Origin of the sequence: Marinobacter sp. 1-4A (assembly GCF_016597725.1) — a bacterium.
Classification (GTDB): Bacteria; Pseudomonadota; Gammaproteobacteria; order Pseudomonadales; family Oleiphilaceae; genus Marinobacter.
In genome coordinates this window covers 57,672-288,357 of the sequence record NZ_VCGY01000001.1, presented here as the reverse complement: position 1 = coordinate 288,357, position 230,686 = coordinate 57,672, and the positions used below count along the sequence as shown (strand labels likewise).

Sequence of the window (230,686 nt, the reverse complement as noted above, 5' to 3'; positions counted from 1 at the left end):
GGCAAACGCCTTGGTGGCAAACGTCAGGCGGTACAGACTGCGTTACCCGGGCAAGAGCCCGAACAGAGCTTTGGTCGTTTGGATGTATTAAATATCTAGACCCATAAACCCCGAGACCTGTGCGAAGGCCACTTTTAGTGGCCCATTAACGCCATCAGAGGCAGAGTCCAAAGCCCGAACAGAATCAGCAGAGCACCAGTAAACTTCCGGAATTTCTGATTGCTTTTTAGCCCGTTGATCCAGCTGGCGGCATAGCCAGCTGCAAGCATGGAGGGCAGGGTGCCCAGCCCGAAAAATACCATAGTGAGTGCAGCCGAGCCTACGGTAGGCTGCAGTGCAGCCCAACCCAAAGTGCTATAAACCAATCCGCAGGGTAGCCATCCCCACAGCGCGCCGAGAGCAAGAGCTTGACCGGCGTGATGGATAGGAAGAATCCGGCGGGAGAGGGGTGACAAGCGCTCCCAAAGGGGCGCGCCAATTCGCTCTACATAACGGATACCTTGCCACCATTGCCCCATGGATAAGCCCATGGCGATAAGCAGCAAACCCGCGATCGACCGCAAAACCATGCCAAGCTGCGCCCATTGGTTCGCGGCTGTGGTACTTAAAAGTGCAATAAGTGCTGCGATCAGTGCATAGCTTGCAATTCGCCCGACGTTATAAGCAAGCAACAGAAATGATTGCCGCGTACGAAAGCCCTTGCCAACGGGCAGCGCCATGGAGAGAGAGGCGCTGATTCCACCGCACATGGCAAGACAATGTGTGCTGCCAAGCAGCCCGATGAGAAATGCACTAGGGTAGCTTAGGTACAGTTCCGGCGTCATGATCGGTCAGGGTTGTCTTCTGGACTTTCCGCTTTGTTTGGTTTGTTCTGGCGTGCATCGTCCGGGATCATGTCTTCGTCGTCGTCGTACAGAATCCGGTGTGCGGGGCCTTCCAGATCGTCGTACTGGCCATTTTTAACAGCCCAGGAAAACAGCAAGATACCCATCACCACCAAAATTAGCATGACCGGTACCAAAAACATTACGATTTCCACGGCATAAACCTCATAGTTAGAACTCGATGTTTACGGTATCAGGGCGAAACCTGTGCGCCAACTTGTGGTGCTTTGATTCGAGCTTTTGCACGGGGTTGGGTTCCCAATCGCAACGCGTTCAGAACAACAATCAGCGAGCTGAGTGACATACCTATTGCGGCGAGCCAGGGCGCTACTAAACCGGCAGCGGCAAGGGGTAGGGCACAGACGTTATAGATGAGTGCCCAAGTCATATTTTGGCGGATGATTTTGCGTGTGCGACGGCTGGTATCCAGCGCCTCTACCAATTGCATCAGCTGACCGTTGAGTAGCACGGCATCCGCTTTCAGCTGTGTGAGATCTGCTGCGGTTCCCATGGCAACCGAGATACCCGCACCCGCCATAGAGGGAAGGTCGTTGAGGCCGTCTCCAACCATCATAACCTGATGACCTTCGGATTTCAGTCCTTGGAGGACCTCAAGCTTTTGTTCCGGCGAGGCTTGGCCTATGGCCTCGTCAATACCCAGTATGTCCGCAATCTCACGCACATGGCCGGAGCGGTCGCCACTCAGCAGCAGGGTGCGAATGCCCAAGCTTTGAAGGGCTTTCACGGCCTGTGCGGCATCCTCTCTGGGCTGGTCATCAAGTCGGAAGCAGGCAAGCCACTCTTTTTCTGATGCTAGCCAGATCTCCATACCCGAGCGCTGCTCAGCCTCTGGCTCCGAAGCGCTTAAATGCTGGGCAACAAAGTCTCTATGGCCGATGAACAACGCCTGACCATCGTAATGGCCGGAAAGCCCGCCCCCAAGATGATTCTTAACCCGGTCAATGGCGGCCGCGGGGCGGTTATGGAAGACTCGAGCAATCGGGTGTTCAGAGTGCTGCTCCAAGCCCGATGCCAGACGCAAGCACGTGTCTTTGTCTCTGCTGCCTACAATATGGGTGTCGACCAGGCTTAGTTCGCCTCGGGTCAGGGTGCCGGTTTTATCGAAGACCACCGTGTCGATGGAGTTCATGGATTCCAGTGCATGGCCCCGGGTGGGAAGAAAGCCCAAACGACGCAGCTTTACGGTGGCAGAGGTAATCGCTGTAGGCGTTGCGAGCGACAGGGCGCAGGGGCAGGTGACTACAAGCACAGACAATGTGATGTCAAAGGCGTTGTCGGCACCGGCAAGCCACCAGCCAATCCATACCACCGGGGCAAGAATAAGTACGCGACCGACAAACTTACCGGCAATGCGGTCGGCCATAAGGGCTACCCGTGGTTTTTCTGACTGCACACGGTCCAGTATCCGCAAAATGCCGGAGAGCCGGGTTTGGGCTCCGGATTTTTCTACCTTAATGTCTAAGGGGTTTTCGCCGTTAATGCTGCCGGCATGTACGAGGTCTCCGGGCACTCGGGTTTCGGGTAAATATTCGCCCGTCAAGGCTGATTCGTTGAGGGTGGATTGCCCCCGAAGGATGGTGCCGTCAACGGGTAGGGTTTCGCCGGGCCTGATGCGAACCACGTCCCCGGGTTGTACCTGATGCGCGGGGATGATCTCGCTGTGTTCGCCTTGCACCCGGGTGGCAACTGTTGGTTGGAAGCCTGCCAGCGCGTTACCGGTAAGCCCTGCACGATACCTCGCCTGTACCTCGATATAGCGCCCGAGCAATAGGAAAAAAGTAAACATGCACACGGATTCAAAATAGACCTCTTCACCGCCCATAACCGTTACCCAGGCGCTCGCGAGGTAAGCCAGACCTATGGCGATAGCGACGGGTACATCCATGGTCAGGTGACGGGTTTTGATATCTCTGTGCGCATTGCGGAAAAACGGTCCAGCGCTGTAGAACACGACCGGCGTGGCAACCAGTAGCCCGAACCAACGAAAAAACGACACAAACTCCGGCGACAAACCGCTGATCAGCTCAAAATAAAGCGGGAAGGCCAGCATCATGCTTTGGAACATGCCAATGCCAGCAACCGCCAGACGAATCAGCATGGAGCGGTGCTCTGCTTTCAGTTGGTCTTCAACGGCATCTGACTGATAGGGGCGGGCCGTGTAACCGAGCTCATGAATGGCAACCAGTAAATCGCTCAGAACGGCTTTATCTTGGGCCCAAACAAGCCGCGCTCGCTGGGTTGTATGGTTTACGGAGAAAGAGAGCACTCCCGGTTGCTTTTTCATGTGGTTCTCAAGCAACCAAATGCAAGCGGCACAGGTGATGCCACCGATCAAAAGCTGGGCTTCTTGGCCAGCTTTAACCGGAGAAACAAAGGCTTGCTGTACCAGAGGGTGATCCAGCTCTCTGAGCCGGTCCAATTCAGAGCTCGTCAGTTGGCGGGGTGTAACGGCGGGCTCGGTACGGAGTTGGTAAAAGCCAGTCAAGCCTTCACTGTGAATGGTTTCGCACACCGCCTTACAGCCCTGACAACAGAAGAGTCGTGTTTGGCCATCCAGCTTAAGCGTAATGCGCGGCTCACCGTCTGCCGGTTCGCCGCAATGAAAGCAATCCACAGGGGTCACCCTTGGGCGGATCCTTTCGGGCCCATATGAAGGCTGCCGTCGGTTGGTAGCCAAGCTTCGCCTTTGAGGCGCCATTGGTTGTCTGGCCCGCGAAGTTCGTAATACCAGCGCCCCTTAATGTCATCAAGCAGGCTGCCTGTGTAATGGCCGTTACCGTCGCTGCGGAACTGGATGGTACGGTCGTTTTGGGCAAGTGTTGGATGAAAGAGATTAAGTATCAGGTAGGGGAATTCCGCTGGCCCTTGCTGCGTTTTTACGTTCAGTAGAATACTGCGTTCCTCAAATGCCATGTCGGCGTTGAGCCCCATATCGCTGGCTGCCTGGTCACGGGCGATCTCTAGGTTAATACCACGGCCTTCTTTCGAATAGTCGTCGGTCACCATCGTATCTTTCATATTCGACGCAACAACCAGCATGAACATGCTAAAAGTGATTGCGGATAGCGGTGCAATGGTCAGAAACCAGAACCAGGGTTGCCGATACCAAGGTGCTACAGGTACTTCTTGATTCATAATGCTCAGTCTCGTCTGTTTACAGGTTGCCAGCGGTGACCCAAAGGATCACTGCGTTGGACCGACAAATCGGCTTTCGGTTTCCAGCTTCAGTGAAGCATCCGTTTCAGACTGTGCATGGAATATTATTTCGTTGTTTGACTGCGGAATAGACTCGGGTGGCACATCTACAACGGTTGGAAGTGAACGGTTTTCGCCGCTATCCACTGACACCTGAGTCTCGGTCAGAATACGAATGCCATCCATACCTTGCACAGATAGGCTGAAGGTCTGAGGTACTTCCGACATGTTAACGATTTTCAGAGTGTAGGAGTTCTCAATGCGCCCTTCACCGTTGAAGCTAAACAGCGCACCGCGATCCCGCAAGACGTCCATTTGAGCGGGCACGCGAGTTGCGATGACGAATACAATCGCACCAATCATGGCGGTGAGAACGGCGCCATAACCAAAGGTGCGAGGCCGCAGAAGTTTTGATGGTTTGCCTTCAAGTTCGTTTTCAGTGGTGTAACGAATCAGGCCGCGAGGGTAGTCCATTTTGTCCATGATTTCATCACAGGCGTCGATGCACAGGGCACAACCAATGCACTCGTACTGAAGGCCGTCGCGGATATCAATACCAGTGGGGCATACGTGAACACACTGTCCGCAATCAATGCAGTCGCCTAAACCAGCCTCTTCAGGCTTTACGCCCTTTTTACGACCTCCACGAGGCTCTCCACGATTAGGGTCGTAGGAAACAATACGTGTGTTGGGGTCGAACATAACGGACTGGAAGCGGGCATATGGGCACATATACAAGCACACCTGCTCTCGCATCCAGCCCGCATTGAGATAGGTGGCGACTGTGAAAAACGCTACCCAGAAATAGGCCCAACCATTGGCTTGTAGGGTGAGAATGTCGGCGATTAATTCACGGATCGGGTAGAAATACCCAACAAACGTTAGCCCGGTTAAGAGTGCGATAATAAGCCAGATCGTGTGCTTAGCGGACTTCTTGAATATTTTTTCCTTAGAGTTGGGTGCCTTGTCCAACTTCATGCGCTTATTACGGCTGCCTTCAATGCGCTCTTCTACCCACATGAAGATGAAAGTCCACACCGTTTGAGGGCAGGTGTAACCACACCATACACGGCCAAAGAGCGTGGTTATAAAGAACAAGCCAAAGGCACTGATAATCAACATGCCTGAAAGTAAAAAGAAGTCTTTGGGGTAGAAGGTTACGCCGTAAAGATGGAACTCACGAGCAGGCAAATCAAAATGAATCAGTGGGGCGCCGTCAAGAGTCAGCCACACGAATAAGAAATACATGCTCATAAGGAGCATCAGGCTGACTGTGCGGATGCGTTGGAACAGCCCCGTAACTTCTTTAACGTAGATTTTTTTGCGACTGGCGTAGAGCTCGACTGTTTTAGTGCCCTTGTTGTCGCCCGAGGGTTCTGAGGAGGGGTCGATCTGTTTGACCGGGATTTCATTACTCATGAGTACCTCCAGATGGAGTCGTAAAGCGGGCGCGGTGCCTTTTTAGGGGCTGGTGCTGATCTTTTCAACCCTGTGCCCGCGAGGGCAGACACAGGGTTGAACAGACCATGCCGGGCCAAAGGCCCGGCAGGAAAGTCAGTTGGACAAGCTGTAAACGTACGCAGCCAGAATTTGGATCTGATCGCTGGAGAGGCGGCCGCTTTGAGCCGGCATCTCGTTCTGGCGACCATGCAGAACTGTTTCTTTGATCCACTCATAGTTGGAACCGTACAGCCACACGTTATCCGTGAGGTTGGGTGCTCCCATCGCTTCTATGCCCTTGCCTTCAGGACCATGACAAGCCACACAGCCTTGTGCGAATACAGCTTTACCCGCTTCGGCTGCTGCAGCATCTTTTTCGCGACCACTGAAGCTCAGCACGTAATTCACTACTTGATCAACCTGCTCGTTGGTCATGTTGGGCATTACGCCCTTCGCCGGCATGTTGCCCATGCGACCATTGTGCAGTGTTTGCAGAATGGCCTCGGGTGTACCACCCCATAGCCAGTCGTCATCAGTCAGGTTCGGGAAACCGACCTGACCGCGAGCGGCAGAGCCATGACAAACAGCGCAGTTGTTAGCAAACAAGCGTTGACCAATTTTGAGCGCGTCTTCATCTTGCGCAAGCTCTACAACAGGCGTCTGCCCATACTGAGCGTAGATTTCACCGTACTTTTCATCAGCGGCAGCAACTTCGGCCTCCCATTGATTTGCAGAGGTCCAATTTAGCAGCCCGTTGAAGTTACCCAGTCCCGGGTAGAGGGCGAGATAGCCAAGCGCAAATACACACGTACTTACGTACAAGTAGAACCACCACTTGGGAAGCGGGTTGTCATACTCTTCGATGCCATCGAAAGAGTGACCCACGGTACGCTCGGTTTCTACATCGGTTGTCTGGCTCTTGCGGGTAGCGTGTAGAAGCCACCAGCAACCAAAGACGGTACCGAGCACGATCACACTGACCCAGATGCTCCAGAAGGTACTCATTGTTTTTTCTCCGTTTTTTCCTGTTCAAGAGTACGCTTTTCCACTTCTTCATCATCGAAGGGGAGGTGGGCTGCTTCTTCATTTGCTTTTTTACGGTGCGCACTGAAAGCCCACCAGATGATGCCGATAAAGACCGCCATCACTAAAAGCGTATGCATGCCGCGTAACTCGTTAATATCCATCAAATCACCGTTTGTCTGAAAGAACGGTACCCAACTGTTGCAAGTATGCGACTAGGGCTTCGATCTCAAACTTACCTTCTAACTCACCTGCCGCACTGGAGATCTGCTCGTCAGTGTAAGGCACACCTAGCGTCTGCAACGCAGATAGCTTGGCAGCGGTGCCTTTGTGGTTCACCACATCTTCGAACAGCCAGGGGAAAGCAGGCATGTTGGATTCAGGAACTACGCTACGCGGGTTATACAGGTGCTGGCGCTGCCAGGCATCAGAGTAACGGCCGCCAACACGGGCCAGATCCGGCCCCGTGCGCTTGGAGCCCCACAGGAACGGGCGCTCGTATACGAACTCGCCCGCAACGGAGTAGTGTCCATAACGCTCGGTTTCAGCGCGGAATGGGCGGATTTGCTGGGTATGACAAACGTGACAGCCTTCACGGATGTAGATGTCACGGCCTTCCAGCTCCAGCGCCGACAGTGGCTCAAGGCCTTCGATCGGCTCATTCACGCTCTTCAGGAAGAACAGCGGCAGTACCTCTGCTAGAAAACCACCACTGATGACCAGAATGATAAAGACAATCATCAGGCCAATATTTTTTTCTACAATTTCGTGTTTCATCTGGTCTCTCTCCGTTACGCCGCCTGAATTGCTGCGTTGTCTTGAGCAGCTGCTTCTTTCTGGCGCACGGTCATGTAGACGTTATAGGCCATGAACAACATACCGCTCAGGAAGATGACGCCGCCAAGGAAGCGTACAAAGTAACCCGGGTAGGATGCTTCGAGGCTTTCTACAAAGCTGTAGGTGAGGGTGCCGTCGTCGTTAACAGCGCGCCACATCAAACCTTGCATAATGCCGTTTACCCACATTGCAACGATATATAGGACAGTGCCCACAGTCGCTAGCCAGAAATGCACGTTGATCATGCTAGTGCTGTACATTTCTTTGAGGCCCCAAAGCTTGGGAATCAGGTGGTAGATAGCACCGATACTGATCATCGCAACCCAGCCCAGAGCACCGGAGTGAACGTGACCAACAGTCCAGTCAGTGTTGTGGGAAAGCGCGTTAACGGTCTTGATAGACATCATCGGGCCTTCAAACGTGGACATGCCGTAGAACGACAAGGAAACCACCAGGAAGCGCAGGATAGGGTCGGTACGCAGTTTGTGCCAAGCGCCAGACAGAGTCATCATACCGTTGATCATGCCGCCCCAAGATGGTGCAAGCAGAATCAGGGACATAATCATACTGGCTGTTTGAGCCCAGTCTGGAAGGGCAGAGTAGTGCAAGTGGTGACCACCCGCCCAAACGTAGGTTGCGATCAGTGCCCAGAAGTGAACGATGGACAGGCGGTAGGAGTAAACCGGGCGCCCGGCCTGCTTGGGAACGAAGTAGTACATCATGCCCAGGAAGCCAGCCGTCAGGAAGAAGCCTACTGCGTTGTGGCCATACCACCACTGCATCATCGCATCGGTTACACCGGCATAAGCAGAGTATGACTTGAACGCACTTACCGGCAGCGCCAAGTTATTACCGATATGAAGAACTGCGATGGTAATAATGAAAGCACCGTAGAACCAGTTGGCTACGTAAATGTGCGGGGTGCTGCGCTTCATGATTGTGCCGAAGAACACCAGAGCGTAGGTAACCCAGACCACCGCAATGGCGATATCAATTGGCCACTCCAATTCTGCGTATTCTTTGGTGCTGGTAAGGCCCAATGGAAGCGTAATTGCTGCAGCAACGATGATTGCGGTCCAGCCCCAGAATGTGAAGGCTGCGAGTTTGTCCGAAATCAGGCGTGCCTGACAGGTGCGCTGTACAACGTAGTACGATGTTGCAAACAGTGCACTACCACCAAAGCCGAAGATAACAGCGTTGGTATGCAGCGGTCGCAGGCGACCGAAGTGAGTAAATGGTAGGTCGAGGTTGAGGGATGGCCAAACCAGTTGTGCTGCAATCAACACGCCCAGCGCCATGCCTACAATACCCCATACCACTGTCATGATGGCGAACTGTCTCACCACCTTATAGTTATATGTCAGGTTCGGATTTTGTGTGCTCATAGCCTTACCAATGGGTTCAGAGTGGGGAATTAAGCGAGCGCAAGTATGGAGAAACCATTGCCTGTTTGCAATGACGCGGGTCAACTCCTGACATCCGTCAAATGCACCCGGATCAGTGACATGGCGCCTTTCGCAAGCGACATACCAACCGAAGCCCTATAATAGCTCCAGAGTTGTTCTAGGTGAACTTGCCAAAATTGACTAAGAACAAAAAACGCAGCGTTGAGGCGAAAGAAAGTAGTTTAGGTGTCGGCTATTACGGTCTGATTGCGCCCTTTGGCTTTGGCTTTGTACAAAGCGCTGTCTGCGCGTTCAAAAAACTCCTGTTGATTCTCATTAGGTAACATCTTTGCGATGCCGGCGCTCATGGTAAGACGAGATTTTGCGCCGTCCGGGGCTTCAGCTGAAGTTGCGCGCAAGTCTTCTAACACGGCTTCGCATACTTTTTGTGCGCCCTCAAGGTCTGTGCTCGGTAACAGTAATGCAAATTCCTCACCGCCAAAACGAATCGAAATGTCTCGCGGGCGTGTGGCATGTCTGGTTAAAATTTCCGCAATCATTTGCAGCCATTTGTCACCAAACCCGTGCCCCCATGTGTCGTTAACAGTTTTAAAATGATCCGCATCCAGAAGGGCGATTGTTAAAGGTTGCCCTGTTCTACGCGCTTCAGCACATAGTTCCGGCAGAATGTTGTCCATGTGGCGGCGGTTGTAAAGGCCTGTAAGAGGGTCGTTTAGGCTCAAGGTCGCGAGTTTGCGGTTGGCGTTCTCCAGTTCTCGCATGGTTGAGCGCAATTGAGCGGTACGTTCGTGCACCTTGTATTCCAGATCATTTCTGGCTTTCTGTTCCACCTCCAGCAATTTGTCATTCAGCAGTCGCCAGCGCTGAACCATAGCGTAGTTCAGCAGGATAACTTGGCCACCGATTGCGACCTGCATTAACGACTCCTGCGCAAGAAAATCGGCCAAATACCCGAAGGCTGCGGCCGCATAAACCAGCGCCCCGGCCGCCATGACCGCCCAGGCAAGAACATACCACTTCGCTGGCTGGTAACCCTGCTGCCAACGGCTTATGGCAATGATTGAAAGAATGAATATGATCACCAGCCCAAGGGCAGTGTTGATAAGGATGGCTTGGCTGTATGGAATGACCAGTGTCAGCCCGGTAAAACCCGCACAAATCCAAAGAATGGCTTTCAGGGTTTTATCTGCTCGAGTGTGTGCTGCTACTTCAAGGAACGAGCGCCCGAAAAAGGTCATGGCTAAAGCGCAGAGCGCTAGAGTCAAGGGAATGGATGTGTTCGCGAATTTAGGGTTTTCAGGCCAAAAATACTGATTGGCAAAGCCACCCATTGTGAACAGGAAGAGCCCCATAGCCACCATATAAAGGGCATTGTAAAAATAGTAGGTTGTTCCGGAACTGAAAAATAGGACCAGATTGAAAATGGCGAGGACCAGAATGGCGCCGTAAAACAGTCCGTGGGTTACTGCCAGATGATTGCTTTCAGCAATAACTTCTTCTGGAGTTTCCAGTTTTAGTGGAATATTCAGAGCGCCACTGCTGTGAACCCGAATTGTTATAGACCGGGTTTCGCCACTATTAAGGGTAATTGGTAAAAGGAAGTAACGGTAATCTACAAGTCTTGAACCGAAGCGATGTTGGTCACCCGTTACCAGTGCGTCTCCGGGCTGATTGCCTCGCCAGAAAGTGACTTCGTCCAGCAATGGGTAGTGAAGATTGAGGTACCAGAGCCGCCGCTCGCTGCCGGTGTTTCGGATATTTAGCCGTATCCAGTAAACCGAACGAGTTTGGCTAAACACCAATTCGTGCCCCTGAGAGGGTGTCCATTTAATGTGCTCCGGCAACTCCTCCGGATTTGACGCAGTGTGCGCCGGTTCGCCCGGCGAAGATTGGTGGTAGCAGACATAGTACATCAGTGAGTTGCGCGCCTGCGCGTCGTTGGCATCGACTGCTGGGCACTCGGAGCCTGACACGGCGACGCTGGCAAGGGCGAGCGCCGGAGTGGCAGTGCAAAGCATGATGAAAGCGAGGCGCGCAAAGAGTGACATCGACATTTTCCGAGAGCATTAGACTTTGAAAGTGTAGCGAATAGGCGCAAGTTGTATTGTTAAACTGTTTAAAACTATGCGAACTATCACAGGCACTCGCTTCGAAGGTCAAACGCCGCTTTGTGCAAGTACGGTTATGGCTTCATCTTTATCCATCATGGGAATCAGCTCTGCCATCAGATCGCGTCTATCGTTAGACTGGTACCAGCGATTCCAGTCCGCTTCTGAACGCCAGTTGGCCAAAGTAATCCTGTGATTAGGGTCGTTGCTGTCGACCAGTGTTTCTCCGGAAATGAACCCCGGTGCAGCAACAGCGCGCTGCAAAACCTTGCGGGAACGTTCCTCATAAGCTGTTTCAAGTGACTCGGCAATATGGCGTTCAATCAGAACCCGGATCATGCAAACCTCCAGATGTTTTAAGGGTATAAACAGTAATTTAGCACGTATTTCTAAAAAATCAGGTCATGCAGAATAGGAGTTTTTTGTGAGCACTACCGATTATGACGCCGAGCTTGATGCCTGTGGGCTGTATTGTCCGGAACCGGTAATGATGCTGCATAGCCGCATCAGTGATGTGGCGCCCGGGAAAATACTGCGGGTGATTGCGACAGACCCCTCAACCACGCGGGATATTCCCAGATTTTGCCAATTTTTGGGGCATGAGTTGGTCAGCCAAGTCGAGCAGGGTGATCAGTTCATTTATCTTATACGTCGCGGAGAGTAAACACGTTTTACGGTTCTGTCTCGTGTTTATGCCGTCAGATGGACGGCATAAGGCCGTTTACATGGTCCATAAACTGGTTGCGATTCATTTCGCCCAAAACTCGCTGTTGTGTCATCTCCTCTCCACTGCTGTTGTAGAACAGAATGGCGGGGGGGCCGAACAAGCCTAGTTCATCGAGCATTGCCTGCTGCGCTGGCGTGTTATCCGTCATATCAATTTGTATCAGAGTGAAGGGGCTGAGTAAGGCGGTCACGTCGGCTTTGCTGAACACGTTGCGCTCCATGACTTTGCAGGAAATGCACCAATCTGCGTAGAAATCCAGCATTACCGGGCGGCCCTCTTGACGGGCTTTCAAGAGCATGTCCTTGATGTCGGAAGGTGCATCCACCCGGTTGAACCCTCCGTGGCTATCGTCATATCCGGCTTTATTCACTTGAGGGCCAGATGAGCTGGCCTTGGCGACGAAAGGATCCAGTGGCGCGAGTGGATCATTGGCACCGGCAACGGCTCCGGCCAGCAATGCTAGCCCATAGGCAAAAAAGATCAGCCCCAGGCCTTTGCGAGTTCGCTCCCAGCCCGCTTTTGCTGCGTCGAAAGCGCCCAGTTGTACGCCGGTTATGGCAATCAGAATACCCCAAAGTGTAAGCCCAACCCAGCCTGGAACCAGACGTTCAACCAGCCATATAGCAACGGCAATCAGCATTACGCCGTAGAAGTGCTTGACCGTGGTCATCCAGTGCCCTGAGGTTGGCAGAAGCCTGCGCCCACCTACAGCGACCAGAATAAGAGGGACACCCATGCCCAGACCAAGGGCAAAGAGTGCTATACCTCCGATGAACGCATCCTGTGTTGTGGATATGTAGAGCAGGCTGCCAGCAAGCGGGGCAGATACGCAGGGAGATACAACCAGAGCGGAAAGGGCGCCTATGCCAAAAACGCTGACAACACGGCCTCCGGTTAGTCGCTGGCTTGCGTCATTTAGGGGCTCTCGGATAAACCGCGGAAGCTGTATTTCGAACAAATCGAACATAGACAGCGCAAACACCACAAACATCAGCGCAAATAGGCTCAGAACCCAAGGAGACTGAAGCTGTGCTTGCAGGTTGAAGCTAGCTCCCAGAAGCCCGGTAAGAACGCCAGCCGCCGCATAGGTGAGCGCCATGCCCAAAACATAGCTGCTAGCAAGCAGCAGTGCGTGCCCGGTGGTTTTGGTGTTCTGGTTGGACACCAATGACGAAATAATCGGAACCATTGGCAGCACGCAAGGGGTGAAAGTCAGGCCCAATCCCAACAGTAGGAATAAGCCGGCAATCATCAAGGTTGACTGCTCAGCCAGAAACCCCGCAAGCCCGGTGGCAGAGTTGGTGTCTATCTTGGGAGAGGTGCCCGTCAATCCTGAACCGGCGCTTTCCGGTGACTGTGTGCCGGGCCCTGAGTTCTGGCTTTGGTAAAATAATACCTCGCGGGTCTGCGGCGGGTAGCAAAGGCCCGCTTCGGCACAGCCTTGATAGGTGACTTCAAAACGGGCTTCCCGTGTATTGTCCGGAAGTGTTACTGGAATACGGGCTTCTATAGGGTCGAAAAAGACGGTCGTTTTACCGAAGTATTCGTCTTCGGTCTCAATGCCCGGGCTGGAATAGATGGGTGCGCCAGCAGTAGTGCCCTCATCTAACGCCTTAATACTGATGCGGTCCCGATATAAATAGTGTTTGGGTGTGATGTCCCAGAATAATACGATCGCATTGTCATCCGTGGTGTGGCTGAACGGAAGCGCTTCGTCCACAGGGAGAAACTGGCTGCTCTGGCCACCGAAAAGAGAGTTGCTGCTGCCAAAAGCCCAGGATGGGGTTGCAGTGATTATCAGCAGAACAAGAATAAGCAGGCTTGCTAGGGAGATGTTGTGGCGAGCGTTGCTGGATGCGATGGATAGGGCTGTCATTGAGTACACAGTTTCCCGGTAAATGTCTTGGTAGAGAAGGGCCTCGATCATACAAAGTATGCCAGTGCCCCGATAAATACTTGCGAGTGAGTGGACACAGTGGCCCCTAGAAAGTTCCCTCTGGCATTGGGCGCGTTAAAGTCGCACAATAGCTTCCCAATGAATAACAGTCCCAACGATCTTATCATGTTGTTTAATGGCCTGTTCCGGGAAGCATTTCGGACAATATTGGTCAAAGGCGGCAAAGAACCTGAATACCTGCCAGCAGGCGGTATCAATGACGTTGCACAGGTTGTGTTTGCCCATGGCTATTATGCCAGCGCGCTTCATGAAATTAGCCATTGGTGCATTGCAGGTGAGCACCGGCGCACACTCCACGATTACGGGTACTGGTACTGTCCTGATGGCCGAACATCTGCGCAACAGAAGGCTTTCGAGCAGGTTGAAGTAAAGCCGCAAGCGATTGAATGGCTGTTTTCCGTGGCTGCAGGCTCACGCTTTCATATTAGCGTAGACAACCTTTCCGGAGGCGGCGCATCTGATGAGCACGGCTTTCGGTGCAGTGTGCTGGCGCAGGCAGAGGACTATCTGGCCAACGGCCTTCCAGAGCGGGCGCAGGCCTTTTTTGATACGCTTAAATCGTTTTACGGGACTGGCGCAAGCTTCAATAAAGCTTGGCGCGAAGACGTCAGGCGAGTGGTTCCGTTATATTTTGCAAAAGAACATTATGAGGCAAACTGAGACTCCATGACATCTGACCCAAAGCACACCGGCGATCTAAGATTCACCGACCTGAATCTGGACAAGCGCCTATTGGACGCCATTGCTGCCATTGGTTTTGAATACTGCACACCCATACAGGCTGAAACCCTGCCCTGGACGCTGGCTTGTGAAGACTTGATTGGCCAGGCCCAGACAGGTACCGGCAAAACAGCCGCTTTCCTTATTACCGCTATTCAGAGCTTGTTGGAGACTCCGATACCGGAGGGAGACCGTTTTGCGTCGGAACCTCGTGTGTTGGCGTTGGCGCCAACTCGTGAATTGGCCATGCAGATTGCCAAGGATGCGGAAGAGCTATGCAAGCACACCGGCCATAACGTCGTTACCGTTGTGGGCGGAATGCACTACGACAAACAGCGGGAACAGCTGCACAACGGAATCGTTGATATTCTTGTGGCAACCCCGGGCCGCCTGATTGATTTTCTCGGCTCTCAGGATGTGTTTCTCGATCAGCTCGACATCCTCATCCTGGATGAGGCGGATCGGATGCTGGACATGGGTTTTATACCAGACGTTAAGCGCATTATCCGCAAGTGCACACCCAAAGATGAACGCCAGACGCTGCTCTTCAGTGCCACTTTCAATCAAGATGTTCTGAACCTTGCGTCGATGTGGACCAATAATGCCGAGTTTGTAGAAATCGAGCCGGAACAGAAAACCGCTGAACGGGTTGAGCAAACGGTTTACATGGTTGGTGATGATGAAAAGCTGCCAGTGCTGGTGAACTATCTTAAGCGTCCGGAGGTTGAAAAGGCCTTGGTGTTTGCCAATCGCCGTGATCAGTGTCGGGATCTTGAAGAGGATTTGCGCAATCAAGGCGTCAAAGTTGCACTAATGTCTGGAGAGATTGCTCAGGCTAAACGCCTGAAAACCCTTGATCAGTTCAAAGCGGGCAGCATTCAGGTACTGGTGGCTACGGATGTTGCCGGGCGCGGAATCCATGTGAATGGCGTTACCCACGTATTCAATTACAACCTGCCAGACAGCGCAGAAGATTACGTGCATCGCATCGGGCGTACCGGTCGCGCTGGTAAGACTGGCGTATCAGTCAGTTTTGCGGGTGAGGATGACTCCTTCGGTCTTCCGGCCATCGAAAAATATATCGGCCAGAAACTGAAAACAACCGTTCCGGAAGAAGAGTTGATGGCTGAAATGGAAAATCCCCCGATCACCCGTAAACGTGGCCGTCGTCCGTCTCAGGGAGCGGGTGGCCGGAGTCCGGGCGGGCGTGGTGGCCCACGTCCACGCAGGAACTGACAGGGCGGAGCCTTTGCATGTTGATTGTTGCAGATGAGAATATTCCACTTTTGGACGCCTTTTTCGGTGACATAGGCGAAATCCGTCGCGTCTCCGGGCGTACCATGAGTTCCGAAGATGTTAAGGATGCTGACGTGCTGCTGGTTCGGTCCGTCACCCGGGTGGACAGCGATCTGCTTGAAGGCAGCCGCGTGCGCTTCGTCGGCACTGCAACCATAGGAACCGACCATGTAGATCTTGGTTGGCTCGAGGAAAAGGGTATTCGATTTTCTGCCGCGCCGGGATGTAATGCCAATAGTGTTGTGGATTATGTGCTTGCAGTTTTGTCCTTATATGCAGAGCGCTGCGCACTGGACGACTGGTCACAACTCAGCGTCGGCATTGTCGGCGTAGGGAATGTTGGAGGGGAGCTTGCAGAAAAGCTGTCCCGTCTCGGCTTTACCGTCAAACTTTGCGATCCGCCACGCGCAGATCGTGAGCCTGAGAGCGAACATAGGTTTGTTGCTTTGGATGAGGCGTTGGCTTGTGACGTTGTTTCTCTGCACACCCCACTGACCCGTGACTCGGCTTATCCAACCTATCACATGGTGGGTGAACGGCAACTATCCGGGATGAACTCGGAACAGCTTCTTATTAATTCCGGGCGTGGCGAGGTCATTGACAGCGCTGCACTTGGGAAGTGTCTGGCGGGGGCTAACGCACCCTTGGTCGCTCTCGATGTTTGGGAGCAGGAGCCAAGGATAAATCCGGATCTGGTGAGTAAAGTTTGGTTGGCCACGCCTCACATTGCCGGTTATAGCTTAGAAGGCAAGGTTCAGGGAACAGAAATGATATATCAGGCTGCATGCCAGTTTCTTGGCCTACCAACGCGGAAAAAGGCTGGGCAGTTTCTTCCCGAACCGGCGCTGAGTAAAGTGTCTTTTACAAGCGCTGCCGACGAACATGCGGCAGTCCGAATTGCATTGCGGGCCTGCTATGACCCCCGTCAGGATGATGCGCGCTTGCGCAATGCGATGAAGAAATCCTCAGCTGATGACCGTGGCACGGCTTTCGACCGTCTGCGTCGCGACTATCCTGTGCGGCGGGAGTGTTCAAGCTTAAAAGTGCAGCTCAAAGGTACGAGCAGATCCTTACAGGACAGCTTTCGCGCTATCGGTTTTAAGCTGAAAATATAATTGTTTGCTGTGAATAAACGAGGGCTTAAGCCCCCGTTTTGCTTTTCTATGGCAGTGATTTACCGGGTTTACTTGCTGGCGAAGAGTGTCGCCCGAACAGCATGACTGATGCGCATGGAGTGGCGACTTTTAAGCGCAGTTCGCACCAGATGAATGTGGCTGGAGAGATCTTCCCTTAAAGACGGAGGCAAAGGCTCTACAGCAAGGTCATCCGGGTGACTCAGCTCTTGAACGAGCGCGTCGGGCGCAGGCGAGCTGAGGCGTATGAAGGCTTCTTGAGTAAGAACTGCTTGATCAAGGGCTTCCTGCCGGATGGTGTCAACGTACCGGAGAAACCCTTCTTCTGCCAGCCATAACAATGCGCCAAAGCAGGCCATGTGGCGCTTGCTGTGTAAGCCAAACTCATCCGGCTCGTCCGGGCCAGCGATATCCTCTACGAACAAATTTACCCGCCTCGGAAAAGCCCCGTACAGTTGAACCAGAGCTATGGCGGCATCTTTGTAAAACTCTTCAACGTGGATGTCGGCCATGAGCGAATCCGTCCTGCCTGTGCGTTTTACTGTCGGTGCACTTCACTGTCGGTAGTTAGCCAAAAAATTGCCCAGTCTACCCATTGCGTCTTCAAGCGTGTCTTTGCGGGGCAGGAAGACAACCCGAAGGTGTTGTTTGTCATCAATGTTGAAGGCGGAACCTTGAACCAGAAGTATTTTTTCCTGCAATAGTAAATCTAGAACCAGTTTTTCGTCATTTGCGACCGGGAACTTTTTCGGATCCAGTCTGGGGAACAGGTACAGAGCGCCCTGAGGCTTTACGCAGCTAACCCCGGGAATATCATTGAGCATTCGCCAGGCGGTTTCTCGCTGCTCATAAAGCCTGCCTTCAGGGGCCACCAAATCGTTAATCGACTGATAGCCGCCCAGCGCTGTTTGTATCGCCAGTTGCGCTGGAACGTTGGCACACAGGCGCATGTTCGAAAGCATGTCTATGCCTTCAATCAGGTCTTTAGCCCGGTGCTTTGCGCCGCTAATAATCATCCAGCCAGAGCGATAGCCAGCAGCGCGGTAATTTTTTGACAGCCCGTTGTAGGTAAAAAATAGCACGTCGTCGGCCAGCGATGCTGTGGAGACGTGCTGGGTGCCGTCGTACAAAATTTTGTCGTAAATCTCGTCAGAGAGAATAATCAGATTATGTTTACGAGCCAGTTCAATAACCTGCTCAAGAAGCTCTTGACTATAAACGGCGCCTGTAGGGTTGTTGGGGTTGATCAGTACAATGGCGCGGGTGCGGCGGGTAATCTTTTTACGGATGTCATCGATATCCGGAAACCAGTTTTGCTCCTCGTCGCAGCGATAGTGCACGGGCTTACCGCTAGAGAGCGTTACAGCAGCTGTCCAGAGAGGGTAATCTGGAGCTGGTATAAGTACTTCGTCGCCGGTATTGAGCATGGCCTGCATGGACATCACTATGAGCTCGCTAACGCCGTTGCCCAGAAAGATATCGTCGATATCGACCTTGTCGATGCCCCTCTGCTGGCAATAATGCATCACTGCCTTGCGGGCCGAAAACAAGCCCTTAGACTCCACATAGCCCTGCGCCTGATGCATGTTATAGATAACGTCCTGCTGAATCTCCTCAGGAACGTCCAGTTCAAACGCAGCAGGGTTGCCGATGTTGAGTTTAAGTACCCGGTGGCCTTCTTCTTCCAGCCGACGCGCTTCACGCATCACTACGCCACGTATTTCGTAACACACGTTATCCAGCTTGGCGGATTTGTAGTAGTTTTGCATAAGACCCGGGCTTCCTCAGTCAGTAAACGTAAAACAGGCACCTGCAATTCAGGCAAGCGCCTATTCTAGCGGAGGCTGGGCCAACGGCAACAGGGTAATTGTGATGAATTATGGCAAGTTTCCTGAGTATTGGGCTGCGCTGTGTCCAAAATTAGGACAGTTGACAGGCGCTACCGCTATTACGGATGATTGCGGCTGGTAGTGACATTGGACTGTCATATCTCGATTTCAACACAAGGAAAGTGTCGTGACTGCAGTAGCAACCCAACCTTACCTAGTTGTCGAATTTAGTGACGCTTAGCCTCTGTCCCTCTGCTTTAGTCTCCCAATACTATAAAGTAGGATTTATATATGGCATCTGCAATAGAGAAGGCTACTCTGCGAGCAAAAATGGAAAAATACGAAGGTAAAGTTAGCCATATGTATCTTGACTCAAAAGGTTTTGTCACAGTTGGAGTTGGGCATTTGCTCAAAGATCTCGCAAGCGCGCAAAAATTGAATTTCAAAAATGGTAATGCTAGGGCATCTAAAGGTGAGATTAGAGCTGACTACGAGGCAGTAAAAAAACAACCAAAGAATCGATTAGCCTCTTTCTATAAAAAGCATACAAGTCTCCAAATTTCCGCCTTCGATATAGACCTACTAACGGATAATCATATAGATAGTTTCGAAATTGAGTTGAAGAGACTTTTTTCTGATTTTTCAAAATACCCAAGTGAAGTAAGACTTGCATTGTTTGATATAATTTTCAATGTCGGAATGACTGATTTAAGAAATAATTGGCCAAAATTCACAAAAGCTGTGAAGGCGAAAGATTGGGCAGTAGCTGCAAAAGAATCAAATCGAAAATATCCTATATCAGCAGAAAGAAATAATTACGTAAGAGGGTTATTCGAGAGCGCTGCAAAGAACGCAAAATTATCATTAATACCATAAATCCCGGTGGACCTATGAACCTATCATTGCTAATTTGCGCTCGAATCTCAGCTGTTTTTTTGATATGCGTGGTGTTTTTTGGTTGTGCTGTTAGTGAATCAAGTGGAGTTAAGGGGGATACTCCAGTTAGTTGGAGTCCGGCGTTTACCATGCCAGAACTTGTCGATCTTTCGTATGATTCTATAACTGATATTCGAAATTTTCCGGATCTAATTAGCGCTCCTTGGTATGCCGGTATCGGTGTCGAGAACAAAAAAGGAGAGAAGGTATTTTTGTCATCCTGTGAGGATTTATTTCACGAGTATGGGCCGAAAACTCACACGATAAAAGCCAATGAAATGGCCGCCTATCTTGAATTGAAAGTTATGTGTGAAACGACGCGGCTACTGATTAACTCAGATTCCGCAAAGTATAGCTTTATTCCAGATGTTTTTCTTGATGAATTTTTGCCGAAAGTTTGGCCAAAGGAAATCGCTATGACGATATCTACTTTGGAATTAAAAAGAATAAGTGATAACTCTAATTTTAAGGTGTGGGGTGATGTTATGACCATTGATAGATTTGAAAAGGATTCAGAGGAAAAGGCCACTTATTTTCATGATGGAGGATTTCAAGAAGTTGATGTCTTAGGAAATGGAGATTTTAATGGTGACGATACCAACGATATTTTTGTGGTTGTGCGTGATCATGTGACCGGTGGGGATTATTTTAATGTGCGACTATTTGTTTTATCGGTCAATCGAAAAGGCGATTGGGAGCTTCTTGAGAGTTTTTAAGCTTTTAGATTTTAAGTGCGCTTCTTTGGCGAAGCGCTTTGCTATTTTTTGAGTAGTGATTGTCCTTTATCGAATTTATCCAGAAAGCGATGGCGCTCCGCTCTGGCTGTTCTGGTTTCTGCTTCAAGGCTGTGTGCCAATACTTCCTGTACATAGCTAATGTGCTCACCGGCGATGCGTCGAGCCTCGTCCGGTTGATTTTTCATGATCGCCATAAACAGCTCAAAGTGCTGTTTCACCAACCGTTCGCGCGTTTCATCCCGTAGTTGATACATGCCGCCAATATTGGTGGCCACATTACGTTTAAGCGTATCGAGTAGTCCACGCATGGTGTGGAGTAGAACCATGTTGTGACTGGCTTCCGCTATGGCCATGTGAAACCGGGCGTCTGCAGCGCTTTCTTTGGCGCGTGCATCACTGGAGTGGGGGCTTGCGCTATAGCAGGCTTGAAGGTCGTCAAAGGCTGCCTGCAGATGTTGGCGATCAAGATCAGTCGCCCGTAGGGCGGCGTAGTATGCGCAATCCGCTTCCAGTGTATGGCGAAACTCAAGCAAGTCTTTGTGTACTTCCGGGCTGTTCTCCATCAGGGCCAGTAATGGATCACTGAAGCTGGAACCGAGTTTGGCGCTGACGAAATTACCGCCGCCTTGGCGGCTAACCAGAAGTCCTTTTGCCACTAGCTTTTGAACGCCTTCCCTTAACGAAGGGCGTGATACGCCAAACTGATCAGCCAGCACCCGCTCCGGGGGCAGGCGTTCGCCGGGTTTTAGAGATCCCTCCAGAATCATGGTCTCCAACCGTTCGACGATGGTGTCTGACAGTCTGCGCTGTTGAATTAGTGACATTATCACCTACCTTGATTTTGGTAAGACCAAAAATCCTTTAGATCCAATTTTGGGCTGTAGCTTTGATGCGCCAGTATCACACTATAGACCAATGATAAGTCAGTTTTGTTTGACATAGTGCTTGATTGTTTTTTAACCTATAAATGTTGCGTTGTAAATTGGTATTACCAATTTTTATTTTTCTCACTGTGCTGTTCGCATCAACGAAAGAGAGCGCCTGATGATCATCTCTGCTTCCACTGATTACCGTGCCGCGGCCAAACGCAGGCTGCCGCCCTTTCTGTTTCATTACATCGACGGCGGGTCCTATAGCGAACACACGCTTAAACGCAACGTTGATGATTTGTCGGGGATTGCTCTGCGCCAGCGAGTCCTGAATGACATGACTGAGCTAAACCTGACCACCAAGCTGTTCGACGAGACGCTGTCTATGCCAGTGGCCTTGTCTCCGGTGGGCTTGACCGGCATGTATGCTCGGCGAGGAGAGGTTCAGGCTGCCCGTGCTGCAGCTAATTTGGGTGTGCCGTTCACCATGTCGACCGTGTCTGTGTGTCCGATTGAAGAGGTAGCCCCGGCCATCAGTCGGCCCATGTGGTTTCAGTTGTATGTTTTGAAAGATCGGGGCTTCATGCGCAATGCCTTGGAGCGGGCTAAAGCTGCCGGTGTAACAACCTTGGTGTTCACCGTGGATATGCCGGTGCCCGGCGCCCGTTATCGGGATGCTCACTCCGGCATGAGTGGGCCTTATGCAGCGCCCCGGCGCATATTGCAAGCAATGACCCATCCACACTGGGCGCTGAACGTGGGCTTGCTTGGTAAGCCTCACGATCTAGGCAACATTTCTGCCTATCGGGGCAACCCGACGGGCCTTGCGGACTACATTGGCTGGCTGGGAGATAACTTTGATCCCTCCATCTGCTGGAAAGATCTTGAGTGGATTCGCGAGTTCTGGGATGGGCCTATGGTTATCAAAGGCATATTGGATCCTGACGACGCCCGCGATGCACGCAGCTTTGGTGCAGATGGCATTATTGTATCGAATCATGGAGGTCGCCAGCTTGACGGCGCACTTTCTACTTGCCGAGCATTGCCCGCGATAGCAGATGCAGTAAAAGGCGACATGAAGATATTGGTCGACTCTGGTATTCGCACAGGGTTGGATGTACTGCGAATGCTCGCCTTGGGCGCTGACTGCACCATGCTAGGACGCGCCTATATTTATGCGCTGGCTGCCGATGGCGAAGCTGGCGTTACCAATCTGCTGAAGTTGATTGAAAACGAAATGCGCGTTGCCATGGTGCTAACCGGAGCGCGAACCATCGCTGATGCAAGCTCTGAGTTGCTGGTTCAGCCATAGATGAGTGATCAGAGGGTTGTTATGAGTTTGCCAGCCGATTTTGTGAGTGCCGTAAATCAAATAATTCCTGCAACGCGCCGTTTTGATGACCCATTATCGACACTGGCGTTCGGAACCGATGCTAGTTTCTACCGTTTGATACCGAAACTTGTCGTGCGGGTGAGCGCAGAGCACGAGGTTGTCACGCTATTGCAGTTGGCTGGCGACCATGGAGTGCCCGTGACTTTTCGCGCTGCGGGCACCAGCCTTTCGGGCCAAGCCATTAGTGATTCGCTGCTGATTGTATTGGGTGATGGCTGGAGCCGGCGGGATGTTTTGGATAAGGGTTCGCGCATTCGCCTTCAGCCCGGCGTTATTGGTGCTCAAGCAAACGCTGCGCTAGCACCCTTGGGGCGTAAAATTGGCCCGGATCCCGCGTCGATCAATGCCTGTAAGATTGGCGGTATTGTCGCTAACAATGCCAGTGGAATGTGCTGTGGCACCGCCCAAAATAGCTACCAAACCCTCCATGCTATGCGGCTGGTGCTTGCAGATGGCAAAGTGCTAGACAGTGAAGACCCCGATAGCGTGGCAGATTTTCGCAGTAGTCATCGTGAACTACTTGCTCAGCTGGAACGCTTGGCACGCGACACCCGTGCCAACAGCGCACTGGCTGAGCGTATCCGCCATAAATACCGGATGAAAAACACCACCGGTCTGTCACTGAACGCCCTGATAGACTTTGACGATCCGCTGGATATTCTGCTCCACCTGATGGTGGGCTCCGAGGGTACTTTGGGCTTCATTAGCTCAGTCACATACAACACAGTGCCGGAGTACCCGCACAAAGCTACCGCCTTGGTGGTGTTCGAAAGTGTAGAAGAATGTTGCCGGGCTGTGCCGCTACTGAAGCAACAACCGGTAGATGCGGTAGAACTTCTGGACCGGCGAAGCATGCGCGCCGTGGAAAATCAGGATGGTCTACCGGAGTGGGTAAAAGCGCTTTCGCAGGATGCTTGCGCCTTGCTGATTGAAACCCGCGCCGCCAGTCGGTTGATACTGCACGAACAGATCGAGCGGGTGCGCTCGGTATTGGTGCCCTTCTCGGTGGAAAAGCAGGTTGAGTTCACTGAAAACGCAACGCTATCGAACAAGCTCTGGGCCATTCGCAAAGGTACGTTTCCCGCTGTTGGCGCGGTGCGCCCCAATGGCACCACAGTTATCATCGAAGATGTTACGTTTCCCATTCCCCAGTTGGCCGAAGGTGTTAAGCGGCTGACCAAATTATTTGAAAAACACGATTACCATGAAGCGATCCTGTTCGGGCATGCTCTGGAAGGTAACCTGCATTTTGTATTTACCCAGAGCTTTGAAGATCCTGCCCAAGTGGCCCGTTACGAAGCATTTATGGGTGAAGTTGCCCACCTGGTGGCGGTGGAGTTCGGTGGCTCGTTAAAAGCGGAACATGGAACCGGGCGCAATATGGCGCCGTTTGTGGAGCTGGAGTGGGGCAGTGACGCCTATCAACTGATGTGGAAGATAAAGCGCTTGCTGGACCCACAGGGCATTCTTAATCCGGATGTGGTGCTGTCGAAGGATCCCGACATTCATTTGAAGAACCTCAAACCGCTACCTGTGGCCAATCAGATTATCGACAAATGCATAGAGTGCGGCTTCTGTGAACCAGTATGTCCGTCCCATGGTTTAAGCTTGAGCCCGCGTCAGCGCATAGTGATTTGGCGGGACATTCAGGCTAAAAAGCGAATGGGCGTAGATACGCATGAGCTCGAAAAAGCCTACCAGTATCAGGGCATAGACACCTGTGCCGCCACGGGTCTGTGTGCCCAGCGCTGCCCGGTTGGCATTAATACCGGTGATTTGGTGCGTGAGCTGCGCGCCGATCAGGCGCAGGCTCACCGACGCGCCGACTGGCTGGCAGAACACTTCGCCGGTGCGTTAAAAGGGGTTCGGCTAGTTCTCGCTGCGGCGGATAGCGCAAACCGCCTCTTGGGCGCACCGCGTTTACAGCGCTGGACTGAATCCAGCAAAAAACTCAGCGGTGGTCGGATACCGTCTTGGAGTCCAGCTATGCCGCAACCAGTGCGCTGGGTCGAGAATATAAAGCCGCCTGCAGACACCGTGCGCCCGCGCGTGGTGTACTTACCGTCCTGTGCCTCCCACACTATGGGGCCGTCACGTTCCGACAGCGAGCAGGTTCCATTGTTGGCGAAAACCCGTCAGCTGTTGGAAAAAGCTGGCTACGAGGTGGTGTTTCCAGACGCTATGGATTCGCTGTGCTGCGGCCAGCCTTTCGCCTCTAAAGGTTACCCACAACAAGCGGACCGTAAACGGGCTGAAATGCTGGCAGCGGTGAAACGTGCCAGCCGCGAGGGCATGGACCCAATCTACTGTGATACCAGCCCCTGCACACTGCGGTTGCTGCAAGAGCAGAGTCACGGCCTGAATATATACGATCCGGTGCGCTTTATTCGGAGCCACCTGTTCGACCGGCTTGAATTTACACCGCAGACTGAATCGGTCGTGGTACATGTTACCTGCAGCACTCAACACTTGGGCGAAGGGCAGGCACTCATAGAGATTGCCCGTAAGTGCAGCACGAACGTAGTGGTGCCGGAGGATATACACTGCTGCGGCTTTGCCGGAGATAAGGGCTTTACCCTACCGGAACTGAACGATCATGCTCTGCGTTTTCTGCAACCGGCGGTGCAGCACTGTACTGAGGGAGTGTCGACGAGCCGAACCTGTGAGATTGGTTTGAGCAGCCACAGTGGCGTGGATTATCACAGCTTGGTGTATTTGGTTGACCGAGTAACCCGCCCAAGTTCTCAGTGATGGTGAATCTGCCCTAATCCAAAAAACGATTGCGTGGCTCATTACAACCCGATAGTCTCCAACTAAATTGTGCACAATATAATGATGCAAGATTTAAGGCTCGCCTGTTCGTTACAGGTGGTGATGGTTCTATTGAGGAGAAGCTTGTGGCCGCAGATTCAATTTATGACTTTACCGTTCAAGATATTAAGGGCAATGAAAAAACGATGGCTGAGTATCAGGGGCAGGTTCTCTTGATTGTGAATACAGCCAGCAAGTGCGGTTTAACGCCGCAGTTCGAAGGCTTGCAGTCGTTGCACAAAGAACTGGGTGCCAAGGGGTTAGAAGTGCTTGGGTTTCCCTGCAACCAGTTCCTGAATCAGGATCCTGCCGATGATAAAGCCATCAGTGAGTTCTGTAGTTTGAACTATGGCGTGGACTTTCCGATGTTCTCGAAAGTTGATGTCAATGGGCCCAATGCTCACCCTCTGTTCCAGTTTTTGAAAGCCGAAGCGAAAGGGCTCCTCGGCTCTGAGAAAGTAAAATGGAACTTTACGAAATTTCTTGTAAGCCGGGATGGCAAAGTTGTGCGTCGCTATCCACCCACCACTAAGCCCGCAGATATCAAAGCAGATATCGAAAAGCTTTTGTAAGGCGCCGTTTTGGACGATCTACTGGCACTGGATAACCAGATCTGTTTCAGCTTATACGCAGTTAACCGGGCTGTTACCTCGCGTTATCGCCCGCTGCTTGCCGAATTGGATCTGACATATCCACAATACCTTGTGATGCTTGTGCTATGGGAGCGTGCCCGGGCGGGCCAGCCTACCCGGGTTTCGGACCTTGGAGGGAGGTTGAGGCTTGATTCAGGCACGCTTACCCCGCTATTAAAACGCTTGGCTCAGCGGGGCCTGATTAGCAGAGACCGCAGTCTAGTCGATGAACGTGTGGTGACCATATCGCTGACCCAAAAGGGTGCCGATCTCCGGGAACTGGCCATACAGGTACCGCAAAAGCTCCTGTGTGGCTTGGATGTGGCGCCAGAGCGCTTGCTTGCTCTGAGAAATGAACTGAATGCGGTGCTAAAGTCTATGGAGACTCAGGGGGAGGGGGAGGTGCCCAACGAGTAATGGCTTCGGATAACTGGGTTCGGTTGTAAGGCTTGGTAATATAATCGTTCATGCCGCAAGCAAAGCAGTCATCCCGGTCTCCTTGCATCACGTTGGCCGTAACGGCAATGATTGGCAAATTTCGCCACTCGGGATTTTTGCGGATTCTGCGAGTTGTTTCGTAACCGTCCATGACCGGCATTTGGCAATCCATGAGAACCAGATCGAAATGCCCTTGTTCAAGGGCTTCGATCGCCACAATGCCGTTTTCCGCAATCTCCACTTGGTGCCCCATCTTTTTCAGCAGTGTGCAGGCGACCATCTGATTCACTTCGTTGTCTTCAACCAGAAGTATTCGGAGAGAGTCCTGCGCTGGCTCTGTGCCTTCGGATATCTTGGACCCGACGGGCAGCCTGTGGGGATTGTTTGCGCCCTGATGGCTGTGAACCGGTAATGGCAGAGTGACGGTGAAACGGGTTCCCTGATGCTCTTTCGAATCGACCTTGATTTCACCCTGCATGCGCTCAACCAGTTGACGACAAAGCGTTAGGCCCAGCCCGGTGCCGCCATACAGGCGTGTGGTTTGCGTGTCAGCCTGTGAGAAGGGCGAAAAGATCTTGCGCAAGCCTTCCTTGCTCATACCTATACCGGTATCGCTCACTTTGATTGTTACAACACCCGCGGAATAGTCTGCCGTGATGCGCACACTGCCGGAGTCGGTAAACTTGACGGCATTGCTTAGTAGGTTATTTAAAATCTGACGAATGCGTGTTGGATCACCCAAAAACTGTTCCGGGAATTCGGGTTCAGTCTCGGCGATCAGCTCAATGCCCTTCTTGCGCGCTTGATGGGTGTGCAGAGTTGAGCATTCCTCAATCAAGCCTTGCAAATCGAAGGGAATGTTTTCGAGATTGAGCTTTCCGGCCTCAACCTTGGAAATATCCAGAATGTCGTTGAGTATGCCGAGCAGGCTTTCACCGGCTGACAAAGCGATTTCAAGGCGCTGGCGTTTGGATTCGTCCTGCTCAGCATCCACCGCAAGCCCAAGCATTCCCAGAACGCCATTTAGCGGGGTGCGTATTTCATGGCTCATGCTGGCCAGAAAGTTCGCTCTGGCTCTGGCTCTGCGCATGGCATCTTCTTTCGCTTTTACCAGCGCTCGGTTGCCGCGCTGCAATGCCTGATTCTTTTCGGATATTTCACGGGTTCGGCTCTCGACTTCGTGCTCCAGCTCGCTTGAATAGTTTTTCATGGCGCTTTCCGCCATGCGGAGCTGGGCTAACGTGAAGTCTATGGTTTCCAGATGCTGGTTAATAATCCCTACCATAGTGCCTATTTCATCGTGTTGATGGCTTGAGGGAACAGGTAACCGGATTTTTTCCGGTGACCGGGTATTAACCTCACTTAGGGCACTAATAACGCTGAGCATGGGTCGCGTTAGTATCAGGTAGAAAATTCCAAGCAGTGATGCCGAGAGAATCAGGCTTTTCAGAAGCCCGCTAATCAGCGTGTAACTGGCGCGTTCCAAAAATTGTAGGCCGTAGTGGTAGGTGTCTACGGTAACCACAAGTTGGCCCAGAGGTAGGTTGTTGAGCTGGGAAACCTGCAGCTCACGGCTGAATACTCGGCTTTCGTCAAACAGTTCGTCGCTTATCCAACGATAGGGCGATACAGGGCTACTTTTGCTGGCGGCTGCCATGGTGCTGCCGTCGCTATCAACAATTCTCGCATCAACGGTTGCAGGATGCCTTAGGAGGCCGTCCAGCAGTTCTTCAGCCAAACGTACGTCGATATTGTAGGCAATCTGAGACGCAGGACTGTGGCTGATCTCGATCAGCGCTTGAATGTCCTCATTCATAGATTTGTGGGCGGCAAAGTAGTCCAGAGTGATTTGCACGATATTAAGGATGAGACCCAGCACCATAGCGATAAGGACTGTATCGCGAGTGAGTCGGTAGGATAGGCGGTGTTTGAAGCCTTGGGTCACGGGTGTCACTGTACCTGTACACGGGTGTGCTTACGCTGCCCGGTTTAACCTTTCAGTCGTAGTCGGCTTTTTTCTTCCACTCTTCATCATGAAGAAAGTTGTCCCACTGTTTGTCGAGTTGCGATTCGGAATCCGCAGGTTTGGTATCGTTACCTTCCAAGCTCATGGCCTCCAATTCCTTTATGCGGATGCGGAAGCTTTTTACGGCTTTCATGGCAAGTGGGTTATCTCTGGATTTCCCCATTTCTGTGCTGGCCAGATGATAGGCGTGTATGGCTTTGCGTGTCTGGTTCTGCCGGATATGCTCCCGCGCTTGGAAAACGTGTAGATCCGCGTGGGTTTTGTGCACCAGAAACAAAACATACTTCAGGTTCTTTTTTGCAGTTGCGCCATCTACGCGGCCACTTTTATGCATGGCCTCGATCATCTTGAACAGGTTTTGCAGCAATTCTTTAACGTAGTTCGACTTCTCCGCCGAATCGATCTTTACCGGGCGTACCTCGTCGCGATTTTCCCGAACCAGTGTTTTTCTTTGTACGGCGGCCTCACGCCATTGTTCAACGGGCAGGCCGGACTTGAGGCCCGCCAGATCGTTGCAGATGTCTTCCATGCGCTTTAGCAATAACAGCTTCAGGTCGGGTGTCAGGTATTGCCCGGGGATCTCGGACAGCAGACGGTTGCACCGCTTATAGCTGTCCTCAAGCGCCGTGATTTTGCGAGCACGCTCAATACGGGCCTTTTCACGCATCTGGCTGACCACAATAACGATAATTGAGGCCGCGACAATGGCTGCCAAAGCAATAACAATCGTGATGGTATTCATTAGTTGTGTAATGACTCCGGCTTTTGGGCAAGTCATGCCTGCTAAAGAATTCTGACCCGAATTACCGATATTCTCGGCAAGTATCAGAAAGATTAGCAGAAATTCTGGATTGAATCCGGAATCAAATGTGAAAGTTCGTTTTTCTTATTTATTTTATGAATTCTATATTTTCTGTATATTAAATTTGTGACTGCCCCGCGGTTTTTGCGCCGAATTAATGGTTTTCGTTGTGCTCTGGAGTTTTTATGAATCTTTCACGTATTGATCTCAATCTGCTTGTTTATCTTGATGTTTTACTGCGGGAGCGCAACGTAACCAAAGCTGCCAACCATCTCGGCATCACCCAGCCGGCCATGAGCAATAGCTTGCGACGTTTGCGGGACTTATTCGGTGACCCTTTGTTGGTGCGAACAAGCGAAGGCATGACGGCCACCGAACGCGCTCAGGAATTGCAGCCGTTGGTGAGAGGGATTCTTTCAGATATTGAGCAGGCAGTGCAGGAGAAAACGCCGTTTGCCGCACTGGAAAGCCAGCGGGTGTTTCGAATCATGGCCAGTGATTATGCTGAATCTTGCCTAATGCCACGGGTGTTGCGGCGCATCCGGCAGGAGGCGCCTCACGTAACGCTGGACGTTTTGACTCCCAGTGATGTGAGCTTTTTGGATGTGGAGCAGGGGCGTCTGGATATGGCGATCAACCGTTTCGATAAAATCCCTCAGTCCTTTCATCAAAAAACTCTGTGGATTGAGTATTTTGCCTGCCTGATGAACGCCCGCAATCCCATACTCAGGGAGCCGTTCACCTTGGATACCTATTTGGATGCGAGCCATATATGGGTCAGTAAAACCGGCTTTGGTGTCGGTGTTGGTGTAAACCCGAAAGACGTGCAGCGGCTTGGTTGGGTTGATGAAGCTTTGTCCCGCATGGGTAGCAAACGCCAGATTTCAGTATTCACCCGGCATTACCAGTCGGCTATGCTTTTAGCTGAACAGCACGATCTAATCGCCACATTGCCGTCCAGAGCCGCCTGGCTGCAAAAAGACAATGCAAATCTTGTGGTGAAGATCCCACCCTTCGAGATCCCACCTTTTGAACTCAAAATGGCATGGAGCCCGCTGCTACAGCACAACGCGGATCATCAGTGGCTGCGACGGTTAATTTCAGATGTGGCGGAAGAGGTGGATGAAGAATTCGCGCCTTTTGGCGCTCGCTTTGAGTCTATTGATGCAACCGATAGGACTTCAGGCACCCATTAAATCGGTAGCTCGCGTAGCTCAAGGGAGTGGCGCCCTGTGTCCCACATACGCTGGAAATTGTCGGATAGCAGCTTAACCCTTCCGCTGTCAGCGAAGCCCGCAAACCCTGATGGCTGGGTAAAATCGTGCCGATAGATAACGCCTTCGCGATCTGCGAGGATAAATGGCTGGTCTTCGTGGGGATAGTCGTTGTTAACCAGTTTCAGCTCAATGCGACTGGGTAGCCTGCGCATTAATTCGACCAACTGATGGCGGCGCTTTACAAGCGGTTGGTCATCGTGGATTAACAGCCGAATGTCGCTAAGCCTGTGCTGGCGCGCAAGGCCAGAAACCAGCTCTCGGAATCTATGGCGATCGTAAAGGTCGTGATCCAGTATACGGTCATACAGCCACAGCCGTTGACTTGCTTGCCCCACCATAGAATCCAATAGGTCTATAAGATGACTTTCGCTATCGAAGAGCCAGGATTCTGTATCTGCACCAAGCAAAAGTGGCGTTGGCCGCCCGGATTGGGGCTGCGTTTGTGCAGCAAGAAGAGCTGGAGCAAAACAGCGCATGTCCAGATGAGGTATGCCCGCATCGTCGTAAGGCTCGGAACAAACATGGAAGCCAGCGCGTTGGTAGAACGCAATGGCGTGTTGTTGTGCCGAGAGCTTCAGCTCTTGATACTGCCCGGCCGATTCCATGATCAGGTGCCGGAGCAAGGCCTCACCAATACCTCGACCACGACATTCCGGCAGTATGGCCATTCTCCCTATGTGGCCGGTTTCGTTCAGCGTCGAGAACATCCGGGCGACGCCAGCTGGCGTATTGTCGGGCAGCACCGCAAGAAAATGATCGGCAATTTCGTCGGTATCGTCCCACTCAAGCTCAGGCGGCACCTTTTGCTCTTCAACAAAAACCTTCTGGCGGATGCTCCGGATGTGCGCCGGAGCGAGCTGCCAGCTGTATTTGCGAATTCGGATGGTCATGGCATCACTCGAAATACACAGAACCCTGATTATAAAGATTTGTTAGCAGGCCGAGCAGGGCCGGGTCTCCGGCAAACTGCGCCAGCGCACTCATATCGATGCGTGAGCCCGCACATAGTAACGGTGCCAGTGGTCGAGCATCGCCCTTGAGCAGAAATTGCTCGCCGTCTGCGAACAAGGCGGTTTCGTCGCCTACTTCATGGTACGCAAAACGAGAGCCTTCGTTCCATCGCAGTTGTTCTCCGGCTCGAAGCGCTTCGGCGAAGTCTTCATCTGAAGCTGGCTCCTCGGCAGGCACCACTACATCCATGTTTTTCGGTGCGGTGGCGTATTGGCCAAACCACAAAGCCAGTTGGCGCTTGTTCTCAAGCTTTTCTGAAAGAACGGCTCGTAACCGGTCAATCACGGCGGGTGCGATGGTGCCCGGGTTGTCTTGAATCTGGAGATCCGGATCATTCATGTGCTCGTCGGCGCCCGGTTGGTTGCACAGGAAGTCTGTGAACCCGGTAAGCAGATCGTCAATAGTCGGCGCACGGAAACCTACCGAGAGGGTAATGCAATCGTCCTCGGCTACCCCGTGATGACCAATTCCCGGGGGCAGATACAGCATATCGCCTGGCTCTAGGGTCACGGTTTCTTCACCTTCCCAACTGCTGAGTATGCGCAGGGGTGTGCCCTCTACACGGGGAGAGGTTTGATCGCAGCGGCCGCCGAAGGTCCAGCGCCGGTGTCCCTGTGCTTGCAGCAGGAATACATCGTATTGATCGTAGTGAGGCCCCACGCTACCCCCTTTGGGTGCATAGCTGGCCATAATGTCGTCAAGGCGCCAGTTGGGCACAAAACGAAAATGCTCAAGCAGATCGGCGACTTCCGGGACCCAGTGATCCAGTCCCTGAACCAGCAGTGTCCAATCTTGCGCCGGTAGCTTGCTGAAGTGATCTTCCGGGAAGGGGCCGTTGTGCAGCTGCCAAGGCTTGCCGTTATCGTTTTCAATAACGATGCGCGATTCCACTCCTTCTTCGCAGGCAAGGCCTGCTAGTTCGTTGGCATCCACGGGGCATTGGAAACCGGGAAATGCCTGACGGATGACCAGTGGCTTTTTCTGCCAGTAGTCCCTTAAAAATTCCGAAGGTGAACGTCCGCCAAGCATGTCCATGGGATGCTTCCTCAAGTTAGATGTTTCGGGCCTGATCAACGGCGTTGCCGATATAGTTACCCGGTGTGAGTGCCATCAGCTCTGCTTTTGCGCTTTCTGGCATCTCAAGGCTTTCTACAAAGCTTCTGATTACATCTGGTGTCATGGCTTTGCCACGAGTCAGAGCTTTCAGCTTTTCATAGGGTTTTTCAATGTTGTACCGGCGCATGACGGTCTGGATGGGCTCTGCAAGCACTTCCCAGGCTTTGTCCAAATCTTCGTTCAGGCGCTCTGGGTTGATTTCCAGTTTACCTAACCCTTTCAGCGTGGCTTCATAGGCAATCAAACTGTGGGCAAAACCAACGCCTAGATTGCGCAGCACCGTGGAGTCGGTTAGGTCGCGCTGCCAGCGAGAGATAGGTAGCTTCGCCGACAGGTGGCCAAGCAATGCATTTGCAATGCCCAAATTACCTTCAGAGTTTTCAAAGTCGATGGGGTTGACCTTGTGGGGCATGGTTGAGGAACCCACTTCGCCTTCAATGGTTTTTTGCTTGAAGTAGCCCAGTGAAATATAGCCCCAGATGTCTCGGTCTAGATCAATCAAAATAGTATTGAAGCGGGCTACAGCATCGTAGAGCTCGGCAATGTAATCGTGAGGTTCAATCTGGGTAGTGTAGGGGTTGAAATCCAGACCGAGGCTTTCAATAAACGCCTTGGCGTTAGCAGCCCAGTCAACTGCAGGGTAAGCAGAGATGTGCGCATTGTAGTTGCCCACCGCACCGTTGATCTTGCCCAAAATTTCAATGTTGCGGATTTGCTTGATCTGTCTGTGCAGTCGATACACCACGTTGGCTAATTCTTTACCAACGGTGGTGGGGGACGCCGTTTGGCCGTGGGTGCGCGAGAGCATGGGTTGTTCGGCATGTTCTTTCGCGAGCTCGCCCAGCTTGTCGGCAACGCGGGCCATTGCGGGTAGCAAGCCATTGTCCAAACCTTCGCGCAGCATCAAGGCGTGGGACAGGTTGTTAATATCCTCTGAAGTGCAAGCAAAGTGGACAAACTCGGTAACCGCATGCAGCTCCGGAACTTCGGCAATTCTTTCCTTAATAAAATATTCAACCGCTTTTACATCGTGGTTTGTGGTGCGCTCAATCTCCTTGATACGTTCAGCATCTTGAAGGCTGAAGTCGGTAACCATTTTATCAAGAAAGGCGCTAGCCTCTGAGCTGAACGCTGGAACCTCGGCGATTTCCGGATGCGCCGCCAGCTTTTGCAGCCACCGGATTTCCACCGTCACGCGGTTTCTGATCAGGCCATACTCACTGAAAATATCACGGAAAACGCTGACTTTACTGCCATAGCGTCCATCGACCGGTGAAATGGCGGTCAGGGCGTTGAGTTCCATCGAAAACCTCACAAATAATCGGTTCAGAAAAAGGGTTTAGAAAAAGGGTTTAGAAAATAAGAATGTCCATAATACACCAGCACGGCTGGCGAATCAGTGGCAACACCTTAGCTATCGAATGAGCGGTTTGCTTTCTCTGCAAGCTCTCGCGCATGCGCAATCACCTTGCGGCGCGACAAAACCAACTGCCAGCGACGCCCACCGGATTGCCTCCAGAGCACGGCTGACCGAATGCCTGCCAGTAGAAGCGCTCGAACTTTGGCAGCATTCTCGTCGCGCTGGAGTAGTGAAGGGTTGCCACTTACCTGAATACGCAGGCTGAATGTACTGATGGTGTCGGTGTAGATGGAGGCCAGATTGCTGATTAAATTTGGATGCACATAGCCAAAGTGGCTGGCTGTGTGGCGAGCCTGCTCTATGCGGCTACCGATGACTTCCAGCATGTCGCTGTGCCGGTTGAGCTTGGATTCAAGATGAATGAGGTTGAGAACGTAGCGCAGCACCTCAATGTCCTGCTGCTTTTTTTGATCGCTCATGACCGTTGCAAGTGTAACAAGGCCCTCGCGTACGTCTGCAAGCTCACCGCCATAGACGTCTAGAGTGCTGGCAGGGTCGGTAGCAAACAGTGAGCGCAGGCAGGTTTCCAAACTGGTTTGATTGCAGGTGCCGTTGTTAGCAATCTGCTGAACCAGATTGGCCGCTTGAAATACGCCTGCCAGTGCAAGGGTTTGGTCATGAAGCGACCGGCTCATTGCGGTAATTCCTGCGTTAACTGAGTCTGCGAAATGCGGTCGGGAAGGGCTTCGCCATCGCGCCAGGTTTCTGTTATCACTCCGCCACCAAGGCAGATGTCCCCATCGTAGAAAACCACAGATTGCCCCGGTGTTACGGCTCTTTGGGCGTCGTCAAATACCACTTTTACGCCGCCCTCAATAACAGTCACTTCGCAGTCTTGATCTGGCTGGCGATAGCGGGTTTTCGCTTTGCAACGGAAGGACTTGGAGGGAGGCTCCCCGGCAACCCAGTCGATTGGGTCTGAGACTAAACCACGGGAGAACAAAAGCGGGTGCTGCTTACCCTGTACGGCAGTCAGTACGTTTCGCTTCAGGTCTTTGCCCGCGACGTACCAAGGATCGTCGCCAAAGTCACTGAGCCCTCCGATGCCGAGACCCTGACGCTGGCCTATCGTGTGGTACATAAGCCCCTGATGCCGACCGATCTTTTTGCCTTCCGGGGTTTCAATATCACCCGGTTGAGCGGGCAAATACTGCTTCAGAAAATCGCTGAATTTACGCTCGCCGATAAAGCAGATGCCGGTGGAGTCTTTCTTGTTATGGGTGATGAAGCCTTGCTGCTCGGCAATCCGGCGAACTTCGGGCTTTTCCAGTTCGCCCACAGGGAAGAGTGTACGGGCAATGCGCTCACCGGACACTGCATGGAGGAAGTAACTCTGATCCTTGTTGTCGTCCAGACCTTTCAGCAGCAATGCGTTGCCTGAACCATCCGCGAGCGGTCGCTGGCGGGTGTAATGCCCGGTGGCAATGTAGTCGGCCCCCAGTGTAATGGCGTAATCGAGAAAGGCCCGGAATTTGACCTCTTTGTTGCAAAGAATGTCCGGGTTGGGCGTACGGCCAGCCTGATACTCGGAAAGGAAATGTTCGAAAACACGATCCCAATATTCAGCGGCAAAGCTCGCGGTATGAAGCTTTATTCCAATGTCATCAGCCACCGCTTGAGCGTCTGCTAGGTCGGTCATGGCGGTGCAGTACTCTGTGCCGTCATCCTCGTCCCAGTTCTTCATAAACAGGCCTTCGACCTGATAGCCCTGATCTTTGAGCAACCAGGCCGCCACCGATGAATCAACACCGCCGGACATGCCGACGATAACGCGTGTTTTCTCTGGGGAGCGAACTTCGGATGATGGATTCGTCATGACAACTCTTGGCACCGGTGCAAAGCGCGGGAGTTTAACATTTTGTGCCGGTTACGTCTGCGAGTCTGCGATCACATCCAGTGGATAGCAGCGGCCATTTCGGTAATCTTCTATGCATTTGATAACCAGAGGGCTGCGAAGCTTGTCGCCAAGCTGTCGGATGTCTTCCAGTGGCAACCAGTGGGCTGCAATGATCCCTGTGTCGAGCTCGTCAGTAACCTGTTGTCGTGCTTTGCCGATAAAGCAGAACCGATAATAGGTTACCCCGTTTGCAGGTGCTTTGTAGGTGTAGAGTCCAAGAAAATGCTTGGGTTCGACCTCCCAGCCGGTTTCCTCCAAAGCTTCCCGGCGCACGGCATCGAGAATCGCCTCGTCTTCTTCCACGTGACCGGCTGGCTGATTGAATACAACTTTTCCACTGCTGCGTTCTTCCACCATCAGGAAGCGGCCGTTGGAGTCTTCTACAACCACGGCTACCGTGGCGTGTGGCGTCCAGGTCATGAGCTTCGTCGTCTCCTTGGCGTTTTGCCTGATTTAGTCGGAATCGGGCGCTTCGCGGATTTTGGCGTTGTAGGCAAGTTAACGGGTATTTTGCGGTACTTGCCCGGCTCAACCCCATCCAGCGACCAGTCGCCAATACGATAGCGGATCAGTCGCAACGTTGGAAACCCAACCGCAGCGGTCATTCGTCGTACCTGCCGGTTGCGACCTTCGGTAATGGTTAACTCTAGCCAACTGGTGGGTACCGTATTGCGTTGGCGCACGGGCGGCACTCTGGGCCAGAGCTCTGGCTCATCCATTTCGCGGGCTTTAGCGGCCCGCGTTCGTCCGTCTTTAAGTGTAACGCCTGCGGCGAGTTGGTCTATTGCGCTTGCAGAAATCTCGCCTTCTACCTGAACCCAGTAGGTTTTAGGCATCTTTTGTTCGGGAGATGCGATTCGATGTTGCAGGCCCCCGTCGCTGGTCAATAGCAGTAAACCTTCGGAATCGTAATCGAGCCGCCCGGCAGGGTAGATGTTCGGGATGCGAATCCAGTCGGCTAGAGTAGCGCGCCGCTTTTGCCCGTCTTTAGTGGGTTCATCCGTAAACTGGCAGAGTACCTGAAAGGGCTTGTTGAACAGAATAAGATCGGCCATCGAGGCAGTTCCAGCGCGGAGAAATTGAAAGCACAGGGAAGATTACGTAGAAAAGGCAGGCTTGAAAAGCTCGGGATAGATCCCGTGCTCAACGCTCAGCATATAGATAGCCCCCCCAGCGTTACTTCAGCAAGAGGGCTACTATATAACAAAATGGTCGAGTCAGTCGGTTAGCCGTTCGCAGCGCGGGGTGAGTAGTCTGCATGATCCGACGCCCCGTTAGAGGTGGCTGCTTGCTCGTCCGGTACGATGTTGACGGCGTGCACACCCTTGTCGCTCGGCTTTTTCTCAAAACTGACGGTTTGGCCGGCCTTTAATGTTTTATACCCGTCTATCTGGACGGATGAAAAATGGGCAAACAGGTCGTCACTGCAGCCATCTTCAATAATGAAGCCGTACCCTTTGGCATTGTTGAACCATTTTACTTTGCCTCTTGGCATGATGAACTCCCCTGTTCTTTCACTGTCACTTGTTGTTGTTGGCTCCAAAAACCGGCAGCAAAGTCTGTATTTCTACCGGTTTTTGTTACACAAACTGCACGTGTGTTTACATTATTTAACACTCTTGGGTAACTGTCGACCAAACCCGGGGTCGAGTCAATAGCTTCTATTGCGGTAATGTGTGGTTGAACGCAGTCCGGAAGCGGTATCATGTTCGTATTGATAAATACCTCACGCTCGGGCTTGAATCTGACTTGAAAACCCGGGTCCAGACAACCACATTGATTAAAGGCACCGATAACCGGTAAAGAATGATGCGGACTATCGAAAATTCTCTACTAGTATTAAATCAGGGGGAGGAAGAACTGCCAGGGCGTCACGATGAGCTCAGCGTTGCTCCCGAAAAGCCTGCACTGAAGCGTCCGGCTAAATACAAGGTGATGCTTCTTAACGACGACTACACACCCATGGACTTTGTTGTGGATGTGCTAATGACCTTCTTCGGTATGAATGAAGAAAAGGCGACGCAGGTGATGCTGCTCGTCCATACGCAGGGAAAGGCAGTATGCGGGGTGTATACCCGGGACATCGCGGAAACAAAGGCGGCACAGGTGAACCAGTATTCCTCGGAATGCGAACATCCGCTCCTTTGCGAGATTGAATGTGCAGACTGATAGACGTTGGGGTGGCCCATGCTGAGCAAAGATCTTGAAATTACGCTGAATACGGCCTTTAAAAGTGCCCGCGACAAGCGCCATGAGTTCATGACCGTAGAGCATTTATTGTTAGCTCTGCTTGAGAATGAGTCTGCTGTGGGTGTTCTCAAAGCCTGCGGTGCAGACCTCAAGCAGCTCCACGATGAGCTGGTCGAATTTGTGGATTCCACAACACCCTTGATTCCGGGTAGCGATGATGAGCGCGAGACTCAGCCCACTCTTGGGTTTCAGAGAGTGCTACAGCGCGCTGTGTTCCATGTGCAATCCTCCGGTAAGAAAGAGGTAACCGGCGCTAACGTTCTGGTTGCCATTTTCAGTGAACAGGAAAGTCAGGCCGTGTACGTGCTCAAAAAACAGAGCGTCGCGCGGATTGACGTGGTCAACTTTGTGTCTCATGGGATCTCCCGTGTTCAAGGCGCTGAAGATCCAGATAGCAGTGAGCAAGCCTCACATGAGGAGGCTGGCGAAGAAGGTGGGCAGTCCAAGCCGCTGGAAACCTACGCAACCAATCTAAACGAACAGGCCCGCCAAGGGCGCATTGATCCGTTAATTGGGCGTGAGCACGAGGTTGAGCGGGTGGTGCAGATTCTTGTGCGTCGCCGCAAAAACAACCCGTTGCTTGTGGGTGAGGCCGGTGTAGGCAAAACCGCCATTGCAGAAGGGCTGGCCAAACGCATTGTTGATGGCCAAGTGCCAGAGATTATCGCCGACGGCGTAGTGTATTCATTGGATCTCGGCGCTTTGCTGGCAGGGACCAAATACCGTGGCGACTTCGAGAAGCGCTTGAAGGCCTTATTGGCGGAGTTGAAGAAACAAAAGCACGCGATTCTGTTTATCGATGAGATCCACACCATCATCGGTGCAGGGTCCGCATCTGGTGGCGTGATGGACGCGTCCAATCTGCTCAAGCCAATGCTGGGTTCCGGTGAGATCCGTTGCATCGGTTCCACCACCTATCAGGAATTCCGCGGCATCTTCGAGAAGGACAGTGCGCTGGCCCGTCGCTTCCAGAAGATTGATGTGAACGAGCCTAGTGTTGAGGATACCTACCAGATTCTCAAAGGGCTGAAGCCAAACTTTGAAAAGCACCACGATCTGAAATATACGGATCAGGCTTTGCGAGTGGCTGCGGAATTGGCAGATCGTTACATTACAGATCGCCACCTCCCGGATAAAGCCATTGATGTGATTGATGAGGCCGGAGCCAGGCAGCGGCTGATGTCTGAGGACAAGCGTCTGAAAACGGTTGATGTCCCGGAAATCGAGGAAGTGGTTGCGAAAATTGCCCGTATTCCGCCTAAAAACGTTTCCAGTAGCGATAAAGACTTGCTGCGGAATTTGGAGCGGGATCTCAAGATGGTGGTATTCGGGCAAGACCCGGCCATTGAATCCCTCACAATGGCAATCAAGCTGGCGCGGGCGGGTTTGAAGTCACCCGAAAAGCCGGATGGCTCCTTCCTGTTTGCCGGGCCTACGGGTGTTGGTAAAACAGAGGTTACCAAGCAGCTTGCCAAGGCACTCGGTGTTGAGTTGGTTCGATTCGATATGTCCGAGTACATGGAGCGTCATACGGTCTCCCGTCTAATTGGCGCGCCCCCGGGTTATGTGGGCTACGATCAGGGTGGTCTGTTAACAGAAGCCGTTAACAAGCATCCACACTGTGTGCTGTTGCTGGATGAAATCGAGAAGGCGCATCCGGAAGTCTTCAACTTGCTGTTGCAGGTTATGGATCACGGCACTTTGACTGACAACAATGGGCGCAAGGCCGACTTCCGGCATGTGATTCTCGTGATGACCACCAACGCCGGAGCTGAAAGCATGGCTCGCCGTTCGATGGGCTTTAGCGAGCAGGATCACAGCAGTGATGGTATGGAAATTATCAGCAAAACCTTCACGCCGGAGTTCCGTAACCGTTTGGATAGCATTATCCAGTTTGGTGACCTGCAGAAGGTAACCATCACTCATGTAGTGGACAAATTCCTCACAGAGTTGCAAGCGCAGCTCGACGAGAAGCATGTTGTGCTGCATGTGGATGATGAGGTTAAGTCTTGGCTTGCAGACAAGGGGTATGATGTGACGATGGGCGCCCGTCCTATGTCGCGTCTGATTCAGGACAAGATTAAACGTCCTCTAGCTGAGCAGATTCTGTTTGGCAGCTTGTCTGAGAAGGGTGGTGATGTGTTCATTAGCCTTAAAGATGACGATTTGGTGTTCGACTACGAGGATGAACCTGCAGAAGCTGTTTAAAAACGGCTGGTAGGAACCATCCATAAAAAAACCGCTGCAGTAAAATGCAGCGGTTTTTTTGTTCTTGCGATGTCGCCGTTGCTTTAGCGGGCGCGGTACACAATGCGGCCTTTGCTCAGGTCGTAAGGTGTTAGCTCAACCTTGACCTTGTCCCCGGTCAGGATGCGGATATAGTTTTTGCGCATCTTGCCGGAAATGTGAGCGGTAACAACGTGACCATTACTCAACTCAACCCGGAACATAGTGTTTGGAAGGGTGTCAAGAATAACACCTTCCATTTCAACGACATCTGACTTCGCCATTCAGTAGAAACCTCTGTTGGGAAAACTTTCCGTAATTTTAAATTGCGCAATTCTGCCTGATTTATGAGCGTTTGGCAAAGTGAGTTCGCTAACGACTTCAAAAAAGAGGCATATTGGCTCTAGATTCGACCATTTATAACGCCATACTGCGTTATTCGGCGTTGATTACCCGCCACTGGCCATCATGGAAGGCTTCCATGGGCTTGAAGCGGGTTTTGTAATTCATTTTCTGGCACTGCTTTATCCAATACCCAAGGTAAAGGTGAGGCTGTTCACGCTTTTTGGCTTCTTCAATTTGCCAGAGAACCGCAAAGGTGCCCAAACTGCGGCTCTCATGGGCCGGGTTGAACACGGTGTATATGGCGGAGAGCCCGTCATCAAGCATGTCTATGGCCGCCAGAGCGAGTAGCTCGCCGTCTTTGCGCATCTCCAAAAACCAAGAGTCTGTGGCGCCTTCTACCAAAAATGAAATGAACTGCTCCCGGGAGGGAGGGTACATGTCGCCATCTTTGTGTCTGAGTTCGACGTAACGGGCGTATAGCTGGTAATAGCTCTCGTTGAATTCTGCGGGCACCAGAGTGCATTGAAGGTCGTTGTTCTTTTTCATAACCCGGCGTTGGCTGCGGTCCGGGCGAAAGTTGTTTACATTCAGTCGTACTGGAATGCAGGCGTTGCACGTTTCACAGTGTGGCCGGTAGTAATGCGACCCGCTACGCCGAAATCCTAGTGCGGTAAGTTGGCTATAGAGCTTTTTGTCGATGTGAGCACGCGGATCTACGAACATGGTTGTCGCTTCGCGATCGGGCAGGTAGCTGCAGTCGTGAGCTGGTGTTGCAAAGAATACCAGGGTTTTGAGACTACTCATTCAGGCCTCCGGCCCGGGCCATTGCCAGCGGAATGTCCAGTCGGGCTGATCCGGTTTTCTATCTGCGTATTTAGTGATTATAGATAAAAATTCGCTTCTGGGTAGGGTGTGTGCGCCCATGGTAAGTAGGTGGTCGCTTTCCACTTGGCAGTCCATGATGCGATAGCCCCAATCCTGAAGCTGGTGGGCCAGATGGACCATGAGGACTTTGGAGGCGTTGGTTTCAAGGGAAAACATGGATTCGCCGAAGAAACATTGACCGATGGCGAGCCCATACATGCCGCCTGCCAGTTCGCCATTTTGGTTCCATACTTCTATGGAGTGGGCGATGCCTTGGCGGTGCAGTGCGGAGTAGCTGGCGATCATGTCGTCGGTGATCCAGGTGCCTTCGCTTCGGGTGGAGGCGCATAGGCGGATGATGCGGCCGAAGGCTTGGTCTGTGGTTACTCGGAAGCGGCGTTTGTTGAGTGTTCGGCGCAGGCTTCGGGATATGTGTATGTTTTCGGGGAAGAGTACGCAGCGAGGGTCTGGGGACCACCAGAGGATGGGTTGGTCGTCGCTGTACCAGGGGAAGATGCCGCTGCGGTAGGCGAGGATTAGGCGCTCTGTCGAGAGGTCGCCGCCGAGAGCGAGTAGGCCATCGGGGTCGTCTAGGGCTTCTTCGGCTGGGGGGAACCACAGGTGGTCGGGGTCTAGCCAGGGTAGTGAGGTCATTCTGCTTCAGTTTTTACCGAGCTGGTTTTGACTTGGGAGTACCGGCAGGCAGGAAGCCCCTTCTGAAACACGCTGTGGATACGTCCTTGTACGCTTGGCTTCGCCATCCATGGCTTCGCACAGTTTCAGAAGGGGCTTCCTGCCTGCCTCATCTAGTGAAGGTGAAGACCAACAGTTTCAGAGAGCTGGCCTCGCCCCACCTTCTCATCATGGGAGTTGCCTAGCCTCATTAGGTCTAGACCTGCTGATCCAAAAACTTCTCAGCATCCAGTGCCGCCATGCAACCAAAGCCTGCAGAGGTCACCGCCTGGCGGTAAACGTGGTCGGCTACGTCGCCGGCAGCGAATACGCCGGGGATGCTGGCTTGTGTGGCCATACCTTCGAGGCCGGATTGGATTTTTATGTAGCCGTTCTCCATGTTCAGCTGGCCTTCGAACAAACCGGTGTTGGGTTTGTGGCCGATGGCGATGAAGACGCCAGACAGGTCAAAGTCTTGTGTGCTGCCGTCTTTCATGCTTTTTATGCGCATGCCGGTTACACCGGTGCCGTCGCCTAGGACTTCGTCCAAGGTGTGATCCCAAACGATGTTGATGTTGCCGTTTTCGGCTTTTTCAAAGAGCTTGTCCTGTAGGATTTTCTCTGCTCGTAGGCTGTCACGGCGGTGTACCAGAGTGACTTCTGCGGCGATGTTGGAGAGGTACAGGGCTTCTTCAACGGCGGTGTTGCCGCCGCCGATGACGGCGACTTTCTGCTTCTTGTAGAAGAATCCGTCGCAGGTGGCGCAGGCGGAGACGCCTTGGCCTTTGAATTTTTCTTCAGATTCCAAGCCCAGATACATGGCAGATGCGCCAGTGGCGATGATTAGGGCGTCGCAGGTGTATTCGCCGCTGTCGCCTTTGAGGCGGAAGGGGCGGTTTTTTAGGTCGGCTTCGTTGATGGTGTCGTACACGATGTTGGTTTCGAAGCGCTCGGCGTGTTTGAGCATGCGTTGCATGAGCTCAGGGCCTTGTACGCCGTCGTTGTCGCCGGGCCAGTTGTCTACGTCGGTGGTGGTGGTGAGCTGGCCGCCGACTTCGATGCCGGTGATCAAGGTCGGGTTTAGGTTGGCTCTGGCGGCGTAGACGGCGGCGGTGTATCCGGCGGGGCCGGAGCCGAGGATGATCAGCCGGGAGTGTTTGGTTTCGCTCATGGGTGTCTCTCGTTAATTCGGTGCGTGTCGGGCTCTTTAAGAGCCAATATTGCGAGGAAGATCAAAAGGCTACCATGAAAGCAGGCGGCTGCCATTTGTTTTGGTCAATTCCCCTGATAAAGCAATGCTATCTATCCGTTATTCCAGTACGGATACGCTGGCGAGCAGTTGGCGCACCCGCTCAGCGCTCTTTCCGGACTCACCTTGTTCAAGCCGGTGTTCGGCAACGGCTGGAAACACTGCTTGAATGTCATCGGGCAAGGCGTGATGCCGGCCCTCCATTAGAGCCCAGGCTTTGGTGGCTCTGAGCAGTCCGAGCCCCGCTCTAGGTGATAAACCGTAAAGCAGTCCGGGCATACGACGGCTTTGTTCTAGCAAGCGTTGGATGTAATCCAGCAACGCCGGGCTTGCGGTCACGCGGGTGACTTCTTGCTGGAGCTTCGCCAAGTCAGCTTCTGAAAGCAGGGTGCCAAGTCGGTCTGTCATTACCCGCCGGTCTTCTCCTTCCAATAGTTCTCTCTCAGCTCTGGGGTCAGGGTAGCCAAGTCTTATCCGCATCAAAAAGCGGTCAAGCTGAGACTCCGGCAGTGGGTAAGTGCCGCCTTGCTCCGTGGGGTTTTGTGTGGCAATCACGAAGAAAGGATGGGGTAGCGGCCGGGTCTCGCCTTCAATGGAGACTTGACGTTCTTCCATAGCTTCAAGCAAGGCGCTCTGTGTTCGCGGCGATGCACGGTTAATTTCATCTGCCAGTACAACTTGCGCAAAAATAGGCCCCGGATGGAACACCAAACTACCGGCTTGCTTGTCATACATGGAGTAGCCAAGTACGTCGGCAGGCAGTAGGTCGTTTGTGAATTGAATGCGTTGGTAGCTCAAACCCATAACTTTCGCCAAGGCGTGAGACAGTGTGGTTTTGCCCATGCCGGGAATGTCTTCAATCAACAAGTGACCGCTGGCAAGCAGGCCGCAGAGAGCCAAGCGAACCTGACGCTCTTTACCCAGCAGAATTTGATTCAATTCGGTAACGACGGTGTCCATCAGGTTTTTCATGCCGAGTTCAGTCCCTCACTCTTTTGAGAATGTCGCCGTAAGCGTCGATGCGCCGGTCTCTGAAGTACGGCCAAATGCGTCGAATAGATTCACTGCGATGGCGGTCAAGGGTGACACTCAGTATGCACTCTGAGTTGTCGTCGGCGCGTTCCAAAAACTCGCCTTGAGGACCGCAAATAAAGCTGTTACCCCAAAATCGAATGCCGTCTGAATGCCCGGTAGGGTCGGGCTCAGTCCCTACGCGGTTGGGCGCAATGACGGGCAGATTGTTTGCTACGGCATGGCCCCGTTGAACGGTGACCCATGCCTCTAATTGGCGCGCTTGCTCATCTGGGTCGTCGGTAATGTCCCAACCGATCGCGGTGGGGTAAATCAGTATTTCAGCGCCAGCCAGGGCCATTAATCGGGCAGCTTCCGGGTACCACTGATCCCAGCATACGAGAACGCCTAGCTTACCTACAGAGGTTTCAATGGGAGAAAAGCCATTGCGGCCGTCGTTAAACTGAGCATCGCCCGGCGTGAAATAGAACTTCTCATAGAACCCGGGGTCGTCGGGGATATGCATTTTTCGATAAAGACCGGCAATGGAGCCATCGGTTTCGATGACGACGGCGGTGTTGTGATACACGCCGTTCATGCGGCGCTCAAACACAGAGCCGACGATCACCACGTTTAGCTCCCGGGCAAGGCCTGAGAGTCGTTCGCTTGTCGGGCCGGGGATGGGTTCGGCAAGGTCGAATATGCTGGTGTCTTCAGTCTGGCAAAAATAATGGGTCGCGTGCAGTTCTTGCAACACGATCAGTTGAGCACCACCTGCGGCGGCTTCACGAACCAGCATTTCTGTTGTTGCCAAACTGGCGGCTTTGTCTTGACTGCATGCCTGCTGGATAGCGGCAACTGCGAGTTGGCCGGTCACTTGAGTTTTGGCGGAATGAGCGCTCATAGGGTGACGACTCCTTTGGGGATTTGCATGGTCACGCAGTGGAGGCTGCCATGCTGTTTTACCAGCGGGCGACAGTTGATAGGAATGATTTCCCGGCCGGGGAAAATGTCGCCCATAATGCGAATGGCTTCTTCGTCCTGCGCAACATCGTATATCGGCACCAGCACTGCTCCGTTAATGATCAGGAAGTTGGCGTAGGTTGCCGGGAGGCGTTCGCCTTCGTCACCGAATACGGGCTCTGGCCAGGGTAGCGCGGTCAGTTTGTAGGGAGAACCGTCCCGCTGACGAAACTCTTGAAGGTCTTCTTCCATGGCTGCCAAAGCGCTGTAATGTTCGTCTGCGACATCAGGGCAGACAACGTAGCAAATATGGTCTGGAGCGCAAAAGCGGGCCAATGTATCTATGTGGCTGTCGGTATCATCACCCGCCAGATAGCCATGGTTGAGCCATAGAATTCGGTTTGCACCCAGCATTTCAGCCAGTGTGTGTTCGATGGCGCCCCGGTCCATGGAGGCGTTGCGTGAGGGGGTTAAAAGGCATTCGCTGGTGGCGAGTAACGTGCCCTCGCCATCAGACTCGATGGAGCCTCCCTCAAGCACAAAGTCGACCGCCTGCATGGGAGTGGCTCCAAATACGCCGAAATTGGCAAGATGTCGGTTGAGGGCGTCGTCTTTTTCCCAGGGGAACTTGCCGCCCCATGCGTTGAAGCGAAAATCCAGCAGAGTCGGCTTACCGTCTACAAGTACGGTTATGGGGCCGTGATCGCGCGCCCAGGTGTCGTTTGCCGGAGCTGGCACCGCGCTGACACGTCCCGGCAGGCTCAGTTCGCTGGCCCAGCTGTTGAGTTCGCGTTCCAGCTCTTGCAATCGAACCACGTGTTCACAGCTGATAACCAGATGTTGGAACCGAAGAATCGAGCGGGCGATTTCAAGAAATACCGGTTCTACCTCATCCATAATCCCTGCCCAGTCGGTACCTGGGTGAGGCCAAGTAAGCACAACGGCGCTTTGGGGTGCCCACTCAGCGGGCAACACGCGTCGAGATGTCACGTTATAGTCACCTTAAAATTGCAAAAGCCGCCATTCTAAACAAAGGGCGGCGTATCGTCAGGATGTATGTCCGGGCGTACCGGGCGAAAAACGTTCGCTTCAGAGGCCTCAGCGCTGGAGTTTCAGCACCGAATGGATGACCTTGTCGCTCTCGAAATAAACCACAAATTTACCGTAGTGCCACTGGCTGATAGGGGGTTGCCCGACAGGACCTTCCACGGAATCCGGTTGGCCCCAAGAGGCGCGTACCGAGGCTTGTGCCATGCCTGTGCGAGGCATGCTCTGCTGACTTCTGTCTGCCTGATTGCCCACCGGCACGCGCAGATCTTCAGCTAAGGCGCCAGATACCGGAGCCAGAGTGAGAATCATGGCGGCTGCGAAGGTGCCAGTTACCACTCGCTTTATTGTCATTGAGGCTTCTCCATTCATGCGCAGGTCTCCGGTAAGCGCTCCGGAGACATGGATAAAACGTAATATCCGAGAATTAGGGACAAAAGTCACATGTTTTCGCCAGTCTACTCTTTTTGTCGCTGGCGTATCTGCCAACGCATCACATGACGGGCGATTTGTTGGCGGTCGCTATCTTGTATTTTGATAAAGCGTGTATGGACCCTTGCTCTGCCTGTTTCGCTGGCCTGCACGTCCAATACCTCCGCAATGGCGCGGGGCTGGAACAACTCCGGTGGCAAGGTCATGCGAACCGCAATCTGATCGCCAGTGTGCCATGCGTGTCTACGCCCGGAAAAGGCCAGACCGCCTTCGCTCAGAGTGACGTGTTGCCATTCATCCGGTTGCAAGGGATTTTGCTGAAAGGCCATAATGCGCGCTAGCGTATCCAGCTTGCCGTTGAGGGACTTAACCAGTCCGGTAAGCAGGCGGTCCTGATCTGAAAGGCTGGCAAGCTGGGATTTGATGTCCTGGTCCAGCCGCCTGAAATCAGCTTTCAGGCTCTCGAGGTGATCGTCACCAAAGAGGTTGTCATCGAATTCTTCTGGGGACGAAAGCTTACGAACTTCCAGACCAATGCGGTCTTCGATGCGGAAAAATTCCCGACGCTCAGGTAGATTGTCTGCCGGTTCGGAAGGTGCGTCTCGGGTGTGCATTCGGAGCTCCGCGTATGAAAAATATAGCAAGTAGTTAAAGTTTAGCAGTTTCCCTCCGCGCTGAAAGGCTGCGAGGGGGAATTCCAGACCACGATCGACCTGAAGGTAGCGACAGGCAACCCTCCATGTTCAGACCCTTATCGTTGTATATCGGCTTGCGTTATACCGCAGCCAAAAGGCGCAATCACTTTATATCCTTTATCTCTCTCACATCCATGATTGGGCTCATGCTTGGCGTTGCAGTACTCATTATTGTGCTCTCCGTTATGAATGGTTTTGATCGTGAGCTCAAACAGCGAATACTGGGCATGGTTCCCCATGCCATCATTCAGGGCAGCGGGCCGCTGGATGACTGGGAATCGGTAGATGCTCAAGTACAACAACACCCAAGAGTGCTAGCAGCTGCGCCGTTTATTCAGGGGCAGGGTATGGTTACCGGTGGCGGTGATGTGCGGGGCGTTATGCTAAATGGCATATTGCCCGAGGAGGAGCGGTCGGTTTCTATCATCGAAAACCACATGATTGAAGGCAGGCTTGATGATCTGGTATCCGGAGAGTTTGGCATTATTGTAGGGCGGACTATGGCGTCCAGCCTACGTTTACAGTTGGGGGATAAAGTAACCGTGGTGCTCCCCGAAGCGTCGGTAACGCCAGCAGGTGTGTTGCCACGTCTCAAGCGTTTTACTGTGAAAGGGATATTCAGTGTTGGTGCAGAGCTGGATGGTAATTACACGCTCATCCACATGGACGATGCGGCAAAACTCATGCGTACCGGAGGCAAAGCTCAGGGAATAAGGCTGTTGGTCGACGATCTTTTTGCAGCGCCCAAGGTTGCCGCAGAGGCGGCGGGCGACTTGTCCGGCCGTTACTACATTTCAGACTGGACTCGCACCCACGGCAACTTATTTCAGGCTATTCGCATGGAGAAAACCATGATCGGCCTGTTGCTGATGTTTATTGTGGCGGTGGCAGCATTCAATATTGTGTCCACATTGGTGATGGTGGTCACCGACAAAACAGCGGATATCGCGATTCTGCGAACCATGGGGGCAACACCCGGGCGAATTATGCGGATCTTCATTGTGCAAGGTGCGGTTATTGGGGTTTTTGGCATTTTGATTGGCACCACCCTAGGCGTTTTAGGTGCACTTAACATCAGTGCATTTATTGCCTGGCTTGAGGGCGCAATCGGGCAGCAGTTCCTGAGTGCTGATGTCTATTTTATCAGCTACTTACCCTCCCAGCTGCAATGGCAAGACGTAGCCGTTATCAGTGGCGCCGGACTTGCCATGAGCTTGCTGGCAACCATTTACCCGGCGTGGAGAGCGTCACGAGTTGATCCTGCGGAGGCTCTTCGTTATGAATAAGGAAAGCGGCGCCATGAAGGACGTACCTCTGGTAATCGACTGTCGGAAAGTGACCCGTACCTACACTCAGGGGCCGGAAAAACTGACCATATTCTCTGATATCTCGTTGGAAGTGACGGCGGGTGAAACCGTGGCCATTGTGGGTAGCAGCGGTGCGGGTAAAACAACACTGCTAAACCTTCTTGGTGGGCTAGACAAGCCTTCAACGGGGCAGATCTCTATTTGTGGCAGGGATATTCATCGATTGTCTGAGGCTGGGCGCGCGCGCTTTCGAAACCGGCATCTGGGCTTTGTTTACCAGTTTCATCATTTGCTGCCCGAATTCACTGCACTCGAGAATGTCATGATGCCCTGTGCCCTTGGAGGTATGTCGGTGAGCGATTCACGTTCCCGAGCACAGTCAATTTTGCAAAGAGTTGGGCTTGCCGAGCGCTTGGAGCATAAGCCCGGGGAGTTGTCCGGTGGCGAGCGCCAGCGTGTCGCCATCGCCCGTGCGTTGGTGAACGAGCCGGATTGCGTGTTGATGGACGAGCCCACCGGTAACCTCGATGAACATACGGGTGAGGGTGTTCGGACACTTATCGAGTCTTTGCGGGACCAGCTAGGGATTGCGTTTGTCATGGTAACCCACGACATGAAGATGGCTAGAAGCTTGGGGCGGGTATTGAGGCTGGAGCAGGGGCGGCTGGTTCAGGAGGTGTGATCGCCGCGGGTTCGCTGGAGTTCTTCCCGGCGAGCCTTGCGCCGAAGTTGCCAGTCCGTTCGGATTTTACGGCGCCAAATAAACTGTATTCCCAAATACGCGATGCATGCCGAAACCGTGGCGACAATCAGCGAACCCAAATACAGCGGTATGCCGATGTCCAGCAGGCGCTCGCTAAGCCACGGCCACGAGAGTTGCAAGTCGAAGCTAAGAACCGGCCGGTTAAGCGCCCATGCGCCAACTTTGTAATTGAAATAAAAAATAGGTGGCATGGTAATCGGGTTGCTGATCCACACCAGCACCGCAGAGAGGGGGAGATTGGCGTTAAACCAGATGGCAAAAAAACCTGCGGCAAGCATCTGGAAGGGCATGGGAATAAAACAGAAAAACACGCCAATCAGGAACGCGCGGGAAACACTGTGACGGTTGATGTGCCATAAGTTGGGTTCATTCAGGATATCGCCGAGGAATCCAAGCGATTGCATCGCTTGCACCCTTTCAGGTGATGGCAGATAGCGTTTCATGAACTTCTTCGGCATTGGGAAACTCTACCTTCGAGTAGAATGAAACTCCGGCGTCAAGGATGTCGCCGACGGATAAACTCATCGGGAGGACACGGATTGTCCGGAAGATCTACAGTGCTGAGCGTTTTCGCTTTTTCCTGCGGCGTCATCTTACTTTATAGATTGGCGGTGTTGCCAGCTCAAGTGTGGCTGAGTCTGGCTACTCTGGCTGTTATATTCCTACTTTCACCAGTAGGGCGGATGCTTCCCAAGGCATGTTGGCCGCTTATTATTGGTTTCACATTAGGTGCTTTTTGGGCCGCCTTATGGGCCCACGAACGCCTTGACCAGCGGCTTCCCGATGGGCTTGAGGGTGAGAGGGTCAACGTATCCGGCTACGTCTGTGACCTTCCAGCAGCTGGTAGTTTCAATAGCATCCGGTTCAGCTTTTGTGTAACACGTTGGTACGGGGTTTCCCTGACCCGGCAGGCTAACGGTTCTCTACCCAAAACATTGCGTTTGGCTTGGTATGGCCAATCTGAAGCACGGCTTCCAGATCATCGGTTGCGCCTTGAGGTGGTTCTAAAAAAGCCCCATGGCGCTTTGAACCCCGCAGGCTTTCGCTACGAAGATTGGCTGTTTCGTAAAGGCTACCGAGCTACCGGCAGTGTTCGAAGTGCCGCTTCGGACCCTTCTGTCAGCTGCGCACTCGAATGTCAGTACCATCGATTTCACATGCAACTTGCAGACTGGGTAGATGAGCAGTTTGTTAAATCCAGCTACCACCCTCTCATTGCCTCACTGCTTATAGGGAACCGAGGGCATTTGTCTTCGGAGCACTGGGATGTTTTAAAAGCGACGGGCACGATCCATTTGGTTGCTATCTCCGGCCTTCACTTAGGCTTGGTGGCATTGGGTGCCGGGCTAATTGCTCGTCGATTTTTATTGGCCATATCGTCCTATCGACTTAGTGAGCGCTTCGTTCGTTTAGCCGCATTTGCTGTTGTGCTTTTTTGTTGCCTGCTCTATGCGTTGGCGGCAGGTTTCACGGTGCCAACCCGTAGGGCTTTAATTATGGTCGCGGTTGGCAGCTGGGTTCTGCTCAAAGCCCGGCATGAGCCTGCTTGGCATTCGCTATTGATCGCGCTGGGTCTTGTGCTCTTACTTGATCCATTTGCACCACTGGATCAGGGGTTTTGGTTGTCGTTCGGAGCTGTCTCTGTTCTTCTTTGCGTATTTGCGGGCCGTTTGGGGCGCATCGGTTGGCTGGCGGGCTTGTTGTTGGCTCAAGGGGCTGTATTTGCCGGGCTCTGGCCGCTGCTTGAACTCGTCGGGCAGGGTCAACCGGTTGCAGGGTTGCTTGCAAATATCTTGGCCATTCCTTGGGTTTCATTGGTGGTTATGCCGGTGCTTATTGTCGGCGGGATTATGGTCGCCTTGCTGCCACCGATGTTGGATTTGGTTATTGCGCTGATGGACGCAGTGCTCGGCGTGATGTGGCGCTTTCTTGACTGGGTTGCCGGTATGGGTTGGCCCGACCTCGATGGAAGCACGCTCGAAATAGGCGGCTTTTCAGTCTTGGTGTTGCTGGTTGCAACGGTACCTATTCGAATGTTTCAGGCGGTGGGGCTTATTGTTGCACTGGCTTGGGCTGCAACTGCGGGTCTGCCCAACAGTGCCGACAATCCGCGGGTTTCAGAGCCCGAAGTAAGGGTTTGGGATGTGGGTCAAGGTCTATCGGCCATGCTCAGGGCGGGCGATGACGTTCTGCTCTATGACACGGGGCCGGAGGTAAAAGGTGTCTTTTCTGCGGCGGAGTCTGTGCTCATACCGAACCTCAAAGCTCTGGGGATCAAGCGTATCGATACCTTGGTTATAAGCCATGCCGACAGTGATCATTCTGGCGGGGTTAACCGGATCTTGGCGGAGTTTAAGGTTGGTCGTATTGTGACAGGTGAGCCAGTGGCTGTTCGGGACAAACTAGAGCAGGGCGAAGCGGTTGCTATCCATGCGTGTGGGGGCAAGTCTGCGCTGGGTGATGAACTTTCGCTTTTCTACTGGCAGGCGACCGGAGATGTCAAAGGTAACGACGCATCCTGCGTACTTTCTGCCCGGCAGGGTCAGGCCGCAGAGTGGCTGTTCTCAGGTGATATCAGCTCCCGCATCGAGCCGCTGTATTTGGAAGCTGCGGAGGCTGAAACTCCGAATATTAAGCCTCGTGAACGCGTTGTTCTCGCGCCCCACCATGGCAGTAAAACGTCATCTTCTGAATTTTGGGTGAACGAGCTTAATCCGAGTTTGGTGATTTATACCGCAGGGTACCGGCATAGGTACGGGCACCCTCACAGAGACGTAACGGCCCGTTACCGCAGCGCTGGCGCTCTGGCGCTGAACACGGCTTGCTCAGGCAGTTTGGTTATGAGGGTGGTGGATGGGGTATTGAAAACGACCGAAGCCCGCCACAAAGCGCCCTTCTGGATTGGCGGTCCCGGTCTGGCAAGGGATACGTGTAAAATACCGTGACATTGCGGGTGTGGCCTCGACCTGCAGCTATGCTAAAGTAGCGCGGCTTGTAAACAATCAGGGAGATCAAGCGTGTTCGAGCTGTTGAAAGCTGGTGGCATTTTGATGGTGCCAATTATTGCCTGTTCCATTCTGGCGCTTGCGATTATTCTGGAACGTTTCTGGACTCTTCGGGCGTCGCGTGTTGCACCGCCTCAGACGATTAATGAGCTTTGGCGCTGGATCAAGAAAAAAGAGCTAAATGGCCGCAAACTCAAAGCACTGCAAGGTTCTTCGCCCATGGGGCGTATCCTCGCGGGTGGTCTTATGAATGCCAAGCACGGCCGTGAGATCATGAAGGAGAGCATTGAGCACGAGGCCAGTCAGGTTATCCATGAACTGGAGCGCTTCCTGAACCCCTTGGGTACTGTAGCAACGATAACGCCGTTATTGGGCCTTCTGGGCACGGTTATTGGCATGATTAAAGTGTTTGCGGAGATTCAACTGGCCGGCGTAGGCAATGCAGGCAATCTGGCAGGTGGTATTTCCGAAGCACTGATTACCACGGCAGCCGGTTTGAGCATCGCGATTCCTGCTCTGATATGTCACCGCTATTTCATCCGGCGGGTAGACGAGCTGGTGGTTAGCATGGAGCAGGAAGCCATCAAGCTGGTTGAAGTGGTGCACGGTGACCGTGAAATTGACGTGGAAGGGGCTTGAGCGCCGTGAAGTTCACACGCCAGAGAAGCCAGGAAGTCGGAGTAGATCTTACGCCGCTGATTGATGTGGTGTTTTTGCTGCTGATTTTCTTTATGGTCTCGACGACCTTCACGCGGGAAAGCCACTTGCAGGTGGAGCTTCCAGAGGCCAGCGGCGAACCGTCCGCGCCTTCCGAAGTTAAACAGATAGACGTTGTTATCAACGCTGAAGGTCAGTACATCCTGAATGATAAGGCTCTGGTTAATAACCGTCGTGAGACCCTCGAAAGGGGTGTGGGCGAGCTGGCCGAAGGTGACAACAGCCTACCATTCGTTATCACCGCGGATGCACGCACACCCCACGAGTACGTGGTTAGAGCCATGGACGTTGCAGGTCGTTTGGGCTTTGCCCGGCTGAGTATTACTACCGAACGTGAGACTGAAAGCCAGTGAGTCAGCCAGTTCAGCCAACAGGCCCGAACAAGGTCCAGCCAGGCGAAAGTTGGGAGACGTACAAACGCCTGCTGGCGTATGTGAAACCTTTCTGGTTGGCCTTTTCGCTTGCGGTTGTCGGTAATATTATTTACGCGGCAGCTTCTACGGGCATGGCCGCCGCTATGGAATACGTCATAGCGGCTATTGAGAACCCCACCGAGCAAAATCGGATTCTGCTGACTGCGCTAATCATTGGTATGTTCATGTTTCGTGGGGTCGGAACATTTCTAAGTCAGTACTTCATCAGCTATGTCGGTCGACAGGTCATAAACTCACTTCGTACCGATGTGTTCAATCGGCTGATGACGCTCCCGTCCCGTTACTTTGACGACAATGCCGCGGGAAGGTTGGTTTCCAAGCTTACCTTCAACGTAGAGCAGGTCGCTGAAGCTACCACAAATGCCGTAACCATAACCCTTAGGGAAGGCCTCACAATCGTGGGTCTGCTCAGTTTTATGCTGTACACCAACTGGAAACTGACCCTGATTTTTCTCGCTGTCGGGCCTTTGATTGGAGCCGTTGTTGGATACGCCAGCAAGCGGTTTCGCAAGATAAGCCAGCGTATTCAGGGCTCGATGGGTGATATAACCCACGTGGCCTCCGAGTCTATTACCGGCTATCGGGTGGTGCGAACGTTTGGTGGCGAAGGGTATGAAAAAGAGCGTTTTCAAAAGGTTAACGATCGAAACTTAAAACAAAGCCTTAAAATGGCTTCTACCCAAGCGATCAGCGTACCGGTGATTCAGACGCTGGTAGCCGTTGCGATCGCGGCCTTGGTCTGGACCATGCTAGCCCCGGAGATACGGGGTGAGATGACAACCGGCCAGTTGGTTGCGTTTATTACCGCAGCTACCACCATGGCCAAGCCCATTCGTCAGGTTACCTCGGTTCATGCGCAGATCCAGAAGGGCGTGGCTGCTGCTTACGATGTATTCGAAACCATTGACGAAGCCCCCGAACAAGATCTCGGTACCTTCGCGCCCGAGCGTGTTGAAGGCAACATTGAATTTGATGAAGTGTCGTTTCGTTACCGGGATCAGCTCGATAACGTGTTGGAGGGCATATCCGTTGATATTCCGGCAGGTCAGAGCGTTGCATTGGTAGGGCGTTCGGGAAGCGGAAAATCAACCATGGTGAGCTTGTTGCCCAGATTCTACGAATATACTGGTGGCGATATTCGTATTGACGGACACTCCCTCAAAGACTTTTCTCTGAAAGCACTTAGAGCTCAAATTGCTCTGGTTACCCAGAACGTTGTGCTGTTTAACGACTCGATAGCAGCCAATATTGCATACGGCGCACTGAGAGATTGCAGCCGGGAAGAAATACGTGAAGCGGCGGCGAAAGCCCATGCACTGGAGTTTATCGACCGCATGCCCGAGGGGCTGGACACCATGATTGGTGACAACGGCGTTATGCTCTCAGGTGGTCAGCGGCAAAGACTGGCTATTGCCAGAGCGCTGTTGAAAGATGCTCCCATACTGATTTTGGATGAGGCCACCTCCGCTTTGGATACCGAATCTGAGCGGCACATTCAACAAGCTCTGGAAACCGTTATTCAAGGCCGCACTACCTTGGTTATTGCCCATAGGCTTTCGACTATTGAAAATGCCGACAGGATTTTGGTAATGGACAACGGTCGCATAGTGGAGTCCGGAGCCCATAACGAGTTGCTTGCCAGCAATGGTGCTTATGCCCAGCTACATCAAATGCAGTTCAGCGAGCACTCATGACCTCCTTGGTGGATCGCCTCTGGTATGGCAAGGGTCGGCCCTTGCTTTTGTTGACGCCGCTTTCATGGCTGTACCACACCATCGCTGAAGCGCGACGACGCAAGGCAATGGAAGCCCAAACCAAGAAGCTGGGTGTTCCGGTCGTAGTTGTGGGCAACATTACCGCAGGAGGCACCGGAAAATCTCCGCTAACTGCTTGGCTTGTCAGCGCCATGAAGGCTGAAGGCTGGCGCCCTGTGGTACTGAGTCGCGGCTATGGTGGCAAGGCTTCTGATTATCCCCTGCTGGTGACGGAAGATACATTGCCATCCCTTGCCGGTGATGAGCCGGTTATGTTGGCGCAGGCAACGCGCGTACCCGTGATTGTTGACCCGGATAGACGCAGGGCAGCCGCATTTGCGCTTGATAATGCGTTAGGCGATGTTCTAATCAGCGACGATGGGCTTCAGCACTACAGATTGACTCGGGATATCGAGCTTTCGGTGTTTGATGGCAGTCGCGGTATCGGCAATGGTGCTTTAATTCCAGTGGGGCCTCTGCGAGAGCCGGTTAGCAGGCTTGATACCGTCGATTTCGTTGTTGTGAACGGTGCCACGGAAACGGATGATGAAGGCAGGGTGCCACCGGAAGCACTATCGGGCATCCGGCACCGGCAAATGTACGCCATGAGCCTCAAGCCAACACGTTTGGTTAACCTCAAAACCGGTGAGGTTCGAGCCCCCGAGAGCCTTCAAGGTCAGAAAATTCGCGCGATAGCCGGTATAGGTAATCCGACCCGCTTTTTCGATACGCTCAAAGGGCTGGGCGCGAAATTAATTGCTGTGCCTTTTCCCGATCATCACCGGTTTCGCCCGGAAGATCTCGGTTCCGAGTCCGGTCACATGCTCGTTATGACCGCTAAAGACGGCGTTAAATGCAGCAGTTTTGCACCGGATAATGCCTGGGTGCTCCATGTTGAAGCGTCCTTGCCAGAGGCATTTTCAGAAGCTGTTCTTGAAAAACTGCGGGCTAGCTTCGAAGAGCCTGATTCTTAACCGTTAGTGAGATTGCATTATGGACAAAAAACTCGTGGCTTTGCTTGCTTGCCCTGTTTGCAAGGGTGAGTTGAAATTGAATGAAGCGAAAACGGAACTGACTTGCTATCAGGACGCCATGGCCTTTCCCATTCGTGAAGGTATTCCGGTTATGCTCGCGACCGAAGCCCGTACACTCTCCACCGACGAACGTCTTCACAAAAACTGAGCAAGCTCTCTGCAGGATCGAAGCCCCATGTCTTTTACGGTTGTGATACCGGCCCGTTATGCGTCCACCCGCTTGCCCGGAAAACCATTGCTGGATATCTGCGGCAAGCCAATGATTCAGCACGTTTGCGAACGCGCCTCTGAAAGCCAAGCCAGTCGTGTTGTTGTTGCCACGGATGACTCTCGTATTCACGATGCCTGTGAAGCCTTTGGTGCCGAAGTGGTCATGACATCGCCCAATCATGTGAGTGGGACAGACCGTCTTGAAGAGGTGGTGCGTAAGTTGGGGCTTGATGCCGATCATCGCGTGGTGAATGTGCAGGGAGATGAACCGCTGATTCCGCCCGAGTTGATAGACCAGGTAGCTGACAACCTCGAACGCTATCCCGATGCAGCGATTTCGACACTTTGCGAACGCCTCCACGATATGGAGCAAATCTTTAATCCCAACGTGGTAAAGGTCGTTTTCGACTCACAGGGCATGGCACATTATTTTAGCCGCGCGCCCATACCTTGGGCCCGCGATTACTGGAACAGCATCGGTAAAGACAACCTTTCGGCACCGAATGCCAGTGCGGCATTACGAGATGGCACCGGATATTTTCGCCACATCGGCATCTATGGCTATCGCGCCAGCGTACTCAGTCGGTTTGTCAGCTGGCCCCCGGCGCCTACAGAACTGGCGGAGTCGTTGGAGCAGTTGCGGGCGCTGTACAACGGCGCACGAATTCACGTTGAGGTTGCCTCCGGAACGCCTCCGGCTGGAGTTGATACCGAAGCGGACTTGCAGCGGGTGAGAGGATGGATGGCCAAATACATTGAAAGGGGAGTAAATCGGGTATGAGTAAACACGCCAGTGTGCTTTTTGTGTGTCTTGGCAACATTTGTCGATCACCAACCGCAGAAGGTGTGTTCCGCAAGCTGGTGGAGCAGGCTGGGTTGCAGGAGCAAATACACATTGATTCCTGTGGAACCAGTAACTGGCACATAGGAAAGGGGCCGGATTCCCGGTCAGTTGAAGCTGCTGGCAAGCGCGACATCGATATAAGCACGCTGAAGGCGAGGCAGTTTACCGAGAAAGATCTGGACACCTTTGATTACGTGGTGGTTATGGATCGCCAGAATCTTGCCGACGTAAAAGACATATGGCACCAAAATGGCGGCACTAGGCCCACGCTTTTTCTAGAATACGGCAGCACTGAGCTCGCAGAAGTTCCCGACCCCTATTACGGCGGTGAAGATGGTTTCGAGCATGTGCTCGATCTGATTGAAGACGCCAGCGTTGGCCTGCTTAGGAAAATTCAGGAGAGTATGGCGTGAGCCAGCAGGCGGAACCTCACGAGAATGTTCAGCTTAAAAAGCTCAATACTCTTTGCGTGTCCGCAACGGCCAAACACTACATGGATGTCGCTAGCCTGAATGAGCTACGCCTTGCGCTGGCATGGGCGCAGGAAAAAGGGCAAAAAACACTGGTGCTTGGTAGTGGCAGCAATCTGGTTTTTGCCGGTGACTTTCACGGCCTTGTGATTCGCATGCAAATCGCTGCGCGTTATTGGGAGCAGGTTGACGACACAGGTGCCACACTGGTTTTGGGTGCCGGTGAAAACTGGCACGAGGCCGTACTCTACGCCGCTGGGGCGGGGTACCGGGGTATTGAAAACCTTGCACTTATCCCTGGTACAGCAGGTGCAGCACCGGTTCAAAATATAGGCGCTTACGGCGTTGAACTTTGCGATACCTTGATTTCTGTTACAGCCTTGGATCGCGACTCCAATCAGCTGGTGTGCCTTGATAACTCGGAGTGCGGTTTTGCCTACCGAGATAGCCTGTTCAAGCGCTCTCCCGGCCGCTACATCATCACTGAGATCCGCCTTAGACTGTCGCGCACAAAGCCCTTGCAACTAGGCTATAGGGATCTTGAGGACTACTTGGGGGAGACGAAAACTCAGGATTTGGAAGCTCTGACAGTGGCCGAAGCGGTGATGGCAATTCGCAGGCGAAAGTTGCCGGACCCCGAGATAATTCCAAACGTAGGCAGCTTTTTCAAAAACCCGGTTGTACCCGTTGAGCAGTTTAATGAGCTTCAGGCGAGGTACCCAGACGTTGTTGGCTACCCACAGAGCAATACCGTCAAACTGGCAGCCGCTTGGTTGATTGACCAGAGTGGGTGGAAAGGGTACCGAAATGCCCGGGTAGGGGTTCATAACCGTCAGGCCCTTGTGCTGATTAACCACTCAGGTGGAACAGGACGTGATGTGCTAGAGCTTGCGGCGCAAATCCGCAAGTCGGTACAGGAAGGTTTCGGTGTTACTTTGGAGATGGAGCCGGGGGTTGTGGGGGGGTGAATGCCGCCAATGAGGTTTTGAAAACCAACCCGGCGATTCAAGGCCTTGCTACAGGCCTTGAATCCGAGTCTTCTAAGGGCGCTTTTTTACAAGCCTTTGCGAGGCGATGCTTTGATTAGAAATGGCAGGGCTTCCTCAATGGCAATGTCCTGCTTATCTTCGTCCCTGCGCCCCTTGTACTCCAAAGTGCCCGCGGCAAGCCCGCGATCCGAAATGACAAAGCGGTGGGGGATTCCGATCAGTTCCATATCGGCAAACTTTACGCCGGGACGTTCTTTACGGTCGTCCAGCAGCACATCATAGCCAGCCTGCTTTAATTGCTCATAGAGCTTCTCACCGGCTTCAGCCACTACGGGCGTTTTGTGGGCGTTCAGCGTAACAATAGCCACTTGGAAGGGGGCGATGGCGTCCGGCCAGATTATGCCTTTGTCATCGTGGTTCTGCTCAATTGAGGCCGCAACGATGCGGGATACACCAATTCCGTAACAGCCCATGTCCATGATGACGGTTTTACCGTTCTCATCGAGTACTGTGGCATTCATGGCGGTGCTGTACTTGTTGCCCAGCTTGAAGATATGGCCAACTTCAATGCCTCTGCGTATCTCCAGTGTTCCCTTACCATCCGGGCTGGGGTCGCCCTCAACGACATTGCGAATATCTTCAACGCGCCCAAGAGGCAGATCCCGCTCCCAGTTCACGCCGGTCAGGTGATAGCCTTCCTTGTTAGCGCCGCAGACAAAATCAGCAAGATGGGCTGCGCTGCGATCTACAATAACCGGCAGGTTCAGATTCACCGGGCCAATGGAACCGGCTTTGCAACCTACGGCAGATTCGATTTCTTCGTCGGCCGCCATGGTGAGAGGGTCTGCCACGCCGTCCAGATTTTCTGCTTTAATCTCGTTTAGAGAGTGGTCGCCACGCAGGATCAAAGCGACTAGACCAGCATTGCTTTTTTCTTCCTCTTCTTTCGCTTCTGCTTTAACCAGCAGGGTTTTAACCGTGCGGGTGGCGTCAATATTCAGGAATTCGGAGATTGCCTCAATGGTGCGCTGGTCCGGCGTTGCAATTTCTTTCAACTCTTCAGCCGGTAGGGCGCGTTCGCCACTTGGAGCAACGGCTTCGGCTTTTTCAATGTTGGCGGCGTAATCGCTCTGCGTGCTGAATACTATGTCGTCTTCCCCGGAGGAAGCGAGTACGTGGAACTCGTGGGATGCGCTGCCACCAATGGCACCTGAATCGGCCTGTACCGGGCGGTAGTCGAGCCCCAGGCGGTCAAAGATAGCGCAGTAAGTGCGATGCATAACCTGATAGGTTTCATCCAGTGATTCGGCATTCACATGGAAGGAGTAAGCATCTTTCATGATGAATTCCCGGGCACGCATCACCCCAAAACGGGGGCGGCGCTCATCGCGGAACTTGGTTTGGATTTGGTAGAAGTTCGCCGGCAGTTCCTTGTAGCTGTTCAGCTCATTGCGGATAAGATCGGTAATGACTTCTTCGTGAGTAGGGCCAAAGCAAAAATCACGGCCGTGGCGGTCGTTCATTCGCAGCAATTCGCCGCCGTATTGCTCCCAACGACCGGACTCCTGCCACAGTTCTGCAGGCTGAACCGCAGGCATGAGAACTTCCTGTGCGCCGCTTTTGTCCATTTCTTCACGAACAATCCGCTCAACCTTGCGCAGGGTTCTAAGGCCCAGGGGAAGCCAAGTGTAAAGGCCTGCTGCCAGTTTGCGGATCATGCCTGCACGCAGCATCAGCTGGTGGCTGATAATCTCCGCGTCAGAAGGCGTCTCTTTCTGGGTTGCAATCAGATAACGGCTTGCTCGCATTGTGGTTTCCGTTCAGTGATGTTTCGAAGAGGGGTATTTTGTAAAGTGGCGTTTATTGTACGGAGCCTGCCGCACAAGGTACAGATCGTGAGCGCTGTTATCCGCTAAGCAGACGCAGCATCAGGATAAATACCCTAAAGGTAGGGCCGTGCTATCGATAACGCGTTTAAGAACAAAGCTTGAGTGAACCCCGCTAACCCCCTGTATTCGGGTGATGCGATTGAGTAGAAAGTGATGGTAGTGGTCCATATCCGGCACTACTACCTTCAGCATGTAATCCGCATCATGGCCGGTCACCAAATAGCATTCCAGAATCTCCGGATATTCGCTTACCTGTTCCTCAAATGCCGCAAAGCGCTCGGGGGTGTGCCTATCCATTCCAATTAGAATAATCGCTGTCAGCGAGAGGCCGAGCTTTTTGTGATCAAGCACGGTTACGGTGCGCACAATAATGCCTGCTTCTTCAAGCGCACGTACCCGTCTCAGGCATGGGGAGGGGGATAGCCCCACTTTTTCGGCAAGCTGTTGGTTGGTTAGCGAGGCGTCTTTTTGTATTTGGGCCAGAATGCGACGGTCTATTTTGTCAATTTGTACGAGTGTTTCTTTATTTTGAAGCATAAAATTGCCAGTGATGTCTTTTTGGAGGTATATATAACTAATAAATTACGCTTTCGGGTGTAATTTCGCAATCACCTATCGCACTGGAAGCGTTAAACTGTTCACTCTTGTTAGACATCCTAAAATTACGACGGAGCACGACAAACATGGCTTTTGATCATCGCAAATACGTTGCCTTCCGGCCGATCGCTAAAACCGATCGTCGTTGGCCCGACCAGGTTATCGAAAAGGCACCTGCTTGGTGCGCGGTTGATCTTCGCGATGGTAATCAGGCTCTCGTAAAGCCTATGAATGTCGCTCAGAAACAGCGCATGTTTGATCTATTAGTTAAGCTTGGGTTTAAAGAAATCGAAATAGGCTTTCCGGCTGCGAGTCAGCCCGATTTTGATTTTTGCCGTAAGCTGATTGAAGAAAACCGTATTCCTGAGGATGTAAAAATCCAAGTGCTCACTCAAGCTCGCCCTGAGTTGATTGAGCGCACCTACGAGGCCCTTAAGGGCGCTAGGCGTGCCATTGTGCATGTATACAACTCTACCTCAACGGTGCAGCGTGAGCAGGTGTTCGGTCTGGATCGTGCGGGTATTCGCAACATTGCAGTGAACGGCGCGCAAGTGGTGAAAGATCTCGCAGCCCAGCACCCAGAAACCGAGTGGACGTTCCAGTACTCTCCCGAGAGCTTCACCGGCACCGAACTGGATTTTGCTGTGGATGTTATTGATGCAGTATCCGAGGTGTGGCGCCCGGATCAGGGTCAGCCGGTGATCATTAATTTGCCTGCCACCGTAGAGATGTCTACCCCAAACGTATTCGCAGATCAGATTGAGTGGGTGTGCGACAACATCCGCCACCGTGAGCATATCAGCATTAGCGTTCACACCCACAACGATCGGGGCTGTGGTGTAGCTGCGGCAGAGTTGGCAGTTATGGCGGGTGCAGATCGTGTGGAAGGTACTTTGATGGGTAATGGTGAGCGCACCGGTAATATGGACTTGGTGACCATGGCCATGAACCTTTACTCGCAGGGTATTGATCCGGCGTTGGATTTGTCAGGCATGGCGGAGATCACGGAGGTGGTTGAAGCCTGTACAGAAATTTCCACCCATCCGCGCCACCCATACGCTGGCGAGTTGGTGTTCACTGCATTCTCCGGCAGCCATCAAGACGCTATACGCAAGTGCCTTGCACGCAGGAAAGAGGGGGATGTATGGAATGTTGCCTACCTGCCAATCGATCCGTTCGATTTGGGCCGCCGCTACGAAGAAGTTGTTCGTATCAACAGCCAGTCGGGTAAGGGCGGCGTAGCCTATGTTCTTGAGCGGGACTACAACATTAGCCTGCCGCGTTGGTTGCAGATCGAGTTCAGCAAGGTGGTTCAGAGTGCTGCAGAAACCAATGGCGGCGAAATTGATTCCATGGCCATTCATAACCTGTTTGAACAGCGCTACCTAAAGGTTCACGATAATTGGGCGTTGCGGGGCTACGACCTGCATAGAGACGAGCAGGGCGTGCATGCTGAAGTAACCTTTGGTAGCGAATCCGCACCAGCGCGTCTTGAAGGTCGAGGCCTTGGAGCGGTTGAGGCGGTTTCCGCAGCGTTGGAACAACGCTTCGGTTATAAAATTGCAGTAGAAGCCTACGATGAGTTCGCATTGGGCGAGGGCACCCGTGCCAACGCGCTTGCTTGTATACGCCTGACCGCTGGGGGTAAACACTGCAGTGCGGCTGCGCTGGCTGAGGATACAACGTCTGCAACGTTACAGGCGCTATTTTCAGCGGTTGCTCAAGCGGTTGGTGGAGCTGAAGTAAAGACGAGTGCTGAGGAAAGCGCAATTAGTGCCTGAATAGAAAACATCAAGCCAGCTTGAGCGCTGGCTTGATGTTTTTCTCGTGCCCGTGAGGGGCAGAGGGCGAATAAATAACCTCAGACAGGGGTTACGTTTTCCGCCTGCGGGCCTTTAGGGCCTTGTGTTACCGTGAACTGCACCTGCTGACCTTCGGTCAGTGTGCGGAAGCCGCTTGAAGTAATAGCACTGTAGTGGACGAAGACATCACTGCCGCCTTCTTGAGCAATGAAGCCGAACCCTTTGGATTCGTTAAACCACTTAACGCTACCTGTTTTTATATCAGACATTGAACTTTCCTGTATTTCTGAGATTTGCCCTCACGGGGCACTGTAGATTTTCCACAGCAATTTTAGTATAGACTGACTTTGGGGGTCGTCAACGTTTCGCTGTGCTTTTAAGTTCTTTTAAAACAATGGCTTATATTTATGTTGATAAAAAACACCCACTCGACTAAATAGAGTGGGTGTTCAGTTATCGGTTTAGCTGTCCTCAGCGCCGAAATTGCTCGCTGATCTCTTCAAGAATTGCCGGGTCATCAATGGTGCTCGGAACGACATAATCTTCGCCATCGGCAATCTGCCGTATCACTCGTCTCAGTATTTTTCCGGAGCGTGTCTTGGGCAAGCGATCTACTACCAGGGCTCTACGGAAGCAGGCAATCGCACCAATCTTGTCTCGCACCATCTCAACAAGCTCTTCCTCTAGCTCGTCGTGATCAATGGTAGCGCCATCTTTAATAAGCACGAGGCCGAGTGGAACTTGGCCTTTCATGTCGTCGTGGGCACCAACCACACAACACTCAGCAATGGCTGGGTGAGATGCAACCACCTCTTCCATCTCGCCGGTAGAAAGGCGGTGGCCAGCAACGTTGATCACATCATCCGTGCGCCCCATAACAAAGACATAACCGTCGTCATCAATGTAGCCACCATCCCCCGAGCTGTAGAAGCCCGGTATGGGATTAAGGTAGCTGTCCTGAAATCTCTGGTCGTCTCCCCATACGGTTACCAGACATCCGGGAGGGAGTGGTAGTTTGACCGCAATCTGACCTTGCTCTCCCGCAGGCACCTGACTGCCACGGGGACCTACAACCTGTACGTTATAACCGGGTGATGGGACGGTGGCTGAACCGGGTTTGGTGGTCATTGTCTCAATCCCGACTGGGTTGCAGCAGATGGCCCAGCCAGTTTCGGTTTGCCACCAGTGATCCAATATGGGTAGCTGAGTGTGCTCTCTGAGCCATTCATAAGTTGGCGGGTCCAAACGCTCGCCCGCAAGGAATATCTGTCTCAGGGAGCTAATGTCGTAGCGTGAAAGGTGATCGGCCTCAGGATCTTCCTTGCGCACTGCGCGGAATGCGGTAGGGGCGGTAAACAGTAGGTTTACACTGTGTTCCTGAACCACTCGCCAGAAGGCGCCAGCATCTGGCGTTCTCACTGGCTTACCTTCGTAAAGGATGGTTGTGCAGCCAGCAAATAGGGGCGCGTACACAATATAGCTGTGCCCAACCACCCAGCCTACATCGGATGCGGCCCAGAATACGTCACCCGGGTTGGCATCATAAACCAGCTTCATACTGTACTTAAGCGCGACCGCATGGCCACCATTGTCTCTAACCACGCCTTTAGGCTTACCGGTGGTGCCAGAGGTATAAAGCACGTAAAGCGGATCTGTGGCTTTCACGGGAACAGGGTCGGCTAGCTCGGCGCTGGCCATTAGGCCGCTCCAGTCGTAATCGCGGCCATCCTGCATTTGGGCTTTTACTTGCGGCCGCTGGTAGACGACACAAAAATCCGGTTTGTGAGACGCTTGCTCAATGGCTTTGTCTACTAGAGGCTTGTATTCGATTACCTTCGCCACCTCTATCCCGCAGGATGCAGTAATCACGGCTTTAGGTTGCGCGTCGTCGATACGTACTGCAAGTTCGTGAGCGGCAAAACCGCCGAAGACAACCGAATGAATCGCTCCAATGCGGGCGCAGCCCAGCATCGCAATAACGGCTTCAGGAATCATGGGCATGTAGATAATAACCACATCGCCCTTATTAACCCCTTGTGCCTTCAAGGCTCCAGCAAAGCGTGCGACTTCGTTGGTTAGCTCCGTATAGGTATAGCTGCACTTGGTGCCTGTAACCGGTGAGTCGTATATGAGGGCTTTCTGGTCACCCCGGCCTGCTCGTACGTTGGCATCCAGAGCTACATCAGAGGTATTGAGTGTTGCGTCAGGGAACCACTTGCCGTGGCCGTTATCGGTGGCTTGCCAGATAGCCTCAGGCGGCTGGATCCAGTCAATGCTGCCTGCCTTTTCACGCCAAAACTCTTCCGGTTTATCAATGGATCTCCGGAACTCTGAGTTGTAGTCCATACAATCTGCCTCGTAATGCCTGCTGTTATTTTGATGTCAGTTATCTCAACTTTAGGCGCTTTGAGGCAGTGAACCAGTAGACCATAGGATTAGTTAGCGGGGTTTTGGGGCCAAGTATTGTCCGGATTGACGGACTTTATTTCCGCGGTAACGCGGCCGTTTGCCAAGTGTGCGGAAATTCGGTCGCCGGTGGTCACGTCATTTGCATTGCGGACAATATTATCTTGTTGGTCGCGAATGATGGCGTACCCACGCCCCAAGGTGGCCAGAGGACTCACAAGGTTAAGAGTGCCGGCTGTATGGCCCAGCTTGTCATTAAACCTCGCCAGTGTCTGTTGTATTGCTTTCTCTAGTTGAAGAGCAGACCGATCCAGCGCTTCCCGGCTGTTTGTGAGCTGTTTTCTGGGAGACTGCATGGTAAGCCGTTGCGCCATATGGGCGCTGCGCATCTGTGAGCGATCCAAACTTTGTGCAATGGCTTTGCCCAGCCGGACGTCCAATTCGTCAAGTCGTTGGGCTTTATCCAGTAACTCTCGCCTTGGGTCACGCAAGCGTGCACGGAGGTGCTCTAGTTTTGTGTTCAGGCGTTGAAGCTCTCTTCTGGCGGCGTTAGCCAAGCGGTGCTCTCGATCGTTCACTTGCCTTAGCATGTCGTTTTGATCCGGCGACACCTTTTCAGCCGCTGCCGAGGGTGTGGGTGCCCGAAGATCTGCCACAAAGTCGGCAATGGTAACGTCAGTCTCGTGTCCGACGGCACTAACCGTAGGGATGGTGCAGTCTGCAATGGCTCGTGCTACAGCTTCCTCGTTAAAGCACCAGAGATCTTCCAGAGAGCCGCCACCGCGACCGATAATCAGCACGTCAGCTACGCCATGGGTCTGCGCCGCCTTAATAGCGCGTACTATTTCTGCCGTGGCCGGTTTGCCCTGTACCGTTGTGGGGTAAAGTGTGATCGGTATGGCGGGGCAACGCCTTGCCAAAACCGTGAGGATGTCGTGAATGGCAGCACCGGTGGGGGAAGTGACAACACCAATGTGTGTGGGCATCGCGGGAATCGGCTTTTTGCGGCCTGCCTCGAACAAACCCTCAGCTTGCAGCTTGCGCTTTAATTCCTCGAAGGCTTGCTGCAGAGCACCGAGGCCCGCGGGTTCCATGTGCTCGACAATAATCTGAAAGTCGCCACGATTTTCGTAAAGAGTCACCTTGCCTCGAATGCGAACCTGATCCCCCTCCTTGGGTAGTGGGCGAATACGTTGGTTTTGGCCTCGGAACATGGCACAGCGAACCTGACACTTTTGATCCTTCAGGGAAAAATACCAATGCCCGGACGAGGGCCGGGAAAAACCTGATAACTCACCCTCAACCCACACTTGCATGAAGCTGGATTCCAGCAGATGCCTGGCCTGATGGTTCAGCTCGCTGACGGACAACGCTCTGGGCCGGGTATCCTGAAATAGGTTATTCACCAAAATCTCCTAACCGGCTTATACGCAATAGCCGAAAAATATGAGTGTAAATTGCTGGAATTTCAAACGCATGCGGTAAATGATAGGAAACTGTGCAGTTTACTGACTTGCGACACCTCTTTATAATAGGCCGATTACGCATTTTACTTTGCGGCGGTTGCCTTTTCTTCCTTCACCTTCAGGTCGATAAGCGCCGTTCGAAAGGTTCAAATTTAGCACGTTCAAAAGGCCGATCCCAATGCTGCGAATTGCCGAAGAAGCTCTCACATTTGATGATGTTCTGTTAGTGCCCGGTTATTCCGAGGTTTTGCCACACCAAGTGGATCTGCGCACCAAGCTGACCCGGACGATTACGCTGAATATACCGCTTGTCTCTGCCGCTATGGACACAGTAACCGATGCAGAGCTGGCGATAGCCATGGCTCAGGAAGGCGGCATTGGCATCATGCACAAAAACATGAACCCGGAACAGCAGTCTGCTGAGGTGCGCCGGGTGAAGAAGTTTGAAAGTGGCGTGGTGAAAGATCCGATTACCGTTAGCCCTAAAAACACCGTGCGCGAGCTGGTGGAAATCACCATGGCCAACAATATTTCCGGCTTGCCAGTGGTTGATGGAACTGAGCTGGTTGGCATAGTGACAGGTCGCGACATCCGTTTTGAAAGCAGCATGGATACGCCGGTGCACCAGATTATGACACCGAAAGACAAGCTGGTAACCGTGCAAGAAGGCGCTAGCCTGGATGAGGTGAAAGAACTTCTGCATCGACACCGTATTGAAAAAGTGTTGGTGGTAAACGCCGACTTCCAGTTGCGTGGCCTGATCACCGCTAAAGACATTCAAAAGTCGAAGGACTACCCCTTGGCGTGCAAAGACAGTCAGGGCCGCTTGAGAGTGGGTGCGGCAGTTGGTACCGGTGGCGATACCGAGGCGCGCATTATTGCCTTGGCCGATGCCGGTGTGGATGTGATTGTAGTGGATACGGCCCATGGCCATTCACGCGGTGTGATTGAACGTGTTCGCTGGATCAAAAAACACTATCCAGACCTTCAGGTGATTGGTGGCAATATTGCGACCGGTGAAGCGGCCAAAGCGCTGGCTGATGCGGGTGTCGATGCCGTAAAGGTTGGCATAGGCCCCGGTTCTATCTGCACCACCCGCATTGTTGCTGGTGTGGGCGTGCCGCAGATTTCTGCGGTTTCCAGTGTAGCGGAAGCGTTAAAAGATACTGACATTCCATTAATTGCCGACGGCGGTGTGCGGTTCTCCGGCGACATTTCCAAAGCCATTGTTGCTGGCGCTCACTGCGTAATGATCGGCAGTTTGCTGGCGGGCACAGATGAGGCCCCCGGCGAAATCGAGTTGTATCAGGGCCGCAGCTATAAAGCCTATCGCGGTATGGGTTCGCTCGGTGCCATGGGGCAGGGGTCAAGCGACCGTTACTTCCAGGACGCTAGTAAGGGTATTGAAAAGCTGGTTCCGGAAGGCATTGAGGGTCGTGTTGCCTGCAAAGGCCCAATGCGCAACATCATCCATCAGTTGATTGGTGGCTTGCGTGCATCCATGGGCTACACCGGAAGCGCGAACATGCCTGAGATGCGAACCAAGCCCCAGTTTGTGCGCATTACCGGTGCTGGCATGCGCGAAAGCCATGTGCATGATGTAACCATCACCAAAGAAGCGCCGAACTACCGCGTTAGCTGAGAACGGACAGCCTGAGTGCGGCTCATACCAGAGCCGCACAGCTTATTTTTTCGAGGATTCTATGGCCCACAACATTCACGACCACCGTATCCTGATTCTGGATTTTGGTTCTCAGTACACCCAGCTAATTGCACGCCGTGTGCGCGAAATAGGCGTTTACTGCGAAGTCCGCGCGTTCGATATCACCGATGAAGAGCTGAACGAGTTCAACCCAAAAGGCATTCTGTTGGCCGGCGGCCCGGAATCGGTCACAGAGCTAGACTGCCCGCGTGCGCCGGAAGGGCTGTTTGATCGTGGCATTCCAATTCTGGGTATCTGTTACGGCATGCAAACCATGGCCGAACAGCTGGGCGGTCGGGTTGCCAGCTCCGAGAAACGCGAGTTTGGATACGCACAGGTGAAGGTGCGCGCCAAAGGTCCGCTGTTGCAAGATATTACCGACCACCTAACGGCAATTGGTGAGTCTTTGCTCGATGTGTGGATGAGCCACGGTGACAAGGTTGTAGCCATGCCTGAGGGTTTTGAGCTACTGGCGTCTACCGAAAGTGCGCCTATCGCGGCGATGCAAGACGTATCGCGCAATCTTTATGGTCTGCAGTTCCACCCGGAAGTAACCCACACTCTGCAAGGCAAACGGATTCTTGAGCACTTCGTAATGTCCATCTGCGGCTGCGAAGCCTTATGGACACCGGCCAAAATTGTTGATGACGCAGTTAACAAGATCCGTGAACAGGTCGGTACCGACAAGGTGCTGCTAGGTCTGTCCGGGGGCGTGGATTCGTCAGTGACCGCAGCACTGCTGCATAAAGCCATTGGTGACCAGCTTACCTGTGTGTTTGTAGACAATGGCCTGCTACGTCTGAATGAAGGCGATCAGGTGATGGACATGTTCGGAAGCAGCATGGGCGTGAAGGTGATCCGTGCTGATGCTGAAGAGCGTTTCCTTACCAACCTCAAGGGCGTAAGCGATCCGGAACAGAAGCGCAAGATCATTGGTAACACTTTCATTGACGTGTTCGACGAAGAAGCCACACGTATTAAAGATGTGAACTGGCTAGCCCAAGGCACTATCTATCCCGACGTGATCGAATCTGCAGCTTCGAAAACCGGCAAGGCTCATGTGATCAAATCCCACCACAACGTGGGTGGTTTGCCGGAAACCATGAAGCTGAAGCTGGTAGAGCCGCTGCGTGAACTGTTTAAAGATGAAGTTCGCCGCATTGGTTTGGAATTGGGCCTGCCGTACGACATGGTCTACCGCCACCCGTTCCCCGGGCCGGGCTTAGGTGTCCGCATTTTGGGTGAGGTCAAAAAAGAGTACGCCGACATACTACGTCGTGCCGATGCTATCTTCTTGGAAGAGCTGCACCGCGCTGACTTTTACCATAAAACCAGTCAGGCCTTCGCCGTATTTCTACCTGTGAAGTCCGTGGGTGTTGTCGGGGATGCGCGCCGATACGAGTGGGTAATCGCACTGCGTGCCGTTGAAACCGTGGATTTCATGACAGCACGCTGGGCGCACCTGCCGTACGATTTGCTGGAAACCGTATCCAATCGCATCATCAATGAGATTAGCGGTGTATCACGGGTTACCTATGACGTCTCCTCCAAGCCGCCTGCGACGATTGAGTGGGAGTAAGTTAAGTCTCGCAAAGACAGGCGCATAAACTGGGATAAAGCCATTGCCTGACAGAGTAGCGACAGTTTCAAGGCACGCACTGCGTGCCAGAAGTCTATGTATTCTGTTCGTCATCTTGTTCATGCAGGGTTGCGCCCAGCTGCCGCCTCACAATGCACCTTCGCTGTCCTACGCGTTTGATCGTCCCGATGAAACGCGTTTGGGCCGCCAGATTCAGCCCCATCTGCCGGGTCAATCAGGTTATTCCGGGTTTTATATTCAGGATGCCGGTCGTCAGGCGTTTCTTCAGCGTGCCGCGCTGATTGAGGCAGCCGAGCAAAGTATTGACGCTCAATACTACATCTGGAATAGCGATGTGACGGGGTCCTATCTGGCGCGACGGCTGCTAGCGGCCGCCGACCGTGGTGTGCGTGTTCGGTTGTTGTTGGATGATGTCAATCTAAACGGGCGCGATACCTTGCTTGCCGCCTTGGATCAACACCCCAATATTGAAATTTCCATTTACAACCCCTTCGCGATCCGCTCGGGCATCGGTAAATGGCTGAATTTCATCACGGACTTCCAGCGCCTCAATCAGCGCATGCACAACAAGACCTTCGTGGTCGATGGTGCGCTAGGCATTATGGGTGGCCGCAATATCGGGGATGAGTACTTCGACCTCCACCCACAGGTGAACTTTCGCGACCGCGATGTTCTGATTGCTGGTCCAGTTGTGGCTGACCTGTCTGCCAATTTCGACGCTTTTTGGAACAGCAGGTCAAGCTACCCAATGAGTCAGTTGGAGCCAGATGCTGTGCAAGAGCTGGGACTGAGCACAGAGTTAGAGCAGATCCGTGCGGCCGCCTCCGATGGCACCGGGCTTACCCGGGTGCCGCCACAAGATTCTGCGTCGGCGCTTGAGTATATATCGCAAATCCTGCCTACACTCGTCTGGGCCGAAGGGGAGTTGGTGTTTGATTCCCCCGCGGTATATGGCCAAGACGTTACGGATAGCCCCCAGCGCAGCGCTCAAGCTTTGTACCAACTGGTTGAGGAGGCAGACAAGGAAATCTTGGTGGAATCTGCGTATCTCATTCTCGGAGATGACCAGCTCGATATACTGAGGCAAGTGAGGGCGCGAGGCGTTCGTGTCTTGGCTCTGACCAATTCGTTAGCCTCCAATGATCTCACCACCAATCACGCTGGCTACGCACGTCGACGCGGTGCAATGCTCGCCAACGGATTGGAACTGTATGAGCTGCGGCCAGACGCAGAAGCCTGCTTGAGTTGGATTGCCATGCCAGACTTCTGCCGTAGCGGTTCGGTGGGTTTACACGCTAAATCTGCGGTATTCGATCGCAAAGCCTTGTACATCGGCTCGTTCAACATCAATCTTCGCTCGATCTACTTAAACTCCGAAACCGTGTTGGTGATACACAGTGCCCAACTGGCTGAGCGGCTTGCGCAGGATATCGAAGCCGCGATGGCGCCTGAAAACAGCTGGAGGGTGACACGAGAGGCTGGTGGGCAGCTGTTCTGGTCGGCAGGTGAGGAACAATTCTGGACCCACGAACCGGCCACGGGGTTCTGGCGGCGCTTTAAATCCGGCCTGTTTAGCTTGTTGCCGATGGAGAAGTATCTGTAACTTCGATTGGTTTTTCGTGCACTGCCCTGTCTGGCATGGCTGTGAGGCTTGGCGTTGTTAGCAGACCGCTTGGTAATAAACGTGAATAATGGTATTTTCTCGGCCCTGTGAAGCCTTCCTAATAGGCCATTCAATAAGTCACTCGCACTGCAAGTTCTCCGCCGAGCCGTTCTATGCCGGAAATACACAAAGACGACGATTACTGGATGGCCCGGGCTCTTACTCTGGCAGCTCAGGGCGGATCCTTGGGCGAGGTGCCTGTCGGCGCAGTAGTTGTCCGCGATGGTAAGGAGTTGGGCACAGGCTTCAATTTGCCAATTTCCGGCTGTGACCCTACCGCTCATGCAGAAATATGTGCGCTGCGTGATGCAGCGGCGAGATTGGGGAATTATCGGCTGACAGGGGCCACCCTTTACGTCACTCTAGAACCCTGCACCATGTGTGTTGGCGCCATTGTTCACAGCCGTATAAACCGGCTTGTTTACGGTGCCCGCGAACCCAAAGCCGGTGCAGTTGAATCGGCACGACGCACACTGGACGAACCCTATTTGAACTGGCAAGTGGATGTGGTGGGTGGCATTCTACAGGAAGAATGCAGCCAGATTATCAGTGGTTTTTTCAGCCGTCGGCGGGCCGAGATCAGGCAGCGGCGTAAACAAGGTTCTGGTAAGGAGTAATTCTGCATGAAGGTATTGGTTACCGGCGGTGCCGGGTATATCGGTAGTCATGTTGTTCGTCAGTTGGCTGAAGCAGGGCACGATATTGTTGTATTCGATAACCTGTCCACTGGTTACCGCTGGGCCGTAACGGCTGGCGAACTGGTCGTCGGCGATTTGGCCAACGAAGCAGAGATTGATCGGGTTTTCTCCAGCCACAAATTCGAAGCGGTTTTGCACTTTGCAGCCAATATTGTGGTTCCGGAGTCGGTTGCCGACCCGTTGAAATATTACAGTAACAACACCCGCAATACGCTCAATCTGCTCAAAGCTGTCGATAAGTACAAAGTGCCCTATATGGTATTTTCTTCAACGGCTGCGGTATACGGCATGCCAGAGCAGACGGTACTCACGGAAGACCTTCCGCTTGCACCAATCAATCCTTATGGCGCATCGAAGATGATGAGCGAGCGGATGATTACCGACTATGCAGCTGCATCTGACCTTAATTACGTTGTGCTGCGTTACTTCAATGTGGCGGGAGCCAACCCGGATGGTTTGCTCGGGCAGGCGACGCCGGAAGCGACTCACCTAATCAAAGTGGCCTGCGAATGCGCGACCGGGCAGCGGGATGGTATGAGCATCTTTGGTACGGACTATAACACCAGCGATGGCACCTGCGTGCGCGATTACATTCATGTGGAAGACCTTGCCAGTGCCCATGTTATGGCACTGGATTATATGGCAGAGGGTGGCCAATCAAAGATCATGAACTGCGGCTATGGCCGCGGATTCACGGTTCGGGAAGTGATTGATGTGGTGCGCGAGCAATCCGGTGCCGAATTCCCGGTAGTGGAAGCGGGCCGCAGAGCGGGTGACCCTGCCGCATTGATGGCAGATAATGCATTGATTAAAGAGACTCTGGGCTGGCAGCCTGCCTACGACAATTTGGAAACGATTGTTAGCACTGCGTTAGCCTGGGAAGCGATCTGGCAAAAGAAGAAAGCTACGGCTGGCCAGTAATAACTTGTTTATTAATTAAAATGTCGGGATTTAACGGATGAAAATAACGATTTTTGGTACCGGTTATGTCGGGCTTGTTACTGGAGCCTGTCTGGCCGATGTCGGCCATCACGTACTCTGCATGGATGTTGATCAGGCAAAGATCGACAAGCTGAAAAATGGGCAAATCCCCATCTTTGAGCCCGGCCTTGAAGATATTGTAAAACACACGGTAGAAGCTGGACGTCTGGCGTTCACCACCGATGTAGAAGAAGCCGTTCAACACGGCACACTCCAGTTTATTGCGGTGGGTACACCACCCGATGAGGATGGCTCGGCAGATCTGCAGTATGTCACCGCTGTAGCCAAGTCCATCGGTCAATACATGGACGACTATAAAGTGATTGTGGACAAGTCCACGGTACCGGTCGGCACGGGAGACAAAGTAAAGGCGGCGGTTCGTGCGCAACTTGATAGCCGAGGTTTGGAGCTTGAGTTTGATGTGGTCTCCAACCCCGAGTTCCTGAAAGAAGGCGCGGCAATCAACGATTTCATGAAGCCGGATCGAATTATTATTGGTACGGACAGCGATAAAGCGGCGGACGTACTTCGGGAGGTTTATTACCCATTTAACCGAAACCACGACCGCATGATCTTCATGGACATCCGCTCTGCGGAACTGACCAAATACGCAGCTAACTCCATGCTGGCCACCAAAATCAGTTTCATGAATGAGATTGCAAATCTTGCCGAACGCCTAGATGCCGATATTGAAGCAGTGCGTCGAGGAATTGGCTCCGACCCCCGTATTGGTTATCACTTTATCTACCCCGGCTGTGGTTACGGCGGATCTTGCTTCCCGAAAGATGTGCAGGCTCTGGCCCGCACGGCGAAACAGGTTGGCTACGATGCACGCTTGCTCAATGCCGTAGAGGCCGTCAACTACGCTCAAAAGCATGTGCTTTTCGATAAGATAAGCCATTACTTTGGTGGAGATCTGAAAGGTAAGGTGGTAGCTATTTGGGGCTTGGCGTTCAAGCCAAACACCGACGACATGCGTGAAGCATCCGCCAGAACCTTGATGGAAGACCTATGGAAAGCTGGCGCGACCGTTCAGGCGTTTGATCCGGAGGCGATGGAAGAGACCCAGCGTATCTATGGCGACCACGAAGGCTTGACCCTTTGCGGCACTAAGGAACAGACGCTTCGTGGTGCAGATGTGCTGACGATCTGTACTGAGTGGAAAGAGTTCCGTTCACCAGATTTTGCCGCTATTGCATCTGCTTTGCGCGAGCCTGTTGTGTTCGACGGCAGAAATCTTTACGAGCCCGAAATGCTAGAACGTCACGGCTTGATTTACTACGCCATTGGGCGCGGCCGGAATCAATTCCACTCATAGTGACGAGGTGTTGAGCGCACCCGACAAGGGGCGCTCAACCATCAGTGCGTTCGAGCAGAGGTACCGCAGTGACTCAGGATCAAAAATTCAGCCTTCATGAACGGTTGGCCGAAGACACCATCCGCCTTGGGCGGAGCAACCTGTGCGAAATTCGGTTGATGAACGATCAAACATGGCCCTGGGTGTTGCTGGTGCCAGTGCTTGCGGGCATTCGTGAGATCTACGAGTTAAGCCCGGAGCAGCAGCACCTTTTGTTGCAAGAATCCTCTTCGCTCAGCCGTGGCATGATGGACGTCTTTGGTGGCGATAAGATGAACGTGGCGGCACTCGGCAACATGGTTCCCCAGTTGCACGTTCACCACATCGTCCGCTTTGAGGGTGATCCTGCTTGGCCAGCTCCGGTTTGGGGCAAGCAGCCGCCGGTGCCTTACGATGAGGCTCGATTGGCGGAGTTTAAAAAGGCAATGGCACCTGTTCTGTCACAGCTTTGTATTCATTGAGTCGCCTGAATTGTTTTGTTCACTATTGCCGATTACCGAATCGACGCATGCTTGGCCATCATTTGTGAGCCAATCAGAATCATTCGGAGCTCGGTTTTCAGTTTGAGTTTTAGCTCCTCCCGCTCTTTGGGCGCTGCGTCCAGAGCCTCCGATCCTTGGTTGAATACCAGTGTCACCATAGCTTCTGCAACTAACCGGGCATCCGCCAATGGTTTGTGTTGCTCGTCTGCAAAACGTCGAAGATCGTCGGCAAGCTCTGTTACGAAATGATCAATCTCGGCTTTGATTGCGGTTCGAAAGGGCTTAGACCCGCCAGTACGTTCCCGGAGCATCAATCGGAACAGGTTAGCGTTATTGCCAAGGTATTCCATAAACGTCTCTACAGAGGTCGATATAGCGCTGCCATCCCGGGCAATTCGCTTGCGCGCTTGCCTCATAAGTTGCCGTAAAGCCACACCGCCTTCATCTACCAACACTAAGCCCAATTCATCAAGATCTGCGAAATGGCGATAGAAAGACGTGGGTGCGATTCCAGCCTCCCGAGCCACTTCACGCAGGCTAAGGCTTCCGAATCCACGGTCCGGACTCAGCTGGGCGAGGGCCGCATCCATAAGTGCGCGCCGGGTGACAAGCTTCTGCTCGGCTCTGGTTGACAAGGTTAGGGCTCCAGCAATAGGTGAGTGCCGTAGTCTAGCCGTCTGTTACCAATGAGGGAACCCGCCATTGGTTGTCTGGAGGATCCTCGCGGGTGACTGTTGTCTTGTGGGAAACAAGCCTGATTTTCGTGGCCATTATGTTTATAATAAGCGGCTTTTACAGTATGGTCCTGCCATATTTTGCAAGCAAGAACATAGCTAGCCGCAAGCGGGTGTGTGGGGCCTTCCGAAACCGTGCGGAGCCATGGGTGAAGTGCAAAGCACTTCACGAGCAAGCCAAGGATGGCTTGCTCAGGACCTTTAGTGCGACGCAGGAGCAATAAGCACTAAAGGGCGGAGCCGAGCGTACACGGATGTATTCACAGCGTGTTTCGGAAGGCCCCACACACCCGCTTGCTTGCAAGTTTTATCAGACATCAACACTAATCTCAGACACCAGACACTACGGGAACCGGTATGCGCAGTCATTATTGCGGTGGGATCAACGAATCCCACATTGATCAGGAAGTTACACTTTGCGGATGGGTACATCGCCGCCGTGACCATGGTGGAGTTATCTTTCTGGACCTGCGCGACCGAGACGGTATTGCGCAAGTCGTGGTAGACCCAGACACCGAGGAAAGCTTTGCCCTCGCAGAAAAAGTGCGTAGCGAGTTCGTGGTGAAGGTTACCGGGCTGGTTCGCCGTCGGCCTGCTGGCACCGAGAACAGCAACATGTCCACAGGTCAGGTTGAGCTTCTTGGTAAAGACGTAACAATTCTGAATGCTGCAGCAACACCTCCGTTCCCGCTGGATGAGCACGTAGATGTAGGCGAAGACGTGCGCCTGCGCTATCGCTTTGTGGACCTGCGCCGCCCGGAAATGCTCAACCGCCTGCGGTTCCGTTCGCGGGTAACCAGCTACATCCGTAACTACCTAGACAGCAACGGGTTCATGGACGTGGAAACACCGATCCTAACCCGCGCAACACCTGAAGGTGCCCGTGATTATCTGGTGCCAAGCCGCACCCACGAAGGGTCCTTCTTTGCACTTCCGCAATCGCCACAGCTGTTTAAACAAATGTTGATGGTGTCTGGAGTAGATCGCTATTACCAGATTGCCAAGTGCTTCCGCGATGAAGATTTGCGTGCAGACCGTCAGCCCGAGTTTACTCAGGTAGATATTGAGGCCTCGTTCATTAACGAAGAAGACCTCATGAATCTGAACGAGGGCATGATTCGTGCCTTGTTCAAAGATGTTATGAATGTTGAATTGCCAGCCTTCCCCCGCATGCCTTACGCAGAAGCCATGGATCGTTTCGGTAGTGATAAGCCGGATTTGCGCATTCCGCTAGAGCTTCAAGATGTGGGCGACTTGGTTGCTGGCGTTGATTTCAAAGTGTTTGCTGGGCCTGCGAATGATCCCAAGGGCCGAGTAGCCGCTTTGCGTGTTCCCAAAGGTGGCGAGCTGAGCCGTAAGCAAATCGACGAATACACTAAATTTGTCGGCATCTACGGTGCCAAAGGTCTGGCTTACATCAAGGTGAATGAGCTTGCCAAAGGCGTAGAAGGCTTGCAGTCGCCCATCGTTAAGTTCCTTGGCGACGAAGTTGCCATGTCTGTAATAGAGCGGACAGGGGCTGAAGACGGCGATATCGTATTCTTCGGTGCCGATAAGACCACAGTTGTGAACGAAGCCCTTGGCGCACTGCGTATTCGTGTTGGTCACGACTTGAAGATGCTGACCTGCGAATGGGCACCGATGTGGGTAGTCGACTTCCCCATGTTTGAAGTTCTGCCGGATGGCGGCCTGACCGCTATTCACCACCCGTTCACCGCACCTAGCTGTAGCCCTGAAGAGCTGGCGGCGAACCCGGAAACGGCTTTGTCTCGTGCCTATGATATGGTTCTTAATGGTACCGAGTTGGGCGGCGGTTCTATTCGTATCCATAGTGACAAGATGCAGCAGGAAGTGTTCCGCATTCTTGGTATCAGTGAAGAGGAGTCCCGCGCTAAGTTCGGGTTCCTGCTTGATGCGCTCAAATACGGCTGCCCGCCGCATGGTGGTTTGGCGTTCGGTCTTGACCGTCTGATTATGCTGATGACAGGCTCAAGCTCGATTCGTGATGTGATCGCCTTCCCGAAAACCCAGAGTGCAACCTGTTTGATGACCCAGGCGCCGGGTGAGGTAGACGAAAAGCAATTGCGTGAGCTAAATATCCGTCTGCGCAAAAAACCGGCAAAAGCGGCGGGTGAGCAGGCTTCCGAAGCTGACGAGAACTAATTAGGGCGTTAATGTGGCGATTATTCTGGGTGTCGACCCCGGCTCAAGGATAACCGGATACGGTATTATCCGAGTCGATGGCCGGCACATAGAATATATCGACAGTGGTTGTATCCGCGTGGGCGAAAAGCCCATGGCGGAGCGCCTGAAAATCATTTTTCAAAGCTTGGTGAGCCTGATTGGCGAATACCGACCACAGGAATTTGCTATTGAGCAGGTTTTTATGGCGCGTAATCCCGACTCTGCGCTCAAGCTCGGGCAGGCTCGGGGTGCTGCTATTGTCGGTGCTGCAACCAGCGGGCTTACGGTGCATGAGTACTCTGCTCGGCAGGTGAAGCAGGCTGTGGTAGGCAAAGGTGGTGCCGACAAATCTCAGGTACAGCACATGGTTCAGGTGTTGCTGTCACTCTCTCGCAAACCTCAGGCTGACGCAGCCGATGCTCTGGCCATCGCGTTGTGCCACGCACACATGAATCAAAGCATTCTTCGGGTGGCCGGTAGCACGGGTAAGGCGCGCAGTGGGCGTATGCGACAACAATAAACTGCTCTGCGGAGCGGCAGGAGGCAATCCTTGATAGGTCGTATCCGAGGTATTCTGGTCGAAAAAACACCCGGTCAGGCATTGGTTGAATGCGGCGGCTTGGGTTACGAAGTTGACATCCCTTTCACTACGTTTTATCACCTGCCGGAACCCGGGCAGGAGGTTACCCTTCATACACATTTCGTGGTTCGTGAAGATGCACAAAGCCTGTTTGGTTTTGCCTCTCGGCTTGATCGGGATCTGTTTCGTTTGTTGATCAAGGTTAATGGTGTTGGCCCCAAAATGGCTGCCGGTATTCTGTCTGGTCTTGATGCGCAGCAGTTCATTCGTTGCGTGGAAGGCCGGGATATAGCGTCTCTGATAAAACTTCCCGGTGTTGGTAAAAAGACTGCAGAACGCTTGTTGATAGAAATGACAGACAGAATTAAGCAGTTGGAGGGGCAGTTTATACCTGCCACAGCAGGCATAGACGGGGGGTCCACAGTCTCTCCCCAGCTTGCTATTTCCGCGCACAACCCCGCCGATGAAGCAGAGGCCGCGCTTATAGCGCTTGGGTATAAACCTCAGGAGGCCGCGCGGGCAATTAGCAAGGTGGCGGAAGAAGGGATGACCAGCGAGGCGCTTATTCGTTTGGCTTTGCGCAACATGATCCCGGCTTGATGACGCGGCTTTGTTTTTTTTAGCTTGCTCGGTCGCCTGTATAGCGCCAAACCTGTAGAGAGCGTAACGTGACACGCAGAGGGCTGTTTGTACAATTGGTCAACGTCAGTCTTTGCGTGGCAATCTATTGATTCCCTTTAAACGGATAAGTACATGATCGAATCCGACCGACTGATTTCAGCCCGGGCCGGAGACAACGAAGAGGTTCAGGATCGAGCTATCCGGCCAACGTTGCTTTCGGAGTATGTGGGGCAGCCCGCGGTGCGGGAACAGATGGATATTTTTATCTCAGCGGCCCGTGGTCGCCGGGAAGCCTTGGATCATGTTCTGATATTTGGGCCTCCTGGGTTGGGTAAAACCACGCTTGCCAATATTGTTGCCAACGAAATGGGCGTGTCGATAAAGACGACGTCTGGGCCAGTGCTTGAAAAGGCTGGCGATCTTGCGGCCATGCTCACCAATCTGGAAGAGGGTGATGTCCTCTTTATTGATGAGATTCATCGCCTCAGTGCTGTAGTGGAGGAAATACTGTATCCGGCAATGGAGGACTACCAACTCGATATCATGATCGGAGAGGGGCCAGCGGCTCGTTCGATCAAGTTGGATTTGCCGCCGTTTACTTTGGTAGGTGCAACCACTCGGGCTGGTCTGCTTACGTCTCCGCTTAGGGATCGATTCGGCATAGTCCAGCGTTTAGAGTTTTATAATACGGCGGATCTGACACACATTATTGTTCGTTCCGCGCGGTTGTCAGGTGTTGATATAGATGAGGACGGTGCATACGAAATAGCGCACCGATCGCGAGGGACGCCCCGCATAGCCAATCGCCTGCTGCGGCGGGTAAGAGACTACGCAGAAGTGAGAGCCGATGGCCACATTAACGCTGCCATTGCGGATCAGGCTCTGAACATGTTGAAGGTGGACAGTCAGGGCTTTGATCATATGGATCGGCGCTTGCTGCTTGCGATGATTGAAAAATTTGATGGCGGGCCCGTGGGCGTGGAAAGTCTGGCCGCAGCAATTAGTGAAGAGCGCGGAACCATCGAGGATGTTCTTGAGCCTTTCTTGATTCAACAGGGCTTTATGGTGCGCACGCCTCGCGGTCGCATGGTGACATCTCATGCGTACCAGCACTTTGGAATTGTACCGAAAGCTTCGGAGGCCCCGAATGCTGAAGGAGGCGGTTTTTGAGTGACAGCCAAGCTTTTGCAAAGTTTGAATGGCCAATTCGCGTTTATATTGAAGATACAGACGCTGGCGGCATTGTTTACCATGCGCGTTACCTGCATTTCATGGAGCGCGCCCGTACCGAGTGGGTTCGAAGCTGCGGAGTAGGGCTTCGGGCTGGGCTGGCTGAGAACATAAGTTATGTAGTGCAGCGGTTGTCCGTGCACTATGCCGTGCCAGCCGTGCTGGATGATGAGATTAGCGTTACTGCAGAGCCTGTGGCCTTCGGTCGCGTCTGGATGGATTTTAGGCAGCAGGTCGTGCGGGCAAGAGACGGCAAAACACTGTGTGAAGCGAATGTGAGAGTCGCTTGTATAGCTCTAGATAGCGGGCGGCCAAGACGTTTACCTGAAAACATGCGAGAACTGCTGGCGCTGCATAGCCAGCACCTTCAAAAAGATAACCAAACAAAACACGAAATAACCCAGGAGTAAGTGGTGGATTCGGAACTGTCAGTCTGGAGTCTGATTGCAAATGCCGGTGTGTTGGTTCAGCTGGTCATGTTGTTACTTGCCGCTGCATCGGTGATGTCCTGGGCGCTTATTTTTCAGCGCCTGCAGGTGTTTCGCAAAGCCCGCCAGGCCCAGTTGGCGTTTGAAGAGCGCTTTTGGTCTGGCATGGATTTGGGACAGCTCTATCGCGAAGTAAACGCCGAGCCCACGCCTTTCTCCGGTATGGAGGCTTTGTTCCGGGCCGGATTTAAGGAGTTTTCCAGATTACGCCAGCAAAGCCGTGATGCAGATGCCGTCATGGAGGGAACGCAGCGGGCCATGCGGGTAGCTTTCTCCCGTGAGCAGGAACGTTTGGAAACCCATTTGCCCTTCCTTGCAACCGTGGGCTCTACCAGCCCTTATGTCGGCTTGTTTGGAACCGTTTGGGGCATCATGAACTCATTCCGCGGCTTGGCGCAGGTCCAGCAGGCAACACTCGCAACCGTGGCTCCCGGCATCTCGGAAGCGCTTATTGCTACGGCTATGGGCTTGTTTGCGGCAATTCCGGCCGTTATCGCTTACAACCGCTTCTCAGCTAAGTCAGACGCATTGTTGAAAAATTACGAAACCTTCGCGGAAGAGTTTTCCAGCATTTTGCATCGTCGTGTTCATAGCGCCGAGAAGGGCGCGGCCTGATGGTATCTATGGTTAACAAACGGAGCACACCGCTATGAAAGGCATGGGGATGATGCCTGAAAATCGGAAGAAGCCGATGTCGGAAATCAACGTTGTTCCGTATATCGACGTGATGCTGGTGCTGCTGATTATTTTCATGGTCACAGCGCCTATGCTTACTCAGGGCGTGAAGGTGGACCTTCCTGAAACAGCATCTGATCCGATTCAGGCAGATAAAAATGTGGAATCCATTGTCGTATCTGTAGATTCCAATGGCGCCTATTACGTGGAAGTTGGGGATAAAGGCAGCGACCCCATGCCTCTGTCTGAGGTTCGTGCTCAGGTAGCAAAAATACTGTCCCAAAGATCATCCGGCGATATTCTGGTGCGTGGCGATGAGAACGTTGATTACGGCACTGTGGTTCGTTTGATGGCGGCTCTTCAAGGTGCGGGGGCGACCAGTATTGGCCTGATTACCGATACGGCCCCGGACGAAACGTGATATCAGTGCAGGCAAAATTGTTGTGACAGGTCAGGAACGGGAACATACCACCACCGGAGTGCCGCCTTGGAAATCGCCGGTCGCGCTGTCGGTGGCATTGCATCTGCTAATTGCGGGCGTCGCTCTGGCGAGCTGGTCGTGGTCTTCTCCTGTCCACGAACCGCCTCCCAGCAGTATTTCTGCGCGCCTTATTACCCAGCAAAAACCGGAACCGAGCCCGATTACCGAGCCGGTGGACCAGCCGGATCAAGAGAAAGAGCGTAAAGAGCTGGAAAAACAGAGGCAGGCTGAAGCCCAAAAGCGTCAGAAAGAAGAAGAGGCTCGGAAGGCCGAGGACCAGAAAAAACGCGAGGAAGCCAAGCGTAAAGCTGAAGAGCAAGAGCGCAAGCGCGAGCAGGCCAAGGCAGAAGAGCTAAAAGAAAAAAAGGCGCGTGAAGCAGAAGAGGCTGCAAGGCAGAAAGCTGAAGCGGAAGCAAAAGAGCGTGAGCGTCGCAAAGCAGAAGCGGAAGCTGAAAAAAAGCGCCAGCAAGAGGCCAAGCGCAAGGCGGAGGAAGAAAAACGCCGTCAGGAAGAGCAACGTAAGCGCGAAGAAGCTGAACGTAAGAAACAGGAGGAGCAGGCTCGTAAAGAAGCTGAGCGTAAGCGCATGGAGGCCGAGCGTCGGCTTCAAGAGCAGCAGCTTGAAGCTCAGGCAGAACAGGCTAGAAAAGCCCGTGCGGATGAAGAGCTACGCAGAGAGCGAGCGGCAGCGGCAAAAGCCCGCGAATCCCAGATGTTGTCTGAGAGCCAGAAATATCAGGCGCTGATTCGTGAAAGGCTTAGCCAAGCTTGGTACCCACCTTCTTCAGCGACAGAAGATATGACGGCCCGCTTGCAGATCACCTTGCTTCCAACGGGCGAGTTGGCCAGTGTAAAACTGGTTGCCAGTAGCGGGAATACCGCGTTCGATAACTCGGCACTGAGCGCAGTCAGGTCGCTGAACCGGTACCCGGTACCCTCTGAGCGGGACACGTTTGAAACCTATTTCCGCCAGTTTACGATTGAATTCAATCCCCGAAGATTGAGATAAGGATACGGGTAACACCATGAAGCAGAAAATGTCGTTCAGCCTAATGAGAGCTACTTTTGCAGCGGTCGCCTTGATGTTCACTGCGGTTACCAGCGCTCAGGCTGAACTGCTGATTCGTATTACCGAAGGAGCAGACTCTGCAATTCCGGTTTCTGTGGTGCCGTTTGCAGAAAACGGCAGCATGCCTGCCGGAGACAAACTGAGCAGCATTGTGCAGGCGGATTTGGCAATGAGCGGCGAGTTCCGCCCGCTGCCTCCCGAGAAAATGCTAAGCCTTCCCTCGAAGCGCTCTGATGTGTACTTCCGAGACTGGCGCATGCTTGGCCAGCGTTATGTTTTGGTAGGCGAGTTAACCCGTAACGGCGACAGAGTGCAGGCTCGTTATGAGCTATTCGATGTTAATCGTGAAGAGCGAATTCTTGGTGAAACCGCTGCCGCACCTGCGTCTAATATTCGCTCTTTGGCGCATCATGTAAGCGATAAGGTCTATGAGGCGATTACCGGTGTTCCCGGAGCGTTTTCTACCAAATTGGCTTATGTAACGCTTCAGAGAGCAAATGGAAAAGCGCTCTATCGGTTGCAGGTAAGCGACATTGACGGCAAGCGTGCTGGAATTCGTTTGGAAAGCAAAGAGCCTATATTGTCCCCCGCTTGGTCACCGGATGGTAAAAAGCTGGCCTATGTATCGTTCGAAACGGGTAAGCCAGCTATTTTTATCCACCAACTTAGCTCGGGCGAGCGCACAAAAGTTGCGGACTTCCCCGGTTTGAACTCGGCCCCCACCTGGTCTGTAGACGGGCAATCACTACTCATGACTTTGTCCAAAGATGGTAATGCCGAGATTTATCAGATGAACCTGCAGTCCCGCAAGGTTACCAAGCTCACGAACCACTGGGCGATAGATACCGAGGCCGCTTGGGACAGTTCGGGCAAGGGTATCTTCTTTACGTCGGATCGTTCAGGCGGGCCACAGATTTATTACATGGAAGAGCCGGGCGCCGAGCCGCGGCGCTTAACTTTCGGCAGTCGCTATAATGCTCGCCCGCGCCCCGACAGCACCGGAAAATATGTGTACTACGTTCATCAGCGCGATAGGGCGTTCACTATTGCCCGTACAAACCTCGAAAGCGGTGACGAAACAGTTCTCACGCGCACTGAATCCGATGAGTCTCCCAGTGTGTCGCCTAACGGCCGCATGTTGATTTACGCTACTAAACAGAACGGTGAAAGCATACTGACTGTTATCTCCGCAGACGGTGGTGCGGCGTATAGCCTTCCTGCATCGGAAGGCGACGTCCGTGACCCGGCCTGGGGGCCAATTGTTCGGTAGCCGGTGGGTGTGAGAGCACCTGTCGGAAACGGCAAAAATTTACGTCAACCAACGAAAAGGAATGAAATATGAAATTGTCAGCTCAAGCCAAAGTAATTGCACTGTTGTTTTCGGTAGGTCTGGTCGCCGGTTGTAGTACAACTGGTGAGAACATGGAAGATGGCGGTTATGGCTCCGATGTTGAGCCTATTGATCAAGATGGTGGTTCTACCGTGTATGGCGGTGGCGATCAGGGTGGTATTTCTTCGTCTTCGATGACCGAAGAAGAGCGTATGGAAATCCAGAAGCAAACCGAACAGCAAGCCCTGCGCGAAGTGACGACTTTCTATTTTGATTTCGATACGTCCGAAATCAAGCCGGAAGCCCGCGATGTGCTCATGGCCCACGCCCGTTATTTGTCCAACAACCCGGGCCAGAAAGTTCGCCTCGAGGGTCACGGTGATGAACGCGGCTCCAAGGAGTACAACTTGGCACTTGGCGAGCGTCGTGCCAATGCGGTTCAGCGTTTCCTGATTGTGAATGGTGCTTCACGGGGCCAAATGGAAACCGTAAGCTATGGTGAAGAGAAGCCGGCGGTTATGGGCTCGTCAGAGAGTGCATGGGCACAGAATCGCCGTGTGGAGCTCGTTTTCGAGTAAACGCACATACAACATCAGGTTAAGCCCATGAGAAAACAGCTCATGGCGGCAGTGATGCTCCCGCTTGCCCTCGGGCAGGCGGGAGCGGCGCTGGCGCAATCATCTACGCCCGCTTTCCAAAGCAATGCCTCAGAAGCCCAACGTAAGGCCAACACGAATCAGGCTACGTCTGAGCTCTTCTATATGATCCAGCAATTACAGAGCGAGGTCCGCAGACTACAGGGAGAGTCGGAAGAGCAGAGGCACCTAATCAAGCGGTTGCAGGATCAGGGGCGGGATCGCTATATCGACTTGGATCAGCGCATTCTCGACTTGTCTGAGAAAGTGTCTGCGCAACCACCGGCTGCCGGGTCAACGGTAGGAGATGCTGGCGCCAGTAAGCGCGCAACGGAAATACGTGAATATCGCCAGCCCGATGCCGAAGAGCGTAAGGCATACAAGGTTATTCAAGACCTTATCCATAGCCAAAAGAAGTACGACGAAGCGATCAGCCGCATCTATGAGTTTTTAGATAAGTATCCCGAAGGGGATCTGACGGTGAACGCCTACTACTGGCTTGGTGAGGTTTATCTTGTGAAGCCGCAACTGGAGCAGGCGCGCCAAGCGTTCTCCATTGTAGCGACGCGTTACGGGGATCACCGTAAAGCGCCAGACGCCGGTTACAAATTGGGCGTTGCTCTTGATCGTCTTGATAAGAAATCCGAAGCTCGTCGGCAAATGGAGCAGGTTGTGAGTGACTACCCTGAAAGTTCTGCAGCCGGGCTTGCCCGGAAATATTTGAACTCTAATTAGGGCGGAAACACGGCGATTCGTAAAAATATTAAAAACATGGCGTGAAAGGGTTGATCGTCAGAGAAAAATCATTACTATATGCGCCTCGCTTGGGTCGTTAGCTCAGTTGGTAGAGCAGTTGGCTTTTAACCAATTGGTCGATGGTTCGAATCCATCACGACCCACCATATTCGATATTTCGGGGCAGTTGCTGAGCCGCTCCGGAATCGATCAGGGTCCCGGCACTGGTCACAAGTTTTTGGGTCGTTAGCTCAGTTGGTAGAGCAGTTGGCTTTTAACCAATTGGTCGATGGTTCGAATCCATCACGACCCACCATTATTAGTTTTTGAAGGTCTGTAATTAGAGTTAAAGCTTAAGGGGCTGCAGAGATGCAGTCCTTTTTTTTTGGTTGGCGGTTTTGCTCCAGATATAACGGTCTCCCCGAGTCTCGGTATAGTCCGTAAAGCGCTATTGGTGTTTGAAATGGTATACTCGAACACAGAATGTAATCGGCGGACAGTAACTGGTGCCTAGTAATTGCTAGTCATTGCTAGTAGTTGAGAGAAATTGAGAGTATCCGTACATGACTAAAGCTGAAGACCGAATCCTTGTTCAGGAACATCTGGCTCACGCAGCGGAGCCCAAGCCGCTCAGTACCGACGAGAAGGCGCGGCTCGAAAGCCGTATCAAGGCTGTCCTCAAGGAAAAAGACGCTGTACTTGTGGCGCATTACTACACAGACCCAGATATCCAGCGCCTTGCGGAAGAGACGGGTGGCTGTGTGGCAGACTCGCTCGAAATGGCGCGCTTCGGGAACCAACACCCCGCCTCAACGGTTGTTGTGGCTGGCGTTCGGTTTATGGGTGAAACCGCGAAGATTCTGAATCCAGAAAAGCGCGTTTTGATGCCAACGCTGGAGGCTACCTGCTCTTTGGATGTGGGTTGCCCTGCAGATGAGTTTAAAGCCTTCTGCGATGAGCACAGTGATCGTACCGTGGTGGTGTATGCAAACACGTCTGCCGCTGTAAAAGCGCGTGCGGACTGGGTTGTAACGTCTAGTTGCGCTCAGGCAATCGTAGAAGATCTAGACGCGCGAGGGGAGAAAATTCTGTGGGCCCCGGATAAGCATCTTGGCCATTACGTGCAGAAGACCACTGGGGCCGACATGTTGCTATGGGATGGCTCTTGCATTGTGCATGAAGAATTTAAGCATCGTGGTCTGGAAGATCTTAAAGCCCTTTATCCGAATGCCGCTATTCTGGTTCATCCGGAATCTCCCGACGCCGTTGTAGAATTGGCGGATGTTGTCGGTTCTACTTCCCAGCTGATTCACGCAGTGCAGACGTTGCCGAATCAGGAATTTATTGTCGCGACGGATAACGGCATTTTTTACAAAATGCAGCAACTGGCACCCAATAAGACGCTTATTGAGGCGCCGACAGCCGGTAACGGAGCTACGTGTCGCAGTTGTGCGCAATGCCCATGGATGGCAATGAACGGCCTGGAAAACCTTCTGCGTGTTATTGAAGAGGGGGATCAAGAAGTGTTTGTGGACCCCGAAACCCGTGAGGCTGCTCTCAGGCCTTTGCGGCGCATGTTGGACTTTACCGCAGGGATGAACCTGAAAGCAGCAGGCAACGCCTGATTTTAGTTGTTTCTGCGCGCTTGTAGGCGGCTGGTGATTTCGCCCAGCCGCTCACTCACCACCTGCCGCTGAGCAGACCCTGCGGGCAGTTTCTCCTGAGCCTGTCTAAGTTGTCTCTGGGCAGACTCCAAATTCCCCATTAGTGCGTCGTATTCTGCTCGGGCGCGATGGACTCCCACTATGTTTCTAGCCATGCCTTCGGCTTCTGCCAGCCGCAGCCATAGATATTCCTGTTGCGGCATTCTACGTGTTAGTTGGTTGAGGTATTCAGCTGCTTGGGTGCCGTTACCCGCAGCGATTTCCACGTCAGCTAGGGTTGAGGTAATGGGATAGTTGCCCGGGTTTCTCCTCAAAGCATCTTTGAGTATGGAGCGCGCGTCATCCAGCTTGTTCTGCTGAATCCTTATCTCAGCCAGCGTTACCTGAAGAGTAATCCGCCCGGGGTTGCTTGCCAGTAGCTCGCTGATAATGTCGGCTGCTTGTTCGAGCTGCTTATTGTTCAGGTAGGCGAAGGCTAATCCGTAACGAATGGCTTCATTGCTTTGGGCGTCGGGCTTGTTCAGATAGCCTTCGAATGTATCCACGGCAATCTCTGGTGACGCTGCGTAATGCACTTGCAGCCGGCTTCGGATTAGGTGGTATTCCTGACCGTCCCGAATGGTTTTCGCTGGGTACTGCTCTGCGCGGTTGCGGGTGTCGGCCACACGGCTTTGGGTCAGTGGGTGTGTTGAAAGGTACTCGGGTACGTTGTTTCCCTGTAGCCGGTTTTGGCGCATCATAATCTCGAACATTTCGGGCATGCCACGTGGATCCATACCAGCGGTGGCCAGAATATCCAGTCCCACCCGGTCTGCTTCTTGCTCGTGGGAGCGGCTGTAGGCCAGCATATTCTGTATTGCCAGCGCCTGAGTGCCGGCAATGGCGGCAATGCCGATGTCGGACTGAGTTACCGCAGACAGCACAATGCCTGCAATCATTCCGGCAAGCGTCAAAGGTGCGCTATTTTCCTGTTGTTCTAGGCGCCGCGCAAAATGCCGTTGGCTGAGGTGGGCGAGTTCGTGGGCAAGTACAGACGCAAACTGCTGTTCCGTGGCCGCATTCAGGAATAACCCCCCATTGATGCCTACAATTCCTCCCGGTACGGCGAAAGCGTTGAGGGCAGGGCTGTCAATAAGTGCAAGGGTTATGTCGCGATTTTCCAGTGGTGCAGAAGGCACAAGCCGGTAAATTATGGCGCTGAGATAATCGTAAACCAGTGGGTCTGTTATGCGCGGTGCAGACCGGCGAATCGAAACCATAACCTGCTGCCCAATGTCACTTTCCTTTTGCCCGGAGATAAGCCCGCCTCCGGTTCCCCCAATATTTGGCAGGTTGGCGTCTTGCGCTCTTGGCGCTGGGCTTAACACCAGCGCAACACCCAGAGTAAAAGCTAGAGAGAGAGTTCGGTAACAGCGAAATCTAGTCAGAACGTGATTCATGTAGTGCGCTAAGCTCCTGATTCGAACTGTTACTGTGACAACAAATGTTGCGAGAAAGTCCTGAACTGCTCATTAACAGTTATTGTGATGCAATACAGTATTGCTGGGGGCATAATGCCGCCTTGCGAATTTGATGTCTTGTGATGGTGCACCTTCTTTATGGCTGATCGTACACTGGACGCATCTGGGCTTCGTTGCCCAATGCCTCTACTGAAAACCAAGCTGGAGCTCAACAGCATGTCACCCGGCGAAAAGCTTGAGGTGATTGCCACGGATGCGGGTTCCGCTCGCGATATCCCGGCCTTTCTGGAGTTGTCCCGCCACCGCTTGGTGAACTCCGTAGAAACGGATGGCCACTTTCGGTTTGTGATAGAGTGCGGCGGTTAATTCTCCGGAGCCCTTGATGTTCAGAATTTTACGCGGTCTTGCACACAAATACTTTTCAGATGAAGAAGCCGTCATTCTTTTCTTGATTCTGGTGACGGGCACTTTTTTTATCATCTGGTTCGGTGCCATGTTGGCGCCTGCTATCGCGTCGCTTATTGTCGCATTTATTCTGCAAGGATTGGTTACCCGCCTAAACGCCCTTGGTGTTCCTGAAGGCTTTGCCATTGTCGGTGTGTTTTTGGTGTTCCTCGGTGTATTGGTAGGCTTTATTTTCGTTCTTCTGCCGCTTATCTGGACTCAGGTCAGCACCCTTGCAGGCGAGGCGCCCCGAATCATTGGTCAGTTGCAGTCTTATCTTGAACTGCTGCCAGAAGAATACCCTCATATTATTTCGGCTGAGTCGGTGCGTGGCCTTTATCAGCAAGTAAATACAGAAGTGGGCCATATGACTCAGTGGCTCGTGTCTTTCTCTTTGTCGAGTATTCCAGACCTTGTCGCGTTGCTTATCTATATGGTGCTGGTGCCAATTCTCGTTTTCTTTTTCCTGAAAGATCGTGAAGTGCTGCTGGGTGCCATTTCCAGATTGCTACCGCCCCAACGCCCGATGATGCTGCAAATCTGGCATGAGGTGAATCTGCAATGCGCGAACTATGTTCGCGGGAAGGCAGTTGAAATACTGATAGTGGGTGGAGCCACCTATGTTGCGTTCAAGCTTTTGGGCGTTCCCTATGCCGCGCTGCTATCGCTTCTCGTCGGTCTGAGCGTGGTCATTCCGTACATTGGTGCAGCTGTGGTGACGATTCCGGTCGCCGTGATTGCGCTGTTTGCCTTCGGGTGGGGCAGTCATTTTATTTGGGTGATGGTGATATACGGTGTTATTCAGGCACTGGATGGCAACGTGCTCGTTCCTGTGCTGTTTTCAGAGGTGAACAACCTGCACCCCGTTGCGATCATCATTTCGGTGCTGTTCTTTGGTGGTATTTGGGGCCTGTGGGGCGTTTTCTTTGCCATTCCGCTGGCTACCATGTTGAAGGCTGTGTTCTTCGCCTGGCCGGTGAAGGAGTCGGCTTCCCCCACCGCGCCAGATCAAGGGTAACGGCGCTACTTTGCTTTAGAGCGCTTTTACGGCAGCGAGTACTTCCTCAACGTGCCCGGGTACCTTTACGCCGCGCCACTCTTTGCGCAGCACGCCCTCCTGATCAATCAGGAAAGTGCTGCGATCAATGCCCATATATTCTTTCCCGTACAGTTTTTTGAGCTTGATAACGTCGAAAAGCTCGCAAAGCGCTTCATCTTTGTCGGAAATTAGATGAAACGGGAACTCGAATTTTTTGCGAAAGTTCTCATGTGCTCTGAGCCCGTCCCGGGATACCCCGAAAATTTCTGTATCCAGTTCGGTAAAGGCTTTCATATTGTCTCGAAAGTCCTGCCCTTCAGTCGTACAGCCCGGTGTGTTGTCTTTCGGATAGAAATAAATAACCACATTTTTGCCGCGTAAATCCGCCAGACGAACGGTTTGGTCGCCTGTTGCGGCGGCTTCAAAGTCCGGTACTTGCTTGTTCACTTCAACAGATGACATGACATCTCCTTTAATTCCCTTGTGTCAGTACGTGCCCAACATTACCATATCCGTTTTATTCGGACGGAGCTTTTATGATTACGGGTAGCCTTGTCGCACTGGTCACGCCCATGCATCCAAACGGTGACATTCACTGGGAGCATCTGGACAAACTGGTGGACTTTCATCTGGATAACGGTACTAACGGTATCGTTGCTGTGGGAACCACCGGCGAATCCGCAACGCTCGATCAGCAAGAGCACTGCCGGGTAATTGGTTATATCATCAAACGCGTGAATGGGCGGATCCCAGTTATTGCTGGCACAGGCGGTAACAGCACGCGTGAAGCTATTTATCTGACAACCGAGGCCCATAAGCTAGGTGCAGATGCCTGTTTGTTGGTGGTGCCATACTACAATAAGCCAACTCAGGAAGGGCTTTACCAGCACTTCAAAACAATCGCTGAGGCTGTACCGGGCATGAGCCAGATGCTCTATAACGTACCCGGGCGTACGGCTTGCGATATGCTTAATGAAACCGTGCTGCGCCTCGCTGACATTCCCAACATCGTTGCTATCAAAGATGCTACGGGCAATATTCCTCGTGGTGCGGAGCTGATAGAAGCTCTTGATGGTCGCCTTGCGGTCTACTCCGGGGATGACGCCACAGCCGCTGAGCTCATGCTTGCTGGCGCGAAAGGCAATGTGTCGGTTACCGCAAACGTCGCACCCAGAGGTATGGCCGACCTATGCGCAGCAGCCATTGCCGGTAACCGGGAAGAGACGGAACGCCTGAACGAGCTTTTGATGCCGTTGAACCGCAAGTTGTTCCTCGAGGCGAATCCAATACCGGTTAAGTGGGCGCTTCAGCGCATGAACATGATCGGCGAGGGTATACGCCTGCCACTGACTCAGTTCAGTGAAAAATTCCACGGTGAGCTGGAAGAAGCGATGAAAGCCTCGGGTGTGCTCTGAGTTTGCTGATACCAACCGTGAAAAAGTCCCACACAGAGAGTAGGCCGATGCCGGTTCTTTCAGGAACCCGTAAGTTTTTTGCATTTCGACATGTGGTTGTAGCGTCCGGGCTGTTGTTAACCGTTGCAACGTCCGGCTGCAGCCTGATGGAGGATCGCTCTGAGCGGTACGTGAGTGAAAAAGAAGGTGACCAGCTGGTTCTTCCGGAAACAGCCGATCCTTCGCGTTTTACTCAGGTTATGCCTATTCGACAAGTTAAGCCCGCGGACTCCAGCAAGATGTATCCGTCCGATCTTCCTCGGCCTCCCGATATGACGTCGGAAATTCTCGAAGAGAATTATGTGGTTGAAGAATTGGACGGGCGCGCGTGGTTGTTGGTAAACGATGTACCGGGGCGTATATGGCCTGCCGTAACGGCTTATATGAACGAGCAAGGCTTGGGTGTCGCCTATGACAACCCGCAGTTGGGCTTGCTGCAAAGTGATCTGGCTAATTTCAGCGTGCGTGCGCGTGAACTTCTAGAGCTTTCCAGCACACCAATTGACGCAACTGCAGCTGAGCCGAAAGCGATTTTGCAGATTCGCATAGCGCCCGGCGTTCGACGTAAAACCACTGAAATTCAGCTGCGCAAGCTTACCTCGGAAGGAAATGCAGAGGATAACGCTGCGTGGCCGGGGGAGCTGATTTCATGGCGGGGAATTTCTGACCCGTCCGCAGATCAGTTGAGTCTACAGAAGCGCCTGCTCGCTGACTTGGGTGAGTTCATGAAAGCCCGTGAAGAGAGCAAGTCCTTTTCCCGTGCCGCTTCGGTGATGGTGGCTAAGCCATTAGTCAAGCTTGTATCGGAAAATGATAAGGCACAGTCCATTCGCATGGACCTCGATTACGGTCGTTCCTGGGCAGAGGTAAGCCGTGCCCTGAGCGAGTCTGATACTAGGGTGCTGGACTTGAATCGCAGCGAAGGCTGGTTCTTTGTTGATTTCCGCACCGCCGATGAGCGCGATCCGGGCTGGTTCAGTTGGTTTAGCAACAAGGAGGAACCTCGCCATACCCATACGATTAGTCTGGTGAGGGGCGAAGGTCAGGTTCAGGTTACGGCTGAAACGGCTGAGGGTTACAGCGGTGAAAGGCGTGTCGAGGATTTACTGACACAGCTGTTTGATTACCTATACTGATTAGAAGGGGTGCCTGCCGTGCAGGCCTCCGTTTCGGAGACTTACTGATGGAAAAACGCGAAGAACTCTACGCAGGCAAAGCCAAATCCGTATTTCGCACCGACGACCCGGAGCGCTTTGTTCTTGTCTTCCGTGACGACACCTCGGCGTTCGATGGTGAAAAGAAAGAGCAACTTAACCGAAAAGGTATGGTGAACAACCGTTTTAACGCGTTCATCATGGAAAAACTAGAAGCGGCCGGTGTGCCCACACATCACGAAGGTTTGTTGTCTGCAACCGAATCGCTGGTTAAAAAGCTCGATATGATTCCAGTGGAATGTGTTGTGCGCAATGTTTCTGCGGGCAGCCTGTGTCGCCGTCTGGGCGTGGAAGAAGGGCTAGAACTCAACCCGCCGACCTATGAGCTGTTCCTCAAGAACGACGCATTGCACGACCCAATGGTGAACGAATCCTTGGCTGTTAGCTTTAATTGGGCCACTGAGGCCGAACTAGCGCGGATGAAAGAGTTGACCTACAAGGTAAACGGCGTGCTGAAAAACCTGTTTGATGAAGCCGGAATGCTGCTGGTGGATTACAAGTTGGAGTTCGGTCGTAGCGGCGATGAGATTGTTCTAGGCGACGAGTTTAGTCCCGACGGTTGCCGGATATGGGATAAAGAAACCCGAAAGAAAATGGACAAAGACCGTTTCCGGCAAGGTCTTGGCAATGTTATCGAGACCTATGAAGAAGTGGGTCGCCGCATTGGAATCAACTTCGACTGATTATTGGCCATTAATTCAAGCAGACAATAACGGCACAGGTGCACCATGCATAAGCTCACACTCGCGGTAGGCAGTTCTCTTCTTTTGGCTACATCGTTGGCTCAGGCTGATGTGGTTGGCCTTGGTGCCAGCGTAGGCTACTGGGACTCTAACTTGTCCGGCAACGCAGCCTCGGGCGGCAATTCGGTCGATGTGGATGACGAGTTGCGTTTGAAGGACGACGGCAACGCGAACGCCAGCATTTATGTGGAACACCCCGTACCGGTTCTGCCGAATGTACGTTTGGCTTACACACTGATCGAACAAAGCGGCCGCAGCACACTCACCAGCCCCTATGACGGGGTAAGCTCAGGCCCTGTGCGCTCGGATTTGGACCTTGAACAGCTTGATCTCACTCTGTACTACGAAATTTTGGATAACGTGGTCAATCTTGATTTGGGGTTAACCATAAGAGATTTCTCCGGAGAGCTGCTCGTTCAAAACGCATCTCAGTCAAGCCGCACAGAAGCCGACGCTGTTTTGCCTATGGGCTATATCGCCGCCCGCGTCGATTTGCCTCTTACCGGAGCGGCTGTAGGTGCAGAAGGTAACTTCATCAGCTTTGATGGCGATTCCATGCGCGACTTCAACGTGTACGGGCAGTACAACATTTCAGTGTTGCAACTTCGTGCAGGCTATCGCCAGATTGCAGTTGATTATGAAGATGGCAGCGACCAATTTGATGTGGAAATCGATGGGCCATTCATCAGCGCGGGTCTTGTCTTCTAAAAGTATTCACTGATGTCTAAAAAGGAGTAATAGACTTGAAGATACTGGTAACGGGCACCGCAGGGTTTATCGGTTCGCAATTGGCGCACCGGTTGCTTGAGCGGGGAGATGAGGTAATAGGCGTTGATAATGTTAACGACTATTACGATGTTAATCTCAAGGAAGCCCGTCTCTCACGCCTTACCGGCCACGCTGGATTCACTGAAGTACGTGAAGACGTTGCAGACCGAACTGTGATGGCCGATATCTTCGCAAAGCATCGTCCCGAACGAGTCGTGCACCTAGCTGCTCAGGCTGGTGTGCGCTACTCGCTGGAAAACCCCAATGCGTATGTGGATGCCAACCTCGTTGGCTTCATGAACATACTAGAAGGGTGTCGCCACAACGATGTGAAACATCTGGTATATGCTTCTAGCAGCTCGGTTTACGGCGCTAACGAGGCCATGCCGTTTTCAGTCCATGATAATGTGGACCACCCTCTAAGTTTGTATGCAGCCTCGAAAAAAGCCAATGAGTTGATGGCTCACACCTACAGTCACCTCTATGGTTTACCCACTACTGGTTTACGATTCTTTACCGTCTACGGCCCTTGGGGCCGACCAGATATGGCCTTGTTTATCTTTACCAAGAAGATTCTGGCTGGTGAACCAATTGATGTGTTCAATCATGGCAACCACAAACGGGACTTCACTTATATCGACGATATTGTGGAAGGTGTTGTCCGTACTCTCGATCAAGTCGCTCAGCCTAACGGCGACTGGAGTGGCGCAGCGCCTGACCCAAGCACCAGCAAGGCCCCTTATCGCATTTACAACATTGGCAGCAACAACCCTGTGGAGCTCTCTCGGTTCATAGAAATTATTGAGCAAAGAGTCGGGAAAAAGGCCCAAAAAAATCTGCTTCCTATGCAGCCGGGCGATGTGCCAGCCACCTACGCAAACGTTGATGATTTGATCAGCGATGTCGGCTATAAACCAGCCACCGGCGTGGAAGAGGGGATAGCCAACTTTGTTGACTGGTATCGTGATTTTTACCAAGTCTGATCTCAGAAAATCCTGCATCATAATAGAAACGCCCCTCCTTGGAGGGGCGTTTTCTTATGCAAGCCTGAATGCTTCGTGTTAAAAACTCAAGGTTGCAGATAGCCAGAAGTTTCTAGCTTTTGCCTTCATGTTGTAATCATCAATATAGTTTGCGATATAGGTAGCTCCGCCATCATCCGTGGTGTATACGGTTTCGTAACTGGTGAAATCTTCGTCCAACAGGTTGTTTATGCGACCACTTAGGGTCAAATACGAACTAACCTGATAACTCGCCCCAAGATGCAAGACGGTGTAGTCCTTGTAGAACTCCGGGTAATCAATCGAGCTATCCCAACCTCTTGGTGTACTGGTATGGCGCTTGGATCGGAGCTCTGCCGTTAGGTATGTGCTAAAAGCCGGAGTCACCTGCCAATCGAGCGTCGCGTTAGCCATGTGCTTGGCTGTTCCGCTAAGTGGATCGCCTTTGTTAGCGCCGCTTTTAATTTCTGCGTCGGTATAGGTGTAGTTGCCTCGAATAGAAAGTGAGCTGATAATCCAGTATCTGCCCGCCAGTTCAAGCCCGTTGATCTCAGCTTTATCAATATTCACCTTTTGGCTAAATTCATAGCCATCGCCCAGTAATTGGTTCCATTCTGGTGCTAGATTTACACAGTTGCCGGAACTGGCATCTGCATCATCGCAATGCAGTATAGCCCCGCCACTTTCTATCTTGTCCTTGAATTGGTTGGAGAACACGGTGGCGTTGAAGTTATGGCCATCTGGATGGGTGTAGTAAATGGCAATTTCGGAGTTCACGCTTTTTTCAGGCGTGAGGCTTGGCGTGCCCACAAAAGGTCTAGTACCTTGCCCGCCAAAACCGGTGATACCTTCAAACAGGTCGCTCGCTTTGGGTGCTTTGTAACCAGTGCTTACCCCGCCTTTCAGCGTCCATTCAGGTGTGATATCCCAATTCCCGTAAAGACGGGGGCTCGTGTTGCCGCCAAAAATATTATGGTGGTCATGGCGAACGCCACCAGTCAATGAAACGGTGCGGGTAATTTCCCAATTATCTTCGGCAAAAACGGCCCATTGCCGGTGGGGCTGAGTCTTGCCTGCACTAAAACCGCTGCCGGTCATTCCAAACGTGCCGTCTTCCATCTCGGCATCAATGTATTGGCCGCCGTATACAAGCAGGTGATCTCCTATCAGAGAGTCGAATTTTAAATCCAGCGTAGTTTGACGGGTTTCCAAAACTCGTTTGGGCCGCGGCAGGAATGTATCTGAAATCTCCTGATCTGTTGCACCGTTCTCTATGAGTTGATCGTACTCCAACCGTTCTAGGGCGGTGAGTGGTAAAGTTCGCCCGTCATTTGTGGTCTCAATGTAGTGCAGTGATATATCACTATTGGTATCGCCCCAAGCACCTTGATGTCGAATAGAAGCTTGTTCGCGATTAAATTCTTGGTCTAGGGCATATCCGGCACGGGGCAAGCGATTCACGCTGTCGGTAGTGCCAAGGGGGTTATTGCCATCTTCAGGATTGTTATCGTAGGTTTGGCTGGACGTCTCGAAGTCTAGGATTAGGTCTTGCCCATCTGCAATGCGAATGTCTGCGCGCGCGCCCAAGTTCGTGTTCTCATTATCTACGGTGCGGCCGCCGCTGCCATAGCCCAATTCCCGTGGTACCTCGTTTCCGTTTGGATCCACCCTGGGAGTATACTGAGGATGTGATGCATCACGGTTATACAGGCTGCCTCGTAATCTAAGGCCAAGACGATCCTTAATCAGTGGTCCAGCTATCGCAAACTCAGTTGTATCATCATTGCCAAAATCGCTGTTGCTTTCGAGAGTTTGGCTGTGCGAAAGAGAGCCCGTCCATTTGTCGCCGATTTTCTTGGTGATAATGTTGATAACACCACCGAGCGCGTCTGCTCCGTACAGAGTGGATGCTGGCCCCCGAATAATTTCAATCCGTTCGATCATTTCTTTGGGAGGTATGTGGTTGAACTGGTTGCCACCAAAGTTGTTTGGGTAGATGTCTCCCACGTTGTTCTGGCGTTTGCCGTCGATAAGAATCAGGGTGTAGTCCGCACCCATACCTCGAATACTAATACCGCCTTGTCCGGTTTTGTCCGTTGTTTCTCCAATATCGACGCCCTCAACTCCTCGTACCGCATCAAGCAGAGTTACGTAGGGTTTTTTGTCGAGCTCCCCCTTCGTGATAACAGTAATTGAAGCTGGCGCATCGGTTACTTTTTGCTCGATACCTGAGGCGCTAACCACTATGGGCGCCAATTCGGTGGGGCTTTGAGCAGCGGCCTGACTTGAAAGTACTGATACTGCTATTGCCAGCGACGTTGGGGAGAAATTTTTCACGAGAGTAGAGCCCTTTGCAAAGTATTGATCTTATGGAGTTTCTAGTTAGGTGGGAGCGCAATATATGTAAAAACCACGATAAACGCAATAGCAATTATTCTCAAATGGATATGTAAATTAAACGTAAATGGTAATTGAAAGCTAATGAGAACTGACATAATCTCCGCCTGAAATATTCATGAAGTGCCGCCTGAGAGCCTCGTTTTTAACATGAGCAAGATTGCTAGCGCCTTACCCAAAAGCACCCCTAACAACGATGAAAATGGCCTTCGGGCTCCGAAAAGAGGCCGTTATTTGAAGCTCTGCTTACAGTGGCACTGGATCAGTTCAGCGCTGGCAGTGTTCGGCATGATGTTGTTTTCGGTTACGGGCATAACTCTCAATCACGCAGGCCAGATTGCCTCGATTCCGGAGGTGACCCTGATTGAAGATCATGTTCCCGAGCAATTGGTACAGCAGCTCATCAGTTGGGAAAGTAAAGAGAGCGGACAAACGCCAAAGGTTTTAAGCGCGTGGCTCAAGGAGAAGCACGGAATCGCAATCACTAGAGGTGCGTTGGAGTGGTCAGAATACGAACTTTATGTATCCAGCCCCAGGCCAGGCGGCGATGCTTGGCTGAGCGTGGATTTTGAAACCGGCAACCTAATATACGAGGCAACCGACAGAGGCTGGATTGCCTGGATGAATGACCTGCATAAAGGGCGTAATACAGGGGCTGCATGGGTGTGGTTTATCGATCTATTTGCGGTCATTTGTATAGTTTTCTGCGTGACCGGGTTTTGTGTTTTGTGGATACATTCCCGAGAACGGGCGGAAATTTGGCCGGTTGTAGGGGCGGGCGTACTTGTGCCGGTATTACTGGCCGTTTTGTTTGTGCACTAAGGAACAATTATGAACTTATCAAGGAGCTTTTCATCGCTTTTGTTAGTGCTTGGTTCCGCTTGCGTTGGGGCGGAAGACTTGGTGCTAGACGTCGAAATTCCGGCGCTCAATGTAGCTGAATACCATAAGCCCTACGTTGCGATATGGATTGAGAACAGCAAAGGGCAGCATCAGCGAAATCTCGCGCTTTGGTACGACCACGACATGCGTGATGACGAGGGGAGCAAGTGGCTCAAAGATCTGCGGCTATGGTGGCGGAGAAGTGGGCGACAGCTGAGCATGCCGGTAGATGGGCTTAGCGGGGCCACAAGGCTCGCAGGCACCTACGAACTGACCTTTAGTAACAAATCTCAAGCTATCCATGGCTTGCCGGCAGGCGAATACCAACTAGTTGTGGAAGCGGCGCGAGAAGTTGGCGGGCGGGAGCTTCTAAAACTGCCATTTCAGTGGCCCGCTGAATCAAGCATTGAAACCTCGCAGCAAGGCAGCAATGAGCTTGGCCGCGTAAAACTGACAGTCCAACCCTGAGCATTTTGGAGATATTTAGTGAACATTAAAAAGTTAACGACACTGGCATTGATAGCGGCAAGTATGGGGGTGGCTTCTGAGGCTTCTGCACATCGGGCCTGGATGTTACCTTCAGCCACGGTGCTATCAGGTGATACAGCTTGGGTAACCATGGATGGCGCAATTTCAAACAGTCTTTTCTACTTCGAACATCACCCCTTGGGCCTTGAACACTTAGAGATTCTAGATCCCCAAGGGGAGCCATTGGAGGCGCAGAACAAGGCATCTGGAAAGTACCGTTCGGTATTTGATGCGCAACTCACCAGAGATGGTACCTATACATTCGAAATTCGCACCAACGGCCTTTTTGGTGCATACAAACATAAGGGTAAAAACGTTCGGTGGCGGGGCGGTGTCGATGAAATGGGAGAGATCCCAGCTGAAGCTGAGGACTTGCGTTTGTTTGAGATCGATAGGCTCATGCAGGTTTTCGTAACCAAAGGGGCTCCAACAACCCGCACGTTCGAAGCAAAAGGCGTTGGCTTAGAAATGGTTCCCGTTACACACCCCAATGACTTGTTTGTTGGCGAAACATCAGAATTTCAGTTTCTGGTAGACGGCGACCCTGCGGCAAATCTCAATGTAGTCGTTATTCGCGGTGGCATTCGTTACCGTGATCAAGTTGATGAAATACAGCTCCAAACTGATGCGCAGGGCCGCATCTTTGTTGAATGGGAAGAGCCGGGCATGTACTGGCTCGAAGCTGAATTGGAGCAGTCAGGCAAGCTGCTTGATAATGCAAAAAGACGCATGAGCTACAATGCAACGCTTGAGGTGTTGCCATTGTGAAATCATGGGTAAAACCGGTTGTCGCAGTGCTGTGTGGCGGTGTGGTTTGCGTCGTGTTTAGCGATGGAGTGGCGGCTGATCGAAAATTTGTCGCCGCTGCTATGATGGTTGGTTATGCCCTTGTTTTGCTGCGGTTCCATAAAAAAACCGCTTTAAAACAGTGTCGCGATACCGCGAGAGAGTCAGACTACCTCGTGGCTTATGCGACCGAGACAGGCACTGCTCGTCAGTTTGCTAAGCAGACATGCAAGTTGATTCAGAAAGAAGGAATGCGCGCATCGTTGATTGAGCTCAATGAACTGGCGTCGGCCCAAGTACCTGCTCACGCTTTGCTGATTGTTGCCAGCACCACAGGAAATGGTGATGCGCCGAGAACAGGGGGCGCTTGGCAGGAGGTTAGCCACGCTCTGCAAGGCTTTGCCTCCTGCTCGTATGCAGTGCTCGCACTAGGCGATCGTAGCTACCCACGCTTTTGCTGTTTTGGTATCGAGGTTGCTTCAGACCTAAGACAGATAGGGGCTACGCCGCTTTTTGAACCAGTGCTGGTGCATCAGGGCGACCCCGCTTCTGTGAAGTACTGGTTCAGCCAACTTGCCCAAAGCGTTGTTCCAGCCAAGCATTGATATCACCGGATTCGTACATCCACTGGTCGCTGCCATCGTTGTTCGTGATCCGCAAACAAGGCACTTTTACACTACCGCCACCTTGTTCTAACTCGGCTCGGTGGGTCGGGTTATGCTGGGCATCCCGCTTCTCGATATTCAGGTTAAGTCGTGCAATTTGCTTCCGTACTTTGACGCAGAACGGGCAGGTTTTAAATTGGTATAGAGCTAACTGCTCGCAGGCGGCATCGACTTGCTTTTGCTCTTCCGCGCTGCGTTGTAGCGGCTTTCCTCCTCCAAGCTTTTCGCTCAGGAGTACAAAGGGCGTCAAAATGAGACGTAACGTCCGGAAAAAATAACGGATTACCACACGCATTGAATAAACCTTTCATTTGGTACATGACTATTTGCTATGCGAACTTCGGTGGGCAGTATAAAGCAAAACGGGTATGGTTCGGGTAATCGGTCTGGATATGTCAGTTTTTACAAGGGGTATACATGAAGTCAATTTCCCTATGGGACCTGCCCACGCGACTCTTTCACTGGCTTCTTGTACTTGCTGTTACGGGCTCTCTGGTAACAGTTAGTCTTGGCGGCACATGGATGCTGTGGCACGAACGCTTTGGTCTTACTATTGTTGGTTTGATTAGTTTTCGCTTGGTTTGGGGAATCGTTGGCTCTACCTACGCGCGTTTTTTGCAGTTTGTTCCCGGCCCCTCTGCCATCTCGGCGTATCTAAAAGGTGAGTGGCAAGGCGTAGGCCACAATCCCTTAGGCGCGCTTTCAGTGTTGGCTATGCTGGGTTTGCTGGGCTTTCAAGCAGTTACAGGGCTGTTTGCGTCAGACGCTATCGCATTCAACGGACCACTCTACCGAGCAGTGTCGTCTGAATGGAGTGATACCATTACGTCTTGGCATAAACTAACCGAATGGGTTATCTATGGCTTGATCGCATTACATATTGCCAGCGTTCTTTTTTACACGTTGGTTAAGAAAGATAACCTGATTGCACCAATGGTTAGCGGGCGTAAGGACGTAAGCGGAATACAGAACAAGGAGCGAGCCGGTGGTGGCCTCGTGGCGTTTATTTTTGCAGTGGCAGTCGCCGCGTTTGCGATATGGGTCGCGAGTGGTGGTTTGCTGCCGCCCCCTCCGCCACCGCCCCCTGACTTGGGTTGGTAAGCGGCGACGATCGGGAGCCTTTGGAGGCTAAGGTTTACTCGGCACGGAACTCATCGTGGCAAGCCTTGCAAGATTTTCCTACTTCACTGAATTGTGCGGCGAGAGCGTTCTTGCCGCCGCCATTCGCGGCAACTTCCTGAAGCTTGTTTGCCGCTTGGGCGAAGCCGATGGCAACTTCACGGGCTTTTTCAGGCTTATCAAAAAACACAGGCAATAGCCTTGTGTTGTCATTTTTGTCGTTGGCAGTACCGGGGCCAAACAGGCTGCCTAAACCAGAGTTTGCTACTGAGGCAATGGCGTTTGCTGCGGCAAGCATTTGCTGCTCGTTGTAAGCAACACTGCCATCAACTGCCTGAGCCTTGATCTTGCCCATGTTCCAAGCGGCAAACGTAAATGCGCTCTGCCGGGTTTCAATCTGATCTTCCACATCCAGTTGTGCCATAGCGGGGGTTGCGACGGCAGCGCTCAGTGCCAAAGCCATAAAAAATCCAGATTTACGCATGCTTCTTATTCCTCTCTCGCCTATTAAAATAACCATAGCTGTACAGCTAAGCTGATGATTTCATAATTAGCCGTGGGTTTACATCGAAAACCTGTAAATATCGGGTAAATCCAGCGAGGTGAGAGAGGGTAGCAATGTGAAACATTGCAATATTAGTGAGCGTGGACTGAATTTGTCTGTAACGTTGTGTAAAGTTGACAATAGTTAATTAATGCTCAGGCTAACGACTCCGGATTTTTGCTCCTAAAACTCAGATTCTTAGCCCGAATGCCAGAGGTTAAGCCCGTTTCAAATGGGCTACACAGAGTAGGTTTCAAATGAGTCCCACCTTAAAAAATAGTTTGATCAAGTCCGTTTTGGCCGGTGCACTTTCACTGGGTGTTGCATCCCCCGTAACAGCCGTGCCCGTTACTTTTTTTGACACGATCACGGCTGGCCAAACTCAGTTTGACAGCACGGTCACCGGAGCAGGGGCTTCCGTAAACAGCTTTACACTATCCGGCCTAGACTATGTTGCTCGTAATTCATGGAGCTTTGCGGATTTCACGATCAGCAAGACTGATGGATCCAACTCCGGGATTTTCTCGCCAGAAACGGATGGCTCGACCGGGCAGATGATTGGCATTAGCCCGAAAAATCCTGTTGAAGAGTCTGGTATCACGTTCACGTTTAACAGCGCCACTAACGCTTTGGGCTTTGAGGTTGGTGACTGGGGCACCTGTTGCTATGGTTCAAGCCTGTTTCTTGCTTTCGGCGGAGACAGCGCTCAAAAAGTCGGCACAGCCAACAGCTATAGCGACAACCCCGCTATTGCTGCGGGATTTGGCAGTGATAATGATGCATTTTTCATTGGTGCGATTAACGACACAGATACGTTCTCAACCGTTACCTTTTACGGCGACGGTCTTGGTGAGTTTCTAACCGCTGGGGGTACGATCAAGTATGCCACTGTGGGTCTGGATTCGGTGAATGTGCCGGAGCCAGCTAGCATTGCGTTGCTGGGCGTGGGGCTTGTTAGCTTGAGTCTCTCACGCCGCTACAGTAAAAAACAAAAGTAAGTCTTCATAGCCAAATCAGTTTTTGACGCGTTAGATGCTTCGCTCGTTTATGTTGTTCACAACCTGACGGGCGATGGTTTTCGCCTTCGTGGGTAAGCAGATGTAGATTCCACATTTGAGCATGTCGTCAGCATAGAAGTGACGTGTTTACGAAGGAAAAGCTTTGTACAAGAGTGGATGTTAGGAAAGTACATACAACAAGGCAGGTAGGGTTGCAGGTTCCACTTAACTTATTGAAAAGTGGTAGGACCACCCAGATTCGAACTGGGGACCTCTACCATGTCAAGGTAGCGCTCTAACCAACTGAGCTATGGTCCTGCGATCTGCAACGGGGACGAAATATACTGATTCCCGCGTTTTTGGTCAACCTCTTTTATCCAGTTTGTCTTTTTCTCAGCCATGCTCTGAGGGCTTTGCTGAGAGCGCTCCAGCGGTTAACAATGAGGGCTGTGAAGATTAACCCACAGCCAGCCAGCTGCATGGGTGCCATGGTTTCGCCGAACCATCCTGCTGCAAACAACGAGACCCAAACCGGTTCGAGTACCAAAATCACCGCGCCGTGGCTATGGGTAGATAGGCTTTGCGCATAAGTCTGTACGAGAAAACGCCCGGCTGTTCCCACGATGGCACTGGCGAGAACCCACCAGATCAGAAGTGGCGGCGGATTGCTAAAGGTTGGCTGCCAAGGCTCCATAACCAGTGACTCAGCCATAGTGACTAGCCCAACGGTTAGCAGGGCGATGGCTGTTAGGGGCAGGGCGGGGATGCGATGCTTTTCAAGGGTTTCGCCTTTGCGGTTGGTAACCGTACGCTGATTCGCCGCACGCGTATTAAGGGTGAAATACAGAGCAAAAATAGTTGCTGCAACTACAAAAAATAGTTGGCCGGGCTCTGGCTTAAAACCGTTTTGAAGGGATAGCAGGGCCAGCCCAGCTATGGCTACAGGAATAGCCAGCCAAGTGCTCGCAGGTTGCGCCTCTTTAAAAATCAGGCGCGCAACAATGGGCACGATTACTACTCCAAGGCTTGTTAAAAAAGCTCCTTCACCCATGCTGGCGCTATGAAAGAGCCCCATCACCCAGAAGCTCATGGCGATACCGAATACCAACCCTACGCCTACACCACGTTTTAGTTGATCTGCGCTAAGGCGTGATAACGGCCGCCAAGCGACTACAGCGAGAAACCCACCGGCGATTAGAAACCGCAACGCCATAAAGAGCAGGGGTGGCATCAACAAAATAGCTTCTTTGGAGAATATCCAGCTTATTGCGGCAAGCAGAGTTACAGCGACTAAAAGAAAGTCGGACTTATGAGCATCAAACATTGGCAAGGAGCTTCAGCAGAAGTGAAAAAAACACAGCAATTGCACAATGTATAGTTAGCGAACTAAAAAAGGAAGGCTGGCTCGTCCGTGAGCTCGTAATTGCGTCAAATTGGTATGAGAAAAACTTATGGGCGGTGCCTACGGGTAGATCAAAACCACCCAGAATCCTTTACAGCTTCAAAGCCAAACCGAAGTTTAACCTCATCCCCCACTAGGGCGGGGTCAAGCCCATAGGTCATGCCCCAGTCGCTGCGTTTTAACGTAGCTTTGGCGCTAATACCTAGGGTGTAATCTTCATGCCCAATTGGGTATTCGGCTGCCTTGTTCAGAGTTACATCCAGTTCCACGGGCTTTGTTTGTCCGAGCATGTTCAGGTCTCCGGTAACCACCCCTGTTGATTTTCCGGTTGCCTTGTAGTGAGTTACCGTAAAGGTGATGTCGGGGTATTTGCTGCTGTTGAGAAAATCTTTGCTGGTAAGGTGGCTGTCACGTTTTTCGTGATTGGTGAATACGCTTTTGCTTTGGAAGCTGAGGGTGCCGGAGATGAGCTCCCGGCTTTGTTCATCGTAAACGAACTCGCCCTCTACCTTCCGAAACATTCCCATAACCGGGGCATACCCGATGTGCATAATTTCGAAAACCATAGAAAAATGCTCATCGTCCACTTCAAAAGTGGCTGGCTCTGCGGTTGCATCGCGCGCATTGCTTGCGAACAATGTCAGCAACAAACTGGTGAAAATACTAAACCGTTTCATGATGAAACCTCCGTTCATAAAGCCAATACACGTCTGTGATAAACGACCAAGCGAGTAACAACAGGGCTGTTGCCAGCGTTAGGCTGGCAAACATGGGTGAAATCGGTGGCAGAATAGCAACCATAAGGGTAACGATCTGCCAAACACAGATGGTTTTACGCCGAAAACTCTCGGGTAGTGGGCGGTTCAACCATTCCAATGCATAAGCTGCTGCAACAAACAGGTAGCGCATTAGCCCGAGCGCAAGCACCCAAAAACCAGCTTTTCCGCTCATTGCTACCGCGATGCATAGCCCCAAAATTAATAAAGCATCCATCTCCATATCGAACCGTGCTCCGAACCGGCTGGAGGAGTGAGTTATTCGTGCGAGTTTTCCGTCCACTCCGTCGAGAATCAGGGCAGTTAGAGCGCCCAGGGCATAAACCCAGAGAGCGTGGTCAGATGATGGAAACGAAGGAATAGAGGGGGCCGCGGAAACCAAAACAATAATCAAACTGCCCCGAAGCAGAGTGATTCGATTTGCCCAACCAAAATCTGTGTCCTTAGGCCATCGAGCCGCCACAGCAGAACAAATGCCGCTGTAGAGCAGTATCGTCAGTGCCAATATCGGAATAAGGGAAGAAAACAGCCGTGCAGCAATGGAAACCCAAAGTGCTGTAAATGCAGCGCCCCAGAGCAGATCAGCCCAAGGCGGTATCGTGAAAGGTTTTAATTGCCCTTCAAAATCCATAACACAGCTCCAGCGTATAGGTTTCAATGCCTTGCGGTTAGTTCAGGTATCAAAACGCTGCCAAGCAAGTAAGAATAATTCCAGTGAGAATGACTATATGGGTATAACTATATGGGTATTACTAGATGAGAGTCACTATAGTTTCCACACCCTGTTATTGCATACGTCAGTAAACCTGTTTTAGAGGAGTGCGGGATGAGTTCCGATTCAAACCAACCATCAGAGCAACCTACGCCCAGAGCTTTCTGGGTGACGGGGCCCGGTGAAGCCTGTATTCGGGAAACACCTGAGCACCACCGCCCATTAGGTAGCGGCGAGCCGTGGGTGGCTGTGCAAACACTGTGGTCCGGCGTGAGCAGAGGTACCGAGTCACTGGTTTTTCATGGCCGCATTCCGCAAAGCGAGCTTGATCGCATGCGCGCGCCTTTTCAGGAAGGAGCATTCCCCTGGCCGGTAAAATATGGCTATGCCAATGTTGGGCGTGTGGTTGAAGGCCCGGATGAACTCGTTGGCCGCACGGTGTTTTGTCTCTATCCCCATCAGACGCACTACTCAGTGCCTGCCAGTGCAGTAACGCCCATTCCCAATGGTGTTCCGCCAGAGCGAGCGATTCTTGCAGCGAATATGGAAACGGCCATTAATGGCCTCTGGGATGCCATGCCTGCCGTTGGGGATCGTATAGCAGTGATTGGCTTGGGTGTTGTGGGACTTCTTGTGAGTTGGCTTGCAAGCCGTATTCCCGGCACACAGGTTACGGCGATTGATAGCAACCCGGGGAGGGCAAAGATCGCAGAGGCCCTAGGGCTGAGCTTCGCAACTGAATCGTCAGTGGATACGCACGACTTGGTTGTTCACGCCAGCGGTAACGAATCCGGTCTCAATACTGCGCTTGCGTTGGCAGGTCAGGACGCGACCCTGCTTGAAATGAGCTGGTATGGCGACAAGTTTGTTTCTGTTCCCTTGGGGGCCAGTTTCCACTCCCGTAGGCTCCGGTTTATATCGAGCCAGGTCGGGCAACTTCCGCCAGCCCGCGTACCGCGATGGACCCATCGTAAACGCCTTGAGCTAGCCCTAGAACTGTTGCAGCACGAGGTTTTGGATCACTTGATTAGCGGTGAAACCCCCTTTGAGCAGATGCCTGAAACCATGAACCGGATTCTGGCAGGTGCCAGTGATACGCTTTGCCATCGCATAAAATACTGAGGAGCCTATTATGTTCAGCCTTACAGTTCGTGACCACATGATGATCGCACACAGCTTTAACGGCGAGGTCTTCGGCCCAGCGCAAAAAACCCACGGCGCAACCTATCTAGTTGATATGACATTCGAACGCAAAGAGCTTGATGAAGATGATTTGATTATTGATATCGGCCTCGCATCGGACGTGCTTAAGCAAGTGCTCAGCGAATTCAACATGAAGAATCTTGACGATATTGAGGACTTAAGGGGCCGCAACACCACCACTGAATTTATGGCAAAGAAAGTATTCGATCGCATGTCGGCAGCCATTCATGCAGGCAAGCTAGGCGAGACAGCAAAAGCCATATGTGCATTGAAGGTAACTCTGGCTGAGTCGCACATTGCGTGGGCCAGTTATCATGCCGACATCTGATTCAGTTCTGCACTTTTCAACTCTGCACTGTGATTCAACCCTGCATTTTATAGTGCCGGGCGACCCGAACCAGAACACCGGAGGCTACCGGTATGTGCGGAAGCTGGTTGAAGCCTTAAATGAGGCTGGCACAAAAGCTGTGGTCACGGGGGTGTCGGGTGCGTTTCCTAAGCCGGATGCCCTCGCAATACAGGCGGTGGATAGCCTGCTTGCAAAGCTGGGAGAAGGTTCCCGGGTTATTCTCGACGGGCTTGCCATGAGCGCAATGCCAGAGGTACTTGCCAAACACACACATCGATTGCGGCTCATTGCTCTCATTCACCACCCTTTGGCAGATGAAATCGGATTGAATCAGAGTGAACAAGATTGGTTTTTCGAACGCGAGAAACTGGCGTTGGCAACCGTGGGAGATGTTTTCACAACCAGCGCATATACGGCGCGTCGGCTCTCAGACTATGGGGTTAGGCCAGAGCGTGTCCAAACGGCCGAGCCCGGTGTAGAACACCCAGTTGGCAATGTGTTGCCAGCTATCTCAGAAGCGTTGGGAGATAGGCAGCAAGCCCGAGTACCGCACATTCTTTGTGTTGCCCACTTGTCTCCGCGCAAAGCTCAGCATCATCTGGTGCAGGCGCTTGCGGAGTTAGTTGATTTGCCCTGGTACTGCACTCTGGCTGGCTCCTGCGAACGGGACTCAACCTTCGCCAACATTGTTCAGCAGCAGATCGACGAGCTTGGCCTCAATGCTCGAATTGACCTTGCGGGTGAGGTAGATGCTCAGCGACTTGCCAGCTTGTATCAATCAGCCGATGTGTTTGTTATGCCATCGTTGTATGAAGGCTACGGCATGGTGATTGATGAAGCGATAGCGGCAGGCTTGCCGGTCATTTCATCGGATGGCGGTGCCCTGAAGTATACCAGTGCTAGGCCCGGCGTTAGGTTGTACAAGGCAGGGGATACGAGCGCGTTACAAGCCAATCTCAAAGCATGGCTTGGCGATCCGGTGGCGTTTGCGCAAGCCCGTGCATTTGCTGAAAACGAATCTAGCAATGTAAGAAGCTGGGCAGATACAGCGAGTCTGTTCCTGAAAGGCTTGAGTTATTTTGAACAGCGCCACAGCGAGACCTACTTCGCCGACGAATGGTTGCAGGCCCGCGAGGCCGCAGATCATGGCGCGCGTTCGGTCGAGCTCACACAGCGGCTAAAGCGATGGGTCAGTGAGAGAATAAGCGGTAGCAGCGACCGCAAAGGCCTGATTAGAATCCTTGATATCGGCACAGGTCGTGGCTCCAATGCTGTCTATCTTGCCCCTGCGCTACCTATGCCGCAGGAGTGGATGCTGGTTGACCAAGATGAAAGCCTGCTGCGGGAAGCGTCCCATAGGGCACATCAGCTGAAGCTAGCCTGTGAAACCCAGCAGCGCCGCATACTGCCAAAGGATTTTAGGGAGCTTATCTCCGCAAACACAGACGTTGTGACGGCCTCGGCGTTCATTGATCTGGTATCTGAACTCTGGCTAGCTGCGCTTGTAGATGAAGTGACATCAAAGCAGGTGGCCATTCTGATAGTGCTCAGCTACACCGGTAATTTTGTACTGTCGCCGACCCACAAATACGATTCTCGGTTGCAAGCGTTAGTTAATCAGCATCAACATGGCGACAAAGGCACTGGCGCTGCTCTGGGGCCAGATGCTGCTGCTATGTTCGCGCACAAACTAAAGGCCAAAGGCTATGAGGTGCAAGTGGCTGACACACCTTGGCAACTCACAAAAAAGGACGCAAAGCTGGCTGAGATGTTAATGGCAGGTTGGGTAACGGCAGCCAAACAGCAAAACCCTGAGTTTAGCGAACAATTGGAAGACTGGTTTGCCACCAGAAAGCAGCAGTTACTTGCAGGTGAGCTGAAAATTACTGTGCCCCATCAGGACGTTCTCGGCTTACCACCGAGTCATTTTCCAGATAAAACACCCAATCAAACCCCATGAATCTACTTCGCAGCACAGGGGTTCGAGTCGCCTTTAAGTGGGTGTTCACAGCCCTGGTCATCGCGGCGGTTTTATTGGTTGTGGATATCGAAAAACTGTTTGTCGAAATCATCCGCATTCCGCCATCGGCAGTTGTCGTCGGGCTGGCTTTGGGCGTCATTCAGGTATTTTTGTCAGCCTGGCGCTGGCGGTTTACCGCCGATCTTTTGGGGCTCCCAATACCCTACACTCAGGCCGTTAGAGAATACTATCTAGCAACCTTTGCCAATCAGGTGTTACCGGGTGGGGTTCTAGGTGATGTGAATCGGGCGCTTCGCCATGGTGCTGATAACAACAATCGGCTAACAGCGGCCCATGGCGTTGCTATCGAGCGGTTGTCCGGGCAAGTCGTGCTTGCGTTTGTGGTTGCAATTGGCCTTACGTGGCTATTATTTACGGGCAGAATACGGGGTTCAAACCCGGCAGGTTTTGGGTCTTTGGAGCCTTTATACTGGCTGCTTGCGGGTATTGGTGTTTCCGGTGGTTTGCTGTGGGTTTTGGCGCGCAAGCGGGTTCGGGTACACGGGTACTTCGGTGCCCTGCGTGGAGATCTCGCTCGGGCCTTCTTCTCATGGCCCGCTTTTCCTATTCAGGTAGTAACATCGCTGCTCGTGGTGGCGAGTTACTTGGCAGTGTTCCTAGTGTTGGCGGCAGGCATGGGCTATCTAGTCGATTTGCCTTCGGTAGCGGTTGTCGCAGCTTTGTGCAGCCTCCTTCTTCTAAGCATGGTGGTTCCGATGACTGTCTCGGGTTGGGGCGTCCGCGAAGGTGCGGCGGCTATTCTATGGCCATTGGCAGGCCTGCCGGCAGAGCAAGGTGTAGCGCTGAGTGTTGCCTACGGTGCGCTCATATTTTTTTCTAGCTTACCGGGCCTTTTGTTCCTATTTAGTTCGCCGGTAAGGCAACGCTAAAATCCAAATCAAACAACATATCCGTGCCCAGATTTACGAATCGGGACGATGGCCTTAAGGCATCGTCCAGAAAATCAATTTCTGGCAGGGAGAATGCAGGCCTTCCACTGCCGATAATCATCGGGGCGACCATCACATGAAGACGGTCAAGCAAGCCCGACTGCAAAAAAGATGAAACGGTCATGCCTCCACCTTCTATAAATATCTTTCTCAAACCAAGGTCGGTAAGCACATCAAGAATGAGCTTGGGGTTTGCGGGCGCTGTCCCACTACCCAAGCAGGGGATCTCAATTACAGACTGCTGGCTAAACCCGTCGATGATTCCGGGTGTGTAATTGCCTGCAACCAATCTCAGAGTCGGTGCTGCTCCATCAGTAAACAGATGATGGGTTTCCGGCACTCTGCGATTACGGTCTATCACAACCCTCACCGGGTTGGTGCCATGGGTGCAGCGTACCGTTAGCTGAGGGTTGTCTGCCGTTGCCGTGCCAGCGCCAACAACAACCGCATCTGACAGTGCTCTAATGCGGTGCAAATGAACAATTCCATCATCGCCGTTGATAAAGCGGGAGCGCCCGGTCACCGTAGCGATACGGCCGTCGAGGCTTTGGCCGAGCTGGCCAATAACATGCCAAGGCGTGGAGGTAGAAAGCGGCTGGCATAAGGGTAAAAAGACACTCAGCAATGCGCAGGCCTCATCTGTCGCAGGCTGCAGTAGGTGCCACTCGCCGTTACTCGCAAGCGTAAGTGCTGGCTCTTCGGAACCGGGGTGAGCAAGTGTCACGCCCGATTGGTTCTCTGCGCGTAAAATCAGATTCCAAACAGCGTCGGCATCGAGAACTTGAGATATCATAAGGTTCCTGCGTGATTGCGTTCAATCCAGTATAGGCACATTGTGCATAAAGCTATATGTACGTTACATTTCCAGATTAACTCACTTTTTCGGGCAATCTTGCAGAGGCGAATATCATGCGTTACCTGCAGACTTTCAACCGCCGGTTGCGGCAGATGCGCGAGGCGGGGCGCTTATCCTGTCAGGACGTGGCCGAAATCTGCGGTGTGGAAGAGGCGCAGGTTATAAGCTGGGAGGCTTCGGATGCGAGGCAGCGTACTTATCCGGACATATCAGCACTGCTAGATTTCTGTATAAAAACAGAAACGCCGCTGGAAAATTTGTTAGATTTGGTTGAGCCGGGAACTTGTGGGCAATTCGAATTGCCAGGCTTGGCCTTCAGTAACAGCGACGATCTTTCTTCAGCTTTGGACGAGTTGGAGCAGGAGATAAGCCGGGTTCAGCTATCCGATGAAGAGGCAAAGCTATTACGCCGGTTCCGCAAAACAACGGCAGAGAACCGGCGCTTGATATTGCAAATTCTGGGCGGCTAAGCACTACACCGCCCGATGAACGGCTTACTTCTGTTTTTTGTAGATGTTTTCGTACACGTAGTTGGTGGCTTCCACAAAACCGTCAATGCTGCCGCAGTCAAAGCGTCGGCCTTTGAACTGGTAAGCCAGCACGCAGCCGTTTTTAGCCTGTTCCAACAGCGCATCGGTAATTTGAATTTCACCGTTTTTACCCGCTGGCGTACGCTCCAGAATTTCGAATATATCCGGGGTGAGAATATAGCGACCAATGATTGCGAGATTGCTCGGAGCATCTTCCGGGGCTGGCTTTTCAATCATATCCGTAATGCGATATAAGCCGTCCTTCATCGACTCACCGGCGATCACACCGTATTTATGAGTTTCGTCTTCAGGCACTTCCTCGATGGCAACAATGGAGCACCTGAACTGGTTATACAGCTTCACCATTTGTGCCAAAACCCCGTCTTCGCCGTCAGCGGGTCCAATGCAAAAGTCATCTGCCAGAACCACCGCAAAAGGGTTGTCACCAATCAGGTTGCGACCGCTTAGAATAGCGTGCCCAAGGCCTTTCATTTCGACCTGGCGGGTAAATGCGAAGGTGTTGTGATCTATCAGTTCACGGATGGAGGTCAGTAAACCCTCTTTGCCAGACCCCGCAATTTGATGCTCTAGCTCATAGCTCATATCAAAATGATCTTCGATAGCCCGCTTACCCCGGCCCGTAACAAACCCGAATTCATGAATGCCTGCTTCGGCTGCCTCTTCAACGCCGTACTGAACCAGCGGCTTGTTAACTATGGGCAGAATTTCTTTAGGCATCGCTTTGGTCGCAGGCAGAAAGCGAGTGCCGTAGCCTGCAACGGGGAAAAGGCATTTTTTGATCATCACATTCGTCCTTTAAGTCTGGATTCTGAGCCGGCCAGACGGTTCTGCAGTCCGGCGGTTTCCATGGAATCTGCCGAGTTTATCAAGTTCTACGCGTCAGGGGAGAGGGCAACCGACATTCACTAGATTTTGTAATCAACTATTTAATCTGGCTTTTTCTGAGGACATGCACTGTGTAGCTAAAGCAGATTCTGTAAATGTCGCTATAACCTACTGTTTTTAAGAACATTAAAATTGTAACTTTTGGAAGTTTGCTGTGGCGTATTCGGTGTTATTTTTTTAAGGTAATTAGGCGGTTCCTAAAGGAATCGTCATTCTGGTTTTTTACTTCAGTGAGGCTTGCGTGAGACTGATCCTGTTGACGGCTTTAGTTTGGGTCATTGTTGCCGGGTCGGCTTCAGCGAACAGTATGAAGTCCCGGGCTCATTCTCCTTTGTGGGATTTGTACCCGGCTGACCTTCTTCAATCGGTCACCCAATATGTTGCTTCTCACCTCGAGTTTTCCGGCAACTCTAGCCAAAACAGCGATAGGGCAGATGGTCGGCTCAATGTAACGAGCAATAACCTGATCTGGTCCCAACACGTGCTAGGTCTTGATTTTAGCGATTCAGTCGCACGCGAGGGCAGTGCCGAATCCACAACACTGGCGCTGCGTTACTCCTTTCCTCTGGCGGGTGGCGAGTTTCGTGTTGACCTTGAAAATCGGGACTATTCCGGCGCCGTGAATGGCTCAGGGCAGCGCTACGACGCACGTGGGGAGCGACGTAACCTTAAACTGACCGGCAAGCGTTCGGTCTGGTCATGGCAAGGGATTGAAGTGGGCAGTGTATTTTCCCATACCAGTGGCAAGAGTAGCGCCTTTGAAGACGCTGTATGGATTGAGGATTCGTCCCACACGCTTTCTAGTTTCGGGTTTCAAGGCAGTGCTTCACGCGAACTGATCGGTGGCGTTTATGCCACCACATCATTGACGGCTATTGGTGGGTTGGATTCCGAAGAAACGGTCGGTTCCGCCGGCTATGATAGTGATTCGGATAGCTTCCATAAACTTGCGGTGGCAGTGTCCCTGAGCCGTGAAATTTTAAGTTGGAATATGGGGCTCAGCGGGCGCTATCAGTTTGCTCCGGAAGATTTGCCATCATCCGAGTATTTAGTTGTAGCTGGCCCAAGCCTAATGCGCGGATTTAATGGCCAATCTGTGCGCGTTATCGAGGGTGGTTTACTGCAAATGAATGCACGCAGCCCGGGCTTTCATTGGCCGTTTGCATCTGAGCTCAACTCGTCCATAACCCTGTCATTATTGCAAGGTTGGGCACCATATTCCGCGGCACAGTCTGACCGGTTTGGCAGCACGAGTACGGGTGAAATTTCATTTCAGCTGTATTCCAGAGACTTTCGCGCAGATTTAAGCGTCGGGCAAATGCTTAACGCCTCCAACACTGCTCTTTTAATGCCAACCAGCCCTGATCTCTCTTTGTCCATTTCAGTTGGTATCTGATCGCCAGCGTACGTCTCGCTCAGAGCGCTATTTACCGTTCCCCTTACCAAGATGTCACTTGAGACCGGTCATGTAGCTGGTGTTACATTTATAGACTGGCTTTCAGGGAACTCTGCTATGACTGGATCACGGCTGACTGTATTTTTATCGTCCTGCGCAATATTGGCTGCATTTGCTGCGCAAGCTCAGGCGTTTGAATTCAAGGGTGTTGTGGATAAAGCCAAAGCACTGGCTGGAGAAGGTTACGAGCCGCCAACAAAGGCGCCGGATTTTCTTATAAATCTTGGATACACAGACTACCAATCTATCCGATTTAAGCCAGAGCAAAGCCTCTGGCGCTCAGGCAAGTCGCGCTTTCAGGTGATGATGATCCCGCAAGGCAGCTTCTACTCCCATGCCGTCAAGCTCAATGTGATTGATAGCGAAGGTGTACACGCTATTAGCTTCGATAAAGCCCAGTTCGATTACCCCAACCCGGAACTGGCAAAGCGTATTCCTGCCGATCTCGGCTATGCCGGGTTCAAGTTGACCTATCCTTTGTCTGACAAGGGTACGCAAAACCAGTTCTTGGTGTTTGGTGGCGCCAGTTATTTCCGCGGCGTGGGAGCAGGTCAGAATTTCGGGCTGTCCGGGCGGGGGGTGGCTGTTGATACGGGGCTTCCCTCGGGAGAGGAGTTTCCGGCGTTCACAGAGTTTTGGATGGAACGCCCCAAGGCAGATAGCGATGTAATGGTGGTTTATGGTCTGCTTGATGGACCTAGCCTGACCGGCGCATACCGGTTTGAAATTCAACCGGGTAAAAGCACGAAAATGGACGTAACGGCAAAACTGTTTTTCCGGGATGATATTGAGCAACTAGGGCAGGCGCCTCTGACTTCGATGTTTTTCTATGGGGACAATACGCTACGCCCACGAGGGGAATGGCGGCCACAAGTTCATGACTCCAACGGCTTGCTGATCAATGATGGCAAAACGGGCGAATGGCTCTGGCGCCCTTTGGTTAACCCGGCAGACCTGCAATTGAGTTATCACCATGTAGAAGAGCTTGACGGCTTTGGTCTGATGCAGCGAGACCGTCAGTTTAGTGACTTTCAAGATAACGAAGCCCGCTACGATCAGCGGCCAAGTATGTGGGTAAAGCCCGCTGGCAAAAACCGTGAAGGCTGGGGAAAAGGCGAGGTCGTTCTTGTTGAGATTCCTTCGGGTGCAGAGTCTAACGACAACATTGTCGCTTTTTTTAAGCCAGCGGCGAAAGTACAAGCGGGCGAAAGTCGTCGCCTGCAATACTCTGTAGCTTTTGGTGAACCAGACATCACGGCGCAGCCAAACGCCCGCGCCGTGCGCACTTTTGTCGGAACAGAAACAGCAAAAGGTGACTCTGCTGAGGTCTTGCGACTGATTGTTGATTTCAAGGGTGGTGATCTTTCGGGGCTTCGCCCGGATGCCGCTGTTGTCAGTCAGGTTAGCGGTGGCGAGGGTGTTGAGGTCATTGAGCACTTTGTTGAGTATATCGAAGCCACCGATGTGTGGCGCTTGTCGATCCTCGCAAAACCGCCCGCTGAGAAACTGCTCACATTGAGAGGCATTCTGAGTATGGGTGGCAAAGCGATGACCGAAACCTGGACTTACTTGTTGGGGCCGAAAACCGATCTCCGGGGAAATTCTCAGTAGTTGGTCAGTATCCAGAACGAGCAGGGAGAGTAATGTGCAAGATATTTCCTTCCAGCATGTATTTAGCCGAGTGTATAGCTACCTTTGCGAGGCTGGAGTTGAAATGACCAGTGAACGCTGCAGGCAGTTGCTTCAATTGATTGATGATGCAGTCGCCGAGGTTGGCAGGAGCGCTGATCAAAATTTGACGACCGGCAAGCCCCCGGACTCTCGCAACTTGGCTGGCCACCGTCTGTTAGATAACGCCATGAACAGGCTGCCGGAGTACTTCACTCTACCTCAAGCACACATCCCCACACCTGCTCCTTCTCTGTGCAGAGGCAGCATCGGGTACCATCGCCGTGGATAAAACCGAAGCGCACATTTCTGTGAAGCACCGGTGGCGCTTGGTTGCGAATCTTCGGCGGGCTGTCTTGATGCTGTTCGTATTCGGCCAAACCGGCATTGCCAGCTACTACCTGCTTTGGGTGCTGCCTTACCACGGCGGTACGGCATTGGAAATAGGAATGCTGGTATTGTTCGCCATTCTCTATGCGTGGATCGCAGTGGGGTTTTGGACAGCCGTGTTCGGGTTTGTGGTCAGGCTTATGGGGGGCGATCGGCACTCCATACTAAAACGACACTCAGAATCGGAGTTGCAGCACACGCCGCTGGAAAAAACGGCTGTTCTGCTGCCCATTTATCACGAGCCGGTGCACTGGACGATTAGTGGGCTGAAGGCCGTATACCGTGATATTGAGCGCACCGGCGAGATTGAGCACTTTGAGTTCTACATACTTTCAGATAGCCGTGATCCTGACGTGTGGCTTGAAGAGCAGGTGGCATGGAACAAGCTGACGAAAGATCTGGGCGGTGAAGGCCGAATCTTCTATCGCCGGCGGCCAGTGAACCTCAATTATAAAAGTGGCAATGTTGCAGATTTTCTTCGTCGCTGGGGTAAGCGTTGCAAGTATATGGTAGTGCTAGACGCAGACAGCCTGATGACCGGAAGCACCATCGTTCGCATGGTGCAGCTAATGCAGAGAGAGCCCAGTGTCGGTATTTTGCAAACCAACCCCAATATCATCAACGGCCAGTCTCTGTTTGCCCGAATTCAGCAGTTCGCTAACCGCTTTTACTCAACACTATTTGCCACTGGCCTTGCAGCTATTCAAATGGGCGACGCCGCATTCTGGGGGCATAACGCCATTCTTCGTATCGAGCCATTCATGAAGTATTGCGGTCTGCGCAAGCTGCCAGGGTTCGGCATTTTTGGTGGTCCCATTATGAGCCATGATTTTGTTGAAGCTGCCTATATGGGACGGGCAGGTTATGAAGTTTGGTTGGAGCCGGGCTTGGGTGGCAGTTACGAAGAGTCGCCGCCTACTCTGGCAGATGAGCTCTCACGGGATAGCCGTTGGGCCAAAGGCAACCTGCAGCATTTGTGGGTCATGCTGCGGGAGCCGGGCTTGCGCTTTGCCCACCGAATGGCGTTTCTCAATGGCATCATGGCTTATGTAGCATCACCTTTGTGGCTCGGCTTTTTGATACTTACCACCATTGCTGCAGCCAACATGACCTTATCGCCCATCGAATATTTTCCCGATGGCCATCAAGGGCTGTTTCCTTTGTGGCCAGAGTGGCGGCCGGAGTGGGCGCTTGGGTTGGCCCTCAGTACCTTGGCGCTGCTGTTCTTTCCCAAATTTCTGGCCATTATCGACGCTATCATTCATCGGTTCACCAAAGACTTTGGTGGTCTGTTCCGGTTGTTTTTCAGCGTGATGCTGGAAATTGTCATCTCCGTGCTTCTAGCGCCAGTGCGTATGTGGGCCCATAGCCGTTACGTGGTGTCAGCATTATTAAATGTATCTCTGCAGTGGGCCGGACAGAACCGCACAGAGGAAACAAGCTGGAAAGAAGCGTTGATCACCCAGATGCCGGGCATGGTTCTGGGTGCCGGTTGGTCCGCTTTTGCTTGGAGCTTGGATGCCATGTTTTTCCTCTGGTCCTTACCTGTTGCCTTACCCTTGATTCTGGCCGCACCTACCGCCGTGTACCTAAGCCGAAACTCGCTTGGCCAGGCTTTGAGAAAACGTCGCATCCTTCTTATACCGGAGGAAAACACGCCCATGGCGCTGCTTGAAGACGCAGTCTGGTACCGCTCCAGAGGGCTTTCAAATTCAACCCTTACACCTCTTGAGCAAGCAATACTGAAGCTTGACTACAACCGCCTGCATCAAGCGCTGGCATGGAACCATCGCAGAGGTTCCCGTAAGGCTGAGCTGGAGTCCTGCGTGGCACGTTGTCTTGAACAAGGGCCGGAGGCGCTTTCACGCTCCGAAATGAGCCAAGTCGCCAGAGACCGGGAATCTCTGCAAACGCTACACGAAGGCGCTTGGCGGGCCTCGCCTGATAGCTTTTGGGGGCGCTCCATAGCTCGGCTTAGTGCGCAAACCCAAAAAACTTAGCTTTACATCTTAAAGCTGCCAGCTGTCGTTACAGCAGCTGGCGGAGCGCTTTAGAAGGGGGAGGGAAGTGATGGACCGCAGAACGCTAATGAAAACCTTAATCGCTGGGCTTGGTGCCAGTGCGCTGCCACTGGCACCTTTGGTGTGGGCGGAACAGTCGCAGTCAGACGGCAATGACAAGCCCTTTAGTTATGCCTGGTTAAAAGGTTACGCTCGCGAACTTGCTGGGCGCCCATACATCTCTCATGAAGGCGAGCTACCTAAAAGTCTTAAGGAACTGTCCTGGGACGATTATCAGGCCATTCGGTTCCGCAAAGACCATGCGCTGTGGGCGGAGAGCAATTCCGCTTTTCAGGCGCAGTTGTTTCATCTGGGTTTGTACTTTCAATCTCCGGTCACCCTCCATGAAGTGGTTGATGGTCAGGCCACTGTGTTGCGGTATAACCCCGAGTTTTTTGATTACCAAGGCGAGCAGCCACTGGGCGACCTACCGGGTAACCTAGGCTACGCGGGGTTTCGCTTGCACTATAAAACCGATTTTTCCCGCGATCTTGCGGCCTTTCTCGGCGCCAGTTACTTCCGTGCAGTGGGAGCCGAAATGCAATACGGCATGTCTGCCCGTGGGCTTGCCATTGATACAGCCATTAATGGCGAGGAGGAGTTTCCCCGGTTCAGTGCTTACTGGCTGGAAAAGCCACAACCCGGTAGCCATGTAATGCGAGTATGGGGCCTGCTCGATTCGCCCAGCACAACGGGGGCTTATGCGTTTGTTCTCGACCCCGGAAAGAACATGGTAATGGATGTCGATGTCGCTCTTTACCCTCGTTCCGAAATGAAAAGAGCAGGCATAGCTCCTCTAACCAGCATGTATCAGGTCGGTGAAAACAACCGGCGCATGGGTTACGACTGGCGCCCGGAGATTCACGATTCCGATGGGTTGGCCATGCTTTCAGGAAGTGGTGAGTGGTTGTGGCGCCCCCTTGAGAACCCGGCCCACCTGCGCTTTAACAGCTTTAGTGATAACAACCCTCAGGGCTTTGGCCTGCTACAACGCGATCGCAACTTCAATCACTATCAAGACGATGGCGTATTCTATGAACGTCGTCCCAGTGTTTGGGTGCAGCCAAAAGGCCAGTGGGGCAAGGGTAGTATCGATCTGGTGGAAATCCCCACGGTTGATGAAACCTTCGACAACATTGTGGCGTTTTGGCATCCGGATGAGCCTCTAAAGCCAAATCAGGAATATTTGTTCGCCTACCGATTACATTGGGGTGAGCATGCACCGGTAAACCCAAGGGAGCTAGCGACGGTAGAGGCAACCCGTACAGGGTTGGGTGGCGTGATTGGTCAGAAACGAGAGTACTTCTCCTGGCGTTTCGCCGTAGATTTTGCTGGGGGTATGCTAACGATGCTTGGTAATGACGCCGAGGTGGAACCGGTTATCACGGTCAGCCGGGGGGAGGTAGAAATAACCTCGGCGCGGCCATTGTCTGCAATCGATGGTTACCGAGCGATGTTTGATTTGGTTCCGGGGGATTCGGAAGAGCCTATCAACATTCGCATGTATTTGCGTCTGGGCAACGAGCCTCTCACTGAAACCTGGGTTTACCAATACACACCGCCGCCGCCGCCTGAGCGGAAGCTGTATTAATAGAAGAGAATCCAGACCTCCGTATCAGCCTGTATTGTTTACAGCGGTACTTTAGGATTGTTGACAATATTAGGCTTTGAGCGTAAATTTCAATATTATCTAGCCTATATTGTCGACAAAGTATGACTGATAGCACTTCTCAAACCTATACAAGAGCCGACGAAGCCTTTGATTGTCTGCAAACGGCAATCGTAAAAGGCGATCTTGCGCCCGGTGACAAAATCGGCGAACTGGATCTCTGTTCCCGCTTTGAACTAACCCGAGGCCCACTCCGGGAAGCCCTTGGTCGGCTCGAGTCTCGAGGACTGCTGGTCCGCAGGCCCCACGCCGGTGTAAAAGTTGTCTCCCTCAGCGCCTCGGAACTGGTAGAGCTGTACCGCATTCGAGAGGTAATGGAAGGCCTTGCCGCACGACAAGCGGCAGAACGCATGACCGATCAGGAAATTGCAGATCTACAAGCCACGCTTGATGCTCACGAGACCATGATCGACGAAGCTCAAGGGCAGGCCTATTATCAGGCTGAAGGGGATTACGATTTTCATCACCGTATCGCCACGGGTAGTCGGAATATCAAGCTGGCGCAAATGCTTTTGGGCGATCTCTATTACATGGTGCGTATGTATCGCTATCGGTTAAGTACTTCCGCAGGTCGCCCGCACCGCGCTCTGGGTGAACACCGCCGTATTGTTGAAGCCATTGCCCAGCGCGATGGTGAGCTTGCAGAGTTTCTAATGAAAAGACACATCAACGCCGCTCGAAAAAACATCGAGAAAAAGATTCAGGAAGGCGTTTTAACTATCTGATAAGAGAGGAATAAGCATGTCGAACAAACTCTCCCCGGGCGCACGCTTTCGCCAAGCCCTTAAAGACAACAAGCCTCTACAGATTGTAGGCACTATCAATGCTTATGCCGCCATGATGGCGGAGAAAGTCGGGCACCACGCGATTTATCTTTCCGGTGGAGGCGTGGCAAATGCGTCATACGGCCTACCAGATCTTGGCATGACCAGCATGAATGATGTGGTGGAAGACGTTCGCCGTATTACCGCAGCAACCGATTTGCCGCTGCTTGTCGACATTGATACAGGTTGGGGTGGGGCATTCAACATTGCCCGCACAATTCGTGAAATGGAACGTGCAGGCGCGGCGGCTGTTCACATCGAAGACCAAGTAGCGCAGAAGCGCTGCGGGCACCGCCCGAATAAGGAAATTGTATCTAAAGAAGAAATGGTCGACCGAATTAAAGCGGCTGCGGACGCACGGGTAGATAAAGACTTTTTTATCATGGCCCGCACAGATGCCTTTCAAAAAGAAGGTCTGGAAGCTGCTATTGACCGTGCCAAAGCCTGTATTGAAGCCGGTGCTGACGGTATTTTTGCCGAAGCGGTAACTGAGCTAGAGCACTACGAGGCATTTTCCAAAGCGCTTGGCGATGTGCCTATACTGGCTAACATCACCGAATTCGGTGCTACGCCGCTATATAATCGCAAAGAACTGGGAGAAGCCGGAGCGGCCATGGTGCTGTACCCGCTAAGTGCGTTCCGCGCCATGAACAAAGCGGCCGTAACCGTGTACCAGAATATTCTGGAGAAGGGCGATCAAAAAGACGTAGTGGATCTGATGCAGACCCGTATGGAACTCTACGATTACCTTAACTACCACGATTTTGAGCAGAAGCTGGATCAGCTGTTTCAGCAATCTAAGGCTTAATAACCCAAGAGCTCGGTCAATTATAAAATAGAGGGAGAGTAACCCATGGCAGAAGCAAAGAAACTCGGCGGTGCGGGCCTGCGTGGTCAGGTAGCTGGCGAAACGGCCCTGTGTACCGTAGGTAAAACCGGAACCGGCCTAACGTATCGCGGGTACGATGTTAGCGATTTGGCAGATAACGCCCAATTTGAAGAAGTAGCCTACCTCTTGTTGCGCGGCAAGCTGCCAAATCAGCAGGAGTTGGATGCCTACAAGAAGAAACTTCAGAGCCTGCGTGGATTGCCTGCCGCCCTGAAGACTGTTTTAGAAAACATCCCCAAAGACGCCCACCCGATGGACGTTATGCGTACCGGTTGCTCCATGCTGGGTAATCTGGAAACCGAGAAGGATTTCAGCGAACAGGACGACAAAATCGACCGTATGCTGGCCCTGTTTCCTTCGATCATCACCTACTGGTACCGCTTCGCCCATGAAGGCGTCCGTATCGAAACCGACAGTGATGTGGACTCCATTGGTGGTCACTTCCTCGAACTGCTCCATGGCAAAAAACCGAGTGAGCTGCACGAGCGGGTGATGAACGTATCCCTGATTCTATACGCCGAGCACGAATTTAACGCTTCTACCTTCACTGCTCGTGTATGCGCGTCTACCTTGTCTGACATACACAGCTGTGTAACCGGCGCAATCGGTACCCTGCGTGGCCCGCTGCACGGAGGCGCTAACGAAGCAGCGATGGAACTGATTCAGAGATTCCAGACACCAGAGGAAGCTGAAGAAGGCCTAATGGGCATGCTGGCCCGCAAGGAAAAAATCATGGGCTTCGGTCACGCCATCTACAGCGAATCCGATCCCCGCAACGTGATCATCAAAAAGTGGTCGGAGAAGCTGGCCAACGAAGTGGGAGATACGGTTCTGTACCCCGTATCCGTGCGCTGTGAAGAAGTCATGTGGCGCGAAAAGAAGCTGTTTTGTAACGCCGACTTCTTCCATGCCTCAACCTACCACTTCATGGGCATTCCAACCGAGTTGTTCACGCCTATTTTTGTGATGTCCCGCGTATCCGGTTGGACAGCACACGTAAAAGAGCAGCGTGAAAATAACCGGATCATTCGCCCAAGTGCGGATTACACCGGGCCGGAGCATGCTGAGTGGGTGCCGATTGAAAAGCGGGCATAAAGATTCCCCCCCCTCTCCCTAGCCCTCTCCCGCGAGGGGAGAGGGGATTAAGATGAAAGCATTCCCCTCCTTAACCCGCGAGGGGATAAAGATTAAAGCACCCCTCTCCCTAACCCTCTCCCGCAAGGGGCGAGGGGATACTGACTTTACTCCCATCTCCTGCAGGGGGAGTAGTATTCAACTCCCCTCTCCCCTCGCGGGAGAGGGGCCGGGGGAGAGGGGGGAAATACAACAGATTCAGAGTATTACCCATGAACACCAATTACCGCAAACCCCTACCAGGCACCGATCTGGACTATTTCGATACCCGCCAAGCCGTTGAAGATATTCAGGCTGGCGCCTACGACAAACTGCCATACACCTCCAGAATTCTGGCAGAACAATTGGTTCGTCGCTGCGACCCAGATGCACTTACCGATTCCCTCAACCAGCTCATAGAACGCAAGCGGGATCTCGATTTTCCTTGGTATCCAGCCCGCGTAGTCTGCCACGACATTCTGGGCCAGACCGCTCTCGTGGACCTCGCTGGCCTGCGTGACGCCATTGCCGAAAAGGGTGGAGACCCGGCCAAAGTGAACCCGGTGGTTCCAACCCAGTTGATCGTGGATCACTCTCTGGCTGTTGAGCACGCTGGCTTTGATAAGGACGCGTTCGAGAAGAACCGCGAAATCGAGGATCGCCGTAACGACGACCGCTTCCACTTCATCAACTGGACTAAGAAAGCGTTCAAGAATGTGGATGTGATTCCCCCAGGCAACGGCATCATGCACCAGATTAATCTGGAGAAAATGTCTCCGGTGGTGCAGGCCCGTGCCGATGGCGAAGGCAAGAAGGTAGCCTTTCCTGATACCTGCGTAGGCACAGACAGCCACACGCCGATGGTGGATGCTCTGGGCGTTATCTCCGTAGGCGTTGGTGGCCTGGAAGCGGAAAGCGTCATGCTGGGCCGAGCCTCCATGATGCGGCTCCCGGATATCGTGGGTGTCGAGCTTACCGGGAAACTGCAGCCGGGCATTACCAGCACCGACATGGTTCTAGCTTTGACCGAATTCCTGCGTAAGGAACGGGTAGTCGGCGCCTATCTGGAATTCTACGGCGAAGGTGCAGACAGCCTCACCATCGGTGATCGTGCCACCATCTCCAACATGACACCGGAATACGGGGCTACGGCTGCGATGTTCTACATCGATGGCCAGACCATCGACTACCTCAAACTCACCGGCCGTGAAGACGAGCAGGTGGCTTTGGTAGAGAAGTACGCCAAGCACACCGGCCTCTGGGCAGAGGCCCTGAAAACGGCTGAATACGAGCGTGTGCTGAAGTTTGATCTGTCTACCGTGGTTCGCACACTGGCGGGCCCTTCAAACCCCCATGCGCACCTACCAACTTCCGAGCTTGCTGAACGCGGCATTGCCAGTAAGTGGGAGCTGGAAGAAGGAAAAATGCCGGACGGCGCTGTTATTATTGCTGCTATCACCAGCTGCACCAACACCAGTAACCCCCGCAACATGGTGGCTGCAGGCCTCATAGCTCGTAACGCCAACAAGCTTGGTCTCACTCGCAAGCCATGGGTGAAATCCTCTCTGGCACCGGGTTCTAAAACCGTTGAAATGTACCTCAACGAAGCCGGGTTGCTGCCAGAGCTGGAAAATCTCGGTTTTGGTGTGGTCGGCTTTGCCTGCACCACCTGTAACGGTATGAGTGGTGCACTTGATCCGGTCATCCAGAAAGAAGTGGTTGAACGGGATTTATATTCAACAGCCGTACTCTCCGGAAACCGTAATTTCGATGGCAGGATTCATCCCTACGCCAAACAGGCGTTTCTGGCATCCCCACCACTGGTTGTGGCCTATGCCATCGCCGGAACTATCCGCTTCGATATTGAAAAAGACACTCTAGGCCACGACAAGGACGGTAACCCCGTAACCTTGAAAGACATCTGGCCAGACGATGCAGAAATCGACGCCATCGTGAAGGAATCGGTGAAGCCTGAGCAGTTCCGCAGCACCTACATCCCGATGTTCGACGTAACTCAGGAATCTCATGCCAACATTAGCCCACTGTACGATTGGCGCGAAATGAGCACCTACATTCGCCGTCCGCCATACTGGGAAGGTGGCATGGTGGGTGAGAAGGCCCTGAAAGGCATGCGCCCGCTGGCGGTGTTGCCCGACAACATCACCACAGATCACCTCTCGCCATCCAACGCAATTCTCATGGACAGCGCTGCGGGTGAATACCTGCACAAAATGGGTGTGCCTGAAGTCGACTTCAACTCCTACGCAACCCACCGTGGTGATCACCTAACGGCCCAGCGTGCCACCTTCGCCAACCCCAAGCTGTTCAACGAAATGGTTTTGGACGAAAACGGCAAAGTGAAGCAAGGCTCTCTGGCGCGCATCGAGCCGGAAGGCAAGGTCACCCGCATGTGGGAAGCCATTGAAACCTACATGGAACGCAAGCAGCCGCTGATTATCATTGCTGGTGCTGACTACGGGCAAGGTTCATCCCGTGACTGGGCGGCCAAAGGTGTGGCGTTGGCAGGCGTTGAGGCGATTGTTGCCGAAGGCTTTGAGCGCATCCACCGCACCAACCTCGTGGGTATGGGTGTTATGCCTTTGCAGTTCGAAGAAGGCACTACTCGCAAGACTCTGGAGATTGACGGTACTGAAACCTTTGATGTGGAAGGCAAGCCTGCGCCAGGTGCCAAGCTGACGCTGGTTATCAACCGCAAAGATGGTGGCTCCGAGAAGGTGCCTGTTATTTGCAGGCTGGATACCGCGGAGGAGTTGTCGATTTACTCTGCGGGTGGTGTGTTGCAGCGGTTTGCTGAGGACTTTTTGCAGTCTGAAGGGGCTGTTTGAGGGAGGGCTGAAGCCCTACTTCCTTACCCCCTCTCCCTAGCCCTCCCCCGCAAGGGGGGAGGGGACGCACATAGCGATGGCCTGCATGTATTGGAAGTTGTACCCCCAAGCCCGAGAGCAGTGCAGTAAAGCCCCTCGCCCCCGGCGGGAGAGGGGTTGGGGAGAGGGGGCGAGGCCCGACTCCCGACTCCCAATAAACTCAAAAAGGAACCCCCCATGCCCCACAAACCCCAAATCAAAATCCCCGCCAGCTACATGCGTGGCGGTACCAGCAAAGGTGTCTTTTTTCGCCTGAGCGATCTCCCGGAAAAGGCCCAAACCCCGGGCCCGGCTCGGGACAACCTCTTGCTGCGAGTTATCGGTAGTCCAGACCCCTACCAGAAGCAAACCGACGGTATGGGCGGTGCCACTTCCAGCACCAGCAAAACCGTCATTCTGAGCAAAAGCACCCAGCCGGACCACGATGTGGATTACCTGTTCGGACAGGTGAGCATCGACAAGCCCTTTGTGGACTGGAGCGGCAACTGCGGCAACCTCACCGCTGCGGTGGGCGCTTTTGCCATCAACAGTGGCTACGTACCGCAAGACCGCATCCCGGAGAACGGAACCGCAGTTGTGCGCATTTGGCAGGCCAATATCCGCAAAACCATCATCGCGAACGTGCCCATCACCAACGGTGAGGTACAAGAAACCGGCGATTTTGAACTGGATGGCGTCACATTCCCCGCTGCAGAAGTTCAAGTGGAGTTCATGGACCCGGCAGACGGCGAAGGCTCTATGTTCCCCACCGGCAATCTGAGAGATGAGCTGGAAGTCCCCGGTGTTGGAACCTTGCAGGCCACCATGATCAATGCTGGCATACCCACTGTATTCATTAATGCAGAAGCGGTGGGCTACAAAGGCACCGAGTTACAGGATGATATCAACAGCGATCCTAAAGCTCTGGCGATGTTTGAAACCATCCGCGCTCACGGCGCCGTGAAAATGGGGCTGATTCAGACTATCGAAGAAGCCGCCGCCCGGCAGCACACCCCAAAAGTGGCTTTTGTGGCACCGCCGGCGAGCTACGCCGCATCCAGCGGTAAGCAAATTGCTGCAGGTGATATCGATGTGCTGGTACGCGCGCTCTCCATGGGCAAGTTACATCACGCCATGATGGGCACGGCAGCCGTTGCTATCGCAACCGCCGCAGCTATTCCGGGAACGCTGGTGAATCTGGCAGCCGGTGGTGGAGACCGCACGTCGGTCACCTTTGGCCACCCTTCCGGCACACTACAAGTAGGTGCAGAAGCAAAAGAAGTGAACGGTCAGTGGACAGCCACCAAGGCCATCATGAGCCGAAGTGCTCGAATACTGATGGAAGGCTGGGTAAGGGTGCCCGAGGATAGCTTCTAACAAAAAAGCCACTTGGTCTTTCGACTAAGTGGCTTTTATTTTTCAGGGCGCTAATGCCTTATATAGCGGCTTTTATGCGCGCTTTGAAGAGAATCGACGCTTTGCTCCGAAGCCGAGCAGTCCCATCGCCAACAGCGCAAGGGTTGAGGGCTCTGGAACCGGTGTTGGATCTGGAGTGATCTGCCCAGCGTCACCGATTACCATGTCGTCAAAGGCGAAATAATCACCGCCACCGGCATTGTTAAATGAAATGCTCGTGTAGGTCTCCCCCAGATCGTAAAACCCGAAGAACAGAGTTGCGTTGTCACTATTTCCGATGTTCAGGGAGTGGGGCACTGTTATTGAAGAGGTTACGCCTGTAGCGTTAGTTAGATTCAGCACCATTTGACTGGTAACGAAATCCCCAATATCAATACCGTTGAAGCCAAAAGCACTCACAGGGCTTGTAAAGTCGATAGTGAAAGAACCTGTGCTGACTTCCCAAAAATAATCGCCAGATGTTGGGAACCGCCCCGGGCCGCTACTAGCAATCTCGCCGGTGCCATTCAAAGTTGCGCCCAAAGCTCCGCTACTGCCAGGGAAGCTCAGGTTAAGAGGAGCTGTCTCGCCGAGCGAGAATGATTCGAAGTCTTCGCTTCCCACACCGGTAAGGTTAGAAAGAAAATCGCTCCGTGCTTGTGAAGAATTCGCGCCCAGCGCAGTGCCCGCTGTTGTGGGATCTTCCCCAAAGAACGTTACTGGCACGGCCATAACATTGGCAGCACCGCCCATAAGAACAAGCGCCATTGAAGCACCTGCTATGCGTCCACCGAATCTAGATTTCCTGTTCATTTGTTTCGTCCTTCCTAGCGTTATATTTTTGCCCGGTTTTTTTAGGTGGGCTTTATATAGGCCTTAAGCCTGTGTTTCATAACGCAATGATGGAGCCAATGTTGAAAAAAAACAGCAATATTAGTGAGTTGAGGTGGCTGATCGGGGTGGGGGCTTGAATAAATGTAAATTTTTCCGACACTGCATAAGAGCGAAAGAGTCAGCCAAGCAGGGTAGTGCAAACTGCATTCTCAGCCGACTGCAGCTAGACTAAGTCGGACAAGGAATTCATAAAGGAGAATGGCGTTATGTCAGCCACATTCGATCTTAACGAACGCCCCGATTACGACGAAGTCCTTCAGAAAATCGCCGATTACGTTCTCACCTACAAAGTAAAAAGCAAAGAAGCCTGGAACACCGCTCGTCTCTGTTTAATGGACACACTAGGATGCGGCCTGCTGGCGTTGCGCTTTCCCGAGTGCACAAAACACTTGGGCCCTATAGTGGAAGGCACGGTTGTTCCCCATGGCGCCCGAGTCCCGGGTACGTCATTTCGGCTAGATCCAGTAAAGGCCGCTTGGGATATTGGCTGCATTGTGCGTTGGCTGGATTACAACGATACTTGGCTGGCAGCCGAATGGGGGCACCCTTCAGATAATCTGGGTGGCATTCTAGCTGTGGCTGATCACCTGTCGCAAAAGCGCGTAGCAGAGGGTAAGGCGCCGCTCACCATGCGTGAGGTGCTCGAAGCCATGATCATGGCCCACGAAATACAGGGCGTGCTCGCACTGGAAAACTCGTTCAACCGGGTAGGGCTGGACCACGTTGTTTTGGTCAAGGTGGCTTCAACAGCGGTTACCGCCAAACTTATGGGCGCCAATCGCGAACAGCTGCTCTCGGCGCTTTCCCATGCTTGGGTAGATGGTCAGGCTCTACGAACCTACCGCCACGCGCCTAACGCCGGTTCCCGCAAGTCCTGGGCGGCGGGTGATGCCACTTCACGGGCTGTTCGTCTTGCAGATATAGCCATGCGGGGCGAGATGGGTATTCCCAGTGCGCTAACCGCTCCTCAGTGGGGGTTCTATGATGTTCTGTTTAGTAAAACCAACAAAGATCAAGCTTTGAAGCCGGAAGGCAAGCGGGAGTTTTCTTTACCGCAAGAGTTTGGTTCCTATGTAATGGAAAACATATTATTCAAGGTCTCTTTTCCTGCAGAATTTCACGCTCAAACGGCGGCAGAGGCAGCGGTAACACTCCATTCACAAGTAAAAGACCGGCTCGGCGAGATTGATCGAATCGTGATAGCAACCCACGAGTCGGCTATTCGTATAATCTCCAAAGTTGGCAAACTTGCTAACGCGGCGGATAGGGATCACTGCCTACAATATATGACAGCTGTACCGCTTATCTTTGGTGATTTGGTGGCTGAGCACTACGAAGATACCTTCCACGAAGCCCACCCCATCATCGATGAGCTCAGAGAAAAGATGGAAGTTATTGAAGATGAACGATACACACGTGAATACCTAGAGGCAGACAAGCGCTCGATTGCAAACGCTATTCAGGTATTCTTTAAGGACGGCTCAAGCACCGACCGGATCGCAGTAGAATACCCCATTGGCCATCGTCGCCGTAGGGAAGAGAGCATTCCCTTGCTTGCAGATAAGTTCCGGTCCAATCTGGCAACTCGATTTCCGGCCCAAAGGTGCGAACACATTTTTGAAGCCTGTGCGGATCAGAAAAGCCTGGAAAAGGCCGCTGTTCACGAGTTCGTAGATAAGTTTGTTATTTAAGCGATTGAAGCCAAACCTATTTTCGGCTCGGTGATAACGGCTTTACATTGTCAGGTACACCAACACTTTCTTTGAGCGGCACTTGTTCGTCAGGAAAGATCGTGGCTAATCGGTTGTCGATGCGCTCCAACGCTTCGGCCATGCGCAGTAGGGCACTGGAAACACCTGCCAAATCAGCGGAATGTCCGCCTGACTGCTCAACTGAATGCTCCCGCTTTTTTGAGTCGGTCGGCTGGGGTGTGTTTTCCGGCAGCTCTTCGCCCAATAAATCCTTACGGATGGATTTTAGATCGTGGGGGTCGATGAACGGCCGGTCTTCCGAATAGGCGCACATCATCATGCCGTCACACAGCTTGTTGATCAGCCTTGGAATGCCCTTGCTCAATTTGTGAATCTCGCGAACCGTGTCGCCATCGAACAGCTTATTGCCACCGTGACCGGAAACCAGCAGCCGGTAATCAATATATTCTGCAGTTTCTTTTAGCGTTAGGCCTTCAAGATGGAAGAACAGCTTCACCCGTTGCGCGAGTTGGGGAATGTCCAACACTGCCTGTTTCAGCTCTGGTTGGCCAAGCAGAATTACCCGCATAGCAGGCCCGCCCATGCTTTCCATACCGGCCAGCATGCGAATGTCTTCCAGGTTCTCTCGGGTGAGGTTCTGTGCTTCATCAATGGTTAGCACAACCGGTGTGCCAGCCTTCGCCATTTGTTCCAGATAATCAGAGATCTGGAATAGCATGGCTACTTTGCCATCGTCTTCAACCTTCATGCCGGCTTTGCGAAGAATTAGGCCGAACAAGTCTTTGGATTCAAGATTGGTGTAAGAGATGTTCAGTAACTTGAGGTTACCCTCAAGGTTACGAACGGTCTTCTTCAGCAAGGTTGTCTTGCCCGAGCCGATCTCACCGCTGATAACCACAAACCCCTCAGAGCTCCAGATCGCCGACGACATATACACATACGCCCGGGAATGCTGCTGGCTCATGTAAATAAAATCGTCTTCCGGTGTAATGCGGAAAGGGTGTCTGTGGAGACCGAAAAATTCCAAATACATATTCAGTTCCTGTTCAGTTCTTTGCCCTAAATCAGGCGAGGCGGATCAATTGATCGCTGCGCAGCAGGGTTTTGTCTGGCTCATAGGCATTATAGCTTTCACTGACGGTTCCAAACCTGAAATCCCCGAGCAGGCGTTCGAGGCGACCGTAACACTGGTCCAGATTAGTGTAATGTCGAAAACGCGAAAACCAACTTGCGTTATCGTAACGTGGCTGTTCCGGGTCTATTTCCCAGGGGTGTAAATAGAACATTTGCGGTCGGGTGCCAAAGCCCGAGGCATTTCGGAACAGGTATCGAAATACCGGGTACGGAAACTGGCGAAAGTAGCCGCCACCAGCTGCCGGAATTGAAAGCCCCATGATATGAGCTGTGGTCAACGGAAACTCGCGAATAATTGCACCGCTGGCGGTTTCAATGGAGTAGGGCGCAGACGGGGAGTCTGGAATGCCGTAATTATCGTGCCGAATCGGGAAAATACTCGAGTCCCAGGTAAAGCCTGCCTCGCTTAGAATGTCCAGTGCCCAGAGTGAATCACGAGTGATGGAATAGCTGGCTGCGCGGTAGCCTTCAATAGCGTTACCAGTAATGTCTTCGAGCAGGGCTTTGGAGCGAAGGGTTTCTTCACGGAAGACGCTTTGGGTCTGCTTGTAAATCAGCTGATGGCTGTACCCGTGGGAGGCAATTTCGTGACCATGGTCGGCTAACTTGCGGATTAAGGCTGGAAATCTCTCCGCGACCCACCCAAGCACAAAAAAAGTCGCTTTCACATGATGCTTGTCAAACAGCTCGAGCAGGCGTTCGGTGTTCTGCTCCACACGGGAGGGCAGGGAGTCCCACTGGTCTGGCCGGATTACGCCGGAAAGAGCCGCAACGTGGAAGTAATCTTCTACGTCTATGCTCATGGCATGCAAGGGTTGGGGTCTGTCCTGACTTGGCATGGGCGCTCCTTCCCAGTAAAACCGATGGCCCGATTTTCACCTACTGACAGTGCAATTACAATTCTCCATTCAGGTAATTCCGGGTAGCGATGAAAAACAATGTAAAACTATGTTACCAAAAGATACAATAAGTTGAGATTGGATACTGGCCATAGCAAAATAGGTCATTATACAAAATGAACCGGCAGTGAGGGGGCGCTCTCCGTACACTGAGCGTGGCTGTCGGAGAATTTGATGTTTGTCTGGCGCAGGTTGTTGTGCAGACGACAAGGAAGTTCAGCGTGTCGTATATTCGTTTCAGAAAACACTATCTTCACATCCCCTATCTGGTGCTCGCCGCACTGGAATTCATTGTTTTGTATGCGATTTTTTCCTCATTAGCCCTGCTGCTTGGGGTCGCCGGTGTCGGCTACCCGTCTGTGGATACAAATATCTTCTCCGCAAGCCTGTTCGCGCTGATTCTGAGCTGCGGAACACTCGCCATGGGTGGCTACCTCTCCATGGTTTATGAAAGCACGTCGGCGCTGTTTTTCCGCACCTTGGTTGCCTACTGTTTTGTGGGCGGTATCGGGCTGAAAATACTCTATTTAATCGTGCCATCGGCAAACCCCGGCAGTACCAATTTGTTCTGGGCGGTTACGTTTGCCTCCCTGGTCGTGATTGTTCTTCGGTTGATATTTCTTCGGATAGTAGACTCGGAGCAGCTTGTCCGCCGCGTAGTGATTTTTGGCGCTGGCAGTTTTGCCGCAAATTTGTTGGATGAGTATGAGCGTAATATGCGCGCTCTCGGGGTGCGGATCATCGGTTGCATCTCCGATAATGCGACAGGGGCTGTCAAAGCAGATCAGATGTTGCCTACACCGGAGGATCTCTATCAATTTTGCCGGAAAAACAGAGTTTCGGAAATTGTTGTTGCCCAACAGGAGCGCCGTCGTAGCGAAGGCGGGTGGCTTCCGGTGCCAGAATTGATGGAGTGCAAGCTGCGGGGAATCGCCATTACCAACGGCGTTGATTTCTACGAACGGGAGCTGAAAAAAGCCAAGCTGGATATGGTGCACCCCTCCTGGATTGTGTTCTCGGAAGGCTTTAAAGCTTCAAGAACCCGGGCCTTTGGGAAGCGGTCGCTGGATTTGCTCATAAGCCTTACCCTTCTCGCTGTTATGCTGCCGTTCATCATTCTCACAGCGCTTGCTGTGTTTTTGGAAACCGGGCGGCCGATTTTGTACAGCCAAACCCGAGTGGGCATGCTGGGTAAAGAATTTCGCATCTACAAATTCCGCAGCATGCGGCAAGATGCAGAGAAAGACGGCCAAGCCCGTTGGGCTTCCGCCAATGACAACCGGGTTACCCGAGTAGGCGCCTTTATACGCAACACGCGCTTGGATGAATTGCCGCAGATCTACAACGTCATCAAAGGTGAAATGAGCATCGTTGGACCTCGCCCGGAAAGGCCCGAATTTGTCACAGAGCTAAAAGAAAAGATTCCGTTTTACGATACGCGGCATTATGTAAAACCCGGGCTAATGGGTTGGGCACAATTAAAATACCCCTATGGTGCATCGGTTGAAGACGCCAGAGGGAAGCTGGAGTACGATCTTTATTACTCCAAAAATCACAGCCTTTTGATGGATTTTCTGATCATGATTCAAACCGTGGAAGTGATCCTCCTAGGCAAAGGCGTTCGGTAAATGCACCGAAACACAGGTATAGAACAAAAAGGGGTTGGAAGGCGTTTATGACAACTATCACGTACGTTCGGACTGGATTGATTGCGATATTGAGTGTGTTCATTGCCGCTTGCTCTGGCCTGCCTTCTTCCGCCGAAATGCCGCCAGCATCCGAGTTGCAGGCGGAGCCTTATATGATTGGCGTAGGGGATACCGTCTCCATTCATGTATGGCGCAACCCAGAGTTGGGTCAGTCCATTGTGGTTCGGCCTGATGGCTTTATCTCCATGCCTCTCATGGGTGATGTAAAAGCCGAAGGTAAAAAGCCGGAACAGCTAGCTGAGGAAATCAGTGCCACCTTGGGTGAGTTCATCCGCACGCCGGAGGTGACTGTTATGGTTACCAACCCGCTCAGTAAAGAATTCCGCAATCGCGTTAGGATTACTGGTCAGGTTGGTTCTCCGCAGTCAGTCGCGTTTCAGCCTGGTATGACAGTTCTCGATGTTGTGCTTATGGCCGGTGGTGTTACCGATTTTGCAGCTGATAGCCGCGCCGTTCTTCATCGCCAGATTAATGGTGAATATCAGAGTTTCGCGCTAGATTTAGAGGCCATCCTTACCGACGGTGATATGCGCACGAACCATGCTTTGCAGCCCGGCGATGTGATCAGTGTGCCCCGTAAGCAACTGTTTCGAGGCGAGCTCTAATGGACATACAGTTCATTCTCGATACCCTTCGTGCCGTAAAACTTGAGCTGTACCGGCATCGGTTGGCTGCGGTGATTATATTTATGACCGTGACAGCGGGAGTTTTGGCGCTGGGGTATGTAACACCAAAAAGTTACACCTCTCAGGCGGTTTTGTACGCCGACCAATCCAACATTCTTCAGCCATTGCTTCGGGGGCAGGCTGAGGTTACTCAACTGGACCGAATCAACGAAGCTCGGGAAATGATGCAAAGCCGTTCCTTTCTGGAGCAGATAGCTCTAGATACGGGGATAATTGAGGGCGGGGAAACGGACGCTGTCCGGAACGGAAAAATCAGCAGCCTACGCAAGCAGGTAGGTATTCGAGTATCAAACCGAAACTTTCTTGAGCTGAGCTACACCAGCAGAAGCCCAGATGAGTCGTTTCAAGTTCTTAGCGCCGTGCTAAATCGCTTTGTTGAACGCACCGTTCGTAAAAAACGTTCCGAGAGCCAAGGTGCGTTCGAGTTTATTGATTCTCAGGTCAAAACCTACCAGCGCCAACTTGAAGAAGCGGAACAGCGGTTGAAAGAATTCAAATCCGCTAACCAAGACGGTACCGAGGGCAGCGTCCTTGCCAGAATCGAGGCATTGCGCCGAGATATTGAAAACCTAAAGTTGGAAATTCAGCAAACCGAATCCGAAGTTTTTCTTACTAGGCGTCAGCTTGAGAACGAGCAACCGGTGCGCCGTATTACCGTAGATCCTGGAAAATCTGCCGCAGAGCGCCGGCTTGTAGCCATGCGCCAAGAGCTAGACTCATTGTTGCTGCGTTATCACGAGCGTCATCCGGATGTGGTGAGCGTTCAGGATCAGATCGCCGATTTGGAACAAAGAGTTTCCAAACAATCGGATGCTGATCGAGACGGCGGTATTACCGAGGTGATGGAGAACCCGGTTTATGAAAACCTTAAAATTCAGCTGTCAGACAGCACGACTCGGTTAGCCGTTCAGAAAAACCGGCTGGCGTCTCTCGAGCGTCTGCTTGAGGAATCTTTCGAACGCTCCCAGAGGGTTGCAGAAAATCAGGCCCAGCTCTCAGAGCTTACCCGTGATTACGATGTTACCCGTGGCGTTTACGAAGACATGTTACAGCGTCGGGAAAAAGCACGGCTATCCATGACACTGGATGTACAGGGAGAGGGGGTAAGCTACAAAATTCAAGAGCCTGCATCTTATCCCACCCGCTGGGATGGCCTTCAGCTCTACCAAGTAGGCCTAGCTGGCCCCTTCTTGGGAAGTGCTATGGTGCTGGGTCTGCTGGTTATGCTGGTGATGTTTGATCAAAGGGTTCGCTCACCCCGCGCACTGCAGCTCGCGTTACCAGAGTCTATTCCTGTTCTGACAAGCATTCCCCATTACCGCAGCACTTGGAAAGACCGCCTGCTGCGCAAAGACGTACTATTGATTTTGACGGTGCTAGCGGTCTTTATGACGGCGTACCTAGCTGTCCTCCTTTTCAGTGTGATGGGCATTACGCCGGAACAACTGGTTAACAAAATCGGCGAGCTAACCGGTTTGGGCGCTGGGCAAGGGAGCAATTGATGGACGACAATAAACTCTATAAAGCGCTTCTCAAAAGCCAGAGCGAACGCCGCCAAATTGAAAGTGATCGTGGAGAAGCGAAAGCGGAAGACAATTTCCGCAAAGAGCGACCCTATGCAGGCTCTGATCGCGATAAGCCCAACTGGACTCGAGTGGAAACCAATGACAACGAGCGTCCGCCTACGGTTTATGACTCCTCGGTGTCCTTGTCACTCATTGGTAACCCTAAGCCATGGAGCCGGGAACAGCTACGTGAACGCAAGATAATCTATTCCGGAATGGCAGATAAAGAAGTGATGGACGCCTACCGGGAGTTGCGGATTCAGCTTCGTAACCGTGCGGGCGAAGGTAACTTTATTGTGATGTTCAGTAGTTTGGGAAAAGGTCACGGCGGCCTGTTAACAGCCTATAATTTGGCAGCGGCGTTTGCTTTGGATTCTCACACTTCTGCATTGCTTGTCGACTGCGACCCTTACGGTAACGAGCTGAATAGCCTTGTTTCAAGCCCTATGACATCAGGGGTTACAGACTTTGTTGCAGACCGGTCGCTCAAGATTCAGTCCATCCTTTACCCCAGTGGTGTTGAACGCCTTACGGTTATTCCTGCAGGCACTCAGGCATCCTCAGCGGTTGAACTGTTCTCCGCCGTGCGCATGCGGGAACTGATTACCGAGCTGAAAGCCCGCTACCCGGATCGTTGCATAGTCCTTAACGCTCCGCCTTTTCAGGAAAATACCGAAGCGAGGATTTTGGAACGCTTTGCAGATCAGATTATTTTCGGCGTTCCATTTGGAGAAGTCACCGCTGAAGTCATTGAGGATTCAGTGGATGCACTTGGATCTGATAAATTCTCCGGCCTGATTTTTCAGGAGTAGCCCCATGGAGCGCCGGGCATGGATTGCAAGTACTTATCCTCTTACCCATATACTGGTTGGTTTTTGCTGCATCGCCTGGCCGCATACAGCGCTCGCTCAGAGCCTGAGTGACGATATTACAACAATCTCCGGTTCGGCTTCTGTGTTTACTGGGGTCACTCACACCCGTACCGACAGAGGCACTTATACCGACACCAATACGGAGCCAGTGGCCGGTGTATCCGGAAATATAGGTGGTACTCTCGAAAAAGGCGCCAACGCTCTGGCGCTGAGATACGGTGGCACGTTAGAAACTCGCCGGGAAACGGTAGATGGCGGCCAGACAGATAGTAGCACTCTAACCGGAGCGTCTCGCTACACCCATGCAGATCCGGGCAGTCGGTTCGATTTTAATTTGGGCCACACCGTCACATCTGTGCGCAACAATACTGGCTTTGTGACAAACCCCTCCAGTTACGACACACAAAACAGTGTGACTGGGGGAGCAGGTTTGAGGTTTTATCCCGGCGACCTATCAATGCTTCGTTTTTTCGGTCAGGCTGGTCGAAGCTTCGGTGAAGACGAGCTTGGCGACCAAGAGTCATTCACGGCCGGTAGTGAGCTGTCACGCAGGTTGAGTGAGCGCTCCTCGGTGAGCTTAAATGCTAACCGAAGTTGGGCGGAGCAACAGGGAGCCGAAACAACCATAGACTCCGCGCAGTTGGTCTACAGCTTGCAGTTGGAACATGGCAGCTTCAGCATTGGGGCTGGTGGTAGCAAGGCAGATACCGAATACACTGGCGGCGCTACAGACGAGTACGACGCTATAACCGGTTTTCTAGAGCGCTCATGGGTGGGCGCGGACTGGCGCACGGCTATAAAGTACGACCGCAGAATGTATGACAGTGCTATCGACCTTTCCCGGGAATTACCGCCTATATTTGATCTCCTGCCAGATACCGTGCGACTGCAAGACCTTGTTGTTAGCGATTCATTTCTGATTAACCACAACAACCAACGGCTGTGCGATGTATGCACACTTGGCGTATATGCAGAAGGCGCAATTCTAGAATCGCAGCTTTCTGGAGCCATCACCCATGAGTACCGCGGAGGGGTGAATCTGGGATTTCAGCTGAATGCGCTTCAAAGATTGAGCTTTGGATACAGCTGGCAAGGCGATGCAAACGAAGACGCCGATGTTATTGTTGATGAGATTCATCGGCTAACCACGAGCTGGACTCGACAGTTGGCCGAAAATACAACCTTTGGTGTTGAATTCAACCAATCGTATCTGCGCTCGCGTTTGGCTAGAGACGATCAAGACCAATTCGAGTTACGCCTTGTGCTGAGTCGCGGTTTTGCACTGAGTAGATAGCGTTAGGAATGGAATCATGTTTGAACAAAAGAAGGACATACTGCTCCCTCCGGGGACGCCGCCACAGCTTATCGTGGTGATTGATACCGAAGAAGAGTTTGATTGGAGTGCAGAGCCGGATGCCCAGGCAAACCAAGTTTCGGCTATGGAGCACATTGATCGCGCCCAGAACATTTTCAATGAATATGGCATCAGCCCATGTTACGTAATTGATTATCCGGTGGCTAGCAAGCCTCAAGGCTATGGGCTATTGAAGCAATTTTCAGAAAAAGGCCAATGCGAAATCGGAGCGCATCTTCATCCCTGGGTGAACCCTCCCCAAGAAGAAATTCTTTCGCGCTCCAACATGTATCCTGGCAACCTACCTGAAGGTTTAGAGCGGGAAAAGCTCCGGGTATTGCGCGACACCATTGAGCAAAACTTTGGTCAGGCGCCAGTGGCCTATAAAGCCGGGCGCTATGGCTTTGGCCCGAACACCACCGGCATTCTTCAAGAGCTGGGGTTCAATATTGATTTGTCGGTTTGCCCACCTTTAGATTCGCGGGCTGACGGCGGGCCAGATTACCGAAGATTTGATGCACACCCATTTTGGTTTGGCGGATCAGACAAGCCCATTTTGGAGATTCCTTGTACCGGCGGGTTTGTCGGCTGGGCGCGCCCTGTTGCAGTGCCGTTGTATGAGGCAGCACAGAGGCTAAGACAGTTTAAAGCGCCGGGCATTTTGGCCCGTGCAGGGGCGGTAGACAGGCTAATGCTTTCTCCGGAAGGTTTTACACCAGCGGAGCACATCAAGCTCACCCGAGCGCTCTATCATCAGGGCGTGCGCACCTTCACTTGGAGCTTTCATAGCCCCAGCGTTGTGCCGGGTAACACAAGTTACGTACAGACCGAAGCTCAGCTAAAGGCATTTCTGGACAGCTTCCGTCAGTTTTTCGATTTCTTTTTCAATGAATTAGGCGGCCAGGCGTCATCGCCCACCCGCATTCGCAAGTATATGGAGAGTAAGGCATGAAGGTGCTAGGGATATCCCCGCTAGATAAAGACTCAACGGTTTCCATTGTTGAGGATGGCAACATTCTCTTTGCCGCCGGTGAAGAACGGTTTTCCAGAGTTAAGCAGCAATCAGGCTTCCCGCGCCTAGCGCTGGAAAAAGCACTCGCCTACACCGGCCTCTCCATGAGCGATATTGATCTGGTGTGCTACCCATTTCTTACGTGGGAGAATGAACAGAAACTGTTTACAAAAAATCTGGAAGATGAGAAAGCGTTTATTAAAGCTTTCGAGCCCAAAGATCTCGGGCCTCAGATTAAGGAGGCACAGGGCAGGGTACCTGATCGAAATCAGCCGATTCACGGCCTTGAGCATCCAAATGCCATTATGGAAAAAGGTTTTCTGCACAACTCCTACTACAACATGGCCGGGGTGCAGAAGCTGGCATCGAACAACGCGGCTCTAAAATCCTCTCGGCATTGGGGTGAGAGCGCTTCAGAATCTTTTAAGCAATGGGAAAGCGACCTGACAGAAGGCTTGAAAGATATGGGGTGGACTGGCCCCGTCAAACGCATGGATCATCACCTATCCCACGCTGCAAACAGCTTTCTATGCAGCGGTTATGAAAGGGCACTGTGTGTAACTCTGGACGGCTATGGCTCGGGGCTGGCTGGCTCAGTGAGCGAAGGGCGTGATGGCAAAATCCACCGCCTGCACGGGCTGCCTTACCCGAACTCCCTCGGCACGCTATACGAACATGTGACCTCTAGCCTAGGGTTTAAGCCCAGTCGCCACGAAGGCAAAATCGTAGGCTTGGCCTCTTATGGCGACCCTGAAATCCTAGGGGAAATTCTCCTCTCTCGCATCGAACAAACGCCGGGCGACTTCCGCATCTACGAAGCCAACAACGTATTCTTCTCACGTTATTTGGCCTCAAAGTTCCCGAAAATCGACGTGGCTGCGGCTTACCAGTATGTGCTTGAAAAAGTAGCAACAAACTACATCCGCTACTGGGTGGAGAAAACGGGGATCGACACCATCGTACTTTCCGGTGGTGTAACCGCAAACGTAAAACTGAACCAGCGTATTTTCGAGATTGAAGGCGTTAACAACATCTTTGTCTACCCGAATATGGGCGATGGCGGCTGCGGAACGGGTGCTGCGCTTTATCACAGCTGGCCGGGCGGGGTTAAACCCTCCATTACCAACAGCTACATGGGGCCCGACTATTCCGAGGCGGACATAGAAAAGGCACTGAAAGCTGAAAACCTTCAATACCGTCGCCCAGAAAATCTTGCAGCCGATGTTGCTGCGCTGATTCACAGCGGTGAGGTGGTCGCACGTTTCGACGGGCGCATGGAGTACGGCCCCAGAGCCCTTGGTAACCGCTCCATTCTCTATCACGCCCGCGAGCCAGAAGTGAACCAGTGGCTGAACAAACGCCTCGGCCGTACCGAATTCATGCCATTTGCCCCGGTTACCCTCTACGAAGCCCGGGAGAAGTGCTATCACAACATCAAAGGCGCAGAGCACGCTGCCGAGTTCATGACCGTTACCTTTGACTGCACCGAGTTCATGAGAGAAAGCTGCCCTGCGGCAGTGCACGTGGATGGCACAGCCAGGCCGCAGCTCATAAAGCGCGAAGCCAATCCCGGTTACTACGACATATTAAGTGAGTATGAAAAGCTGAGCGGCATTCCAAGCCTGATCAACACCAGTTTCAATATGCACGAAGAGCCCATCGTTAACTCTCCCGAGGATGCGGTAAGGGCCTTTATTCAAGGCGCTCTGGACTATCTAGCGATAGGCCCGTTCTTGGTAAAGCACCCGAACCCGGGGCAGTGAACTGGTAGCGGATGTAACGCCATGACAGCAGCCATGCTGACCGTAACAACAGAGCCAGCCGCAGCGTGTGCAACTTTGCAGAACGACTGGCTGGATTTGGAAGCCCGTGCACAACCCACGGTGTTTCTCTCCTGGCAATGGCTCGGGCATTGGCTGCGTGTGTACGAGCCAGATGCGCTGGTACTTCGAGTTACGGAAGGTGATCGCCTGGTGGGGCTAGGGCTAGTGGTGGAAACCGATGAACGCCGCCATGGCGTTCTAAAATCCCGCTGCCTGCGCTTACATCAAACCGGCCACAAACTGTTGGATCAAATCTGGATAGAATACAACGGGTTTCTGGCGGAGCGCGGCAAGGAAGACGCTGTCGCCAAAGCGTGCCTAGAGCACCTGTGCCGCAATATGCAGGGCTGGGACGAGTTTATTCTAGGCGCCATCGACGCAGAGGAAGCGGATATTTATGCCAAAATTACCGGCCTATACAAGCACCTGCGCTGGGAAGCACCCTGCTTTGGCGTTGACCTTGATAGCCTGCGCAGAAACGGAGAACAGTATCTTGACACGCTTTCACGCAATACTCGCTACCAAATTAACCGCGCGCACCGGCTTTACAGCGAACGTGGCGAAGTAAAGTTGGTTCGTCCAGATTCTGCAGACGAGGCGCTAGCGGTGTTTGATCGCATCGGCCCAAGGCATTTAGAACGGTGGGGTAGCGGGCCCGACCAAAGTGGGTTTGCCAATCCGGATTTCGTTCGTTTTCACCGAGAGCTAATACGTGAGCAGTGGGCAGAGGGTGGCGTTGACTTGATTTCAGTCATGGCTGGCGACGAAGAAATCGCCTGTTTTTATAACCTGCTGCACAATCAGGTCGTGTATTTTTATCTTGGGGGCATGGCTGTTGATACAGATAACCGCCTCAAGCCTGGCTTGCTAGGCCACAGCTTGTGTGTTGAAGACTATCGCCATCACGGCTTCCACTATTACGACTTCATGGGTGGGGATGAGCGTTATAAATCCAATCTCGGCCATTTTCATCGTAATCTGGTCCAGATCGCTTTGCAGCGCCCTCGCTTTAAATTGAAGCTTGAAGATGTAGCCAGACGAGCACGAAAGCGCTGGCTTGGAGAGGCAAGTGCCAGCAATGAACGCTGAATTCCAAACACGGGCCTCCCGACTAAGCAGGTTTCCGGCAGACGACTATAACCGGTTTGTCGCTGGGCACCCCAAAGTGACGCCGTATCACAATAGGGCTTGGCTGCAGGCAACAGAGAGTGCCTATGGCCATACAGGCTGGGTGGTTAGCGTTCACCGAAACGAGACGTTGTGCGGTGTATTGCCTCTGGTAGAGGTGAAATCACCCGTCGGCGTAAGCCGCCTGGCTTCTCTGCCATTCTGTGATCTCGGTGGTGCGCTGGCGAACAGTGCGGAAATACGAGAACTGCTTATTACCGAGGCCTTAACGCTGGCGCAAGCGCACAACATCAAAACACTGGAAGTTCGGGAGGGCGGGCCAGCACTGAGTACCGAAAAAGACGCGACAGCGGAACAGAATAGGCAGAGAATTGAAGCGTTGCCCGGCAATACCAAGGTACGAATGCTGTGCGACTTACCAGAAAACAGTGAGGCCCTGTTTAAAAGCTACAAGCCCAAGTTGCGCAGTCAGATTCGCAAAGCAGAGAAAAACGGGCTGAGAGCGGAGTTGCGCACCGAAGCAGACGCGGTACCCCTATTTTATGAGGTATTCGCCCAGAACATGCACAGACTTGGATCTCCCGTGCACAGCTTGCAGTGGTTTAAGGACTTGAAAGCCGCTTACGGCGATTACATGCTCATTGGCCTTGTATTCCAGAACGATAAGCCCGTGGGTGCGGGTATTGTGCTTTTAGGCGGTAAAGAGGCTTGTATTCCTTGGGCATCTACGTTGGAAGAGTTCAACAGGCTTGCGCCCAACATGCTGCTTTACTGGACCTTATTGAGCCACGTCTGTGATCTGGGTTACACACGGTTCGATTTTGGCCGTTCCACATTGAATGAAGGCACCTACCGCTTCAAAAAACAGTGGGGTGCCCAGCCTTATGAGCTGGTTTGGACGGAATACCGCAAGGGTTCACAAACGCCGCCCAGCGCGGATTCCGCTGGAGCGGGACTATCGTTGGTATCCCGGCTAAGGCCCTTTATCGAAAGTATCTGGCGACTACTGCCACTACCGTTTGCCAACTGGCTTGGCCCAAAACTGAGGCGATACATCACCCTATGACGTTTGTACTGCTGTTCACACTGCTTTGTCTTGCCGTACCCGTGTATGTGTATTTCGGGTACCCGGCCATATTGTGGGTGCTTACCCGGGGCCTACCAGACATTACCCATCGCCGAGGCGAGCAAAAGCCTTCTGTGGCTTTGATTATCTCCTGCTACAACGAAGAAGGTGTAATCCGGCAGAAGCTACAAAATGCTCTGGAACTGGATTACCCACCAGAGCTGCTTCGGATCATAGTGGTTTCGGATGGCTCAGACGATGGCACCGACGAAGCTGTGACAGAGTTTGAAAACGAGCGCATTGTACTGGTTCGGCAGGAAGGTAGATTGGGTAAAACCATGGGCATCAATCTGGCCATGGAACAGATTACTGCCGACATCACCGTGTTCAGCGATGCCAACGCCATGTACGCGAGCGATGCGATTAGTAAACTGGTACGCAATTTCGCCGATCTGGACGTGGGTTATGCCGTAGGGGCCGCCCTCTATACCGATGGCGATCAGGGCGCCAGCGCACGGAATGAAAATCTCTACTGGCGCTACGAACTGGCTATCAAAGCCATGGAATCCCGCCTGCATTCTGTAGTGGGTGGCGATGGCGCTATTTATGCCATTCGCACCAAACTTTGGGAGCCGCTTCAGCAGCAGGACATCAACGATTTTGTGAACCCCCTGCAAATTATCGCCAAAGGCTACCGGGGCGTGTTCGATGCCGATGCAAAGTGCTTTGAAGAAACTGCTGGCGATTTCGACCGGGAAGTAGCGCGCAAAGAACGCATCGTAAACCGCAGCATCCGTGGTCTTATGCGGGTAGGGCAGGTAATGAACCCCGCGAAATCGGGAGTCTTTGCGTTTGAGGTTATCTCCCACAAGCTTCTGCGCTGGCTTATTCCGTTATTTCTACTTGTAGGTGTAGCAGGCAGTGTGATCCTAGCTTTTGCGGGCCTCGGCCTGTTTCAACTGATTACCGCAGGCGCCATGTTGATGCTGGCGCTGACGCTAGCTGGGCATCTGTCCAAAAATCGTAACCAGTTACCGGTTTGGGTTGCTACTCCCTATTATTTTGTAATGGTTAACGGCTATGCGGTTCGGGGCATTGTAAAGGCGCTGCAGGGGCAGACTCAGGTGACTTGGAGTAGTGCGCGTCCGGGGCAGGAGCAGCGCTGATGTCTAAGTTTGCGTTGCTTTTTTTGGTTGTTTTTTTCGGTTGTATAGTTGCTGCGCTTTTTTATACTGGTGCAGCTGCTTTCATTCTGTATCAAATTGTTTACTTTCTTAACCCAGATGATCGTTGGTGGTCTGCGAATATACCTGGGTTACGCTATTCCTTTATAGCATCGATTTTAATGGTTTTCGTTCTTTTGTTGAAATACAAAAATCTCAGTAAAATAAGTCCTTGGAAGCAGCAGCCAGTATTTATTTATTTGATTGTTTTGGTTTTCTTTTTCTATCTCGCAAAACTTTGGGCTTTAGCACCGAGTGTTCACGATAAATTCACATTCATATATCTTAAGTTGGTTGTAATAATTCTCGTTGCATATAAGCTTCTCAACAGCGAGGTGGCGCTCAAGATTTCTTTATGGGCATACATACTTGGATGTGCCTATATTGGGCAGCTTGCTACGTCTATGGGCCGTAATTCTGGGGATAGACTTGAAGGTATTGCTTTGCCTGACGGTAGTGACAGCAATGGAGTCTCTGCTGCTCTTGTACCAGCAGGTGCCATTTTGCTCTATTACGCTTGGATGGGTAACAAAAAAGTACGATTTCTATGTTTTTTTTGTGGAGCTTTAATTGCCAATGCACTCGTTCTTTTCAACAGTCGAGGAGCATTTCTCGGGACAATTGCAAGCTCCGGGATGTTTCTTCTTTATATGATGTTTTCTAAGTACCGTCAAAAAGGTCAGCGTGGTCTTGCTGTGCTTATTGTCATGGTCGGTCTAGCCGGGGGCTTGTATGTGACTGACGACTTATTTTGGCAGCGAATGTCTTCACTCCAGAGCTCGGACAGTGGCGAGAGGGGATCACACAGAGTTTTATTTTGGATGACTACGTTTGAAATGATGGACGACTACCCACTAGGTATGGGTGTATACGGGTATAACCTTTTATCGCCGTCTTACTTGACGGAAACAGAGAGAGAGGGAGTACCTTTCAAAACAGTCCATTCAATTTGGTTTCAAGCGCTTTCGGAGATTGGTTGGCATGGCCTGATTGTGTTTTTGGTGATGCTGGGCAGCCTGTATCGAATGTCTCAGAAAGCAAAACGGTTCGTTTTAGGCAGAAAGGACTATGAAAAATACTTTCATATTTTAGCACTGGAGTGTTCCATTTTAGGCTACCTCGTAACGAGCACCTTTATAAATCAATTTAGAGCAGAAATTCTCTACTGGACGATCCTGTTCCTCGCAGTTGCTATTAAGGTTTACTACCTGCACCCGTTATCAACGATAGTGCCGACTCGAAATGCAAGTACCCATAAGCAGGAAAGAGCTGAAAGGACTTAATCAATGAAAAAAGTTAGGATACTACAGTTTATTACTCCTGCGGGTTTTTATGGGGCCGAGCGGTGGGTGTTAGCGTTGGCTAATAATATTAACCTCGATACAACGCAATGTGATCTCGCTGTGTCTGATGAGGGGCAGAACCAAGACCTGTCCGTTGCAGAGTATTACCCAGCCTCTGCAGGTAATGTTTATCGCTTGAAGATGAATGGCCGCTTTGATTTCCGAGTGGTAGGTAGATTGGCTGAGGTCATACGAGATAGAAACATTGATGTTATCCATACACATGGCTACAAGTCTGACATTCTAGGACTCCTTGCTGCTAAGAAAACTGGCATCGCCTGTGTGAGCACGCCTCACGGGTTCTCTGGCAATGTAGGTTTCAAGCTTGCGACTTTTATCCGCATTGGCACCCACATGCTTCGTTATTTCGACCAAGTCGTTCCTCTTTCTGAGGAACTTATGGATGACATGAAGCGATTCAAAGTACCTGAGGCCAAAACGTCATTTATCCGGAACGGTGTCGACCTTAAGGAAATCGATGCAACTCTGGCCAGCCTGCCACAGAAAAATAATGTTGATTCAGGCTCACGAGTCATAGGGTTTATCGGCCAAATGATTCCTAGAAAGGGGATACCTGACCTTATAGAGGTATTCGATCAACTCTATAAACAAGAGCCAGATATACAGCTGCAGTTACTAGGCGATGGCAGTCAAAGGCAGGAGCTAGAGGCGCAAGCAGCAGAACTTAGCAGCGCTAAAGCAGTCGAGTTTTTGGGCTTTCGTAGTGACCGCTTGGAATTGCTTTCAAAATTCAGTCTGTTCGTTATGACTTCCTCATTGGAGGGTATCCCCCGTTGCATGATGGAAGCCATGGCCGTAGGCATTCCCGTAGTCGCCTACGACATTCCCGGTGTTGATCAGTTAGTGGAGCATGGAAAAACCGGTCTTCTCGCCCCCTTTGGCGACAAGACTGCGTTAGAAGCATGCTGCAAGCAGGCGTTAAGCGACCCATTGCTGGCACAAAGCCTTAGCCACAATGCCCGGCAAATGATTCATGAACGCTACTCTGCCGCTCGTATGGCAGATGAGTATGAGGTTCTATTCAGAAAGCTCGTAGGTAAGACAGAAGCTGTCACATCCAAGCAGAGTGAGTTGGTTTAATGTGTGGATTGGCTGGCTTCCTACGTACCACCTCAACACCTGACAGAGAAGCACACGAAGGTTGGCTCAATGCCATGGGGCAAGCGATCATTCACCGCGGACCAGATGCCGGAGCTGTCTGGCTTGATGACGCGGTAGGATTGGTGCACCGCAGGCTTAGCATTCTGGATTTGAGTGAAGCGGGTACCCAGCCAATGGTCTCTGCTTCCGAGCGTTACGTAATTGCGTATAACGGCGAAATCTACAATTTTCAGGAACTTCGCAGCGATCTCATCAATCAGGGGCATAGCTTTCGCACGCGAACTGATACAGAAGTGCTGCTCGCGCTCTATGAAATACATGGCCCTGAATGCCTTAAGCTACTTAATGGTATGTTCGCACTCTCCATCTGGGATCGAACCGCTCGCAAACTATTTCTGGCAAGGGATCGCCTTGGAAAAAAACCTCTTTACTTCTATGAGGCAAACGGACACTTCGCCTTTGCCTCCGAATTAAAAGCTCTAACACCCGCACCTTTCGTTAAAACCGAGTTACGCTTCGACGCAATTAAAGATTTTTTTGCCTACCAGTACGTGCCAGACCCAAAAACCATCTATAAGAACATCCATAAACTGGCCCCCGGCTATTGGCTAGAAACAGACGGCACCCATACACATCAAGAACAGTACTGGGATGTATCATTTGGCGCGCCCTCAAGCGCAAGCGTTGAGGAGTTACAGGATGGGCTTTACAACTTAATCGACGACGCAGTTCGACTACGAATGGTAAGCGACGTTCCGCTAGGGGCATTCTTGAGTGGCGGAATTGATTCGAGTGCAGTAGTGGGCTTAATGACAGGCCACACCGACACACCCGTAACAACCTGCGCCATTGGTTTCGATTCAAAACGATTTGATGAAGTGCACTGGGCCAAAAAAGTTGCCGAGCAATTCAAGACCGACCATCACGAATTTACCGTGAAAGACAATGTTGCAGAAAGCCTCAGCAGCATTGCGCGCTTCTTTGATGAACCCTTTGCGGACCCCTCCTTTGTACCCACATATTTTGTATCACAACTGGCACGCCAGAAAGTGACCGTGGCGCTGGCGGGCGATGGTGGTGATGAAAATTTTGCGGGCTATAGCAAATACTACACCGACCAAGTTGAAAACCGGTTACGTGGTCTTTTTCCGGCGGGAGTGCGCCACAACCTCTTCCCCGGGCTTGCACGTCTCGCAGGAATGGTAAACTCCGGCCCAACGAGCAAAGCCAGATCGCTCCTGAGTACCCTCGCGCTGGATCCGGACGAGGCCTTTTTTATCACAAATAGCTTCTTCCGAAGAGACATTTGGAATGACCTCGTTACAGGCGAGCTGAAACGTGAAACCCGAGATTATGACCCCGCGGATATAACGCGAGCTCATTACAATAATGCGGATACGGATGATCACCTCTCCAGCATTCTTTATGCAGACATTAAAACTTATCTCCCCGGGGATATTCTGGTGAAGGTAGACCGCATGAGTATGGCTAACTCGCTAGAAACTCGTGCGCCGCTTTTGGATTATCGGGTGGTGGAGTATGCGGCGCAGATACCGGCAGCGTTAAAACTCCACGGCAAAGAGAAGAAATACATTCTAAAAAAAGCGTTTGAGCGCATGCTGCCGGAAGACATTCTATACCGGAAAAAAATGGGTTTTTCAGTGCCTTTGGCACAGTGGTTGCGGAATGAACTTCGTCCTATTGCACACAGCTTGCTTACGGATAGAGATGGTGGATTGTCATACTGCTTCGATATGGAGCGAGTAGGGGACCTTTGGGATCGGCACATAGGGGGAGACGATAGCTTCACACAAGAGTTATGGAGCATGTTGGCATTTGCGCTTTGGTGGCAAAGGTACAACAGATGATGGTCGCAGGACACAATCGTATACGTTCTCTGGATTCGCTTAGGAGTATTGCGATACTGATGGTGCTGTTTGCCCATTCAGTTCTTGGGTTTGGTGCTCCAACGCATTTAGCACCCGCGCAGCTGGGCGGGATGGGTGTCGATCTATTTTTTGTTTTGTCGGGTTGGCTTCTGGGCAGTCTATTGTTTAAGGAGATGGCACAGGGAGGGATAAATGTTCGCCGTTTCTGGGTGCGTCGGTGGATGAGGACGCTGCCCGCGTACTACGTGGTGCTTATTTACACTATGGGCCAGCAAATTCTTACCAAGGAGGATCCTTCAACTCCATGGACATATTTTTTCTTTATTCAGAATTACGATTACCCTCTTGATATTTTTTCAGTCAGTTGGTCTCTGGCAGTAGAGGAGCAGTTTTATTTGTTTATTGCGCCGTTTCTTGCACTGACTGTATACGTAAAGCCTAACATACGACTGTCCTTATTGGTGTTACTTTTTTTCTTACCCGCAATATTTAGATATCTAGGATGGTACGGCACTAATCTGGAGACTCACGTAAGATTAGACTGTTGTATTATGGGAGTTATGTTGGCATGCATAAAATACCAGCACAACCAGATCTGGAGTGTTCTACTAAAATACTCATTCGGCATGGCTATAGTGTCGACGGTATTCTTTGTTTTGTACTTCTATCAAAGATGGTTTCCGCTGAGCTGGCTGGGTGACCCAGGGTTTATGGCGCGGGCAATGATGTTTGGTGCATGGGTTGTTTTTGCTAACTCGAGTAATAAAATCCGGTGGAATCTTTTTTTTCCTGGTGCTAATTACATTGCTACTCGGTCGTATGCAATTTATCTTTTGCATCCGGACGCAATTGCTTTGGTAAACCGAGTTACAATTGATCTACCTTTTCTCGTCTATCTATCTATAGTGTTTCTACTGTCAGTCGTGGCTGCGGAAGTGCTTTACCGAATCGTTGAGCTACCATTCATGAATATGAGGTCAAGATTTAAGTGGGCGGCATAAATGCACGTAAATTGGGGCGGGACTATATGATAAATGTGCAAGAAAACTTACGACCAAAAAAAGTACTAGCTCTCGATGCCGTATTCTTTACTTTATTTGTTGTTGGTATGCTCCTATTGCTAATAAACATTTATGGATTATTTCAGACAGTACGCAAACCGGGTTTAGGTGTTGTTGATCATGAAAAGCTTAGATTCATACCCGAAGAGGTATGGTCGTATACGACCAGTATGGAAGCTATTGATCAACTATATGAGTTAAGGTCGATAAGGGATATAGCCAAAAAAGCAAATCGCGTTGTTAATGAAAGCTTAGTTCATATTGATTGGATGGAGGTGGATCCTAAAGAGTACAGGCAGTTGGTTCCGATATGGGAAAACTACTTTTTGTGGGCTATTGGAACGTTTTCCGGGCTCCCTCAATTTGAACGGTATCACTATGCAAATTACAAGCGCAATATCCGACGTGGTATTGGTATTTGTGGCGACGCGTCTACAGTATTGTCCAGCATCTTAGATAACCACAAAATTGAAAATAGAATTGTGTCATTTAAAGGTCATGTTGTTGTCGAATTTGAAGACGATAAGGGTAATTGGCTGTTAGTCGACCCCGACTTTGGCGTTGAGATGGATGGAAGTCTTGAACAGCTTACACAGAACCCTGAGGATTTTAGGCGTTATTATATCGAAGCGGGTTACACCTCGACTGAAGTCGACTATCTTTTTGAAGCCTATAATACTAAATACGTAATTTTTGATGACACGCTTCACTTTATGACCAAACGCTACGTATTTGAAGAAGTTAGCTATATATTTAAGTGGCTGTTGCCTGTTGTTCTATTGCTTGGCCCTGGATTCTATTTCTTAATGACTAGAAAAGTACGAAACGGGACGTATCAATCGTGAGTACTCAGCACCTGCCTCTACGCATCCTGCACATCACCTTCAACATGGGCATCGGTGGGACCGAACAGGTTATTCGTCAGCTTGTTACTGGCCTCCCGAAGACGGGGTTCATAAATACAATAGCGTGTATCGACGGAAGTATTGGTGCAATAGGTGACCAAGTCAGAGGGCAGGGTGTTGATGTATTTAGCCTACGACGGAAGCCAGGATTCGATGTTGAATTGATAAAACAGATTCGCAACCAGATCCGAGAACGCAGTATCGACATTATTCACTGTCATCAGTACACGCCTTGGGTCTATGGCCTCCTGGCAGCGGTCGGCCTTAAAACTAAAGTTGTTTTCACGGAGCACGGGCGCTTTCATCCTGACCGGTATCGATATAAAGCAATGCTTGTAAACCCGCTATTGGCTTTAATGACGGATAAGATTATCGCGATTTCAGGTGCGACGAAAACAGCCCTATCGAGATACGAGTTCATTCCGGAAAAGTGTATTGAGGTTCTCTACAACGGCATCAAGGGGTTCGAGTTGGACCTTAGTGCTGTGCAAGCTCTCCGAAAGAATCTCGGGATATTGGAATCGGAGTTGGTTTTGGGAACCGTTGCACGGCTCGACCCCGTAAAAAATCAGTCTCTGATGCTAGATGCTTTCGCTGTCGTTTTGGAGCAATTGCCGAACAGTAAACTGCTGATGGTGGGAGACGGACCTGATCGAAACCTGCTCGAGGAGAAGGCTAAAGATTTAGGAATTGACAAGAATGTTATTTTCACTGGGTTTAAGCCAGAGCCAGTCAACTATCTTGCCGTCATGGATATTTTCCTTCTTAGCTCTCACACAGAAGGCACCTCAATGACGCTTCTGGAGGCCATGAGTCTTGGTGTTCCGGCAATTGCGACCAATGTTGGAGGGAACCCGGAAATCGTTATACACGGAGACACGGGCTTGCTGACCGAGCCTGATAATATAGGAAGCTTCGCGAAGGCAATACGACAGATGGCGGGTGACCGATCTTTGATGGATAGGTTTTCAAAAGAAAGCAAAAGGGTTTTCCACAAGGCGTTCTCCCAAGATCGAATGATTGATTCTTACAGCCGAATTTATAGAGATACGAAAGGTTCGACCGGACTATGAGTACGGTTAAAAAGCTATTTCAAAGCTCTGGCCTGTTAGTTGGAATCCGATTCTTTCAGCGTTCACTTGGGCTAATAAGCACACTAATACTTGCAAGACTGCTTACCCCTGAAGACTTCGGGATTGTTGCAGTATCTGCACTCATTATTCATTTTTCAGACGTCCTTTCCAATACCGGTATTCAGCAATATATCGTTCAGGCAGAGGACAGCAGTGACGAGACCGTAAATACTGCATGGACGCTAAATCTAGGCTTGAAAACAGTCGTTTGCCTGATTCTCTATATTTTGCTTCCGGGTATTAGTTGGTTCTATGACGATCCCAATATCATCTATGCTGTCGCAATTCTTATACCTGTAATATTTATAAGGGCTCTTGTCAATCCTGAACTCTATGTTCAGCGCCGCGAACTTAATTACGGCATTATCTTTAAAATAGGAGTGATCTCAAAGCTAATTAGTTTTGCGGCAGTTGTTGTAGTTGCTCTTTTGACGCAGTCTTTTTGGGCAATCATCGTCGGGGATATCATTGCGAGCCTAGCTAGCTTGGTTTTGAGCTACTCTTACTGCGAGAGACGCCCAAAACTGTCGGTGCGAAATATTGGGACGCAATGGTCGTTCTCAAAGTGGATGCTAGCCAGAGGCAGTATCGGTTATCTACGAGCACAAGCTGATACGCTACTAGTCTCCCAGTTTTACTCATTGGCGCAGCTGGGAAAATTTAATATAGCCCGTGAATTCACGATTATGCCTGCGAATGAAATCATTCAGCCGTCAGTAGAACCATTGTTAGCTACATTTTCGAGTGTACGATCTGACCACGTGAAGTTGCGTCAACAGGTGTCATTAGCGCTATTAGTTATCTCCATATTCACAGCTCCATTTGTCGCATTTATATACAAGTTTCATGAGCCAATTATTTATTATCTTTTAGGTGAAAGTTGGCTCGAAGCCGCTCCACTGATGCAAGCGATGACCCCGCTCTTGTTTGCATTCGCCCTTGGAGGAATTCTCAATAATATCTGTTTTGCCCTTTCTAAGGTTAAATTCGTTTTTTGGTACGACTTTCTTTCCTTGGTCGCCATATTCGGGGTTTTATTTTTAGCTCGTAGTATGAATTTAATTGATTTTATCTGGATGAGAAGCTTTATTGGTCTAATTTCTGTTGTTCTTTTCTTGTACTTTTGTTGTCGATTGATTGACGCAAGTTTCACAAAGCAAATTTTGTTCTTGACGCTGCCGTTATTGTTGTCTTTTTTTATAGTTATGTCAGTGAGTTTGTTTATTCCCCATAAAACTTTTTTATTTCTTTTTGCAAATAGTGTTGCATTCTTTGTTTTATATGGTTCTGCAATATTGGCTTTGTCGTTTATTCTATCGAAACGCAGTGAGGTATGGGCATACGTATTTGAATACAGCCTAAAGTTAATATATCTGCTTCGAAAAAGTAGCTTTAAACTATTAAAAAAGGAGTCTGAATGAAGATTGCCATATTCAGAACTGACTCTTCGACGCAAGATCCAGCTTCCTATAACTCCCAAGAAATGGGTTTAGCAAAAGGTCTTCAGCGGCTTGGGCATGTTGTCGATATAATTATCGCTTCGTCCTCAGGGAAGTATAGCGAGAAGACGGTTGATGAGTCAGACGGTACGATAAAAATCATTGAAATTCCATACCGGGTAATACCTTTACTTGGGGAGCCTGTTTATCTTAAAGCCAATATGGTTCTGAATAGGGGGGGTTATGACTACGTACAAATTAATGAAGAAGGAAATTTTGCCTCTTATCTGATAGCTCGAATTTGCTTTAAAAATGGGATTAAGTTTGGAATTTATCAAGGCATGTACCGTCTATTATCAGGTCGAAAATGGGCGCTTTACGAGGCTGTCCATCATAGGCTATTTCGCCCCCTTCTTAGCGCACATTCAGTAGGGGCGTTTTGCAAGACCTCTCAGGCAAGTAGCTATTTGAGCTCTAAAGGTTATCTGAACACTCACGTAGTACCGGTTGGGCTAGATTTTGAGAAATTTAGGATTCGTAAAACCCGCGATTGGAGAGCTCATCTAGATGTTGGAGCTAATGAGCAACTGATTGTTTACGTTGGAAGTATCGAAAAACGCCGAAATCCTCTGTTTATTGCTGAACTGGCGCACAAAGCGAATGCCGACCAGCATTTCGTGCTGGTTGGGGCCGGGCCTTGCCTTGTTGATGTAGAAACAGCCCAGAAGAAACTTAATCTGACTAATTTGCATTTGGTCGGACTGTTGACCCAGCAAGAACTCCCAGATCTCTATGAACAGGCGGATGTGTTTATTCTACCGAGCGACTACGAAATTTATGGGATGGCCGTGATTGAATCTCTATTTTTTGGCACACCAGTCATCAGCACACATACTGCAGGCCCAGTAGATATCATTACGGGTGATACTCACGGGCGAATTATTCCCACTCTTAACGTGGACGAGTGGATGGCAGGGCTCAATTTTTACAGAAGAGCATCTCAGGATTTACGTGGCAACGCAGAACGTACCGCCTACGCCAGAGAACGGTTCGACTGGGTACGCATTGCGCGAGGCTATCTCAGACTGGTCACGAAACTTTCGTAGAACTATTACGATCCTAAGGGTACGTAAGTATAAGTGTTGATGAGGTTAGCAGTGACAACTGGATACTTTAAGTTCAATTTTTTGATTTCAGTGTTTGCAATTTTTGCTTTAGCGTATCTAGGGTACCAGCACTATGAAGACTGCAAAGCTGGGGATAGAAGGGTTTCCTATTTTATTGATAACACAGAAATAATTCTACGCAGGCAGTTGATGGATATTCCGGAAACGGCGATACCTTTTTATGGTGACAGTCTAGTACACGGGCTTGCAGTTGGTCGAGCTGACCCATCTTTCCAGAACTTTGGAATTGGACATGATCATACAAAAAACCTTTATCGTAGGGTTCAGGAAGATCTGAAGCATCGAAAGTTATCAAATTATGCAATCGCGATAGGCATAAACGATCTAAGTCGGGGAGTCGCCGTTGATGACATTTATCAAAATATAGAGGCAACTATTAATTCTCTAAAGTTTGCGGAGTCAGTCTATCTACACACTGTTTTGCCGGTTTCGGCTAGCCGGACAAAGGCTGGTGAATTGAATGAAAAGGTACGAGATGTTAATGAATCATTATCAAAACTTTCGGAGAAGTATGAAAACGTGGTTTTCGTTAATACATACCGAGAGCTAGCAATCGACGGTTTTCTCCCTGAGCACCTTCACATCGGCGACGGATTACACCTAAATTCGGAAGGCAGTCGTAAATGGATTAAAATTCTATCGTCGGCATTGCCGCGATAGATGCCTTAGATAATGGAAAAGTTTGAATGGTAGCTAAAAAGAAAACTAACCTAACCCAGTTGACATGGTTACGAGGTATTGCGGCTTTTTGGGTGATCTGTTCTCATGTGAACAGAGCTACAGAAGTGGCGTACACAGAAAAAGATACTGTTTCCAGTAGCGTTCTTCTATCGATTTTCGATTTGGGTACTTTGGGTGTTGCTCTTTTCTTTACGCTCAGCGGCGTGACGCTTTTTATAAGTAATAGGGATATTTCAACCGAGTCCCCAATTCGATTTTATGTAAAACGATTTTTTAGAATCTGGCCTGCATATGCTTTTGCATTAATTATATATATATGTGCTGGGTTTCTATTCAGGGAGTGGTATGTTGGTGATCCGAAGTACTGGGTTGCTGATCAGTTTACAAAGGACTACACCGTAAAGGATGTATTGATGTACTTATCTTTGTCTTTCAATATCTCTGGAACAGGAGGTTTGTTTAATAACGCTTTTTGGAGCCTGCCTGTTGAGTTCCAATATTATCTGGCATTTCCCTTGATTGTTTTGCTCTTAAGATTCGTCGGTATAATAGGTCCGGTGTTGTTAGGAGCTTTTGCATACTTGTTATATCGTAGCGGTGCTGTTGATTTGAGTAGTAATTTATTGCTTATTTTTGCTTTTACATTCTGTTCGGGCGCGTGCATTGGTTCCTTGTATAAATCGAGTGATTTTAGATTTAATTTGTGGTTCTTTATTTTAACCACTTTTACAATTATTTTAATGAATGTTCTCATGGTTAACCAGATAGTGCCTATTGAGATGTATATTTTTATTCCTAATGAGTGGGTGTTTTTTGGAATTTCGTCGGTTGCTTTAGTTGCACTGGTTACCTTTTCGGATATAGAGTTGCCGAGTAAATTGGATAGATTTTTAGAGCATTATGGTAAGGTTTCTTATAGTACATACCTATATCATAATCTTGTTATTGCTTTTCTGGTTGTAGGTATATCTTATTTCGAAATTCATAACTCGAGCACAAGGTTGATATATATGATTATTTTTTCATTTTTGATAACTCATGCTATTTCTTTGGTTTCTTATAAGTTTATTGAGAAGAAGTTCATTAATTTTGGCAGAATCGCTTCAAACTATAGTTTTAATAAGAATTAATAAAGCATCAAACTTGATATGATTTGTTATTTTATTGTTTAAGGTTATTTTAAGTCTTTTGTGTTTATGAAAATTTAATTTTAACAACGGTCGGTGCGAGTATGATTACTTATATTACGGCGGCATATGGTGCGTTTTATTTGAATGTCGCATTAAAGGGGTTGCTTTTTAGCTTTTCAAAATATAACCCAGACAATAAAATTCTGGCATATGTTGATAGAGAACCAGATTGGCCCGTTCCTGCTAACTGTGAAGTTATCGAAATCCCACGAGATATATTGAAATCTATTGTAGATGGTGACGGTAGTTTCTTCTCACGAACCTCTTTTAAGTTCTCGTTAATGCTTGAGGCATATAATTACAAAAACTCTGGTGTGTGTTGGATTGATTCTGACTCGGTAGTGTTGGCAAATTTGGACGATTATATAAATCCTAAAAATGTTAGTGTTGTTCCGCATGGATCCTGTGAAGATCAAGAGCTTTTTGACTGTGGTGGCGGGCTTGAGGTTGAGGGGAAGAGTTTCGCGATTGGAGGTTTGTTCTATGTTCCCGAGAAAGCCGATATAGAGCTATTAATTAGTATGGTCGAAAAGCGGATGAGCTGGCCTGAAGATAGAGGAGCTTATTGGTTTTCTGATGGTGAACAGTGCCTTATTAACCACTTGGTTCAGGCAGAGATCTCAAGGGTTGATTGGCTAAGTAGTGACGAAACAGCGATATTTAATTGGTCCTTTCTGGAGCACCGTCACCCCGTTCCGTTCGATGGGGGGCTAGCGAAAATTGAGAGTAGGCCAGAAGGGTTTTTCGTTGATGGTAAAAAAATAGCCATATTGATGTGGACGAGCTTGATGCTACGACGTCATTTTAAGCAGGGCTTCAGGTCGATGGATTCAATGGTTGCAAAAAAGTTCCGTTCAGACTTCTATCGACTCGACAACGACGGCGTGAAAGCATTTTTGCTTCAGTCTGCTTACCTTGCATACGATTACTTCGATTTTGACAGCCTTCGAAACTAGTACGTCTCGAATTAAGCATTAGGAACCTACGGAGCAGGTTTTTATGTTTTTGTGTTATAAGTGGTTACATTTATATAAGAATGTACCAAAAAAGCTACAACTTTAAATTGATTAAAAGTTGGGCAAGTCGTACATTGACATAAATATGTTTTGCCGCAGGTTTTGTTCTCTCTGGGTATTGAGGAGAGTATAAATTGCTACAATCTGGAGAATTTATGAGACTCAAAACTATTCTAAAGCCCTGTGTTTTGGGTATTGTTGTGGTATCCAGTGCGCTCGCCTTTAATCTCAGTGCAGAAGTCATTTTCGAGGAAAATTTCGACGATCAGCCGGACTGGACTAGTGCTATGCACAGCTCATCAACGGTCCAGAGAGCCGCAACTGACATCATCCCAACTGGCTGGTATTCGATTCGCCAAGACCCCAAATGGGCGCCTTCGACAGGACACCCAGACCGACATGAAACCATCGAGATCCTTGCGTCCAATGCAGATAAAGCTCGAGGCGGTACGGGTAAGAGTTTTGTGAGTTACCGAGATAGCTTCGATCAAAATTACTGGCCATCCGAGTCAATGTTACTCAAGTATTTTCCAGTTGGATTTGACCAGATTTACGTCGAGTTTTGGATTCGGTTTGATCCTAATTGGACGCGCTCATTGGCCGGAGGTCTTACTGGTTCAGTGTCCAAGATGTTTCGAATATCAAGTTGGAGCGAAACCGGGTCAGAGTATCAAGCATTCCCTGGGGGTGATCTTGGTCCTATGGCAATTTGGGACTACAGTATGAACACATACGGTATGCGAGCTGGTTTGGCTTTGAGAGGAGGGCCGCATGGTGACAACTACAAATTCACACAACACGATATACCCGATATTGGGCACTTTATAACACCGGGAAGTCTCGGCGGATTCAATATCAGTCTTAAAAGCCATCTTGATGGTATGGGGGCAAATGGAGAGAATCCAAACCTACCTGATCGTGTGAACGGAGGTCTTTTGAAAGATTCATCTGGGGTTGTTGAGCATGATCAGCTTTTTGGCTCGGGAGACTCTTGGACGAAGTTAGGTTTCTTCGTAAAAATGAATTCTGCGCCCGATCGCAAAGATGGTGAGTTTCGTATGTGGTTGAGTGATAAGCAGATAATTGTCAGCAAAAAAATTCCCTGGATTCGATCTTCCAATACTCAAAATCAAAATGCAAAATGGAATATAGTTGCGATAGGCGGAAATGACTATTTTCGTACTTATCCCGATACAGATCGCCATGAGGAATGGTATTCAATTGATGACCTAGTCATTCGTAACGATATTCCAAGTTATCTTGAATCTCAATTCCATAACGGTTCAGGAAATATGCTTTCGCCTAACCCGCCTGGCGACATAGGTGTGAAGTAGTTTATTTTAAATATTTCAAGGTGCTTTTTATTAGCCCAACGCTTCGTCCAACTAAATATATAAAATCTAATAAGTAGATTTTGAAGATGTTCTCTAAGTTATGCTTTCTGTTTTTTGACCTGCTTAATCTTTTTATCGTGAGTATTGTTGGTATTGATAGTGTCAAAATTAAGTATATCAGGGACATATTTGAATTTTCTATGAGCATGCTAGCGGTTAATGAGGTCAGACTAATTATAAAAAAAACAGTTAGATAAAATGTAACGTCCTTTTTTGTGTCGACCCAGTTTTGAATGTAGTTTTCTGAATGCCATATTTGGCGAGAAATAAACTGCTTTATGGTTAGTGGGTTGCCTAGGTGGATAACATTTAGTGCTTTTTTCATTTTGATGGTGTAACCGAGAGCCCTCAAAGTTACAGAGAGTTTTGTATCTTCGCCAGAGGAGATCGTCTCGTCGAAACCACCGACAGTTAAAAAATCACTTTTTTTAATGAAAATGCAGCATCCTAAAAGTTCTCTCGGAGGTTCCTTGTTCTCTAGCAACCAGGCTCTCTCAATCCAATGGGGGTCTAATCGTAAATCGCAACCGCCACCATAAACTGAGTCATCAGAAGAAAGAGATTTAACTCCCTGTGTAACCCAGTTTTTAGGTGCAATGCAGTCAGCGTCTATGAAAGCTAGGTAATCCCCGCGAGCTCGTTCTGCACCTGCATTTCGTACGGCACCTACTGGCCCTTCTTTATGGTCGATAATGTTGACCTTGAACTCTTCGGCTATTTGGCGAGTGCGATCCTTTGAGTTATTATTTACAACTATTATTTCATATTTTTCTTTTGGGTAGTCTTGTGTTTGGAGAGAGTTTAAACATTCCTCTATGTAATTTTCCTCATTGTGAGCCGGAACAACAATAGTAATAAACGTTAATCTCATGTTTCATTCCTATTTATACGTTTGAACGAGATATCCAATTAATCAAAATGGATATATAAACAAGAATCATTATTCATAGTTACTTTATTCGCTGCACACTTTTGAACTTTCCATTGGGACCTCGAGGTATTGCGGAGACAGTTTCCACTGTTACCCGAAGCTTTGCGCTCGTGCGATTTAAGAAATTGTTTTTAATTATTTCTTTATCTATTTCCGACAGTGTGGAGTTAGCAACTATTGTGATAGTGCAGTGATCCGGAGCATCCTGAGTAACTTGAGCCTCTGAAACGCCATTCAACGCTTTAAAAATATGATCTATACGACCGATCTTTCTTCCATCTGGTGTTTCAATATAGTCGTCTACGCGACCATAAATTGCTTTCAGCTGGTGAACGGTGCTGCCTGATTTGAAGTCTGATTGGCGTTCGGCTGTATCTCCAAGGTCATATCGGAGTAGGGGCATTGTTGTATTTGTTAATGTTGTTGCAATTAACTTTCCGGCCTCGCTTACGTCAGGTTGTGATAAGAGTTCGGTTATTCCTATAAGTGGGTTTAAACGATAAACACCGCTCTTATCTTGACCGGCGAAAAGCACGTATTCCGCGGTGCCATAATAATCACTAACCTTGCAATCGAACACACCCTCGATAATTGCTCGTTGCCACTCAAGGAGGGTCTCTGAGTTGGTAATGATAGCCGTTGGGCGAAATGCTGGTGAAACGCCTGTGTTTTTGTAATGTGTTGCAAGGTCGCAGATAGCAGACGGATAACCTATAAGTTCGGCGGGTTTAAATCGGTCCAATTCTGCGCGGTACCAAGAGAATGTCTGGCTGTTGAGGTGGTAGCTGGAAAACAGCTTTTGGTTTTCGGCCCGGTTCATTCTGGCAAATGGGGGCGTCATATTGGTGGCCGGTTGAACCATTCTTCCAGCGAACGTTGCGCGTTTTGCGCCAAATGGAACACCGTGGCTCTCTTCATGCTCTACCAGCAGCGCCATAGCAAGCTTGTAGGTTTCTTCGTTGACCATGAGTGCCAACGGCGTGCCCGTGCTACCGCTCGTGTGCTGAAGCATAAAGGGTTTTGTGCCGGGCTGTCTAAATAGTCGCGAATGCTCTTTGAGTGTCTGTTTTTGGAGAATTGGCAAGCGTTTAATGTGCTCTGTTGCCGTAATGTCGTTTTCGTGGATCCCATGCTCCGCAAATTGTTGCTGGTAGTAAGGGATATTTAAACGACAATGCTTCACCATTTCGTGCAGACGCTCGCTTTGGTATGCCTCGGTCTCTTCTGAGCTCCAAGATCGGCTGACGCGAACCTTTTCCATAATGTCGCGGTAGAGCGATCCTGAGTAACGCTTATGGTACAACTTGTATCCATAAGCGGACACTAATAAGTTCTGCAAGAGGGTCGGTGAGCGGTAGTATATTGCTTCTGCAAAGCTCTTCATTATTCGGCCACCTGTGATGGCTTGGGCGAATAGGCTGTGTTGGGTTTTAAGCGATTGCTGATACATTTCGCCGGGTTGCCCGCCAGAATATCTCCCCTGATTGTAGGTTTAGTGAGGACGCTGCCTGCCGCAAGTATGCTCTGGTCTTCGAGGCTCGCCATCACTAGTGCAGTGTTTCCTAACCAGCAGTCTGCCCCTATTCGGACTTTTTCAAAGTGGCCGCCTTGCTCCTGAATGGGTTTCGTAATATCTGAAAATTCATGTTGGTTACTTCCGCTTAAAACATGTACTCCACTACCGAGTAAAGTGTTTTCTCCGATCGAGCACATGCCAATATTACACTGAGGCCCGATGTAGACCCCTTTTGCGATATTTGTGTTGCGATGGGATAGTATCGTCAAAAAGCCCACTGATATTTCGTCAGAGGTGTCTGGGCAGGTAAGGTGGTAGAAAGCGGCACGTAAGTAGGTCCCAAATTTTCCAGGTATAAGGCTTAGACCCTGCGAAAATGACATGAACACGCTATCAGTATTACCAAACTGAGCGAATAGCAAGAAGAGCAAGTACACGGGGAATGCGAGGGCCCGAAAGACTAGTTTCAGGAAGCGTTTTAAAGTCTGCATATTAAGTGCGATCCAATCGAGCTTCAATCCAGGCACGCTCTTTTGATGGCCGGAATGTGAGTGCGCCCCGAACCAGTCTGGTAAATATTCTATTGATCAGTGCTCCCCAAGTTAGAATTGGAGGCTTACCTGACGCTGCTTTTGAGGGTTCGCCTGACAACTTGAACACATCCTTCATTGAGCTTGTCTGATGGGGGCCATAATTTTGCATCAGTATAATCAGAATCCTTGAATAGTGCTTTTGTTCACTTTTGGCTAGCGTTTTAACGATTTCCTCTAACCACTGGTGTCCTCTATTCTGGAAGCTTTTTGCGTTCACCGAGCTCAGCTCTGCTGCCTGAAACATCAGCATCGCTTTGCGTATATCCTGGGCTACCCAAGTATCGTTGGGAAATTCAAGTTGCTCAGGATCTGACAGGAAAGGGCGCTCATTCTCCAGCATCCAGTTGGTGTAATGCATGAATGCCTCGTGCGCGTATACCAAATGGGCATCAGTATCGCCGAATTCCATTTTGATGTGCAGGTACCGGGCAATACTAGTCATCAGTATCAGGTATGACCAGCCAGTTTCCACGTTCAGCAAGTTTCGTTCATCTATATTGTCTAATGGGTGAATGGTTTTGCTAATCACATCTTCTGCATGTTTGAGCCAGTTTCCGTCAGGCTCTAATAGCGATGCGTCCAGGAGGGCGTTGATATAGTTGCCTGTACCTCTGGTAAACGGGTACTGGTGGATGGATGTTTGCTGGCCTTTAAGTAGAGCTTTTAACTTAGGCAGATCGTGCTTCTTTACGGCAAGGATTTGCTCTAATAGGCCGCCTTGACCTTCGTGGGAAATTCGAATCCAATTTGCTAGTTGAAGAACTGCATCCCGTGAAGCTTGCGAACCGGTCATGTAATGGTGATAAAGCAACCCGGTAGTGTAGCAGTGCTCAGCCGCTGGTCCGCCACCTGTTTGTCCCGGCGTCGAACTTGTGTCATTGAGCTTTGAAAAAGTTCGGTGAGTAGCCGTATGGGCATCAAGATAATGATCGGTATGCCAGAATAGGCCATTATTGTATTCTGCTCGATCTTCCTCAGTGTGATAAATGTCTATATCTGCAACATGGCGTGCCAAATCATCCATCAACTCAAACCAGCGCCTCTCTCCAGTGAGTGCGAATTGACGCGCAAAGCCGTATATTGCGTCGTACTGGTTGTTGTAATGGGATATGAAAGGCTCTTCATTTTTGGCCTGATAGAGGGTTTCATGGTCTGCAAAGATATCGCCAAAGTTGCGCCAACCAAATTCGTCAATTATTTCTCTTTTTGCAAAAAAGTTAGACTTTCCTTCAAGTCCTTCGGCAATGAGCTGGTCTAGCAGGCTAGGTTGTTTATTGGCTTTAAACCAAGGGAAAGCGCCAGACAGCTCATAATACTCTGGGGCAATTGTTGGTATCAAAGGTGTGTAGGCCATTGCAGGTAAACTGGAATTTCCCTGATGAGCCATGAGGTAGCGCAGAGTCTTCCTTTCGCCGCCTTGTAGTTCGTAGGCACTCTTCGCATCTTTTGGGAAGAGTGCAACGGTAACCTTGTTTCCTTTTTTCCGAAGGCTTGTTGGAAAGTTCTGCCAGAAGTGGGGTATTGCCAACTCCAGCTGTCCATAGCTGTTATCTATACTTATTAGAGGGTTTGCTCGCCTACCTTCGAGTTTGATGTTACCCGTACTAGTGAGGCGGTATCCACAGAATTGAGTTGTTATTTCACCGTTCGCGCCTACGTGATTTCGACTTCTCCAGTTGTCCCCACCACTTGAATCCTGATAAAGATTAAAGCTTACAAGGTCAATAGCGTAAGAGCCTTCATCGGTAGCCTGTGGGATGACCTTGGCGCGGCTTGGGCCAGATACGGTTGTTTCTATCGCAAGTTCGCGGAAGTGTAAGGAACCTGAGTCACCTAAATCCCACAAGCCGCCCGGATGTCGGGCGCGTCTGGGATTATGTGTTACTAGCTCTACCTGTACTAGGCTAGTTTCCGGAAAGATACGTAGCTCGCACTCAAACCTTGCAAGTGGCTCGCTGAGCTGGTTTATCCATTGGCCCTTTAAGACTGCTGCCACAAATACTGGGCCTGTATGGGTGATTTCCCAGTCCGTATCCGGTTTTGCCAAGCATGCTATATTGTTCTCATCGTTTAAGATCACGGTAGACGGTGTGATGTCATCGTTGTGCGCGCGGACCTCCCAAGACAGGTCGTCTTGTTGCAAGACAACGCTACCTATTGAAGTTGGTATGGCTGTGCCCCTAGTTTCAGGCGTAACAAAGGGTTCTGCTGAATGGAGCGGTGTTGCGCCGCGTTGGGCTAGTACTAAGTCCTTCCTTTCGTTCGGCTCTAGACTTATAAGAAAGCAAGCATGAAGCCACCTAATGCTACCGTCGGGCCAATAAGCGAGAGGTAGAAATTGAACCGTGAGCGTCTCATCTCCATCAGTAAGCGAAACATTCTTTACAGTATGAGCCATACTTTTTGGTAGCGGAACACCAACACTTACAGGCTCCCGGACCCTGGCGATGCCGTCTTTTTCCTCTAATCGAAATACTATATTTTTCATAAACCTTCTTACGGCCGACCTCCCTTTTGGGACATAGGATAGTCTGTCAGCGTAGTAACATAAAGCTACAATGACTCAGTAACACCCGAAAAAAATGACGCAGCGGTGCACTGTTCAAAACTAGCTATGAGGCGTTTACAGTTTAGGCTCATTTTATGGCTTTTATCTGACCGTCGGGCAACATTTTCCATTCGTCTTCTGGGCGAATCTGAAGCGGCCTCGATGATAACGCGAAAAAAGTCATCGAGTCTTTGCTTTTGATCTCCTTTTATTATTCAGTGTGGTTGTGGTGGCCGAAAACTGGGATTTTAACAAGCTAACCGTGGCTTTGGATAAGTGATAATCAACTGTCTTTATTTTACAAATCATGTCCATGGTAGATCCTGCATCTATACCATGTACTTGATTATTCGGTATTCTATTAAGCATTCGGTGTTTAGACCAAATGTCTGAATTAAGTGATTCTATCGTGGTTTCAAAAAAATCTGTTGAGTAAAGATGATCATAGTTGAACCACCCAAAGTTAGAGCGATTTTTTTTGATTTTAAAAAATGTTTTTTCAAAAAGTATGCGTAATATTCTTGAAACCTCCTGAGTAAAAATCGAATGTTTAGCTTGAGTCAATGTGGCCGCCATCGGGAAGTTTAATAAACCCGGGTTGAGCTTTGAAATTACACCTTTGGTTAATCTATTTTGTATTCGTTGATCGAACGGAATACTGTATACAGTTTTTATAAGGTCGGGATGGCTAAGGGGGGAGTAGTAACCATGAAAGGCTTGAGCCAATATTGGCTGTTTCATCATGTACTGTCGACTAATGTGGTCATAGTTGAATTTTTCAATTGCAAAAGATAGGTCATTTGTCTCGTTCAAGTACTTATCGAGAGTGTCGTGTATATTCTTTGTTGTTGTATTTGCTAGCTCGCGGAAAAGCTTACTTCCCTTGTCACTGGTAAACCAGAAGCTTTTAGGCGCTGTCGTGCTTTTCTTGACGTCGTTTATTATTTTTTCTTTAGATACTATTTTGGGGTTTATAGTGTGTAAGGAGTTAATAATTTTCTGAAATCGAGTGCCCATGCTGGGAAAGCCGTTGTGCCCACCCATTCTGGCACCAATCACTCCGCTGGCGATGGGTAAGCATAATGTCTCTGATATAAATCTGCTGGATATGTGCCAAATTGGCCAAAGGCAGTGGCCGTGAAGCTCTAGCATCTCATCGAGCAGCTTTGTATCGATCACCATCCCTTTCACGTCTTTGAAATAGTGATCCATGCGTAGAGTGCCTGTGAGTTTTTTTGCAATAGTGCACTCCCGGCTGGAAATGTCTCCGTGGGTGTAAGCAGCAGTGATTGGAGACTTTTGAGTTGCGAGTAGAGCTCTGGAATCCCAGCCGGCTGAAGTCATCAGTACCATGGGGCTGTAGGTCTGCATAACGTTATAAAGTAGGTTTGAGACAGCTCTGGTGTTGCTTGCTAGTGATTCCGTATTCGTTGCATGAGGTGCTGAGTCGGCAACTAGTTTCTTTAGCTCTAGAGACTCTGTGTCAATCTCTATTCTTTGGTTTGGCAGAGTTTGAAAAATATTCTTGAAGAACGAGCTTTCCCCTAATGTGTAACCAAACGATAGGTAACAATGAATGGCTACCCAATCGGGGCAATCATTTTCTTTAACCAAGTTTTCCAAACGGTTTGATATTTGAACCGTTGAGCCGCTATATCTATAGTAAACTGGTTCGGCGCCGATTAAGTCAGATGTGACGATCACCTTATTTCTTGTAATAGAGTAGGTTATAGAAGTTCCGTTTATTGGCGTGTCGAAATCTATGTCTTGGCTATCTTTTCTCTCGCCGAAGAAGAGCTTGAACTCCCCGGACTGCTGAGGTTCGTGGCGGATATAGAATGGATTGGGATCCTGCAGTTGGAGAAACGCCTGCGCGTTGAGGGCGTGAGTGGCGGGGCGCTGATAATCATGCCTTTCGATACGCAGAAGAAATGAGTTTGGCTTCAACATTTTTGCCCTTCCTTGACTCTTGGAATATCCCAAGGATTTAGCATAGCAAATATTTGGAGCTGCTCTATGTCGGTCTCAAAAATCTCAGGTATGTTGTCGGCTCTAGCTTTGATTGCGTCAGCATAATTTACGCACTTTTCGGCGAATTTACGTTCTATGGATCTTAATAATCTTTTTAATTCTAAAGGTGGGTCCTTTTAGTTCATTTTGTTTTTTCAAGAAAGGCTAAATCTTCCTTAAAAAACAACATACCGCCGCAGGCGGGATATTTATACTGCCTGTGCGTCGAAGATACTTACACCTTATGCCTCAGATCTGCTGAGCTATCGTTATAGGTCGCTTTACATGGCTGAAAATTAACCAATTCCTGCTCGTGGCATAGAAGATGCTTGTTTTCTCCTAGCGCTGACGTGCTGATCACGAAGTACGGCTGCCAGCGTCCACTTTCAAGGAGATACAACAATGAACAAGTCCCTTAAAAGAACGCTTTTATCATCCCTTATTGTGCCTTTCGCTTTAGGTGCCCAATCTGCCAGCGCTGCTTTGGTTACCGATTGGGGGTTTAGCGTCACTAACGTGTTTGAGAATGTGACTGACACTGGAGGTACTGGTAGTGTCGACGGAGAGGGCTCTAACCTTCTCGAGTGGGGCGTTGGTCCGGGGCCTCAGTCATCGGTTACAATTAACGATGTCAATGCGGTTAATGGGCTAATCACGGGTGGAGGTTCTGTAAACGGTGGAGTATTCACTCACACCAATAACATTCTTCCCGCTGAAGGAACGGCATTGGATAGCTTTGATTTGACGTCTGAACTAACATTGACGCCGTTCGCTCCGTCTGCGCCGTCGCTTCCTCCAGCTTCGACAACGTTTAACAGTTTCTTCATAGAAACTGCAAATGGTGGCGCATGTGTAGAACCAATTGGCCCCGACTGTGCTGATATTTTCACCATTGCAGACGTGACTGGCGCAGAGCTCACTGTAGATGGCACCTACGAGTTTGCTTCGTCATTTAACTATGATGGTTACACGTACACGCTATATCTGGCGTTGGCTGGCCTGACTACCTTGGGTGACCCTAGCTGTTTCGCAGCGGGCGCTCCCAGTGGGTGTGTGGGGCTCGTGACCGAAGAAAGTGCTGTCAATAACTTCCAGACAAGCTTCAGAATCACTGCGGTAGAGTATGTCCCCGAACCCGGCACCTTAGCCCTACTAGGAATGGGCCTCGCAGGTCTTGGTTTTTCACGCAGGAAGAAAGCTGAAAAGTCATAACGTTTAAGTTGTACGCCTAAAAACAAAGCCCCCGCTTAAAAACGGGGGCTTTTTTGATTGTGCAGTGCTTACGCAGCCTGCACCTCATTGATCGTATGACCGTTACTAGGTTGGTCTGGTAAGTATCGTCCTGAATCGGTTATCAAAGACCAAACATCTGGCCGGCGTCTTTTTATGCCATCAAGCAGCTTGGTTGCGCTCGTGAAGGCTGGTCTGCGGCGGCCGTGGTACTCGATTATGGGGCCGACATGATCAAACTCCACGCCGCATCGTTTTAATAATCGCAGTTGCGCTGGCTCCATTACGGCCATCCAGTGAGTTATCCCGTGTTTGACCGACATTTGAAGAATAGCGGCGAACAACCCTAGGCTTATGTATGGCATGGCCCGTTTGCCATTTTCTGAGTCACAGTAGTAGGCGGTGTCGCTGATGCCTGAAACGGTTTGTTCTTCGTTGAGGCGTCGCCGAAACTCCCGGCTAACAGCCATTCTTGATATCTCGGCGATTTGGTTGCGCGGCGCATTGGCGACGGCCTGCTGCGCTGCTCGGCTCATGTGTTTAATGCAGCCTTCCATGGGGAAGTCGGCCTGCTCAGGGTTGTCGCCAGCCATCACAAGACGAACAGTGGCAACGCTATCGCCCGTTTTTTTGTGGCGAATAAGTGCGTGAACAGATCGCTCGTCGTACTCATCGTGTTCCCGCTTATCAAGAAAGCAGTCGGGGTCTTCAAAATGCCGGTCTACACAGTAAACCTGATATCTCACTTCAAAAACTTCGTTAACTACTTCTGGAGACGTCGCCAACTCAACGTGGAAGACGGAGTTGAAGATGGTGCTGACGTTTTCATTGAGTTGTTGGCCTGTTGGCATATAGAGAACCTCGTTAAAGCTCGGTACGCTTAGTACTGGGAACGTAACGCCCGGGTGCTAGGATTGAGTTTGGGTCGATGGCGGCTTTGAGTTGGCTGGAAAGCTCTGAGAACCCAAGGCTACCGTTATTGAGGATGTCCATGGCGTGGATGTTTAGGCGGTAGGGTAGAAAGCCTTCCTTTTGCCCCTCTTGGTACAGCGCGCGATAACAATCGTTCGCTCGTGTGGTCGCTTCTGCATCTTTACGATCAAAGAGCAGGGGGACAGTAGAGTCGAAACAGCGATCGTTTATTGTAGTTAGTGTTATGAGTGGGTTAATGCCGTACTGCGGGCAAACACGTTCAATCATATCGATATAGCGGCGTGCGTCTTTTCCCCGTATCGGAACCAGTGGTGCAAACCAAATGAGCCCGCAACCATCCCGTGCGGGGTTTTTGGGTTGCCCCGGTGGCGGTAAGTCGCCTGAACGCCAATACGCCAGCGCGAGTGCCACATCGTTTGGCGTACCGTGCATGATTTGCAGCGCGCCGGAGAGCGTATCCGCCATACCTCGTACTTTGGTGGCAAACTTGCCCGGCAGCAGGCGGGCGGCCTTCTGGGCCATATCAACTTTGCGTTGGTTGATGAATATAAGCCGGTCGGTAACAGGGCCAAGGAGCCGCCTTAGTGTGCGCCGAGCCGCTTTGGCCACTTCCTTTGAAGCATAAATTGCCCCCACCCCGCTCCATGCTGGTACGCCATGTCGGCGGGCTAAGTCTTCGACCACGTTTTCAGGTAGAACGCCTTCAACTGCCTTATCTTCAGGGAAGGGCGTCATCATTGAGAGCATGCGTTGGCTATTGAGAAGGTTAATGGCAACGACCGATCCGCTCAGTGCTCGTAGCACATTTCTTACGGTCGGTACCAAGGCTTCCAGTTTGGGATCGTCTTTGGTGGAAAAGAAAAAGGCCGTTACGGTTTCAGGTGCGGGCGCCAGAGCGAGGGTGATGCTCACCACCACGCCAAAATTTCCTTGGCTAAAAAGCCCGTCGAGGTAGGGGCCAAGGCCCCACTTGAACAGCCCGTCCACTTCCGCTCCACCAAGCTCGCTGAGGGGCGTTCGGTAGAGCGTGCCGTCTGGCAATATGGCTTCGATTTTTGTAACTGCCGCAAAGTGGTCGGTAATGGGGGTGATGCCGTAGCCCCGCTCAAGGGCGTTTCCAAGGAGGCTACAAGTGGGCCCTGCGCCGGTTACCGGGACTAAGTAATCGCCATCGTGGCTGTCTAAAAACTCCCTCAACGCGCCTTGGGTTACCCCCGGTTGAACCGTAACCACGCCCATTTCAGGATCAAAATCTGAAATTCCGTCGAGTTGGCTGAGATCAATAATAACGCACCCGTCTTCGGTTGGGTTGGCGCTGCCATAGCCCCAGTTATTGCCTGTGCTTACCGGATAAACGGCTACCTGCCATCTTTGCGCCACCTGAAGTATTGCCGACACTTGTTCCTTGGTTTTTGGGCGAAGCACAGCTGGAATGTGACGCTCCACTCCCATAGTAGAAGCACCGAAATCTTTTGGGCCTGCCGCGATGACGCCCGATTCACCAAGAATGGCTGCCCATTCGGCGAGTGCAGACTTTATAGAGGTACTGTCCACTGGCGCTTCCACAGTTAGTCGGTGAGTTTATTGGGCCTTTCTTTACAGCTTCCTGCCAGATTGTTCAGTAATTACACAATTATTATAGTTGAGATAACGCCTACAGCACATTTCATCTGCGAGGTAGTTCTGTGGACAATCCGAATAGATGATCGGAAACAAAACAGAGAGTTGGAGAGAAGTTAGGGAAAAATGAAGATGTAAATTTTGTTAAATAATGTTAACTGGGTGCGAGTTCAATTATGTTTGGCTTGAATCGAAGCCATTACGGTGTGCATTTTGGGGAGCAGGGTGGTGCAATCTCGAGGGCCGCAGAGTGTTTGAACGGTAACAACGGCAAACCGTGTTTCGCCTGCAAGGGTGGCGGGGATCTGGAGTAGTTTTGCGTTGCGGTAACTCCAGCTCTTTTTTGAGCCCACTCTGTACCATTGGGCCATAAGAACTCTATCTCGGCTTAGGATATTTCGATAAACACTCAGGCCGGGTTCCAGTTGGGCTTCCACGTGCCAAACTGAGGTGTCGAATTGCTTTGGTAGATAGGGTACGAGCTTCTCATCAGGGTTTGCTTTTTGGCTCTGTGCGAAGGATATCCACATAGTCCCGGACTGCCAGATCTGCTCATTTAGAGTATCCGGAAGGGCGATAGGCAGGGGAAGTTTTCCGGTTTGGGTTTGACGAAATTCCGGTGGTGTAATGGTCCATTCAGGCTTTTGGTTGGCGGTGTTTTGGATCAGCAAAAGTGCCAGTGGGCCAAGAGCTACGGCTACTGCAACCGCAAGGATACCTTTTTTGTAAAGGCGGCCATTAAGCGGGCTTTCTTTCGTAATGCGCCTTCGGACTGGGGAAAAGTACAAGGCCGGAATAATGAAGGCGCCAAAAACGACCCAGCCCATGGTTTCGTGATCTGCGAGCATCTCGCTTTGCATGTTAGTTTCGTAGGCGACGACGACCAAGATGGTGATTCGCACCCAATTTGCGATAAGCCCAAGTAAAGCGGCGACCATTAGGGTGGTTAGCCAACCGCGCCAGCGGTAGTCGTTCAGAATGGATGTCATCATGGCCAGCAAGACGGAAATTGCGAAATAGCGTATACCTGAGCACCCGTCTGCGATAATTAGGCGACCGTAGGGCAGGGTAATGCTGTTGCCTTCTATGAGAGCTGTCATGCCAAACCAGCTCACCCAGGTTCCGACAACGACGCTGGCAATTTCTACAAGCGCTGGAACTAGGTCTGCCCAAATTGGCAGTGATAGCGATAAAAGCAGTGCGTAGGGAACAAAGGTTAGTGTTCTTGGTAGTCCCAGAAGTGCCCAGGCTGTGGTGATTAACCCGACTGGAAGCAGCAGATAAGCCAGAGTATCGATGCGAACCAATTCAAGGAGTGCCCAAGCCAAGGTTGTGGCAACCAGTAGAACGGCACCCGCAAGATGATAGGGCTTCGATAGCGTATGGCGCTCGATAGCTGCAGGCGGGTGAATGATCAGCAGGCCAAGGTAAATAATAGCTGTCGCAAGGCCATGAGCGAGAACTTGCTCAAACTCAAGCCAAGCTTGTGCGAGCCGTATCCAGGTTGGGTAGAAAATTAGTAGCGCAACGACTGTGACGACTAGATAAGGTCTGGAGAGGGGTAAGTTGTTGAGTGTTTTCCTTAACATTGTTTATCCGCCAGACTACTAGCCAGTTCACTGGGTGCTGTTCACAAGATACTGCCTAAGACCTATACATAAAGCTAAAGTTCAAAACAAAAAAGCCAGCCGAAGCTGGCTTTTTTCTAACTTGCCGAGATCAAGATTTCTGACGACGACGAGCTGCACCAAGTCCTGCAAGGCCAAGGCCCAACAGTGCCAGCGTGCCTGGTTCAGGTACCGCTGTAGATGAAGACCAGCTGAAAGCTCCGCCTGCCTGGTTGGCAGTAATGTTCCAAGAGCCCAAAACTGACTCAACGCCGTCAGTTAGAGTGCCAGACCCACTAATAACAACAAGGTTGTTAGTTTCGTAGTCAACACTGGCGTTATTCAGGATGAATGACAGTGCTGTACCGTTGTTTGGGCCAACCGTCGCGGTGGCATCCCAAATAGTTTGGGGGCCTGCGAAGGGCGCATAAGTGAAATCGTAAAACTGAGCAGAATCTCCGTTCGCAAAGTAGTTTGCGAAGTCACCTGAAGTGTTATTCACGCTCGAATTGATACCAGGGTCGAAATCAAACTGATTTGTTGTTGAGTTAAAGGTGAACCCGTTTCCTGGCAGTGATGAGAAGCTGATGCCCCCCAACATGGGTACGGCGAGCGCGGCGCTTGAAATGCTGAGAAGCGCTGCACCAATAAACCCTTTCGATAGTTTGTTCATGTGTACTCCGGTTGTTTAGCTCTAATTCCATATAGTTTGCTTTGCAACCAGGCTGTCTCATTAACTTTGAGATCCTTGGCTTTCCGTCCCACCTTCACAGGTGGTTTGGCTTTTGGCCGGTACTACCCGAACCTACGGATACCTAAAGCGATTATCGTGCCATGTTTTCAAGGCTATGATTTTCATGACTAATAACTTGATTTTTTGTTGTGTGTGTAAAAAAAATCGACGGTCTTTAAGAGCGATTGCCTGAAGCTTTAATGCTTCAGGCAATTTATATATTGGAGCCCAACTGGGCGGTCGAGGTTTTCTACATGGACGTGTTAACTGCCTCAAGATGTTGTTCAATCTCAGCGTTGCCTGGGGCAAGTTCTAAGGCTTTTTCGATGGCTGCTTTTGCCTCCATATGGTTTCCTGCCAGGTGAAGAACCCAGCCATAGGTATCCAATACCGCAGGGCTGTTAGGTGCTAGTTCGCTCGCTTGTCTGGCGAGCCTCACGGCGCGCTCAGGGTTTTGGTTGCGTAGTGCCCAAGCGAGGTTGTTCAATGCTGCAACAGTATTGGGCTGCTTAGCGAGTACTTGTTCGTAGTGATTTACGGCGGCTGCTTCTTGGCCGTTAGTCAGGAGCCAGTCCGCTCTTGCTAAGTGAGCTGCAAGATTTTGTGGGGTCACGTAAACCCATTGCTTTGTCAGGTCGCCCACAGTGTCGGGAGCTTCTTCCTTCGCCAGTCCAATTAGGGACGGCACCAATTGAGTTATTTTAGTAGTTTGCCATTTTTCAGAAAGGTAGTCGTAGGCGGCTTTTGAATCTTTCTGCTGTTGTAGCAACCTTGCGCGCGAAAGAATAATGGCTGGGAGCTCTCCGTGGGTCTTCTCTACAGCATCCACTGCCGAGAAGGCGTCTTCCAGTTTTCCCTCCATTTGGGCGATTACCGCTGGCAAGAGTGCAAACCCTATGTTTTTCGGGTCTAGAGCAATGGCTTCTGCCGCTTTTGCTCGGGCTTGGGGCCATTCCTTATCGCGTATAGCAGCCTTGGTTTCGGCGAGTAACAGTTGGCCATAGGCGAGCTTCACGGGGCCGAACTCGGTGTCTTTCCATTTAGAGAGAGTTGCTCTGGCGTCTGACAACTTGCTCTGGTTTATTGCAATCAATGCTAAGAGAACGTCGCTATTACGTTCTAACTCAGGGCGAGTTTCGGCTACATTTTCTAACCAGCTTATGGTTTCAGCCAAGGTATGGTTCTGGGCGTAGACCCGGCCAGCTTGCTGCAAAGGGCGAATTACATCTGGTGTTAGCGTTGCGGCGTCAATCAGTAGGCTGACCGCCTGATCTGTTTGTCCGGATTGCGTATAAAGGCTCGCCAGTGCAACTTTAGGTTCCTGTAGTTGCGGGCTTTCGTTGACCAGCTTTTCCAGTCGCTTTGTTGCAGCCTCTGGGTTTCCTAGCTGAGTATCTACAAGGCTCGCCAGTAATACTGCGCGAGGTTCGTTCCCATACCCGTTAAGCAACGAGTCGCGAATTTCGCCAGCTTCCTGTTTTTCTCCTTGCTGGATGAGTACGCTGAGGTACGTGCCAGTGGTGGCCCAGTCTGAAGGGTTGGTTGTGAACGCCATTCGCAACTGGCCAAGTGCCTGTTCGGGGTTGTCCTTTTGTAAATAGTGTCTCGCTAGTGCCAGTCTAAAGCGTACTCGCTCGGGCTGATTGCTGATGGCTTTGCTGAGGCTGGCAATGCCTTCACTTTCGTAATCGGGAAGGCTAAGCGCCAATATGCCATGCATGGCCAACAGCTCGTTGTCGTTCGGGCGAGCCTGTATGGCACGGTCTAGCGTTTTTAGGGCGGCTTCTCTATCTCCGCTATCTATCTGGGCCATTGTGGCGGCTCGGATAAACTGGGTAGGAGTGGTTTCTGGGTCTAGATTTTCTGTAAGTAACTGCGTGCCTTCGTCAAGCTCTCCAGTACCTGCGGAAATCGCTCCGAGCAGCATGGCTGCTTGCTCGTTCTCCGGGTCTAGCTTGAGGCTGTCTCGCAGGATTGTTTTCGCTTCTTCAAAATCGCGTTCTTTTAGGGCTGCCATAACGGCTTCGCCTTGTTCACGCGCACTGGTGTTGCTGTTCTCCGCCAAGATGTGGTTATAAATCTGGGCTTCCGTAATTTTGCCCTGTTCTGTGAGCACCCGGGAGAGGGCGGACAGCACGTTTCGGCGTATGGGCAAGAAAACATCCGAGGTTGGCATTTCGCCTACCGCATCCGTGAGCGTGGCTGATGCTTGTTCCAGCTGGTTTAGCTGATACTGGGCCAGACCTTTCCAATATAGAACCTCGGGTGCCTTATCATTTTTTGTGAGCCAGTCATCGGCGGTCTCTATGGCTTGGGTGTGTTTGCCAAGATTGATTAGCGCTTTGAGAGTACCGGTTATTGCTTCAGTGTTAGAAGCATTGCTTGCCCGCAAATTATTGAATAGCGCAAGAGCCTCAGTTACTTCACCAGATCTGCGCAAGGCCTCTGCGCGAATAAGCGATGCTTCAAGCTGATCTTCCGGTGTTTCAGGGGTGTGCAGAGCGAGGGTTTCAGTTGCCGATAGGTGCTTGCCCTGTTCCACATAAGCGCGGGCTAACGTAAGAGCTACTGCTTCGGGCTTTTCCTGCATCCATGGTTCAAGAAGCTCTGAGGCGGATTTCGCTGCTCCTACCTGCAGGTATAGGTCGGCCAAGCGCACAATGTGCTCAACATTGTTGGGATCTTTTTGGATGGCGTTTTTTACTTCAAGCAGGGCGGAGCGGAATTGCCCTTGTTCGGAGTAGGTTTCTGCGCGGGTAATATGCGAGAGCGCTTCCGACGAGTCCGGGCCGTTGCTGCAACCAGAGAACAGTGGAAACGCAAGCAGCATGCTGCTTGCCAGTATCAGCCGGGGAAGTGTCTTCGTTTTTGTTTGAATTCTAATCATGTAAACCTGCTCCTTGAGCTGTTCGCGGCCATCGTGTGCTGAGAAGTTAACTTAGACTTCCGGAGCTTCTGCCGATGTGTCGATGTTATATTTGTCGGTTAGGTTGTAGAGAGTCGGACGGGTGACGCCTAGAAGCCGGGAGGCCTGTGTCATGTTGAAACCACTGGTTTGAAGCGCCTGGATAATGGCTCTACTTTCGGCTTGCTCTCGTACCTGACGGAGGTTGAGATGGCTTGCACCGGGCTGGTCGCACTCGGGCAGCTCTAGATCCTCACTGGTTATGCGTTTGCCATCCGCCATGATGGTGGCCCGTTTCACTTTGTTGATCATTTCGCGCACGTTGCCGGGCCAGGAATAGCTGCTGATGGCGTTAACAGCATCTTCCGAGAATGTAAGGTTTTGCCGGTCCATCTGCTTGCCGAGGGATTTTAGTAGCGATTGGGCAATAACCAGCGCATCGCCGTCGCGCTCCCTTAGGGCGGGTACGTCGAGGGTGATTTCGCTGATTCGGTAATACAGGTCCTCTCTAAAGTCGCCGTTCTCAATCAGTTGCGCGAGTTTTTGGTGTGTTGCGCACACTACCCGAACATCCACGGGGATGGGTTTGACCGATCCCACTCGGTCGACAACCCGCTCTTGCAGAAAACGCAGCAGTTTGGATTGCAACGCCATTGGCATGTCGCCAATTTCATCAAGGAACAGAGTGCCGCCGTTGGCGCTTTCAATTTTGCCCTTTTTGGCTTGTGTGGCGCCGGTGAATGCCCCTTTCTCGAACCCGAAAAGCTCGCTTTCAAGCAGGTTTTCGGGGATAGCAGCGCAATTTATGGCTGCGAAAGCATTGCCGGCTCTGGGGCTAAGATCGTGCAAGGCGCGGGCGAGAAGTTCTTTTCCTGTGCCGGTTTCGCCAATGATAAGTGTGGTTACGTCAGTAGGTGCAACTTTCTCCAGCGTGCGACAAACACCCATCATTTGCGGGCTGGCAGCGATTATGCCTTTGATGTTGGTGCCGTTGCTTTGTTGAGAAAGTTTTTGATTTTCCTGTTCAAGCTCAGCCAAACGAAAGGCTCTGTTGACCACAAACTTTAGAATGTCTGCGTCCAGAGGCTTTTGATAAAAGTCGGAAGCGCCCATGCCTACCGCTATCACGGCGTTTTCTTTATCTTCTCGGCCGGTTACAACAATCACCTTGGTTGACGGTGCAAGCCGAAGAATTTCTTCTAATAGCGCAAAACCTTCAGTTGCACCGCCGGGGTCGGGGGGTAGGCCAAGATCCAGCGTTACTACATGGGGTTCTTCCCGCCGCAGCGCAGTGAGGGCGGCTTCTCGGTCTGACGCAACCGTAACGTCCAGATCGTCGCTGAAACACCAGCGCATCTGGCTTTGCAGGCCGGGATCGTCTTCTACTATTAAGAGTCGTCTAGTCACAGCAGCAACAAGTCCTTTGTTTCGGTGTTCCAAGTATATTCAATTCTTAACTGAACATTGACACTTTGCAATGATCGATTTGTTCAGAGGTTTGAAATGTCGGTTAATTGACGGGTTCCGGTGGGTTTGGCAAGTCGACAATTAAGTGTTTATTGGTTTGGTTACCGTGAGCCGATGTTTCCGCTAGCGGTATCCGTACAGAAAAACAGGAGCCTACGCCAGGTTCGCTCGTGGCATCGATGGTTCCACCCAGCTTCTGTAAATATTCGCGGGCCTGATATGCGCCAATCCCCATGCCAGTAAGCCCTTTGGTGCTTTCGAAGGGCTTGAACAGTCGATTGCTAATAAAATCTTCACTCATCCCACAACCTGAGTCTTGAATAAACAGTACAACATTGCCTGTGGCAATCTTTAGGGAAAGGTTGACCTCGCCATCGGGTGGTGTGGCGTCTTGGGCGTTTTGTATGAGGTGGCCCAAAACACTTTTTAGTTGCACTGGGTCGGCCTTTACGATTATTCGTGGCTGGGCGCCTTCGAGCTTCGGTGGCGGGTTTCGTTTGCTGTAATGCTCAATAAGCCCGCTTACAAGGTTGGTTAGGTCCAGCTTCTGGGTGTTATCCATGCTGTCTTGTGCTGGTTTGCGAATATGGTCTACAAGGTTGGTCATCTTGCGCACGGCGTGGTCTGTGGTGCTGATCATGTCATCAATAAAGGCCGGGTTGCTCTTGTGCTTTTCAGCGTTGTTTACCAGCAGCGACAATTGTGCGATCACCGTTTTGAGGTCATGCACCATAAATGCGGAGGCTTTGCTGACGGCTTCGAATTGCATGGCTCGAGATAGCCTATTCTGTGCATCAGCCTGTGCCAGCAGGTTGCATGTTTGCCGCGCCACGACTTTGATTAGGTCGAAGTTCTCCCAGTTTAGATCCACTCTTGCATAGGGGTGGCCGATAACCGCGATGCCATAGAGTTCGTTGCTTAGGTACAGCGGAATAATCAACCAGGCATCCGGGGCTTTGGCGATGGCGTCTGGTATTTCCAGTAAGTCGTAGCTTACCGGGTCTTCTTTGTAGTCATCGAGGTTTACAATCCATTCTTTCTGGGCAAAAAAGCGCACCAGCTCTGCGTCCTGGTCGATGCTGGTGTATCGCGGGGTGGCAAAATTAGTGGACTCCTTTAACGTGTAGGGCCCCAGCTCGCTTTTGAGAAAGATTGCGCCTGCATTGCTTTCGACCAAATCAGAAAGAATTCGGATTGCCCGCTTGGGGAGAGGGGGCTCGTCACTAAGGTCTGCCAGTTCTTTCGTTAGTTTTAGCCATTCTTCCCTGTAATCGTATTTATAGTCGAAGAAGTTCTGGCTGATTAGAACCATGAGTTTGGCGCGGATGCGCTGGGAGAACATCAGTGTTGTGAGAAATACCAGCGCAACGGTCGATAGTAGTACTTGCAGGGCTTCCCCCCAGCTGCCGCCGAGTATGCGAACGTAATAGCCACTTACAGAAAGCAGTAGCAGGTATGCGCCTGCCATTATCAGCGTGCTGGCGTGGAACACCGCCGAGCGTGATAGCTGAAAATCGATGGGTTGTTTGCGGGTGTTAACAACATTTACTGCGAACAGTGGCATCAATGCCGCGTTAACAAATCCCCGTGCGTTCCAGAACGAATCGGCGATTGAGCCGAACAGCAGTGCGTCGGCGTACATGAAAAAATCAAAAATAAAGATTGTAGCGGTGCCAATGCACAGGTATTTCATGCTGGAGCGGCCAAAGGTGGGCGCGTTCCGCCAAATCTGTTCTGCTAAAGAAATGCCGAGAAGTGAGAGGGCAATCTGGCCTATGAGCTTGGTTTTTCCGTTTACCAATGCGAAGTCAAAAATAAACTCTAGGCTGCCAAGCGCAAGTAAGGTGACAATCAGAACGGCTGTTGCTATGCCAAGAAATTTTTTGATTTTGCCGCTAAGGAGCCCCTGCCGGAAGGTGTCTCGCAGCATAGCGAAAAGCAGGAGAATCCAAGATGTGTCGCGAAGAATCTCAAGCAAGTAGCGAACAAAAAATCCGGGTTGCCCCCAAATGCTTTGGGTAACCAGAGTGGATGCCCACAGCATACTCACAACGGCCGCTAGAAACAGGGCCCGGTCGATATCACGCCTTAGGTAGCGAGTACCTACAAGCACTGCGAGTATTGCGAACACCACGGCCGCCGCGCCGTGGCTTATCACGCTTAGATCTGGAAGCATGCAACCTGCCTATTCCATGGATAGGTATAGTTTGAGGTGGCCAGCGGTTCTGTGCAACTACCGGATGCAGCTAAAGCTCAGCTATGGGCGAGAATCCGGCCATCACCGGCGCGAGAGGGCTGTAGAGTAACTTGCCCATGGTGTTGCGCACACTCGGGCCCACAATATTGCAAGGGCGCAGAATGCTGATGTTCAGCTCCGGGTAGCGCCATAAATAGATGCTTGCCAGATTTTCGAGTTCTACCGAGTCAATCAGGTCTGCGCTCAGGCCAGCGCTCTTGTGTGTAGCCAGTCTCAACCGCGCCCGATAAGTACTCCGAGTGTGTGGCTTTGCCCCTCATTAAGCACAAGGTAATCGCTGGCGGCATTGGCAGTTTCGACACACAGCATTGTCTGCCAGGCAGTGTCGGGAAAATCGCTCAAGGTTTTAGCTTTGTCGGGGCCGGGGTTCCACACGACTGTGGAGTCGCTCCCCACAGAAGTCAGTTTGCGGGAGGATTCGGGTGCGACTACTACCATCGGTTCGCCGTTTTCGTAGATTCGATCGGTTTCGCCCTCAAAATACACCGGGCCGTCTTGGGCGCAGTATTCCCAGTTTTTTAGGGTGTCGATGTAATTGCTGTGGCCTAAACCTAATACCCTTGAGCGGGTAATGTCAGTAGTTGGCAGGTAGGTATGTAGCGCCTGACTAAAGGAGAGTGGTTCGCTACCTAGGTTTGTGGTGGTGAGGGCAAGCTGGCAGCCGCGCACAGAAAAGCTGAACGTGAGTAGGGCTAGTGCGTGACCACTCCAAACGTTCGTAAAATCCCTGTTGGCCTCCAGAGACAGCGCTATTTCGACCTCATGGGCGCTTTCATTTACGCTTTCCAGTTTCCAAAGCGCCGTTCGTGCAAATCCATGGGCGCCTTTAGTCTTTACTCGTTTGCGAACTTCTGGCGCGTTCCGTTCAGGGTCGCCGAACCAAGGCCAGCATATTGGGATGCCGCCGCGTATGGGTCGGCCGGGTTCGAAGCGAGCGTTTGGGCTTAGCCACAGCCAGTTGGGTTCATTTTTGGGAACAAACTGGGTGAGGTGCGCGCCTTGCAAAAATACGGTGGCCTCGAACAGTGGGTGATGAACCTCCAGTGCTTCGAGCTGCCCGATGGTTTTCCAGCGAGTAAAAGACCATTGTCCCGGAGATAGAGGTGAGAGTGGCTTGTTGCTGCTTTCAGACATAGATCGCGGTTCCAGGCTTAGGTGCATCTGCTTACTCAAAGAGTAAATCAAAACGGTGTTGTGGGCGACTGCTGACCATACAATAGGCGCGGCTGCCTTACAGGCAGCGTTTTCGAGTCTGGTATGTTGTATTTATAAGGAATGTCATTGGATAAAACGGCGTGGTTTGATGAACTTGCTTGGGGGCTCAGTGAATGGGGCTGGATGAGCTTTGATATTACGCCTTGGCTGGGATCGGAGCTTTTACACTCTCTACAGAGTGAGATTGTTGTGCTTGATGAAAACGATGCACTCAAAAGAGCGGGTGTCGGGCGGGGTAGTGCTCCCATTCAGGATCGCTCAGTTCGCCGCGACAAAATTGCCTGGCTGCAGGGCACGTCGTCGCCTCAGGTTGCACTGTTCGGCTTTCTTGAAAGCCTGCGAGAAGAATTGAATCGGCGCTTGTTTCTGGGCTTAAAGCGTTTTGAAGCACATTACGCAACTTACCATCCTGGTGACTTTTATAGGGCCCATGTGGACAGCTTTCAGGGTCGAGCTTCGCGCATCGTAAGCTTGGTGCTCTATCTGAATGATGACTGGCAGGCTTTGGATGGTGGAGCGCTTCGAATATTTAATAGAGAAAACGAAAATGAGGTGTGCGGGCTCGTATTGCCGGAAATGGGCAGGGTTGCACTGTTTATGAGCGAAGAAATTCGCCATGAGGTTCTTGAAGCCCATCGAACCCGCTACAGCCTTGCATGCTGGTTTCGGCAGGATGTTATTCCGCTGCCGTTATCTGCTCTTATCTAGCGCCAAAACGTTGGGTGCCAGGATTTGCCGTTGTAGTCCGCAAACCCTTTTGTTAATATTCGCGCCGCTTTCAGGGAGTTTGTACTGAAACGCCGTTATGGTGGCTCCATTGGTGCCTCCGCAACATGAAACCGTGAACCCGGTCAGGCCCGGAAGGGAGCAGCCGCAGCGGTGGAATTGTGTGCCGGAGTGTCGCTGGTGGGGCCACCCCCAGAATTTCCTTATCGATAGCCCCCATTTTAAGCTCTGCTCCTCGCCCCTTATAACTTCTTATAACTCCCTGTCCATGCTAAAGTTGCAGGCGTTTTTCTCAGCATTTGGCGGATCATGAGCTATCAGGTACTTGCCCGTAAATGGCGCCCTCGCACCTTTGAAGATATGGTGGGGCAGGAACACGTTCTTCAGGCGTTGATTCACGCTCTGGAAAACCAGCGCCTGCATCACGCTTATCTGTTTACCGGCACCCGGGGCGTGGGTAAAACCACCATTGGGCGTTTGCTGGCCCGCTGTCTTAATTGTGAAACCGGTATTACGCCACGGCCCTGTGGCACTTGCTCCAGTTGTGTGGAAATTCAGGAGGGCCGGTTTGTCGATCTGATTGAAATCGATGCGGCATCCCGCACTGGCGTGGACGACATGCGTGAATTGACGGATAACGTTCAGTACGCGCCCAGCCGTGGCCGCTATAAGGTGTACCTCATCGACGAGGTGCATATGCTTACCAATCAGTCGTTTAACGCATTTCTCAAGACTCTTGAGGAACCGCCAGAGCACGTGAAGTTCTTGCTGGCCACCACAGACCCCCAGAAGTTACCCGTAACGGTTCTATCACGCTGTTTGCAGTTCAATCTCAAGCGTATGACGCCTGAGCATGTTGCCGGGCACCTCACGAACGTTCTTACTGCTGAAAATATTCCTTTTGAGGAGCCTGCGCTTTGGCTGCTGGCTCGCGCTGCCGACGGCAGTATGCGGGACGCCCTGAGCCTTACAGATCAGGCTATTGCGTTCGGTAACCAGAAGCTTTCTGCCAGCGATGTCAGCAGCATGCTGGGTACGATTGATCAACGGGATATTGAGCGGATAGTTAATGCGTTGGTAGAGCGGGACGGCCCATCCTTGCTGGCGGAAATAAGCCGTATCTCGGATTTTGCGCCGGATTACAGCATTATACTTGCGGATCTTCTGTCGCTGTTCCATAGAGTCACCATGGAACAAGTGGTTCCGGGTAGTGCCGACAATGCACTCGGAGATGCCGCGCAAGTTCAGTCGCTGGCCCGCAAACTCAGTGCGGAAGATGCCCAGCTGTTCTATCAGGCAGCACTTATAGGCCGCAAAGATTTGGCGATTACGCCCGATGCCCGCATGGGGTTCGAGATGACACTGCTGCGCATGCTGGCTTTTCGTCCCGGCTCTGATCGCCGCGCACCACCGGCCGTGAGTACTGAGGGTTCTGGAGCCGAGGGAGAATCCCGCGATGAACCTGAGCCTGCGCCGACTGCAACACAGCCATCACAGGCTGCTAGCGCCTTACCGGCTGAAACAAAACCAGAGCTAAAGCCAGAGCCGAAGCCTGAACCTGAGCTAAAGCCAGAGCCTGAATTAGCTCAGAGTGAGCAGGCACCTGTTCAAGCTGAGCCGCAGGGCTACGCGGATGCACCAATAGATGATGCCTGGTTGGCCAGCCTTGATGCCCAAGCGGAGTCGCAGCCAGATTACTCCGAGCCCGAGCCCGAGCCCGAGCCCGAGCCCGTCGCGAACACCACGGCCAGCTCGGGTCCCGAGGTGGCGCGGGCGACAGGAGAAGCGCCACAGGCAGAGATAGCTGCTGAGCCAGCTCCAACCCCAACAGAAGTTCCAGCAGACCAGGTTGAGGATGTCCCGGCGCCGGTTGTAGATGGAGAGTTCGTCTGGGAGCGGGATTTTCGCAGCCTTGGAATTATCGGCATGCCGGGTAATCTGGCCAGCCATGGTGCTATGTCTCGCGCCGACGACACCATCACGCTGTTAATCGACGAAGGCCATGCCCGTTTGTTGAACGACAGACACGAAGAAAAAATTGTGGCTGCCTTGAGAAATCGCTTTGGCGACGCCATTCAGTTAAAGATAGAGCAGGGTGATCCCGGCCCCAACACGCCAGCCGCTTATGAAGAGCGCCAGCGCAAAATACGCCAAAGCGCGGCGGAGGACTCTATTCGCAATGATCCATTTGTACGATCGATTGTGGAACGGTTTGAGGCGCGGGTAGTCGAAGACAGTATTAAGCCGATAAGCGATCGTCCAACACAGACAAGTAGGAGATAACAAATGCTGAACGATATGGGCGGGCTGATGAAAAAGGCCCAAAAGATGCAGGAAGAAATGCAGAAAGCTCAGGAAGAGGCGGCAAAAGCGGAAATTGTCGGTGAATCCGGCGCTGGCATGGTAAAAGTCACCATGAATGGTCGCCACGATGTTCGCAGGGTAGAGATCGATCCATCTTTGATGACAGAAGAAAAAGATGTTTTGGAAGACTTGCTGGCTGCGGCTGTTAACGATGCCGTGCGCAGGGTGGAGGCCAATCAGAAAGATGCAATGTCGGGCATGATGTCTGGTTTGGGTATGCCGCCCGGCTTCAAGATGCCTTTTTAAAGTTAGTTCCTAACCTGCTGTTTGAAGAGGATGTTTCATGGCGTTCAGCCCGCTGGTTGATGAACTCGTTGAATCCCTCCGGTGTTTGCCGGGTGTGGGCCAGAAGACCGCCCAACGCATGGCCTTTCACCTGCTTGAACGCGCCCGTTCCGGTGGTACCCGGCTTTCGGATGCGTTGAGTAATGCCATGGAGGGGGTTCGTCGTTGCGAGAGTTGCCAGAACTTTTCCGACACCGAAGTGTGTGGAATTTGTGAGAACCCTGTTCGCAGCAACGGTACGCTCTGCGTAGTAGAGAGCCCGTCGGATTTGTTGGCTATTGAACAGGCGGGCGATTACAAAGGCAGTTATTTTGTTTTGATGGGGCATCTGTCACCTATTGATGGCGTTGGCCCCGATGAAATCGGTATCGAACGGCTCTTGCGCCGGGTGCGCTCAGAAGGTGTTACCGAGCTTATTCTTGCGACCAACCCTACGGTCGAAGGCGAAGCAACGGCCCATTATATTTCTGACCGGCTCGACGGCTCCGATATTCTCATCACGCGGCTTGCCCACGGCATACCAGTGGGCGGCGAGCTTGGATACGTTGACGGCTTTACTCTCACCCATGCGTTCCGCGGCAGAAAACCCCTGCTTGATTGATTCCGCATCGGCGCCTAGACGGCGCTTTTAACTGGCTTTTTCTATGACACTTCCTCTTACCGCTATTGATGTGCCTCCGGCCCCTGAAACCATTGAGTGGATTACCCAGCCGGAGGCGCTAAACCAATGGCTGGACAGCGCTCCGGGGGTTCCCCTTGTTCTTGATACAGAGTTTGAGCGGGTAAATACCTTCTATCCCATCGCGGGGCTGGTTCAGCTTGGCCTCGGAAACCGTTTTTGCCTTGTGGATCCCAATGTGGCGGAACAGTCTTCCCGCTTCCGGGAGGTTCTTGCCGACCCGGCAGTAACGAAGCTGCTGTATGCCATGAGTGAAGACCTTGAGCTGTTTCGTGACTGGCTCAACATTAAACCCAAAGGTGTTATAGATTTACAAATTGGCGCTGCCTTAGCGGGAGCTGGCTTCTCCGTAGGTTACGCTCGGCTTGTGGAGACACTGTTCGGTGAGGTATTGGACAAGTCTGTTACCCGCTCTGACTGGATATCCCGCCCTTTGAGCGATGCCCAGCAGCGCTATGCGATAGAAGACATACGCTTTCTTGAGCCCATGTATCAGTGGGTTGCGGCACATCTGAAAGAGCGGGGGCTTGAAGCGGCGCTTGTGGAGGAGTCCACCCGCTTTGCCGATGAGCTCGCAGGGCAGGACGACCCGCACCATCATTACCTTCGCCTGCGTGGTGGCTGGGCTTTAACCGCTCAACAGCAGCTTGTTCTCAAAAATTTGGTGGTCTGGCGCGAGCTCGAAAGCAGAGAGCGTGACCGCCCCCGGGGCAGGGTGTTGGCAGATCCTCTGCTTATTGCCATTGCAGATCGGCTACCGCAGTCCCTCAATGACCTGTCTAATATTCAGGGTGTTCCGGGTGGCGTAGTTCGGCGTTACGGCGAAACCTTGCTGAAGCTTGTTGCAGAGGGGCGCAACGCCGATACTTCTGGCCTAGAACGCATTGCGCCACCATTGAGCCGGGACCAGCAGGTATACTTTAAAAACTTGAAGCGATTTTTTAAAAGTGCGGCAGAAGCTGCTGATATCCCTATAGAATTACTCGCTCCAAGAAAGCGTTTGGAGAAAGTGGTACAAGACAAAAGCTTGGCTGACAGCCCATTTTTCCATGGCTGGCGCACGAGAATTCTCGCGCCGGTAATGAACGATATCGAGGATTATCTGCAATCATGAAAGATCGGGAATTTGTGTCTGTTTTCCGAAGCAGCAAAAAAAGCGATACCTATATCTTTGTTCGCCGCGGGCAAAAGTGGGAAGAGTTGCCTGAAAGCCTTCGAGGGATTTTTGGTAACCCGATTCACTCCATGGACCTTGTTATGACGCCGGAGCGCAAGCTGGCCAGAACAACCGGTGAGCAGGTACTTAACGCCCTAGCTGAAAAAGATTTCTTTTTGCAGATGCCGGAAGAGCAAGACTCTTATGTCGTCGATTTTCGTACCAAGCCGGGGCTGAGAAACTCATGATTGCGCAAATCCCGTTCTGGCAGCGCAAGCGCCTGAGCGAGATGACGCAACAAGAGTGGGAATCGCTGTGTGACGGTTGCGGAAAATGCTGCCTGAACAAACTCGAAGATGAAGACACAGGCGAGGTTTACCATACTGATTTGGTTTGCCGTTTTATGGACGAAAATACCTGCCAGTGTACGATTTATTCCGAGCGGCTTGAGAAAGTACCGGGCTGTACAGTGCTGACACCGGGTACGGTGAACGATTACCATTGGCTACCGCACACCTGCGCATACCGTACGTTGGCAGAGGGCAGGCCCCTTGCCGATTGGCATCCTCTGCGCAGCGGGAACCCGAACACGGTTCACGAGGCCGGTGTATCCATACGCCACAAAGTTATCCGTGAGGACAAAGTGGCGGAAGAAAATTGGGAAGAACACATCATTCACTGGGTTCTGTAATGATCGATACTGACGCACAAATTGCTTACGGCATCTTCTGGGCCGCTTACGCTATCGCTTTCGTTGTGTTTTTTTACATGATGAAAAAGCTGTTCCGGTTTTTGCCGTTGTACGGCTTGCGTACCCTTCTCCTCGCCGCGTTAGTAGCTTTACTGCTAACGCCCGTAGAGTCCCCTGAACTGGCAGGCTGGTGGATACCCGCTTGGCTTTTTGGCGGTTATGAGCAAATTCTGGGTGACGCAGATAACGCAGGCAGAGCATGGCTGAATCTTAGTATCGGGGGGCTTGTTATGCTCTTGGTTTGGATTCTGGACATGGTCCGTTACCGTTTGTCCCGGCGCTGAGACAACCCACTTAATTTCGTCTGAGAACAATAATGCAAAGATCCTTTACGCTGGTTTTTTTCATTGCTTTATTACTGCCTGTAACGCTTTGGGCTCAGGAATCCGCACCCCTGACACTGCCGGAAAGCCCAGATGTACGCATCATTGTGGACATTTCGGGGTCAATGAAAGAAACCGACCCGAATAACCTACGGCAGCCTGCTGTTAGATTGTTAGCAAGGGTGATTCCTGAAGGCAGTACTGCGGGCGTTTGGACCTTCGGGCAATACGTGAACATGCTGGTACCCCACGGTGAAGTGACGGATGCGTGGCGCGACACCGCGATTGAACGTTCACAAAAAATAAACTCTGTAGCCCTGCGTACAAACCTTGGTAAGGCTATCGAAGTCGCCAGTGATGATTTTGTAACCGGTGGCACCCTTGAGAACACCCATTTCATTCTGCTGACCGACGGCAAGGTAGATATATCAAACAGCGCTGATGTCAATCAGGCCGAAGAGAAGCGAATTCTTGGCGGTGTTCTCGATGCGCTGGTTGCAAAAGGTGCCACTTTCCATCCAGTTGCCTTGTCAGAACAGGCGGATGCCGGGTTCCTCAAGACTCTTGCCACAAAATCACAGGGTAGCTTCCGGGTTGCAGACACGGCAGAGTCTCTTAATCTTGCTTTTCTTGATGCTCTGAATACTGCTGCCCCGCAGGAGCAGATTCCTATTGAAGGCAATGCCTTCACTGTGGATGCCGGAGTCAACGAATTTACCGCATTGGTATTCCGTGGCGCGGCCACAGAGGGTGAGGAAGCTGAAACTGCAGAACTCCAGCTGGTTCGACCTGATGGAAAAACCCTACAGCACTCAGGCCAACCGGACAACGTTCGCTGGGCAAGGGAAGCAGCCTATGACCTCATAACCATCAAACAACCCCTTGCTGGGGAGTGGCGCGTTAAAGGTGAGCTTGGCGAAGGTAGTCGCGTTACGGTTGTCAGCGATTTGAGAATGGTGGTTGCGCCGATACCTGCAACGTTTACGGCTGAGACTCCCGTGGATGTCCGCGTGGCTTTCTTCGAAAAAGAAGAGAAAGTAACCAATTCTGAATTTCTCAACGTAATGAGTGTGACTCTTAGCCTGACTTCTGAAGGCGGTCGTAGCGGCAGCAAGACGTTATCTGGGGATCAGCCACCTGCGGATGGTGAGTACTCGGATTCCATCAGCAAGTTGCCGGTTGCAGGTTTGTACCGGATAGACGTTGTTGCCGATGGTAAAACGTTCGCACGCAAATTTACCGCCACAACCGAATTTCTAGTGCCTGAGGGTATGGTTGAGCCGAGCCTTGAGTCGCCTATTGACGTAAGTATGGCCGAGACGGCTGAGCAGGCGCCGCCAGAATCCGAGCCGGAGCCGACTGTTGAATTGGAGCCAGCACCTGAGCAGGAGCCAACAGTAGAGCCAGAGCCTGCGATTGAGCCTGAACCTGAAGCGCCGGAGGCTTCGGCTACACCAGAGCTAGAGGAAACTCCAGAAGAGCCGGCAGCTCTGCCCGTACCCTTATGGATGATCGGCGCGGGAGCAGGGGCGTTAGTGCTTTTTGCATTGATTGTATTCTTGCTTATACGCAAGCGTCGTAATGCTGCAACTGCAGAAGAAACATCGCAGGAAGACGCGGAAAGTCTGGACGAACTGCAACAGGCAATGGCAGATATTGAAGCAGAAGCGCCTGTTGTAATGCCTGAACCCGAACCAGAATTACAGCCAGAGCCAGAGCCAGAGCCAGAGCCAGAGCCAGAGCCAGAGCCAGAGCCAGAGCCAGAGCCAGAGCCAGAGCCAGAGCCAGAGCCAGAGCCAGAGCCAGAACCCGTGCTGGAACCAGAACCGGTTTTGCAGCCGGAACCTGAGCCAGAAGAAGAGAATATACCCGTTGCTGATACAGTGGTTGAGCCGGAAGAGGACATCCCAGAGCTAACCGAGCAGACGGAAGACGACGATGAAGAAGAGTTCGGCCTAGATGATTTTGACCTATCCGAATTCGACGATTTACCCGATTACGACGATCCGGATAAGAAACCGGATGATGAACAGAAAAAGTAACCAATAGGAATCCTACACATGAAGTTTACCGGTACCGATAAATACGTAGCCACCGATGACCTGCAAATGGCCGTAAATGCGGCTGTCACGCTGCAACGCCCACTGTTGATCAAAGGCGAGCCCGGTACCGGCAAAACCTTGCTGGCCGAGGAAATGGCGAGTGCTCTTGGCATGCGTTTGATTCCTTGGCATATCAAATCCACCACAAAGGCACAGCAAGGCTTGTACGAGTACGATGCGGTATCCCGTTTGCGGGATTCCCAGCTGGGCGACGAGAAAGTTAAAGATATCAGCAACTACATTATTAAGGGCAAGTTGTGGGAGGCTTTTGAAGCCGAAGAGCAGGTGGTGCTGCTGATTGATGAAATCGACAAGGCCGACATCGAATTCCCTAACGATCTGCTGCTGGAGCTGGATCGCATGGAATTCTACGTTTACGAGACCCAGCAGTTGGTGAAAGCGAAAAACCGACCCATCATAGTCATCACCAGTAACAACGAAAAAGAGCTGCCGGATGCCTTCCTGCGTCGCTGCTTCTTCCACTACATCAGCTTCCCGGACCACGACACCATGAAGAGCATCGTGGATGTCCACTTCCCGGGCATTCAGCAGCAGGTGGTGAAAGATGCGCTGGAAGTGTTTTTTGATGTGCGCAAAGTGCCGGGCCTAAAGAAAAAGCCTTCCACGTCTGAGTTGATTGACTGGTTAAAGCTTCTGATGGCAGACGAGCTCACAGCAAAGATGCTTCAGGAGAAAGATACCAGTTCGGCGCTGCCGCCTTTGTACGGCGCTCTGGTAAAGAATGAGCAGGATGTCCACTTACTGCAAAAACTGGCGTTTATGGCTCGCCGTCGCGGCTGAAATTCGGCAAGAGTGCGGTTTTATGTTGATTGATTTTTTTCTCGAAGTGCGGCGGGCCAAAGTGCCTGCCAGCCTGCGCGAATTCCTCGATCTGTTGGAAGCGCTGCAACAGCGCCTCGCCTTTGCGGATATGGAAGAGTTCTATTATTTGGCGCGAGTGTGTCTGGTAAAAGACGAGCGCCACTTCGATAAGTTTGATCTGGCCTTCAAATCCTATTTTGAAGGCATTGAGCATCTGGACCAGATGCTGGAAGCCTTGATTCCCGACGAGTGGCTTCGGGCAGAGTTTGAGAAGAACCTGACCGAGGAAGAAAAAGCCAAGATCGATTCCCTAGGTGGCCTCGAAGAGCTGATTGAAACCTTCAAAAAACGCATGGAAGAGCAAAAAGAACGCCATGCGGGCGGAAACAAGTGGATAGGCACCGGCGGAACATCACCGTTTGGTGCGGATGGCTACAACCCCGAAGGTTTCCGTATCGGCCAGAAAAAAGGTCGCCATGGCCGCGCAGTTAAGGTTTGGGAGAAGCGCGAGTTCAAAGATCTGGACGATAGCGTCACTCTTGGCATTCGGAATATTAAGGTTGCCCTGCGGCGATTGCGTAAGTTTGCCCGCCAGGGTGCGGCTGACAAGTTGGATTTGGATGACACTATCCGTTCAACAGCCCGCAATGCAGGTTATCTAGACCTGAAAATGGTTCCCGAGCGCCATAATGCCGTCAAAGTTCTGATCTTCTTTGATGTGGGTGGTTCCATGGACCCCCACGTGCGAGTCTGCGAAGAATTGTTCTCGGCCGCACGTATGGAATTTAAGCACATGGAGTACTTCTACTTTCATAACTTCGTGTATGAGAGTGTGTGGAAGAGCAACATCCGGCGCATGAACGAAACGACCAGCACTTGGGATATCCTCCATAAGTACTCGCCGGACTACAAAGTGATTTTCGTAGGCGATGCCACCATGGCGCCCTATGAAATTTCCCATGCGGGCGGTTCTATTGAACACTGGAACCAAGAAGCTGGTGCCACCTGGTTTCAGCGTATCAGCGATCACTTCCGCAAGGTTGTCTGGATCAATCCGCTACCGGAAGGGTATTGGGGAACGGGTGGCTCCTTAGGGATGACCAGACAGTTGGTGAAAGACCATATGTATCCGCTCACAGTGGAAGGTCTGGAATCAGCCATGAAACACCTGAGCAAGTAGCAAAACGCCGATGCCAACGGGCATCGGCTAAACCTGCCACATCAAACCCGAGCTTCGGGTTTCCGATTTGGTGATCTGGATACCGTTCTTGAGTGTTACCAAGTGTTACTCTTCCTGCCAGCTTGAAACAGAGACGGCAGGAGCAGGAGGCTTATGTTTGGCCTAGATAAAACACAAGGTTACCGGGGCGGCAAACGAGTGAGATTCGTTTCAGTAGTAGGCTTTGGCCTGATGGCTGCGCTATTGGTTGCTGCTGGTTCAGTGTTCGCATCCGCCCTTGACGACGAAATTGCCGCGCTAAAAGCCGAGGTTTCCGCCCATTCAAGCGATGTACACGAGCTTGAGCAAAAAGTGCTTCACCCGGTTGACACCCGACTGGCTATTTTCCTGACGCTTGCCAGCCCTGATGGTCTCGATCTAGACTCGGTGGAGCTGTTTGTTGACGGAACACCTGTCGCTGCCCACCACTACAGTCTCCGTGAGAGCGGTTCGCTAGAACAGGGCGGAATCCAACAGCTTTTCACAGGCAATCTGGCCAGCGGCTCCCACGAACTGAAGGCGATCATTACCGCCAGAGCCGCTAACGATCGTTTCGTGCGACGTGAGTCTTCACATCGCTTTCAAAAACGCCCGGGCGCCCTTCGTTTGCAGATGGCCCTTGAAGCCAAGGCACCTGATTTCGAACCCCGCGTTTCTTTTGTTGAGTGGAAGTAGCCGGTCATGAGGTTGTCCTTGCTGAGCTACATCCTGTTTCCTGTGTGTGTGTCGGGTTTGTTACTGACCTCCGCCCACGCAGCCCAGCCCACGCCGTCAGCGCTTGAAGCGGGCCTTGAGCAGTTCGCTCAGGCAAAGACCCGTTGGTATTCGAACGGCCATTCCGACATTACTCGCAAATCAAAGCAGCAGAAGCTCTACGAGGGTGCTGAAGCCGCCCGCGCCAGCGGAGATGCTGAAAGGGCAGGCAAGATCCTGGCAACTATGGCTGAGGGGTACTGGTCTGCTGTTGGGTACCTTAATCTTTCCGGAGACTATGCGCGCAATGATCTAAATCCGTCGCGGGCTTTGGTCGCTCTGCGCGTGGCTTTGGCTATGGCCGACAAGGATACGCACGCCGGGCGAAAATCAGCTTTGCGTAGCCGTATCCTGTTGCGTGCCGGTTACCTTGCCTACACAAATTCAGAGTATGAGAAAGCGATTGGATTTCTCGAAAAAATTCCGCTTGATAGCCATAGAACACCCCAAGCACTTTACTTTCATGGTTTAGTACTAGCGGAAGAAGGTAATTACCGCGCCGCAATGCAGAGCTGGCATCGTGCGAAAAAATACCCTCTCGCGTACCCCGGTGTTGCAGATGCTTGGCTAGGAATGGCGCGCGGCTATGATCTTGCCGGCTACCTCGGCCAAGCAGGCGAGGCCTACCTCACGGCTAACGCAACCTACGAAGGCGAGAGGGCCACCTTGCGCATGCTGGCCAGCCAGATTGAACAGCAGGGCGCCTACAAGGCGCTTGTTCTAGATGCGCGGGATCAAAGCTATGGTACAGCAGCCCGCGGGAGTTCCAGCAATTCTGGTTTTGGTAGCCCCAAGGTTGAGTGGTTTCTGGCCGATAGCCGCACACTCGCCCAGCCCCGTGTGGCCTATTTACTGAGTTTTATGGAGCAACCAATCGCACAGCAGGCCGTTGGTCGGGTGGCCGAGTTGGCTGCAATGGCAAGCCAGTTAGAGCGCAACGCGCATGACCTCGGTATTTTTATTGCTGCCATGCAGGATCAGCTCAAATCCAAGGATGTCGATCGCGAAGCTGCAGTACAAGTAGACCGGTTGACGACTCAAAACAAACGTCTGCAAGGCCGCTTGAATGGGCTTATGGACCGGCTGGATACAGCTCGGTTAAGTCCAGACCAGATCTCACAATTTAGAATCCTGAAGACGACTCTTTCTGATGCTGGCCAGCGGCTTGAGAAATTCCAAAGCAGATCCGCACTCCGGTCCGACAACCTGAACCAACTGCTCGCCGATGCGCGTAGGTTACGTAAACAGTCGCTCCAGTATCTTGATTCAGTTAAAGCTTTGCGCGCTCAGGCGGAAACGTCGCTGGATCGCTTGGCACTGGATTTTGTGGCCACCCAAGATCAAAAAATGGTGTTAGCTCTGGATAAAACCGAGCAGAGAATTGCGTATCTGTATGAGTATCTGGCTTTGAAGGAACTTGATTCCGGGGAGCTGGAGCGATGAAAAGTCTGCGTGTTTTACTATTACCTCTCAGCTTGTTTTGTAGCGCCTCTTTTGGGCAGGAGTCGTTTAGCGTAGAGCTGGGGCAAGACGGCGAAACCATCGCAGATATGCGCCCCGTATTCCTTAAGTTTGAATCCCGGCCGCTTCCTGCTATCTCTCCAGCAGAAGTTGCCAGACGCTATCAGAGGCTGTTCAACAAAGCCGATGAGCCCAGTGTGCGCGTTGATGCGCTGAACCGCCTCGCCAATATCCGTGATCGCTCCGGTCAAGACATAGGGCTTCCCCCGGAGGAAGAAACGGACATGTACCGGCAGGTTATTGAAAGCTACGAGACCATTCTAGAGCGTGGCGGATACAGCGGCCCCATGGACGAGCTGTTGTATCAAATGGCAAAAGCCCATGCCTTAATTGGCCAGAACGAGGCCTCTGTGCAACGCCTTCAACAACTCGTTGGCCAGTACCCCAACTCCCCTCTGGTTGGAGAAGCCAGATTCCGGGTGGCAGAGTCGGCATTTGCTGACGGTCGCTATGTGGAAGCAGAAGCAGAATACAGCACGCTTGTTGATGGCGAAGGCGCAGTTGGCGACCTGAAAAACAAGGCTCGCTACATGCTCGGGTGGTCCCTATTCAAGCAAGGCCCGCAAGCCTGGGAACGTGCGGGCCAAAGGTTCGTTGCAGTGCTGGATGAATCCATTCCAAGCACTTTAAGCCTTAACCAAATTCCTGAATCCAGCGTAGACAGCATTGACGACACCCTTCGTATACTCGCGCTGATGGCCAGCCGCAGAGACGGTGCAGAAACCTTGATGGGTTGGCTGCAACCGGAAGCGTCACGCTCCTGGACACCTTTGGTATTTGACCGCCTAGCCGATTTATACGCAGTGCAAAATAACCCGGAAGCCAGTGTTGCCACCAATCGGGCATTTGTAAGTAACTTCCCAAAACATCCGCAGCGGGCCGGTTTTATGAGCCAGATTGTGGATGTGTGGAGTGCTGCTGGCAGGCCGGTAAAGGCAAGAGACGCTATGGCTGACTACGTTGCGCTGTTTAACGATCAGGCGGAGTACGCAGGGTTAGACGATGGTTACCGCACAAAGTGGCGCAAGTTTAGCCGTTTCCTTGCTGATTTTTATTACACAAAAGGCGATGACGAGAAAGGAAACCGCGTCGAAAACTACCGGGCAGCGGCAACCTATTACGAAGGCTTGGCAAGCCGCAGCGATGCGGGTGGTGAGCTTTATCGGCTTGCTGGTGACGCTTGGCTACAGGCAGCGGCTTATCCGGCTGCGCTTAGGAACTTTCAAGTGGCGGCTTATGAACTGTCGGGTTACGACTTTGCCGCCGATGCCGGGTGGGCAGCTGTTGCTTTGATTCGAGCCGGTGCTAGGGGGGAGGCGGTTTCATCGGAATTCAACCCGGACCTTGCCGATCTTTCTGTTGAGACGGACCGTTTTGTAGCAAAGTACGGCGCCGACAACAGAGCACCAGAGTTGCTGGCTTATTTGGCCAATCGTTGGCTTGAGTCTGGTAATAACGATTTGGCTTTGCAATATGCTGTGCAAGCGGTCGATCATTCAAAGGCAGCGCCAGAAACGCGCTACGCTGGCTGGCTGGTCACGGCTCAAGTGCATCAAAACACAACGGAATACAGTCTTGCCGAGGGTGCCTGGCGTGAGGCTTTGGCTCTGGCCTCCAGCGATTCAGCAACGCCCACTATGGAACAGGAAGCACCGGAGCTGCGCCAGCAACTTGCCACAGCCATTTACAGGCAGGGCGAACAGGCCGCCGAGGCGGGCAAGCCAGCAATTGCTGTGGCACATTTTCAGCGAATTGAAACGGTTCTACCCGGCTCGGAAATCGCAATCAAGGGTCGTTTCGATGCAGCAAACACTTTGCTCAGAGCATCCGATTGGCAGCCTGCAATCAACGAGCTAAACCGCTTCAGAGCCGATTACCCAACCCACGATTTGGCCTCGGATATTGGTGAAAAACTCGTTCTGGCTTATACCTCGTCCAGCCAACCCATCCGGGCGGCCAGAGAGCTGATCGACATTGCTGACAACCAAAGCACACAGTCTGAGTCAACCGCTGGTGATGCTTTGACTTATCGGCTTCGAGCGGCAGAGCTGTTCCATACGGGCGAAGCATTCGATCAGCGAAATGCTGTCTATGCGGATTATCTTGCGAATAGCCCAATCGCAGCAGACGCCGAAGAGCATATTCGCCTGCAAACCATGCGTCACCGGTTAACAGAGTCGGGCACCGACCCCGCGCAATGGCGTGCAAAACTGGTGTCTGCCGAGCTAGAGAGTGACTGGCATTCCACGCAGACGTTGCAGTGGGCTGCTCGAGGCTCGTTGGCCATGGGCGCTGAGGCAGCCGCAGAGTTTGGGGGTGTTGAGTTGAGCATGCCACTTGAGGAATCACTGGCGCGCAAACAGCGTGCCATGCAAAAAGCCCAAACCCATTTCCGCAATGCCGAGTCTCTCGGCGGTGCCGGTGTGCTACCAGAGTCTTTGTTTCGCCGAGCTGAACTTCACCGGATTATGGCTCGGGACCTTATGGCTTCCACTGCGCCAGACGATCTAAATGAGCTAGAGCAGATGCAATACACAATGCTGCTTGAAGAAGAAGCCTATCCGTTTGAAGAGCGTGCAATTGCTCTGCATTCCGAAAACCATCAGGGCATTTCCACCACAGGTTTTAATGTCTGGGTTGAAAAAAGCTTGGACGTTCTGGCTAAGCTGCACCCCGGGCGCTACGATCGCTCGCTGCGCTGGATGAGTGTGTCTGCTGAAGGAGAGAATGATGGTGTCTGACTGCTGTTTCTTTCCTCTTGGTTTATCAAAAGCGTTGCGAGCCTTTTGCCGGTTCGCGGCACTGTGTTTATCGCTTACTCTCGCAACTCTATTGGTCGGCTGTGCGACGCAACCTGTGGAGCCCAAGGTTAAGCCGACGGTAAGTGACCCACAGCAGGCTCTTGTATTTGTTCAGCAAGGCTCTTTGGCCTATGAGCAAGGCGATATTTCCGGCGCAATTGAAGCTTGGCAGCGGGCCGTTGAACTCAACCACAACGACGCCGCAACGCTCAATAATTTGGCTCTCTTGCTGAAACAGAAACACCGTTTTAAAGAGGCGGCTGATCTATTGGAAACCGGAATCAAGCAATCACCGAATGTCGCCGATTTGCATTACAATCTTGCGGTTATTGCCGAGCTCTACTTGTTGGAACTTGATAGGGCTCTTACCCATTACAAGCGCTATCAGGCGCTATCAGCTAATGAAGATAAAAAGGTAACGGGATGGATCGCGGATCTGGAAAGGAGGCTGGACTAAATGATGAACAGGACTTTCTGGTTAGTCTTACGGGATGCCTTTCGTTTTTTCATTGGCTGTTGCCTGACTGTTATTCTCTCCTTAGCGGCTCCTTTTTCATGGGCTGCAACCGAATCCACGAAAGAAGCAGAGGCTGATGACGCCCGCGAAAGTTCAGTGCGCCTTAGCATAGAGGGAATCTCTGCCAGCGTGGGCGAAGACGAGCCGCGGGTGCTGAATATTCTACCCTGGCGTGCGCCCTCTCTACCGCGTCGACCGAGCGCGGAACTGGAAGGCAGTGCTTCCGATCTTGTTCAGCCGTTAGATGCCATTGTGCTCGAACGTCATAGGGTTTTCCGCCAAAGCCTTCGCGGTGCTCATCACGGCCCGCAGCCGGGAGCACGGCGATGACAGCGATGAACGCTAGGCTTGCCAGCGGTAATTTCGATCTGGCTAACGGGCTGGGCAGGGCGGCTGCTTCGTCGTTGTCCTGGAGCCGGGAAGAGGGCGAGCGCCTGCGAATGTTTGTGATCACTGTGCTGGCACTGCTGTTTTTTGTGCCCCTAGCCATTGTGATCCCAACCCTTGATGTTCCAGAGCCTGCCCGGGAACAAGTGGAGAGCCTACCGCCTCAACTCGCCAAATTGCTCGTAGAGCCGAAGCCGGTTGAAAAGCCGGTGCCGGAGCCCATCGCGGAGGTTGTGGAGCCAGAACCGGTCCCCGCTGAGCCGGAACCCGTAAAGCCGGAACCGATTCCGGAGCCTGAGGTATCCAAGCCAACGCCACCTCCACCGGTGCAACCGGTTGAACAAACGCCAAAGCCCGTAAAACAGACCGTAGAGCAGGCGCGGGAGAGGGCGTCCCGTTCCGGACTTTTGAGTATGAGAGATCGCTTGGCCTCCATGCGCCAACCCGCACCCACTGCGGCTCCGGTTATTCAGGCCAATGCCGATAGTGTGGCTGAGTCCGTAAGGGGTGCCAGCTCCAGCGCCCAACAAGCACGTGACGCACTCAAAAGCAGTGGTGGTGTGAAGGATGCGCAGGCACCACGCGCCGAGGTTGCCGTTGCCGGGCACGATGTGAGAAAAGTCGAAGCCGTGGCGCAACCTGAACCCGTTTCCGCAGGCACGACCGCTGGAACCCAAAAGTCGTCAGGCGGCGAGCGCGCAATGAGCAACATTCGTAAGGTGTTCGACTCAAGTAAAACGGCGCTGTATTCGCTTTATCAAAGAGAGTTGCGTAAAGACCCGACTCTGGCGGGCCGGGTAATGCTTGAGTTGGTCATAGAGCCAGACGGTTCTGTGTCTGCATGCAAGGTAGTTAGTTCCGAGCTTGAAAGCCCGGCGCTGGAGCAGAAGATCGCGATGCGCGTGCGTTTGTTCAACTTTGGTGCAGCGAATGTCGAAACCCGGAAAGTAAGATTTCCAATTGATTTCCTTCCGGGCTGAGGTGATCTTTGAACTGCTGGGTTAGCTTGCAATGGTGATTTTAGGAAGGTCTGGCTTATAAGGGCGAGACTTTTCTGTTGGTGCAATCACCTTGGCTTCACCGGTAACAACTTTCTGATTGTTCTGGTTAAGCACATTGCACTGGATTAAAACCCGGTTTTTTGGGGCTTTGCTCAGCACAGTAAGATGAACGGTTACCGTATCACCCAGCTTTACAGGGCGCTTGAAGGAAAGAGTCTGGTCTAAATACACGGTGCCAGGGCCCGGCATAACCATCGCCAAAGCAGCAGAAATTAACGATCCACTCCACATGCCGTGAGCGATCCGCTCCCCGAACATAGAGCCTGCGGCAAACTCCGAATCCAAGTGTACGGGATTAAAGTCGCCTGAGGCGGCGGCGAATAACACCAGCTCGTCCTCTGTGAGCGTTCGTGTGAATGTTGCAGTATCCCCCTCGTTTAGCTCGTCATAGGTAATGTTCACTAGAGTATCAAGGGTGTCGCTCATCAAGTGGTCCATGGCTAAAGTGTGTGGGTTCTGATCTTTTCCAGAAGAGCGCTGAAACTACCTCATCGTTCACAAAACTGCTATTCTCTTCCCACTTTTTTAGGCTGATACTTATGTCGGGTTGATCCATACGTCGCTCGGTGTTTGTAAATCATTATAAATAGAAGCGCCAGATCAGGAGATGGTGATGGATTTCGAGAAGTTCTATCAAGACAAATACCCTGCCAGTGTTCCCCGTGAAGTTGATCTGAACAAATACAGTAGCATGGTGGATGTCTTTGAAACGGCGGTCAAAAAGTACTCAGATCGCCCCGCCTTCAGCGCTGTTGGCGTCACTCTCACTTACGGCGAGCTGGATACCCAAACTCGAAACTTTGCTGCCTGGTTGCAGAATAAAACGGACCTGAAGCCCGGCGACCGTATTGCTGTGCAAATGCCGAACTTAACCCAGTATCCGGTTGTGGTTTTTGGCGCCATGCGCGCAGGCCTGATTGTGGTGAACACCAACCCGCTTTATACCACCCGCGAGATGGAGCACCAGTTTAACGATTCGGGTGCGAAAGCACTGGTAGTGCTGGCGAACATGGCGGAAAACGCTGAAAAAGTTCTGCCTCATACCAGCATTGAGCATGTGATTGTTACTGAAATCGCCGACATGCATTCGCCCATCAAGCGCACGTTGATGAACGCTGTCGTCAAGCACGTGAAGAAGATGGTTCCGCCTTTCAGTCTCCCTCAGGCCCACAAGCTGCCAGCGGTTCTCAGCGCCGGTGCGCGGGAGAAGTTTACGCCCGTAGAGTGCAAGCAGGATGATATAGCTGTGCTTCAGTACACCGGCGGTACAACCGGTGTTGCCAAGGGGGCCATGCTCACCCACGGCAACTTGGTAGCGAACCTGTTGCAGGTTCGCCCAATGATGGAAGACACCGTAGTAGAAGGGCAGGAAATAGTGATTGCGCCCCTACCGCTGTACCACATTTATTCCTTTACTCTGAACTGCGGCATTATGCTTGAGGCCGGTGGCCACAACATTCTGATCCCTAACCCTCGTGATATTCCGGGCTTTGTCAAAGAGTTGCAGAACCGCAAATTCACAGCATTTTTGGGTCTCAATACGCTGTTCGTTGCTCTGTGCAACAACGAAGAGTTTCAGGATCTCGATTTCAGCCACCTCAAGCTCACATCCTCCGGCGGCATGGCCTTAACCAGCGATACCGCAAAAATGTGGGAACGTGTTACCGGTTGCCCAATTTCCGAAGGCTACGGCATGACGGAAACCTCTCCGGTGGTCACCTTCAACCCGCGCAGCGCTATACAGCTGGGTACCATTGGCTTGCCCGTGCCATCAACTCAGGTCAAGACCATTGATGATGACGGCAACGAAACCAAACTTGGCGATCCGGGTGAGCTTTGTGTGAAAGGCCCGCAGGTTATGCGTGGCTACTGGCAGCGCCCGGAAGATACTCGCAAATCGTTTACTGAAGACGGCTACATCCAAACTGGCGACGTTGCCGTAATTCAGGAAGATGGCTACATTCGCATTGTCGATCGCAAAAAAGACATGATCATCGTTTCCGGGTTTAACGTGTTCCCGAACGAGATCGAAGATGTTGTAAGCAGCCACCCGAAAGTGGTCGAGTGTGCAGCAGTGGGTGTTCCCGATGCCAAGAGTGGAGAGGCCGTTAAGGTGTATTTGGTCGCTACCGCTGAAGGTGTTACCGAGAACGAACTGAAAGAGTTCTGCCGCGAGCGACTCACCGCTTATAAAGTGCCTCGTTTCTTTGAATTCCGCGATGAGCTGCCGAAAACCAACGTAGGTAAGATCCTACGGCGTGAGCTGCGCGACGAACCGGGTAATAAGTAATTACATTGACTTCGCAATCTGATGATAGGTTTTCAGTAAAAGCCGCAATAAAGGCGATGACGGAGCAGTTGGATGTCTGCAATCAGCAGGAAGCTGCCCGCATCGCTAAATTGGTTACAAGAACCAAAGGAAAGCCCGGCCAGAAAGATTTAGAAAAGATGGCCAAGTGGCTTGAGCGGGGGCTTGCAAAGGTGCAACAGCGCCAAGCTCTGCACAAGCCGGCTAGCTTTCCTGAAGGCTTGCCGGTTTCTGATCGCGTAGACGATATTCGCGAAGCGATTGAGAACCATCAGGTTGTTATTGTTGCTGGCGAAACCGGCTCCGGTAAAACCACCCAAATACCCAAAATCTGCATGAACATGGGTCGCGGTATTCGCGGCCTGATTGGCCACACACAGCCAAGGCGCATCGCTGCCCGCAGCGTGGCTGCCCGCATTGCCGATGAACTGGGCGAACAGGTTGGCCAGCAAATTGGCTATCAGGTGCGGTTTACGGATAACACCTCCGAGCAATCCCGGGTCAAGGTTATGACCGACGGTATACTGCTGGCTGAAGTCCAGCATGACCGTTTTCTTGACCGTTACGACACGCTGATTATCGATGAGGCTCATGAACGCAGCCTGAACATCGATTTCCTGCTGGGTTACCTCAGGCAATTGCTTCCCAAGCGACCTGATCTCAAAGTGATCATTACCTCCGCTACCATCGAAGTGGATCGCTTTAGCGAGTTCTTTGATAAGGCGCCGGTGCTTGAGGTTAGTGGGCGAACCTTTCCTGTCGATATACGTTATCGCCCGCTCGTGGGTGATGAAGATGACCGTGATCAGGGGTGGAACGATGGCGTGCTGGCTGCTCTGGAGGAAATTGAACAGCACGAACGTAGTGGGAAATTGCCTCCGGGCGATGTGCTGGTGTTTTTGCCCGGTGAGCGGGAAATTCGCAACCTGAGCAAAGTGCTACGCCACGCTGAACTTCTGCATACAGAAGTGTTGCCCCTGTATTCCCGGTTGAGTAATCAGGAACAGAATCGGGTATTCCAGCGCCACCGTGGCCGCCGCATTGTGCTATCAACCAACGTGGCGGAAACGTCGCTCACGGTGCCGGGTATTCGCTACGTTATCGATACCGGTGTAGCGCGAATCAGTCGCTACAGTGTGCGCTCTAAAATACAGCGGCTACCCATCGAACCTGTCTCCCAGGCCAGTGCCAACCAGCGGGCAGGGCGTTGTGGTCGGGTTGCACCGGGTATCTGTTTTCGCCTTTATGATGAAACCGACTTTCTTAATAGGCCGGAGTACACAGACCCGGAAATACTGCGCACCAATTTAGCCTCCGTTATCCTGCAAATGGCCACCTCAGGGCTTGGCGAAATCCGCAACTTCCCGTTCCTGGAAGCGCCGGATAAGCGAATGATCAACGACGGCTACAAGCTGTTGGAAGAACTAAGCGCTGTGGACGGCCAGCGGAGGGTAACCAAGCTTGGGCGCACCATGGCGAAGCTGCCCTTGGACCCGCGCTTGGCCCGAATGCTGGTAACTGCTGCCGACCATGGCAGTTTGGCAGAAACTCTAACCATTATTGCTGGCTTGAGTGTTCAGGATCCGAGAGAGCGACCGCAAGACAAACAGCAGGCTGCTGATCAAGCCCATGCACCGTTCAATGACAAAGAATCCGACTTTGTCACCTTGCTCAACATCTGGAACTTCTACGAAGAGCAAAGGCAGGAGTTGTCCCAGAACCAGCTTAAAAGAGTCTGCCAAAAAAGCTTTCTAAGCTGGATGCGCATGCGCGAATGGCGCGATATTCACCGACAACTCACGCTGATTTGCCGTGATCAGAAGCTGTCGTTCAACAAAGAAGCTGCCTCATACGAAGCCATGCATAAGGCGATTTTGGCCGGGCTGTTGGGTCAGGTGGCGACCAAGGTCGAGAAAAAAGAATATCTGGCCACGCGCAACCGCAAGGTGATGATCTTCCCCGGGTCAAAGGTGTCCAAAACCGGCCCTAAGTGGATTGTAGCTACGGAAATCGTGGAAACCAGCCGCGTGTTCGCCCGTATGGTGGCGGCCATTCAGCCCGAATGGATAGAGCCTTTGGCCGGGCACGTGGTGAAGCGCCATTATTTTGAGCCGCACTGGGAGCAGAAGAGAGCTCAGGTGATGGGGTATGAAAAGATTACCCTCTATGGCCTTGATGTGGTGCCCAAGCGGCCCATCGCCTTCAGCAAAATCGATCCGGTTGAATGCCGCAACCTGTTTATCCGCCATGCGCTGGTGGAAGGTGATTATCGCTCGAAAGCGCCGTTTATAAGCCGCAATCGCGAGATGTTGGTTAGCGTAGAGGACCTAGAGAAGAAAACCCGCCGTCGCGATCTTCTGGTGGACGATGAGGTGCTGGTGAGCTTTTACGATGAGCGCTTACCGGAAGACATTGTTAGTGGCCGCCATTTTGAAACCTGGTGGAAAAGCCTAACCGCCGAAGAACTGCGAAATCTTGAACTGACAGAATCGGATGTGCTCCAGCGGCCGGTTGATGCACAGGCGGCCGATCTTTACCCGGATTTTCTGGAGTGGGAAGGGGTTCGCTATCCGCTTAGCTATGAGTTTGAGCCAACGAGCGAACGCGATGGCGTTACTCTGCAAGTGCCGCTAATGGCGCTGCGCCAGATTCCATCCCGGCGTTTGGAGTGGCTGGTGCCCGGTCTACTCAGGGAAAAGTGCATTGCGCTGGTGAAAGGGCTACCAAAAGCCGTGCGGCGTAACTTTGTGCCTGTGCCGGATTTTGTAGACGCGGCCATAGCCAATCTCCAGCCGTCTAACCAGCCTCTGGCGCTTCAGCTTGGTGAACAACTACGTAAGATGACGGGCGTGCAAATTGACCCCGAAACATGGCCGAAAGATGAGCTTCCCCGACACCTTAGGATGAACCTGAGAGTGCTCGGGGATGGCGGTAAAGTGATTGCCGAAAGCAGGGAGGCAGGCGAGCTTCAGGATCAACTTGAAGGACGAGCCGAGGAGGCTTTGGCATCGGCAACCAGCGAAAGCACGGAGCAGGAGCCCGCTGGCGACTTCACAGATTGGGAATTCGGCGAGATACCGCAACAGGTTCAGACCGAAAAGGGCGGTATGCAAATCACGGTTTACCCGGCGCTGGAAGATCTGGGTAAACGGGTGAAAGAAATTCGCTGCCTTGACCGCCTCACAGCGGAAGACTCAACGCGCAAAGGTATTGCGCGGCTTATCCTGAACCGCTTTGGAAATACGCTGGATGATCTTGAGCGCAAACTCCCGAGATTTAAAAAATCGGCCTTAATGTTTGCGCCTATCGGGCAGGCAAAAGTGCTTCTGGATGACTTGCTCCTTGCTACTGCAATAGAACATTTTTTACAGGACCAGATGCCTTATACCCGTGAGGCTTTCGATGCACTTGTCGACCGGCATAGGGGCGATTTTATACCTGCCCTCGAACAGGCTGACGAGCGGCTTTACCAAGCCATGCTGGGTTATCAGAAAGTTGCCAGACAGCTCAAAGGTAAGATTAATTTGGCTCTGGCAAATAGTATGTCGGACTTAAAGTTTCAGATGCAAAACCTTGTTTATCCGGGTTTTTTGGTCGAAACGCCGTCTCAATGGTTGACCGAATTTGGTCGTTACTTTGAAGCCGCTGAGGTTAGGCTGGAAAAAATGCCCAGAGAAATGGGTCGTGAGCGGGAGTTCCTACACCTTATGGAACCCTTGTGGGCCCGCTATGCAAAAAAGCGGGATGGCCAGCAAAAGCAGGGCGTTCGCGACCCGGAATTGGTTCTTTATCGCTGGATGCTTGAAGAGTTCCGTGTGTCGTTTTTTGCCCAGCAACTGGGAACGGTGATGACGGTGTCTGCCAAGCGCCTCGATAAACAATGGCAGCTAACGAGAGTTTGACCGCGTAGTCTTCGCCTTTGGTAGGGTTTCTGCGGGCGGGCAAAATCTATGGACTGTGTTAGTATTTCTGAAAGTACGATATTCCTGTCTTTCTATTTTCACACTCATGTCGTGGGGTTAGCGTGATAAAAGCCGTCATTAGCGGAACCGGTCTGTACACACCGCCAGCAACCATTGATAACGATGAGCTGGTTGAAGCCTTCAACCAATTTGTCGAGATGTATAATTCCGAACATGCCGATGCCATTGCGCGCGGTGAAACGGAAGCTTTGCAGCCTTCCTCCTCGTCGTTTATCGAAAAAGCCTCGGGAATAAAACGCCGCCATGTTATCGATAAAACCGGCATTCTTGATCCTAAGCGCATGGCTCCGTACATTCCTGAGCGCAGCAACGACGAGCCTTCGGTACAGTGTGATATGGCCGTTATCGCCTGCAACGAAGCCTTGGCGCAAGCAGGCAAAAAAGCCAGCGATGTGGATTCGGTTATCGTGGCCTGTTCTAACATGCAGCGCGCTTACCCTGCCGTCTCTATTGAAGTGCAGAGCGCTTTGGGCATTGACGGTTTCGCCTACGACATGAACGTGGCCTGCAGCTCTGCAACGTTTGGGTTGCAAGCAGCGGTTAACTCTGTCGAAAGCGGTGCTGCGCGCGCCGTGTTGGTGGTTAGCCCGGAAATTTGCTCTGGTCATCTGAACTTCCGCGAGCGCGACAGTCACTTTATTTTTGGTGATGCCTGTACCGCCATTCTGGTGGAGCGTGAAGAAAATACTCAGCCAGACCAAGGGTTTGAAATTCTTGGTACTCGCCTGAAAACAACGTTTTCGAACAATATCCGCAACAATTTCGGCTTTCTGAACCGGGCCGACGAGTCTGGTATTGGTAAACCGGATAAACTGTTTATCCAGCAGGGTCGTAAAGTATTCAAGGAAGTGTCGCCGTTGGTCGCGGAAACCATTCAGGGCCATCTCGAGAGTCTGTCGCTAGCGCCGGATAACCTGCGCAGAATGTGGCTGCATCAGGCCAACCTGAATATGAACCAGTTAATCGCCCGTAGGGTGCTTGGCCGGGACGCAACCGAAGACGAGGCTCCGGTGATTCTTGATGAATACGCTAACACCAGCTCCGCAGGCTCTATTATTGCGTTTCATAAACACAAAGATGATTTTACTAGTGGCGATGTGGGAGTTATTTGTTCCTTCGGTGCCGGGTATTCCATCGGTAGTGTTGTAGTGCGCCGACGCTGATAGCGAAAACCAACAACCCAAGAGTTGAGCATGACAAAATTTTCACCCCGGGGCTGGCTTGTTGCCATGCCACTCACGGTCATGTTGGCAGTGATTTTTTCAACGGCGCCCGCTTTGGCTCAGAACGCACCAGAGCCTGTCCCCGAGGGCGCCCCCAAGGTCAACCCGCAGGATCCGTATGAGAATTGGAACCGAAAGGTTTACAGATTCAACGATACCATTGACCGTTGGGCGTTGAAGCCCGTAGCAAAGACCTATCGCACGGTGGTGCCAGACTTTGCCGATCGCGCTATCACCAATTTTTTCAACAACCTCTCTGAAATCCGGAATTTCACCAACAGCGTGCTCCAGCTGAAGGGGGAGTCTGCCGTTGTTGCATTTGGCCGGTTCACTTACAACACAGTGTTCGGCCTTGGTGGTTTGTTCGATGTTGCAACAGCCTTTGATTTGCCTGAAAGACCTGAAGATTTTGGCCAGACGCTGGGTTACTGGGGCGCTGGCTCCGGCCCCTATCTAATGCTGCCGTTTCTTGGGCCATCCAGCCCGCGGCACCTAACGGGCCTGGGTGCAGACGGCTTTGCGTTCCCGTCTGCCTGGGACGAAGTCCATAGTCCTGAAACCTACTATGCCAGGGGGCTTCAAGTTGTGGACAAACGCGCCGATTTAATACCCGCAGAGGGGTTTATTTCCGGAGACGCCTATACGTTCGTTCGCAATGCCTTCCTGCAACGAAGAGAGTTTTTGATTAACGATGGCAAAGTAACCAAAGACCCGTTCGCCAGTGACGATAATGACGACCTTATGTTGGATGACTTCTGAGTCTTATCGCCATCCAAGGGAGACACGCGGTGCTTAAAGATCCAAAGATCCATAAATTCCGCAAAATGCTGGCCGAGGCACCGAATTACGAGGTTTGGAAGGCCGCGGCTTTGGAGCTGGACTTTCTTGAAGGCAACGCTGAATGGAAAGAAGATTTTGCCTCCGAGCATTACCACTACGAGTTGCTGTATGACCGTCTCAGCAGCATTAAGCAGTATCGCCAGCAGAACGATTTCGAGCGTCTTAAGCGGGCACTGCGCGAAGGCCTTCATCACGATCTTGGCAACATGGGGAATCCCGCCCTTTATACCCGTTCGCGGGTTGGCACCAAGCATCTGATTGAGGAATACATTGCTCAGGCCTGTGAAGCTCTGGACTTCCTGTGTGATCAGCCGATCCCTGATTTTCCAGTGGCTGATAAGCTACAGTTTTTCCGCGACACCCTCACCAGTTATGGCCGGCCAACACTCTTGTTGAGTGGCGGTGCCAGCTTGGGAATGTTTCATTTTGGGGTTATCAAAGCCCTCTGGGAACGAGGACTGCTGCCTCAGGTTGTTACGGGTTCAAGCGTGGGCGCCATTGTTGCGGGTATGTTGGGCGTACACACAGATGCTGAAATTCCCGAGATGTTGGTGCCTGAAAACCATAACCTGAGCGCTTGGAAATGGCGCGGCTTGCTCAGTGCCATGCGCGGTGAAGGTTTGATGGATCAGGAACAGCTGCGCTCATGCCTTAGAACCAATATTGGCGAATACACGTTCGAAGAGGCCTACCAACGCACAGGGCGCTCGATCAATATGAGTGTCTCACCCGTGCAGGCGCATCAAAAAGCACGGCTGTTATCCGGTTATACTTCGCCCTATTTGATGGTTTGGAGTGCAGCTCTGGCCAGCGCAGCGGTGCCCGGTATTTTCCCGCCGGTTACCTTGATGAAAAAAGATCTTCAAGGGCAGGCTTTGCCGTATATGCCCAGACTCAAATTTGTGGATGGTTCCGTTGTCAGCGACCTGCCCATTGAGCGCTTGATGCATCTTTATGATGTGAACTTCACCATCGTCAGCCAAACCAACCCCCACGTTGTTCCTTTTCTGAACGACCGGGGTAAGGATGAGAAGCTGTCCTTGGCCAATCTGCCCATGCACCTTCTGAAATCCGAGATACAGTTTCATGGGCGGGGAGTATTCGATTACCTTCGCAAACGTGCCCGCCCGGAACTGCTTCGGCAAATCTCTGGTCACATGTATACCATCATGGCGCAGCGGTATTCGGGCGACGTAACCATTGCGCCTACCTATGGCTTTAGAGACTACAGCCGAATGCTAGCCGACCCTAAGCCGGAATACGTGCGTGAAATGACCTTGGCGGGTGAACGTGCAACCTGGCCGAAAATCTCCATGATCCGCTCCCATGCACGCATCTCCAAAACCCTAGAACGCTGTGTGCGCCGCCTGAAACAGCAAAATCGCCGCAGTGTTGCAGATCTCAGGCTGATAAACAGTGCCGATTCCGGAACATCCTGAGATGACAGGCCCGCGAGGCGGGCGGTATGATACGCTGCTAAAGAGCCTGGCCCGGTAATTGGCCGATCAGCCCGGCGCCTGAGTATTAGACTGGACGCCCATGTATTACGACTTCTTCGGCTTCAGAGAACCGCCGTTCTCGATTGCGCCCGACCCCCGTTATCTTTATTTGAGTGAACGCCACAAAGAGGCGCTTGCGCACCTAATGTATGGCGTTCAGGGGCAGGGCGGCTTTATTGTTATTACCGGCGAAGTTGGCACCGGTAAAACCACTGTGAGCCGTTGTTTCATAGAAAACGCTCCGGCTCATGTCGACATTGCCCTTATTCTCAACCCTAGGCTTTCTGCCCGGGAATTGCTCTCCGCCATTTGTGATGAATTGGAGATAGCCCATCCGTCGGGGGCCACCATCAAACAGATGGTGGATCTGATAAACCAGAACCTGCTGAAAGCTCACGCGGCGGGTCGGCATAAGGTTTTGATGATCGACGAAGCCCAGAACCTGTCTGCCGATGTGCTTGAGCAGCTTCGCCTTTTAACCAATCTTGAGACCGCAGAAAAGAAGCTTCTTCAAATTGTGCTGCTGGGCCAGCCAGAATTGCAGCAAATACTCGCGTTGCCTAAGCTGCGCCAACTTAACCAGCGGGTAACCGCCCGGTACCATCTGGATGCCATCAGCAGTGACGAGCTACCGCTATACCTAAGCTATCGGCTTGGGGTTGCGGGTATGCGCGGTGATGTATTTGCGCCTGCCGCTGTCCGCAAGCTATACCGTTTGAGTAATGGTATACCTCGTCTGATCAACCTAATCAGTGACCGTGCTCTGCTCGGCGCCTACGCAGAAGGGGAACACGAGGTAACCGCCGCCCACATCCGGCAGGCGGCAAAAGAGGTTGCGGGCAACAAAAACCTAGGGCCGAAGCCTTCCGGCACGGGATTAAAACCGGACTTGTCCCGCTACCTTGTGCTCGCCGCGTCTGTTCTGTTGGCGATCATCACTACCTTTTGGGTGTACCAGCAATGGTCGGCACCGGATGTGATAACGCAGGTAGACGCAGCGCCGGTAGAGCTGGTTAGAACCGTGCAGCGTGACGACATGTTGGGCACAAAAGACGAGGATCAACTCCCCGCTGTGGCGGATGATACCCCTCCTGCCAAAGCACCAAACCCTTTCCGGTTTCCGGAACAGGCGTTGAGCTTGCCAGCCGCCTTCCGCGAGTTGTTTGATATATGGGGCCTTGCGTACAGCCCTTTGGAATCGCCGATTGCCTGTGAGTTTGCCCGAGCTTCCGGCCTTGATTGTTTAGAGCGACAGGGTAGCCGCCGAAGTTTGGAATTTCTCAACAGGCCAGCCATGCTGATGCTGCAAGATGAGGCGGGTAATCGAGGCTACGCAGTGTTGCGGCATATTGACGGCGATGTTGCTCAAATTGCCTTGCCTGAGGGCTTGGTTAGCGTGTCGTTTTCCAGTCTCGAATCCTTTTGGTTCGGGGAGTACCGGGTGTTATGGCAGTTGCCGGATTACGTGAATACCCGGGTGGATGAAAACGATGTTGCGGGCGAGGAGCTATGGATTGGTGTTCGCATGATGGAGCTTGCGGATACCTACGGAGAGTCGCCCGCCGACGCCGCTAGAATCAAGCGTATGTCTGCCCAACAACAGGTGCGTTGGTACCAGTCGTTACGGGGGCTGACCGTTGACGGCATTTCGGGTGCCATGACGGTTATTCAGATCAACAACGATCTTAATGCAGAGGGTCCTCGACTTGTGGGCACAAAGCCCGAAGGCAAGGGATAGACTATGTCCTATATTCTTGATGCCCTCAGGAAATCGGAAACAGAGCGCCGTCAGGGCAAGGCTCCGGACCTCGGGCAACAGGTACAACTGATACATCGCCCCAAGAAACGGCGAACCTCACCCGTGGTTTGGGTTGCACTGGCATTAATGGTCAACGCCGGAGTATTGGCGGTCGTGTTCTGGCCGGAGCGAACAACGCCAGAGCTCGAAGCAACGCAAGTGCCTGCCAGTGACGCAACCAGTCCTGTTCGTGCAGCTAAGCCTGAACCAAAGCCTGAGCCAAAGCCTGATCCCATGCCTGTGCAAGAGCCCGATGTTGCCCAGCAACCGGAGCGGGTGGCGGAGCCCGTAATAGAGCCTGTCCGCGAGCGGCCCACTATTATTACGCCCTCGCTGCGTCCGGAGCGCTCAATGCCCGCTGTCAGCCAGAGCGGCGTCAGGCCGCGAGTCCCGCACTTGGTGGAGTTACCCCTTTCCTTTCAGAAGAGTATTCCCGACTTGATGTTCAACAGCCATATCTATTCAACAGACCCCTACGCCAGCCGGGTGATGATCAATGGCCACTATCTTAGCCAAGGTGAATCTTTTTCCGGTATTACGGTAGAAGAGGTCACAGAAAATGGCGTTGTGCTTAGTAAACAGGGTAGAACCTTCCGCGTGGGTGTTGTTCGCGACTGGGTGAGCCCGCGCTGATGGCATTAACCGAGGACATAAAGCAGCAAATCCAGCAAAGTTATCGGGAAGTACTCGCAGGTAAGGGCGTGCGTGCCCGCTACGGTCAGCGCTTAATGATTGCCGAAATTGCCAAATACATGGGCGAGATCACTGAAAACGATGGTCAGCGTACCTCGCCTCCAGCGGCTTGCGTGGTTGAAGCAGGAACAGGTACCGGTAAAACTCTGGCCTATTTGATTGCGGCGATTCCCGTGGCCCGGGCACTGGGCAAAACCTTGGTGATTTCAACTGCCACTGTAGCGCTGCAAGACCAGATTGTTCTGAAAGACCTTCCGGATTTGAAAAAGCACAGTAAGATGGATTTTAGCTGGACGCTGGCCAAAGGCCGTGGCCGGTATTTGTGCATGTCCCGTTTGGAATCCCGGTTGCACGACGAAGGCAACGGCGACAGCGATACCATGCCGCTTTTTCTTCTGGATAGTCCCGGTACAGAAGAGCCCGGCACCCGGGCATTCTTTGAGGAAATGCTGGCAAGTTATGGCTCCCGTAAATGGGACGGAGACAGAGACCACTGGCCGGAGCAGATACCCGACGAGATTTGGCGGCAGGTAACGACCGATCATCGTCAGTGTACTAACCGGCACTGCAGTTACTTCGACAGCTGCGCATTTTTTGATGCCAGAAAGGACTTGGATGAAGTAGATATAGTGGTGGCAAACCACGACCTTGTTCTTGCCGATCTGGCTCTGGGGGGTGGTGCTATCCTGCCAGAGCCCGAAAACGCGTTGTTTATCTTTGATGAAGCTCACCATCTGCCAGACAAGGCGCTGAATCACTTCGCGGCAGCTGTCCCGCTAAACTCTACCCGGCAATGGCTGAAGCAGTTATCCCAGATGCTGGCCAAAATGCAGCCCTATTTTGCGCCCGCAACTCAAGCCGCTAAAACGGTTGACCGAATCAGCTCGGCCTCTCGCGATGTGGACTTGGTGTTGGCCCGCGTTTACGAAGAAACGGAGCAGAATACCGGGTGGGAGTTTAACGAGGAAAGGCGCTCAGCCCAGTGGCGTTACCCAGAAGGTGAGTTGCCGGAGGCCTTGGCTGAACTGGCGGCCGAAAGCCGTATTGCCACCGCTAATCTGGTGCGCCATTTGGGCGCGCTAGCCGACGAGTTGCAAGGTGCGTTTGATGAACGGAAACAGCATGAAATTGACCGGGATACGGCGGAAGCCTGGTACCCGGTCATTGGCGCCTTTCATAGCCGTTCCGAGGATCAGTTGCGGCTGTGGACAGCTTGGACGGAACAGATTGGCGGCCCGAAGGTGGCTGAAGACAGCGAGCAAGCCAACAGTGACCCCAAACCACAAAGCCCATCACACAAAAGCCCCCCTCCTGCCCGTTGGAGCGTGCGGCAGCGCTGGGACCATGCAGAAGATATCACTTTGTACAGTTCGCCAGTGTTGGCTAATAATTTGCTTTATTCAAGGCTGTGGTCACGAGCCTACGGCGCCGTGCTTACCAGTGCCACACTGACAGCGCTTGGCCGTTTCGACCGGCTTCAGGCCAGAGCTGGGTTGCCGGAGGCAAGCCGTTTGCTGGTCGTGCCCAGTTCCTTCCGCTACGCAGAAATGGCCACGGTTGAAGTACCGTCCATGGCGTGTATGCCTACCGATGATGGATTTGCCGACGAGCTGATTAAACGTTTACCGCATGTATGGGCCGGTGAAACCGCCACACTCGTGTTGTTTACCTCGCGCCGACAGATGCACCAAGTGCGAGATGCACTGGCACCGGAATATCCAGACCTGATCATTACCCAGGACGATATGTCCCGGGGTGAAGTGCTGCGCCAACACAGGAGCCGCATTGATGAAGGCAGGGCCAGCGTTTTATTTGGCGTGGCCAGCTTTGCAGAGGGTATCGATTTGCCCGGCAAGTATCTGCACCACGTGGTGATTACCCGGTTACCTTTCTCGGTTCCAGACGACCCCATTGAAGCTGGTTTGGCTGAATGGATCAGCCAGCGTGGTGGTAACCCCTTTATGGAAATTACCGTGCCGGATGCGTCCATCAAGTTGGTGCAAGCGGTGGGTAGGCTGCTACGGACGGAAGAAGATACGGGCAGGGTGAGCATTCTTGATCGTCGTATTGTCGCAAGACGCTACGGGCAGTTGCTGCTGGATTCGTTACCACCGTTCCGGCGTATTATTGAGCGGTAAAAAAGAAGCCAGCCCGTGGGCTGGCTTTTACAAAGGGTTCTGAAAGAACCCGTGCGTAGAGATAAAACGCAATAAGAAGTCTGAAGGCCTGAAGTTTCAGAAATCAGTAGTGAGGGCTTGCCTCACCGTTGAAACAATAATAAGGGAGTAGGGGGCGTAGCCGAATCGTCCAAAGGGCGTAGCCCGAATAATAATTTCGAATAAAGTGTGATGCGCATCACAAAGTTCCTACACATTATTGCGTGAGGATGCCCAGTTCCCGAGCCCGGACAAGCGCTTCTGTTCTCCTACCTACACCGAGTTTGCCGTATAGATTTCTTATGTGCGCTTTTACTGTTGCAGGTGCTACGCCCATACTGGCCGCAATATCCTTGTTCGAATACCCAGCGTTAATGAGTTCCAGCACCTCCAGCTCACGTTGGCTAAGAGGCTCTGCAAGCTTTTTGACAGAATCGCCTGCGGCGGTTTGGCGATGGTCCGGCTGAGTGTTCGGTGCAGCTGTTTGCTCTTTTTTGTCACTCGCGTTTTCAGTTTTCGGGCTCAAGAGCATGTCGGTAAGGCTTATATGCCAGCTGCCGCCGGTTTTTACCATGGCGGATGCAAGTAAAAGCTCTTGCAGCCGGGGGCTTTCCTCGGCAAAAAGTCTCAAAAAGCCCGCCTCGGCAGCCATGCCAACAGCTTGTGCCAGTCGATCCTGACACTCTTTATCACGATATAGCTGCGCCAAAGCTTCGCCGGACACTAGCAGCGCTTCTACCATGTGCCGGTTGTGCTCGTTTCGCTGGGCGTCTGATATAAGCGCTTCCAAAATCTCCAGCGCCTGTTCTGGCTTGCCCTCGGCAACCAGCAGCCGGGCGTAGCTGATGCTATTTTGTTCTCGGTTCAGCGGGTTGGTAATGGTTTGGCTTTCGACCGACTCTAGAATTCGCCGAGCCTCGCCGGGCTGGCCCTCTGCCAGAAAACATCGGGCTAGCAGGGCAGAACTGGCGGGCGGCTCAAAGACAATGTGCTCCCTGCGCTTTCGCCCCACTTGCTCGGCATCTTCGAGATAGCCTATGGCGTCTTTATAGCGGCCGTCGCTGAAGGCGAGGTGCCCGCGAACATGCTGAATAATAATGTGTTGCCCTGGCTCAGCGCCTTTGTTGATATGCTCTAGCAAAGGTTCGAGATGGGCGGCTGCATCTCTGAGCTGGTTGCGCTCCCGGAAAATCTCGGTCAGTGCGGCGCTAAGCCAGCATGAGATAAGCCTTGGTTGGCTCGGGTCTGAGTAATGCTGGTCTACCCACTTGCGCACCTCTGTGCACGTGTCCAGAGCGAGATCCATATCGCCCCGGTTGTACTGTATCCAAGCCAGCAGGCCTCCGCTGGAGAGAACTGTGCTTGGTTTGCGTTCAACCTGTCCGTAATGGACGGCAGATTTCAGCGTGTTCTCGGCACCGGGTAGGTCGCCTTTGCCATAATCGTCCAATCCAATGCCGTAATAGGTTACCGATTTCAGCGGAATTCGCGTGTGGTCTATGTCCGCTAGAACTTGTTTGGTTAGGTCACTTGCGCTTTTATCATCGCTACGAGAGCGGGCGAGGTAGGAGCGCACAAGAGATACTTCGCTCTGCAGGCCAAGCGCCCCCTCAGCATCCGGGGCAGAGTCGGCAACGTGGCGGTCAAGCAAGTCTTCAATATTGGCGAGTAAGGGCTCAAGATGATCAAGCCGGTTTGCGAAAAAACGCCCCCATACACGCAACATCTGCAATTGGGCGCTTTCCTCGACCTGCTCTGCGGGCAGCGCATCGAGCCAGTTTAGAACCGGTAGATGGTAGCCTCCGTGAATCAGGTTGTTACCGTGGGTTGCGAGAACCTTTGCCAACCATGGCCAGTCTTCCTCCTGCACAATCTGGGCAATGGCTCCCTGAACCTGCCCATGGTTTAGCAACCATTCCACTGCCCGTTGCCAGAGAACCTGAGCCCGTTCCGGGTCGGCGTGGCGGATTCTCTGTAGTAAAGCATCACGAAACAAATCGTGATACCGAAACCATTCATTGTGATTGTCCAGAGGAATCAGGAAGAGATGTTGTGATAGAAGGTTCTCCAGCTTTTCCTGACTGTCGTTTGTATCTCGAAGGGTGTCACACAAAGAGGCGCACAAACGTGGGCAGCACGAAGTGTCCAGAAGGAAGGCCACCGTATCTTCTGGCTGTTTGTCCAACACCTCGCTGAGAACATAATCACTAATGTGCCGCTCATTGATGCTGAGGGCAGCCTGTGGGCTATTTGAGTCAGTGGCAAGGTTGTTTTGTTCCAAACCGCTGTCACTTCCGGAAAGCGCCGAAAGCTGCATAGCTGCAACCCAACCCTCTGTGCGGCGGCAGATAGCCTGTACATCTTTCTCTGAAATGCTAAGCCCCATTGTGTTGTGAAAAAACTCGCGGCATTCGTCTTCGGAAAAAGCCAGTAATGCCGGGTGAATTTCCTGCAGCCATCGGCGTACGCGCCAACGGGCCAAAGGCAGAGGAGGTTCCGTGCGGGAGGCCAAAGTAACGGTAACCCCGGCAGGCAGGTAATCAATAAAATACCCGAACTGGCGATGAATTCGGTCGTTGGCAGCAAACTGGAAGTCATCCAGTACCAAAATCCACGGGCTGCCATCGGCTGCCAGCGCATTAACCAGTGCGGTTATGGCGCTGCTTAGACTGTCGTCGGTATTGCCAGAAAGGCTTTTATGGCATGGCTCTAAACCGGTAAGGCCCGCGTGCTCGAATGCGCTTGCAACATACTGCCAAAAGCGCTGGGGGTCATCGTCGTGCTCATCCAGAGATAGCCATGCAATTGGCCCACTGGTGCGTGAGCACCATTGACTTACCAGCGTTGTTTTACCGAATCCTGCTGGCGCTAATACAAGGTTCAAGCGCTTTGGGTGGCCTGGTGCCAACAGCGAACTTAGCCGTTCGCGCTGCACGGCTCTTGAATCAGAGGCGGGCCTGAGGAATTTGGTTGTTAACAGCATTGGTGTCCTGCGAACCGAATAAAAGAATAATGTTGAATTGTGTGCTTTGTCTCTAGCAAGTCAATGGCTGCAGAAACAAACAGGGGCGTTTTAGGCTGCGGAGATGCGATTTTGGTCTAAACTGAATCAAAGAGTTCTTCTATACTAAAAAAGAATGAAAAGCGGGTCTTTTATGCGTATTCTTAGCCCTTGTTTGCCCGCTTTCATCCACATTCAGCCCGCCCAAGGTCGGACATTCAGGGAGCCACAGAGTCAATGAAACTACAACAGTTGCGCTATATTTGGGAAGTTGCGCACCATGATCTCAATGTGTCGGCAACCGCCCAGAGCCTTTTTACGTCTCAGCCGGGTATTTCCAAACAAATCCGACTTCTTGAAGACGAGTTAGGGCTTGAGATTTTCGCCCGTAGCGGAAAGCACCTTACCCGCATCACTCCGGGTGGCGAAATCATTGTTCGCGAGGCCGGAGAAATTCTACGTCGGGCTGAGGGAATTAAAAAGATTGCCCAGGAGTTCAGTAATCAACGTAAAGGCGACCTGAGCATTGCCACAACCCACACCCAAGCGCGCTACGCTCTTCCGCCTGTGATCAGTGGTTTTATTGAATCCTATCCGGATGTGTCTTTGCATATGCATCAGGGCACACCCATGCAAATATCTGAAATGGCCGCAAACGGTGCCGTTGATTTCGCCATTGCAACAGAAGCTATGGAGTTGTTTAACGACCTTATCATGATGCCCTGCTACCGGTGGAACCGCACGGTGATTGTGCCCAAAGGCCACCCGCTTACGCAGTTGCCAGAGCTGACTCTGGAGGCTTTGTCTGAGTACCCGCTGGTAACTTATGTGTTTGGCTTTACCGGGCGGTCGAAGTTGGATGAGGCGTTTAAAACGAAAGGCTTAACACCCAAAGTGGTGTTTACAGCGGCGGATGCCGACGTTATCAAAACCTATGTGCGATTGGGTCTAGGCGTTGGAATAATCGCCAGCATGGCATTTGATCCCAAAGCCGATCCGGATTTGGTCGCTCTGGACGCGAAGAAACTGTTCAGCCCAAGTGTTACGCGGATTGGTTTCCGCAAGGGCACCTTCTTGCGCGGTTATATGTACGAGTTTATCCAGCGCTTTGCTCCCCACCTAACCAAAGAAACGGTTGATGAGGCCGTGGCGCGGCAGAGCAATCGCAGTGAAATCGAAGCGTTGTTTAAAGATGTAAAACTGCCGACGTTTTAAACGGCTGGCAGTTTTACATAGCCTCAATCGGCGGCCTATGTTTACTGGCGGGCGATCACGTTACCCGCATGTAGGCCGCATTCTTTCTGGGTAGCTTCTTCCCACCACCAGCGGCCTTCCCGTTCGTGCTGCCCGGGCAACACCGGGCGAGTGCAGGGTTGGCATCCGATACTGACAAAGCCCTTTTCATGCAGCTTGTTGTAGGGGGCTTCTGACATGCGGATGTAGTCCCAAACTTCTTTTGATGTCCAATTGGCCAGTGGGTTGAACTTTACCAGTGTTTTATTCGGGCCAGAGAAGGTTGCATCTTCCTGTACAACCGGAACCTCGTTGCGAGTACCCGGGCTCTGGTCTTTACGCTGGCCGGTAATCCATGCATCGACGCATGCAAGCTTGCGCTTGAGAGGGTTTACCTTGCGAATGCCGCAACACTCGCTGTGGCCGTCCTCGTAAAAGCTGAACAGCCCCTTTTTGCTTACCAGATCTTGAACGTCGTCGGCGTCGGGGAACAGCACCTCGATGTCGATGCCATAATGCTTGCGAACGCGCTCAACAAACTCATAGGTTTCCGGGTGCAGGCGGCCGGTATCGAGAGTGAACACCTTTAGGTTATCTGTCAGTTTGTGTGCCATTTCGATGAGCACCACGTCTTCGGCGCCACTGAAAGAAATAGCGATGTTGTCATAGCGCTTTAAGGCAGCCTTCAGAATGGCCCGTGGGCTTTCGCCAGCCAGTTCGCTCTGTAGATCGTGGATATTGCTCATAAAAATCACTACCTGATGCGTATTTGGTGGCAGGTTAGCATTAAATTCCTAATTCCATGAAGTAATGACAATCTATATGGTTATGCCAGATTGGGTGGTTATGGGCTGTAAATTCCTTGTTTTGTTGCAATGTACGATGCATTCTCCGCGTGTTTTTCTTATGATACCGCGTCTATAAAAGGGGAGCGGGCCTTGCTCCTTTTGAGAATTCTAACTTGCAACATTGAATCAGGAGATCACTGTGGAACTGGCATGTCTTGACCTTGAAGGTGTATTGATCCCGGAAATCTGGATCGCGTTTGCAGAAAAAACCGGTATTGATGAGCTCAAGGCGACCACCCGCGACATTCCTGATTACGATGTTCTTATGAAGCAGCGCCTGCGTATTCTGGATGAGCATGGCTACGGTTTGCCAGCCATTCAGGAGGTCATCAGTACACTCGACCCACTACCGGGTGCACGGGAATTTTTGGATTGGCTGCGCGAGCGGTTTCAGGTGGTGATTCTGTCTGACACCTTCTACGAATTCGCCATGCCTTTGATGAAAAAGCTGGGGTACCCGGCGTTGCTGTGCCACAAGCTGGAAGTAGCAGACAACGGCCAGATTACCAACTACCTGCTGCGTCAGAGAGACCCTAAGCGACAGTCGGTGCGTGCCTTCCAGTTGCTAAACTATCGCGTAATCGCAACAGGGGATTCCTACAACGACACCACGATGCTGGGGCAGGCTGAAGCAGGCATTCTATTCCACGCACCCCAGAATGTGATTGACGAGTTCCCTCAGTACCCGGCTGTGCAGGAGTTTGAGGAGCTGAAGAAGGAATTCCTGAAGGCGAGTGCCGTTCATAGCGTTTGATAGCACACTACGCTAACTAAGGCCTTCATGTGTAGGAGCTATTGAACCGGAGTGGCAGTCAGTCGCTCCGGTTCAGATTCTCCAGAAAATCCATCAAAGGTTTCACTTTGGTGAGCGTTTCCTGATATTCGCTCTCCGGGTCGGAATCTGCAACGATTCCTCCGCCACCCCAGCAGCGAATGCTTCCTTGTTCTTCAGTTCCCGGTTCAACTTCACTGCTTTCACACAGCATAGACCGAATGGCAATGTTGCTGTCTAAAATGCCGTCTAAGCTGCGATAAAACACCGATCCGCAATACGGGCCACGCCAATGGGGTTCGAGCTCACGAATAATTTCCATGGCTCGGATTTTTGGTGCACCCGTAATAGAGCCTCCGGGAAAGGCATCGAATAACACCTGCATAGGTAAAGCATCTTCCGCCAGTTCGGCGCGAATATGGCTCACCAGATGGTGTACGTTGCGGTAAGACTCAAGCGCAAAGAGGCTATCGACTGTTACCGACCCTGCCGCAGCGTGAACACTCAGATCATTGCGCAGCAAGTCCACAATCATCAGATTCTCGGCGCGGTCTTTTTCTGATGCTTCCAGGTCAGCGGCAAAGGCCGCATCTTCGATAGCTGTTTTGCCTCTTGGTCGAGTACCTTTAATCGGGCTGGTTTTAACGGTACGGCCGCGAATTTCCAGAAAACGTTCGGGGGAAATAGACAGTACGGCCCCCGATCCTACTCTTAAGAATGCGCTATAAGGGGTGGGGTTAGCTTCTGCCAATGCTAGAAATGCCAGCCAAGGATTTCCTTTGTAGTGGCCTTTGAATTCTTGAGACAGGTTCACTTGATAGCAGTCACCTGCGTTAATGTACTCCTGAACCACCCCCACACCCGCAGTAAACGCTTCAGCTGGCTGGCGCGCTTTAAACGGTGAAATCATGCGCCAGTGTTTAGTGCGCTCGCTCGGCTCTGGGTGAATCTGGTGTTGCCAAGACTCAAGGGTACGCCGGGTATCTTCCGGGCACTCCGGATGAATCCAAAGATGGTAAGTATCGGTAGCCCGGTTGTGGCTGGCGGCCCAAAGATAGAAACCAGCGAAGAGCAGGGGAGTTGCTGGCAATGGACAGAGTCGGGCAAGCCGGTTTTCTTTGATGTATCCAAATTCGTAACCTAAAAAACCGACCCAGCCGCCTGTTAGAAGGCCTTGTGGCTCCTGAGCTGGAACTTCGTAACGTGTAATCAGGCGTTCCATTTCGCTGGAAAGCTGTCTCGTATTGATTGGCTCATTGGGCTTTGCATCTACGCGCTTTGTTGTAATCGCGCAGGCGGTAAAGCCTCTGAACAATCCACGGCCATGGCCTGTTCCCGTACTGCCCAGATGGGCAAAGTCCGGCTCGTTGGCAGCGTTCTCAAGCAATTGCTCGTAGGCTTCACGGCTAAGCAGGGAAGAAACAGGAAGTGGCAAATTAACTCCGGTTAATTAGAAGAATGATACTCAGGCCACAAAACGGGCATTGTCGGCTCCCGCGGGCCACTGGTCTAATGGAGAACCACAAAACGACCAGCTACCAGCCCGGATTCGGAAAACCGCATTCTAGCCGAGTTGGCCAGCCTTAGCGTACCCATTAACGCAAATACAACAGGAACAAGAATCATGCCTTATCTTGGAAAACCGCTGCTACGTGCTTTTTTGCTGATCTTTGCCATGGGTATACCCATGGCCAGCGCACAAACGGCGCCTTCGGGTGAGTTGACTGAGGAGCAGGAGATGGCGATTAAGAAAGAACTATCTAAATACGCCGTTCTTGGTCAGCAGCAAATACTCTATTTAACGAAGCAGGCGACGGATGAGTATACGGAGACATTGACGGACTCAGAACCGAACATGCCTGCTGCATGGATGCTTCTAGAAGACGGCAAAACAGTTAAGCGCATTAATATCGATGAGCAAGCCGATGGAGCACCCGCGCAGATACGAATTCTTATGTATCGTGCGGCTTTAAAATCCGTTGCGCGACCCGGGAAAATTCATGCCTCAGTCATCTTATACACTGGGAAAATCCGCGAGGGTAGCGAAGACGAAGCGCTCGTTGTTGAGTTCGAGCACCGATTGGGCATTTCGGGAAACAAAGTCATTCCGTATCAAGTTGAAAACGGTAAAGTCTCATACGCAGAGCCGGTGACTAGCGAAAAGCCTTTCCAGATTTTCCACGATAGCAAAACCAGTGGTGCGAGCAGCGAAAATTGATTTGAGACGCAATCGTGGTTTGTTACCGGTTGTAAAGGTTGTGTTAAGGAAGTGTGAATGAAGTCACGGACTAGGACTGTAAAACAATCTTAAATGACTGCGTGGAGTAACGGACTTCACACCCAAAAATTAAAAACTCAACCAAGAATAAGTATGAGTTTATTAAGGAGAATAAAATGAAAGGCCTGAAAAAAATTGCTCTAGTAGCAGCTATTGCTGCAGCACCTCTTGCAGCCAATGCTGAACTGCAAGCTATGAACGACACTGCAATGGGCGACGTAACCGGTCAGGCCGGTGTGACCATTGAGCTGGAAACCAAAGTAAGCATTGGTCAGTTCAAGTACACGGATGAAGGTTCCTTCGCAGTTAATGACATCGTACTTGGTGGTGCTGGTGTAACCGCTGACGGCGCAACTGCTGGCTACGGCGACCTGTTGGACCAACTGAAAATTGACATCGACGTTCTTGATGACGGCGACGCTAAAATTCACGTTAGCACGCTTGACGGCGCTCCGATCGACTGGGGTCTGGAAATTGGCAGCATGGAGCTGCTGGCTGGCGGAACTGGTTCAGACAGCACCACGCTGATCTCTAACCTGAGCGGCTACGGTAATCTGGCTCAGTTGGACATTCAGGTTGATACTGCTACGGATCACCTGAACCTTGTAGCAGCGTTTGATGTGACTGATATGGACTTCGACGTTGAGTTCATGGGTATTGGCATCCGTGATCTCACGATCAGCGGCGCAGGCGGAAACTTCGACTACGATGGTGACGGATCTGTGATGTCTGCTGACGCTGACGGTGAATTTGGACTTGCTCCAACTTCTCAAGAAGCCCAAGTACTTGCAGGATTTGCTAACGTAAATCTGGATATCTACAAAGGTGCGGGTCTCGGTGCTTCCACCGCAACTGACGTACTGCGTATCGACGTAAACAACGTCTACATGGACGTTACCATCGGTGCTGTTGAGATCGGTGGTACTTCCATCGGTTCACTGGCCATCGACAACTTGGCTGTAACCGACACCAAGCTGGCTGTATACGGTCACTAATCTGACCTGAACACCAGTAGTGTTAAAGCGCCCCGCATTGCGGGGCGTTTTTCGTTCCAGTAGAAGGCAATTGGAAAGACGCTAGCCAGAGTGCAATAAAAAAACGGCAGCTTGAATAGTCAAGCTGCCGTTTTTTAGTTTGGGGTTTATCTTATAAAGTGCTTTATTCTCTACTGATCCGGAACCTTTATGGATAGATCAAACCCACCACCCGGTCTTGGCGTTAGCTGAATCGGACCTTCGTTAATCCCTTGTGGCATTTGTATCCGGTCTATACCCGGTGGTGTACCAATCGAAAAGTTCAGGTTCTGCCCATCAAAGCCTATACCGAGCTGGTCGTTAAGGAACGACTGTGTAAAAGGCTCATCCGGAATCTGCATCTGTTGCCCAAAAATAAGGGGTGGAAGGTTGGGCGTAAATTCAGCGGGCGGCTGGGCTCTGGCTAGCTCTTCCTGAGGAAGCAGCAGCGCACGGCGCAGGAATTCTTCCTCTGCGTTTGCAAGGGCGTCTGAATTGCCTTCCTCGGTCAATCGTTGCAGGGCTTCCCGGTAGGCTTCTTCTTCCGCTTCGGTAATAACCGGCTCGCCGGGGGAAATCGTCAGGGCACGGATAATGCGCTGGCGGTCAGCTTCCGATTTGCGGCCTTCTCTTGGTACTACAATCACCGCAGAATCTTTCACGTAGGTGTCGACCATTTCATCGGAGGTCATGGACTGAACGCCTGCAACCGTTGGCATGGAAGCCGCTGCGGCGAGTGTTGCAGCAATCGCTGCTGCAATGTTGGTGCTGTTTTTGGTGAAGGTCGCTGCGCGGGAGGTGTACCCGGCAGGCAAGTTTTGGTGGTTCATAGTCTGGCCTCTTGCTGCGATGAGCTCAGGTACGAGGTGTGTCTGAGGTTACAGCAATCAGTACGCATCTCTATCTGACCGAATTCTGGTACTACTCTCCAGTATTCGGGTTGTTTCGCAGCTTTTCAAGGGTGTAAACGTGAGTTTGTGATCAGAATCCGTGATTTGCCGTACAGTTATAAAAGCCTTGCGAAGAGGGTTACCATGGCGGTTAACGTTTGGTGTTGAACTTTAAATAAATCTAACGGCCTTAGGGGCATGATGAGCAGACTAATTCGTAGCCGCTGGCAGCGCTGGATAAACCGTCGGATTCCGCGCTCTGATGTCCAGTTACTCACCCAGAGAAACCTCTTCATTTTGCCAACGGCGCCCGGCGTGGTGTTCGGGGTGCTGTTGTTGATCATGCTGATCACCGGTATTAATTACCAGAACAGCCTGATTTACCTCGTAACCTTTTTACTCGGCGCTGTGTTTGTAGGCGCTATGCACCAAACCCACCGCAACCTTGCGGGCCTTGAGCTTACGCTCGTTCAGACGGGCGAGGGGTTTGCTGGCGATGATATCCTTTTTCGCTTACGGGCGGCGGCGGGCAAAGACGACGCCATAGCCGTCACCCTGTCTGACGGTGACACCTCGGTTCGAATCGGTCATGTACCCTCGGGGCAGTCTGCCGATGTTGCTCTGCCAGTAGGTTCTGCTTTTCGGGGGTATCTCCGCCCGGACCGCATCCGAATTGAAACTCGTTTCCCCTTCGGTTTGCTCAAAGCCTGGTCTTGGATGCGCCCAATCTCCACCGCTGTGGTGTTTCCCCGGCCCATTGCGGCTCCCGATGTGGTCAGTGCGGTTGATGATGGTGAACAAACCGCCAGTTCGCGATCTCCGGAAGGGAACGACCATGCTGAACTGCGCCCGTGGCGCGACGGAGATATGAGCCAGCGTGTTATGTGGAAGCGTTTTGCCCGCAGTGGGCAGATGGTGGTGGCGGACTGGGAGGCCGATAAACGCAGCCCCCATTGGTTGGATTTTAACGCCTTTGCTGGCGCTGATCATGAAGTTCGGCTCAGCTATCTATCCTGGTTGGTGGTCGAGCGCGGCAAGAGTGGATCCCGCTTTGGCCTGAACTTGCCGGGGCAGGTGATAGAGCCGGATTCTGGCCCGGCCCATGCAACACGCTGCCTCAGAGCTTTGGCGGTTTGGGGTGAGGAAAAACCAAGGGATGCTGTAGGTGCGCCCTATGGCACGCGCCGGACTACAGATTCAGGTAGAAGAGCGAAGCCGGGAGCCGTGATATGAGTTTTTGGAATCGCTCCCAGCAGGAGCCAGAAACGCAAAGCGACACCCTGCCGTCTCGCGCATTACTCTGGCTGATGGTGAGCTTTGCATTACTGTTGACGCCTCAGTTCGATCGGCTTCCAGTGTGGTTGATGGCGGTATGCGTTGTTTTGGCTGGCTGGCGCTGGCTGGCTCAGCAGGGTCGTGTGCGCTTGCCGGGGCGTTGGCTGCGCACGGGCATTTTGCTGGCATTGATTGCGGTGTATCTCATTCGCGTTCAAGGCAGTTTTACCGTAGACACAGCGGCTTCGTTTTTTGTACTGACGGTTGGCTTGAAGTGGCTCGAAACCCGCACCGCCCGGGATTTTTATGTGCTGTTCTATATTTTGGTGTATCTGGCGACGGTGAACTTTTTGTTTCATCAGGAAGTTCACTGGGCGTTAGTGAACATCGGCGCCATTGGTTTGTTGTTGATCGGGTTGCAGGTGCTCAATGCACCGGAGCTTCCCGGTGGTATGAAGGCGGGGTGGCGCAGGTTAGGTGTCATGCTGTTGAAAGTACTGCCGATTGTTGTGCTTTTGTTTGTGTTTTTCCCTCGCATGGAGCCTTTATGGAGCGTGCCCTTAGTGTCTGGCAAGGCACGCACGGGCATAAGCGACACTATGCGGCCCGGGGATATATCCAGCCTGGCACAAAGCAGTGCCCGGGCCTTTCGAGTAACCTTTGGTGGCTCCATGCCTGAATACCGGGATAGGTACTGGCGTGGGCTTATTCTGGACACCCTTGACGATGGAACCTGGCGTCAGAGCGGCTATGAGCCTTACCGTCGGCCGGGGCGGGTGGATTTGGATGGCGGCGTTGGCGAGCTGCAACCGCAAGAATACGATGTATTGATGGAGCCAACCGATCAGCGCTGGGCGTTTGCACTCGAACGCTCTGTGGCGGTTTCAGACAACGTTGTGAAAGAAGCAGATGACCTGTTCCGCTTCCGCCGCCCAGCGGATAGCCCGGTTCGGTATAGGTTAGCGCGTGACAACTCGCCAGAGCAAACGGTGCCCACCTTGGAGCCCGGGCAAGCCCGCCGCTACCTGCAACTCCCGGCTTCCGGAAACCCGAGGGCGCGCGCATTGGCAGCCGACCTACGGCAATCCAACAGTGAAGTGGGCGTCATTCGATCGCTTCTTAGCCGATTCCGGGAGCAACCCTATTTTTACACCCTTCGTCCGCCCAGAATGCCCGATAACGGCATCGACAGCCTGTTATTCGATGACATGCGCGGGTTCTGCGCGCACTATGCTGGCGCGACAACGTTTGTGCTTCGTTCGGCAGGGATTCCTGCAAGAGTTGTTGTCGGTTATCAAGGCGGAGAAAGTGGTGCGGGTGACGAATACCTTGTGGTGCGCCAGTACGACGCCCACGCTTGGGTTGAAGCCTGGGTAGAGGGGCAAGGCTGGGTGCGCATTGACCCTACCGCTGCGATCGCGCCAAACAGAATTGAATCCGGCTTACGGGATGCCGTGGCCGAGGAAGGCTCATTCCTCGAGAACGAGTGGGCCTCTGCCCAACGGTATGGAGATGTAGCGCTTATTCGTTGGGCAAGCCAGCAGCTTGATCGCATCAACTATCAGTGGCAGCGCTGGGTAGTTGGTTATCAGGGCCAAAGCCAGATGGATCTCATGTCCCGTTTGCCCGGCGGCTTCGGTATCAAGGAGCTGGGGTATCTTACCGCAGGTATTGTCGGTGTGGGGCTTCTTATAGCTGGCTTGATATCGGCGCTGCAAATGCGCCGGGGTGCAAGCCGGGATCGTTACGGGCGTGTGTTGGGCGCCTGGTATCAGCTATGTGAGCGTGCAGGGGTGCCAGTCAGGAGTGGCGAAACACCGTCGGCTTTGGCTTCCCGGCTGGCGGCTGCAGAACCGGCAGTGGCGGATTCCGCACGGCTTTTTGCCCGGATGGTGAACAGCCATTATTATAGACCGCAATCCAAATCGGCCTCGGCTAGGGATGGCAGCGATGAGATACAGCGCATGCGCAGACTGCTGGCCACCATGAGGCGACAGCTTCGCAAAGCTGGCAAAAACCAGCGTTCAAACCCCCGGCACCTTGCCCATTCAGGAAAGCTCAGTGACTGATATAGCCTTTAAAATGCCGTGGCTTCAAAAACCTTGGCAAACGATTCAAAGCCGTCTTTCTGAAGGTAGGCTTCCCCATGCGCTGTTGGTGACCGGTGAGTGTGGTGTGGGCAAGCGAGCTTGGGCAGATGCCGTATCAGGTTTGCTGCTGTGTGCCACGCCCTTGCATAAGGAAGCCGGAACGCCGGTTGCCTGTGGCCAGTGCCGCCAATGCCAGCTGATCGCGGCATCCAGTCACCCGGATGTTCGGGTGTATGCACCGGAAAAGTCCCGAATGATAAAAATTGAGCAGGTACGGCAGCTCTCAGCTTTTGCCGTATCGTCTCCGCAAGTTGCCGGACGCAAGATTGCTGTGATCGACCGTGCGGACCAACTCAATATCAACTCTGCCAATGCCTTGTTGAAAACCCTCGAAGAGCCGGTAGCTGATTTTGTGCTTATACTTTTACAAGAGAGTGGTCGGCCTGTTTTGCCAACCATCCGTTCCCGATGTCAGGTAGTGTCCATTCCAGTTCCCTCCGCTGAGCAGGCCGAGCAGTGGCTTGTTAGCGAGGTCGCGGAGCTTGAAGGTGGCAAGCAGCCCTCTCCAGAGCTTATGGTCAAGTCCCTAATGCTGGCGGGTAATGCACCGCGATTGGCGCTGGAGTACGCCACTGGCGAGTTTCCGGCGCTGCGGGATGAGGCGTTCGACAAGTTTCGTCAGTTTATGAAAGGTCAGGTCGCGGTCGCTGAGGCGGCTAAGGCTTTTAAAGCATTGGGATTGGAAGACATGCTTTGGCTGTTTGAAGGCTGGGCCTCGGACTTGGCCCGGTTATGTGCCGGAGGTACAGCAAACGATCATGAAGCCAGGGAAATGTTGGGTTTTTTGGCGAGTAGAAACCCGGCTTGGCGTGCCCATGAGTTGCTGGATCAGGTGCGCGAGACCCGGGCGGCTGGTGTATATAACGTCAACCCCGAGCTCGAGGCCAGTCGGTTGCTGATTGCTTGGCGTGAGCTGATGCCCACAAAGCGTCGGGCGTCGTGATTGCGCGTTTAGCAAGAACACCTGCTATCATCAGGGATTATCAGGGGTTTTTCTCCCGCACGTTTGGTTTAACGTTTTAACATTCATTTTAGAAGGTGTCAGATATGGGGCCCGGATTTGGTGCGCGCAGCGGCATTCTTACCCTGACGATTAAGGACAAAGCGGTTTTATACGCCGCTTACATGCCATACATTCGCCAGGGTGGTCTTTTTATACCTACCCAAAAGCAATACCAGCTCGGCGATGAAGTGTTTCTGCTACTAAACCTGATGGATGAGCCGGAGAAGCTGCCGGTTGCAGGCAAGGTTATCTGGATTACGCCTAAAGGCGCGCAAGGGAACCGTGCGGCTGGCATTGGTGTTCAGTTCAATGGCGATGATGAAAGCGCCAAGACCAAGATTGAATCCTATCTTGCAGGCTCGCTCAGCTCTGATCGCCCGACACACACAATGTGAGGCCCGCTTCCCAGATGAACGATCTTGCCCTTTCGGCCGCTGATGCGGGTAGTTCGGCAGGGGCCTACGAGATGGTGTGGCCCCTGAGGCACATCACGCTTGCAGGTCTCAGTTGGCCAGCATCGGATGCTCAGAAATCTGCCGAGCCGCCCGTGATCATGCTTCATGGTTGGCTGGATAACAGTCTGACTTTCTCCAAAATAGCGCCGGAACTGGCGCAGTGGTCGTCGCTGTATGCTGTGGATATGGCAGGTCACGGGCATTCCGGCCATCGCCCGGCTGGGCAAAGTTACCAGTTAATGGATTACGTTGCGGACCTTGCCGAACTGATTGAAACGCACTTCTGCGAATCCGGGCAGTTCGAACAGGTGGATGTGGTTGGCCATTCATTAGGCGGCATTGTGGGCGCACTCTACGCTGCGGCGTTTCCGGAGCGGGTGCGCAAGCTGGTTATGATCGATAGCCTCGGCGCACTTAGCCGACCCGTCAGTGAGACGGTTCCACAGCTTCGTAAGTCCATCAAAAAACGTATCGCAGGTTCTGGTCGGCCAGCGGTTTATCCGGACGTTGTGACGGCGGCCAAGGTTCGTGAGGGCGGGTTAAGCCCGCTAAGCCATGAAGCGGCACTGGCGCTGATTCGCAGGAACCTGAAGCCTGAAGACGGTGGTTACGGTTGGCGCACAGATGCGCGGTTAAGGCACCCGTCTCCATTGATGATGACAGAGGAGCAAGTCTTGGCGTCGCTAAAGGCTGTTAAGGCACCAACTCTGTTTGTGCGCGCCCGTGAAGGGTTGCTGGCAAACCGGAAAGGGCTGGATAGCCGTGCGGACGCCATACCAGATTTGCACACGGTGGATGTGCCCGGAGGGCATCATTGTCACCTTGATGGGCATACTCGCCCGGTTGTCGATGCTGTCAGACACTTTCTTGAGAATGAGTAATACCTTGCCAAAGTTTTTTGTATTGAGCTTTATGACTTCTGTGCTGCTATCAACAGCTTCGGCTGTTGCCAGTGCTGCGCTGCCTGAAACTGCGCCGGAGCCCTTTGCGCAGTCCACGCTCGAAGTAACTGCGCCTATTGAATCGTCGGGCCACCTTGTATTGTTCAGCCCGGTACGGGAGGTTAACAACGAGATTCGCTCAGAAACCATGGCACGGTTACCGGTGTCCGGGGAGGGTCGCCTCTACCAGATTTCACGGGATGCCAACCGCCGGGAAGCGTTGGAACACTACCTTGGGCTGCTGCGTGATCGTGGCGCGCAAATATTATTCGAGTGCTCGGGCATTCGGTGTGGCCGCAGCAATGTGTGGGCAAACCAGATATTCAATCAACCCGTTCTCTACGGGAGGGACGGCACTCAAGATTATTTGGTGGCAGGTGTAGTAGCCGACGATGGCAGCCGCTGGCTGACGTCTGTTTATACGGTTACTAGGGGTAATCTTAGAGAGTACGTGTGGGTAGAGCACTTGAAGGTCGCGTCTGGCGCCTCAATTCCAGGCCTTGGCTCGGTTAATAACCGTATTGTGGGGCCAGTAATTGTGCCCTGGCAGGGAGGCGTTACTTACCGGTTTAACTGGCAGGCCACGGATCGCCGTAAGGTGAGTGAACTTGCCCGGGTTGAAGGCGCCCAAGTGATTCTTGTCGGGTATTCCGCGCTTGGTGAGAATGAGTCCTTCAGCGGTGCCATGGAGCGAGCCCGCAAGGCGGCAGAGTCGCTTTCCGAGGTTTTGGCGAAAACCGGTGTTTCCAGACAACAGCAGGAATTGGTCATTGTGGGGCCGTCTGTGGTTGTTTCGGATGCTGCTCGCCAAGGCGATCGGGTTGAAGTAATGGTTGTGACGCAGTAGATCTAAAGAAGAAGCCTTAACGGGGTAGTCAAGTGCCTGATAATGATGCATCCAAGGTTCTGGAGAGTTCAGACCTATCGGCCGTCGAGTCGAACGCCAGCACTAAGCCTAAGCCGCCTGAGCGCAAACGCCAGACTGTTGCCTTAACCTTGGGCAGTGGCGGTGCAAGAGGCTATGCCCACATAGGTGCTATCGAAGTTCTTGCCGAACGCGGCTATAACATTGTGGCTATTTCCGGCTGCTCCATGGGTGCTCTGGTGGGCGGGATGTATGCAGCAGGCAAGATGCAAGACTACAAAGACTGGGTAACTGGGCTGGGCCAATTTGATGTGCTCAAGTTGCTGGATCTAACCTTCAACTCGGTTGGTGCAATTCGAGGGGAAAAAATCTTCTCAATCGTGCGGGAGATGCTGGGAGATACTCGAATTGAGAATCTGCCATTGCATTACACCGCCGTTGCAACGGATTTGTTGGCACATAAGGAAATTTGGTTTCAAGAGGGCCCGTTAGACAGAGCAATTCGGGCATCTGTGGCCATTCCAAGCGTTGTTACCCCTATGGTTCTCGATGGGCGAGTTCTGGTTGATGGTGCATTGCTAAATCCGCTTCCTATTATTCCTACCATTTCGGCCCACGCTGATCTTGT

204 protein-coding genes, 3 tRNA genes, 1 other RNA gene, 2 pseudogenes and 1 riboswitch (2 of these 211 only partly in view) are annotated in these 230,686 nt (G+C 51.9%); of the genes and pseudogenes, 136 read left to right on the top strand and 74 right to left on the bottom strand.

Annotated features, from left to right (window positions below):
• Nucleotides 1-99: the end of a tRNA 2-thiocytidine(32) synthetase TtcA gene (gene ttcA / locus FE845_RS01275; RefSeq protein WP_200361189.1), read on the top strand. The gene continues 822 nt to the left of window position 1, outside the view; 99 of the gene's 921 nt are visible here — the last part of the coding sequence; its start codon lies off the left edge, out of view; the stop codon is at nucleotides 97-99.
• Between the two features lie 35 nt (nucleotides 100-134).
• On the opposite strand, the gene FE845_RS01270 is transcribed toward ttcA, so the two are convergent.
• From FE845_RS01270 to FE845_RS01220, 11 genes are all read right to left on the bottom strand, one after another.
• The gene (locus tag FE845_RS01270) at nucleotides 135-824 is read right to left on the bottom strand and encodes a sulfite exporter TauE/SafE family protein (protein ID WP_200361187.1); all 690 of its coding nucleotides are present in this window, start codon (nucleotides 822-824) and stop codon (nucleotides 135-137) included.
• Nucleotides 821-1,027, bottom strand: coding sequence for a cbb3-type cytochrome oxidase assembly protein CcoS (gene ccoS, locus FE845_RS01265; protein ID WP_227713989.1), 207 nt, complete (start codon nucleotides 1,025-1,027; stop codon nucleotides 821-823). The genes FE845_RS01270 and ccoS overlap by 4 nt, the downstream gene beginning before the upstream one ends.
• A 50-nt stretch (nucleotides 1,028-1,077) precedes the next feature.
• Nucleotides 1,078-3,528 carry a heavy metal translocating P-type ATPase gene (locus FE845_RS01260; protein ID WP_200361177.1) on the bottom strand — a complete coding sequence of 817 codons (2,451 nt, stop codon included), beginning with the start codon at nucleotides 3,526-3,528 and terminating at the stop codon, nucleotides 1,078-1,080.
• On the bottom strand, nucleotides 3,525-4,040 hold the full coding sequence (locus tag FE845_RS01255) for a FixH family protein (protein ID WP_200361175.1): 516 nt from the start codon (nucleotides 4,038-4,040) through the stop codon (nucleotides 3,525-3,527). Before FE845_RS01255 ends, FE845_RS01260 begins: the two co-directional genes overlap by 4 nt.
• A gap of 48 nt (nucleotides 4,041-4,088) precedes the next feature.
• Nucleotides 4,089-5,519: a cytochrome c oxidase accessory protein CcoG gene (gene ccoG, locus FE845_RS01250; protein WP_200361173.1), complete on the bottom strand. Its 1,431-nt coding sequence runs from the start codon at nucleotides 5,517-5,519 to the stop codon at nucleotides 4,089-4,091.
• A 135-nt stretch (nucleotides 5,520-5,654) separates the two neighbouring features.
• Nucleotides 5,655-6,545 carry a cytochrome-c oxidase, cbb3-type subunit III gene (gene ccoP, locus FE845_RS01245; protein WP_200361171.1) on the bottom strand — a complete coding sequence of 297 codons (891 nt, stop codon included), beginning with the start codon at nucleotides 6,543-6,545 and terminating at the stop codon, nucleotides 5,655-5,657.
• Nucleotides 6,542-6,727, bottom strand: a complete 186-nt coding sequence (locus FE845_RS01240; protein WP_200361160.1) for a cbb3-type cytochrome oxidase subunit 3 — start codon at nucleotides 6,725-6,727, stop codon at nucleotides 6,542-6,544. Before FE845_RS01240 ends, ccoP begins: the two co-directional genes overlap by 4 nt.
• Before the next feature lie 4 nt (nucleotides 6,728-6,731).
• Nucleotides 6,732-7,340, bottom strand: a complete 609-nt coding sequence (gene ccoO, locus FE845_RS01235; RefSeq protein ID WP_200361158.1) for a cytochrome-c oxidase, cbb3-type subunit II — start codon at nucleotides 7,338-7,340, stop codon at nucleotides 6,732-6,734.
• A gap of 14 nt (nucleotides 7,341-7,354) precedes the next feature.
• The gene (ccoN, locus tag FE845_RS01230; RefSeq protein ID WP_200361156.1) at nucleotides 7,355-8,785 is read right to left on the bottom strand and encodes a cytochrome-c oxidase, cbb3-type subunit I; all 1,431 of its coding nucleotides are present in this window, start codon (nucleotides 8,783-8,785) and stop codon (nucleotides 7,355-7,357) included.
• A gap of 242 nt (nucleotides 8,786-9,027) precedes the next feature.
• The gene (locus tag FE845_RS01225) at nucleotides 9,028-10,854 is read right to left on the bottom strand and encodes a diguanylate cyclase (RefSeq protein WP_200361154.1); all 1,827 of its coding nucleotides are present in this window, start codon (nucleotides 10,852-10,854) and stop codon (nucleotides 9,028-9,030) included.
• 108 nt (nucleotides 10,855-10,962) lie between these two features.
• A complete protein-coding gene (locus FE845_RS01220; RefSeq protein WP_200361145.1) occupies nucleotides 10,963-11,253 on the bottom strand; it encodes an antibiotic biosynthesis monooxygenase family protein in 291 nt (96 codons plus the stop codon).
• Between the two features lie 85 nt (nucleotides 11,254-11,338).
• Between FE845_RS01220 and tusA the strand changes: the two genes are divergently transcribed.
• The gene (tusA, locus tag FE845_RS01215) at nucleotides 11,339-11,578 is read left to right on the top strand and encodes a sulfurtransferase TusA (protein ID WP_200361143.1); all 240 of its coding nucleotides are present in this window, start codon (nucleotides 11,339-11,341) and stop codon (nucleotides 11,576-11,578) included.
• A gap of 34 nt (nucleotides 11,579-11,612) precedes the next feature.
• Here tusA and dsbD read toward each other — a convergent pair whose 3' ends face one another.
• On the bottom strand, nucleotides 11,613-13,517 hold the full coding sequence (gene dsbD / locus FE845_RS01210; RefSeq protein WP_200361141.1) for a protein-disulfide reductase DsbD: 1,905 nt from the start codon (nucleotides 13,515-13,517) through the stop codon (nucleotides 11,613-11,615).
• A 159-nt stretch (nucleotides 13,518-13,676) separates the two neighbouring features.
• Between dsbD and FE845_RS01205 the strand changes: the two genes are divergently transcribed.
• The 3 genes from FE845_RS01205 to pdxB are packed head-to-tail and all read left to right on the top strand — an operon-like array spanning nucleotide 13,677 to nucleotide 16,729.
• The gene (locus FE845_RS01205) at nucleotides 13,677-14,258 is read left to right on the top strand and encodes an elongation factor P hydroxylase (RefSeq protein WP_200361139.1); all 582 of its coding nucleotides are present in this window, start codon (nucleotides 13,677-13,679) and stop codon (nucleotides 14,256-14,258) included.
• A 6-nt stretch (nucleotides 14,259-14,264) separates the two neighbouring features.
• Nucleotides 14,265-15,554 carry a DEAD/DEAH box helicase gene (locus tag FE845_RS01200; protein ID WP_200361137.1) on the top strand — a complete coding sequence of 430 codons (1,290 nt, stop codon included), beginning with the start codon at nucleotides 14,265-14,267 and terminating at the stop codon, nucleotides 15,552-15,554.
• Between the two features lie 17 nt (nucleotides 15,555-15,571).
• Nucleotides 15,572-16,729, top strand: a complete 1,158-nt coding sequence (gene pdxB / locus FE845_RS01195; protein ID WP_200361135.1) for a 4-phosphoerythronate dehydrogenase PdxB — start codon at nucleotides 15,572-15,574, stop codon at nucleotides 16,727-16,729.
• Nucleotides 16,730-16,797: 68 nt separating this feature from the next.
• Here pdxB and FE845_RS01190 read toward each other — a convergent pair whose 3' ends face one another.
• Both FE845_RS01190 and FE845_RS01185 read right to left on the bottom strand, forming a co-directional pair.
• Nucleotides 16,798-17,259, bottom strand: coding sequence for a hypothetical protein (locus FE845_RS01190; protein ID WP_200361133.1), 462 nt, complete (start codon nucleotides 17,257-17,259; stop codon nucleotides 16,798-16,800).
• A 42-nt stretch (nucleotides 17,260-17,301) separates the two neighbouring features.
• Nucleotides 17,302-18,516 (bottom strand): pyridoxal phosphate-dependent aminotransferase, encoded by a 1,215-nt coding sequence (locus FE845_RS01185; protein ID WP_200361131.1) that lies wholly within the window; start codon nucleotides 18,514-18,516, stop codon nucleotides 17,302-17,304.
• 351 nt (nucleotides 18,517-18,867) lie between these two features.
• Here FE845_RS01185 and FE845_RS01180 point away from each other — a divergent pair, with 351 nt between their 5' ends.
• Both FE845_RS01180 and FE845_RS01175 read left to right on the top strand, forming a co-directional pair.
• Nucleotides 18,868-19,452 (top strand): glycoside hydrolase family protein, encoded by a 585-nt coding sequence (locus FE845_RS01180; protein WP_200361129.1) that lies wholly within the window; start codon nucleotides 18,868-18,870, stop codon nucleotides 19,450-19,452.
• Nucleotides 19,453-19,466: 14 nt separating this feature from the next.
• Nucleotides 19,467-20,228, top strand: a complete 762-nt coding sequence (locus FE845_RS01175; protein ID WP_200361127.1) for a hypothetical protein — start codon at nucleotides 19,467-19,469, stop codon at nucleotides 20,226-20,228.
• Between the two features lie 41 nt (nucleotides 20,229-20,269).
• On the opposite strand, the gene FE845_RS01170 is transcribed toward FE845_RS01175, so the two are convergent.
• On the bottom strand, nucleotides 20,270-21,073 hold the full coding sequence (locus FE845_RS01170; RefSeq protein ID WP_227713987.1) for an FCD domain-containing protein: 804 nt from the start codon (nucleotides 21,071-21,073) through the stop codon (nucleotides 20,270-20,272).
• 220 nt (nucleotides 21,074-21,293) lie between these two features.
• On the opposite strand from FE845_RS01170, the gene lldD reads away from it, so the two are divergent.
• The 4 genes from lldD to FE845_RS01150 all read left to right on the top strand — a co-directional run bounded on the left by lldD (nucleotide 21,294) and on the right by FE845_RS01150 (nucleotide 26,371).
• Nucleotides 21,294-22,430, top strand: coding sequence for an FMN-dependent L-lactate dehydrogenase LldD (lldD, locus tag FE845_RS01165; protein WP_200361123.1), 1,137 nt, complete (start codon nucleotides 21,294-21,296; stop codon nucleotides 22,428-22,430).
• 21 nt (nucleotides 22,431-22,451) lie between these two features.
• Nucleotides 22,452-25,262: an FAD-binding and (Fe-S)-binding domain-containing protein gene (locus FE845_RS01160; protein WP_200361115.1), complete on the top strand. Its 2,811-nt coding sequence runs from the start codon at nucleotides 22,452-22,454 to the stop codon at nucleotides 25,260-25,262.
• A 146-nt stretch (nucleotides 25,263-25,408) separates the two neighbouring features.
• Nucleotides 25,409-25,894, top strand: a complete 486-nt coding sequence (locus FE845_RS01155; RefSeq protein WP_200361113.1) for a glutathione peroxidase — start codon at nucleotides 25,409-25,411, stop codon at nucleotides 25,892-25,894.
• 9 nt (nucleotides 25,895-25,903) lie between these two features.
• On the top strand, nucleotides 25,904-26,371 hold the full coding sequence (locus tag FE845_RS01150; RefSeq protein WP_227713986.1) for a MarR family winged helix-turn-helix transcriptional regulator: 468 nt from the start codon (nucleotides 25,904-25,906) through the stop codon (nucleotides 26,369-26,371).
• On the opposite strand, the gene FE845_RS18755 is transcribed toward FE845_RS01150, so the two are convergent.
• Together FE845_RS18755 and FE845_RS01140 are read right to left on the bottom strand one after the other, a co-directional pair.
• The gene (locus FE845_RS18755; RefSeq protein WP_320159657.1) at nucleotides 26,331-28,337 is read right to left on the bottom strand and encodes an ATP-binding protein; all 2,007 of its coding nucleotides are present in this window, start codon (nucleotides 28,335-28,337) and stop codon (nucleotides 26,331-26,333) included. The two genes, FE845_RS01150 and FE845_RS18755, sit on opposite strands and share 41 nt — an antisense overlap.
• A 52-nt stretch (nucleotides 28,338-28,389) precedes the next feature.
• The gene (locus FE845_RS01140) at nucleotides 28,390-29,160 is read right to left on the bottom strand and encodes a hypothetical protein (protein WP_200361111.1); all 771 of its coding nucleotides are present in this window, start codon (nucleotides 29,158-29,160) and stop codon (nucleotides 28,390-28,392) included.
• Between the two features lie 245 nt (nucleotides 29,161-29,405).
• On the opposite strand from FE845_RS01140, the gene FE845_RS01135 reads away from it, so the two are divergent.
• Nucleotides 29,406-30,416, top strand: coding sequence for a LysR family transcriptional regulator (locus tag FE845_RS01135; protein ID WP_200361109.1), 1,011 nt, complete (start codon nucleotides 29,406-29,408; stop codon nucleotides 30,414-30,416).
• On the opposite strand, the gene FE845_RS18750 is transcribed toward FE845_RS01135, so the two are convergent.
• The 8 genes from FE845_RS18750 to FE845_RS01095 all read right to left on the bottom strand — a co-directional run bounded on the left by FE845_RS18750 (nucleotide 30,413) and on the right by FE845_RS01095 (nucleotide 37,436).
• Complete coding sequence (locus tag FE845_RS18750) at nucleotides 30,413-31,387, bottom strand: GNAT family N-acetyltransferase (RefSeq protein ID WP_200361107.1); 975 nt, start codon at nucleotides 31,385-31,387, stop codon at nucleotides 30,413-30,415. The genes FE845_RS01135 and FE845_RS18750 overlap by 4 nt on opposite strands.
• Before the next feature lie 4 nt (nucleotides 31,388-31,391).
• Nucleotides 31,392-32,543, bottom strand: coding sequence for a cupin domain-containing protein (locus FE845_RS01125; RefSeq protein WP_200361105.1), 1,152 nt, complete (start codon nucleotides 32,541-32,543; stop codon nucleotides 31,392-31,394).
• Nucleotides 32,544-32,559: 16 nt separating this feature from the next.
• Nucleotides 32,560-33,927: an adenylosuccinate lyase gene (gene purB, locus FE845_RS01120; protein WP_200361103.1), complete on the bottom strand. Its 1,368-nt coding sequence runs from the start codon at nucleotides 33,925-33,927 to the stop codon at nucleotides 32,560-32,562.
• A gap of 107 nt (nucleotides 33,928-34,034) precedes the next feature.
• On the bottom strand, nucleotides 34,035-34,679 hold the full coding sequence (gene hflD, locus FE845_RS01115; RefSeq protein WP_200361101.1) for a high frequency lysogenization protein HflD: 645 nt from the start codon (nucleotides 34,677-34,679) through the stop codon (nucleotides 34,035-34,037).
• Entirely contained in the window at nucleotides 34,676-35,860 is a 1,185-nt protein-coding gene (mnmA, locus tag FE845_RS01110) for a tRNA 2-thiouridine(34) synthase MnmA (RefSeq protein WP_200361099.1), read from the bottom strand. The genes hflD and mnmA overlap by 4 nt, the downstream gene beginning before the upstream one ends.
• Before the next feature lie 51 nt (nucleotides 35,861-35,911).
• A complete protein-coding gene (locus tag FE845_RS01105; RefSeq protein ID WP_200361097.1) occupies nucleotides 35,912-36,361 on the bottom strand; it encodes an NUDIX hydrolase in 450 nt (149 codons plus the stop codon).
• Nucleotides 36,358-36,996, bottom strand: a complete 639-nt coding sequence (locus FE845_RS01100; protein WP_200361095.1) for a pseudouridine synthase — start codon at nucleotides 36,994-36,996, stop codon at nucleotides 36,358-36,360. Before FE845_RS01100 ends, FE845_RS01105 begins: the two co-directional genes overlap by 4 nt.
• 170 nt (nucleotides 36,997-37,166) lie before the next feature.
• Nucleotides 37,167-37,436, bottom strand: coding sequence for a cold shock domain-containing protein (locus FE845_RS01095; protein ID WP_200361093.1), 270 nt, complete (start codon nucleotides 37,434-37,436; stop codon nucleotides 37,167-37,169).
• Between the two features lie 314 nt (nucleotides 37,437-37,750).
• Here FE845_RS01095 and clpS point away from each other — a divergent pair, with 314 nt between their 5' ends.
• Together clpS and clpA are read left to right on the top strand one after the other, a co-directional pair.
• Nucleotides 37,751-38,110 (top strand): ATP-dependent Clp protease adapter ClpS, encoded by a 360-nt coding sequence (gene clpS, locus FE845_RS01090; RefSeq protein ID WP_200361843.1) that lies wholly within the window; start codon nucleotides 37,751-37,753, stop codon nucleotides 38,108-38,110.
• 18 nt (nucleotides 38,111-38,128) lie between these two features.
• A complete protein-coding gene (clpA, locus tag FE845_RS01085) occupies nucleotides 38,129-40,399 on the top strand; it encodes an ATP-dependent Clp protease ATP-binding subunit ClpA (protein ID WP_200361085.1) in 2,271 nt (756 codons plus the stop codon).
• 83 nt (nucleotides 40,400-40,482) lie between these two features.
• Here clpA and infA read toward each other — a convergent pair whose 3' ends face one another.
• From infA to FE845_RS01040, 9 genes are all read right to left on the bottom strand, one after another.
• A complete protein-coding gene (infA, locus tag FE845_RS01080) occupies nucleotides 40,483-40,701 on the bottom strand; it encodes a translation initiation factor IF-1 (protein ID WP_096781506.1) in 219 nt (72 codons plus the stop codon).
• Nucleotides 40,702-40,852: 151 nt separating this feature from the next.
• Nucleotides 40,853-41,566: an arginyltransferase gene (locus tag FE845_RS01075; RefSeq protein WP_200361083.1), complete on the bottom strand. Its 714-nt coding sequence runs from the start codon at nucleotides 41,564-41,566 to the stop codon at nucleotides 40,853-40,855.
• Complete coding sequence (gene aat / locus FE845_RS01070) at nucleotides 41,567-42,280, bottom strand: leucyl/phenylalanyl-tRNA--protein transferase (RefSeq protein ID WP_200361081.1); 714 nt, start codon at nucleotides 42,278-42,280, stop codon at nucleotides 41,567-41,569. It lies immediately after the preceding gene.
• Between the two features lie 235 nt (nucleotides 42,281-42,515).
• Nucleotides 42,516-43,469, bottom strand: coding sequence for a thioredoxin-disulfide reductase (gene trxB / locus FE845_RS01065; RefSeq protein ID WP_200361079.1), 954 nt, complete (start codon nucleotides 43,467-43,469; stop codon nucleotides 42,516-42,518).
• A 138-nt stretch (nucleotides 43,470-43,607) separates the two neighbouring features.
• The gene (locus FE845_RS01060; RefSeq protein WP_200361077.1) at nucleotides 43,608-44,519 is read right to left on the bottom strand and encodes an AAA family ATPase; all 912 of its coding nucleotides are present in this window, start codon (nucleotides 44,517-44,519) and stop codon (nucleotides 43,608-43,610) included.
• A gap of 7 nt (nucleotides 44,520-44,526) precedes the next feature.
• Complete coding sequence (locus tag FE845_RS01055) at nucleotides 44,527-45,462, bottom strand: carbon-nitrogen hydrolase (protein ID WP_200361075.1); 936 nt, start codon at nucleotides 45,460-45,462, stop codon at nucleotides 44,527-44,529.
• Complete coding sequence (locus FE845_RS01050) at nucleotides 45,459-46,511, bottom strand: agmatine/peptidylarginine deiminase (protein WP_200361073.1); 1,053 nt, start codon at nucleotides 46,509-46,511, stop codon at nucleotides 45,459-45,461. The genes FE845_RS01055 and FE845_RS01050 overlap by 4 nt, the downstream gene beginning before the upstream one ends.
• A gap of 108 nt (nucleotides 46,512-46,619) precedes the next feature.
• A complete protein-coding gene (locus tag FE845_RS01045; protein ID WP_200361071.1) occupies nucleotides 46,620-46,922 on the bottom strand; it encodes a hypothetical protein in 303 nt (100 codons plus the stop codon).
• A 104-nt stretch (nucleotides 46,923-47,026) separates the two neighbouring features.
• A complete protein-coding gene (locus FE845_RS01040) occupies nucleotides 47,027-47,614 on the bottom strand; it encodes a PilZ domain-containing protein (RefSeq protein WP_200361069.1) in 588 nt (195 codons plus the stop codon).
• A 125-nt stretch (nucleotides 47,615-47,739) separates the two neighbouring features.
• Here FE845_RS01040 and FE845_RS01035 point away from each other — a divergent pair, with 125 nt between their 5' ends.
• Complete coding sequence (locus FE845_RS01035; RefSeq protein WP_200361067.1) at nucleotides 47,740-48,981, top strand: lipoprotein-releasing ABC transporter permease subunit; 1,242 nt, start codon at nucleotides 47,740-47,742, stop codon at nucleotides 48,979-48,981.
• Between the two features lie 13 nt (nucleotides 48,982-48,994).
• Nucleotides 48,995-49,684, top strand: a complete 690-nt coding sequence (lolD, locus tag FE845_RS01030; RefSeq protein ID WP_413785070.1) for a lipoprotein-releasing ABC transporter ATP-binding protein LolD — start codon at nucleotides 48,995-48,997, stop codon at nucleotides 49,682-49,684.
• Here the strand turns inward: lolD and FE845_RS01025 are convergent.
• On the bottom strand, nucleotides 49,672-50,223 hold the full coding sequence (locus FE845_RS01025) for a DUF2062 domain-containing protein (RefSeq protein ID WP_200361063.1): 552 nt from the start codon (nucleotides 50,221-50,223) through the stop codon (nucleotides 49,672-49,674). The two genes, lolD and FE845_RS01025, sit on opposite strands and share 13 nt — an antisense overlap.
• Before the next feature lie 81 nt (nucleotides 50,224-50,304).
• Between FE845_RS01025 and FE845_RS01020 the strand changes: the two genes are divergently transcribed.
• The 9 genes from FE845_RS01020 to murB all read left to right on the top strand — a co-directional run bounded on the left by FE845_RS01020 (nucleotide 50,305) and on the right by murB (nucleotide 59,201).
• Nucleotides 50,305-52,710, top strand: coding sequence for a DNA internalization-related competence protein ComEC/Rec2 (locus tag FE845_RS01020; protein WP_227713984.1), 2,406 nt, complete (start codon nucleotides 50,305-50,307; stop codon nucleotides 52,708-52,710).
• Between the two features lie 72 nt (nucleotides 52,711-52,782).
• Complete coding sequence (locus FE845_RS01015; protein WP_200361059.1) at nucleotides 52,783-53,409, top strand: MotA/TolQ/ExbB proton channel family protein; 627 nt, start codon at nucleotides 52,783-52,785, stop codon at nucleotides 53,407-53,409.
• 5 nt (nucleotides 53,410-53,414) lie between these two features.
• Nucleotides 53,415-53,840 (top strand): ExbD/TolR family protein, encoded by a 426-nt coding sequence (locus FE845_RS01010; protein WP_200361057.1) that lies wholly within the window; start codon nucleotides 53,415-53,417, stop codon nucleotides 53,838-53,840.
• Nucleotides 53,837-55,615, top strand: a complete 1,779-nt coding sequence (msbA, locus tag FE845_RS01005; RefSeq protein ID WP_200361055.1) for a lipid A export permease/ATP-binding protein MsbA — start codon at nucleotides 53,837-53,839, stop codon at nucleotides 55,613-55,615. The genes FE845_RS01010 and msbA overlap by 4 nt, the downstream gene beginning before the upstream one ends.
• Complete coding sequence (gene lpxK, locus FE845_RS01000) at nucleotides 55,612-56,649, top strand: tetraacyldisaccharide 4'-kinase (RefSeq protein ID WP_200361053.1); 1,038 nt, start codon at nucleotides 55,612-55,614, stop codon at nucleotides 56,647-56,649. Before msbA ends, lpxK begins: the two co-directional genes overlap by 4 nt.
• Nucleotides 56,650-56,668: 19 nt before the next feature.
• Nucleotides 56,669-56,857: a Trm112 family protein gene (locus FE845_RS00995; protein ID WP_200361051.1), complete on the top strand. Its 189-nt coding sequence runs from the start codon at nucleotides 56,669-56,671 to the stop codon at nucleotides 56,855-56,857.
• Between the two features lie 27 nt (nucleotides 56,858-56,884).
• Nucleotides 56,885-57,700: a 3-deoxy-manno-octulosonate cytidylyltransferase gene (kdsB, locus tag FE845_RS00990; protein ID WP_200361049.1), complete on the top strand. Its 816-nt coding sequence runs from the start codon at nucleotides 56,885-56,887 to the stop codon at nucleotides 57,698-57,700.
• The gene (locus tag FE845_RS00985) at nucleotides 57,697-58,176 is read left to right on the top strand and encodes a low molecular weight protein-tyrosine-phosphatase (protein WP_200361047.1); all 480 of its coding nucleotides are present in this window, start codon (nucleotides 57,697-57,699) and stop codon (nucleotides 58,174-58,176) included. The genes kdsB and FE845_RS00985 overlap by 4 nt, the downstream gene beginning before the upstream one ends.
• A complete protein-coding gene (murB, locus tag FE845_RS00980; protein ID WP_200361045.1) occupies nucleotides 58,173-59,201 on the top strand; it encodes a UDP-N-acetylmuramate dehydrogenase in 1,029 nt (342 codons plus the stop codon). The genes FE845_RS00985 and murB overlap by 4 nt, the downstream gene beginning before the upstream one ends.
• 86 nt (nucleotides 59,202-59,287) lie before the next feature.
• On the opposite strand, the gene FE845_RS00975 is transcribed toward murB, so the two are convergent.
• Nucleotides 59,288-61,030 (bottom strand): proline--tRNA ligase, encoded by a 1,743-nt coding sequence (locus FE845_RS00975; RefSeq protein ID WP_200361037.1) that lies wholly within the window; start codon nucleotides 61,028-61,030, stop codon nucleotides 59,288-59,290.
• A 120-nt stretch (nucleotides 61,031-61,150) separates the two neighbouring features.
• Nucleotides 61,151-61,648, bottom strand: a complete 498-nt coding sequence (locus FE845_RS00970; protein ID WP_200361035.1) for an Lrp/AsnC family transcriptional regulator — start codon at nucleotides 61,646-61,648, stop codon at nucleotides 61,151-61,153.
• 146 nt (nucleotides 61,649-61,794) lie between these two features.
• Between FE845_RS00970 and leuA the strand changes: the two genes are divergently transcribed.
• Nucleotides 61,795-63,489: a 2-isopropylmalate synthase gene (gene leuA, locus FE845_RS00965; protein WP_200361033.1), complete on the top strand. Its 1,695-nt coding sequence runs from the start codon at nucleotides 61,795-61,797 to the stop codon at nucleotides 63,487-63,489.
• Nucleotides 63,490-63,569: 80 nt separating this feature from the next.
• Here leuA and FE845_RS00960 read toward each other — a convergent pair whose 3' ends face one another.
• The 3 genes and pseudogenes from FE845_RS00960 to xseA all read right to left on the bottom strand — a co-directional run bounded on the left by FE845_RS00960 (nucleotide 63,570) and on the right by xseA (nucleotide 67,322).
• On the bottom strand, nucleotides 63,570-63,770 hold the full coding sequence (locus FE845_RS00960) for a cold-shock protein (protein ID WP_247115225.1): 201 nt from the start codon (nucleotides 63,768-63,770) through the stop codon (nucleotides 63,570-63,572).
• 211 nt (nucleotides 63,771-63,981) lie between these two features.
• Nucleotides 63,982-65,865, bottom strand: a pseudogene (locus FE845_RS00955) (acetate--CoA ligase); the annotation flags it as partial.
• An 80-nt stretch (nucleotides 65,866-65,945) separates the two neighbouring features.
• Entirely contained in the window at nucleotides 65,946-67,322 is a 1,377-nt protein-coding gene (gene xseA, locus FE845_RS00950) for an exodeoxyribonuclease VII large subunit (RefSeq protein ID WP_200361013.1), read from the bottom strand.
• A gap of 238 nt (nucleotides 67,323-67,560) precedes the next feature.
• On the opposite strand from xseA, the gene guaB reads away from it, so the two are divergent.
• The 7 genes from guaB to FE845_RS00915 all read left to right on the top strand — a co-directional run bounded on the left by guaB (nucleotide 67,561) and on the right by FE845_RS00915 (nucleotide 75,844).
• The gene (gene guaB / locus FE845_RS00945) at nucleotides 67,561-69,024 is read left to right on the top strand and encodes an IMP dehydrogenase (protein WP_200361011.1); all 1,464 of its coding nucleotides are present in this window, start codon (nucleotides 67,561-67,563) and stop codon (nucleotides 69,022-69,024) included.
• A gap of 61 nt (nucleotides 69,025-69,085) precedes the next feature.
• Nucleotides 69,086-70,663, top strand: coding sequence for a glutamine-hydrolyzing GMP synthase (gene guaA / locus FE845_RS00940; protein WP_200361003.1), 1,578 nt, complete (start codon nucleotides 69,086-69,088; stop codon nucleotides 70,661-70,663).
• A 43-nt stretch (nucleotides 70,664-70,706) separates the two neighbouring features.
• Complete coding sequence (locus FE845_RS00935) at nucleotides 70,707-72,287, top strand: phospholipase D family protein (protein ID WP_227713983.1); 1,581 nt, start codon at nucleotides 70,707-70,709, stop codon at nucleotides 72,285-72,287.
• Between the two features lie 173 nt (nucleotides 72,288-72,460).
• Nucleotides 72,461-72,964 (top strand): tRNA adenosine(34) deaminase TadA, encoded by a 504-nt coding sequence (gene tadA / locus FE845_RS00930; RefSeq protein WP_200360994.1) that lies wholly within the window; start codon nucleotides 72,461-72,463, stop codon nucleotides 72,962-72,964.
• 6 nt (nucleotides 72,965-72,970) lie between these two features.
• Nucleotides 72,971-73,966: a UDP-glucose 4-epimerase GalE gene (gene galE / locus FE845_RS00925; RefSeq protein ID WP_200360992.1), complete on the top strand. Its 996-nt coding sequence runs from the start codon at nucleotides 72,971-72,973 to the stop codon at nucleotides 73,964-73,966.
• Nucleotides 73,967-74,003: 37 nt separating this feature from the next.
• Entirely contained in the window at nucleotides 74,004-75,344 is a 1,341-nt protein-coding gene (locus tag FE845_RS00920; protein ID WP_200360990.1) for a UDP-glucose dehydrogenase family protein, read from the top strand.
• A gap of 68 nt (nucleotides 75,345-75,412) precedes the next feature.
• On the top strand, nucleotides 75,413-75,844 hold the full coding sequence (locus FE845_RS00915; RefSeq protein ID WP_200360988.1) for an HIT domain-containing protein: 432 nt from the start codon (nucleotides 75,413-75,415) through the stop codon (nucleotides 75,842-75,844).
• A 32-nt stretch (nucleotides 75,845-75,876) separates the two neighbouring features.
• On the opposite strand, the gene fabR is transcribed toward FE845_RS00915, so the two are convergent.
• Nucleotides 75,877-76,500, bottom strand: a complete 624-nt coding sequence (gene fabR, locus FE845_RS00910) for an HTH-type transcriptional repressor FabR (RefSeq protein ID WP_200360986.1) — start codon at nucleotides 76,498-76,500, stop codon at nucleotides 75,877-75,879.
• A 456-nt stretch (nucleotides 76,501-76,956) separates the two neighbouring features.
• Between fabR and aspS the strand changes: the two genes are divergently transcribed.
• The 14 genes from aspS (at nucleotide 76,957) to nadA (ending at nucleotide 88,252) form a co-directional block, all read left to right on the top strand.
• Entirely contained in the window at nucleotides 76,957-78,762 is a 1,806-nt protein-coding gene (gene aspS, locus FE845_RS00905) for an aspartate--tRNA ligase (protein ID WP_200360984.1), read from the top strand.
• A 13-nt stretch (nucleotides 78,763-78,775) separates the two neighbouring features.
• A complete protein-coding gene (gene ruvC / locus FE845_RS00900) occupies nucleotides 78,776-79,303 on the top strand; it encodes a crossover junction endodeoxyribonuclease RuvC (protein WP_200360982.1) in 528 nt (175 codons plus the stop codon).
• A 30-nt stretch (nucleotides 79,304-79,333) separates the two neighbouring features.
• Nucleotides 79,334-79,963 carry a Holliday junction branch migration protein RuvA gene (gene ruvA / locus FE845_RS00895; protein WP_200360980.1) on the top strand — a complete coding sequence of 210 codons (630 nt, stop codon included), beginning with the start codon at nucleotides 79,334-79,336 and terminating at the stop codon, nucleotides 79,961-79,963.
• A gap of 153 nt (nucleotides 79,964-80,116) precedes the next feature.
• Nucleotides 80,117-81,154: a Holliday junction branch migration DNA helicase RuvB gene (gene ruvB, locus FE845_RS00890; RefSeq protein ID WP_200360978.1), complete on the top strand. Its 1,038-nt coding sequence runs from the start codon at nucleotides 80,117-80,119 to the stop codon at nucleotides 81,152-81,154.
• The gene (gene ybgC, locus FE845_RS00885; RefSeq protein ID WP_200360971.1) at nucleotides 81,151-81,624 is read left to right on the top strand and encodes a tol-pal system-associated acyl-CoA thioesterase; all 474 of its coding nucleotides are present in this window, start codon (nucleotides 81,151-81,153) and stop codon (nucleotides 81,622-81,624) included. Before ruvB ends, ybgC begins: the two co-directional genes overlap by 4 nt.
• 3 nt (nucleotides 81,625-81,627) lie before the next feature.
• Nucleotides 81,628-82,317, top strand: a complete 690-nt coding sequence (gene tolQ / locus FE845_RS00880) for a protein TolQ (protein ID WP_200360961.1) — start codon at nucleotides 81,628-81,630, stop codon at nucleotides 82,315-82,317.
• A 34-nt stretch (nucleotides 82,318-82,351) separates the two neighbouring features.
• Nucleotides 82,352-82,798 carry a protein TolR gene (tolR, locus tag FE845_RS00875; RefSeq protein WP_200360959.1) on the top strand — a complete coding sequence of 149 codons (447 nt, stop codon included), beginning with the start codon at nucleotides 82,352-82,354 and terminating at the stop codon, nucleotides 82,796-82,798.
• A 22-nt stretch (nucleotides 82,799-82,820) separates the two neighbouring features.
• On the top strand, nucleotides 82,821-83,867 hold the full coding sequence (gene tolA, locus FE845_RS00870; protein ID WP_320159656.1) for a cell envelope integrity protein TolA: 1,047 nt from the start codon (nucleotides 82,821-82,823) through the stop codon (nucleotides 83,865-83,867).
• 43 nt (nucleotides 83,868-83,910) lie between these two features.
• Nucleotides 83,911-85,197: a Tol-Pal system beta propeller repeat protein TolB gene (gene tolB / locus FE845_RS00865; RefSeq protein ID WP_265091972.1), complete on the top strand. Its 1,287-nt coding sequence runs from the start codon at nucleotides 83,911-83,913 to the stop codon at nucleotides 85,195-85,197.
• Between the two features lie 68 nt (nucleotides 85,198-85,265).
• The gene (gene pal, locus FE845_RS00860; RefSeq protein WP_200360957.1) at nucleotides 85,266-85,835 is read left to right on the top strand and encodes a peptidoglycan-associated lipoprotein Pal; all 570 of its coding nucleotides are present in this window, start codon (nucleotides 85,266-85,268) and stop codon (nucleotides 85,833-85,835) included.
• A 27-nt stretch (nucleotides 85,836-85,862) separates the two neighbouring features.
• A complete protein-coding gene (gene ybgF / locus FE845_RS00855; RefSeq protein ID WP_200360955.1) occupies nucleotides 85,863-86,627 on the top strand; it encodes a tol-pal system protein YbgF in 765 nt (254 codons plus the stop codon).
• 91 nt (nucleotides 86,628-86,718) lie between these two features.
• Nucleotides 86,719-86,794, top strand: a tRNA-Lys gene (locus FE845_RS00850).
• 73 nt (nucleotides 86,795-86,867) lie between these two features.
• Nucleotides 86,868-86,943 (top strand) — tRNA-Lys (locus FE845_RS00845).
• A gap of 247 nt (nucleotides 86,944-87,190) precedes the next feature.
• A complete protein-coding gene (gene nadA / locus FE845_RS00840; protein ID WP_200360947.1) occupies nucleotides 87,191-88,252 on the top strand; it encodes a quinolinate synthase NadA in 1,062 nt (353 codons plus the stop codon).
• Nucleotides 88,253-88,254: 2 nt separating this feature from the next.
• Here nadA and FE845_RS00835 read toward each other — a convergent pair whose 3' ends face one another.
• Nucleotides 88,255-89,730, bottom strand: a complete 1,476-nt coding sequence (locus FE845_RS00835) for a M48 family metalloprotease (RefSeq protein WP_200360945.1) — start codon at nucleotides 89,728-89,730, stop codon at nucleotides 88,255-88,257.
• 159 nt (nucleotides 89,731-89,889) lie between these two features.
• Here FE845_RS00835 and FE845_RS00830 point away from each other — a divergent pair, with 159 nt between their 5' ends.
• Nucleotides 89,890-90,117 (top strand): sulfurtransferase TusA family protein, encoded by a 228-nt coding sequence (locus FE845_RS00830; RefSeq protein ID WP_200360943.1) that lies wholly within the window; start codon nucleotides 89,890-89,892, stop codon nucleotides 90,115-90,117.
• A 16-nt stretch (nucleotides 90,118-90,133) separates the two neighbouring features.
• Complete coding sequence (locus FE845_RS00825; RefSeq protein WP_200360941.1) at nucleotides 90,134-91,213, top strand: AI-2E family transporter; 1,080 nt, start codon at nucleotides 90,134-90,136, stop codon at nucleotides 91,211-91,213.
• 15 nt (nucleotides 91,214-91,228) lie between these two features.
• Here the strand turns inward: FE845_RS00825 and FE845_RS00820 are convergent, their stop codons facing one another.
• Nucleotides 91,229-91,696, bottom strand: a complete 468-nt coding sequence (locus FE845_RS00820) for a peroxiredoxin (RefSeq protein WP_200360932.1) — start codon at nucleotides 91,694-91,696, stop codon at nucleotides 91,229-91,231.
• Between the two features lie 74 nt (nucleotides 91,697-91,770).
• On the opposite strand from FE845_RS00820, the gene dapA reads away from it, so the two are divergent.
• The 5 genes from dapA to FE845_RS00795 are packed head-to-tail and all read left to right on the top strand — an operon-like array spanning nucleotide 91,771 to nucleotide 96,396.
• Complete coding sequence (gene dapA, locus FE845_RS00815; protein ID WP_200360931.1) at nucleotides 91,771-92,649, top strand: 4-hydroxy-tetrahydrodipicolinate synthase; 879 nt, start codon at nucleotides 91,771-91,773, stop codon at nucleotides 92,647-92,649.
• Nucleotides 92,650-92,696: 47 nt separating this feature from the next.
• Entirely contained in the window at nucleotides 92,697-93,824 is a 1,128-nt protein-coding gene (gene bamC, locus FE845_RS00810) for an outer membrane protein assembly factor BamC (RefSeq protein WP_200360928.1), read from the top strand.
• A 47-nt stretch (nucleotides 93,825-93,871) separates the two neighbouring features.
• The gene (gene purC / locus FE845_RS00805; protein WP_200360919.1) at nucleotides 93,872-94,585 is read left to right on the top strand and encodes a phosphoribosylaminoimidazolesuccinocarboxamide synthase; all 714 of its coding nucleotides are present in this window, start codon (nucleotides 93,872-93,874) and stop codon (nucleotides 94,583-94,585) included.
• A 45-nt stretch (nucleotides 94,586-94,630) separates the two neighbouring features.
• Entirely contained in the window at nucleotides 94,631-95,353 is a 723-nt protein-coding gene (locus FE845_RS00800; RefSeq protein ID WP_200360917.1) for a TIGR04219 family outer membrane beta-barrel protein, read from the top strand.
• A 35-nt stretch (nucleotides 95,354-95,388) separates the two neighbouring features.
• Nucleotides 95,389-96,396 (top strand): NAD-dependent epimerase, encoded by a 1,008-nt coding sequence (locus FE845_RS00795; protein WP_200360915.1) that lies wholly within the window; start codon nucleotides 95,389-95,391, stop codon nucleotides 96,394-96,396.
• 78 nt (nucleotides 96,397-96,474) lie between these two features.
• On the opposite strand, the gene FE845_RS00790 is transcribed toward FE845_RS00795, so the two are convergent.
• Complete coding sequence (locus FE845_RS00790; protein WP_200360913.1) at nucleotides 96,475-98,751, bottom strand: TonB-dependent receptor domain-containing protein; 2,277 nt, start codon at nucleotides 98,749-98,751, stop codon at nucleotides 96,475-96,477.
• Nucleotides 98,752-98,961: 210 nt separating this feature from the next.
• Here FE845_RS00790 and FE845_RS18515 point away from each other — a divergent pair, with 210 nt between their 5' ends.
• From FE845_RS18515 to FE845_RS00775, 4 genes are read left to right on the top strand one after another with little or no spacing between them, the layout of a single operon-like run.
• The gene (locus FE845_RS18515; RefSeq protein ID WP_227713981.1) at nucleotides 98,962-99,633 is read left to right on the top strand and encodes a PepSY-associated TM helix domain-containing protein; all 672 of its coding nucleotides are present in this window, start codon (nucleotides 98,962-98,964) and stop codon (nucleotides 99,631-99,633) included.
• A 9-nt stretch (nucleotides 99,634-99,642) separates the two neighbouring features.
• Nucleotides 99,643-100,161 carry a DUF2271 domain-containing protein gene (locus FE845_RS18510; RefSeq protein WP_227713980.1) on the top strand — a complete coding sequence of 173 codons (519 nt, stop codon included), beginning with the start codon at nucleotides 99,643-99,645 and terminating at the stop codon, nucleotides 100,159-100,161.
• Nucleotides 100,162-100,179: 18 nt separating this feature from the next.
• Nucleotides 100,180-100,989 carry a DUF4198 domain-containing protein gene (locus FE845_RS00780; RefSeq protein ID WP_200360904.1) on the top strand — a complete coding sequence of 270 codons (810 nt, stop codon included), beginning with the start codon at nucleotides 100,180-100,182 and terminating at the stop codon, nucleotides 100,987-100,989.
• Complete coding sequence (locus FE845_RS00775) at nucleotides 100,986-101,612, top strand: flavodoxin domain-containing protein (RefSeq protein WP_200360902.1); 627 nt, start codon at nucleotides 100,986-100,988, stop codon at nucleotides 101,610-101,612. Before FE845_RS00780 ends, FE845_RS00775 begins: the two co-directional genes overlap by 4 nt.
• On the opposite strand, the gene FE845_RS00770 is transcribed toward FE845_RS00775, so the two are convergent.
• Nucleotides 101,572-101,967: a glutaredoxin family protein gene (locus FE845_RS00770; protein WP_200360900.1), complete on the bottom strand. Its 396-nt coding sequence runs from the start codon at nucleotides 101,965-101,967 to the stop codon at nucleotides 101,572-101,574. The two genes, FE845_RS00775 and FE845_RS00770, sit on opposite strands and share 41 nt — an antisense overlap.
• A gap of 122 nt (nucleotides 101,968-102,089) precedes the next feature.
• Here FE845_RS00770 and FE845_RS00765 point away from each other — a divergent pair, with 122 nt between their 5' ends.
• Complete coding sequence (locus tag FE845_RS00765; protein ID WP_200360892.1) at nucleotides 102,090-102,773, top strand: cytochrome b/b6 domain-containing protein; 684 nt, start codon at nucleotides 102,090-102,092, stop codon at nucleotides 102,771-102,773.
• A gap of 34 nt (nucleotides 102,774-102,807) precedes the next feature.
• On the opposite strand, the gene FE845_RS00760 is transcribed toward FE845_RS00765, so the two are convergent.
• Nucleotides 102,808-103,275 (bottom strand): c-type cytochrome, encoded by a 468-nt coding sequence (locus tag FE845_RS00760; RefSeq protein ID WP_227713979.1) that lies wholly within the window; start codon nucleotides 103,273-103,275, stop codon nucleotides 102,808-102,810.
• A gap of 317 nt (nucleotides 103,276-103,592) precedes the next feature.
• Between FE845_RS00760 and FE845_RS00755 the strand changes: the two genes are divergently transcribed.
• Nucleotides 103,593-104,333: a PEP-CTERM sorting domain-containing protein gene (locus FE845_RS00755; protein ID WP_200360890.1), complete on the top strand. Its 741-nt coding sequence runs from the start codon at nucleotides 103,593-103,595 to the stop codon at nucleotides 104,331-104,333.
• A 241-nt stretch (nucleotides 104,334-104,574) separates the two neighbouring features.
• Here the strand turns inward: FE845_RS00755 and FE845_RS00750 are convergent.
• From FE845_RS00750 to FE845_RS00735, 4 genes are all read right to left on the bottom strand, one after another.
• Nucleotides 104,575-104,651, bottom strand: a tRNA-Val gene (locus tag FE845_RS00750).
• Nucleotides 104,652-104,706: 55 nt separating this feature from the next.
• Entirely contained in the window at nucleotides 104,707-105,657 is a 951-nt protein-coding gene (locus FE845_RS00745) for a DMT family transporter (protein ID WP_200360887.1), read from the bottom strand.
• A 149-nt stretch (nucleotides 105,658-105,806) separates the two neighbouring features.
• Nucleotides 105,807-106,412: a YceI family protein gene (locus tag FE845_RS00740; RefSeq protein WP_200360885.1), complete on the bottom strand. Its 606-nt coding sequence runs from the start codon at nucleotides 106,410-106,412 to the stop codon at nucleotides 105,807-105,809.
• Nucleotides 106,399-107,142: a CDP-alcohol phosphatidyltransferase family protein gene (locus tag FE845_RS00735; RefSeq protein ID WP_200360883.1), complete on the bottom strand. Its 744-nt coding sequence runs from the start codon at nucleotides 107,140-107,142 to the stop codon at nucleotides 106,399-106,401. The genes FE845_RS00740 and FE845_RS00735 overlap by 14 nt, the downstream gene beginning before the upstream one ends.
• 195 nt (nucleotides 107,143-107,337) lie before the next feature.
• On the opposite strand from FE845_RS00735, the gene FE845_RS00730 reads away from it, so the two are divergent.
• The 4 genes from FE845_RS00730 to FE845_RS00715 are packed head-to-tail and all read left to right on the top strand — an operon-like array spanning nucleotide 107,338 to nucleotide 111,685.
• Nucleotides 107,338-108,345 carry a zinc-dependent alcohol dehydrogenase gene (locus FE845_RS00730; RefSeq protein ID WP_200360881.1) on the top strand — a complete coding sequence of 336 codons (1,008 nt, stop codon included), beginning with the start codon at nucleotides 107,338-107,340 and terminating at the stop codon, nucleotides 108,343-108,345.
• A gap of 10 nt (nucleotides 108,346-108,355) precedes the next feature.
• Nucleotides 108,356-108,754, top strand: a complete 399-nt coding sequence (locus FE845_RS00725) for a 6-pyruvoyl trahydropterin synthase family protein (RefSeq protein WP_200360879.1) — start codon at nucleotides 108,356-108,358, stop codon at nucleotides 108,752-108,754.
• Entirely contained in the window at nucleotides 108,741-110,735 is a 1,995-nt protein-coding gene (locus FE845_RS00720) for a glycosyltransferase (protein ID WP_200360877.1), read from the top strand. Before FE845_RS00725 ends, FE845_RS00720 begins: the two co-directional genes overlap by 14 nt.
• Entirely contained in the window at nucleotides 110,732-111,685 is a 954-nt protein-coding gene (locus tag FE845_RS00715; RefSeq protein ID WP_200360875.1) for a lysylphosphatidylglycerol synthase transmembrane domain-containing protein, read from the top strand. The genes FE845_RS00720 and FE845_RS00715 overlap by 4 nt, the downstream gene beginning before the upstream one ends.
• Here FE845_RS00715 and FE845_RS00710 read toward each other — a convergent pair.
• Nucleotides 111,660-112,538 (bottom strand): RibD family protein, encoded by an 879-nt coding sequence (locus tag FE845_RS00710; RefSeq protein ID WP_200360873.1) that lies wholly within the window; start codon nucleotides 112,536-112,538, stop codon nucleotides 111,660-111,662. The two genes, FE845_RS00715 and FE845_RS00710, sit on opposite strands and share 26 nt — an antisense overlap.
• Nucleotides 112,539-112,654: 116 nt before the next feature.
• On the opposite strand from FE845_RS00710, the gene FE845_RS00705 reads away from it, so the two are divergent.
• Nucleotides 112,655-113,071: a helix-turn-helix domain-containing protein gene (locus FE845_RS00705; RefSeq protein WP_200360871.1), complete on the top strand. Its 417-nt coding sequence runs from the start codon at nucleotides 112,655-112,657 to the stop codon at nucleotides 113,069-113,071.
• A gap of 24 nt (nucleotides 113,072-113,095) precedes the next feature.
• On the opposite strand, the gene galU is transcribed toward FE845_RS00705, so the two are convergent.
• Entirely contained in the window at nucleotides 113,096-113,935 is an 840-nt protein-coding gene (galU, locus tag FE845_RS00700; protein WP_200360869.1) for a UTP--glucose-1-phosphate uridylyltransferase GalU, read from the bottom strand.
• Between the two features lie 343 nt (nucleotides 113,936-114,278).
• Here galU and FE845_RS00695 point away from each other — a divergent pair, with 343 nt between their 5' ends.
• From FE845_RS00695 to prpF, 10 genes are all read left to right on the top strand, one after another.
• Entirely contained in the window at nucleotides 114,279-115,433 is a 1,155-nt protein-coding gene (locus FE845_RS00695; RefSeq protein WP_200360867.1) for a ShlB/FhaC/HecB family hemolysin secretion/activation protein, read from the top strand.
• Nucleotides 115,434-115,550: 117 nt separating this feature from the next.
• The gene (locus FE845_RS00690; RefSeq protein WP_200360865.1) at nucleotides 115,551-117,104 is read left to right on the top strand and encodes a glucan biosynthesis protein G; all 1,554 of its coding nucleotides are present in this window, start codon (nucleotides 115,551-115,553) and stop codon (nucleotides 117,102-117,104) included.
• Between the two features lie 34 nt (nucleotides 117,105-117,138).
• Entirely contained in the window at nucleotides 117,139-117,453 is a 315-nt protein-coding gene (locus FE845_RS00685; RefSeq protein WP_200360863.1) for a hypothetical protein, read from the top strand.
• Nucleotides 117,446-119,551 carry a glucans biosynthesis glucosyltransferase MdoH gene (gene mdoH / locus FE845_RS00680; protein WP_320159655.1) on the top strand — a complete coding sequence of 702 codons (2,106 nt, stop codon included), beginning with the start codon at nucleotides 117,446-117,448 and terminating at the stop codon, nucleotides 119,549-119,551. The genes FE845_RS00685 and mdoH overlap by 8 nt, the downstream gene beginning before the upstream one ends.
• A 70-nt stretch (nucleotides 119,552-119,621) precedes the next feature.
• Entirely contained in the window at nucleotides 119,622-121,202 is a 1,581-nt protein-coding gene (locus FE845_RS00675) for a glucan biosynthesis protein (protein ID WP_200360861.1), read from the top strand.
• Nucleotides 121,203-121,324: 122 nt separating this feature from the next.
• Nucleotides 121,325-122,005 (top strand): GntR family transcriptional regulator, encoded by a 681-nt coding sequence (locus tag FE845_RS00670; RefSeq protein WP_200360859.1) that lies wholly within the window; start codon nucleotides 121,325-121,327, stop codon nucleotides 122,003-122,005.
• A gap of 16 nt (nucleotides 122,006-122,021) precedes the next feature.
• On the top strand, nucleotides 122,022-122,912 hold the full coding sequence (prpB, locus tag FE845_RS00665) for a methylisocitrate lyase (protein WP_200360857.1): 891 nt from the start codon (nucleotides 122,022-122,024) through the stop codon (nucleotides 122,910-122,912).
• 45 nt (nucleotides 122,913-122,957) lie between these two features.
• Nucleotides 122,958-124,088: a 2-methylcitrate synthase gene (gene prpC, locus FE845_RS00660; protein WP_200360855.1), complete on the top strand. Its 1,131-nt coding sequence runs from the start codon at nucleotides 122,958-122,960 to the stop codon at nucleotides 124,086-124,088.
• Between the two features lie 251 nt (nucleotides 124,089-124,339).
• Nucleotides 124,340-126,952, top strand: a complete 2,613-nt coding sequence (gene acnD / locus FE845_RS00655; RefSeq protein WP_200360853.1) for a Fe/S-dependent 2-methylisocitrate dehydratase AcnD — start codon at nucleotides 124,340-124,342, stop codon at nucleotides 126,950-126,952.
• A gap of 216 nt (nucleotides 126,953-127,168) precedes the next feature.
• On the top strand, nucleotides 127,169-128,347 hold the full coding sequence (prpF, locus tag FE845_RS00650; RefSeq protein WP_200360845.1) for a 2-methylaconitate cis-trans isomerase PrpF: 1,179 nt from the start codon (nucleotides 127,169-127,171) through the stop codon (nucleotides 128,345-128,347).
• Nucleotides 128,348-128,419: 72 nt separating this feature from the next.
• Here prpF and FE845_RS00645 read toward each other — a convergent pair whose 3' ends face one another.
• Nucleotides 128,420-129,178: a PEP-CTERM sorting domain-containing protein gene (locus FE845_RS00645; protein WP_200360831.1), complete on the bottom strand. Its 759-nt coding sequence runs from the start codon at nucleotides 129,176-129,178 to the stop codon at nucleotides 128,420-128,422.
• Nucleotides 129,179-129,465: 287 nt separating this feature from the next.
• Between FE845_RS00645 and prpD the strand changes: the two genes are divergently transcribed.
• Nucleotides 129,466-130,950: a 2-methylcitrate dehydratase gene (gene prpD, locus FE845_RS00640; RefSeq protein WP_200360821.1), complete on the top strand. Its 1,485-nt coding sequence runs from the start codon at nucleotides 129,466-129,468 to the stop codon at nucleotides 130,948-130,950.
• Nucleotides 130,951-130,966: 16 nt separating this feature from the next.
• Here prpD and FE845_RS00635 read toward each other — a convergent pair whose 3' ends face one another.
• Both FE845_RS00635 and FE845_RS00630 read right to left on the bottom strand, forming a co-directional pair.
• Nucleotides 130,967-132,004, bottom strand: a complete 1,038-nt coding sequence (locus FE845_RS00635) for an ExeA family protein (protein ID WP_200360813.1) — start codon at nucleotides 132,002-132,004, stop codon at nucleotides 130,967-130,969.
• A gap of 31 nt (nucleotides 132,005-132,035) precedes the next feature.
• The gene (locus FE845_RS00630) at nucleotides 132,036-132,944 is read right to left on the bottom strand and encodes an XrtA system polysaccharide deacetylase (protein ID WP_227713978.1); all 909 of its coding nucleotides are present in this window, start codon (nucleotides 132,942-132,944) and stop codon (nucleotides 132,036-132,038) included.
• Nucleotides 132,945-133,225: 281 nt separating this feature from the next.
• On the opposite strand from FE845_RS00630, the gene FE845_RS00625 reads away from it, so the two are divergent.
• From FE845_RS00625 to FE845_RS00520, 22 genes are all read left to right on the top strand, one after another.
• On the top strand, nucleotides 133,226-134,632 hold the full coding sequence (locus FE845_RS00625) for a TIGR03013 family XrtA/PEP-CTERM system glycosyltransferase (RefSeq protein WP_200360811.1): 1,407 nt from the start codon (nucleotides 133,226-133,228) through the stop codon (nucleotides 134,630-134,632).
• A 47-nt stretch (nucleotides 134,633-134,679) separates the two neighbouring features.
• Entirely contained in the window at nucleotides 134,680-135,318 is a 639-nt protein-coding gene (locus FE845_RS00620; protein WP_200360809.1) for an XrtA/PEP-CTERM system exopolysaccharide export protein, read from the top strand.
• Nucleotides 135,318-136,901 (top strand): XrtA system polysaccharide chain length determinant, encoded by a 1,584-nt coding sequence (locus FE845_RS00615; protein WP_200360807.1) that lies wholly within the window; start codon nucleotides 135,318-135,320, stop codon nucleotides 136,899-136,901. The genes FE845_RS00620 and FE845_RS00615 overlap by 1 nt, the downstream gene beginning before the upstream one ends.
• A complete protein-coding gene (locus FE845_RS00610; RefSeq protein ID WP_200360805.1) occupies nucleotides 136,901-137,776 on the top strand; it encodes a polysaccharide biosynthesis protein in 876 nt (291 codons plus the stop codon). The genes FE845_RS00615 and FE845_RS00610 overlap by 1 nt, the downstream gene beginning before the upstream one ends.
• A gap of 4 nt (nucleotides 137,777-137,780) precedes the next feature.
• Entirely contained in the window at nucleotides 137,781-139,130 is a 1,350-nt protein-coding gene (locus FE845_RS00605) for a hypothetical protein (RefSeq protein ID WP_200360803.1), read from the top strand.
• Between the two features lie 16 nt (nucleotides 139,131-139,146).
• Nucleotides 139,147-140,142, top strand: coding sequence for a polysaccharide deacetylase family protein (locus FE845_RS00600; protein WP_200360801.1), 996 nt, complete (start codon nucleotides 139,147-139,149; stop codon nucleotides 140,140-140,142).
• Complete coding sequence (locus FE845_RS00595) at nucleotides 140,139-141,965, top strand: carbamoyltransferase (protein ID WP_200360794.1); 1,827 nt, start codon at nucleotides 140,139-140,141, stop codon at nucleotides 141,963-141,965. The genes FE845_RS00600 and FE845_RS00595 overlap by 4 nt, the downstream gene beginning before the upstream one ends.
• 21 nt (nucleotides 141,966-141,986) lie before the next feature.
• Nucleotides 141,987-143,114, top strand: a complete 1,128-nt coding sequence (locus FE845_RS00590; RefSeq protein WP_227713977.1) for a GNAT family N-acetyltransferase — start codon at nucleotides 141,987-141,989, stop codon at nucleotides 143,112-143,114.
• Nucleotides 143,104-144,219: a GNAT family N-acetyltransferase gene (locus tag FE845_RS00585; RefSeq protein WP_200361835.1), complete on the top strand. Its 1,116-nt coding sequence runs from the start codon at nucleotides 143,104-143,106 to the stop codon at nucleotides 144,217-144,219. Before FE845_RS00590 ends, FE845_RS00585 begins: the two co-directional genes overlap by 11 nt.
• A complete protein-coding gene (locus FE845_RS00580) occupies nucleotides 144,216-145,385 on the top strand; it encodes a glycosyltransferase family 2 protein (RefSeq protein ID WP_200360792.1) in 1,170 nt (389 codons plus the stop codon). The genes FE845_RS00585 and FE845_RS00580 overlap by 4 nt, the downstream gene beginning before the upstream one ends.
• Entirely contained in the window at nucleotides 145,385-146,725 is a 1,341-nt protein-coding gene (locus FE845_RS00575) for an O-antigen ligase family protein (RefSeq protein ID WP_200360790.1), read from the top strand. Before FE845_RS00580 ends, FE845_RS00575 begins: the two co-directional genes overlap by 1 nt.
• A gap of 3 nt (nucleotides 146,726-146,728) precedes the next feature.
• Nucleotides 146,729-147,886, top strand: coding sequence for a glycosyltransferase family 4 protein (locus FE845_RS00570; protein WP_200360788.1), 1,158 nt, complete (start codon nucleotides 146,729-146,731; stop codon nucleotides 147,884-147,886).
• Nucleotides 147,886-149,775, top strand: coding sequence for an asparagine synthase (glutamine-hydrolyzing) (asnB, locus tag FE845_RS00565; RefSeq protein WP_200360786.1), 1,890 nt, complete (start codon nucleotides 147,886-147,888; stop codon nucleotides 149,773-149,775). The genes FE845_RS00570 and asnB overlap by 1 nt, the downstream gene beginning before the upstream one ends.
• Entirely contained in the window at nucleotides 149,727-150,797 is a 1,071-nt protein-coding gene (locus tag FE845_RS00560) for an acyltransferase (RefSeq protein ID WP_320159654.1), read from the top strand. Before asnB ends, FE845_RS00560 begins: the two co-directional genes overlap by 49 nt.
• Complete coding sequence (locus FE845_RS00555) at nucleotides 150,785-151,702, top strand: hypothetical protein (protein ID WP_200360783.1); 918 nt, start codon at nucleotides 150,785-150,787, stop codon at nucleotides 151,700-151,702. Before FE845_RS00560 ends, FE845_RS00555 begins: the two co-directional genes overlap by 13 nt.
• The gene (locus FE845_RS00550; protein ID WP_320159653.1) at nucleotides 151,699-152,835 is read left to right on the top strand and encodes a glycosyltransferase family 4 protein; all 1,137 of its coding nucleotides are present in this window, start codon (nucleotides 151,699-151,701) and stop codon (nucleotides 152,833-152,835) included. Before FE845_RS00555 ends, FE845_RS00550 begins: the two co-directional genes overlap by 4 nt.
• Nucleotides 152,832-154,316: an oligosaccharide flippase family protein gene (locus FE845_RS00545; RefSeq protein ID WP_200360781.1), complete on the top strand. Its 1,485-nt coding sequence runs from the start codon at nucleotides 152,832-152,834 to the stop codon at nucleotides 154,314-154,316. The genes FE845_RS00550 and FE845_RS00545 overlap by 4 nt, the downstream gene beginning before the upstream one ends.
• Nucleotides 154,313-155,440, top strand: coding sequence for a glycosyltransferase family 4 protein (locus tag FE845_RS00540; protein ID WP_200360779.1), 1,128 nt, complete (start codon nucleotides 154,313-154,315; stop codon nucleotides 155,438-155,440). The genes FE845_RS00545 and FE845_RS00540 overlap by 4 nt, the downstream gene beginning before the upstream one ends.
• A gap of 51 nt (nucleotides 155,441-155,491) precedes the next feature.
• Nucleotides 155,492-156,181: a GDSL-type esterase/lipase family protein gene (locus FE845_RS00535; RefSeq protein ID WP_200360777.1), complete on the top strand. Its 690-nt coding sequence runs from the start codon at nucleotides 155,492-155,494 to the stop codon at nucleotides 156,179-156,181.
• 26 nt (nucleotides 156,182-156,207) lie between these two features.
• Nucleotides 156,208-157,332 carry an acyltransferase family protein gene (locus tag FE845_RS00530; RefSeq protein ID WP_200360775.1) on the top strand — a complete coding sequence of 375 codons (1,125 nt, stop codon included), beginning with the start codon at nucleotides 156,208-156,210 and terminating at the stop codon, nucleotides 157,330-157,332.
• 101 nt (nucleotides 157,333-157,433) lie between these two features.
• The gene (locus tag FE845_RS00525; protein WP_200360773.1) at nucleotides 157,434-158,348 is read left to right on the top strand and encodes a hypothetical protein; all 915 of its coding nucleotides are present in this window, start codon (nucleotides 157,434-157,436) and stop codon (nucleotides 158,346-158,348) included.
• A 215-nt stretch (nucleotides 158,349-158,563) separates the two neighbouring features.
• Nucleotides 158,564-159,742 (top strand): hypothetical protein, encoded by a 1,179-nt coding sequence (locus FE845_RS00520; protein ID WP_200360772.1) that lies wholly within the window; start codon nucleotides 158,564-158,566, stop codon nucleotides 159,740-159,742.
• A gap of 1 nt (nucleotide 159,743) precedes the next feature.
• Here FE845_RS00520 and FE845_RS00515 read toward each other — a convergent pair whose 3' ends face one another.
• The 5 genes from FE845_RS00515 to FE845_RS00495 all read right to left on the bottom strand — a co-directional run bounded on the left by FE845_RS00515 (nucleotide 159,744) and on the right by FE845_RS00495 (nucleotide 167,340).
• Entirely contained in the window at nucleotides 159,744-160,673 is a 930-nt protein-coding gene (locus FE845_RS00515) for a glycosyltransferase (protein ID WP_200360770.1), read from the bottom strand.
• Nucleotides 160,674-160,752: 79 nt separating this feature from the next.
• Complete coding sequence (locus FE845_RS00510; RefSeq protein ID WP_200360768.1) at nucleotides 160,753-162,117, bottom strand: phenylacetate--CoA ligase family protein; 1,365 nt, start codon at nucleotides 162,115-162,117, stop codon at nucleotides 160,753-160,755.
• A complete protein-coding gene (locus FE845_RS00505; protein WP_227713976.1) occupies nucleotides 162,117-162,767 on the bottom strand; it encodes an acyltransferase in 651 nt (216 codons plus the stop codon). The genes FE845_RS00510 and FE845_RS00505 overlap by 1 nt, the downstream gene beginning before the upstream one ends.
• Nucleotides 162,742-165,330, bottom strand: a complete 2,589-nt coding sequence (locus tag FE845_RS00500) for a hypothetical protein (protein WP_200360766.1) — start codon at nucleotides 165,328-165,330, stop codon at nucleotides 162,742-162,744. Before FE845_RS00500 ends, FE845_RS00505 begins: the two co-directional genes overlap by 26 nt.
• A 240-nt stretch (nucleotides 165,331-165,570) precedes the next feature.
• Entirely contained in the window at nucleotides 165,571-167,340 is a 1,770-nt protein-coding gene (locus FE845_RS00495; RefSeq protein WP_200360764.1) for a hypothetical protein, read from the bottom strand.
• Between the two features lie 462 nt (nucleotides 167,341-167,802).
• Here FE845_RS00495 and FE845_RS00490 point away from each other — a divergent pair, with 462 nt between their 5' ends.
• Nucleotides 167,803-168,612, top strand: coding sequence for a THxN family PEP-CTERM protein (locus FE845_RS00490; protein WP_200360762.1), 810 nt, complete (start codon nucleotides 167,803-167,805; stop codon nucleotides 168,610-168,612).
• 68 nt (nucleotides 168,613-168,680) lie between these two features.
• Here the strand turns inward: FE845_RS00490 and FE845_RS00485 are convergent, their stop codons facing one another.
• The 9 genes and pseudogenes from FE845_RS00485 to FE845_RS00445 all read right to left on the bottom strand — a co-directional run bounded on the left by FE845_RS00485 (nucleotide 168,681) and on the right by FE845_RS00445 (nucleotide 181,286).
• On the bottom strand, nucleotides 168,681-169,481 hold the full coding sequence (locus tag FE845_RS00485) for a PEP-CTERM/exosortase system-associated acyltransferase (RefSeq protein WP_200360760.1): 801 nt from the start codon (nucleotides 169,479-169,481) through the stop codon (nucleotides 168,681-168,683).
• Between the two features lie 13 nt (nucleotides 169,482-169,494).
• Complete coding sequence (locus tag FE845_RS00480) at nucleotides 169,495-171,117, bottom strand: FAD-binding oxidoreductase (protein ID WP_200360758.1); 1,623 nt, start codon at nucleotides 171,115-171,117, stop codon at nucleotides 169,495-169,497.
• 236 nt (nucleotides 171,118-171,353) lie between these two features.
• Complete coding sequence (locus FE845_RS00475) at nucleotides 171,354-172,772, bottom strand: exosortase/archaeosortase family protein (RefSeq protein WP_200360756.1); 1,419 nt, start codon at nucleotides 172,770-172,772, stop codon at nucleotides 171,354-171,356.
• 130 nt (nucleotides 172,773-172,902) lie between these two features.
• Nucleotides 172,903-172,992: pseudogene (locus FE845_RS18950) on the bottom strand (PEP-CTERM sorting domain-containing protein); the annotation flags it as partial.
• A 510-nt stretch (nucleotides 172,993-173,502) separates the two neighbouring features.
• Nucleotides 173,503-173,583: riboswitch (cyclic di-GMP riboswitch) on the bottom strand.
• A 190-nt stretch (nucleotides 173,584-173,773) separates the two neighbouring features.
• Complete coding sequence (locus FE845_RS00465; protein ID WP_200360754.1) at nucleotides 173,774-176,410, bottom strand: tetratricopeptide repeat protein; 2,637 nt, start codon at nucleotides 176,408-176,410, stop codon at nucleotides 173,774-173,776.
• A gap of 51 nt (nucleotides 176,411-176,461) precedes the next feature.
• Nucleotides 176,462-177,835: a PEP-CTERM-box response regulator transcription factor gene (prsR, locus tag FE845_RS00460; protein WP_200360752.1), complete on the bottom strand. Its 1,374-nt coding sequence runs from the start codon at nucleotides 177,833-177,835 to the stop codon at nucleotides 176,462-176,464.
• A gap of 103 nt (nucleotides 177,836-177,938) precedes the next feature.
• The gene (gene prsK, locus FE845_RS00455) at nucleotides 177,939-180,071 is read right to left on the bottom strand and encodes an XrtA/PEP-CTERM system histidine kinase PrsK (protein WP_200360750.1); all 2,133 of its coding nucleotides are present in this window, start codon (nucleotides 180,069-180,071) and stop codon (nucleotides 177,939-177,941) included.
• A 70-nt stretch (nucleotides 180,072-180,141) separates the two neighbouring features.
• Nucleotides 180,142-180,369, bottom strand: a complete 228-nt coding sequence (locus tag FE845_RS00450) for a hypothetical protein (protein ID WP_227713973.1) — start codon at nucleotides 180,367-180,369, stop codon at nucleotides 180,142-180,144.
• The gene (locus FE845_RS00445; RefSeq protein ID WP_200360749.1) at nucleotides 180,366-181,286 is read right to left on the bottom strand and encodes a D-hexose-6-phosphate mutarotase; all 921 of its coding nucleotides are present in this window, start codon (nucleotides 181,284-181,286) and stop codon (nucleotides 180,366-180,368) included. The genes FE845_RS00450 and FE845_RS00445 overlap by 4 nt, the downstream gene beginning before the upstream one ends.
• Nucleotides 181,287-181,433: 147 nt before the next feature.
• On the opposite strand from FE845_RS00445, the gene FE845_RS00440 reads away from it, so the two are divergent.
• The 18 genes from FE845_RS00440 (at nucleotide 181,434) to FE845_RS00355 (ending at nucleotide 198,753) form a co-directional block, all read left to right on the top strand.
• A complete protein-coding gene (locus FE845_RS00440) occupies nucleotides 181,434-182,075 on the top strand; it encodes a 2OG-Fe(II) oxygenase (RefSeq protein WP_227713972.1) in 642 nt (213 codons plus the stop codon).
• 107 nt (nucleotides 182,076-182,182) lie between these two features.
• Nucleotides 182,183-182,279: signal recognition particle sRNA small type (ffs, locus tag FE845_RS00435), an RNA gene on the top strand.
• A gap of 123 nt (nucleotides 182,280-182,402) precedes the next feature.
• Nucleotides 182,403-184,376 (top strand): DNA polymerase III subunit gamma/tau, encoded by a 1,974-nt coding sequence (gene dnaX, locus FE845_RS00430; protein ID WP_200360745.1) that lies wholly within the window; start codon nucleotides 182,403-182,405, stop codon nucleotides 184,374-184,376.
• Between the two features lie 3 nt (nucleotides 184,377-184,379).
• Nucleotides 184,380-184,703, top strand: a complete 324-nt coding sequence (locus FE845_RS00425) for a YbaB/EbfC family nucleoid-associated protein (protein WP_200360743.1) — start codon at nucleotides 184,380-184,382, stop codon at nucleotides 184,701-184,703.
• A gap of 37 nt (nucleotides 184,704-184,740) precedes the next feature.
• Nucleotides 184,741-185,343 (top strand): recombination mediator RecR, encoded by a 603-nt coding sequence (recR, locus tag FE845_RS00420; RefSeq protein WP_200360741.1) that lies wholly within the window; start codon nucleotides 184,741-184,743, stop codon nucleotides 185,341-185,343.
• A gap of 43 nt (nucleotides 185,344-185,386) precedes the next feature.
• On the top strand, nucleotides 185,387-186,535 hold the full coding sequence (locus tag FE845_RS00415) for a ribonuclease D (RefSeq protein ID WP_200360739.1): 1,149 nt from the start codon (nucleotides 185,387-185,389) through the stop codon (nucleotides 186,533-186,535).
• Complete coding sequence (locus FE845_RS00410) at nucleotides 186,532-186,825, top strand: YcgL domain-containing protein (RefSeq protein WP_200360730.1); 294 nt, start codon at nucleotides 186,532-186,534, stop codon at nucleotides 186,823-186,825. Before FE845_RS00415 ends, FE845_RS00410 begins: the two co-directional genes overlap by 4 nt.
• Complete coding sequence (locus tag FE845_RS00405; RefSeq protein ID WP_200360728.1) at nucleotides 186,822-187,268, top strand: YcgN family cysteine cluster protein; 447 nt, start codon at nucleotides 186,822-186,824, stop codon at nucleotides 187,266-187,268. Before FE845_RS00410 ends, FE845_RS00405 begins: the two co-directional genes overlap by 4 nt.
• The gene (locus FE845_RS00400) at nucleotides 187,268-187,612 is read left to right on the top strand and encodes a hypothetical protein (protein ID WP_200360726.1); all 345 of its coding nucleotides are present in this window, start codon (nucleotides 187,268-187,270) and stop codon (nucleotides 187,610-187,612) included. The genes FE845_RS00405 and FE845_RS00400 overlap by 1 nt, the downstream gene beginning before the upstream one ends.
• 32 nt (nucleotides 187,613-187,644) lie before the next feature.
• Nucleotides 187,645-189,693, top strand: coding sequence for a vWA domain-containing protein (locus tag FE845_RS00395; RefSeq protein WP_200360724.1), 2,049 nt, complete (start codon nucleotides 187,645-187,647; stop codon nucleotides 189,691-189,693).
• Between the two features lie 18 nt (nucleotides 189,694-189,711).
• A complete protein-coding gene (locus FE845_RS00390) occupies nucleotides 189,712-190,554 on the top strand; it encodes an AAA family ATPase (RefSeq protein ID WP_200360722.1) in 843 nt (280 codons plus the stop codon).
• Between the two features lie 22 nt (nucleotides 190,555-190,576).
• Nucleotides 190,577-191,755, top strand: a complete 1,179-nt coding sequence (locus tag FE845_RS00385; RefSeq protein ID WP_200360720.1) for a vWA domain-containing protein — start codon at nucleotides 190,577-190,579, stop codon at nucleotides 191,753-191,755.
• 153 nt (nucleotides 191,756-191,908) lie between these two features.
• Entirely contained in the window at nucleotides 191,909-192,469 is a 561-nt protein-coding gene (locus FE845_RS00380) for a hypothetical protein (RefSeq protein ID WP_227713971.1), read from the top strand.
• 6 nt (nucleotides 192,470-192,475) lie between these two features.
• Nucleotides 192,476-193,990, top strand: a complete 1,515-nt coding sequence (locus FE845_RS00375) for a hypothetical protein (RefSeq protein WP_200360718.1) — start codon at nucleotides 192,476-192,478, stop codon at nucleotides 193,988-193,990.
• Nucleotides 193,987-196,809 carry a tetratricopeptide repeat protein gene (locus FE845_RS00370; RefSeq protein ID WP_200360716.1) on the top strand — a complete coding sequence of 941 codons (2,823 nt, stop codon included), beginning with the start codon at nucleotides 193,987-193,989 and terminating at the stop codon, nucleotides 196,807-196,809. The genes FE845_RS00375 and FE845_RS00370 overlap by 4 nt, the downstream gene beginning before the upstream one ends.
• A complete protein-coding gene (locus tag FE845_RS00365) occupies nucleotides 196,796-197,326 on the top strand; it encodes a tetratricopeptide repeat protein (protein WP_227713970.1) in 531 nt (176 codons plus the stop codon). Before FE845_RS00370 ends, FE845_RS00365 begins: the two co-directional genes overlap by 14 nt.
• Nucleotides 197,327-197,716 (top strand): hypothetical protein, encoded by a 390-nt coding sequence (locus FE845_RS00360; protein ID WP_200360714.1) that lies wholly within the window; start codon nucleotides 197,327-197,329, stop codon nucleotides 197,714-197,716.
• A complete protein-coding gene (locus FE845_RS00355) occupies nucleotides 197,713-198,753 on the top strand; it encodes an AgmX/PglI C-terminal domain-containing protein (protein WP_227713969.1) in 1,041 nt (346 codons plus the stop codon). The genes FE845_RS00360 and FE845_RS00355 overlap by 4 nt, the downstream gene beginning before the upstream one ends.
• A 21-nt stretch (nucleotides 198,754-198,774) precedes the next feature.
• Here the strand turns inward: FE845_RS00355 and FE845_RS00350 are convergent, their stop codons facing one another.
• A complete protein-coding gene (locus FE845_RS00350) occupies nucleotides 198,775-199,260 on the bottom strand; it encodes a MaoC/PaaZ C-terminal domain-containing protein (RefSeq protein WP_200360713.1) in 486 nt (161 codons plus the stop codon).
• A 187-nt stretch (nucleotides 199,261-199,447) separates the two neighbouring features.
• Here FE845_RS00350 and FE845_RS00345 point away from each other — a divergent pair, with 187 nt between their 5' ends.
• The 8 genes from FE845_RS00345 to dinG all read left to right on the top strand — a co-directional run bounded on the left by FE845_RS00345 (nucleotide 199,448) and on the right by dinG (nucleotide 213,316).
• Nucleotides 199,448-201,124, top strand: a complete 1,677-nt coding sequence (locus FE845_RS00345) for an AMP-binding protein (RefSeq protein WP_200360711.1) — start codon at nucleotides 199,448-199,450, stop codon at nucleotides 201,122-201,124.
• Nucleotides 201,125-201,180: 56 nt separating this feature from the next.
• Nucleotides 201,181-205,044, top strand: a complete 3,864-nt coding sequence (gene hrpA, locus FE845_RS00340; RefSeq protein WP_200361829.1) for an ATP-dependent RNA helicase HrpA — start codon at nucleotides 201,181-201,183, stop codon at nucleotides 205,042-205,044.
• A gap of 122 nt (nucleotides 205,045-205,166) precedes the next feature.
• Complete coding sequence (locus FE845_RS00335; protein ID WP_200360709.1) at nucleotides 205,167-206,288, top strand: beta-ketoacyl-ACP synthase III; 1,122 nt, start codon at nucleotides 205,167-205,169, stop codon at nucleotides 206,286-206,288.
• A 30-nt stretch (nucleotides 206,289-206,318) separates the two neighbouring features.
• Entirely contained in the window at nucleotides 206,319-207,107 is a 789-nt protein-coding gene (locus FE845_RS00330) for a VacJ family lipoprotein (RefSeq protein ID WP_200360707.1), read from the top strand.
• 29 nt (nucleotides 207,108-207,136) lie between these two features.
• Nucleotides 207,137-208,627: a DUF3336 domain-containing protein gene (locus FE845_RS00325; RefSeq protein ID WP_200360705.1), complete on the top strand. Its 1,491-nt coding sequence runs from the start codon at nucleotides 207,137-207,139 to the stop codon at nucleotides 208,625-208,627.
• 100 nt (nucleotides 208,628-208,727) lie between these two features.
• A complete protein-coding gene (locus FE845_RS00320) occupies nucleotides 208,728-210,425 on the top strand; it encodes an ExeA family protein (RefSeq protein WP_200360703.1) in 1,698 nt (565 codons plus the stop codon).
• 3 nt (nucleotides 210,426-210,428) lie between these two features.
• Nucleotides 210,429-211,118: a general secretion pathway protein GspB gene (locus FE845_RS00315; RefSeq protein WP_200360701.1), complete on the top strand. Its 690-nt coding sequence runs from the start codon at nucleotides 210,429-210,431 to the stop codon at nucleotides 211,116-211,118.
• Nucleotides 211,118-213,316, top strand: a complete 2,199-nt coding sequence (dinG, locus tag FE845_RS00310; protein WP_200360699.1) for an ATP-dependent DNA helicase DinG — start codon at nucleotides 211,118-211,120, stop codon at nucleotides 213,314-213,316. The genes FE845_RS00315 and dinG overlap by 1 nt, the downstream gene beginning before the upstream one ends.
• A 235-nt stretch (nucleotides 213,317-213,551) precedes the next feature.
• Here dinG and FE845_RS00305 read toward each other — a convergent pair whose 3' ends face one another.
• Nucleotides 213,552-216,317, bottom strand: coding sequence for a LuxR C-terminal-related transcriptional regulator (locus FE845_RS00305; protein ID WP_200360697.1), 2,766 nt, complete (start codon nucleotides 216,315-216,317; stop codon nucleotides 213,552-213,554).
• Between the two features lie 255 nt (nucleotides 216,318-216,572).
• Between FE845_RS00305 and cysB the strand changes: the two genes are divergently transcribed.
• Entirely contained in the window at nucleotides 216,573-217,550 is a 978-nt protein-coding gene (cysB, locus tag FE845_RS00300) for an HTH-type transcriptional regulator CysB (RefSeq protein WP_200360690.1), read from the top strand.
• 41 nt (nucleotides 217,551-217,591) lie between these two features.
• Here the strand turns inward: cysB and FE845_RS00295 are convergent, their stop codons facing one another.
• Entirely contained in the window at nucleotides 217,592-218,314 is a 723-nt protein-coding gene (locus tag FE845_RS00295; RefSeq protein WP_200360681.1) for a phosphoadenylyl-sulfate reductase, read from the bottom strand.
• Nucleotides 218,315-218,555: 241 nt separating this feature from the next.
• Here FE845_RS00295 and thrH point away from each other — a divergent pair, with 241 nt between their 5' ends.
• Complete coding sequence (thrH, locus tag FE845_RS00290) at nucleotides 218,556-219,170, top strand: bifunctional phosphoserine phosphatase/homoserine phosphotransferase ThrH (protein ID WP_200360679.1); 615 nt, start codon at nucleotides 218,556-218,558, stop codon at nucleotides 219,168-219,170.
• 58 nt (nucleotides 219,171-219,228) lie between these two features.
• On the opposite strand, the gene pabB is transcribed toward thrH, so the two are convergent.
• Entirely contained in the window at nucleotides 219,229-220,623 is a 1,395-nt protein-coding gene (gene pabB, locus FE845_RS00285; protein ID WP_200360677.1) for an aminodeoxychorismate synthase component I, read from the bottom strand.
• A gap of 189 nt (nucleotides 220,624-220,812) precedes the next feature.
• Here pabB and FE845_RS00280 point away from each other — a divergent pair, with 189 nt between their 5' ends.
• The gene (locus FE845_RS00280) at nucleotides 220,813-221,406 is read left to right on the top strand and encodes a hypothetical protein (RefSeq protein ID WP_200360675.1); all 594 of its coding nucleotides are present in this window, start codon (nucleotides 220,813-220,815) and stop codon (nucleotides 221,404-221,406) included.
• Nucleotides 221,407-221,582: 176 nt separating this feature from the next.
• Nucleotides 221,583-222,461 carry a DUF6160 family protein gene (locus FE845_RS00275; RefSeq protein WP_200360673.1) on the top strand — a complete coding sequence of 293 codons (879 nt, stop codon included), beginning with the start codon at nucleotides 221,583-221,585 and terminating at the stop codon, nucleotides 222,459-222,461.
• 170 nt (nucleotides 222,462-222,631) lie between these two features.
• Here the strand turns inward: FE845_RS00275 and FE845_RS00270 are convergent, their stop codons facing one another.
• The gene (locus FE845_RS00270) at nucleotides 222,632-223,198 is read right to left on the bottom strand and encodes a hypothetical protein (RefSeq protein ID WP_200361828.1); all 567 of its coding nucleotides are present in this window, start codon (nucleotides 223,196-223,198) and stop codon (nucleotides 222,632-222,634) included.
• Nucleotides 223,199-223,570: 372 nt separating this feature from the next.
• On the opposite strand from FE845_RS00270, the gene FE845_RS00265 reads away from it, so the two are divergent.
• From FE845_RS00265 to FE845_RS00235, 7 genes are all read left to right on the top strand, one after another.
• A complete protein-coding gene (locus FE845_RS00265; protein WP_200361827.1) occupies nucleotides 223,571-224,602 on the top strand; it encodes a DUF58 domain-containing protein in 1,032 nt (343 codons plus the stop codon).
• Nucleotides 224,599-226,713 carry a transglutaminaseTgpA domain-containing protein gene (locus FE845_RS00260; protein WP_200360671.1) on the top strand — a complete coding sequence of 705 codons (2,115 nt, stop codon included), beginning with the start codon at nucleotides 224,599-224,601 and terminating at the stop codon, nucleotides 226,711-226,713. Before FE845_RS00265 ends, FE845_RS00260 begins: the two co-directional genes overlap by 4 nt.
• Complete coding sequence (gene holB / locus FE845_RS00255; RefSeq protein ID WP_200360669.1) at nucleotides 226,706-227,737, top strand: DNA polymerase III subunit delta'; 1,032 nt, start codon at nucleotides 226,706-226,708, stop codon at nucleotides 227,735-227,737. The genes FE845_RS00260 and holB overlap by 8 nt, the downstream gene beginning before the upstream one ends.
• A 104-nt stretch (nucleotides 227,738-227,841) precedes the next feature.
• Complete coding sequence (locus FE845_RS00250) at nucleotides 227,842-228,192, top strand: PilZ domain-containing protein (RefSeq protein ID WP_200200787.1); 351 nt, start codon at nucleotides 227,842-227,844, stop codon at nucleotides 228,190-228,192.
• 14 nt (nucleotides 228,193-228,206) lie between these two features.
• Nucleotides 228,207-229,133, top strand: a complete 927-nt coding sequence (locus FE845_RS00245) for an alpha/beta fold hydrolase (RefSeq protein WP_200360667.1) — start codon at nucleotides 228,207-228,209, stop codon at nucleotides 229,131-229,133.
• Complete coding sequence (locus tag FE845_RS00240; protein ID WP_200360665.1) at nucleotides 229,126-230,040, top strand: DUF4892 domain-containing protein; 915 nt, start codon at nucleotides 229,126-229,128, stop codon at nucleotides 230,038-230,040. The genes FE845_RS00245 and FE845_RS00240 overlap by 8 nt, the downstream gene beginning before the upstream one ends.
• A 32-nt stretch (nucleotides 230,041-230,072) precedes the next feature.
• Nucleotides 230,073-230,686, top strand: the 5' portion of a protein-coding gene (locus FE845_RS00235; protein WP_200360663.1) for a patatin-like phospholipase family protein. It continues 535 nt past the right edge of the window; only the first 614 of its 1,149 coding nucleotides appear in the window; the start codon lies at nucleotides 230,073-230,075; the stop codon falls past the right edge of the window.

Excerpts from the sequence above, each read along its gene's own strand:
- dsbD (WP_200361141.1), bottom strand. The coding sequence starts at position 13,517 with ATGACAGCCCTATCCATCGCATCCAGCAACGCTCGCCACAACATCTCC.
- FE845_RS00970 (WP_200361035.1), bottom strand. The coding sequence starts at position 61,648 with ATGCTTCAAAATAAAGAAACACTCGTACAAATTGACAAAATAGACCGT.
- FE845_RS00985 (WP_200361047.1), top strand. The coding sequence starts at position 57,697 with ATGAGTAAACACGCCAGTGTGCTTTTTGTGTGTCTTGGCAACATTTGT.
- FE845_RS00740 (WP_200360885.1), bottom strand. The coding sequence starts at position 106,412 with ATGAAACGGTTTAGTATTTTCACCAGTTTGTTGCTGACATTGTTCGCA.
- FE845_RS00245 (WP_200360667.1), top strand. The coding sequence starts at position 228,207 with ATGAACGATCTTGCCCTTTCGGCCGCTGATGCGGGTAGTTCGGCAGGG.
- purB (WP_200361103.1), bottom strand. The coding sequence starts at position 33,927 with ATGGAACTCAACGCCCTGACCGCCATTTCACCGGTCGATGGACGCTAT.
- mnmA (WP_200361099.1), bottom strand. The coding sequence starts at position 35,860 with ATGACGAATCCATCATCCGAAGTTCGCTCCCCAGAGAAAACACGCGTT.
- FE845_RS00975 (WP_200361037.1), bottom strand. The coding sequence starts at position 61,030 with ATGCGAGCAAGCCGTTATCTGATTGCAACCCAGAAAGAGACGCCTTCT.
- FE845_RS18515 (WP_227713981.1), top strand. The coding sequence starts at position 98,962 with ATGAGCAAGATTGCTAGCGCCTTACCCAAAAGCACCCCTAACAACGAT.
- FE845_RS01170 (WP_227713987.1), bottom strand. The coding sequence starts at position 21,073 with ATGTCACTAATTCAACAGCGCAGACTGTCAGACACCATCGTCGAACGG.
- FE845_RS00590 (WP_227713977.1), top strand. The coding sequence starts at position 141,987 with ATGACAGCAGCCATGCTGACCGTAACAACAGAGCCAGCCGCAGCGTGT.
- FE845_RS01270 (WP_200361187.1), bottom strand. The coding sequence starts at position 824 with ATGACGCCGGAACTGTACCTAAGCTACCCTAGTGCATTTCTCATCGGG.
- pdxB (WP_200361135.1), top strand. The coding sequence starts at position 15,572 with ATGTTGATTGTTGCAGATGAGAATATTCCACTTTTGGACGCCTTTTTC.
- ccoO (WP_200361158.1), bottom strand. The coding sequence starts at position 7,340 with ATGAAACACGAAATTGTAGAAAAAAATATTGGCCTGATGATTGTCTTT.
- FE845_RS01105 (WP_200361097.1), bottom strand. The coding sequence starts at position 36,361 with ATGACCTGGACGCCACACGCCACGGTAGCCGTGGTTGTAGAAGACTCC.
- FE845_RS00275 (WP_200360673.1), top strand. The coding sequence starts at position 221,583 with ATGAAAGGCCTGAAAAAAATTGCTCTAGTAGCAGCTATTGCTGCAGCA.
- FE845_RS00675 (WP_200360861.1), top strand. The coding sequence starts at position 119,622 with ATGGACCGCAGAACGCTAATGAAAACCTTAATCGCTGGGCTTGGTGCC.
- FE845_RS00415 (WP_200360739.1), top strand. The coding sequence starts at position 185,387 with ATGACACTTCCTCTTACCGCTATTGATGTGCCTCCGGCCCCTGAAACC.
- FE845_RS01205 (WP_200361139.1), top strand. The coding sequence starts at position 13,677 with ATGAATAACAGTCCCAACGATCTTATCATGTTGTTTAATGGCCTGTTC.
- prsK (WP_200360750.1), bottom strand. The coding sequence starts at position 180,071 with ATGCTTCCAGATCTAAGCGTGATAAGCCACGGCGCGGCGGCCGTGGTG.
- FE845_RS00250 (WP_200200787.1), top strand. The coding sequence starts at position 227,842 with ATGGGGCCCGGATTTGGTGCGCGCAGCGGCATTCTTACCCTGACGATT.
- FE845_RS00500 (WP_200360766.1), bottom strand. The coding sequence starts at position 165,330 with ATGAAAAATATAGTATTTCGATTAGAGGAAAAAGACGGCATCGCCAGG.
- FE845_RS00690 (WP_200360865.1), top strand. The coding sequence starts at position 115,551 with ATGACTGGATCACGGCTGACTGTATTTTTATCGTCCTGCGCAATATTG.
- purC (WP_200360919.1), top strand. The coding sequence starts at position 93,872 with ATGGAAAAACGCGAAGAACTCTACGCAGGCAAAGCCAAATCCGTATTT.
- dapA (WP_200360931.1), top strand. The coding sequence starts at position 91,771 with ATGATTACGGGTAGCCTTGTCGCACTGGTCACGCCCATGCATCCAAAC.
- FE845_RS00995 (WP_200361051.1), top strand. The coding sequence starts at position 56,669 with ATGGACAAAAAACTCGTGGCTTTGCTTGCTTGCCCTGTTTGCAAGGGT.
- lpxK (WP_200361053.1), top strand. The coding sequence starts at position 55,612 with ATGACCTCCTTGGTGGATCGCCTCTGGTATGGCAAGGGTCGGCCCTTG.
- FE845_RS00720 (WP_200360877.1), top strand. The coding sequence starts at position 108,741 with ATGCCGACATCTGATTCAGTTCTGCACTTTTCAACTCTGCACTGTGAT.
- FE845_RS00705 (WP_200360871.1), top strand. The coding sequence starts at position 112,655 with ATGCGTTACCTGCAGACTTTCAACCGCCGGTTGCGGCAGATGCGCGAG.
- FE845_RS00350 (WP_200360713.1), bottom strand. The coding sequence starts at position 199,260 with ATGAGCGACACCCTTGATACTCTAGTGAACATTACCTATGACGAGCTA.
- FE845_RS01045 (WP_200361071.1), bottom strand. The coding sequence starts at position 46,922 with ATGACAATAAAGCGAGTGGTAACTGGCACCTTCGCAGCCGCCATGATT.
- FE845_RS00315 (WP_200360701.1), top strand. The coding sequence starts at position 210,429 with ATGTCCTATATTCTTGATGCCCTCAGGAAATCGGAAACAGAGCGCCGT.
- FE845_RS00515 (WP_200360770.1), bottom strand. The coding sequence starts at position 160,673 with ATGAGATTAACGTTTATTACTATTGTTGTTCCGGCTCACAATGAGGAA.
- FE845_RS00305 (WP_200360697.1), bottom strand. The coding sequence starts at position 216,317 with ATGCTGTTAACAACCAAATTCCTCAGGCCCGCCTCTGATTCAAGAGCC.
- FE845_RS00725 (WP_200360879.1), top strand. The coding sequence starts at position 108,356 with ATGTTCAGCCTTACAGTTCGTGACCACATGATGATCGCACACAGCTTT.
- FE845_RS00495 (WP_200360764.1), bottom strand. The coding sequence starts at position 167,340 with ATGTTGAAGCCAAACTCATTTCTTCTGCGTATCGAAAGGCATGATTAT.
- FE845_RS00540 (WP_200360779.1), top strand. The coding sequence starts at position 154,313 with ATGAAGATTGCCATATTCAGAACTGACTCTTCGACGCAAGATCCAGCT.
- prpF (WP_200360845.1), top strand. The coding sequence starts at position 127,169 with ATGCCCCACAAACCCCAAATCAAAATCCCCGCCAGCTACATGCGTGGC.
- guaA (WP_200361003.1), top strand. The coding sequence starts at position 69,086 with ATGGCCCACAACATTCACGACCACCGTATCCTGATTCTGGATTTTGGT.
- FE845_RS00270 (WP_200361828.1), bottom strand. The coding sequence starts at position 223,198 with ATGCCAACGGTTGCAGGCGTTCAGTCCATGACCTCCGATGAAATGGTC.
- FE845_RS00595 (WP_200360794.1), top strand. The coding sequence starts at position 140,139 with ATGAAGGTGCTAGGGATATCCCCGCTAGATAAAGACTCAACGGTTTCC.
- clpA (WP_200361085.1), top strand. The coding sequence starts at position 38,129 with ATGCTGAGCAAAGATCTTGAAATTACGCTGAATACGGCCTTTAAAAGT.
- FE845_RS01035 (WP_200361067.1), top strand. The coding sequence starts at position 47,740 with ATGTTCAGACCCTTATCGTTGTATATCGGCTTGCGTTATACCGCAGCC.
- tolB (WP_265091972.1), top strand. The coding sequence starts at position 83,911 with ATGAGAGCTACTTTTGCAGCGGTCGCCTTGATGTTCACTGCGGTTACC.
- FE845_RS00280 (WP_200360675.1), top strand. The coding sequence starts at position 220,813 with ATGCCTTATCTTGGAAAACCGCTGCTACGTGCTTTTTTGCTGATCTTT.
- hflD (WP_200361101.1), bottom strand. The coding sequence starts at position 34,679 with ATGAGCCGGTCGCTTCATGACCAAACCCTTGCACTGGCAGGCGTATTT.
- prpB (WP_200360857.1), top strand. The coding sequence starts at position 122,022 with ATGTCGAACAAACTCTCCCCGGGCGCACGCTTTCGCCAAGCCCTTAAA.
- FE845_RS00620 (WP_200360809.1), top strand. The coding sequence starts at position 134,680 with ATGACAACTATCACGTACGTTCGGACTGGATTGATTGCGATATTGAGT.
- prpC (WP_200360855.1), top strand. The coding sequence starts at position 122,958 with ATGGCAGAAGCAAAGAAACTCGGCGGTGCGGGCCTGCGTGGTCAGGTA.
- FE845_RS00580 (WP_200360792.1), top strand. The coding sequence starts at position 144,216 with ATGACGTTTGTACTGCTGTTCACACTGCTTTGTCTTGCCGTACCCGTG.
- infA (WP_096781506.1), bottom strand. The coding sequence starts at position 40,701 with ATGGCGAAGTCAGATGTCGTTGAAATGGAAGGTGTTATTCTTGACACC.
- FE845_RS00630 (WP_227713978.1), bottom strand. The coding sequence starts at position 132,944 with ATGCCAAGTCAGGACAGACCCCAACCCTTGCATGCCATGAGCATAGAC.
- FE845_RS00405 (WP_200360728.1), top strand. The coding sequence starts at position 186,822 with ATGATTGCGCAAATCCCGTTCTGGCAGCGCAAGCGCCTGAGCGAGATG.
- FE845_RS01220 (WP_200361145.1), bottom strand. The coding sequence starts at position 11,253 with ATGATCCGGGTTCTGATTGAACGCCATATTGCCGAGTCACTTGAAACA.
- prpD (WP_200360821.1), top strand. The coding sequence starts at position 129,466 with ATGTCAGCCACATTCGATCTTAACGAACGCCCCGATTACGACGAAGTC.
- FE845_RS00715 (WP_200360875.1), top strand. The coding sequence starts at position 110,732 with ATGAATCTACTTCGCAGCACAGGGGTTCGAGTCGCCTTTAAGTGGGTG.
- FE845_RS00485 (WP_200360760.1), bottom strand. The coding sequence starts at position 169,481 with ATGCCAACAGGCCAACAACTCAATGAAAACGTCAGCACCATCTTCAAC.
- FE845_RS00360 (WP_200360714.1), top strand. The coding sequence starts at position 197,327 with ATGATGAACAGGACTTTCTGGTTAGTCTTACGGGATGCCTTTCGTTTT.
- FE845_RS01095 (WP_200361093.1), bottom strand. The coding sequence starts at position 37,436 with ATGCCAAGAGGCAAAGTAAAATGGTTCAACAATGCCAAAGGGTACGGC.
- ccoN (WP_200361156.1), bottom strand. The coding sequence starts at position 8,785 with ATGAGCACACAAAATCCGAACCTGACATATAACTATAAGGTGGTGAGA.
- FE845_RS01240 (WP_200361160.1), bottom strand. The coding sequence starts at position 6,727 with ATGGATATTAACGAGTTACGCGGCATGCATACGCTTTTAGTGATGGCG.
- FE845_RS00560 (WP_320159654.1), top strand. The coding sequence starts at position 149,727 with ATGGAGCATGTTGGCATTTGCGCTTTGGTGGCAAAGGTACAACAGATG.
- FE845_RS00770 (WP_200360900.1), bottom strand. The coding sequence starts at position 101,967 with ATGCGTGTGGTAATCCGTTATTTTTTCCGGACGTTACGTCTCATTTTG.
- FE845_RS01140 (WP_200361111.1), bottom strand. The coding sequence starts at position 29,160 with ATGAATACCATCACGATTGTTATTGCTTTGGCAGCCATTGTCGCGGCC.
- lolD (WP_413785070.1), top strand. The coding sequence starts at position 48,995 with ATGAAGGACGTACCTCTGGTAATCGACTGTCGGAAAGTGACCCGTACC.
- FE845_RS00610 (WP_200360805.1), top strand. The coding sequence starts at position 136,901 with ATGGACGACAATAAACTCTATAAAGCGCTTCTCAAAAGCCAGAGCGAA.
- tolR (WP_200360959.1), top strand. The coding sequence starts at position 82,352 with ATGAAAGGCATGGGGATGATGCCTGAAAATCGGAAGAAGCCGATGTCG.
- FE845_RS18750 (WP_200361107.1), bottom strand. The coding sequence starts at position 31,387 with ATGACCATCCGAATTCGCAAATACAGCTGGCAGCTCGCTCCGGCGCAC.
- hrpA (WP_200361829.1), top strand. The coding sequence starts at position 201,181 with ATGACGGAGCAGTTGGATGTCTGCAATCAGCAGGAAGCTGCCCGCATC.
- FE845_RS00240 (WP_200360665.1), top strand. The coding sequence starts at position 229,126 with ATGAGTAATACCTTGCCAAAGTTTTTTGTATTGAGCTTTATGACTTCT.
- FE845_RS00635 (WP_200360813.1), bottom strand. The coding sequence starts at position 132,004 with ATGTATTTGGAATTTTTCGGTCTCCACAGACACCCTTTCCGCATTACA.
- FE845_RS00570 (WP_200360788.1), top strand. The coding sequence starts at position 146,729 with ATGAAAAAAGTTAGGATACTACAGTTTATTACTCCTGCGGGTTTTTAT.
- trxB (WP_200361079.1), bottom strand. The coding sequence starts at position 43,469 with ATGAGCGAAACCAAACACTCCCGGCTGATCATCCTCGGCTCCGGCCCC.
- FE845_RS01025 (WP_200361063.1), bottom strand. The coding sequence starts at position 50,223 with ATGCCGAAGAAGTTCATGAAACGCTATCTGCCATCACCTGAAAGGGTG.
- aat (WP_200361081.1), bottom strand. The coding sequence starts at position 42,280 with ATGACCTCACTACCCTGGCTAGACCCCGACCACCTGTGGTTCCCCCCA.
- dinG (WP_200360699.1), top strand. The coding sequence starts at position 211,118 with ATGGCATTAACCGAGGACATAAAGCAGCAAATCCAGCAAAGTTATCGG.
- FE845_RS00830 (WP_200360943.1), top strand. The coding sequence starts at position 89,890 with ATGGCTGATCGTACACTGGACGCATCTGGGCTTCGTTGCCCAATGCCT.
- FE845_RS01135 (WP_200361109.1), top strand. The coding sequence starts at position 29,406 with ATGAATCTTTCACGTATTGATCTCAATCTGCTTGTTTATCTTGATGTT.
- FE845_RS00545 (WP_200360781.1), top strand. The coding sequence starts at position 152,832 with ATGAGTACGGTTAAAAAGCTATTTCAAAGCTCTGGCCTGTTAGTTGGA.
- FE845_RS00260 (WP_200360671.1), top strand. The coding sequence starts at position 224,599 with ATGAGTTTTTGGAATCGCTCCCAGCAGGAGCCAGAAACGCAAAGCGAC.
- FE845_RS01255 (WP_200361175.1), bottom strand. The coding sequence starts at position 4,040 with ATGAATCAAGAAGTACCTGTAGCACCTTGGTATCGGCAACCCTGGTTC.
- FE845_RS00800 (WP_200360917.1), top strand. The coding sequence starts at position 94,631 with ATGCATAAGCTCACACTCGCGGTAGGCAGTTCTCTTCTTTTGGCTACA.
- FE845_RS00345 (WP_200360711.1), top strand. The coding sequence starts at position 199,448 with ATGGATTTCGAGAAGTTCTATCAAGACAAATACCCTGCCAGTGTTCCC.
- ccoG (WP_200361173.1), bottom strand. The coding sequence starts at position 5,519 with ATGAGTAATGAAATCCCGGTCAAACAGATCGACCCCTCCTCAGAACCC.
- leuA (WP_200361033.1), top strand. The coding sequence starts at position 61,795 with ATGGCTTTTGATCATCGCAAATACGTTGCCTTCCGGCCGATCGCTAAA.
- FE845_RS00365 (WP_227713970.1), top strand. The coding sequence starts at position 196,796 with ATGATGGTGTCTGACTGCTGTTTCTTTCCTCTTGGTTTATCAAAAGCG.
- FE845_RS01225 (WP_200361154.1), bottom strand. The coding sequence starts at position 10,854 with ATGTCACTCTTTGCGCGCCTCGCTTTCATCATGCTTTGCACTGCCACT.
- FE845_RS01060 (WP_200361077.1), bottom strand. The coding sequence starts at position 44,519 with ATGAAAAACCTGATGGACACCGTCGTTACCGAATTGAATCAAATTCTG.
- FE845_RS01040 (WP_200361069.1), bottom strand. The coding sequence starts at position 47,614 with ATGCACACCCGAGACGCACCTTCCGAACCGGCAGACAATCTACCTGAG.
- ccoS (WP_227713989.1), bottom strand. The coding sequence starts at position 1,027 with ATGTTTTTGGTACCGGTCATGCTAATTTTGGTGGTGATGGGTATCTTG.
- galU (WP_200360869.1), bottom strand. The coding sequence starts at position 113,935 with ATGATCAAAAAATGCCTTTTCCCCGTTGCAGGCTACGGCACTCGCTTT.
- FE845_RS00355 (WP_227713969.1), top strand. The coding sequence starts at position 197,713 with ATGACAGCGATGAACGCTAGGCTTGCCAGCGGTAATTTCGATCTGGCT.
- recR (WP_200360741.1), top strand. The coding sequence starts at position 184,741 with ATGGCGTTCAGCCCGCTGGTTGATGAACTCGTTGAATCCCTCCGGTGT.
- FE845_RS00520 (WP_200360772.1), top strand. The coding sequence starts at position 158,564 with ATGAGACTCAAAACTATTCTAAAGCCCTGTGTTTTGGGTATTGTTGTG.
- tadA (WP_200360994.1), top strand. The coding sequence starts at position 72,461 with ATGCCGGAAATACACAAAGACGACGATTACTGGATGGCCCGGGCTCTT.
- FE845_RS00835 (WP_200360945.1), bottom strand. The coding sequence starts at position 89,730 with ATGAATCACGTTCTGACTAGATTTCGCTGTTACCGAACTCTCTCTCTA.
- FE845_RS01075 (WP_200361083.1), bottom strand. The coding sequence starts at position 41,566 with ATGAGTAGTCTCAAAACCCTGGTATTCTTTGCAACACCAGCTCACGAC.
- galE (WP_200360992.1), top strand. The coding sequence starts at position 72,971 with ATGAAGGTATTGGTTACCGGCGGTGCCGGGTATATCGGTAGTCATGTT.
- lldD (WP_200361123.1), top strand. The coding sequence starts at position 21,294 with ATGATCATCTCTGCTTCCACTGATTACCGTGCCGCGGCCAAACGCAGG.
- FE845_RS01160 (WP_200361115.1), top strand. The coding sequence starts at position 22,452 with ATGAGTTTGCCAGCCGATTTTGTGAGTGCCGTAAATCAAATAATTCCT.
- FE845_RS01190 (WP_200361133.1), bottom strand. The coding sequence starts at position 17,259 with ATGGCCGACATCCACGTTGAAGAGTTTTACAAAGATGCCGCCATAGCT.
- FE845_RS00735 (WP_200360883.1), bottom strand. The coding sequence starts at position 107,142 with ATGGATTTTGAAGGGCAATTAAAACCTTTCACGATACCGCCTTGGGCT.
- kdsB (WP_200361049.1), top strand. The coding sequence starts at position 56,885 with ATGTCTTTTACGGTTGTGATACCGGCCCGTTATGCGTCCACCCGCTTG.
- FE845_RS00730 (WP_200360881.1), top strand. The coding sequence starts at position 107,338 with ATGAGTTCCGATTCAAACCAACCATCAGAGCAACCTACGCCCAGAGCT.
- FE845_RS00475 (WP_200360756.1), bottom strand. The coding sequence starts at position 172,772 with ATGTTAAGGAAAACACTCAACAACTTACCCCTCTCCAGACCTTATCTA.
- FE845_RS00330 (WP_200360707.1), top strand. The coding sequence starts at position 206,319 with ATGACAAAATTTTCACCCCGGGGCTGGCTTGTTGCCATGCCACTCACG.
- FE845_RS00295 (WP_200360681.1), bottom strand. The coding sequence starts at position 218,314 with ATGAGCAATATCCACGATCTACAGAGCGAACTGGCTGGCGAAAGCCCA.
- FE845_RS00615 (WP_200360807.1), top strand. The coding sequence starts at position 135,318 with ATGGACATACAGTTCATTCTCGATACCCTTCGTGCCGTAAAACTTGAG.
- ccoP (WP_200361171.1), bottom strand. The coding sequence starts at position 6,545 with ATGAGTACCTTCTGGAGCATCTGGGTCAGTGTGATCGTGCTCGGTACC.
- FE845_RS00600 (WP_200360801.1), top strand. The coding sequence starts at position 139,147 with ATGTTTGAACAAAAGAAGGACATACTGCTCCCTCCGGGGACGCCGCCA.
- FE845_RS01125 (WP_200361105.1), bottom strand. The coding sequence starts at position 32,543 with ATGGACATGCTTGGCGGACGTTCACCTTCGGAATTTTTAAGGGACTAC.
- FE845_RS00375 (WP_200360718.1), top strand. The coding sequence starts at position 192,476 with ATGAGGTTGTCCTTGCTGAGCTACATCCTGTTTCCTGTGTGTGTGTCG.
- FE845_RS00530 (WP_200360775.1), top strand. The coding sequence starts at position 156,208 with ATGGTAGCTAAAAAGAAAACTAACCTAACCCAGTTGACATGGTTACGA.
- ybgF (WP_200360955.1), top strand. The coding sequence starts at position 85,863 with ATGAGAAAACAGCTCATGGCGGCAGTGATGCTCCCGCTTGCCCTCGGG.
- guaB (WP_200361011.1), top strand. The coding sequence starts at position 67,561 with ATGCTGCGAATTGCCGAAGAAGCTCTCACATTTGATGATGTTCTGTTA.
- cysB (WP_200360690.1), top strand. The coding sequence starts at position 216,573 with ATGAAACTACAACAGTTGCGCTATATTTGGGAAGTTGCGCACCATGAT.
- FE845_RS00385 (WP_200360720.1), top strand. The coding sequence starts at position 190,577 with ATGTTGATTGATTTTTTTCTCGAAGTGCGGCGGGCCAAAGTGCCTGCC.
- FE845_RS00825 (WP_200360941.1), top strand. The coding sequence starts at position 90,134 with ATGTTCAGAATTTTACGCGGTCTTGCACACAAATACTTTTCAGATGAA.
- ruvB (WP_200360978.1), top strand. The coding sequence starts at position 80,117 with ATGATCGAATCCGACCGACTGATTTCAGCCCGGGCCGGAGACAACGAA.
- FE845_RS00605 (WP_200360803.1), top strand. The coding sequence starts at position 137,781 with ATGGAGCGCCGGGCATGGATTGCAAGTACTTATCCTCTTACCCATATA.
- FE845_RS00395 (WP_200360724.1), top strand. The coding sequence starts at position 187,645 with ATGCAAAGATCCTTTACGCTGGTTTTTTTCATTGCTTTATTACTGCCT.
- asnB (WP_200360786.1), top strand. The coding sequence starts at position 147,886 with ATGTGTGGATTGGCTGGCTTCCTACGTACCACCTCAACACCTGACAGA.
- FE845_RS00390 (WP_200360722.1), top strand. The coding sequence starts at position 189,712 with ATGAAGTTTACCGGTACCGATAAATACGTAGCCACCGATGACCTGCAA.
- FE845_RS00575 (WP_200360790.1), top strand. The coding sequence starts at position 145,385 with ATGTCTAAGTTTGCGTTGCTTTTTTTGGTTGTTTTTTTCGGTTGTATA.
- FE845_RS01200 (WP_200361137.1), top strand. The coding sequence starts at position 14,265 with ATGACATCTGACCCAAAGCACACCGGCGATCTAAGATTCACCGACCTG.
- FE845_RS00410 (WP_200360730.1), top strand. The coding sequence starts at position 186,532 with ATGAAAGATCGGGAATTTGTGTCTGTTTTCCGAAGCAGCAAAAAAAGC.
- FE845_RS00745 (WP_200360887.1), bottom strand. The coding sequence starts at position 105,657 with ATGTTTGATGCTCATAAGTCCGACTTTCTTTTAGTCGCTGTAACTCTG.
- FE845_RS00445 (WP_200360749.1), bottom strand. The coding sequence starts at position 181,286 with ATGTCTGAAAGCAGCAACAAGCCACTCTCACCTCTATCTCCGGGACAA.
- FE845_RS00755 (WP_200360890.1), top strand. The coding sequence starts at position 103,593 with ATGAGTCCCACCTTAAAAAATAGTTTGATCAAGTCCGTTTTGGCCGGT.
- FE845_RS00645 (WP_200360831.1), bottom strand. The coding sequence starts at position 129,178 with ATGAACAGGAAATCTAGATTCGGTGGACGCATAGCAGGTGCTTCAATG.
- FE845_RS18510 (WP_227713980.1), top strand. The coding sequence starts at position 99,643 with ATGAACTTATCAAGGAGCTTTTCATCGCTTTTGTTAGTGCTTGGTTCC.
- FE845_RS00920 (WP_200360990.1), top strand. The coding sequence starts at position 74,004 with ATGAAAATAACGATTTTTGGTACCGGTTATGTCGGGCTTGTTACTGGA.
- FE845_RS00490 (WP_200360762.1), top strand. The coding sequence starts at position 167,803 with ATGAACAAGTCCCTTAAAAGAACGCTTTTATCATCCCTTATTGTGCCT.
- FE845_RS00670 (WP_200360859.1), top strand. The coding sequence starts at position 121,325 with ATGACTGATAGCACTTCTCAAACCTATACAAGAGCCGACGAAGCCTTT.
- FE845_RS00465 (WP_200360754.1), bottom strand. The coding sequence starts at position 176,410 with ATGATTAGAATTCAAACAAAAACGAAGACACTTCCCCGGCTGATACTG.
- FE845_RS01100 (WP_200361095.1), bottom strand. The coding sequence starts at position 36,996 with ATGGCCGATCTTATTCTGTTCAACAAGCCCTTTCAGGTACTCTGCCAG.
- FE845_RS00320 (WP_200360703.1), top strand. The coding sequence starts at position 208,728 with ATGTATTACGACTTCTTCGGCTTCAGAGAACCGCCGTTCTCGATTGCG.
- FE845_RS00265 (WP_200361827.1), top strand. The coding sequence starts at position 223,571 with ATGAGCAGACTAATTCGTAGCCGCTGGCAGCGCTGGATAAACCGTCGG.
- FE845_RS00400 (WP_200360726.1), top strand. The coding sequence starts at position 187,268 with ATGATCGATACTGACGCACAAATTGCTTACGGCATCTTCTGGGCCGCT.
- clpS (WP_200361843.1), top strand. The coding sequence starts at position 37,751 with ATGCGGACTATCGAAAATTCTCTACTAGTATTAAATCAGGGGGAGGAA.
- FE845_RS00710 (WP_200360873.1), bottom strand. The coding sequence starts at position 112,538 with ATGATATCTCAAGTTCTCGATGCCGACGCTGTTTGGAATCTGATTTTA.
- nadA (WP_200360947.1), top strand. The coding sequence starts at position 87,191 with ATGACTAAAGCTGAAGACCGAATCCTTGTTCAGGAACATCTGGCTCAC.
- FE845_RS01175 (WP_200361127.1), top strand. The coding sequence starts at position 19,467 with ATGAACCTATCATTGCTAATTTGCGCTCGAATCTCAGCTGTTTTTTTG.
- FE845_RS00760 (WP_227713979.1), bottom strand. The coding sequence starts at position 103,275 with ATGCGTAAATCTGGATTTTTTATGGCTTTGGCACTGAGCGCTGCCGTC.
- dnaX (WP_200360745.1), top strand. The coding sequence starts at position 182,403 with ATGAGCTATCAGGTACTTGCCCGTAAATGGCGCCCTCGCACCTTTGAA.
- FE845_RS00380 (WP_227713971.1), top strand. The coding sequence starts at position 191,909 with ATGTTTGGCCTAGATAAAACACAAGGTTACCGGGGCGGCAAACGAGTG.
- acnD (WP_200360853.1), top strand. The coding sequence starts at position 124,340 with ATGAACACCAATTACCGCAAACCCCTACCAGGCACCGATCTGGACTAT.
- bamC (WP_200360928.1), top strand. The coding sequence starts at position 92,697 with ATGCCGGTTCTTTCAGGAACCCGTAAGTTTTTTGCATTTCGACATGTG.
- FE845_RS00525 (WP_200360773.1), top strand. The coding sequence starts at position 157,434 with ATGATTACTTATATTACGGCGGCATATGGTGCGTTTTATTTGAATGTC.
- FE845_RS01055 (WP_200361075.1), bottom strand. The coding sequence starts at position 45,462 with ATGAGCGCTCATTCCGCCAAAACTCAAGTGACCGGCCAACTCGCAGTT.
- pal (WP_200360957.1), top strand. The coding sequence starts at position 85,266 with ATGAAATTGTCAGCTCAAGCCAAAGTAATTGCACTGTTGTTTTCGGTA.
- FE845_RS01180 (WP_200361129.1), top strand. The coding sequence starts at position 18,868 with ATGGCATCTGCAATAGAGAAGGCTACTCTGCGAGCAAAAATGGAAAAA.
- FE845_RS00370 (WP_200360716.1), top strand. The coding sequence starts at position 193,987 with ATGAAAAGTCTGCGTGTTTTACTATTACCTCTCAGCTTGTTTTGTAGC.
- FE845_RS00585 (WP_200361835.1), top strand. The coding sequence starts at position 143,104 with ATGAACGCTGAATTCCAAACACGGGCCTCCCGACTAAGCAGGTTTCCG.
- FE845_RS00510 (WP_200360768.1), bottom strand. The coding sequence starts at position 162,117 with ATGAAGAGCTTTGCAGAAGCAATATACTACCGCTCACCGACCCTCTTG.
- FE845_RS00425 (WP_200360743.1), top strand. The coding sequence starts at position 184,380 with ATGCTGAACGATATGGGCGGGCTGATGAAAAAGGCCCAAAAGATGCAG.
- FE845_RS01185 (WP_200361131.1), bottom strand. The coding sequence starts at position 18,516 with ATGCAAAACTACTACAAATCCGCCAAGCTGGATAACGTGTGTTACGAA.
- FE845_RS00820 (WP_200360932.1), bottom strand. The coding sequence starts at position 91,696 with ATGTCATCTGTTGAAGTGAACAAGCAAGTACCGGACTTTGAAGCCGCC.
- aspS (WP_200360984.1), top strand. The coding sequence starts at position 76,957 with ATGCGCAGTCATTATTGCGGTGGGATCAACGAATCCCACATTGATCAG.
- FE845_RS00765 (WP_200360892.1), top strand. The coding sequence starts at position 102,090 with ATGAAGTCAATTTCCCTATGGGACCTGCCCACGCGACTCTTTCACTGG.